At 65.4% G+C, this 200,720-nt stretch carries 220 protein-coding genes, 1 tRNA gene and 3 pseudogenes; 130 read left to right on the top strand and 94 right to left on the bottom strand.

The features are described from left to right. A partial coding sequence (locus tag QOH60_RS22890) for a TCP-1/cpn60 chaperonin family protein (protein ID WP_526424146.1) occupies positions 1-560 on the top strand: 560 nt, incomplete at its 5' end. A gap of 101 nt (positions 561-661) precedes the next feature. Beyond that, positions 662-934, top strand: a complete 273-nt coding sequence (locus QOH60_RS22885) for a hypothetical protein (protein ID WP_526424145.1) — start codon at positions 662-664, stop codon at positions 932-934. 19 nt (positions 935-953) lie between these two features. Here QOH60_RS22885 and QOH60_RS22880 read toward each other — a convergent pair whose 3' ends face one another. Further along, positions 954-1,325, bottom strand: a complete 372-nt coding sequence (locus tag QOH60_RS22880; RefSeq protein WP_526424144.1) for a pyridoxamine 5'-phosphate oxidase family protein — start codon at positions 1,323-1,325, stop codon at positions 954-956. Between the two features lie 102 nt (positions 1,326-1,427). On the opposite strand from QOH60_RS22880, the gene QOH60_RS22875 reads away from it, so the two are divergent. Then, positions 1,428-2,225: an alkaline phosphatase family protein gene (locus tag QOH60_RS22875; RefSeq protein ID WP_526424164.1), complete on the top strand. Its 798-nt coding sequence runs from the start codon at positions 1,428-1,430 to the stop codon at positions 2,223-2,225. Between the two features lie 403 nt (positions 2,226-2,628). On the opposite strand, the gene QOH60_RS22870 is transcribed toward QOH60_RS22875, so the two are convergent. Both QOH60_RS22870 and QOH60_RS22865 read right to left on the bottom strand, forming a co-directional pair. Then, on the bottom strand, positions 2,629-2,793 hold the full coding sequence (locus QOH60_RS22870) for a hypothetical protein (RefSeq protein WP_526424143.1): 165 nt from the start codon (positions 2,791-2,793) through the stop codon (positions 2,629-2,631). Next, entirely contained in the window at positions 2,790-4,526 is a 1,737-nt protein-coding gene (locus QOH60_RS22865) for an N-acyl-D-amino-acid deacylase family protein (protein ID WP_526424142.1), read from the bottom strand. Before QOH60_RS22865 ends, QOH60_RS22870 begins: the two co-directional genes overlap by 4 nt. A gap of 124 nt (positions 4,527-4,650) precedes the next feature. On the opposite strand from QOH60_RS22865, the gene QOH60_RS22860 reads away from it, so the two are divergent. Genes QOH60_RS22860 through QOH60_RS22845 form a run of 4 tightly spaced genes read left to right on the top strand, consistent with a single transcriptional unit; the run spans position 4,651 to position 8,446 of the window. Next, positions 4,651-5,394 carry a hypothetical protein gene (locus QOH60_RS22860; protein WP_526424141.1) on the top strand — a complete coding sequence of 248 codons (744 nt, stop codon included), beginning with the start codon at positions 4,651-4,653 and terminating at the stop codon, positions 5,392-5,394. Between the two features lie 57 nt (positions 5,395-5,451). Then, positions 5,452-5,829 carry a VOC family protein gene (locus QOH60_RS22855; RefSeq protein WP_526424140.1) on the top strand — a complete coding sequence of 126 codons (378 nt, stop codon included), beginning with the start codon at positions 5,452-5,454 and terminating at the stop codon, positions 5,827-5,829. Between the two features lie 14 nt (positions 5,830-5,843). Beyond that, positions 5,844-7,064 (top strand): lipase family protein, encoded by a 1,221-nt coding sequence (locus QOH60_RS22850; protein WP_526424139.1) that lies wholly within the window; start codon positions 5,844-5,846, stop codon positions 7,062-7,064. Further along, entirely contained in the window at positions 7,061-8,446 is a 1,386-nt protein-coding gene (locus QOH60_RS22845) for an alpha/beta hydrolase (protein ID WP_526424138.1), read from the top strand. Before QOH60_RS22850 ends, QOH60_RS22845 begins: the two co-directional genes overlap by 4 nt. Before the next feature lie 21 nt (positions 8,447-8,467). On the opposite strand, the gene QOH60_RS22840 is transcribed toward QOH60_RS22845, so the two are convergent. After that, positions 8,468-8,968, bottom strand: a complete 501-nt coding sequence (locus tag QOH60_RS22840; RefSeq protein ID WP_526424137.1) for an SRPBCC family protein — start codon at positions 8,966-8,968, stop codon at positions 8,468-8,470. Next, on the bottom strand, positions 8,965-9,270 hold the full coding sequence (locus tag QOH60_RS22835) for an ArsR/SmtB family transcription factor (protein WP_526424136.1): 306 nt from the start codon (positions 9,268-9,270) through the stop codon (positions 8,965-8,967). The genes QOH60_RS22840 and QOH60_RS22835 overlap by 4 nt, the downstream gene beginning before the upstream one ends. Positions 9,271-9,349: 79 nt before the next feature. On the opposite strand from QOH60_RS22835, the gene QOH60_RS22830 reads away from it, so the two are divergent. From QOH60_RS22830 to QOH60_RS22800, 7 genes are all read left to right on the top strand, one after another. Beyond that, entirely contained in the window at positions 9,350-10,531 is a 1,182-nt protein-coding gene (locus QOH60_RS22830; protein ID WP_526424135.1) for a cytochrome P450, read from the top strand. Further along, on the top strand, positions 10,528-10,722 hold the full coding sequence (locus QOH60_RS22825; RefSeq protein WP_526424134.1) for a ferredoxin: 195 nt from the start codon (positions 10,528-10,530) through the stop codon (positions 10,720-10,722). The genes QOH60_RS22830 and QOH60_RS22825 overlap by 4 nt, the downstream gene beginning before the upstream one ends. Positions 10,723-10,852: 130 nt before the next feature. Beyond that, positions 10,853-11,506, top strand: coding sequence for a DUF732 domain-containing protein (locus QOH60_RS22820; protein WP_526424133.1), 654 nt, complete (start codon positions 10,853-10,855; stop codon positions 11,504-11,506). 27 nt (positions 11,507-11,533) lie between these two features. Next, on the top strand, positions 11,534-12,076 hold the full coding sequence (locus tag QOH60_RS22815; protein ID WP_526424132.1) for a mycothiol transferase: 543 nt from the start codon (positions 11,534-11,536) through the stop codon (positions 12,074-12,076). Between the two features lie 4 nt (positions 12,077-12,080). Beyond that, entirely contained in the window at positions 12,081-13,604 is a 1,524-nt protein-coding gene (locus QOH60_RS22810) for an aldehyde dehydrogenase family protein (RefSeq protein WP_526424131.1), read from the top strand. A 55-nt stretch (positions 13,605-13,659) separates the two neighbouring features. Then, on the top strand, positions 13,660-14,586 hold the full coding sequence (locus QOH60_RS22805) for a hypothetical protein (protein ID WP_526424130.1): 927 nt from the start codon (positions 13,660-13,662) through the stop codon (positions 14,584-14,586). A gap of 32 nt (positions 14,587-14,618) precedes the next feature. After that, positions 14,619-15,308, top strand: a complete 690-nt coding sequence (locus tag QOH60_RS22800; protein WP_526424129.1) for a TIR domain-containing protein — start codon at positions 14,619-14,621, stop codon at positions 15,306-15,308. Positions 15,309-15,361: 53 nt separating this feature from the next. On the opposite strand, the gene QOH60_RS22795 is transcribed toward QOH60_RS22800, so the two are convergent. After that, positions 15,362-17,374, bottom strand: coding sequence for a prolyl oligopeptidase family serine peptidase (locus QOH60_RS22795; RefSeq protein WP_526424128.1), 2,013 nt, complete (start codon positions 17,372-17,374; stop codon positions 15,362-15,364). Positions 17,375-17,473: 99 nt separating this feature from the next. On the opposite strand from QOH60_RS22795, the gene QOH60_RS22790 reads away from it, so the two are divergent. From QOH60_RS22790 to QOH60_RS22750, 9 genes are all read left to right on the top strand, one after another. Next, on the top strand, positions 17,474-18,409 hold the full coding sequence (locus QOH60_RS22790; protein ID WP_526424127.1) for a TIR domain-containing protein: 936 nt from the start codon (positions 17,474-17,476) through the stop codon (positions 18,407-18,409). A 72-nt stretch (positions 18,410-18,481) separates the two neighbouring features. Continuing rightward, positions 18,482-20,005, top strand: a complete 1,524-nt coding sequence (gene adh, locus QOH60_RS22785; protein ID WP_526424126.1) for an aldehyde dehydrogenase — start codon at positions 18,482-18,484, stop codon at positions 20,003-20,005. Further along, positions 20,005-20,481, top strand: a complete 477-nt coding sequence (locus QOH60_RS22780; RefSeq protein ID WP_526424125.1) for a DUF779 domain-containing protein — start codon at positions 20,005-20,007, stop codon at positions 20,479-20,481. The genes adh and QOH60_RS22780 overlap by 1 nt, the downstream gene beginning before the upstream one ends. A gap of 22 nt (positions 20,482-20,503) precedes the next feature. Continuing rightward, positions 20,504-20,782, top strand: a complete 279-nt coding sequence (locus tag QOH60_RS22775) for a putative holin (protein WP_526424124.1) — start codon at positions 20,504-20,506, stop codon at positions 20,780-20,782. Beyond that, entirely contained in the window at positions 20,775-21,215 is a 441-nt protein-coding gene (locus QOH60_RS22770; RefSeq protein WP_526424123.1) for a hypothetical protein, read from the top strand. The genes QOH60_RS22775 and QOH60_RS22770 overlap by 8 nt, the downstream gene beginning before the upstream one ends. Positions 21,216-21,321: 106 nt before the next feature. Beyond that, positions 21,322-22,722, top strand: coding sequence for a dihydrolipoyl dehydrogenase (gene lpdA, locus QOH60_RS22765; protein ID WP_526424122.1), 1,401 nt, complete (start codon positions 21,322-21,324; stop codon positions 22,720-22,722). A gap of 1 nt (position 22,723) precedes the next feature. Next, positions 22,724-23,575, top strand: coding sequence for an SMP-30/gluconolactonase/LRE family protein (locus QOH60_RS22760; protein WP_526424121.1), 852 nt, complete (start codon positions 22,724-22,726; stop codon positions 23,573-23,575). A 12-nt stretch (positions 23,576-23,587) separates the two neighbouring features. Further along, positions 23,588-24,619: an agmatinase gene (gene speB / locus QOH60_RS22755; RefSeq protein WP_526424120.1), complete on the top strand. Its 1,032-nt coding sequence runs from the start codon at positions 23,588-23,590 to the stop codon at positions 24,617-24,619. Positions 24,620-24,624: 5 nt separating this feature from the next. Further along, positions 24,625-25,059 carry a hypothetical protein gene (locus QOH60_RS22750; RefSeq protein ID WP_526424119.1) on the top strand — a complete coding sequence of 145 codons (435 nt, stop codon included), beginning with the start codon at positions 24,625-24,627 and terminating at the stop codon, positions 25,057-25,059. A gap of 17 nt (positions 25,060-25,076) precedes the next feature. On the opposite strand, the gene QOH60_RS22745 is transcribed toward QOH60_RS22750, so the two are convergent. Next, on the bottom strand, positions 25,077-25,616 hold the full coding sequence (locus tag QOH60_RS22745; RefSeq protein WP_526424118.1) for a carboxymuconolactone decarboxylase family protein: 540 nt from the start codon (positions 25,614-25,616) through the stop codon (positions 25,077-25,079). Beyond that, positions 25,613-27,031 (bottom strand): acetate metabolism transcriptional regulator RamB, encoded by a 1,419-nt coding sequence (gene ramB, locus QOH60_RS22740; RefSeq protein WP_526424117.1) that lies wholly within the window; start codon positions 27,029-27,031, stop codon positions 25,613-25,615. Before ramB ends, QOH60_RS22745 begins: the two co-directional genes overlap by 4 nt. A gap of 100 nt (positions 27,032-27,131) precedes the next feature. On the opposite strand from ramB, the gene QOH60_RS22735 reads away from it, so the two are divergent. From QOH60_RS22735 to QOH60_RS22725, 3 genes are all read left to right on the top strand, one after another. Then, entirely contained in the window at positions 27,132-27,926 is a 795-nt protein-coding gene (locus QOH60_RS22735) for an acyl-[acyl-carrier-protein] thioesterase (RefSeq protein ID WP_526424116.1), read from the top strand. A 248-nt stretch (positions 27,927-28,174) separates the two neighbouring features. Beyond that, a complete protein-coding gene (aceA, locus tag QOH60_RS22730; RefSeq protein WP_526424115.1) occupies positions 28,175-29,461 on the top strand; it encodes an isocitrate lyase in 1,287 nt (428 codons plus the stop codon). A gap of 113 nt (positions 29,462-29,574) precedes the next feature. After that, the gene (locus QOH60_RS22725; RefSeq protein WP_526424114.1) at positions 29,575-30,429 is read left to right on the top strand and encodes a 3-hydroxyacyl-CoA dehydrogenase family protein; all 855 of its coding nucleotides are present in this window, start codon (positions 29,575-29,577) and stop codon (positions 30,427-30,429) included. Positions 30,430-30,433: 4 nt separating this feature from the next. On the opposite strand, the gene QOH60_RS22720 is transcribed toward QOH60_RS22725, so the two are convergent. The 3 genes from QOH60_RS22720 to QOH60_RS22710 form a co-directional block, all read right to left on the bottom strand. Next, positions 30,434-31,288 (bottom strand): endonuclease domain-containing protein, encoded by an 855-nt coding sequence (locus QOH60_RS22720; protein ID WP_526424113.1) that lies wholly within the window; start codon positions 31,286-31,288, stop codon positions 30,434-30,436. Positions 31,289-31,393: 105 nt separating this feature from the next. After that, on the bottom strand, positions 31,394-32,260 hold the full coding sequence (locus QOH60_RS22715; protein ID WP_526424112.1) for a polyphosphate kinase 2 family protein: 867 nt from the start codon (positions 32,258-32,260) through the stop codon (positions 31,394-31,396). A gap of 9 nt (positions 32,261-32,269) precedes the next feature. Then, positions 32,270-32,962 (bottom strand): TetR/AcrR family transcriptional regulator, encoded by a 693-nt coding sequence (locus tag QOH60_RS22710; protein WP_526424111.1) that lies wholly within the window; start codon positions 32,960-32,962, stop codon positions 32,270-32,272. Positions 32,963-33,113: 151 nt separating this feature from the next. Between QOH60_RS22710 and QOH60_RS22705 the strand changes: the two genes are divergently transcribed. The 6 genes from QOH60_RS22705 (at position 33,114) to deoC (ending at position 37,082) form a co-directional block, all read left to right on the top strand. Then, the gene (locus QOH60_RS22705; RefSeq protein WP_526424163.1) at positions 33,114-34,376 is read left to right on the top strand and encodes a DUF445 domain-containing protein; all 1,263 of its coding nucleotides are present in this window, start codon (positions 33,114-33,116) and stop codon (positions 34,374-34,376) included. Positions 34,377-34,466: 90 nt separating this feature from the next. Next, a complete protein-coding gene (locus tag QOH60_RS22700; RefSeq protein WP_526424110.1) occupies positions 34,467-34,907 on the top strand; it encodes a helix-turn-helix domain-containing protein in 441 nt (146 codons plus the stop codon). A gap of 63 nt (positions 34,908-34,970) precedes the next feature. Continuing rightward, positions 34,971-35,606 carry a heparin-binding hemagglutinin gene (locus tag QOH60_RS22695; protein ID WP_526424109.1) on the top strand — a complete coding sequence of 212 codons (636 nt, stop codon included), beginning with the start codon at positions 34,971-34,973 and terminating at the stop codon, positions 35,604-35,606. A 96-nt stretch (positions 35,607-35,702) separates the two neighbouring features. Beyond that, positions 35,703-36,002: a DUF2516 family protein gene (locus tag QOH60_RS22690; RefSeq protein ID WP_526424108.1), complete on the top strand. Its 300-nt coding sequence runs from the start codon at positions 35,703-35,705 to the stop codon at positions 36,000-36,002. 19 nt (positions 36,003-36,021) lie between these two features. After that, a complete protein-coding gene (locus QOH60_RS22685) occupies positions 36,022-36,411 on the top strand; it encodes a DUF2599 domain-containing protein (RefSeq protein WP_526424107.1) in 390 nt (129 codons plus the stop codon). Further along, positions 36,411-37,082, top strand: a complete 672-nt coding sequence (gene deoC, locus QOH60_RS22680; RefSeq protein WP_526424106.1) for a deoxyribose-phosphate aldolase — start codon at positions 36,411-36,413, stop codon at positions 37,080-37,082. Before QOH60_RS22685 ends, deoC begins: the two co-directional genes overlap by 1 nt. Here the strand turns inward: deoC and QOH60_RS22675 are convergent. From QOH60_RS22675 to QOH60_RS22665, 3 genes are read right to left on the bottom strand one after another with little or no spacing between them, the layout of a single operon-like run. After that, positions 37,077-38,129, bottom strand: coding sequence for an LmeA family phospholipid-binding protein (locus QOH60_RS22675; protein ID WP_526424105.1), 1,053 nt, complete (start codon positions 38,127-38,129; stop codon positions 37,077-37,079). The two genes, deoC and QOH60_RS22675, sit on opposite strands and share 6 nt — an antisense overlap. Further along, positions 38,126-38,947: a carbon-nitrogen hydrolase family protein gene (locus QOH60_RS22670; protein WP_526424104.1), complete on the bottom strand. Its 822-nt coding sequence runs from the start codon at positions 38,945-38,947 to the stop codon at positions 38,126-38,128. Before QOH60_RS22670 ends, QOH60_RS22675 begins: the two co-directional genes overlap by 4 nt. 9 nt (positions 38,948-38,956) lie before the next feature. Then, positions 38,957-39,463 (bottom strand): DUF2505 family protein, encoded by a 507-nt coding sequence (locus QOH60_RS22665; protein WP_526424103.1) that lies wholly within the window; start codon positions 39,461-39,463, stop codon positions 38,957-38,959. Between the two features lie 26 nt (positions 39,464-39,489). Here QOH60_RS22665 and QOH60_RS22660 point away from each other — a divergent pair, with 26 nt between their 5' ends. Both QOH60_RS22660 and QOH60_RS22655 read left to right on the top strand, forming a co-directional pair. After that, on the top strand, positions 39,490-40,548 hold the full coding sequence (locus tag QOH60_RS22660) for a UDP-N-acetylmuramate dehydrogenase (protein ID WP_526424102.1): 1,059 nt from the start codon (positions 39,490-39,492) through the stop codon (positions 40,546-40,548). 34 nt (positions 40,549-40,582) lie between these two features. After that, on the top strand, positions 40,583-41,872 hold the full coding sequence (locus QOH60_RS22655; protein WP_526424101.1) for an Ig-like domain-containing protein: 1,290 nt from the start codon (positions 40,583-40,585) through the stop codon (positions 41,870-41,872). On the opposite strand, the gene QOH60_RS22650 is transcribed toward QOH60_RS22655, so the two are convergent. Continuing rightward, positions 41,850-42,599: an SDR family oxidoreductase gene (locus QOH60_RS22650; RefSeq protein ID WP_526424100.1), complete on the bottom strand. Its 750-nt coding sequence runs from the start codon at positions 42,597-42,599 to the stop codon at positions 41,850-41,852. The genes QOH60_RS22655 and QOH60_RS22650 overlap by 23 nt on opposite strands. Positions 42,600-42,817: 218 nt before the next feature. On the opposite strand from QOH60_RS22650, the gene QOH60_RS22645 reads away from it, so the two are divergent. From QOH60_RS22645 to regX, 6 genes are all read left to right on the top strand, one after another. Then, positions 42,818-44,038, top strand: a complete 1,221-nt coding sequence (locus tag QOH60_RS22645) for an ROK family protein (RefSeq protein WP_526424099.1) — start codon at positions 42,818-42,820, stop codon at positions 44,036-44,038. Between the two features lie 47 nt (positions 44,039-44,085). After that, on the top strand, positions 44,086-45,402 hold the full coding sequence (gene mshA / locus QOH60_RS22640; protein WP_526424098.1) for a D-inositol-3-phosphate glycosyltransferase: 1,317 nt from the start codon (positions 44,086-44,088) through the stop codon (positions 45,400-45,402). A gap of 19 nt (positions 45,403-45,421) precedes the next feature. Continuing rightward, entirely contained in the window at positions 45,422-45,970 is a 549-nt protein-coding gene (locus QOH60_RS22635; protein ID WP_526424097.1) for a YbjN domain-containing protein, read from the top strand. A 13-nt stretch (positions 45,971-45,983) separates the two neighbouring features. Next, positions 45,984-46,745, top strand: a complete 762-nt coding sequence (locus tag QOH60_RS22630; RefSeq protein ID WP_526424096.1) for a phosphoglyceromutase — start codon at positions 45,984-45,986, stop codon at positions 46,743-46,745. A gap of 94 nt (positions 46,746-46,839) precedes the next feature. Further along, positions 46,840-48,009, top strand: a complete 1,170-nt coding sequence (locus QOH60_RS22625) for a sensor histidine kinase (protein WP_526424095.1) — start codon at positions 46,840-46,842, stop codon at positions 48,007-48,009. Positions 48,010-48,027: 18 nt separating this feature from the next. Beyond that, on the top strand, positions 48,028-48,714 hold the full coding sequence (regX, locus tag QOH60_RS22620) for a two-component sensory transduction protein RegX (protein WP_526424094.1): 687 nt from the start codon (positions 48,028-48,030) through the stop codon (positions 48,712-48,714). A 202-nt stretch (positions 48,715-48,916) separates the two neighbouring features. On the opposite strand, the gene QOH60_RS22615 is transcribed toward regX, so the two are convergent. From QOH60_RS22615 to QOH60_RS22605, 3 genes are read right to left on the bottom strand one after another with little or no spacing between them, the layout of a single operon-like run. Continuing rightward, entirely contained in the window at positions 48,917-49,498 is a 582-nt protein-coding gene (locus QOH60_RS22615; protein WP_526424093.1) for a hypothetical protein, read from the bottom strand. Next, positions 49,495-49,782 (bottom strand): YciI family protein, encoded by a 288-nt coding sequence (locus QOH60_RS22610; protein ID WP_526424162.1) that lies wholly within the window; start codon positions 49,780-49,782, stop codon positions 49,495-49,497. The genes QOH60_RS22615 and QOH60_RS22610 overlap by 4 nt, the downstream gene beginning before the upstream one ends. Positions 49,783-49,790: 8 nt before the next feature. After that, positions 49,791-50,627 carry a DUF3109 family protein gene (locus QOH60_RS22605; RefSeq protein WP_526424092.1) on the bottom strand — a complete coding sequence of 279 codons (837 nt, stop codon included), beginning with the start codon at positions 50,625-50,627 and terminating at the stop codon, positions 49,791-49,793. 34 nt (positions 50,628-50,661) lie between these two features. Here QOH60_RS22605 and QOH60_RS22600 point away from each other — a divergent pair, with 34 nt between their 5' ends. From QOH60_RS22600 to QOH60_RS22560, 9 genes are all read left to right on the top strand, one after another. After that, complete coding sequence (locus QOH60_RS22600; protein ID WP_526424091.1) at positions 50,662-51,678, top strand: Ppx/GppA family phosphatase; 1,017 nt, start codon at positions 50,662-50,664, stop codon at positions 51,676-51,678. Further along, the gene (locus tag QOH60_RS22595) at positions 51,675-52,568 is read left to right on the top strand and encodes an Rv0497 family membrane protein (protein WP_526424090.1); all 894 of its coding nucleotides are present in this window, start codon (positions 51,675-51,677) and stop codon (positions 52,566-52,568) included. Before QOH60_RS22600 ends, QOH60_RS22595 begins: the two co-directional genes overlap by 4 nt. A 19-nt stretch (positions 52,569-52,587) precedes the next feature. Further along, a complete protein-coding gene (locus QOH60_RS22590; RefSeq protein ID WP_526424089.1) occupies positions 52,588-53,433 on the top strand; it encodes a sugar phosphate isomerase/epimerase family protein in 846 nt (281 codons plus the stop codon). Between the two features lie 18 nt (positions 53,434-53,451). After that, positions 53,452-54,270 (top strand): acyl-CoA thioesterase, encoded by an 819-nt coding sequence (locus tag QOH60_RS22585; RefSeq protein ID WP_526424088.1) that lies wholly within the window; start codon positions 53,452-53,454, stop codon positions 54,268-54,270. Between the two features lie 61 nt (positions 54,271-54,331). Then, a complete protein-coding gene (gene proC, locus QOH60_RS22580; RefSeq protein ID WP_526424087.1) occupies positions 54,332-55,186 on the top strand; it encodes a pyrroline-5-carboxylate reductase in 855 nt (284 codons plus the stop codon). Between the two features lie 139 nt (positions 55,187-55,325). Then, on the top strand, positions 55,326-55,583 hold the full coding sequence (locus QOH60_RS22575; RefSeq protein ID WP_526424161.1) for a helix-turn-helix domain-containing protein: 258 nt from the start codon (positions 55,326-55,328) through the stop codon (positions 55,581-55,583). 131 nt (positions 55,584-55,714) lie between these two features. Further along, positions 55,715-55,816, top strand: a complete 102-nt coding sequence (locus QOH60_RS22570) for a 30S ribosomal protein bS22 (RefSeq protein WP_003402602.1) — start codon at positions 55,715-55,717, stop codon at positions 55,814-55,816. A gap of 58 nt (positions 55,817-55,874) precedes the next feature. Continuing rightward, positions 55,875-56,939 (top strand): SDR family oxidoreductase, encoded by a 1,065-nt coding sequence (locus tag QOH60_RS22565; RefSeq protein ID WP_526424086.1) that lies wholly within the window; start codon positions 55,875-55,877, stop codon positions 56,937-56,939. Between the two features lie 50 nt (positions 56,940-56,989). Then, positions 56,990-58,054: a lysophospholipid acyltransferase family protein gene (locus QOH60_RS22560; RefSeq protein WP_526424085.1), complete on the top strand. Its 1,065-nt coding sequence runs from the start codon at positions 56,990-56,992 to the stop codon at positions 58,052-58,054. Here the strand turns inward: QOH60_RS22560 and QOH60_RS22555 are convergent, their stop codons facing one another. After that, on the bottom strand, positions 58,055-58,579 hold the full coding sequence (locus QOH60_RS22555) for an FAS1-like dehydratase domain-containing protein (protein ID WP_526424084.1): 525 nt from the start codon (positions 58,577-58,579) through the stop codon (positions 58,055-58,057). It lies immediately after the preceding gene. Between the two features lie 70 nt (positions 58,580-58,649). Then, the gene (locus QOH60_RS22550) at positions 58,650-59,567 is read right to left on the bottom strand and encodes an HAD family hydrolase (protein WP_526424083.1); all 918 of its coding nucleotides are present in this window, start codon (positions 59,565-59,567) and stop codon (positions 58,650-58,652) included. A gap of 20 nt (positions 59,568-59,587) precedes the next feature. Between QOH60_RS22550 and QOH60_RS22545 the strand changes: the two genes are divergently transcribed. The 12 genes and pseudogenes from QOH60_RS22545 (at position 59,588) to QOH60_RS22490 (ending at position 70,790) form a co-directional block, all read left to right on the top strand. Then, positions 59,588-59,857: a glutaredoxin family protein gene (locus QOH60_RS22545; RefSeq protein WP_526424082.1), complete on the top strand. Its 270-nt coding sequence runs from the start codon at positions 59,588-59,590 to the stop codon at positions 59,855-59,857. A gap of 136 nt (positions 59,858-59,993) precedes the next feature. Further along, on the top strand, positions 59,994-61,325 hold the full coding sequence (locus QOH60_RS22540) for a glutamyl-tRNA reductase (protein WP_526424081.1): 1,332 nt from the start codon (positions 59,994-59,996) through the stop codon (positions 61,323-61,325). A gap of 7 nt (positions 61,326-61,332) precedes the next feature. Beyond that, positions 61,333-62,259 carry a hydroxymethylbilane synthase gene (gene hemC / locus QOH60_RS22535; RefSeq protein ID WP_526424160.1) on the top strand — a complete coding sequence of 309 codons (927 nt, stop codon included), beginning with the start codon at positions 61,333-61,335 and terminating at the stop codon, positions 62,257-62,259. Beyond that, the gene (locus tag QOH60_RS22530; protein ID WP_526424080.1) at positions 62,256-63,887 is read left to right on the top strand and encodes a bifunctional uroporphyrinogen-III C-methyltransferase/uroporphyrinogen-III synthase; all 1,632 of its coding nucleotides are present in this window, start codon (positions 62,256-62,258) and stop codon (positions 63,885-63,887) included. The genes hemC and QOH60_RS22530 overlap by 4 nt, the downstream gene beginning before the upstream one ends. Positions 63,888-63,896: 9 nt before the next feature. After that, on the top strand, positions 63,897-64,877 hold the full coding sequence (gene hemB / locus QOH60_RS22525) for a porphobilinogen synthase (RefSeq protein WP_526424079.1): 981 nt from the start codon (positions 63,897-63,899) through the stop codon (positions 64,875-64,877). Between the two features lie 33 nt (positions 64,878-64,910). Continuing rightward, the gene (locus QOH60_RS22520) at positions 64,911-65,354 is read left to right on the top strand and encodes a hypothetical protein (protein ID WP_526424078.1); all 444 of its coding nucleotides are present in this window, start codon (positions 64,911-64,913) and stop codon (positions 65,352-65,354) included. A 22-nt stretch (positions 65,355-65,376) separates the two neighbouring features. Next, on the top strand, positions 65,377-65,769 hold the full coding sequence (locus QOH60_RS22515) for a hypothetical protein (RefSeq protein ID WP_526424077.1): 393 nt from the start codon (positions 65,377-65,379) through the stop codon (positions 65,767-65,769). Then, entirely contained in the window at positions 65,762-66,265 is a 504-nt protein-coding gene (mce1N, locus tag QOH60_RS22510; protein WP_526424076.1) for a transport-regulating membrane protein Mce1N, read from the top strand. The genes QOH60_RS22515 and mce1N overlap by 8 nt, the downstream gene beginning before the upstream one ends. Beyond that, positions 66,262-66,531: a hypothetical protein gene (locus QOH60_RS22505; RefSeq protein WP_526424075.1), complete on the top strand. Its 270-nt coding sequence runs from the start codon at positions 66,262-66,264 to the stop codon at positions 66,529-66,531. The genes mce1N and QOH60_RS22505 overlap by 4 nt, the downstream gene beginning before the upstream one ends. 167 nt (positions 66,532-66,698) lie before the next feature. Beyond that, positions 66,699-66,988 (top strand): annotated as a pseudogene (locus QOH60_RS22500) (hypothetical protein); the annotation flags it as partial. 259 nt (positions 66,989-67,247) lie between these two features. Then, positions 67,248-70,262, top strand: coding sequence for a VWD domain-containing protein (locus QOH60_RS22495; RefSeq protein WP_526424074.1), 3,015 nt, complete (start codon positions 67,248-67,250; stop codon positions 70,260-70,262). A gap of 27 nt (positions 70,263-70,289) precedes the next feature. Continuing rightward, a complete protein-coding gene (locus QOH60_RS22490) occupies positions 70,290-70,790 on the top strand; it encodes a pyridoxamine 5'-phosphate oxidase family protein (RefSeq protein WP_526424073.1) in 501 nt (166 codons plus the stop codon). A 10-nt stretch (positions 70,791-70,800) separates the two neighbouring features. On the opposite strand, the gene QOH60_RS22485 is transcribed toward QOH60_RS22490, so the two are convergent. Beyond that, positions 70,801-71,184 carry a nitroreductase family deazaflavin-dependent oxidoreductase gene (locus QOH60_RS22485; RefSeq protein ID WP_526424072.1) on the bottom strand — a complete coding sequence of 128 codons (384 nt, stop codon included), beginning with the start codon at positions 71,182-71,184 and terminating at the stop codon, positions 70,801-70,803. Between the two features lie 22 nt (positions 71,185-71,206). On the opposite strand from QOH60_RS22485, the gene QOH60_RS22480 reads away from it, so the two are divergent. Beyond that, positions 71,207-71,602 (top strand): nitroreductase/quinone reductase family protein, encoded by a 396-nt coding sequence (locus tag QOH60_RS22480; protein ID WP_526424071.1) that lies wholly within the window; start codon positions 71,207-71,209, stop codon positions 71,600-71,602. A 117-nt stretch (positions 71,603-71,719) separates the two neighbouring features. Here QOH60_RS22480 and pknB read toward each other — a convergent pair whose 3' ends face one another. Both pknB and QOH60_RS22470 read right to left on the bottom strand, forming a co-directional pair. Then, complete coding sequence (gene pknB / locus QOH60_RS22475; RefSeq protein WP_526424070.1) at positions 71,720-73,600, bottom strand: Stk1 family PASTA domain-containing Ser/Thr kinase; 1,881 nt, start codon at positions 73,598-73,600, stop codon at positions 71,720-71,722. Between the two features lie 282 nt (positions 73,601-73,882). Next, on the bottom strand, positions 73,883-74,443 hold the full coding sequence (locus tag QOH60_RS22470; protein WP_526424069.1) for a hypothetical protein: 561 nt from the start codon (positions 74,441-74,443) through the stop codon (positions 73,883-73,885). Positions 74,444-74,717: 274 nt separating this feature from the next. Here QOH60_RS22470 and hemL point away from each other — a divergent pair, with 274 nt between their 5' ends. The 7 genes from hemL to QOH60_RS22435 all read left to right on the top strand — a co-directional run bounded on the left by hemL (position 74,718) and on the right by QOH60_RS22435 (position 81,868). Further along, positions 74,718-76,061 (top strand): glutamate-1-semialdehyde 2,1-aminomutase, encoded by a 1,344-nt coding sequence (gene hemL, locus QOH60_RS22465; protein ID WP_526424068.1) that lies wholly within the window; start codon positions 74,718-74,720, stop codon positions 76,059-76,061. Continuing rightward, positions 76,061-76,669 (top strand): histidine phosphatase family protein, encoded by a 609-nt coding sequence (locus QOH60_RS22460; protein ID WP_526424067.1) that lies wholly within the window; start codon positions 76,061-76,063, stop codon positions 76,667-76,669. Before hemL ends, QOH60_RS22460 begins: the two co-directional genes overlap by 1 nt. After that, on the top strand, positions 76,666-77,277 hold the full coding sequence (locus QOH60_RS22455; RefSeq protein ID WP_526424066.1) for a TlpA disulfide reductase family protein: 612 nt from the start codon (positions 76,666-76,668) through the stop codon (positions 77,275-77,277). The genes QOH60_RS22460 and QOH60_RS22455 overlap by 4 nt, the downstream gene beginning before the upstream one ends. Further along, positions 77,274-78,047 carry a cytochrome c biogenesis CcdA family protein gene (locus tag QOH60_RS22450; RefSeq protein ID WP_526424065.1) on the top strand — a complete coding sequence of 258 codons (774 nt, stop codon included), beginning with the start codon at positions 77,274-77,276 and terminating at the stop codon, positions 78,045-78,047. Before QOH60_RS22455 ends, QOH60_RS22450 begins: the two co-directional genes overlap by 4 nt. A 5-nt stretch (positions 78,048-78,052) precedes the next feature. Beyond that, positions 78,053-79,621: a cytochrome c biogenesis protein ResB gene (gene resB, locus QOH60_RS22445; RefSeq protein ID WP_526424159.1), complete on the top strand. Its 1,569-nt coding sequence runs from the start codon at positions 78,053-78,055 to the stop codon at positions 79,619-79,621. A gap of 16 nt (positions 79,622-79,637) precedes the next feature. Then, a complete protein-coding gene (ccsB, locus tag QOH60_RS22440; protein ID WP_526424064.1) occupies positions 79,638-80,612 on the top strand; it encodes a c-type cytochrome biogenesis protein CcsB in 975 nt (324 codons plus the stop codon). A 77-nt stretch (positions 80,613-80,689) separates the two neighbouring features. After that, complete coding sequence (locus QOH60_RS22435; protein ID WP_526424063.1) at positions 80,690-81,868, top strand: MinD/ParA family ATP-binding protein; 1,179 nt, start codon at positions 80,690-80,692, stop codon at positions 81,866-81,868. On the opposite strand, the gene QOH60_RS22430 is transcribed toward QOH60_RS22435, so the two are convergent. Continuing rightward, positions 81,865-82,794: an IS5 family transposase gene (locus QOH60_RS22430; protein ID WP_526424062.1), complete on the bottom strand. Its 930-nt coding sequence runs from the start codon at positions 82,792-82,794 to the stop codon at positions 81,865-81,867. The two genes, QOH60_RS22435 and QOH60_RS22430, sit on opposite strands and share 4 nt — an antisense overlap. Here QOH60_RS22430 and QOH60_RS22425 point away from each other — a divergent pair. Beyond that, positions 82,776-84,194, top strand: coding sequence for an RNA-guided endonuclease TnpB family protein (locus QOH60_RS22425; RefSeq protein WP_526424061.1), 1,419 nt, complete (start codon positions 82,776-82,778; stop codon positions 84,192-84,194). The two genes, QOH60_RS22430 and QOH60_RS22425, sit on opposite strands and share 19 nt — an antisense overlap. Positions 84,195-84,252: 58 nt before the next feature. Here the strand turns inward: QOH60_RS22425 and QOH60_RS22420 are convergent, their stop codons facing one another. Further along, positions 84,253-84,423, bottom strand: a complete 171-nt coding sequence (locus QOH60_RS22420; RefSeq protein WP_526424060.1) for a hypothetical protein — start codon at positions 84,421-84,423, stop codon at positions 84,253-84,255. Between the two features lie 123 nt (positions 84,424-84,546). On the opposite strand from QOH60_RS22420, the gene QOH60_RS22415 reads away from it, so the two are divergent. Beyond that, positions 84,547-84,825 (top strand): DUF4229 domain-containing protein, encoded by a 279-nt coding sequence (locus QOH60_RS22415; RefSeq protein WP_526424158.1) that lies wholly within the window; start codon positions 84,547-84,549, stop codon positions 84,823-84,825. Here QOH60_RS22415 and QOH60_RS22410 read toward each other — a convergent pair. After that, a complete protein-coding gene (locus QOH60_RS22410) occupies positions 84,822-85,754 on the bottom strand; it encodes a catalase family peroxidase (protein ID WP_526424059.1) in 933 nt (310 codons plus the stop codon). The two genes, QOH60_RS22415 and QOH60_RS22410, sit on opposite strands and share 4 nt — an antisense overlap. 9 nt (positions 85,755-85,763) lie before the next feature. After that, positions 85,764-86,636: a 1,4-dihydroxy-2-naphthoate polyprenyltransferase gene (locus QOH60_RS22405; RefSeq protein ID WP_526424058.1), complete on the bottom strand. Its 873-nt coding sequence runs from the start codon at positions 86,634-86,636 to the stop codon at positions 85,764-85,766. Between the two features lie 62 nt (positions 86,637-86,698). Between QOH60_RS22405 and QOH60_RS22400 the strand changes: the two genes are divergently transcribed. Next, complete coding sequence (locus QOH60_RS22400; RefSeq protein WP_526424057.1) at positions 86,699-87,472, top strand: S-methyl-5'-thioadenosine phosphorylase; 774 nt, start codon at positions 86,699-86,701, stop codon at positions 87,470-87,472. Further along, on the top strand, positions 87,469-88,503 hold the full coding sequence (locus QOH60_RS22395) for an NAD-dependent epimerase/dehydratase family protein (RefSeq protein ID WP_526424056.1): 1,035 nt from the start codon (positions 87,469-87,471) through the stop codon (positions 88,501-88,503). The genes QOH60_RS22400 and QOH60_RS22395 overlap by 4 nt, the downstream gene beginning before the upstream one ends. Before the next feature lie 6 nt (positions 88,504-88,509). Here the strand turns inward: QOH60_RS22395 and QOH60_RS22390 are convergent, their stop codons facing one another. Beyond that, a complete protein-coding gene (locus QOH60_RS22390) occupies positions 88,510-88,944 on the bottom strand; it encodes a nitroreductase/quinone reductase family protein (RefSeq protein WP_526424055.1) in 435 nt (144 codons plus the stop codon). A gap of 106 nt (positions 88,945-89,050) precedes the next feature. Here QOH60_RS22390 and QOH60_RS22385 point away from each other — a divergent pair, with 106 nt between their 5' ends. Genes QOH60_RS22385 through QOH60_RS22375 form a run of 3 tightly spaced genes read left to right on the top strand, consistent with a single transcriptional unit; the run spans position 89,051 to position 91,000 of the window. Continuing rightward, positions 89,051-89,707: a glycosyltransferase family 2 protein gene (locus tag QOH60_RS22385; protein WP_526424054.1), complete on the top strand. Its 657-nt coding sequence runs from the start codon at positions 89,051-89,053 to the stop codon at positions 89,705-89,707. Beyond that, positions 89,704-90,369, top strand: a complete 666-nt coding sequence (locus QOH60_RS22380; RefSeq protein ID WP_526424053.1) for a TIGR04282 family arsenosugar biosynthesis glycosyltransferase — start codon at positions 89,704-89,706, stop codon at positions 90,367-90,369. The genes QOH60_RS22385 and QOH60_RS22380 overlap by 4 nt, the downstream gene beginning before the upstream one ends. A gap of 13 nt (positions 90,370-90,382) precedes the next feature. Continuing rightward, positions 90,383-91,000, top strand: coding sequence for a methyltransferase domain-containing protein (locus tag QOH60_RS22375; protein ID WP_526424157.1), 618 nt, complete (start codon positions 90,383-90,385; stop codon positions 90,998-91,000). Here the strand turns inward: QOH60_RS22375 and QOH60_RS22370 are convergent. The 3 genes from QOH60_RS22370 to QOH60_RS22360 are packed head-to-tail and all read right to left on the bottom strand — an operon-like array spanning position 90,981 to position 94,344. Continuing rightward, complete coding sequence (locus tag QOH60_RS22370) at positions 90,981-91,472, bottom strand: hypothetical protein (protein ID WP_526424052.1); 492 nt, start codon at positions 91,470-91,472, stop codon at positions 90,981-90,983. The two genes, QOH60_RS22375 and QOH60_RS22370, sit on opposite strands and share 20 nt — an antisense overlap. 1 nt (position 91,473) lies before the next feature. Further along, positions 91,474-92,808 (bottom strand): molybdopterin-dependent oxidoreductase, encoded by a 1,335-nt coding sequence (locus QOH60_RS22365; protein WP_526424051.1) that lies wholly within the window; start codon positions 92,806-92,808, stop codon positions 91,474-91,476. Positions 92,809-92,850: 42 nt separating this feature from the next. Further along, positions 92,851-94,344 carry an aldehyde dehydrogenase gene (locus QOH60_RS22360; RefSeq protein WP_526424050.1) on the bottom strand — a complete coding sequence of 498 codons (1,494 nt, stop codon included), beginning with the start codon at positions 94,342-94,344 and terminating at the stop codon, positions 92,851-92,853. A 107-nt stretch (positions 94,345-94,451) separates the two neighbouring features. Between QOH60_RS22360 and QOH60_RS22355 the strand changes: the two genes are divergently transcribed. Next, the gene (locus QOH60_RS22355) at positions 94,452-95,573 is read left to right on the top strand and encodes an NDMA-dependent alcohol dehydrogenase (protein ID WP_526424049.1); all 1,122 of its coding nucleotides are present in this window, start codon (positions 94,452-94,454) and stop codon (positions 95,571-95,573) included. Here QOH60_RS22355 and QOH60_RS22350 read toward each other — a convergent pair whose 3' ends face one another. Further along, on the bottom strand, positions 95,574-96,926 hold the full coding sequence (locus QOH60_RS22350) for a hypothetical protein (RefSeq protein ID WP_526424048.1): 1,353 nt from the start codon (positions 96,924-96,926) through the stop codon (positions 95,574-95,576). It abuts the gene before it with no gap. Between the two features lie 120 nt (positions 96,927-97,046). On the opposite strand from QOH60_RS22350, the gene QOH60_RS22345 reads away from it, so the two are divergent. Further along, positions 97,047-98,099, top strand: coding sequence for a class I SAM-dependent methyltransferase (locus QOH60_RS22345; RefSeq protein WP_526424047.1), 1,053 nt, complete (start codon positions 97,047-97,049; stop codon positions 98,097-98,099). Between the two features lie 18 nt (positions 98,100-98,117). On the opposite strand, the gene menE is transcribed toward QOH60_RS22345, so the two are convergent. Next, entirely contained in the window at positions 98,118-99,263 is a 1,146-nt protein-coding gene (gene menE / locus QOH60_RS22340) for an o-succinylbenzoate--CoA ligase (RefSeq protein ID WP_526424156.1), read from the bottom strand. Then, on the bottom strand, positions 99,260-99,562 hold the full coding sequence (locus QOH60_RS22335) for a DUF3349 domain-containing protein (RefSeq protein ID WP_526424155.1): 303 nt from the start codon (positions 99,560-99,562) through the stop codon (positions 99,260-99,262). Before QOH60_RS22335 ends, menE begins: the two co-directional genes overlap by 4 nt. Positions 99,563-99,793: 231 nt before the next feature. Between QOH60_RS22335 and QOH60_RS22330 the strand changes: the two genes are divergently transcribed. From QOH60_RS22330 to QOH60_RS22320, 3 genes are read left to right on the top strand one after another with little or no spacing between them, the layout of a single operon-like run. After that, positions 99,794-101,035: an inorganic phosphate transporter gene (locus QOH60_RS22330; protein ID WP_526424046.1), complete on the top strand. Its 1,242-nt coding sequence runs from the start codon at positions 99,794-99,796 to the stop codon at positions 101,033-101,035. 32 nt (positions 101,036-101,067) lie between these two features. Next, the gene (locus QOH60_RS22325) at positions 101,068-101,355 is read left to right on the top strand and encodes a hypothetical protein (RefSeq protein WP_526424045.1); all 288 of its coding nucleotides are present in this window, start codon (positions 101,068-101,070) and stop codon (positions 101,353-101,355) included. A gap of 2 nt (positions 101,356-101,357) precedes the next feature. Next, positions 101,358-101,666: a DUF3349 domain-containing protein gene (locus QOH60_RS22320; RefSeq protein ID WP_526424044.1), complete on the top strand. Its 309-nt coding sequence runs from the start codon at positions 101,358-101,360 to the stop codon at positions 101,664-101,666. A 35-nt stretch (positions 101,667-101,701) separates the two neighbouring features. Here QOH60_RS22320 and QOH60_RS22315 read toward each other — a convergent pair whose 3' ends face one another. Beyond that, positions 101,702-102,085: a VOC family protein gene (locus QOH60_RS22315; RefSeq protein ID WP_526424043.1), complete on the bottom strand. Its 384-nt coding sequence runs from the start codon at positions 102,083-102,085 to the stop codon at positions 101,702-101,704. 30 nt (positions 102,086-102,115) lie between these two features. After that, the gene (locus QOH60_RS22310; protein WP_526424154.1) at positions 102,116-102,952 is read right to left on the bottom strand and encodes an SDR family oxidoreductase; all 837 of its coding nucleotides are present in this window, start codon (positions 102,950-102,952) and stop codon (positions 102,116-102,118) included. A 107-nt stretch (positions 102,953-103,059) separates the two neighbouring features. On the opposite strand from QOH60_RS22310, the gene QOH60_RS22305 reads away from it, so the two are divergent. Then, on the top strand, positions 103,060-103,575 hold the full coding sequence (locus tag QOH60_RS22305) for a pyridoxamine 5'-phosphate oxidase family protein (RefSeq protein WP_526424042.1): 516 nt from the start codon (positions 103,060-103,062) through the stop codon (positions 103,573-103,575). 11 nt (positions 103,576-103,586) lie between these two features. Here QOH60_RS22305 and QOH60_RS22300 read toward each other — a convergent pair whose 3' ends face one another. From QOH60_RS22300 to fadD8, 5 genes are all read right to left on the bottom strand, one after another. After that, positions 103,587-104,489 (bottom strand): 1,4-dihydroxy-2-naphthoyl-CoA synthase, encoded by a 903-nt coding sequence (locus QOH60_RS22300; protein ID WP_526424041.1) that lies wholly within the window; start codon positions 104,487-104,489, stop codon positions 103,587-103,589. Next, positions 104,486-105,127, bottom strand: coding sequence for a hypothetical protein (locus tag QOH60_RS22295; protein WP_526424040.1), 642 nt, complete (start codon positions 105,125-105,127; stop codon positions 104,486-104,488). Before QOH60_RS22295 ends, QOH60_RS22300 begins: the two co-directional genes overlap by 4 nt. Then, positions 105,124-105,585, bottom strand: a complete 462-nt coding sequence (locus tag QOH60_RS22290) for a nitroreductase family deazaflavin-dependent oxidoreductase (RefSeq protein WP_526424039.1) — start codon at positions 105,583-105,585, stop codon at positions 105,124-105,126. The genes QOH60_RS22295 and QOH60_RS22290 overlap by 4 nt, the downstream gene beginning before the upstream one ends. 10 nt (positions 105,586-105,595) lie before the next feature. Then, positions 105,596-106,855, bottom strand: coding sequence for an RNA polymerase sigma factor (locus QOH60_RS22285; protein WP_526424038.1), 1,260 nt, complete (start codon positions 106,853-106,855; stop codon positions 105,596-105,598). 245 nt (positions 106,856-107,100) lie between these two features. Next, positions 107,101-108,705, bottom strand: coding sequence for a fatty-acid--CoA ligase FadD8 (gene fadD8, locus QOH60_RS22280; protein WP_526424037.1), 1,605 nt, complete (start codon positions 108,703-108,705; stop codon positions 107,101-107,103). Positions 108,706-108,816: 111 nt separating this feature from the next. On the opposite strand from fadD8, the gene QOH60_RS22275 reads away from it, so the two are divergent. Beyond that, the gene (locus QOH60_RS22275) at positions 108,817-109,554 is read left to right on the top strand and encodes a hypothetical protein (RefSeq protein WP_526424036.1); all 738 of its coding nucleotides are present in this window, start codon (positions 108,817-108,819) and stop codon (positions 109,552-109,554) included. 4 nt (positions 109,555-109,558) lie between these two features. Here QOH60_RS22275 and QOH60_RS22270 read toward each other — a convergent pair whose 3' ends face one another. Together QOH60_RS22270 and QOH60_RS22265 are read right to left on the bottom strand one after the other, a co-directional pair. Then, positions 109,559-110,299, bottom strand: coding sequence for a sensor domain-containing protein (locus tag QOH60_RS22270; RefSeq protein ID WP_526424153.1), 741 nt, complete (start codon positions 110,297-110,299; stop codon positions 109,559-109,561). 80 nt (positions 110,300-110,379) lie between these two features. Continuing rightward, entirely contained in the window at positions 110,380-110,811 is a 432-nt protein-coding gene (locus QOH60_RS22265) for a YciI family protein (protein ID WP_526424035.1), read from the bottom strand. Between the two features lie 285 nt (positions 110,812-111,096). Here QOH60_RS22265 and QOH60_RS22260 point away from each other — a divergent pair, with 285 nt between their 5' ends. From QOH60_RS22260 to QOH60_RS22230, 7 genes are read left to right on the top strand one after another with little or no spacing between them, the layout of a single operon-like run. Then, positions 111,097-112,053, top strand: coding sequence for an o-succinylbenzoate synthase (locus QOH60_RS22260; RefSeq protein WP_526424034.1), 957 nt, complete (start codon positions 111,097-111,099; stop codon positions 112,051-112,053). Between the two features lie 53 nt (positions 112,054-112,106). Next, on the top strand, positions 112,107-113,057 hold the full coding sequence (locus tag QOH60_RS22255; protein ID WP_526424033.1) for a GlxA family transcriptional regulator: 951 nt from the start codon (positions 112,107-112,109) through the stop codon (positions 113,055-113,057). Between the two features lie 15 nt (positions 113,058-113,072). Next, positions 113,073-113,810: a DJ-1/PfpI family protein gene (locus QOH60_RS22250; protein WP_526424032.1), complete on the top strand. Its 738-nt coding sequence runs from the start codon at positions 113,073-113,075 to the stop codon at positions 113,808-113,810. Between the two features lie 33 nt (positions 113,811-113,843). After that, positions 113,844-114,635 carry an alpha/beta fold hydrolase gene (locus QOH60_RS22245; RefSeq protein WP_526424031.1) on the top strand — a complete coding sequence of 264 codons (792 nt, stop codon included), beginning with the start codon at positions 113,844-113,846 and terminating at the stop codon, positions 114,633-114,635. A 45-nt stretch (positions 114,636-114,680) separates the two neighbouring features. Continuing rightward, positions 114,681-115,778: a right-handed parallel beta-helix repeat-containing protein gene (locus QOH60_RS22240; protein WP_526424030.1), complete on the top strand. Its 1,098-nt coding sequence runs from the start codon at positions 114,681-114,683 to the stop codon at positions 115,776-115,778. Between the two features lie 31 nt (positions 115,779-115,809). After that, positions 115,810-117,450, top strand: a complete 1,641-nt coding sequence (menD, locus tag QOH60_RS22235; RefSeq protein ID WP_526424029.1) for a 2-succinyl-5-enolpyruvyl-6-hydroxy-3-cyclohexene-1-carboxylic-acid synthase — start codon at positions 115,810-115,812, stop codon at positions 117,448-117,450. Further along, positions 117,447-117,950: a DUF3592 domain-containing protein gene (locus QOH60_RS22230; protein WP_526424028.1), complete on the top strand. Its 504-nt coding sequence runs from the start codon at positions 117,447-117,449 to the stop codon at positions 117,948-117,950. The genes menD and QOH60_RS22230 overlap by 4 nt, the downstream gene beginning before the upstream one ends. Here QOH60_RS22230 and QOH60_RS22225 read toward each other — a convergent pair. Both QOH60_RS22225 and QOH60_RS22220 read right to left on the bottom strand, forming a co-directional pair. After that, on the bottom strand, positions 117,892-118,602 hold the full coding sequence (locus QOH60_RS22225; RefSeq protein ID WP_526424027.1) for a DsbA family protein: 711 nt from the start codon (positions 118,600-118,602) through the stop codon (positions 117,892-117,894). The genes QOH60_RS22230 and QOH60_RS22225 overlap by 59 nt on opposite strands. Beyond that, complete coding sequence (locus QOH60_RS22220) at positions 118,599-119,015, bottom strand: hypothetical protein (protein ID WP_526424026.1); 417 nt, start codon at positions 119,013-119,015, stop codon at positions 118,599-118,601. The genes QOH60_RS22225 and QOH60_RS22220 overlap by 4 nt, the downstream gene beginning before the upstream one ends. Positions 119,016-119,189: 174 nt before the next feature. On the opposite strand from QOH60_RS22220, the gene QOH60_RS22215 reads away from it, so the two are divergent. Further along, the gene (locus QOH60_RS22215; protein WP_526424025.1) at positions 119,190-120,311 is read left to right on the top strand and encodes a glycosyltransferase family 4 protein; all 1,122 of its coding nucleotides are present in this window, start codon (positions 119,190-119,192) and stop codon (positions 120,309-120,311) included. Between the two features lie 4 nt (positions 120,312-120,315). Here QOH60_RS22215 and QOH60_RS22210 read toward each other — a convergent pair whose 3' ends face one another. After that, complete coding sequence (locus tag QOH60_RS22210; RefSeq protein ID WP_526424024.1) at positions 120,316-121,140, bottom strand: SDR family oxidoreductase; 825 nt, start codon at positions 121,138-121,140, stop codon at positions 120,316-120,318. A 93-nt stretch (positions 121,141-121,233) separates the two neighbouring features. Here QOH60_RS22210 and QOH60_RS22205 point away from each other — a divergent pair, with 93 nt between their 5' ends. After that, positions 121,234-121,923, top strand: coding sequence for a demethylmenaquinone methyltransferase (locus tag QOH60_RS22205; RefSeq protein WP_526424023.1), 690 nt, complete (start codon positions 121,234-121,236; stop codon positions 121,921-121,923). A gap of 104 nt (positions 121,924-122,027) precedes the next feature. Then, complete coding sequence (locus QOH60_RS22200; RefSeq protein ID WP_526424022.1) at positions 122,028-122,246, top strand: hypothetical protein; 219 nt, start codon at positions 122,028-122,030, stop codon at positions 122,244-122,246. A 2-nt stretch (positions 122,247-122,248) separates the two neighbouring features. Here QOH60_RS22200 and QOH60_RS22195 read toward each other — a convergent pair whose 3' ends face one another. Then, positions 122,249-122,923, bottom strand: a complete 675-nt coding sequence (locus QOH60_RS22195; RefSeq protein ID WP_526424021.1) for a potassium channel family protein — start codon at positions 122,921-122,923, stop codon at positions 122,249-122,251. A 59-nt stretch (positions 122,924-122,982) separates the two neighbouring features. Here QOH60_RS22195 and QOH60_RS22190 point away from each other — a divergent pair, with 59 nt between their 5' ends. Beyond that, positions 122,983-124,476 (top strand): potassium/proton antiporter, encoded by a 1,494-nt coding sequence (locus QOH60_RS22190; RefSeq protein ID WP_526424020.1) that lies wholly within the window; start codon positions 122,983-122,985, stop codon positions 124,474-124,476. Position 124,477: 1 nt separating this feature from the next. On the opposite strand, the gene menJ is transcribed toward QOH60_RS22190, so the two are convergent. Next, complete coding sequence (menJ, locus tag QOH60_RS22185; RefSeq protein ID WP_526424152.1) at positions 124,478-125,680, bottom strand: menaquinone reductase MenJ; 1,203 nt, start codon at positions 125,678-125,680, stop codon at positions 124,478-124,480. Positions 125,681-125,782: 102 nt separating this feature from the next. Between menJ and grcC1 the strand changes: the two genes are divergently transcribed. The 3 genes from grcC1 (at position 125,783) to QOH60_RS22170 (ending at position 128,474) form a co-directional block, all read left to right on the top strand. Further along, a complete protein-coding gene (gene grcC1 / locus QOH60_RS22180; RefSeq protein WP_526424019.1) occupies positions 125,783-126,790 on the top strand; it encodes a nonaprenyl/(2E,6E)-farnesyl/geranylgeranyl diphosphat synthase in 1,008 nt (335 codons plus the stop codon). A 62-nt stretch (positions 126,791-126,852) separates the two neighbouring features. Further along, a complete protein-coding gene (gene htpX / locus QOH60_RS22175) occupies positions 126,853-127,725 on the top strand; it encodes a zinc metalloprotease HtpX (protein ID WP_526424018.1) in 873 nt (290 codons plus the stop codon). A 98-nt stretch (positions 127,726-127,823) separates the two neighbouring features. Beyond that, positions 127,824-128,474, top strand: a complete 651-nt coding sequence (locus QOH60_RS22170) for a GNAT family N-acetyltransferase (RefSeq protein ID WP_526424017.1) — start codon at positions 127,824-127,826, stop codon at positions 128,472-128,474. A gap of 2 nt (positions 128,475-128,476) precedes the next feature. Here QOH60_RS22170 and QOH60_RS22165 read toward each other — a convergent pair whose 3' ends face one another. After that, positions 128,477-128,911 (bottom strand): PaaI family thioesterase, encoded by a 435-nt coding sequence (locus tag QOH60_RS22165; protein WP_526424016.1) that lies wholly within the window; start codon positions 128,909-128,911, stop codon positions 128,477-128,479. Between the two features lie 35 nt (positions 128,912-128,946). Here QOH60_RS22165 and QOH60_RS22160 point away from each other — a divergent pair, with 35 nt between their 5' ends. Further along, positions 128,947-129,441, top strand: a complete 495-nt coding sequence (locus QOH60_RS22160) for a hypothetical protein (RefSeq protein ID WP_526424015.1) — start codon at positions 128,947-128,949, stop codon at positions 129,439-129,441. Positions 129,442-129,483: 42 nt separating this feature from the next. After that, entirely contained in the window at positions 129,484-130,776 is a 1,293-nt protein-coding gene (gene serS, locus QOH60_RS22155; RefSeq protein ID WP_526424014.1) for a serine--tRNA ligase, read from the top strand. Between the two features lie 15 nt (positions 130,777-130,791). Here the strand turns inward: serS and QOH60_RS22150 are convergent, their stop codons facing one another. The 3 genes and pseudogenes from QOH60_RS22150 to QOH60_RS22140 form a co-directional block, all read right to left on the bottom strand. Beyond that, on the bottom strand, positions 130,792-131,817 hold the full coding sequence (locus tag QOH60_RS22150) for an NAD(P)H-dependent glycerol-3-phosphate dehydrogenase (protein ID WP_526424013.1): 1,026 nt from the start codon (positions 131,815-131,817) through the stop codon (positions 130,792-130,794). A 110-nt stretch (positions 131,818-131,927) separates the two neighbouring features. Next, positions 131,928-133,397: a flavin-containing monooxygenase gene (locus QOH60_RS22145; protein ID WP_526424151.1), complete on the bottom strand. Its 1,470-nt coding sequence runs from the start codon at positions 133,395-133,397 to the stop codon at positions 131,928-131,930. A gap of 9 nt (positions 133,398-133,406) precedes the next feature. After that, positions 133,407-133,544, bottom strand: a pseudogene (locus QOH60_RS22140) (XRE family transcriptional regulator); the annotation flags it as partial. Positions 133,545-133,625: 81 nt separating this feature from the next. Between QOH60_RS22140 and QOH60_RS22135 the strand changes: the two are divergent. Then, entirely contained in the window at positions 133,626-134,243 is a 618-nt protein-coding gene (locus tag QOH60_RS22135) for a class I SAM-dependent methyltransferase (RefSeq protein ID WP_526424012.1), read from the top strand. A gap of 114 nt (positions 134,244-134,357) precedes the next feature. After that, positions 134,358-135,095: a hypothetical protein gene (locus QOH60_RS22130; RefSeq protein WP_526424011.1), complete on the top strand. Its 738-nt coding sequence runs from the start codon at positions 134,358-134,360 to the stop codon at positions 135,093-135,095. A 1-nt stretch (position 135,096) separates the two neighbouring features. On the opposite strand, the gene QOH60_RS22125 is transcribed toward QOH60_RS22130, so the two are convergent. After that, positions 135,097-135,750: a neutral zinc metallopeptidase gene (locus QOH60_RS22125; RefSeq protein WP_526424010.1), complete on the bottom strand. Its 654-nt coding sequence runs from the start codon at positions 135,748-135,750 to the stop codon at positions 135,097-135,099. Positions 135,751-136,183: 433 nt separating this feature from the next. Between QOH60_RS22125 and QOH60_RS22120 the strand changes: the two genes are divergently transcribed. Beyond that, a complete protein-coding gene (locus QOH60_RS22120; RefSeq protein WP_526424009.1) occupies positions 136,184-136,321 on the top strand; it encodes a lipoprotein LpqH in 138 nt (45 codons plus the stop codon). A gap of 3 nt (positions 136,322-136,324) precedes the next feature. Here QOH60_RS22120 and QOH60_RS22115 read toward each other — a convergent pair whose 3' ends face one another. After that, positions 136,325-136,816 (bottom strand): YajQ family cyclic di-GMP-binding protein, encoded by a 492-nt coding sequence (locus QOH60_RS22115; RefSeq protein ID WP_526424008.1) that lies wholly within the window; start codon positions 136,814-136,816, stop codon positions 136,325-136,327. A gap of 207 nt (positions 136,817-137,023) precedes the next feature. Between QOH60_RS22115 and QOH60_RS22110 the strand changes: the two genes are divergently transcribed. After that, positions 137,024-137,106 (top strand) — tRNA-Tyr (locus QOH60_RS22110). Positions 137,107-137,372: 266 nt separating this feature from the next. Here QOH60_RS22110 and QOH60_RS22105 read toward each other — a convergent pair. From QOH60_RS22105 to QOH60_RS22075, 7 genes are all read right to left on the bottom strand, one after another. Beyond that, positions 137,373-137,453 (bottom strand): hypothetical protein, encoded by an 81-nt coding sequence (locus tag QOH60_RS22105; RefSeq protein WP_526424150.1) that lies wholly within the window; start codon positions 137,451-137,453, stop codon positions 137,373-137,375. 172 nt (positions 137,454-137,625) lie between these two features. Beyond that, on the bottom strand, positions 137,626-138,789 hold the full coding sequence (locus QOH60_RS22100; protein WP_526424007.1) for an acyl-CoA dehydrogenase family protein: 1,164 nt from the start codon (positions 138,787-138,789) through the stop codon (positions 137,626-137,628). After that, the gene (locus QOH60_RS22095; RefSeq protein WP_526424006.1) at positions 138,789-140,588 is read right to left on the bottom strand and encodes an acyclic terpene utilization AtuA family protein; all 1,800 of its coding nucleotides are present in this window, start codon (positions 140,586-140,588) and stop codon (positions 138,789-138,791) included. Before QOH60_RS22095 ends, QOH60_RS22100 begins: the two co-directional genes overlap by 1 nt. Next, on the bottom strand, positions 140,585-140,998 hold the full coding sequence (locus tag QOH60_RS22090; protein ID WP_526424005.1) for a hotdog family protein: 414 nt from the start codon (positions 140,996-140,998) through the stop codon (positions 140,585-140,587). Before QOH60_RS22090 ends, QOH60_RS22095 begins: the two co-directional genes overlap by 4 nt. Further along, complete coding sequence (locus QOH60_RS22085; RefSeq protein WP_526424004.1) at positions 140,995-141,546, bottom strand: FAS1-like dehydratase domain-containing protein; 552 nt, start codon at positions 141,544-141,546, stop codon at positions 140,995-140,997. Before QOH60_RS22085 ends, QOH60_RS22090 begins: the two co-directional genes overlap by 4 nt. Beyond that, entirely contained in the window at positions 141,530-142,705 is a 1,176-nt protein-coding gene (locus QOH60_RS22080; protein WP_526424003.1) for a CaiB/BaiF CoA transferase family protein, read from the bottom strand. The genes QOH60_RS22085 and QOH60_RS22080 overlap by 17 nt, the downstream gene beginning before the upstream one ends. A 14-nt stretch (positions 142,706-142,719) precedes the next feature. Continuing rightward, a complete protein-coding gene (locus QOH60_RS22075) occupies positions 142,720-143,274 on the bottom strand; it encodes a 2,4'-dihydroxyacetophenone dioxygenase family protein (RefSeq protein ID WP_526424002.1) in 555 nt (184 codons plus the stop codon). A gap of 133 nt (positions 143,275-143,407) precedes the next feature. Here QOH60_RS22075 and QOH60_RS22070 point away from each other — a divergent pair, with 133 nt between their 5' ends. The 3 genes from QOH60_RS22070 to QOH60_RS22060 all read left to right on the top strand — a co-directional run bounded on the left by QOH60_RS22070 (position 143,408) and on the right by QOH60_RS22060 (position 145,233). Further along, positions 143,408-144,157, top strand: a complete 750-nt coding sequence (locus QOH60_RS22070; protein ID WP_526424001.1) for an IclR family transcriptional regulator — start codon at positions 143,408-143,410, stop codon at positions 144,155-144,157. A 191-nt stretch (positions 144,158-144,348) separates the two neighbouring features. Then, positions 144,349-144,492: a hypothetical protein gene (locus QOH60_RS22065; RefSeq protein ID WP_526424000.1), complete on the top strand. Its 144-nt coding sequence runs from the start codon at positions 144,349-144,351 to the stop codon at positions 144,490-144,492. Between the two features lie 93 nt (positions 144,493-144,585). Next, positions 144,586-145,233: a response regulator transcription factor gene (locus QOH60_RS22060; RefSeq protein ID WP_526423999.1), complete on the top strand. Its 648-nt coding sequence runs from the start codon at positions 144,586-144,588 to the stop codon at positions 145,231-145,233. A 13-nt stretch (positions 145,234-145,246) separates the two neighbouring features. Here the strand turns inward: QOH60_RS22060 and QOH60_RS22055 are convergent, their stop codons facing one another. After that, entirely contained in the window at positions 145,247-146,431 is a 1,185-nt protein-coding gene (locus tag QOH60_RS22055) for a sensor histidine kinase (RefSeq protein ID WP_526423998.1), read from the bottom strand. A gap of 34 nt (positions 146,432-146,465) precedes the next feature. Then, positions 146,466-146,714, bottom strand: a complete 249-nt coding sequence (locus tag QOH60_RS22050; RefSeq protein ID WP_526423997.1) for a hypothetical protein — start codon at positions 146,712-146,714, stop codon at positions 146,466-146,468. A gap of 330 nt (positions 146,715-147,044) precedes the next feature. Between QOH60_RS22050 and QOH60_RS22045 the strand changes: the two genes are divergently transcribed. Further along, positions 147,045-148,118 carry an NAD(P)H-dependent amine dehydrogenase family protein gene (locus tag QOH60_RS22045; protein WP_526423996.1) on the top strand — a complete coding sequence of 358 codons (1,074 nt, stop codon included), beginning with the start codon at positions 147,045-147,047 and terminating at the stop codon, positions 148,116-148,118. Positions 148,119-148,204: 86 nt separating this feature from the next. Here QOH60_RS22045 and QOH60_RS22040 read toward each other — a convergent pair whose 3' ends face one another. The 5 genes from QOH60_RS22040 to QOH60_RS22020 form a co-directional block, all read right to left on the bottom strand. Further along, entirely contained in the window at positions 148,205-148,390 is a 186-nt protein-coding gene (locus QOH60_RS22040) for a DUF2510 domain-containing protein (protein WP_526424149.1), read from the bottom strand. 332 nt (positions 148,391-148,722) lie between these two features. Beyond that, entirely contained in the window at positions 148,723-150,045 is a 1,323-nt protein-coding gene (locus tag QOH60_RS22035) for an acetyl-CoA hydrolase/transferase family protein (RefSeq protein WP_526423995.1), read from the bottom strand. A gap of 71 nt (positions 150,046-150,116) precedes the next feature. Beyond that, positions 150,117-150,542 (bottom strand): nitroreductase family deazaflavin-dependent oxidoreductase, encoded by a 426-nt coding sequence (locus QOH60_RS22030; RefSeq protein ID WP_526423994.1) that lies wholly within the window; start codon positions 150,540-150,542, stop codon positions 150,117-150,119. A gap of 33 nt (positions 150,543-150,575) precedes the next feature. Next, entirely contained in the window at positions 150,576-151,319 is a 744-nt protein-coding gene (locus QOH60_RS22025) for a DUF899 family protein (RefSeq protein WP_526423993.1), read from the bottom strand. Between the two features lie 24 nt (positions 151,320-151,343). Next, positions 151,344-152,270, bottom strand: a complete 927-nt coding sequence (locus tag QOH60_RS22020; protein WP_526423992.1) for an NADP-dependent oxidoreductase — start codon at positions 152,268-152,270, stop codon at positions 151,344-151,346. 94 nt (positions 152,271-152,364) lie between these two features. Between QOH60_RS22020 and QOH60_RS22015 the strand changes: the two genes are divergently transcribed. From QOH60_RS22015 to QOH60_RS22005, 3 genes are all read left to right on the top strand, one after another. Beyond that, positions 152,365-152,928, top strand: a complete 564-nt coding sequence (locus QOH60_RS22015; RefSeq protein WP_526423991.1) for an NADPH-dependent FMN reductase — start codon at positions 152,365-152,367, stop codon at positions 152,926-152,928. Next, positions 152,928-153,800: an aldo/keto reductase gene (locus QOH60_RS22010; RefSeq protein WP_526423990.1), complete on the top strand. Its 873-nt coding sequence runs from the start codon at positions 152,928-152,930 to the stop codon at positions 153,798-153,800. Before QOH60_RS22015 ends, QOH60_RS22010 begins: the two co-directional genes overlap by 1 nt. An 81-nt stretch (positions 153,801-153,881) precedes the next feature. After that, positions 153,882-154,388, top strand: a complete 507-nt coding sequence (locus tag QOH60_RS22005) for a MarR family winged helix-turn-helix transcriptional regulator (protein ID WP_526423989.1) — start codon at positions 153,882-153,884, stop codon at positions 154,386-154,388. A gap of 25 nt (positions 154,389-154,413) precedes the next feature. Here the strand turns inward: QOH60_RS22005 and QOH60_RS22000 are convergent, their stop codons facing one another. From QOH60_RS22000 to QOH60_RS21970, 7 genes are all read right to left on the bottom strand, one after another. Further along, positions 154,414-154,857 carry a nuclear transport factor 2 family protein gene (locus QOH60_RS22000; RefSeq protein WP_526423988.1) on the bottom strand — a complete coding sequence of 148 codons (444 nt, stop codon included), beginning with the start codon at positions 154,855-154,857 and terminating at the stop codon, positions 154,414-154,416. A 180-nt stretch (positions 154,858-155,037) separates the two neighbouring features. Continuing rightward, positions 155,038-155,418, bottom strand: coding sequence for a nuclear transport factor 2 family protein (locus QOH60_RS21995; protein WP_526423987.1), 381 nt, complete (start codon positions 155,416-155,418; stop codon positions 155,038-155,040). Between the two features lie 26 nt (positions 155,419-155,444). After that, on the bottom strand, positions 155,445-156,443 hold the full coding sequence (locus QOH60_RS21990; protein ID WP_526423986.1) for a zinc-dependent alcohol dehydrogenase: 999 nt from the start codon (positions 156,441-156,443) through the stop codon (positions 155,445-155,447). Further along, entirely contained in the window at positions 156,440-157,318 is an 879-nt protein-coding gene (locus QOH60_RS21985; RefSeq protein WP_526423985.1) for an aldo/keto reductase, read from the bottom strand. The genes QOH60_RS21990 and QOH60_RS21985 overlap by 4 nt, the downstream gene beginning before the upstream one ends. A gap of 14 nt (positions 157,319-157,332) precedes the next feature. Then, positions 157,333-158,280: an alpha/beta hydrolase gene (locus QOH60_RS21980; protein ID WP_526423984.1), complete on the bottom strand. Its 948-nt coding sequence runs from the start codon at positions 158,278-158,280 to the stop codon at positions 157,333-157,335. After that, a complete protein-coding gene (locus QOH60_RS21975; RefSeq protein ID WP_526423983.1) occupies positions 158,271-159,800 on the bottom strand; it encodes a GMC family oxidoreductase in 1,530 nt (509 codons plus the stop codon). Before QOH60_RS21975 ends, QOH60_RS21980 begins: the two co-directional genes overlap by 10 nt. 13 nt (positions 159,801-159,813) lie before the next feature. Then, the gene (locus QOH60_RS21970; protein ID WP_526423982.1) at positions 159,814-160,179 is read right to left on the bottom strand and encodes a nuclear transport factor 2 family protein; all 366 of its coding nucleotides are present in this window, start codon (positions 160,177-160,179) and stop codon (positions 159,814-159,816) included. Between the two features lie 237 nt (positions 160,180-160,416). Here QOH60_RS21970 and QOH60_RS21965 point away from each other — a divergent pair, with 237 nt between their 5' ends. Continuing rightward, positions 160,417-160,902, top strand: a complete 486-nt coding sequence (locus QOH60_RS21965; protein ID WP_526423981.1) for a nuclear transport factor 2 family protein — start codon at positions 160,417-160,419, stop codon at positions 160,900-160,902. A 67-nt stretch (positions 160,903-160,969) separates the two neighbouring features. Here the strand turns inward: QOH60_RS21965 and QOH60_RS21960 are convergent, their stop codons facing one another. Then, a complete protein-coding gene (locus tag QOH60_RS21960; protein ID WP_526424148.1) occupies positions 160,970-161,788 on the bottom strand; it encodes a cutinase family protein in 819 nt (272 codons plus the stop codon). A 174-nt stretch (positions 161,789-161,962) separates the two neighbouring features. Next, a complete protein-coding gene (locus QOH60_RS21955; protein WP_526423980.1) occupies positions 161,963-162,430 on the bottom strand; it encodes a MarR family winged helix-turn-helix transcriptional regulator in 468 nt (155 codons plus the stop codon). Between the two features lie 122 nt (positions 162,431-162,552). Here QOH60_RS21955 and QOH60_RS21950 point away from each other — a divergent pair, with 122 nt between their 5' ends. Then, positions 162,553-163,338, top strand: a complete 786-nt coding sequence (locus QOH60_RS21950) for a zinc-binding dehydrogenase (RefSeq protein WP_526423979.1) — start codon at positions 162,553-162,555, stop codon at positions 163,336-163,338. Between the two features lie 254 nt (positions 163,339-163,592). Here the strand turns inward: QOH60_RS21950 and QOH60_RS21945 are convergent, their stop codons facing one another. Beyond that, the gene (locus QOH60_RS21945; protein WP_526423978.1) at positions 163,593-164,510 is read right to left on the bottom strand and encodes a cutinase family protein; all 918 of its coding nucleotides are present in this window, start codon (positions 164,508-164,510) and stop codon (positions 163,593-163,595) included. A gap of 182 nt (positions 164,511-164,692) precedes the next feature. On the opposite strand from QOH60_RS21945, the gene QOH60_RS21940 reads away from it, so the two are divergent. Then, the gene (locus tag QOH60_RS21940) at positions 164,693-165,556 is read left to right on the top strand and encodes an acyl-CoA thioesterase (RefSeq protein ID WP_526423977.1); all 864 of its coding nucleotides are present in this window, start codon (positions 164,693-164,695) and stop codon (positions 165,554-165,556) included. Here the strand turns inward: QOH60_RS21940 and QOH60_RS21935 are convergent. Next, on the bottom strand, positions 165,553-166,266 hold the full coding sequence (locus QOH60_RS21935; protein WP_526423976.1) for a rhomboid family intramembrane serine protease: 714 nt from the start codon (positions 166,264-166,266) through the stop codon (positions 165,553-165,555). The genes QOH60_RS21940 and QOH60_RS21935 overlap by 4 nt on opposite strands. Before the next feature lie 158 nt (positions 166,267-166,424). Continuing rightward, positions 166,425-168,887, bottom strand: a complete 2,463-nt coding sequence (locus QOH60_RS21930) for a phosphoketolase family protein (RefSeq protein ID WP_526423975.1) — start codon at positions 168,885-168,887, stop codon at positions 166,425-166,427. Between the two features lie 189 nt (positions 168,888-169,076). Between QOH60_RS21930 and QOH60_RS21925 the strand changes: the two genes are divergently transcribed. Genes QOH60_RS21925 through mddA form a run of 3 tightly spaced genes read left to right on the top strand, consistent with a single transcriptional unit; the run spans position 169,077 to position 172,266 of the window. Beyond that, on the top strand, positions 169,077-169,817 hold the full coding sequence (locus tag QOH60_RS21925; protein WP_526423974.1) for a hypothetical protein: 741 nt from the start codon (positions 169,077-169,079) through the stop codon (positions 169,815-169,817). A gap of 31 nt (positions 169,818-169,848) precedes the next feature. After that, entirely contained in the window at positions 169,849-171,414 is a 1,566-nt protein-coding gene (locus QOH60_RS21920) for an HD domain-containing phosphohydrolase (protein ID WP_526423973.1), read from the top strand. A 48-nt stretch (positions 171,415-171,462) separates the two neighbouring features. Further along, positions 171,463-172,266 (top strand): methanethiol S-methyltransferase, encoded by an 804-nt coding sequence (gene mddA, locus QOH60_RS21915; RefSeq protein WP_526423972.1) that lies wholly within the window; start codon positions 171,463-171,465, stop codon positions 172,264-172,266. 51 nt (positions 172,267-172,317) lie between these two features. Here the strand turns inward: mddA and QOH60_RS21910 are convergent, their stop codons facing one another. After that, the gene (locus QOH60_RS21910) at positions 172,318-172,890 is read right to left on the bottom strand and encodes a TetR family transcriptional regulator (RefSeq protein ID WP_526423971.1); all 573 of its coding nucleotides are present in this window, start codon (positions 172,888-172,890) and stop codon (positions 172,318-172,320) included. Between the two features lie 84 nt (positions 172,891-172,974). Between QOH60_RS21910 and QOH60_RS21905 the strand changes: the two genes are divergently transcribed. After that, positions 172,975-173,853: an SDR family oxidoreductase gene (locus QOH60_RS21905; protein WP_526423970.1), complete on the top strand. Its 879-nt coding sequence runs from the start codon at positions 172,975-172,977 to the stop codon at positions 173,851-173,853. A gap of 54 nt (positions 173,854-173,907) precedes the next feature. Next, positions 173,908-174,618: an Rv0361 family membrane protein gene (locus tag QOH60_RS21900; protein WP_526423969.1), complete on the top strand. Its 711-nt coding sequence runs from the start codon at positions 173,908-173,910 to the stop codon at positions 174,616-174,618. A 15-nt stretch (positions 174,619-174,633) separates the two neighbouring features. On the opposite strand, the gene QOH60_RS21895 is transcribed toward QOH60_RS21900, so the two are convergent. Further along, positions 174,634-175,284 (bottom strand): hypothetical protein, encoded by a 651-nt coding sequence (locus tag QOH60_RS21895; protein WP_526423968.1) that lies wholly within the window; start codon positions 175,282-175,284, stop codon positions 174,634-174,636. Between the two features lie 193 nt (positions 175,285-175,477). On the opposite strand from QOH60_RS21895, the gene zwf reads away from it, so the two are divergent. Together zwf and QOH60_RS21885 are read left to right on the top strand one after the other, a co-directional pair. After that, positions 175,478-176,977 carry a glucose-6-phosphate dehydrogenase gene (gene zwf / locus QOH60_RS21890; RefSeq protein ID WP_526423967.1) on the top strand — a complete coding sequence of 500 codons (1,500 nt, stop codon included), beginning with the start codon at positions 175,478-175,480 and terminating at the stop codon, positions 176,975-176,977. A 33-nt stretch (positions 176,978-177,010) separates the two neighbouring features. Then, positions 177,011-177,397, top strand: a complete 387-nt coding sequence (locus QOH60_RS21885) for a PAAR-like protein (protein ID WP_526423966.1) — start codon at positions 177,011-177,013, stop codon at positions 177,395-177,397. Positions 177,398-177,415: 18 nt separating this feature from the next. On the opposite strand, the gene QOH60_RS21880 is transcribed toward QOH60_RS21885, so the two are convergent. From QOH60_RS21880 to QOH60_RS21860, 5 genes are all read right to left on the bottom strand, one after another. Beyond that, positions 177,416-177,538, bottom strand: a complete 123-nt coding sequence (locus QOH60_RS21880) for a hypothetical protein (RefSeq protein WP_526423965.1) — start codon at positions 177,536-177,538, stop codon at positions 177,416-177,418. 74 nt (positions 177,539-177,612) lie between these two features. Further along, positions 177,613-178,398 (bottom strand): alcohol dehydrogenase catalytic domain-containing protein, encoded by a 786-nt coding sequence (locus tag QOH60_RS21875; protein WP_526423964.1) that lies wholly within the window; start codon positions 178,396-178,398, stop codon positions 177,613-177,615. A gap of 26 nt (positions 178,399-178,424) precedes the next feature. After that, on the bottom strand, positions 178,425-179,693 hold the full coding sequence (locus QOH60_RS21870) for a cytochrome P450 (protein WP_526423963.1): 1,269 nt from the start codon (positions 179,691-179,693) through the stop codon (positions 178,425-178,427). Between the two features lie 171 nt (positions 179,694-179,864). After that, positions 179,865-180,116: a hypothetical protein gene (locus tag QOH60_RS21865; protein ID WP_526423962.1), complete on the bottom strand. Its 252-nt coding sequence runs from the start codon at positions 180,114-180,116 to the stop codon at positions 179,865-179,867. A gap of 172 nt (positions 180,117-180,288) precedes the next feature. Next, entirely contained in the window at positions 180,289-180,528 is a 240-nt protein-coding gene (locus tag QOH60_RS21860) for a hypothetical protein (RefSeq protein WP_526423961.1), read from the bottom strand. A gap of 122 nt (positions 180,529-180,650) precedes the next feature. On the opposite strand from QOH60_RS21860, the gene QOH60_RS21855 reads away from it, so the two are divergent. After that, the gene (locus QOH60_RS21855) at positions 180,651-181,301 is read left to right on the top strand and encodes a hypothetical protein (RefSeq protein WP_526423960.1); all 651 of its coding nucleotides are present in this window, start codon (positions 180,651-180,653) and stop codon (positions 181,299-181,301) included. A gap of 261 nt (positions 181,302-181,562) precedes the next feature. Beyond that, positions 181,563-182,066: a hypothetical protein gene (locus tag QOH60_RS21850; RefSeq protein WP_526423959.1), complete on the top strand. Its 504-nt coding sequence runs from the start codon at positions 181,563-181,565 to the stop codon at positions 182,064-182,066. On the opposite strand, the gene QOH60_RS21845 is transcribed toward QOH60_RS21850, so the two are convergent. Next, positions 182,063-184,438, bottom strand: coding sequence for a lysylphosphatidylglycerol synthase transmembrane domain-containing protein (locus QOH60_RS21845; RefSeq protein ID WP_526423958.1), 2,376 nt, complete (start codon positions 184,436-184,438; stop codon positions 182,063-182,065). The two genes, QOH60_RS21850 and QOH60_RS21845, sit on opposite strands and share 4 nt — an antisense overlap. 291 nt (positions 184,439-184,729) lie before the next feature. Here QOH60_RS21845 and QOH60_RS21840 point away from each other — a divergent pair, with 291 nt between their 5' ends. Continuing rightward, a complete protein-coding gene (locus tag QOH60_RS21840; protein WP_526424147.1) occupies positions 184,730-187,603 on the top strand; it encodes an MMPL/RND family transporter in 2,874 nt (957 codons plus the stop codon). A 25-nt stretch (positions 187,604-187,628) separates the two neighbouring features. Here the strand turns inward: QOH60_RS21840 and QOH60_RS21835 are convergent, their stop codons facing one another. Both QOH60_RS21835 and QOH60_RS21830 read right to left on the bottom strand, forming a co-directional pair. Continuing rightward, positions 187,629-188,741 (bottom strand): hypothetical protein, encoded by a 1,113-nt coding sequence (locus tag QOH60_RS21835; RefSeq protein ID WP_526423957.1) that lies wholly within the window; start codon positions 188,739-188,741, stop codon positions 187,629-187,631. A gap of 46 nt (positions 188,742-188,787) precedes the next feature. After that, positions 188,788-189,450, bottom strand: a complete 663-nt coding sequence (locus tag QOH60_RS21830; protein ID WP_526423956.1) for a DUF1345 domain-containing protein — start codon at positions 189,448-189,450, stop codon at positions 188,788-188,790. Between the two features lie 381 nt (positions 189,451-189,831). Here QOH60_RS21830 and QOH60_RS21825 point away from each other — a divergent pair, with 381 nt between their 5' ends. The 7 genes from QOH60_RS21825 (at position 189,832) to QOH60_RS21795 (ending at position 196,693) form a co-directional block, all read left to right on the top strand. Beyond that, the gene (locus tag QOH60_RS21825; RefSeq protein WP_526423955.1) at positions 189,832-191,010 is read left to right on the top strand and encodes a glycosyltransferase; all 1,179 of its coding nucleotides are present in this window, start codon (positions 189,832-189,834) and stop codon (positions 191,008-191,010) included. A 4-nt stretch (positions 191,011-191,014) separates the two neighbouring features. Continuing rightward, a complete protein-coding gene (locus QOH60_RS21820) occupies positions 191,015-192,028 on the top strand; it encodes a glycosyltransferase (RefSeq protein WP_526423954.1) in 1,014 nt (337 codons plus the stop codon). Further along, the gene (locus QOH60_RS21815) at positions 192,025-193,503 is read left to right on the top strand and encodes a glycoside hydrolase family 130 protein (protein ID WP_526423953.1); all 1,479 of its coding nucleotides are present in this window, start codon (positions 192,025-192,027) and stop codon (positions 193,501-193,503) included. Before QOH60_RS21820 ends, QOH60_RS21815 begins: the two co-directional genes overlap by 4 nt. Positions 193,504-193,764: 261 nt before the next feature. After that, a complete protein-coding gene (locus QOH60_RS21810; RefSeq protein WP_526423952.1) occupies positions 193,765-194,181 on the top strand; it encodes a hypothetical protein in 417 nt (138 codons plus the stop codon). A gap of 320 nt (positions 194,182-194,501) precedes the next feature. Then, complete coding sequence (locus QOH60_RS21805) at positions 194,502-195,680, top strand: fatty acid desaturase family protein (protein ID WP_526423951.1); 1,179 nt, start codon at positions 194,502-194,504, stop codon at positions 195,678-195,680. Positions 195,681-195,826: 146 nt separating this feature from the next. Continuing rightward, on the top strand, positions 195,827-196,465 hold the full coding sequence (locus QOH60_RS21800) for a TetR/AcrR family transcriptional regulator (protein ID WP_526423950.1): 639 nt from the start codon (positions 195,827-195,829) through the stop codon (positions 196,463-196,465). Positions 196,466-196,534: 69 nt separating this feature from the next. Continuing rightward, complete coding sequence (locus QOH60_RS21795; protein WP_526423949.1) at positions 196,535-196,693, top strand: DUF6307 family protein; 159 nt, start codon at positions 196,535-196,537, stop codon at positions 196,691-196,693. A 25-nt stretch (positions 196,694-196,718) separates the two neighbouring features. Here the strand turns inward: QOH60_RS21795 and QOH60_RS21790 are convergent, their stop codons facing one another. The 4 genes and pseudogenes from QOH60_RS21790 to QOH60_RS21775 all read right to left on the bottom strand — a co-directional run. Then, the gene (locus tag QOH60_RS21790; RefSeq protein WP_526423948.1) at positions 196,719-197,990 is read right to left on the bottom strand and encodes an ABC transporter substrate-binding protein; all 1,272 of its coding nucleotides are present in this window, start codon (positions 197,988-197,990) and stop codon (positions 196,719-196,721) included. Further along, positions 197,987-199,312, bottom strand: coding sequence for an L-fucose:H+ symporter permease (fucP, locus tag QOH60_RS21785; protein ID WP_526423947.1), 1,326 nt, complete (start codon positions 199,310-199,312; stop codon positions 197,987-197,989). The genes QOH60_RS21790 and fucP overlap by 4 nt, the downstream gene beginning before the upstream one ends. A gap of 123 nt (positions 199,313-199,435) precedes the next feature. Beyond that, a complete protein-coding gene (locus QOH60_RS21780; RefSeq protein WP_526423946.1) occupies positions 199,436-200,374 on the bottom strand; it encodes a carbohydrate kinase family protein in 939 nt (312 codons plus the stop codon). 70 nt (positions 200,375-200,444) lie between these two features. Beyond that, positions 200,445-200,720: pseudogene (locus QOH60_RS21775) on the bottom strand (NCS2 family permease); the annotation flags it as partial.

Raw genomic sequence — 200,720 nt, 5'->3', positions numbered from 1 at the left:
CCGACTACGACCGCGAGAAGCTGCAGGAGCGCCTGGCCAAGCTGGCCGGCGGTGTTGCGGTGATCAAGGCCGGTGCTGCCACCGAGGTGGAGCTCAAGGAGCGCAAGCACCGCATCGAGGACGCCGTTCGCAACGCGAAGGCGGCCGTCGAGGAGGGCATCGTCGCCGGTGGTGGCGTGGCCCTGCTGCAGGTGGCTCCGACGCTCGACGAGCTGAAGCTCGAGGGTGACCAGGCCACGGGCGTGAACATCGTGAAGGTCGCGCTGGAGGCCCCGCTGAAGCAGATCGCCTTCAACTCGGGTCTGGAGCCGGGCGTCGTGGCCGAGAAGGTGCGCAACTCGCCCGCCGGCACCGGTCTGAACGCCGACACCGGTGAGTACGAGGACCTGCTCAAGGCCGGCGTCGCCGACCCTGTGAAGGTCACGCGTTCGGCGCTGCAGAACGCCGCGTCGATCGCCGGGCTGTTCCTCACCACGGAGGCTGTTGTCGCCGACAAGCCGGAGAAGGCGACCGCTCCCGCGGGCGACCCGACCGGTGGCATGGGCGGCATGGACTTCTAAGTCCCTAACGAAAAAGCCCGGTCTGCTTGCAGGCCGGGTTTTTTCGTGCGCCTGCCGTACTGTGCGATGTGACCAGAGCTCAGAGGGGGGTAGTTGTGGCAATGCTTAAGCGAATCGGCACGGTGGTGGCCGCCTGTGCGGCTGGGGCCGCTCTGTTCACCGGGTGCTCAGGCGCCAAGGGGGGCGATACCACCTGCAAGGATTTCAACGCGATGAACACCGACGACCAGAAGGCGGCCGTCGAGAAAATGCTGAAGGACCAGGGCAAGAATCCGTCGAATTTGGAAATCACGGGAACCCAGATTTCCGCCGTCGGATTCTGCAAGACGCTCGGCAAGCCAGACAGCAAGATCAGCGACATCAATCACGGCTGACCTGGCCACTCGCGGTGCGTCAGCGTTCGAGCGGAATGCAATCGTCCTTGCAGCCGGGCTTCGTCACCGACCCGGGTTGGGCCTTGCGGTGCAGCACGGCGCGCACGGGCTCGACCGTCAACACGTCGTCGGAGAAGTGGCCGGTGCCGTCGACGATCAGCGTGTAGCCGCCGGGTTCACGTGGCGGCCAGACGAGCGTGATCACGTTGTGCTGGTTGATGTTTCGGCGCGTGGTGCCGCCGACGGATCCGACGAAGAACGCGTGGTCGACGAACGCCGGGTCGATGGCGACGGTATGCGCACGGTAGTCGTCACCGACCGTGACCAGATAGGCGAACGTGTAGTCGGCCAGCGTCTGCGCGAGCTGTTCGAGGTCCACCGTCACGCTCATAACGCGAGGATACGGCTGCGTGTCGTCCCCGGTTACGGGCCGCTCACTCCTATGCTTCGCCGCATGAACCGCTGGGGGTGTGCAGTCGCGGTGGTTTGCGGGATGGTGCTCGGTGCACCCCCGAGCGCGGTGGCGCAGCCGGTCGGCGCCCCCGCGCACATCGTGATCGTCATCGAAGAGAACAAGCCCGACAGCGGGATCATCGGCAACAAGGCGGCGCCTTATATCAACTCGCTCGCCAACGGTGGGGCGAACATGACGCAGTCGTTCGCCGAAGCGCACCCAAGTGAGCCCAACTACCTGGCGCTGTTCTCCGGCAACACTTTTGGATTGACGACGGACGCGTGCCCCGTCCACGCAGGCGCGGCGCCGAACCTAGCTTCAGAGCTTCTGGCGGCGGGCTATACATTCGCTGGCTTCTCGGAGGACCTGCCCGCGGTGGGCTCGCCGGCATGTAGCGCCGGCAAGTACGCCCGCAAGCATGTGCCGTGGGCCAACTTCACCAACGTGCCCGCGGCGACTTCGGTGCCCTTTTCGGCCTTCAACAACCGAACGGACTTCTCAGGCCTGCCCACCGTGTCGTTCGTTATCCCCAACCTCGACAACGACATGCACGACGGCAGCATCGCTGCGGGCGACACTTGGCTGTACAACAATCTGTCGCACTACGCGAACTGGGCGGTGGCCAACAACAGCCTGTTGATCATCACGTTCGACGAGGACGATGGCGGCTCGAAGAACCAGATCCCCACGATCATCTACGGCGGTCACGTCAAACCAGGCAGCTACACCGAGCCGATCAGCCACTACAACGTGCTGTCCACCATCGAGGAGATGTACGGGCTGCCTAAGACGGGGCTCGCCGCCAATGCTCCTGCGATCACGAGCATCTGGGCATAGGGCTCGTGACGGCGGCCCCTCGCGGTTGTGCGGTTTCATACGCGACACGCGGAGCAGACCGTATCGATCCGCACAATCGCGGCCTCGCCTGTGGATAGGTCAGCATTGCGGTGCCGAATCGTCGGCAAGTGGTGACAGCGTCGCAGCATGCAGACGACAGAGTGGCCGTTCCGCGCGGCTACCAACCTGTCACCGACTGACCGTGCCCGTGCGGCGTGGTTGTGGTCGGGGCGGTCTGGAGTGATCGCGGGACTGTCTGCTGCGGCGTTGTTGGGGACGAAGTAGATCGAGGCCGGATGCCCCGCCGAACTCATCCATACGAACCGCCGGCCACCGCAATCAATCTTGGTGCGCACCGAGCGACTTGACGGCGCCGAGGTCCAACTGATTGACGCGATGCTCGTCACTGTTGGTGCACGCACTGCAGCCGGCCCGCGAGCACCGGGTGACGCTGCAGGCAACGGACCAACAGCAGTGGCTCGTAGGTCCGGTCGGGGTGGCCCCAGCTGTTGATGCTCGCGGCGTCGTCCTGGCTCCATGGCGGAGCAAGTGGTGCGACGCGCGTCATGCAGCCGGTGCCGGCTGCCGGCCGCGTATCAGCCTGCCCGGCCTGGCGTCGGTGTGTCGGCCGTTCTCGGTGATCACCTCGCCGGAGACGATGGTCGCGACGTACCCGTCGGCTGTCTGGTCCAGGCGACGGCCACCCGCCGGCAAGTCGTGGCTGATGACGGGGCGATGCAGCTGCATGGCGGCATGGTCGATCACGTTGAGATCGGCCTTGTAGCCCACCGCAATTCGGCCGCGGTCGGCAAACCCGGCGACCCGCGCGGGCACCGACGTCAGCTCGCGGATCACCTCCGCCACGCTCATCCGCCCTGACGCCCTGTCGCGCGCCCAGTGCGCCAGCAGGAACGTGGGAAAGCTTGCGTCGCAGATCATTCCGTAGTGCGCACCACCGTCGCCGAGCCCGAGCACCACGTCGTCTCGGCGCAGCAGCTCGCCCACGGTATCCAGGGAGTTGTCCTGGTAGTTGCCCATCGCCACCAGAAGCATGGCGTGCCCGTCGTCGTCGAGCAGACGGTCGTAGGCCTCCTCCTTCGGGCTGACGCCGCGCGCACGGGCCCGCGCCGCGATGCTCGTCGACGCCGCCGGCTCGTAGTCCGGGTTGTCGGTGAGCGGGAAAATCCAGTCCCACGCCTGCGCCAGGTAGAGCAGTGGGTGCCCGTCGCTGGCCGCACTGTCAGCCAGGATGCGTTCTCGCACTTCGGGTTTACGCATCTCGGCGACGCGCTCAGCCAGTGGCAGCGCAGCGATCTCCCGATAACTCGGGTACAGGACGAACGGGTTGCCCGTCAGCTCCAGCCCGATCACCAGACCGATCGGCCGCGGGAACATCTGTGCCGTGACCGTGGGGTCCGGACTGTCGGACATGGAATTGAACTTCTCGACCAGGTTGATCGCATCGGGCCACATGGGATCGCCGGTGTTCCCCGTCGCGAGGCTGAAGGTGACCGGCAGCCCGGCGTCATGTGCGGCCTCGAACACCTGCTGCAGCACCGATTCGTAACCACCGGCGGGAATGTCGGGGACGAACTGGATCAGCCCGCCACCACCGTCAGCCACACCCTTGGCGATGGCCGCGATCTCGTCCTGCGCGGCGCCGTAGGTGGGTATCAGCTCTCCACTTCCCGTCTTGTGAAACGAGAACCGCGACGACGCGAAGCCGATCGCGCCCGTCTCGATCGCCTCTTTGGCGAGTTCGCGCATCTTCGCAACGTCGTCGGGCGTCGCGGGCTCGCGGTCGGCGCCGCGCTTGCCCATCACGTACACGCGCAGCGGGGAGTGCGGCAGATACGCCGCGACGTCGATATCGCGGGGCCGCGCGTCGAGAGCGTCCATGAACTCCGGGAACGTCTCCCAGTCCCACGGCAGACCTTCGACCATGACCACACCGGGAATGTCCTCGACCCCGGCCATGACGTCGACGAGCACGTCGTGGTCGTCGACGCGACACGGGGCGAAGCCGACGCCGCAGTTGCCCATCACCGCGGTGGTCACGCCATGATGCGACGACGGCGTCATCCGGTCCGACCAGATCGCCTGGCCGTCGTAATGGGTGTGCAGGTCGACGAAGCCGGGCGTGACCAGAAGCCCGGTCGCGTCGATTTCCCGCAGCGCGTCGCCGCTGACCGTCCCTACCGCGGCGATCACGCCGTCCTTCACCGCGACATCGCCGACGTAGGGCTCACCGCCGAGGCCGTCGACGATCGTGCCGCCCCTGATGAGCAGATCGAAAGTCATGATTGGACTGTACGGCGGCGTCCGCCAGCGACGCCAGGAGCAGCCGTGACTGATAGCCGCCGGTCGGGCTGCGACTACAGTCGGCCCGGGGTCGTCACGGCTCAGAAGGGGGATAGCAACGCGGATGACGGCATCTGCCAAGCGGTTGCTCGCGACGTCGCTGGTGTCATCGTTGCTGGTCGTGATCGCCGGCTGCGCCGACCCACACCCGGAGCTGCCCGCCAAGCTGACTCATGACTTCACCAATAAGGCGGACGGTCCAGTGGAGTCGACGGCGGACACGTCGCAGTGGTGGACTCAGACCGGCAGTAGCCCGCAGGCTGCGCCGGCAGTGGTGAATGCGGGATTCACCGACGCAGACACACAACCAGGACCGAGCGCGAGCTACCTGACTGTGCGATTGCGGGAGCCGGTGACACACGTCGCCGCCGAGTTCGACTTCGGCCCCACGGGCACCGACGGGGAGAACGTGACACTCATCGCGTCGTCGAAGAACCTGCCAGGTGGAACCAGCGGTGCCGGGCCAGCTACCGATCTGGCAATGCATCTTGCGTTCACCGAGACCGGCTGGATTTACTCCACCGTCTCCGGGGGATCCATGGCTCTGACGACGCTGAAGAGTGTCGACTACGGGAGCTACCGCCCGGAGACTGCGCTGCAGAAGGTGTCCGTCGTGCTCGACGCGGCCAACAACCGGGCGACGGTGCACGGCGCTGACGGAAAGGTCACTGACGTCGTCGACCCGAGCATCGGCGCCGTCCGATCGCCGTACATCACCTTCGAGGTCTACTACGGGGCGGCGAATACCGACAAGCGCGCATTCATCCGCAAGGTACAGGCCGACTCGCTGACGGGTCCCAGCAGTTGAGCGGCAAACGCGGCCTGCGACTCTCGGACCGCGACGACTTCGTGTCAGGATGGATACGTGATCGACCACTTCGGGATTAACTGCCAAGATTTCGCCAGGTCCAAGGAGTTCTACGACACGGTTCTCGGCGTCCTGGGCTTCACCCGGCAGATGGATTTCGGCGTGGCCATGGGTTACGGCAAAGAAGGAAAGCCGGACTTCTGGATTGCCGACGCCGACCTCGGCCCGAACCGCGAAATCCATGTCGCCTTTGCGGCCGCGGATGTCGAGGCGGTAAAGGACTTCTATCAGGCAGCGCTGCAACTGGGTGCCGAATCACTGCACGCGCCTCGGCTGTGGCCCGAATATCATCCCGGCTATTTCGGCGCCTTTGTCCGCGATCCGGACGGCAACAACGTCGAGGCCGTGTTCCACGGCGCCGCGCCCGAAGGTTAGTTCAGCGCGCCACGATGGGCAGAAGACTCGTTGCAGGGCTGGCACTGTTGGCACTGCTGATCGCCGGGTGCGGAGATGATCATTCGGCGCCGTCCACCGAGCTGACGGCCCCCACCGGCGCGAAGCTGAGCGGCGACTTCAGCGGCACCGGGCCCGCAACACTGATCGCGGCCAACACGCTGCCCGACGTCGCGACCGAGTTGCGGGACGCCTCGTCGTTGGCGGCCCGTCTCACGTACACATCGACATCGGGAATCAACAACAACTACTGGCCGGTCACCGCCAGCATGTTCGTCCCTCGCGGCAACCCTCCGCCGGATGGCTGGATCACCGTGGCGCTGGGGCATCCGACCACCGGAATACTCCGCGAATGCGCGCCGTCGCTGTCGAACAACCTCTTGGGGCTCTCGGACACCGTCGTCAAGCTGCTACGGGCCGGCTTCGTCGTGACGATTCCCGACTACCAGGGCCTGGGCACCGACAAGGTCAATCATCCGTACCTGGATTCGACGACGGTCGGCTTCAACATGATCGACTCGGTGCGCGCGGCCCGCAAAGTCGTGCGCAACATGTCGCCGCGGTGGGTCGCATTGGGCGTGGAGCAGGGCGGCCAGGCGGCCTGGGCGGCCAACGAGCTATCGCAAGACATGGGGGTCGGCGTCCAGTTGCTCGGGTCCATCAGCATCTCCCCGTTCAGTGACCTCGAAGGGTTGGCCGACGCTGCGGTGAACGGCACGCTGACCAGGGATCAGGAACTGACGTATCAGGCCTACCTCGCCGCAATGGAGCTCTCCTATAACGAATTCGACGCCGAACCGTTCCGGCGCGGGGTCGTCAAGGACAAGTGGGACGTGTTGGCGTCATGCCGGGCTTCTGAGGACAAGGAACGCCAAGCGGCGGCCGATCAGATCACCCCCGACGACCTGCGTCCCGCGAACCCCGACGCGGAGGCAACGCTACGAGGCTTTCTGCGAAAGACGTCGTTGCCGCAGGGCGTCGCGTCGGCGCCCATGTGGGTCATCTACGGCAACAGTGATCCGCTGATACCGCCGCAGTGGACGGAGCAAGCGCTGAGCCGGGCGTGCGGTTTGGGTGACACCATCCAAATCGAAATGGTTCCGATCCCGGCCCCGCGCGACATCGATGTCGCGCGCGTGACCGACTGGGTGCGCAGCCGACTGAATGGCGACCCACCGATCAACGACTGCTCGCGGTTTGCCGCCGGTGGCCAATGACCACTGAGCTGCTTGCGGCCGACGTGTCGCTGCTGCACGGCTGGGCGCCGATCACGGTGCAGGCGGTGGCGGCCGCCCTTTTGGTGCTCGTCGTCGGGCGGCGGTCGCGACGGTGGTGGACGGTGTGGGTGCCTGCCGCTGTAGCGGTCGGTGTGGTCGTGGCGGTGCTCGTCAGGTGGTACATCGTCGACCAGGGCCTCACCGGCGATCCGCCGCCGGTGATGTTGTGGGTGTGGGTCGGCTTGGCCGGCGCTGCGATCGCCGTGTTGGCGCTGGGCTGGCGGGATTTGCGATGGTGGCGTCGAGTCGTCGCGGTCCTGGCGATCCCGATGGCGGTGCTGTGCGCAGCGGTCGTGTTGAACCAGTGGCTCGCGTACTTGCCGACGGTGAGCGCCGCGTGGGACCGGCTCACCGGCGCGCCGGTGCGCGGCTCGACCAACGAGTCCGATGTGGCCCGCATGCAGAAGGAGGGTGTGAGGCCCACCGACGGGACGATGGTGACGGTGAAGATCCCTGACGCCGCTTCGGGTTTCAAGCACCGCGATGAGCTGGTGTGGCTGCCGCCGGCGTGGTTCTCCAGCAATCCGCCTCCGAAGCTGCCGGTGATCGTGATGATCCACGCCGAGTTCGGTCACCCGTCGGACTGGATCGTCGGCTCTGACGCGCAGAAGACACTCGACGACTTCGCGGCCAAGCACGGCGGCAACGCGCCGGTCGTGGTGTTTCTTGACGCCGGCGGCGCCTTTCAGAACGACACCGAATGCGTCAACGGCCCCCGCGGCAACGCCGCCGACCACATCACCAAAGATGTTGTGCCATATCTGAAATCGCACTTCGGTGTGAGCAACGATCCGGCGAACTGGGGGATCGTCGGCTGGTCGTCGGGCGGCACGTGCTCGGTGATGCTCACCGCGAAGTATCCGGAGCTTTTCGGTGCCTTCATCGACATCGACGGGCAGAAGGGTCCGTTCGCGGGTAGCAAGGACCAGACAATCGCGAGACTGTTCAACGGAAACGCCGACGCCTGGGCTGAGTTCGATCCGCGGACGATCATGGCCAAACACGGCCGCTACACCGGTGTCTCCGGCTATTTCGCGGTGTCGAAGGACACCCCGGTGATCTACCGGAATGGCTCGGGTAATGGTCAGCCTCCTGCTGAGCTCGACGAAGAGGCCAACGTGCTGAACGCCCTTGCGACAGCCGATTACATGTGCTCGCTCGCGGACAGTTACGGAATCGAGTGCGCTGTGGTGCCCCACAACGGGGGCCACGACTTCAAGAACGCAGGGGTGGTTTTCAGGGACGCGCTGCCGTGGTTGGCGGGACGGATCGGCACGCCTGGCGTCCCGAAGACTCCACTCCCGGGCGCGCCGCCGGCCTAGCCGCACGCGGCTTTCTCTGGGCTAGCCGCCCAGAACTTTCCGGTATCCGTCGCGGAGCTGCGCGAACCCGTGCTCCATCACGACGTCGCCGACGAGCCGGTCCGGGTTGTCGCCGTTGAGGTTGCCTTCCAGCACGTCGAGGCAGATGTGCCAGCCACCGGCATTCTCCGCCGCGTGGGTGCGCTCGGGCATCTGCTGCTCGAGCGTGAGTCTGCAACCGGTGCCGGTTGACGTCAGCCGCCACCGCAGCACATGCGGACCCCACTTGTGCACGAGCTCGTGGGGCGGGTCGACGGCGATGACGGTGCCGTCGACGGGATCGTCTCCCGGGTTCTCCCGGATCTGCGCAGGGCCGACGCTGTCGAGGTTGCGGTCGGGCACCACCGGCGACCAACGCCGCAAGTAATCCGGGTCGGTGATCCACGGCCACACGTCAGCCACCGCGCGGCCGAAGTCGCGGGTGAACGTCAGCACCCAGTGACCGTCGCGGTCCTCGAGCGTGGCTTCCAAGGGATGCGTCATTTCTGCTCCTTGTCGATCAGTCGGGTCAATGTGTCGAAGCTCGCGGCCCACTTGCGGTGGTACGGCGTGACCCACGCGAGCACTGCCGGCAACGGGTCGTCCGCGAGGTGGTACACCCGCCGCTTGCCGACGACTTCCACGCGAACGGTGCCGGCGTCTCGGAGCACGCCGAGATGCTTGGACGCCGACGATTGCGAAATAGCAAGTCGCTCAACCAATGTGGTGACGTCCGCGGCGCCTGCGCGGAGCGTGTCGAGAATTCGGCGCCGGGTGGGATCGGCGATCACCGCGAAAGGGTCCACCCCTACATATCACCCTATGATCATATGACAGTCAAGTGATATGAGACACTGAGTCTGCCGTTGGTGCCACGCTGTCGGAATGACAGAAAGTCAAGGCTATGTGGATCAGTCGGTGGTCGGTGTTGCAGAGCCTCAACCGATGTACAAGATGCTGCGCGAGTCGACGCCGGTGTTTCGGCCAGGACCGGAAGGGCCCGTGGTGCTCAGCCGGCTCGCCGACATCGAGATGGCGCTCAAACGCACTGACGTGTTCTCGTCGAACATGGACGCCGTCGACCTCGGCAATGTGCGTCCCCTGATCCCGCTGCAGGTCGACCCGCCCGATCATGCCAAGTACCGGCGCATCCTCGACCCGCTCTTCACGCCGAGGGAGATGGCCGCGCGCGAACCCGCGATCACGGAGCTGGTGAATCGGCAGATCGACGGGTTCGCCGATCGCGGCGCATGCGACTTCCACGAGGAGTTCGCGGTTCCGTTGCCGTGCACGGTGTTCCTGCAACTGCTCGGCCTGCCGCTCACTGACCTCGACAAGTTCCTCGCCTGGAAGGACGACGTCATCCGGCCGGAGGGTGCCCGGGGTTTCAAAGAACACCGCGAGGCGGCCGCACCAGCGGCGCAGCAGATCTACGTGTACTTCGAGCGCGCCATCGACGACCACATCGCCAACCCGCGCGACGATGTGCTGTCCTCTCTGATCGCGGCCCGCATCGAGGGCGAGCCGCTGTCGCGCGACGAACTGCTCGACATCTGCTTCTTGTTCCTGATCGCCGGGCTGGACACCGTGACCGATTCTTTGGACTGCTTCTTCGTTTATCTGGCCCGCCACCCCGAGCAACGCAAGGTTCTCGTCGACCAACCCGACCTCTTGCCGGGCGCCATCGAAGAGCTGCTGCGATGGGAGACGCCGGTTCCCGGAGTGGCGCGTATCGCGGTCCAGGACTTCGAGGTCAGCGGGTGCCCGATCAGCAGAGGGGAGCGGGTCAGCCCGCTGCTCGGCGCGGCCAACACCGACCCGGCCGAGTTCGCCGATCCCGACGTCGTCGACTTCAAGCGGAGTCCCAACCGGCACCGCGCGTTCGGCGGCGGACCGCACCGCTGCCTGGGCTCGCACCTCGCCCGTCTCGAGCTGCGGGTGGCAATGCGCGAATTCCACCGTCGCATACCGGATTACGAGATCCCGCCAGGCACCGAACTCAAGTACACCACCGCATTGCGGTCGGTCGAATCCCTACCGCTGACGTTCCGAGTGGCCGTGCCATGACGCACGTCTCGGTCGATCCGGAGCGCTGCACCGGGCACGGCCGGTGCTACACGCTGGCCCCCGATGTGTACGACGCCGACGATCTTGGCCACTCGATCGTTCTCGTCGACGAGGTCTCCGGCGATCTGGAGCAACACGCCGCGGTCGGCCAGCAGAACTGTCCGGAGAGCGCGATCTCTCTGTCGCGCTAGGCCGCGGCGCCATTTGTAGGGTGAACACCTTATTTATCGTCAAAGTCGCCGCTCGCACCGATGCGCCGGGGGAGGATTTTGGCACGCCCCACCGAACCGACTCCGGCGCAGCCACAATTCAGGAGAAGCCATGTCCTTATCAACCGCCCACGAATCCACGACTACTGCGAGTCGACGCCGTTCGGCGAGAGCTGTGCTGCCTCTGGTGGCCGCCAGCATGCTCGGCGCGACGGCGCTGGCCGTCTCGCCCACGGCTGCAGCCGACGATCAGCACACCGTCACCTTTCAGATCACCGGAGCAGGCGACGCCTTCTCGATCATCCCCGATCCCGGCACCCCGGTTTACCCGCCCAGCGACACCACGTGGGTGAAGCTGCCCTGGACGCAGTCGGCCCAGGCCAGCACTGGCCAGCTGGTGGCGCTCAACTGGACGGACAAGACGGGCAGCCACGACTGCGTCATCTCCGTGGACGGCAAGCCAGTGCCCCTGACCGAGCACTCGCCCGGCCGATGCGCAGCAGTGGTCCCCGCCGGGGCCCCTGCGCCGAGTGTCAACGGCAGTCCGTTCCTCGAGGAGCTCCGCATCAACAACGTCGTGCTGCCCGGCAAGTCGCCCGCCGAGACGCTTGCAGCCGGCCAAGCCGCATGCGCAGATCTCAGGAGCGGCACCTCTGTGTTGGACGAGATGAGCGCCGTGGAAAAGAAATACGGCTTCAATCAGGGCACGTTGTTCGTCAGCGCGGCGACAACCCATCTCTGCCCCAACTTCGCCTCAGGAGGGTGACGGCGAGCCGGTGAGTACGTTTGTCGCATGGCGAAACTCACCGGAATCGATGGTCGCTCGGACAAGCCTCGCTCCGCCGCACAAGAGCTTCTGCGCGATTCCTTCACCCGCCTGATCGAACACGTCGACGAGCTCGTCGACGGGCTGACCGATGAGGTCGCGTCCTACCAGCCGACGCCCGAGGCCAACAGCATCGCGTGGCTGATTTGGCACAGCGCGCGGGTGCAGGACCTCCAGGTGTGCGACATTGCGGGGCGCGAAGACGTGTGGACGAGCGACGGCTGGGTCGACCGTTTCGGCCTCGACCTTCCGCGCGACGACACGGGTTACGGGCACAGCGCCGACGAAGTCCGCAAGGTGCGGGCGTCGGCGGAGCTGCTCGCTGGCTACTACCACGCGGTCCACGACATGACGCTCGCGTTCGTCGCAACGCTCAGCGATGACGATCTGGAACGCATCGTCGACAAGCGGTGGAACCCGCCGGTGACCGCGAGCGCCCGGCTCGTCAGCGTCGTCGACGACTGTGCGCAGCACCTCGGCCAAGCCGCCTACCTGCGAGGCATAGCATGACGTGATGACCGCCACATCGGACATCAAGCCGTCGAGCACCGCAACGATCCGCAATCCGGCAACCGGCGGCGTCGCCGGCGAGGTGCACTGGACGGATCCCGCAGACATCGCCCGCATCACCGCGCGGCTGGCGCAGGCGCAACCCGACTGGGAGAAGCGCGGTGCCAAGGGCCGCGCGAAGGCGCTGGCCCGCTTCGCGGTCTGGCTCGGCGACCACCGCGACGAGATCGAGGAACTCCTGATCAATGAGACCGGCAAGTCCCGTACCGATGCGATGCAGGAAGTGCCGATGCTGGTCATCATCATCTCCTATCTGATCAAGACCATGGAAAAAGCGCTGGCACCGGACAGCCGCCCCGCGCCGATCCCCGCGCTGGCGATCAAGAAGATCACCGTGCACTACCGGCCGCGTCCCGTCGTCGGGATCATCGCGCCGTGGAATTTCCCGGTCGCCAACGCGATGATGGATGCACTCGGCGCGCTCGCGGCCGGCTGCTCGGTGCTGTTGAAACCCTCGGAGCGCACGCCGCTGACCGCGGAGGTGCTGGTGCGCGGGTGGCGCGAGTCTGGTGCGCCGGATGTGTTCGCGTTGGCGCAAGGCGCCCGCGAAGTGGCCGAGGCCGTGATCGACAACGTCGACTTCGTGCACTTCACCGGGTCGTCCACGACGGGCCGCAAGGTGATGGAACGTGCCGCGCGGCGGCTGACGCCGGTGAGTCTCGAACTGGGCGGCAAGGATCCGATGATCGTGCTCGACGACGCCGACGTCGACCTGGCCGCGCACGCCGCGGTGTGGGGCGGATTGTTCAACGCCGGCCAGATGTGCGTGTCCGTCGAACGCGTCTACGTCATGGACCACGTGTACGACCAGTTCGTCGATGCGGTGGTCCGAGACGTCAAGGCGCTCCAGGTCGGCGCCGGTGACGGTCCTCATTTCGGATCGATGATCGACGACCAGCAGCTGGCGATCGTGGAGAAGCACGTCGCCGACGCCAGGGCCAAAGGTGCCCGCGTGCTCACTGGAGGTGAGCGGATCGCCGGCGAGGGCAGCTTCTATCAGCCGACGGTTCTTGTGGACGTCGACCATTCAATGGAGTGCATGTCCGCCGAGACCTTCGGTCCGACGCTGCCGATCATGAAGGTCAAGAGCATCCCCGAAGCGATCAGGCTCGCCAACGACAGCCCGTACGGATTGTCGGCGTCCGTGTTCTCTGGTGACGTCGAGCGTGCGAAAGAGGTTGCACTGCAACTTGATTGCGGTGCAGTGAACATCAACGACGTGGTCGCGAACCTGATGTGCACCACAGCCCCGATGGGCGGCTGGAAGGAGTCGGGCATCGGGGCACGATTCGGCGGTGCCGACACGGTACGCAAGTACTGCCGGGCCGAGACGGTCGTCGAGCCACGCATCAAGGTAGGCGCGGGCGCTAACTACTACTCGTCCTCGCCGAAGGCCGCCGCGCGGATGGCCAAGCAGATGATGTGGATGGCGCTGCGCCGCCCACGCCGCGTCGCGCGAGACCGTTAGGCACACCGGACCGTCGGACCCCTAGTAGGGTCATGGCGTGCGCTCCGCTTCGGCAGTGTCCCTTTGGCTCACTGCCACCTTCGCACTGCTCGTCGCGATACCTCTTAATTGGGTTCAGCACACGCTGATCAACGTCGACGGCTACACCAGCATGGCGCGAGTGGCGGGTCATCAATCCGGGGTACAAAAAGCAACGGCAGCACTCCTGACCGAACAGGTGAGTGCCGCCGCGCGCCAAAACGGTTTCAGCGGCGGCGACAACGCGATCCAGCAGGCGGCGACCACCTACACGGCCAGCTCGGTGTTCCCCGACAACTTCGCCGACGTCAACCGGATCGCACACGAGTGGCTGTTCACCAACAAAGCCCGCCAGACCGACCGGGGCTGGGAGATCGACCTCGGCCCCATGCTGGCTGACACGTCGTTCAAGACCCAGCTCGCCAGCCAGGGCGTCACCTTGCCCCCCACCGTGACTGTGCCGGTGACCGGGGACACGGCGAACAAGTTCGCGCCCGGGCAGTTGAGCACGTTGGCGACGTGGGGGCCGTGGGGGGCAATCGGTTCCGCGTTGGTCGTCGGCGTGGCGGCGGTACTGATGCTCGTGGTCGCCAAGTCGCGCGGCATAGCGCTTGCTGCGCTGGGGGTTTCGGCACTGCTGGCGGGTGGTGTCGGATGGGTGGCGCTGTCGCTCGGGCGCGGTCGCGTCGACTCCGCGTTGAGCAAGACCAACGGCAACGTGCAGACGATCGCCAACTCATTGCTGGTGCAGGCCGAAGACAGCTTGCAGCAGTGGATGACCTATGCGCTGATCGCGGGCGGTGTGCTGGTTGTGGTCGGTGTTCTGGTCGCTGTTCTCGGCAAGTCGATGCGCCGGAAGTCAGCTCCCGCGTATCCGGCAATGCAGCCTCAGGGTTATCCGCCGGTGCAGGGTTACCCGCCCACGCGGCCACCCATGGAGCCGACGCAGCCACCAAGCGTCTGACGGGGCGGCGACACAGCCGTAGAGTCCCGGTAATGGACGGTGCTTTTTTCCTCATCGTGCTGATCGTTGTTGCGGCGTTCACGGCGATCGCGGTGATTCGCGCCTGGCGCCGCAGGAACGCGAAGCGACGCCAATCGGCCATTGGCAACCCGGTCGCGTGGCCGCCCCCGACCCTCTCACCGCAAGCTTCCATGCCGCCGCCGATACACCAGTTGTCTCAGCCCGTGATGCCACCCGCTCATTCGCAACCGACTCCCGGGCCTTCCGGCGTGTTCATCAGCTATCGCCGTGATGATGAAAGCAACTTCGCGGGAAGGCTTTTCGAACGGCTTCTGCGTAACTTTGCTACTGATCGAATCTTTATGGATGTGGATTCCATCGAACTTGGAATGGATTTTCAAGAAGTGATCGATGGCTGGCTCGAACGGTGCAGAGTGGTGTTGGTCGTGATCGGCAACAAGTGGCTCGATTGCAAAGCGCCTGACGGGAGCCGTCGGCTCGACAATCCTGACGACTTCGTACGCATCGAGGTCGCAAGCGCATTGGCCCGTCCGGGTGTTCGGGTGATTCCGGTACTCGTCGACGGCGCATCAGTGCCCAATGCCACCGATTTGCCTGATCCGCTGAAGCCTCTCGCCCGCAGAAATGCCTTGACGATGTCGCATGCCGGATTCGGCTCGGACTTCGACCGGCTGCACTCCACTCTGCAGCGCGTCGTTTAGCCCCCGCTGAAACTGCATCTGGCGCGCGAAAGTTTGAGAAGCGGCCTGCGTAGTTACAGTCTCGGCGTCGCGCTTCCGATTGTCTGCCATAGGAATTCGTACGTGAGCGCGGCCTTGAATGCCGCCTGCGCGTTGTCCGCCGCACCTGAGTGGCCGCCTTCGATGTTCTCGTAATACCGGACACGGTGTCCTGTCGCCTCCAGCGCGGCCACCATCTTGCGGGCGTGGCCCGGGTGCACTCGGTCGTCTCGGGTCGACGTGGTGATCAGCAGCGCGGGGTAGCGCCGATCCACTGAGATGTTGTGATATGGCGAATACTCCTTGATGAATTCCCAATCGGAGGGGTCGTCCGGATTTCCGTACTCGGCCATCCACGACGCGCCGGCCAGCAGCAGGTGGAACCGCTTCATGTCCAGCAGCGGGACGCTGCAGACCAGTGCACCAAACAGCTCCGGATAGCGCGTGAGCATCACACCCATCAGCAGGCCGCCGTTGCTTCCGCCCTGAGCGCCGAGCTGCTCGACCGTGGTAATCCCCTGCGCCACCAAATCCTCTGCCACAGCGGCGAAGTCCTCAAACGCGAGGTGTCTGCCCTCGCGCATGGCCTGCTGGTGCCATCCCGGGCCGTACTCGCCGCCTCCGCGGATGTTGGCCGTCACGTAGTTGCCGCCGCGCGCCAGCCACAGCCGGCCGAGCACGCCGCTGTACCCGGGAGTGTTCGACACCTGAAAGCCGCCGTAGCCGCCGAGTAGCGTCGGCAAGGGTCCGCCTGAATCGCGATGGCGGACCACGAAATAGGGAATCGACGTACCGTCGGCGGAGGTGGCGAAGCGCTGGGTGACGTCCAGATCGTCGGCGTCGAAGAACGCGGGCGCCGCTTTGATGACTTCGAGCGCCTCATGTGCGGTGCCGTGCAACAGGCGCGACGGCACGGTGTAACCGCTTGAGTCGAGAAAGATTTCGTCGCCGGTGGGATCCGCCGAGACGATCTGGGTGTCGGTGTGCTCGGGGATCCCCGCGACCGGTTCAGACCGCCATTCTCCGGGTGTGACGACCTCGACCCGGCTTGCGACGTCGACCAGCGTGACGACGACGAGATCGTCACGCGTCCAAGCGGAGTGACTGAAACTGGTGTGTGCGTTGGGTTCGAATACCACGTGCAGTTCTGCAGTGCCGGCAAGGAAGTCGTGATAGCCGGCGACGAGCAGCGAGCCGGCGGTGTACGTGGCTTCTGCCCGGGCCCAGTCCGTCTTCAACAGGATCGACAGCCATTGGCGATGCACATCCACGACGGCGTCGGTCGGGACATCGAGACGAATGAGTTCGCCGTCGCGTAACTCGTAGGTATCGGCGTTGAAGAAGTCGGTGGCACGCTGGATGAAGGTGCGTTCGAATCCTGGTGTGCGGTCCACGGATGCGCGCACCGACACGTCGCTGCTTGCCCCGGAGAAGACGGTCTGCGCATCTGCGAGCGGCTGCCCTCGGCGCCACCGTTTGACCACACGTGGATAGCCGGAGTCGGTGAGCGAGCCCTCGCCGAAATCCGTACCGAGCAAAGTGGTGTCTTCGTCTTCCCAGCTGATGTCGGTCTTGGCCTCGGGCAGGATGAAACCGTCGGCGACGAATTCGCGTGTGGTCATGTCGAATTCACGGACAACTACTGCATCGGAGCCGCCTCGGGACAGGCTGATCAATGCGCGGGTGGACTGCGGCCTGATGACGTCGACGCCGGCCCACACCCAGCTTTCGTCGTCGGCTCGACTCAGCTCGTCAATGTCGACGATCACGTCCCACTGCGGATGCTCGCTGCGGTACTGGTCCAACGTCGTCCGTCGCCACAGACCCCGCGGATTGACCGCGTCACGCCAGAAGTTGTACAGGTACTCGTCTCGGCGGTTCACATACGGGATGCGGGTATCGGTGTCGAGCACCTCCAGCGCCTGCTCTCGAAACTCCTCAAAGCGTTCCGTTCGCAATTCAGCAAGCGCGGGATCGTTATGCGTGCGTACCCAGTCGAGCGCGTCGTCGCCGTCGATGTCCTCCAGCCAGAGGTAGGGATCGCTCATCGGGGCATTGTTTCAGCAGTATCGTCGGCGCACGATGAGGCCGCCATCATCCGCTAGTTCGGCGACGCTGTGGCTGACAGCCCCGCACAATGGGGTGCAATGTGGAGGATCTTCATCAGCCACGCCAGTGCCGACAATCATGCTGCGCTGGCACTAAAGCAGTGGCTTGTCGACCGGATGCCTTACCTGGCGAACGACATCTACCTAGACCTCGAGCTATCCAGCGAAATTGGGCCTGGCATGAGATGGGAAGACGCCCTTCGAGACGCTCAAGAGAGAAGCGGGGTAGTCGTTTGCCTTGTGTCCTCAACATATGAGGCGTCTCCCTATTGCCTCGCTGAGTACCGCACCGCTGAGAATCTAAACAAGGAAATCATCCTCGTCCGACTCGAGCCGTCAGCCGGTGACACGTTGCACACCGATACTCCGTGTATCGACCTGTTTGGCGACGGACCGGCGACCGCGGTCGGGGTCGGGCACGGGCATTCAGTCAAACTCGCGACTGAAGGTCTACAGGAATTGCTTGGCGCGCTCGAAAGCGCCGAGAGCAGGAGGGAGGCAGAGCTTCAAGGATCCGGAATCTTCATCAGCTACCGACGAGGAGATGAACGAAGTTTCGCCGGACGCATCTATGAACGACTATGTCGGCACTTCGACGCGCGGCGGATTTTCATGGATGTCGACACGATCGAACTCGGGCTCGACTTTACGGAGGTGATTGATCACTGGCTCGCGAAATGCAGTGCCATGCTGGTTGTCATCGGACCTAACTGGCTGAGCACCGGCCCGGACGGACGACGGCGACTAGACGATCCGAACGACTTCGTGCGCTTGGAGATAGAAACGGCCTTGGCCCGTCGTGAAGTTCGCGTCATACCTGTTCTAGTGGAGGGTGCGTGCATGCCGAGCGCGACGGACCTACCTGAATCGCTTGCTCCCCTCGCTCGCCGGCATGGATTGGACATGACGCACGCAGGCTTCGGTAGAGATTTCGGTCCTTTATTGAGGACTCTGCAGCGAGTCGTTCCTGCTTGACTCGTAGCGCTGCGGTCGTCCACTGGCGCGCGAGTAACGTGAGCGTTGTCACACGATCAAGAGGAGTCGCCAATGACTGTCTATGCACGCCCTGGCGCTGAGGGTTCGTTGATGTCGTATGACTCGAGGTACGGCAATTTCATTGGCGGCGAATGGGTACCGCCGGTCGGCGGGGAATACTTTGACAATCCCACGCCGATCACTGGTCAGGCGTTCTGCGAAATACCCCGCTCCACCGACGCCGACATCGAAAAGGCATTGGACGCCGCGCATGCTGCCGCGCCGGCGTGGGGCAAGACCGCACCGGCGGATCGTGCGCTGATTCTCAACAAGATCGCCGACCGTATCGAGGCGAACCTGGAATCGCTTGCGCTGGCTGAGTCGTGGGACAACGGCAAGCCGATCCGCGAGACGCTCAATGCCGACCTGCCGTTGGCCGTCGACCACTTCCGTTACTTCGCCGCCGCGATCCGTGCGCAGGAAGGGTCTCTCTCCCAGATCGACGAGGACACCGTCGCATACCACTTCCATGAGCCGCTCGGCGTGGTCGGCCAGATCATTCCGTGGAACTTCCCGATCCTGATGGCCACCTGGAAGCTTGCCCCAGCGCTGGCCGCGGGCAACGCGGTGGTGTTGAAGCCGGCCGAACAAACACCCGCGTCGATCCTCTATCTGCTGACACTGATCGGCGACTTGCTGCCGGCGGGCGTGCTCAACGTCGTCAACGGGTTCGGGTTCGAGGCAGGCAAGCCGCTCGCGTCGAGCAACCGCATCGCCAAGATCGCGTTCACCGGCGAGACCACCACCGGCCGGCTGATCATGCAGTACGCCTCGCAGAACCTGATCCCGGTGACGCTTGAACTGGGCGGCAAGAGCCCCAACATTTTCTTCTCCGACGTGATGGCGGCCGGCGACGACTTCCAGGACAAGGCCCTGGAGGGGTTCACGATGTTCGCGCTGAACCAGGGCGAGGTGTGCACGTGCCCGTCGCGCTCGCTCATCCAGGCCGACATCTACGACGAGTTCCTCGAGCTGGCCGCGATCCGCACGAAGGCCGTCCGCCAAGGCGACCCGCTCGACATCACGACGATGATCGGCGCGCAGGCCTCCAACGATCAGCTGGAGAAGATCCTGTCCTACATCGAGATCGGCAAGGACGAGGGCGCGCGCGTCGTCACGGGCGGGGAGCGGGCCGAGCTGGGCGGCGAGCTGTCCGGCGGCTTCTACGTGCAGCCGACGATCTTCGCGGGCAGCAACAACATGCGGATCTTCCAGGAGGAGATCTTCGGGCCGGTCGTGTCGGTGACGTCATTCACCGACTACGACGACGCCATCCGGATCGCCAACGACACGCTCTACGGGCTGGGCGCCGGGGTGTGGAGCCGCGACGGCAATACGGCGTACCGGGCTGGCCGTGACATCAAGGCCGGCCGGGTGTGGACGAACTGCTACCACGTCTATCCCGCGCACGCCGCGTTCGGTGGCTACAAGCAGTCGGGCATCGGCCGCGAGAACCACAAGATGATGCTCGACCACTACCAGCAGACGAAGAACCTGATGGTGAGCTACAGTAACAAGGCCCAAGGGTTCTTCTAGTGGACCCGGCTCCGCCACGGGTGTTGATCACCGAGGCCGCCGCCGAGCTGCTCGGCGGGTTGCGGGATCGCCACGGGCCGTTGATGTTTCACCAATCAGGCGGCTGCTGCGACGGGTCGTCGCCGATGTGCTATCCGGAGGGCGAATTCATCGTCGGCGACCGCGACGTGCTGCTCGGGATCGTCGAGAACGCACCGGTGTGGATTTCGGGCCCGCAGTTCGACGCCTGGAAGCACACCCAGTTGATCATCGACGCCGTGCCCGGACGTGGCGGCGGATTTTCCATCGAGGCGCCCGAGGGAATGCGGTTCCTCAGCCGGGGCCGGGCGTTCACGGAGGCCGAACTCGAGGCGCTCGGCCGCCAGCCGCCACTGCTTGGCAAGGACTACGCCGACGGGGAACGGCCACCTCCGGCGTCAGGGCCCGTCGTCGTTGCCGACGCCGCCGACGCTTGCCGGTTACCGCTTCGTCATTAGTTGGACAGCTAATGTCGAAGGCGTGATTCCGCTTCCCCGGGCGGGGCTGCTGACCGCCTCGATGTTGTTGGGGGTCGCGTTCGGCATGGTCGCTGGCGTCGCCGCGACGGCGCTGGTCACCGAGAAGGTCCGGCCCGACGCGGTGGTCGGCCTCGTCGTCGGCGTGCCCAGCCTGATCGGCCTGGTTCTCCTCGTGATCGGGCGCAAGCGGTGGATGACCGCACTCGGCGTGTTCTCGTTGGCGGTGACACCCGGATGGTTCGGCGTCCTGGTCGCGATCCAGGCGGCGCAAGGTGTCTGACGGCCTGCAACCCGGTCCGGTCGAACCCAGCCCCGAAGTGCCGTCGGAACCGCTCCCGTTGGCATCCACCGAGCCGTCGGCGACCCTAGAGGAACCGGTCAGGTACCACTTCGTCAGGTGGTGGACCTTCCTCTCGGTATTGCTGGCGGTGTGGATCCCGGCCAGCGCGATCGGAATCAGTTTGTATTACTGGTGGATTCACTCCATGGACAAGACCTGGCCGGTCTTCGTGGTGCTGGTTTTCGTGATCGGTTGCACCGTCGCGGCCCTGCTGTTCGCGATGGCCGGGCAGCGGCCTCTGATCGCGGCGCTCGCGATCGCGGTGCTGACCGCACCGTTTGCGGCGACTGCCGGCGCGGCTCCGATGCACGGCACGTATTACTGCAGTAGCCCGCTGAAGCCGCGGTGCTTCGTCGGGCTCATTCCCTATTGAGAGGCACGATTTGCGAAGGGTTCGGAACGAGCCAAGCAAGAGCTCGCGCTGGTCAAGTATCCGTAGTCCTTGGAAGGCGGCCTATGCGCCGCACTAAGGTGACCCTGTGACCCACTACGACGTCGTTGTCATCGGAGCCGGCCCCGGCGGATACGTCGCGGCCATTCGTGCCGCACAGCTCGGTTTGAACACCGCGGTCGTCGAACCCAAGTACTGGGGCGGCGTCTGTCTCAACGTCGGTTGTATTCCGTCGAAATCGTTGCTGCGCAACGCCGAGCTGGCCCACATCATCACCAAGGAGGCTAAGACCTTTGGCATCACCGGCGAGGCGACACTCGACTACGGAGTGGCGTTCGACCGCAGCCGCAAGGTCGCCGACGGTCGCGTCGCCGGGGTGCACTACCTGATGAAGAAGAACAAGATCACTGAGATCCACGGGTACGGGAAGTTCAAGGACGCGAACACCCTCACCGTCGACCTCAACGATGGTGGCACGGAGGAAGTGACGTTCGACAACGCGATCATCGCGACCGGTAGCAGCACGAGGCTGGTGCCCGGCACATCGCTGTCGGGCAACGTCGTCACCTACGAGGAACAGATCCTCTCGCGCGACCTGCCCGGCTCGATCGTGATCGCCGGAGCAGGCGCGATCGGCATGGAATTCGGTTACGTGCTGGCCAATTTCGGCGTCGACGTCACCATCGTCGAGTTCCTGCCGCGTGCCCTGCCGAACGAAGACGCCGAAGTCTCCAAGGAGATCGAGAAGCAGTTCAAGAAGCTCGGCGTCAAGATCCTGACCGGCACCAAGGTCGAGTCGATCAGGGACGAAGGGGCCGACGGTTCCGTTTATGTCACGGTGAGCAAAGACGACAAGACACAGGAACTCAAGACCGACAAAGTATTACAGGCCATCGGTTTCGCCCCCAACGTCGAGGGCTTCGGCCTGGATGCCGCTGGGGTGAAGCTCACCGAGCGCAAGGCGATCGGTATCGATGGGCTGATGCGGACCAACGTGCCGCACATCTACGCGATCGGCGACGTCACCGGACTGTTGCAGCTCGCCCACGTTGCTGAGGCGCAGGGTGTGGTGGCTGCCGAAACCATCGCCGGCGCAGAGACTTTGGAGCTCGGTGACTACAGGATGATGCCGAGGGCCACCTTCTGCGTGCCGCAGGTGGCCAGCTTCGGCCTCACCGAGGAGCAGGCTCGCAACGAGGGCTACGACGTCAAGGTCGCCAAGTTCCCGTTCACGGCGAACGCGAAAGCTCACGGGCTCGGCGACTCGAGCGGGTTCGTCAAGCTCGTCGCCGACGGGAAGTACGGCGAGCTGCTCGGCGGACACCTCATCGGCCCAGACGTGTCCGAGCTGCTGCCCGAGCTCACGCTGGCGCAGAAGTGGGATCTCACCGTGAACGAGCTGATCCGCAACGTGCATACGCACCCGACGCTGTCGGAGGCGCTGCAAGAATGCTTCCACGGCCTGGCCGGCCACATGATCAACTTCTGACATGCCTGACCTGCAGACGCTGGTCGACGGCCGCGCGTTCCTCGAGGGCCCGCGCTGGCACGACAAAGCGCTCTATGTTTCCGACATGCACGCGCACGAGGTGCTGCGGGTGACGACCGACGGCGCGATTGAGGTTCTGGTACAACTCGACACCACCGCGCCCTCGGGCCTCGGCTGGCTGCCCGACGGCAGCATGCTGATCGTGTCGATGGACGACCGCAAGGTCCTGCGTCGCGGCGACGACGGCTCGCTGACCGAGCACGCCGATCTGAGCGGTCTCGCGCCAGCTGCCATCAACGACATGCTCGTGGACGACGCCGGATACGCGTTCATCTCGCAGTTCGGCAGCGACTTCTTCAACGCTGAGCCGTTTCGTCCGGCCGCCCTGCTGCGCGTCGACCCGGACGGCAGCGCGCACGAAGTCGTCGACGGCCTGAAGTTCGCGAACGGCATCGTCGTCACGGCGGACCGCAAGACTCTCGTCGTGGCAGAAAGCGCCGGCGCGCGGCTCTTCGGGTTCTCGCTGGGGTCCGACGGGGAGTTGTCCGACCAGCGGGTGTGGGCAGGCCTGCCCGAGGGCGACTTCCCCGACGGCATCTGCATCGACGCCGAGGACGCGATCTGGTTTTCTTCCCCCACGTCACGCCGGTTCGCGCGGGTGCGGGAGGGCGGCGAAATCACCGACGTCATCGACACGCCGGGTCGCCACGCGATCGCATGCGCGCTCGGCGGCGACGACGGCCGCACCCTTTTCTGTTGCACATCAGAGACTTTGGGCCTGCCCGACCAGTCCCGCGAGCTTCGCAGCGCGAAGGTCGAGACCGCGACCGTGTCCGTCGCGGCGCCTGCGTAGTTGGCGGTTGAAATGGCGCGCTACGGACAGCAATTCGGCCCCGACTTCACCTTCCTCGGGGTGCCGATGTGCGACCTCGACGACCCAGCGACGTACGCCGATGCTCAGGTGGTGATCCTCGGCGCGCCGTTCGACGGCGGGACATCGGCGCGGCCCGGGGCGCGATACGGTCCGATGGCAATCCGGATGCGCGACTATCTGCCGCATGACGGTTCCCGGCCGAGTCTGGCTTTGCGCACGGACGGGCTCGTCGACCTTGCGGTCGTCGACGCGGGAGATGTCGAGATGTACTCAGGCGACATCGAAACCGCCCTGGCCACGCTGGAAGCCGCCGTGGAGAAGGTGGCCCGCACCGGCGCGATCCCGGTAGTGCTCGGCGGTGATCACTCGATCGCGTTCCCGGACGCCAAGGGTATCGCGAATGTCGTTGGCCACGGCCGTATTTCGATGCTGCATTTCGACGCGCACGCCGACACCGGTGACATCGAATTCGGTTCGCTGTGGGGTCACGGCCAGCCGATGCGCCGGCTCATCGAATCCGGTGCACTGCGCGGCGATCGGTTCCTTCAGATCGGGCTGCGCGGGTACTGGCCGCCGCCCGACACGCTGGACTGGATGGCCGCGCAGAACATGCGCAGCTACGAGATGACGGAGATCGGCGCCCGCGGCCTGAATGTGTGCCTGACCGAAGCGTTCACCATCGCCACCGACGACTGCGAGGGCGTGTTCCTGTCGGTCGACATCGACGTCTGCGATCCCGGGCACGCGCCCGGCACCGGCACGCCGGAACCCGGCGGCCTGAGCGCCCGTGAACTACTCGACGCCGTTCGGCGGATCTGTCTCGAAATGCCCGTTGTCGGAATGGATGTGGTCGAGGTCAGCCCGCCCTACGACCACGCCGACATCACCGCCGCCCTGGCCAACCGCGTGGTGCTCGAAGCGCTGTGCGCGATCGCCAGGAAACGCCGTGACGAACGCGACGGAACCGCCTGGGATCCGGCGCTGCCGCTTCTGTCAGATCGCAATCCACCCGGCACAACGTGACGCTTATGCGAATTCGGAGCACGCGACGCGCAGCGCGGCCGTCGGCGCTGTGCGCGGTAACCGAAACCAGCTACGTCCCCGGTGACGGGCCGAAAAACATCTTCCCCGTGTTCACTGTCGCAAACGGATTGACATGCAAGATGTCGATCTACAGCGGCGGCACAATCGCTTGCGGCGGAAAGCTTCCCGGGGTGAGCAACGGGGACAACGAGGTTTTCGTCGAGTTCGCCGGGCCGGCGGGCACTCGCAAGGCTGAGGCCCCGCCGAAGCCGACGTACCCGGGACCGGTCAAGCAGCTTCCCGCGGGCCAGAAGGTCTACACCTACGGCGCCACCTGCATGGCGACACAGGATGGCGGAGTCGCGTGCATGGGCGGCGGCGTCGCGCCGCAAGGCTTCCTGGTGACGTCGACGAACACCACGACGTTCGGTGGCCGCTGACTGCGTGCCCGCGATGATCAGTCGGGAAAGTCGAGCGGGATGTTCAACGTGTTGATCGTTGCCGCTAGCCCGTCGTATTGCGCTGCCAGCAAGCAGAATTCGATGAGCTGCCGTCTGTCGAGGTGACACGTCAGTTCATCCCAGGTCTCTTGTGACACGTTGCGTTGCAAGACGAATTCGTCGGTGGCCTTGATCAACGCCCGCTCACGATCTGTCAGTCCAGCGGCCTGCGGTCCGTCGAAGATCTTGGCTTGCGTCTCCGCGTCTACACCGCGGCTGCGCGCGAGCCGGCGATGCTGTTGCAGTTCGTATTCGCAGTCGCGCAGATGCCCGATGCGCAGAATGACGAACTCGGCGTCGCGGCGGGGCAGCTTTCCGAAACTCAGCAGGATCGACGCGTAAGGGATGAACGCCTTGAGCAGTAGTCTGTGTTGTCCCAGGACGGTGAACAGATGGAATTCCGGCCTTCGGATCCCGCGCGCCGTCACCTTGCAGATCACCCAGTTGATGAGGCCGAGCTCGCGCAGTGAACCGGGCTCGATCCGCGGGGCGGTCATGCCGGGCGCACCAGGTAGGGCGACACGGTACTGCGGTGCTCGTCGAGGTCCAGCGCACGGCCCAGCGCGGGGAACGCCCGCTGGGGGCAGTTGTCACGCTCGCACACGCGGCATCCCGCGCCTATGGGGGTGGCGATGTCGCCCGACAAATCAAGTCCCTCCGAGTAGACGAGCCGGTGCGCGTGCCGAAGCTCGCAACCCAGGCCTATCGCAAATGTCTTACCCGGTTGACCGTATCGCGAGGCCCGCCGTTCCACCGTGCGCGCCACCCACATGTAGCTGCGCCCGTCGGGCATCTGGGCGATCTGCACCAGGATCTTGCCGGCATTGGAGAACGTTTCGTAGACGTTCCACAGCGGGCAGGTTCCCCCGCTCGCCGAGAAATGAAAACCCGTGGCGGACTGGCGCTTTGACATGTTTCCCGCCTTGTCGACACGGACGAACGAGAATGGCACGCCTCGCATCGAGGGCCGCTGAAGCGTCGAAAGGCGGTGGCACACCGTCTCATAGCTCACCGAGTAGAACGCGGAGAGCCGCTCGATGTCGTAGCGGAAGTTCTCGGCGACGTCGTGGAACTGGCCGTACGGCAGCACCGTCGCGGCCGCAAAGTAGTTCGCCAAACCCAGCCGAGCGAGCTTGCGCGACTCGTCGCTGGTGAACTTGCCCTCGTCCACCATCTCGTCGATCTGGCTGCCGAACTCCAGGTACGCCAGCTCGGCCGCGAGCCTGAAGACTTGTTGTCCACCCGAGAGGTGCGCGCTCATCTCCAGCGTCTTGGTCTGGGGGTCGTAGCGGTGCAGCACCGTGTCGCCAAGGTTGGTGCGCCGCACGATCCGAACGCCATGCACCTGGGACAACCGCTGGCCGATGTCGGTGGCCAGCTCGCCGCGATGCAGCCGCATCCGCACGGTCAGGTCTTCGGCGGCGGAGTCGAGCTCATGCAGGTAGTTCTGCCGCTGATAGAAGTAGTCGCGCACTTCCTCGTGAGGCATGCTGATCGCCCCACTGCCGCTGCTTCCGTCGCTGTACCGGTCTTCGGTGGCGGCGGCCAGCTGCGCCGTGGTTATCCGGTAGCGCCGATGCAGGTTGACCATCGCCTTGGCCAGTGCGGGGTGGGCGCTGACGATGTCGGCGACCTCGGCCATGTCGACGTCGATATCGAGGTCGCGGTCCGTCGTGACCTCGCGAAGTTCGGCGACCAGCCGGGTGTCGTCCTGCGGCGCGAAGAATGTCGCGTCGACGCCGAACACGTCGCTGATCCGGAGCAGAACCGCGACTGTCAGCGGCCGCACATCGTGTTCGATCTGGTTGAGGTAGCTGGGGGAGATCTCCAGCATCTGGGCAAGCGCCGCCTGGCTGAACCCGCGTTCGCCTCGCAGCTGGCGAACTCGCGAGCCGACGAACGTTTTCGGCATGCTGAGCAGCCTACGCGTGATTGCTAACAGCGAATTCGCAATATTGGCAAGAGTCGTCGGAGTTGGTCTTCAGATCACGCGGAAGGCATGATCCACTGCGATGAGCCTGGACAAAGTGATGATGCCGGTCCCCGACCCGCATCCGGACGTCTTCGACCGGGAGTGGCCGCTGCGCGTCGCCGACGCTGACGCCGCCGGCCGGCTTCGGCTCGACGCGGCCTGCCGGCACATTCAGGATATCGGCGGAGACCAGCTGCGAGAGATGGGCTATCAGGACACTCACCCGCTGTGGATCGTGCGCAGGACGATGGTCGACCTGATCCGCCCCATCGAGTATCCGGACCTGTTGCGGCTGCGGCGCTGGTGTTCGGGCACGTCGAACCGTTGGTGTGAGATGCGCGTGCGTATCGACGGCCGGCTGCGCGGACTGATCGAGTCCGAGGCGTTCTGGATCAACATCAACCGCGAGACCCAGGGCCCGGCGCGGATCTCCGACGACTTCCTGGAAGGGCTGCGTCGCACGACGGACGTCGGCCGGCTGCGGTGGAAGGGATACCTGAAGGCTGGATCTCGGGACACCGCCAGCCAGATCCGGGAGTTTCCCGTGCGGTTCACCGACATCGACCTGTTCGATCACATGAACAACTCCGTGTACTGGAGCGTGGTCGAGGACTACCTGTCGGCAACGCCGGAGATCCTGCGCAATCCGACGCGCGTGACCATCGAGCACGAGGCGCCGGTCGCCCTCGGCGACAAACTGGAGATCGTCGCGCACGTCCACCCGCCGGGTTCCACCGACCAGTTCGGTGAAGAGCTCGCGAACAAGACTGTTACAACGCTCACATACCTGGTCGGCGACGAAACCAAGGCCGTCGCGTCCATCTTTTCTCTGTAAAGACTGTGACACCTGCCGTTCGCAGCGATGACCTGCGGCAATGAGGTTACCGAGCAGTAGCAACTGAACCGGTAAAGCTGAGAGCTTGCTTCGCAAGATTCACAAAATGGGTGCTTGGCCTAGCTAAAATTTGCAACTACAACAGCTGGACCTGCAGGGATGGGCTGTGCCATGGTCGTTGTTAGCACAGTTATAAAGCCGCCGGACCATTAACAACGCGGCTTATCGGGAACTCAGAGGAGCGCGTAATGTCAGCCGTTGGCCAGCCCAAGACACCAGAGCAGATACAGCACGATTGGGACACCAATCCCCGCTGGAAGTCCACCACCCGCAGCTACACGCCGCAGGACGTCGTCGCCCTGCAGGGCACCGTCGTCGAGGAGTCGACGCTCGCGCGCCGCGGCTCGGAGATCCTGTGGTCGCAGCTTCACGACATGGAGTGGGTCAACGCCTTGGGCGCGCTGACGGGGAACATGGCGGTTCAGCAGGTGCGCGCCGGCCTGAAGGCCATCTACCTCTCGGGGTGGCAGGTCGCCGGTGACGCGAACCTGTCCGGCCACACGTATCCCGACCAGAGCCTGTACCCGGCCAACTCGGTGCCGCAGGTGGTGCGCCGGATCAACAACGCACTGATGCGTGCCGACGAGATCGCCAAGGTCGAGGGCGACCACTCCGTCGACAACTGGCTGGTGCCGATCGTCGCCGACGGCGAGGCCGGCTTCGGCGGCGCGCTCAACGTCTACGAACTCCAGAAGGCGATGATCGCCGCAGGCGTCGCGGGGTCGCACTGGGAAGATCAGCTGGCATCCGAGAAGAAGTGCGGTCACCTGGGCGGCAAGGTTCTGATCCCGACCCAGCAGCACATCCGCACACTGACGTCTGCGCGTCTCGCCGCTGACGTCGCCGACGTGCCGACCGTCGTCATCGCCCGCACCGACGCCGAGGCCGCGACGCTGATCACCTCCGACGTCGACGAGCGCGACCGTCCGTTCATCACCGGCGAGCGGACGAAGGAAGGCTTCTACCGGGTCCGCAACGGCCTGGAGCCCTGCATCGCGCGTGCCAAGGCGTATGCGCCGTATGCCGATCTGATCTGGATGGAGACCGGCACGCCGGATCTCGAGCTGGCTGCCAAGTTCGCCGAGGGCGTCAAGGCGGAGTTCCCCGACCAGATGCTGGCGTACAACTGCTCGCCGTCGTTCAACTGGCGCAAGCACCTCGACGACGCGACGATTGCGAAGTTCCAGAAGGAGCTGGCGTCGATGGGCTTCAAGTTCCAGTTCATCACGCTGGCCGGCTTCCACGCGCTGAACTACTCGATGTTCGACCTGGCCTACGGGTACGCGCGCAACCAGATGACCGCGTACGTCGAGCTGCAGGAGCGCGAGTTCGCCGCCGAGGAGCGGGGCTACACGGCCACCAAGCATCAGCGTGAGGTGGGTGCGGGCTACTTCGACCGGATTGCCACCACGGTGGACCCGACCTCGTCGACGACGGCGCTGACCGGCTCGACCGAAGAGGGCCAGTTCCACTGACATCGTCCAGCGGTGTTCGCCGGGCCTGCCCGGCCACCAGACACAAAATCGCATAATTACCGCCCCAAACACGCGATTTTGTGTCTGCTCGCGGCTGGGAAATAGTTGAGCCCATGAGCATTGAACGCGTGGGCGTCATCGGGGCCGGCCAGATGGGCTCAGGCATCGCCGAGGTGTCGGCGAAGGCGGGCGCCGATGTCGTGGTGTTCGAGCCCACCGAAGAGCTGGTCAACGCCGGCCGCGAGCGAATCACCCAGTCGCTCGAGCGCGCGGCTGCAAAGGGCAAGCTCTCCGAAAGCGATCGGGATGCCGCGCTGGCCAAGCTGAGTTTCACCACGAGCCTCGCCGATCTGTCTGACCGCCAGCTCGTGATCGAGGCCGTCATCGAGGACGAGACGGTCAAGGGCCGGATCTTCACCGAGCTCGACGAGCTCATCACCGATCCGGACGCGGTGCTCGCGTCGAACACGTCGAGCATCCCGATCATGAAAATCGCTGCGGCAACGAAGAATCCGAGCCGCGTGCTCGGCCTGCACTTCTTTAATCCGGTGCCGGTGCTGCCTCTCGTCGAGCTGATCAGCACGCTTGTTACCTCCGACGAAGCGGCTGCGAGAGTCGAGGAGTTCGCGAGCGGTGTGTTGGGCAAGCAGGTGGTGCGGTGCGGTGACCGGTCGGGGTTCATCGTCAATGCGCTGCTGGTGCCTTATCTGCTCTCCGCGGTCAGGATGGTCGAAACCGGCGCTGCGACAGTCGAGGACATCGATAAGGCGGTGGTCGCAGGGTTGTCACACCCGATGGGACCTCTGCGGCTGTCTGACCTCATCGGGCTCGACACGATGAAGCTGATCGCCGACTCGATGTACGACGAGTTGAAGGATCCGAACTACGCCCCGCCGCCCTTGCTGCTGCGGATGGTCGAGGCGGGCCAGCTGGGCAAAAAGTCCGGGCGCGGCTTCTACAGCTACTAGTGCTCTACACCGAGCGCACGTATCCGCGTGACACCAGCGCGCGGCGTGCACGTTCGACCACGTGGGCCGGGTTGAAGCCCAGCTGAGTTGAGCTCACCCGTACGATGATCCAGCCCTGCGCTGCTAGGAATTCCAGCCTTTCGATATCTTTCGCGTAGTCATCGGGATTCGTCCAGTGCTGCTCTCCGTCGTATTCGACGCCGACTTTGTACTCGGGCCAACCCATGTCGATGCGTCGATTGCCTACGCGGATCTGCGTGATGATCGGTGTCAGGCCGGCGCGCACGAGAAGTAGTCGTAGCCGCGTCTCCTGCGGCGACTCGGCGCCGGCATCGGCGAGGGCGAGGACGCGTCGCAGTTGGCGAATTCCACGCGCACCGGGATAACGGTCGGCGATCCTGGACACGTCATCGACCGAGCATCGACGCGCGTTCAGCACCGAGTCCACACGGATGATGTTCGTATCGAACGGGAGTCGGCGACCGAGGTCGTAGGCGGTGCGAGCTCCGGTGCTGCACGTCATGTCGCCCACCCGAAAGACCTCATCGGGCGCGAAAGCGTCGCTGCGCACAATCACCCCGTCCGTCGCGCGTGCCTTGGAGCGTCCCAGTTCTGCGGGGAGATCGTCAGGTATCCACTTGACGCCCATGATGGCGGCGGCGGAATGGCCCACGAGCACCGCGTCGCGACCCGACCACAGCCACGCTGCTCGAGCCCGCCAGTACGCGTCCAGCTCGAGTCCGTTGAGCAGATAGACATTGCGATGCACCATGGTGTAGTACCTGCGCAACTGTTGGCGCGTCAGTACTCCCGATGCAATTGCCTCAGACGCCACAACCAGCGCATCGAATCCCCCCACCGCTGAATTCTCATGCGTCGAGAACCCACTTGTTGACGGATTTTTTCCCGGATACGTCAACAAGTGGGTTCTCGGCGCGGCACAGCGACGCCCAAGCCGAAAGGGCTAAGTGGCGGCGAGGCGCTTCTTCTCGCCCTCTACGTCGAAATCAGCTGGCGGCCAGGTTAAATGGAGGCTCGTCAGCGCTTCGATCAGCAGCTCGGTGATCGCAAGGCGCGCATACCACTTCCTGTCGGCGGGCACGACGAACCACGGCGCATGCTCAGTCGAGCAGCGGTCGAACACCGCCTGGTACGCCTCCATGTATTTGGGCCAGAGCATTCTCTCGTCGACGTCGGAGGGGTTGTACTTCCAGTATTTGTCCGGTCGCTCAAGGCGTTCCATCAACCGCTTCTTCTGCTCGCCGAGCGAGATGCAAAGCGCGACCTTGACGACCGTCGTCCCGTCGGCGACGAGCTTGTTCTCGAACCTGTTGATTTCTTCGTAGCGCTTGTCCCACACATCCTGGGGCACCAGGTTGTGCACACGCACGATCAGCACATCCTCGTAGTGGGAACGGTCGAAGACCCCGATATGTCCCGCCGCCGGCAGAGCGCGCCGAATGCGCCACAGGTAATTGTGTTTGGTTTCTTCCTCGGTGGGCTTGCCGAAGCTGGTGTATCTGATTCCCTGCGGATTACCGGATCCCACAACGTGTTTGGTGATTCCGCCCTTGCCTGAGGTGTCCATGCCCTGAAGTACGAGCAGAATCGAGCGGTTATCGCCCTCTCTGCTGCGGGCGTACAGCATCTCCTGCAGCTCGGCGTATTCCGCACAGCGCTCGAGAAGGAGATCGGGGGCATCGCTCTTCGATCCCTTGAATCCCGGTGTGGCACGGGTGTCGATGTCGGCTACCTTGTCGCCGGCGCTGAACGCCAGCACCTTTCGAGGCTCATGGGTCCACACATCGGGCAGCTCGGGCTTCTTGGCCATGGTGGCAGGTTAGTCGGGCGCGGGCAGTAGCGGAGGCGGATGCGGTTGTTCCCTGAACATTTCCAGCGATCCGCGAACCTCGACGATGCCGCACAAGGCATTCCACGACATCATCGTCAGGTAGTCGATCAGGTCGTCGGCGCTCATTCGAGGGTCCGACATCCACGAGTGGGTGGCCAGCTGCACCCCACCGACCGTCATGTAAGCCCACGCTTCCGCGCCTCGCGTGTCCATCCCGACCGCGGACATGCGGCGGCGCAGCATCACCGCGAGCATGCGGGCGATGATCCGCTCAGAGTCCGCGACGTTCTTGCTCGCCGAGCCGTTCGCCATCACGAACCGGTACGGCTCGGGTTCGGCCGCGACCGTCTGCACGTAGACCCGGATGATTTCGCGCGTGAGATCGAAACCGTCGAGGTTCGAGGACAGCGCCTTGGTCATGTTCGGGATGAGCGTGGTCTGGGCAAACCGCATCATCACCGCGGTGGTCAAGTCGTTCTTGTCGACGAAGTATCGGTACAGAACCGTCTTCGACACCCCGATGTCGGCCGCGATCTCGTCCATGCTGACGTGGCGACCCCGTCGGCGGATGGCTTCCAACGTTCCGTCTACCAGTTCGTTGCGGCGCTCCACTTTGTGCTTGTGCCACCGCCGCTTGCGACCGTCCACCTTCACGGGTGCAGCCGAGAATTGCTCTACCACTGTGTGGATGTCCGTTCGTTAGCCCCTCGCAATATTACGGCGCGATTCGTCCAAGCGGCTGTTGTGCCCGGCGCGTTGCATTTGCCTGGATGATGGAGGGGTGACGCACCGCGCGATCGAGCCCGACCGGACCACATCCGGCGTGAGCAGCATGTTCGCGGTCGACACGAGCGGCGACGCTCAGCGCCGCAGCCAGCTGCGGCGGATGAAGGTGGTCGCGACGGGCTTCCTGGTGGGCGCGACGGTGCTGTTCCTGATCTGCCGGTACGCGCAGAGCCAGGGTGCCGCAGCGTGGGTCGGCTACATCGCGGCTGCCGCCGAGGCGGGCATGGTGGGTGCGCTCGCCGACTGGTTTGCCGTGACCGCTCTGTTCAAGCATCCGCTGGGCATCCCGATCCCGCACACCGCGATCATCAAGCGCAAGAAGGACCAGCTCGGCGAGGGCCTGGGCACCTTCGTCCGGGAGAACTTCCTCTCGCCCGAAGTTGTGGAGACGAAGGTCCGCGACGCGCAGATCGCCAGCCGGATGGGGAAGTGGCTCGCTGACCGCGACCATGCCACCCGGGTGGCCGGCGAAGCGTCAAGCGTGCTGCGCGTGGGTGTCGAGATGCTGCGCGACGAGGACGTGCAGCATGTCTTCGACCGGATGATCATCAAGCGCCTCGCCGAGCCGAAATGGGGCCCGCCGGTGGGCCGGGTGCTCGGCACGCTGCTCGCGGAGAACCGTCAGGAAGCACTGCTTCAGCTGCTGGCCGACCGTGCGTTCGAATGGTCGCTGAACGCCGGCGAGGTCATCCGGCGCGTGGTTGAGCGCGACTCGCCCAGTTGGTCGCCGCGTTGGGTCGATCACCTCCTCGGCGACCGTATCCACCGTGAGCTGATGGACTTCACCGACAAAGTTCGCCGCAACCCCGATCACGAGCTGCGCCGGTCGGCGAACAAGTTCCTGTTCGAGTTCGCCGACGATCTGCAGCACGACGACGCCACGATCGCCAAAGCCGAGGCAGTCAAGGACCAGATCATGGCCCGCGACGAGGTCACCCGCGCCGCGGAGACCGCGTGGTCGGCGCTCAAGCGGATGATTCTCGAATCGGTCGACGACCCGTCCAGTGCGCTGCGCACCCGGATCGCCGAGTCGGTCATGCACATCGGGGAATCGCTGCGCGACGACGCCGATCTCAGGGACAAAGTCGACAATTGGATCGTTCGGGGCGCCAAGCACGTCGTGGCCGAATACGGCGTTGAGATCACCGCGATCATCACTGAAACCATCGAGCGGTGGGACGCCGACGAGGGCAGCCGCCGCATCGAGTTGTACGTGGGACGGGATCTGCAGTTCATCCGGATCAACGGCACCGTCATCGGCTCACTGGCCGGTTTGGTGATCTATACCGTCGCTCAGCTGCTATTTTAAGAAAGTGCTAACACACTGCTTGCAAAAGCTAGCACTACCTCTTAGGCTTGGGTCGTACGTACTGATACCCGTCCATCGAGGTGGTAAACGATGCATCCACAAGAGGTCGACCAGACCTCTGGCGACGTCACAGAGGCCGAAAGCGCCGTTGGTGACATCGCCGCGGTGGTCAGCAATGCCGCCCAGGATATCGGCAGCTTCATAAGGGCGCAGCGTGTAGCGGCCCAGGTGTCGGTACGGCAATTGGCCGAAAAGGCCGGTGTCAGCAACCCGTATCTCAGCCAGATCGAGCGCGGATTGCGTAAACCCTCCGCCGAGGTGCTCAACCAGCTCGCCAAGGCACTGCGGGTTTCTGCTGAGGTGCTCTACATCCAGGCCGGAATCCTCGAGCCTGGTGAGCCCAGTGCGGTTCGACACGCGATCGTCAACGACACGGCGATCACCGAGCGGCAGAAGCAGGTTCTGCTCGACATCTACTCCTCGTTCTGCCAACAGAACGAAGCTGCCCGTGAGGAGTCGTCAACTGCCTGACTGTCCAGAATCCACCGCAATTCAATAAGCAGATGTGCCAGAAGATCGAAAGGAATCAAATTCATGGCTAACAAGAAGAAGAACCAGAACCCGACTGTCGATGACCTGAAGGCTCCGTTGTTTGCCGCAGTCGGCGCCGCCGACCTGGCGCTGGAGCGTGTCAACGAGATCGTCGCCGCGCTTCGCGAGCGTGCCGAAGAGGCCCGCACCGACGCCACCGAGGCGGTCGAGGAGACCCGCGGACGGATCGCCAAGCTGCAGGACCTGCCGGAGCTTGCGCAGGAGCGCGCGCAGGAGCTTCGCGGCCGGCTGAGTGGCGACGAGCTGCGTCGGGCTGCCGAGGGCTACCGCGAGCAGGCCACCGAGCTCTACAACACCCTTATTGAGCGTGGCGAGGCCGCCCTCGAGAGGCTGCGCAACCAGCCGGGGTTCGAAGAGCGCCGGGCGCAGGCCGAGAAGCGGTTCAGCGAGACCGTCGAGCTGACCCAGGAAGCGCTGGGCAACGTCGCGAGCCAGACCCGCGCGGTCGGTGAGCGCGCTGCGGCGCTGATCGGTCGGGACGCGCCGAAGAAGGTGGGTTCCGCCAAGAAGGCGGCGCCGACCAAGAAGGCCGTGAAAAAGGCCACCACGGCCAAGACGGCCACCGCCAAGAAGGCCCCGGCCAAGAAGGCTCCGGCCAAGAAGGTCACCCAGAAGTAATCACGAGTCTGCCCCGGCAGGTGTTCCCACCTGGGAGCCCTGTCCGGGGCAGACCAATTCGGCGATCGGGACGGTACCCGCTATAGGCTTGGAGCCGTGAGGCTCCCTGACCTGGCGGGTATCGTCCTGATTGTTTTGGCGATCGCCATTCTCGCCATGGTGGTCTACGCCTTCATCCACGCTTCGTTGCAGCGCAGCGATGCCTACACGGCTATCGGCAAGCTGACGAAGCCGTTGTGGCTGATCATCCTCGGCGTCGCGGGTCTGCTGAGCGCGACGGCGCTGATGAGCTTCGGTCTCAACATCATGGGCCCGATCATCGGGGCGTGCGCCGCAGGTATCTACCTTGTCGATGTGCGGCCGAAACTCCTTGAAATTCAGGGAAAGTCGCGATAGCTCCATGAGACTGGGCTTGATGACCGCGACGGCGGTTGCCGCAGTGGCGATGACCATGGCGGCTGCCGCCCCGGCGAGGGCGGACGCGCCGCCGCCGCCGTACATCGACCACGCGGTGTGGGTGCACTGGGCCGATTTGTCCAGCCTGCGGGTGTATCCGACGCCGGCCGGACGTGAGGCCAGCACCGACTTCACCAGCCCCAACGAGGCGTGGGCAGAGGTGCTTGCCGACGCACCCGACGCGAACCTTCCGGGCATGCGAGAGCAGTTCGTGTGCCATTGGCAGCTGGCGGAATTCGGCGCGCCAGGCAAGACGAGCTGGAACCTCGAGCCATTCCGGCCCGTGGTGAGCTCCGACAAGATGCTGGAATCGCACTGCAATCCCGGCAACATCGACGAACCGTTCTGATGCTCTCGCGCGCCGGGCTGGCCAAGCTCGTCGACCACACACTCCTGAAGCCCGAAGCGACGGCCGCTGACGTCGTCGCGTTGGTGGGCGAGGCGGTTGCGCTCGGCACCTACGCGGTATGCGTGTCGCCGTCCATGGTGGCAGTGGCCGTCGCCGAGTTGCCCACGGGCGGGCCGATCGTCGCGTCGGTGGTGGGCTTCCCGTCAGGTAAGCACCTCACCGAGGTCAAAGCCTCAGAAGCCGCCCTCGCGGTGGCCGCGGGTGCAGGCGAGGTCGACATGGTCATCGACGTGGGAGCCGCACTCGCAGGGGACTTCGCGGCGGTGCGCGACGACATCGCCGGCGTCCGTGCGGCCGTGCCGGACGTGGTGTTGAAGGTGATCGTCGAGTCGGCGGCGTTGTTGAGCCTGGGGAGTGAACCGACCCTGCTGGACGCGTGCAGATGCGCCGAAGACGCGGGCGCGGATTTCGTCAAGACCTCCACGGGATTTCACCCCAGCGGAGGCGCGTCCACCCACGCCGTTGAGCTGATGGCGGGTGCGGTGGGACACCGAATCGGGGTCAAGGCCAGCGGCGGCATCCGTACCGCCGAGGCGGCGTGCGCGATGGTGAACGCGGGCGCCACCCGGCTCGGGCTGTCAGGAACCCGAAATGTGCTCGACGGGTTATAGATTCGCGAAGCAGGGATCGGTGTCGTGCGCCGGGAAGTCGGCACCTGCGCTCGAAAAGCGCGCCACCACACCGTCATCCGTCACCTGAATGGAGTCGGGCTTGACGTTGAGCGGGTAGTTCTCGGCGAGCCGATCGGTGATGCCGCCGAGGAACGACTGCACCGCCTCAGGGGGGAACGGCAGGCCCAATGCGTTGAGGCTGACCATATTCACCTTGAGATCGTGGTTGGTGACCTCCGGCTTAGCGACGATGCTGCCGAGCGGGCCTGACAGTTTGATCGTGCCGTCCGCGGAGCTGGTGGTGACGTCGGTCACGATGCTTCCGACCAACGGGACCTGTTGGGCAGTGGCTTTGATGCCGCTGTTCGGCCAGGTGATCGTCGCGTCGATGGCACCGATCGTGCCGGCTCCGTTCTTTCCGCCGTCGAGGCGGACATCGGCGATGGAGATATCGGCCTTCATCCCCTTGGCCTCACGGATGTTGTCACCAGCGGTGACGATCCGGATGCCCCTGTAGTCGCCGGTCATGTGCTGCCAGAGAAATGGCGGCGTGAGCGCAAACGACACGTCGCTGGCGTCGTCTTTTGCCACGCATTTGATGGCCTCGCCCACCACGGTTGCCGCGCGGTCTCGGGCATACCACTCGCCGCCGGCAAGTCCCGCGGCGATGAGGGCGAGCGCGATCACGACGATGAGCGCGATCGACACCGGATCGCGCCGCAGGGGCCGTTTGGCCGGCTTCTCGGCGGCCTCGTCTGCTGTCGGCGGACCTGACGGCGGTGGTGGCGGCCCGGAGGGCGCCGACTGCGGCGGCACGCCTTGGGTCGGGATTCTCTGCGTCGGGGGTTCGGCGGGCCTGGACGTCGGAATGTGCTGTGTCGGCTGGTCCATCGGGCTGCCCGGCCTTGGAATGCGCTGAGTGGACCCCTCCCCGCCCGGAGGCGGCGGGCCTGGCCGGGCAGGGGGCTGCGCCGGCGGCTGACCGGGGCCCGGAGGGCGCGCCCAGGTCCTCGGGTCGTTGTCCTGCGGCCCTCGCGGATTCGTCATCCGCGCGATTCTGCCTTATCAAGGTGAGGGATCGCTGAGCGGTTGCGGAGCACAGCGAGCGTGTCACGTGCAGCGGTCACGGCGGCGAGGTCGATGTCGGCCACCACAAGTCCCGGCTCTGCGCCGGCCTGGGCGACCACCTCGCCCAGCGGCGAGGCAACCAGGCTGCCGCCGACGCCCATCGGCGCCCCGAGGGCGGCGGCCAGCTCGTCGCCGGGGTAGGCCTGACCGGCCGCGGCGACGAAGCTGGTGGAATCGATCGCCCGCGCCCTCGCCAGCAGGGTCCATTGGTCGAGCTTGCCGGGCCCGGAGCCCCACGACGCGCTGACTGTCATCACCTGTGCGCCCCGGTCGGCCAGCTCGGTGTACAGGGCAGGAAACCGGACGTCGTAGCACGTCGTCAGGCCGATCACGACGCCATCTACTTCGATCACGACGGGTTCATGGCCAGGGGCGACATTGCGGGACTCGGTGAACCCGAACGCGTCATACAGATGGATCTTGTCGTAGTGGGTGTCCACGCCGGGACCCGTCGCGATCAACGTGTTGGTGACCCGCCCGTCTGGGCTGGGCACGAACATCCCGGCGACGACGACCACGCCGGCGTTCGCGGCGATCGATCGCACCGCAGACGCCCACGGTCCGTCAACGGGCTCGGCCACGGGCGCGAGCGGAACACCGAACCGGCACATGGTGGCCTCGGGGAACACCACAAGCGACGCGCCAGCGTCGGCGGCTTGCCGTGCGCCGTCGGCCACGAATTCGAGGTTCGCGGTGGGGTCTGTGCCGGATCGAACTTGGGCGAGCGCGATGCGCATGGGGCGAGCCTAGTGGTGCTCGGCGATCCACTTCGTGGTGAACCGCTGCTCTGCGGCGATGAGGTCGTTCAGGTGGGTGCCGATGAAGTCCTCGAGCTTGCCTCCCACGAGGGGAACGTCGACGTCGACCGACACCGTGATCTGCAGCCGGGAACCGGCGTTCGCGGGCGCCAGCACGGCGCTGCCGGAGAGCGAGACGGGCGCGCCGCGCACCTCGCCGCCGACCTCGGCGCGCGCGGCGCCGTCGGTCACGGGCGTCCACTTCTCGTGCCGCACGATCTCCAGGTCACCGTGATGGAACTGACGGACCACCCCCGGCAGGCGATCGGAGCGCAGGCGCTGCGTCGTCACCACCGCGACGCTGCCGTCGCCATCGACGGCGATCGAATCCAATGACGCGCTGTCGACGCCTGAGTCGGCCAGGCGCGCCTGCCAATACGCTTTGTCGGCGAACGCCGAGTGGACTTGTTCGACGGAGCCGGAATAGTCGGCCGACAAGTCGAATGAACGCGGCATAGCAGGCCAGGCTACCGTTACCGGCCGTGGCCCCTGCGGGATTCGGCGGCGCGAGCGTGGCGTACGACGTTGCGGTCGCGCCGCTGACCACCCTTCGCGTCGGACCTAGAGCACGCCGTGTGATCACCTGTGGCACAACGGATCAGGTGGTCGCGGCAGTACGTGCGGTCGATGCCGAGCCGGGGCAGGCGCTGGTGCTGGCCGGCGGGTCCAACGTGGTGATCGCCGACGAACTGACCGATCTGACGGTCGTCCGGCTGGCGACTGGGAAAGTCGTCGTCGACGGCCACCTGCTGCGCGCGGAGGCCGGCGCGAACTGGGACGACGTCGTTGCTGCGTCGCTGCGGCATGGGCTCGGCGGCCTGGAATGCCTGTCCGGTATTCCGGGCTCCACGGGAGCAACTCCCGTGCAGAACGTCGGCGCATACGGCGTCGAAGTCGCCGACCTCATCACGCGGGTGCGTCTGCTGGACCGCCGCAGCGGCGAGGATCGCTGGGTGGAGCCGCACGCACTGGGATTCGGCTATCGGCACAGTGTGCTGAAGGACACACGAACCTCTGTCGTGCTGGAGGTCGAGTTCGGGCTCGACGCGTCGGGGCGCAGCGCACCGCTGCGCTACCGCGAGCTGATCGACGCGCTCGGGGCCGACGAAGGGGACCGCACGGATCCGGCCCGTGTCCGCGACGCGGTGCTAGCCCTGCGCACACGCAAGGGCATGGTGCTCGACGACGACGACCACGACACCTGGAGCGTCGGGTCGTTCTTCACCAATCCTGTGGTAGCGACCGCAGATTACGAACGGCTGCAAGGCAATTGCGACGAACGGGTGCCGCACTTCCCGGAAGCGGGCGACATCAAGCTCGCTGCCGGCTGGCTGGTCGAAAAGGCGGGTTTCGGGAAAGGGTTCCCCGGGCTCGGTGCGCCCGCGCGGCTGTCGACAAAGCACGCGCTGGCGATCACGAACCGGGGGCCCGCGACCGCGACCGACGTTGTCGCGTTGGCACGTACCGTGCGCGACGGCGTCCGCGACAGGTTCGGTATCACGCTCGTTCCCGAGCCGGTGCTGGTGGGCGTGGCGATTTAGCGGGCGGGCGTCGCCGTCCGTACCCTTGATGGACGTGATACCCGCTGACGGCCTGCCGCGATTGACCCGCCGCAGAGCGCTCACCGCGCTCGCGGTGGGGGTCGTCGCGCCCGGTGCGCTGGCGTCGTGCGTGACGAAGTCCGGCCAACAGGGTCCCGCACCCCAGCCCGCCCCCAAGGCCGCTGTGAACCTGCGCCCCGGCGATGCCGCGACGGATGTCATACCGACGTCACCGATCGGCGCGGAGGTGCGTGACGGCTGGTTCCAGCGGGTGTCGCTGACGAACGCCGAAGGCAGGGTAGTGGCAGGAACGCTCAGCCAGGACCGCACCGCGTTCGTGGTCACCGAACCCCTCGGCTACGACGCCACCTACAAATGGAATGGTTCCGTGGTCGGCCGCGACGGGTTGGCCGTTCCGGTCAGTGGCGGGTTCAGCACCGTCAAGCCCAACAACACCGTCGACGGACAGTTCCAGCTCGCCGACGGGCAGACCGTGGGCATCGCGGCGCCGATCATCATGCAGTTCAGCGCGGCGATCTCCAACAAGGCCGCCGTCGAGCGCGCGCTCAACGTCATCACCGAGCCGCCCACTGAAGGCTGCTGGGCGTGGCTGCCCGACGAGGTCGGGGGCTCGCGCGCGCACTGGCGGACCAAGGACTACTACCAGCCTGGAACCACCGTGCGCGTCGACGCCAAGCTCTACGGCACCGACTTCGGCGACGGCAACTACGGTGCCCAGGACCTGACGCTGAACTTCACGATCGGGCGCCGCCAGATCGTGAAGGCGAATGCCCAGTCGCACCGCATTCAGGTGGAAACCGACGCGGGCGTCATCATGGACTTCGCCTGCAGCTACGGCGAGGGCGACCTGCCGCGCAACATCACCCGCAGCGGCACGCACGTCGTCACCGAGAAGTACGCGGATTTCTACATGAGCAACCCGGCCGCCGGCTACGCGAACGTCCACGAGCGCTTCGCCGTGCGGATCTCCAACAACGGCGAGTTCATCCACTGCAACCCCAATAGCATTGGCGCCCAGGGCAATACGAACGTTACCAACGGCTGCATCAACCTGAATCTGGAAAATGCCCAGCAGTACTTCAGCAGCGCGATGTACGGCGACCCCGTCGAGGTCACCGGCACGTCGATCCAGCTGTCCTATGCCGACGGCGACCTCTGGGACTGGGCCGTGGACTGGGATTCCTGGCGGGGGATGTCGGCGATCAAGCCGGCGAACGTGGCGCCGCCGTCCGGCATCCCCAGCACCGCGCCCGTCACACCGACAGACGCCCCTCAGCCGGTCAGCGGTCGTCCCGGCGGCTGAACCGGGAAGCGTTGGCCTGGTCGCGTGGCTTGAGCACGATCAGGTCGAGGTTGACGTGCGAGGGGCGTGACGCGACAAACCCGATCACCTCGGCGACATCCTCGGCAACCAACGGAGTGATGCCCGAATACACGGCGTCGGCCCGGTCCTGATCGCCGTCGAAGCGCACCAACGAGAACTCCGTCTCGACCGCGCCCGGCGCAATCTCGGTCAGGCGGACCGGCTGGCCGAGCAGCTCACCGCGAAGCGTGCGGTGCAGCGCGCCCTGCCCATGCTTGGCCGACGTGTAGCCGGCGCCGTTGTCGTACGTTTCCAGCGCCGCGACAGATGTGACGGTGACGATGAGCCCGTCGCCGGAGTCGATCAGCTTCGGCAACAGCGCGCGCGTCACCCGCAGCGTGCCTATGACGTTCGTCTCCCACATCCAGCGCCAGTGCTCGAGGTCGGCGTCGGCAACCGGCGCCATACCTTTGGCGCCGCCGGCGTTGTTCACCAGCACGTCGACCCGGTCCAGTTGGGCCGCCAACGCGTCCACCGCGGCGCCGTCGGTGACGTCGGCCACGATCGCGGTTCCGCCGATCTCATCGGCCAGTGCCTGGATCCGATCGGCGCGACGGGCTACGGCAACGACGTGAAACCCTTGCTGGGCAAGGGCTTTGGCGGTGGCTTCGCCGATACCGGAACTGGCGCCGGTGATCACGGCGACGCGGCGGTGCGCTGTGCTCATATCCCCAACCTAGCCGCCGACGAGTGTGCGTTCGGCGCCGTGACTGCACACTCGGCGCGAAGAATGACGAGAAGCCGTGCTAAGTTCTTGCCGTGTTCTTTGAGGTGCGCGTCGGGTTCTGCGTGGGCGACCTGTGTTGTCGCCCCGGTTTTCGCCGCGCCTGACTGACCTGTCGGAGCGGCCCGAACCCGCCAACCGACTCCAGAAGGACACCCGATATGCGATCCACCATTCTCCTGAACCGCCAGCACGTCGTCGCGCCGGTGCTGGGGCTTCCCGAGGGCGCCGGCGCCTCGGTGTTCGGTGCCGCGCGGATGCGTGGGCCGATCGCCCGCGACGCCATTGCCCGGGTCACCGCGCTCTCGCCCGCCACGGTCAACCGGCAGGTGACCGCCTTGCTCGACGCCGGACTGCTGCGCGAAAGGCCCGACTTGGCCGCCACGGGGGCGATTGGGCGGCCCCGAGTGCCCGTCGAAGTCAACGACCAGCCGTACCTGACGCTTGGCCTGCACATCGGGGCACGCACCACCAGCATCGTGGCCAGCGACTTGTTCGGCCGCACGCTCGACGCCGTCGAGATGCCGACTCCGCAGACGGGCCAGGCGGCCGCGCTCTCGGCCCTGGCGGCCAGTTCACGGCGCTATCTGAGTCGCTGGCACCGTCGTCGCCCGCTCTGGGTCGGCGTGGCCATCGGCGGCATCGTCGACAGCGCGTCGGGCACGGTCGATCACCCGCGGCTGGGCTGGTCTGAAGCGCCTGTCGGCGCCGTGCTCGCCGAGGCGCTCGGGTTGCCCGCGTCGGTGGCCGTGCACGTCGACGCGATGGCTGGCGCCGAACTGCTTCTCGGCATGAGGCGGTTTTCGGCGGCCTCGTCAACCAGCCTCTACGTCTACGCCCGGGAGACCGTCGGGTACGCGCTCGTGATCGGCGGTCGCGTGCACAGCCCAGCCAGCGGGCCGGGCACCATCGCCGGGCTGGCCGTGCAGTCGACGCTGCTGGGCGGCTCCGGCCGGCTCGAGTCGACGGTCAGCGACGAAGCGGTGGTAGCAGGGGCGCGGCGAATGAGGATCGTGCCAGATGACTCGGCGACGACGACCATGGTGGTGCGCGCGGCGCGGGAGGGCAGCGCGCCCGCCCGTGAGCTGCTCGCCGAGCGGGCCCGCGTCCTCGGGTCCGCGATCGCCCTGCTGCGCGACGTGCTCAATCCTGACGACCTCGTGGTCGGCGGTCAGGCGTTCACCGACTATCCCGAGGGCATGGCTGACCTCGAGGCCGCCTACACCGAGAGTGCGACGCTGCCACCGCGCGACATTCGGCTCACCGCGTTCGGGAACCGTGTGCAGGAGGTCGGGGCCGGAGTGGTGTCGCTGGGCGGCTTGTACGCCGACCCGATCGGGGCGATGCGCCGGGCGTCGCGGCGACCCGGCATACCGGCATGAGGGTGTCACGGGAATAGGTCGATCGCGGTTTCGGGTAGACATGGCATGTGAGCCCTGACCTTCCCGGCCGCGTCGCTGTGCTCTCGGTGCACACGTCCCCGCTGGCCCAGCCGGGCACCGGCGACGCCGGTGGCATGAACGTCTACGTGCTGCAGACCGCGCTGACGATGGCCGCCCGGGGAGTCGAGGTGGAGATCTTCACCCGCGCAACCGCGTCGAGCGATCCGCCTACTGTGCGGGTCGCGCCTTCAGTGCTGGTGCGAAACGTCATCGCCGGCCCGTTCGAGGGCCTCGACAAGAACGACCTTCCCACCCAGCTGTGCGCGTTCACCGCCGGTGTCCTACGGGCCGAGGCCAACCACGAGCCCGGCTATTACGACATCGTGCATTCGCACTATTGGCTGTCCGGGCAGGTCGGCTGGCTCGCCCGTGATCGCTGGGCGGTACCACTCGTGCACACGGCGCACACGCTGGCTGCGGTGAAAAATGCTGCGCTCGCTGACGGTGACGCGCCCGAGCCGCCGATGCGCGCGATCGGCGAGCAGCAAGTGATCGACGAGGCCGATCGACTGATCGTTAACACCGAAGATGAAGCGCGGCAACTCATTTCATTCCACCACGCCGATCCGGCCCGCATCGATGTGGTGCACCCGGGCGTCGATCTGCAGGTGTTCTCGCCTGGTGATCAGGCCGTCGCGCGCCGAGCGCTTGGACTCGACACAGACGAACAAGTGGTGGCGTTCGTCGGCCGGATTCAGCCGCTGAAGGCCCCGGACATCCTGCTGCGTGCGGCTGCCACGCTGACCGACCGGTTTCCGCGGCTGCGCGTGCTGGTGGCCGGCGGGCCCTCGGGTACCGGGCTCGCGGCGCCCGACACCCTCATGCGTCTCGCGGCAGAGCTGGGAATCAGTGCGCGGGTGAGCTTCCTGCCACCGCTGCCGCGTACCGAGATCGCCACTGTCTATCGTGCCGCGGATCTCGTTGCCGTGCCGAGCTACTCGGAATCTTTCGGTCTCGTCGCGATTGAGGCGCAGGCGTGCGGCACGCCCGTGATCGCGGCCGCGGTGGGCGGGCTGCCGGTGGCGGTGCGCGACGGGGTCAGCGGCGCGCTGGTGGCAGGCCACGACGTCGACGACTGGGCGAAGACGATCGAGGCGACGCTGCAACGGACGGGGCCGCAGATGAGCCGGGCCGCAGTCGTGCACGCCGCCCAATTCTCTTGGGGCCGAACCGTCGACGCGCTGCTGGCGTCCTACGGTCACGCGATCGCCGGTTACAGCGCGGCGCATCGTCGCAGCCCGATTCTCGTGCGCGGGCGGCGCAGCGGCCGGAGATGGACGGCGCGGCGCGGGGTGCGGACATGAGTCTGGCGGCTCACGCGCGGTGAATACGCAGGAAATCATCGAGGCCGCACTCGTCGAACGATCGCTGACGTACTCCCATCACGAGGGCGCCCGTGGCGGACCGGCAGGTGTGGTCGTCGAACTCCCCGGCGAGCGCAAGCTCAAGACCAACACCATCCTGACCATCGGCGAGCACTCGGTGCGGGTAGAGGCGTTCGTGTGCCGCAAGCCCGACGAGAACCACGAAGGCGTGTACCGCTTCATGCTCAAGCGCAATCGCAGGCTCTACGGTGTCTCCTACACGCTGGACAACGTTGGCGATATCTACCTCGTCGGGCGGATGGCCCTGTCGTCGGTGACCGCCGACGAGATCGATCGCGTGCTCGGGCAGGTCCTCGAGGCCGTCGACGAAGACTTCAACACCCTGCTGGAATTGGGCTTCTCCACGTCGATCCGCCGGGAGTGGGCATGGCGGGTGTCGCGCGGCGAATCGTTGAAGAACCTCGAGGCGTTCGCGCATCTGATCGATGACGATGACGATGACGATGACGACGACGACGACCGCTCGGCTGACCCCTTGAAGGCGTGAGAGACTGTCCGACATGGGAAATGTCGGCACGCTCGTGCTGCTGCGCCACGGCGAAAGCGAGTGGAACGCACTGAATTTGTTCACCGGCTGGGTGGATGTGGACCTCTCCGAGAAAGGCCGCGCCGAGGCGGTCCGCGGCGGTGAGTTGATCGCCGAGCACAACCTTCTTCCCGACGTGCTCTACACCTCGCTGCTGCGCCGGGCCATCACCACGGCGGATCTCGCGCTGAGCGCCGCCGACCGACTGTGGATTCCGGTCGAACGCAGCTGGCGGCTCAACGAGCGCCACTACGGAGCGCTGCAAGGGCTCAACAAGGCCGAGACCAAGGAGAAGTACGGCGAGGAACAGTTCATGAAGTGGCGGCGCAGTTACGACACGCCGCCGCCGCCCATCGAACGGGGCAGCAAGTTCAGCCAGGACGCCGACCCTCGTTACGTCAACATCGACGGAGGTCCGCTCACCGAATGCCTGGCCGACGTCGTGGTCCGGTTCCTGCCCTACTACACCGACGTGATCGTGCCCGACCTCCGGCTGGGCAAGACCGTGCTGATCGCCGCGCACGGCAATTCGCTGCGGGCACTCGTGAAGTACCTCGACGACATGTCCGATGAGGAAGTCGTGGGGCTGAACATCCCGACCGGAATTCCCCTGCGCTACGACCTCGACGAGCATTTGCGGCCACTCGTTGCCGGTGGCGAATACCTCGATCCCGATGCGGCCGCCGCGGGTGTTGCCGCGGTCGCCAGCCAGGGTGCTTCGGCAAACGTTGGGTAAACGTGGGCCGAACACCTTTGCTGCCATCTGTGACATGTCCCAAATTGGCCGCACGCTGCTGGGGTGACGTTCACCGAATGCGTACGATTTTCGCGTGACTGTTGCATCTGCGGTCCTTGTGGCCGCAGTGGCGGCCGCGCTGGCGCTTGGCATCGGATTGCTGATCGGCGCCCGTGTGGCGGCGCGGAATGCCGAGCGCAGGCGGCTCGCCGCCGCCGAGCAGTCCGGCCTGACGGTGTCGCAGATGCTGCAGGGCATCATCGAGCTGGCTCCCACCGGCGTCGCGGTCGTCGACAATCATCGCGACGTCGTGTTCATGAATGCCAGGGCCAAGGAGTTGGGCCTCGTGCGTGACAGGTTGCTGGATGACCGGGCCTGGGATGCCGCGCGGCGGACCCTGACCAGTGGCGAGGACGTCGACCTCGACCTGTCGCCAGGCCCGTCCGTTTCCGGCCGGTCCGGCCTCTCGGTGCGAGGGTTGTCCCGCGTGCTGGCCGAGGAGGACCGCCGGTTCGTGGTGATCTATGTCTTCGACGACTCCGAGGTGGCGCGGATGGAGGCCACCCGTCGCGACTTCGTCGCCAACGTGAGTCATGAACTGAAGACGCCAGTCGGGGCGATGGGCCTGCTGGCCGAGGCGCTGCTGGAATCGGCCGACGATCCCGAGACGGTGCAGCGATTCGGCGCGAAGATGCACCTGGAGTCACAGCGGCTTGCCAACATGGTCACCGAGCTGATTGAGCTGTCACGACTGCAGGGTGCCGAACGGCTGCCCGAGCTGGAGGCCGTGGACGTCGATACCATTGTGGGAGAGGCGCTTTCGCGATCCAAGGTCGCCGCGGACAACGCCGACATCGCGATCACCACTGACCGGCCGAGCGGGTACAAGGTACATGGCGATCAGACCCTGTTGGTCACAGCGCTGGCCAACCTCGTGTCGAACGCGATCGCCTATTCACCGCCGGGCTCGCCGGTGACCATCAGCAGGCGCCTGCGCGGCGGAAACATCGAAATGGCCGTGACCGACCGGGGTATCGGCATCGCCAGGGAGCATCAGGAGCGGGTGTTCGAGCGGTTCTTTCGGGTCGACAAGGCACGGTCACGCGCGACCGGGGGCACCGGACTGGGCTTGGCGATCGTCAAGCACATCGCGGCAAACCACAACGGGACGATCCGGCTGTGGAGTCAACCGGGGACGGGGTCGACGTTCACGTTGTCGATCCCGGCATACGACGGCACCGATGGCGAAGCCGGCATCGAGTAGGCGGAAAGGAAGAATGACTTGACCAGTGTGCTGATTGTGGAAGACGAGGAGTCGCTGGCCGATCCATTGGCATTTCTCCTGCGCAAGGAGGGATTCGAGGCCACGGTGGTCGCCGATGGGCCGACAGCGTTGGCCGAGTTTGACCGCGCGGGAGCCGATATCGTGCTGCTCGACCTCATGCTGCCTGGCATGAGCGGCACCGACGTGTGCAAGCAATTGCGGGCCAAATCAAGCGTTCCGGTGATCATGGTGACGGCGCGCGACAGTGAGATCGACAAGGTGGTCGGGCTCGAACTGGGCGCCGACGACTACGTCACCAAGCCGTACTCCGCACGTGAGTTGATCGCGCGGATCAGGGCGGTGCTGCGCCGAGGCGCGGACACCGACGACCTGAGCGCCGGCGACGGCGTGCTGGAGTCGGGTCCCGTGCGCATGGACGTTGAGCGCCACGTGGTTTCGGTGAACGGAGAGCAGATCACGTTGCCGCTCAAGGAATTCGACCTCCTCGAATACCTCATGCGCAACAGCGGCCGAGTGCTCACCCGCGGTCAACTGATCGACCGCGTCTGGGGCGCAGACTATGTCGGCGACACGAAGACACTGGACGTTCACGTCAAGCGTCTGAGGAGCAAGATCGAGGCCGACCCGGGCAATCCGGTGCACCTCGTGACGGTGCGCGGGCTGGGCTACAAGCTCGAAGGCTAGCTATCGGCCCACTCCTTTCCTGCGCGAGCGTGCGTGTCTGCGGCCGACACGCCGTAAAACTTGGGGAGTTCGCGCACGCTCGCGGCAGCAGATGACCGGCAGGACATCAGGCGGGAGCCGCCAAGTCCGCATCGCGAGCGTGCGCAAAGTCGTGCAATCAATCGGCGTGTCGCCTGCAGACACGCACGCTCGTGGCAGGGGGTTAGCTCATTAGTCGCGTGAGCTGAGCGATTCGCGGAGCTTCGGGAGCCTGGGTGGTGTCACCATGCGGCAGCTCCGGGCGGCGACGCGGAAGGACGAAGGCGAACGGATGCGAGAACCCAGCCGCGTCGGCGTCGAGCTTCGAGTTACGGATAGAGCTGAACGGCACGAGGATCATCTCGCCGGACGACGGCTCGTAGGTGCGGAATTCGTCTCCGACGACCTCGACGAACAGAATCCAGTGCCGGGGTATGACGTTGCCGATCAGCATCCCGACGGGAAGGCCCGCACCGACCGAGATGATCACGTCGACCAGATCGTCGCGGCGGCCCCCGAAAAGGCCCCGGAACAGCCGCCACCGGTACGGCGCGAACACCGAGAAGGCGCGTGCAATGCCTGCTGGCGTCGTCCCCCAAAACTTCGGCCACACGCGGTTGGCGGCCTCGTGCACGCGATCCTGCTCGTCGGCGAACCAGCTGCCGGTCGCCAGCTCAGTGCCGTAGTCCGCGTCGAGAATCGAGCCGGCCACCACCGCGACGGCGGGCCCGCAAGCCGTGCTGTCACGTTGGACAAGGCGGATCATCCCGTGACGCCGCCCATAATCTCGGCGACGTCGAACGTCGCCACCCCCGCGATGATCACCGGATCGCGCTCGCCGAGTTCGATCACCGCGGCCTGGCTGCCCGCGCGCACGACACCCAGACCCCACACTCCCTCCGGGTCGGCGACCGGCCCGTAGACCACCACGCGACCCGCTTGCAACAACTCCCGCCAATACGCAGCGTGACGCTCCATCGCATCCTGCTCGCCGGGCGTCATGGTCTGCGCGAAGTCAGCACGCGGCGGCAGCAGCCGCAACAGGAACAGCTTGTCGTTCACCGCGGACGCGAGGAGCTGGACGGGTTCGGCCGTTCGGCGGCCCGGGTGGCCGGGTGAATCGCGATGAGCCCTAAGCCCCTGCGGCGCTTGCACATTGCGGCCAGCTCGGAATACGCCTTCTCGCCCAGCAACTCGGTCAGCTCTGCGGCCAGCGACTCCCAGACCTGCTTCGCCCCGATGTGCGTGGCCGGATCGCCCGTGCAGTACCAGTGCAGGTCGGCGCCGCCCTCTCCCCATCCGCGGCGGTCGTATTCGGTGAGCGTGGTCTTGAGGATCTCGGAACCGTCCGGTCGCTTCAGCCACTCCTGGCTGCGCCGGATCGGCAACTGCCAGCACACTTCCGGCTTCATGGTCAGCGGCTCCACCCCGAGCTTGAGCGCCTTGCTGTGCAGCGCGCACCCGATGCCGCCCTTGAATCCCGGCCGGTTGAGGAAGATGCATGCGCCCTTGACTTTGCGTGTGCGCCAGGACTTTTCGCCGTCGTACTCGTCGCGTTCGAGGTAGCCTTTGCGGCCAAGGCCCTTGTCGCGAAACTGCCAGTCGTCGTCGGAGAGTTTCTTCACCGCGTCGTCAAGCTGCGCTCGATCGTCGGCGTCTGTCAAAAACGCCCCGTGCGAACAGCAGCCGTCGTCGGGTCGTCCCTCGACGGTGCCTTTGCACGCCGGTGTGCCGAAGACACACGTCCAGTTGGACAACAGCCACGTCATGTCCGCGGCGATGAGGTGCTCCGGATTGTCCGGGTCGTAGAACTCCACCCATTCGCGGGCAAAATCCAGTTCGACCTCTCCAGGGTGCGTGTCGCGGACGCGAGGAGAACGACGGGTGTTGCTCACGAAAGTCAACGGTAGACCGGATAGGTTGAATAACGTGCGATTGGGCGTGTTGGACGTCGGCAGCAACACCGTCCACCTTCTGGTGGTGGACGCGCGCCGTGGCGGCCACCCGACGCCGATGAGCTCCACGAAGGCCTCGTTGCGACTAGCCGAGGCGATCGACGACTCCGGCAAGCTCACCCGCAAGGGCGCCGACAAGCTGATCACGACGATCGACGAGTTCGGCACCATTGCCGCGAGCTCTGGGTGTGCCGGATTGATGGCGTTCGCGACCTCGGCCGTTCGCGACGCCAAGAACTCGGAGGACGTGCTGGCCCGTGTGAAGGCCGAGACCGGGGTATCGCTGCAGGTCCTCAGTGGCGTCGACGAGGCACGCCTGACCTTTCTCGCGGTACGCCGCTGGTACGGCTGGAGCGCGGGCCGGATCCTCAACATCGACATCGGCGGCGGCAGCTTGGAGCTCTCGAGCGGTGTCGACGAGGAGCCCGACGTGGCGATGTCGCTGCCGCTGGGTGCCGGCCGCCTGACACGCGAGTGGCTGCCCGACGATCCGCCCGGGCGGCGCCGGGTCGCTATGCTGCGCGATTGGCTGGATACCGAGCTGGCAGACGCCGCCCGTACCCTGCTCAAGTCGGGTTCACCGGATCTCGCGGTAGCGTCATCGAAGACGGTGCGGTCCCTGGCCCGTCTCACCGGCGCGGCGCCCTCGGGCGCGGGACCGCGGGTGAAGAGGACACTGACAGCGACGGGGCTGCGGCAGTTGATCGCGTTCATCACGCGGATGACCGCTGCTGACCGCGCAGAATTGGAAGGAGTGAGCGCCGAGCGGGCGCCGCAGATCGTGGCGGGAGCTCTGGTGGCGGAGGCGAGCATGAAAGCCTTGGAGATAGAAACTCTCGACATTTGCCCGTGGGCGTTGCGAGAGGGCCTCATTCTGCGGAAACTCGACAGCGAGGCCGATGGAACGGCCTTGGTGAAGACGTCAGTGGAGACTTCGGTGCAGGATCCTCAACGCGCGAGTTCGCGCCGACGTGCGGGCAACGCGCAATGACCGAACCGCACGACGACGAGACTCGGCCGATCTCGGTTGCCGAGCTGCTCGCGCGCAACGGCACCATCGGCGCGCCGCCGGTGGGAGGGCGTCGTCGCCTTCGCCGGGGCAATACCGAGGCGGTCACCGTCGCCGAGCTGACCGGCGAGATACCTATCGTCGGCGCCGACGTCAACGGCGCAGCCGAGGCGGACACATCCATCGAACCTGACGTGATCGACGGTGACGGTCGTCCTGACGTCGCCGACGAGCTGTTGGACGAGGCGGCCGACGAGGCCGACGCGCTCGAAGAAGAAGGGTCACTCGACCCCGCGGGTGCCGACGAGCCGTTCGACGACGCGCGCCTGCGCCTGGACGACGGCAGGTTCGCCTCCGCCGAGGAGATGGCGCCAGACGCGATAGACGTCGACGACGAGCCCGCGGAGGCCGACAGCGGCACTGCGACCGAGCGTGACGACGACGAGGTGCCGTCGTACCTGCACGCGACGCCTGATCCGCTGTTCGGAGGACCGACCCCGCACCGGGACCGGTTCGCCGACGGCGACACCGTGACCCTCGGCGCGCTGTCGGGTATGGGGTCGAAAGGCTCCACCGTCGAGGATTACGACGATGCCGAGCCGCCCAGCCCCGCGCAGAGGATGCTCAGCGGCACATTGGTCGTGGCGCAGTCCATCCTCGCGGTTGCCTTCGGCGCTGGGTTGTTCATCGCGTTCGACCAGCTGTGGAAGTGGAACACCATCGTCGCTCTGGTGCTCTCGGTGCTCGTCATCCTCGGGTTGGTCGCGGCAGTCTGGGTGGTCCGCAAGACCGAGGACATCGCGAGCACGCTGATCGCGGTGGCCGTCGGCGCGCTGGTGACCATGGGACCGTTGGTGCTGCACACCAACTAGCGGCCCCTAAAGGACACCGTTGCGCCCAGCGATAAAAGTCGGCCTGTCCACGGCCTCGGTCTATCCGTTGAAGATCGAGGCCGCGTTTGAGTACGCGGCCCGGCTCGGTTACGACGGCATCGAGTTGATGATCTGGGCGGAATCTGTCAGCCAGGACATCGACACGATCAAACGGCTGTCGCGCGCCTACGGCGTGCCGGTGCTGGCGGTGCACGCGCCGTGCCTGTTGATCTCGCAGCGCGTGTGGGGCGCCAACCCGATCCCGAAGCTGGACCGCAGCGTGAGCGCTGCACGGCGGCTGGGCGCACAGACCGTCGTCATCCATCCGCCGTTCCGGTGGCAGCGGCGCTACGCCGAGGGCTTCGCCGAGCAGGTCATCGGGCTCGAGCAGCAGGGTGACGTGATTGTCGCCGTGGAGAACATGTTCCCGTTTCGCGCCGACCGCTTCCTCGGCGACAAGCAGGCCTCCATCGAGCGGATGAAGCGGCGCGGCGGCAAACCCGGCCCCGCGATCTCGGCGTTCGCGCCGTCGTACGACCCTCTGGAAGGCAATCACTCGCACTACACGCTGGACCTGTCGCACACGGCAACCGCGGGCTCCGACGCGCTGGACATGGCGCGCCGGATGGGCTCAGGTCTGGCGCACCTGCACCTGACCGACGGTTCGGGCGCCCCGGTCGACGAGCATCTGGTTCCCGGCCGCGGATCACAACCGGTGGTCGAGATTTGCGAGATGCTTGCCGCAAGCGACTTCGCCGGGCATGTGATCCTTGAGATCACTACGTCAGGGGCGCGCACGGAGAGCGACCGCGAGGCGTTGCTGAAGCAATCGTTGGAATTCGCGCGCACTCACCTGATGCGCTGACCAAAGGAACCACCGGGTATGGCTGAGTCGCCGTTGTTCTCTGACGCAATGAAGCTGCGCGCGCTTGGCGATGGCGTGTATTCGGCCGAGCTGAACCAGCACTGGACGATCGGACCGAAGCTGCACGGCGGCGTGATGCTGTCGTTGTGCGGGGCGGCGGCCCGCGAGGCATACGGTGGGACTGCCCAGCCGGTCGCGGTGTCGGCGAACTATTTGTCGGCCCCGAGTCCGGGCGAGCTGCGGTTGGAGACCTTCATCCGCAAGCGCGGCCGGACGATCGGCGTGGTCGATGTGGAGCTGATCGGCGGTGGGAAAACGGGGGTTCACGCCGTTGTCACCCTTGGCGAGCCCGAACACAATCGGCCGCCGCTGTTGAGTGTGAATCCCGTTGTCTCGCTGATGGATCCAGAACCGCCACCCGGCATCGAGCCAATTGGCCGGGGACATGCGCAGCACGGCACAGTCAATTTTTCGACGGGTTGCGACATCAGGCCGTTGATGTCGTCGGTGCCCGGTGCGGACGCAGCCGCGGACGTGCGGCCGCCGGCGATCCAGTATTGGGCGCGGCCGCGCGAGGTGGCGACCGACGTGCTGTTCGCGCTGATGTGCGGCGACATATCGGTCCCCACCGCGTTCGCGGTCGGCCGCCGCGGCTGGGCGCCGACCGTTCAGCTCACGGCCTACCTGCGCGGCATACCCGCGGACGGCTGGCTCCGAGTGCTGACCACGACGACGCAGATCGGGCAGGAATGGTTCGACGAGGACGCCGTCGTCGTGGACAGCACCGGCCGCATCGTCGTGCAGGCCCGGCAATTGGCACTCGTGCCAAATCATTGAGCACCAACTGATCCCCGGGTCGCTCCGCTCCTGCCCGCCGGCCGTCTGGCATGCTGCTGCCGTGTCCAGAATCGCGATCATCGGCGGTGGCAACATCGGTGAGGCACTGCTGGCGGGGCTCCTCCGGTCGGGCCGTCAGGGCAAGGACATGGTGTTGGTCGAGCGCGTCGCTGCTCGTGCCCGCTATTTGGCCGACACGTACTCGGTGCGCGTAGCGAACGTCTCCGACGCCGTGGAGAACGCGGACTTCGTCATCGTCGCGGTCAAGCCGTCGGATGTGGAGTCGGTGACCGAGGAAATCGCCACTGCGGTCGCCCGCGACAAAGCCGACAGTGTCGAGCACGTCTTCGTCACCGTCGTGGCCGGCGTCGACTCGGCCTTCTTCGAAACCAAGCTGTCGGCAGGCACGCCCGTCATCCGGGTGATGCCCAATGCCCCGATGGTGGTCGGCGCGGGGGTCAGCGCGATCGCCAAAGGCCGGTTCGCCACAGCCGAGCAACTCAAGGAAGTGGCTGCGCTGTTCGAGTCGGTCGGCGGCGTGCTGACGGTCTCCGAATCGCACCTCGATGCGGTCACTGCCGTGTCCGGATCGGGGCCGGCCTATTTCTTCCTGATGGTCGAGGCGCTCGTCGACGCCGCGGTGGCGGCGGGGCTGAGTCGCACGGTCGCGACCGATCTCGTGGTGCAGACGATGGCAGGGTCGGCGGCGATGCTCTTGGAGCGCATCGAGGAAGCAAAGGACCCCAGCACCGTCGACACCACGCCTGCGCGATTGCGAGCGACCGTGACTTCCCCTGCAGGCACGACAGCGGCCGGACTGGCTGAGCTCGAACGCGGTGGCCTGCGTGCGGCGGTCGCCGCCGCCGTGGCGGCCGCGAAAAACCGCGCTGGCCAGCTGGGAATTACACCAGAGTAGTTCATCAATTTTTGAATTGATTAGCCAACACCCGTCGCAGTAACCCCAACTGTACCGCTATTCTCCTCGGTGTATGCACGCGTTCGTGCCAGCGGTGGGGAAGCCGCTGGCCCAGCCGTGCCTGGAGGATTGGGTTGCGATGACGTCTACGAACGGGCCGTCGGGGCGGGATTCGGCGAACAGCAAGCGGGAGTCGGGCGCTTCTGACGTCGCACCAGCACGGGCTCAATTTCTCACTGTCGCCGAGGTGGCCAGCTTGATGCGGGTTTCCAAGATGACGGTCTACCGCCTTGTGCACAACGGCGACCTGCCCGCGGTGCGGGTGGGGCGGTCGTTCCGCGTGCATGCCAAGGCGGTCCACGACATGCTGGAGACGTCGTACTTCGACGTCAGCTGACGCCGTACCGCTCACCGCAATTTCGCTGGTGGTCGCGGCCCCCTGTAAGGTGGCCGGGTCACGCCGAGTTCGACGTTATGGCGAGTGTCGAACTCGACGACTTCGAAGGCAATGGGTAGGTAACGGAGTTCATGGGTTCAGTCATCAAGAAACGGCGTAAGCGCATGTCGAAGAAGAAGCACCGCAAGCTGCTTCGTCGCACCCGTGTGCAGCGCAGAAAACTTGGCAAGTAACCCGTCGCGCGGATCTCGTCGAGGTGCCTCGCCCAGTGCAGCTCGCTAGGCTGTCATGATGGAATCGGCTGTAGAACCCGGCCAATACCCCCGAGTGGTTCTCGTCACCGGCGCCTGCCGATTCCTCGGCGGCTTCCTCACCGCCCGGCTGGCCCAGAACGCGTCGATCGAGCGGATCATCGCCGTCGACGCGATCGCGCCGAGCAAGGATCTTCTCCGCCGAATGGGCCGTGCCGAGTTCGTCCGTGCTGATATTCGAAACCCTTTTATCGCGAAGGTGATTCGCAACAACGACGTCGACACCGTCGTGCACGCGGCCGCGGCTTCCTACGCCCCGAGATCAGGCGGGCGTGCCGCGTTGAAGGAATTCAACGTGATGGGCGCGATGCAACTGTTCGCGGCCTGCCAGAAGGCGCCGTCGCTGCGCAGGGTGGTGTTGAAGTCGACCTCCGAGGTCTACGGCTCCAGTGCCCACGATCCCGTGGTGTTCACCGAGGACTGCACGAGCCGGCGGCCGCTCGGAAAGGGCTTCGCACAGGACAGCCTCGACATTGAGGGCTACGCCCGCGGGCTCGGCCGGCGCCGGCCTGACATCACGGTGACCATCCTGCGGCTGGCGAACCTCATCGGTCCGGCGATGGACACCGCGCTGTCGCGCTATCTGGCCGGACCGTTCGTGCCGACGGTGCTCGGCCGCGACGCACGGCTGCAGCTGCTGCACGAGCAGGACGCGTTGGGAGCGCTCGAGCAAGCCACGAAGGCAGGCAAGTCTGGCACTTTCAACATCGGTGCCGACGGCGTTATCATGATGTCTCAAGCCGTCCGGCGTTCGGGCCGCGTTCCAATGCCGGTGCCCGGATTCGGCGTTTTCGCGGTGGATTCGCTTCGTCGGCTGAATAACTACACGGAGATAAATCGCGAGCAATTGAACTACTTGAGCTATGGCAGGGTCATGGACACCACTCGGATGCGTGTCGAACTCGGCTACAGCCCCAAGTGGACTACGGTCGAAGCCTTCGATGACTACTTCCGAGGTCGCAATTTGGCTCCGATCATCGATCCGCGGTGGCTACGCTCATTGGAGAGCCGGGCCGTCGCCGCTGCGCAGCGTTGGGGCAGCTAAAGCCGGGGAAATTCAACAACTTTCGAATACTGGCGGGGGAAGGGAAACTCGTGGCGGGTGAACCGAAGGCCAAAGTGATTCCGCTGCATGGGAATCCGGGCAGTGCCGAGGCGCAGCGACGTGCCGGGCGTGCCGAGGCCTCCCGCCGACATCCGTCGGTGATGGCCGGCCCGGGTGGCGTGGATTCCGCGGAGAACATCGCGGCCGTCGTCAGCGACCTCGGAGCGCACCGCGCCAGCGCGGACGGTGCTCCTGCCGGACCCGAGCAACTCAACGACACGGCCCGCCGCATCGGGGCCGTCGCCGAATTTCTCAGGCGGCGGCTGACCGGCGACTACAGCGTCGACGAATTCGGGTTCGACCCGCACTTCAACGACGCAGTCGTGATGCCCGTGCTGCGAACGTTGTTCACCTCGTGGTTCCGCGTGGAGGTCACCGGCGTCGAGAACCTGCCGGAGACCGGCCCGGCGCTGGTGGTGGCCAACCACGCCGGCGTCCTGCCGTTCGACGGGTTGATGACGTCTGTCGCGGTGCACGACAAGCATCCGACCAATCGGGTGTTGAGACTGTTGGCGGCCGACATGGTCTTCGACAACGCGCTTCTTGGGCAGGCCGCGCGCAAAGCCGGCCACACGATGGCGTGCACGGCGGATGCACATCGGCTTCTGTCGAAGGGAGAGCTCACCGCCGTCTTCCCGGAGGGCTACAAGGGCTTGGGCAAGCGCTTCAAGGACCGTTACAAGCTGCAGCGGTTCGGTCGCGGCGGCTTCGTGTCGGCGGCGCTGCGGACCAAGGCCCCGATTGTCCCGTGCTCGATCGTCGGGTCGGAGGAGATCTACCCGATGATCGGGGACGTCCGGTTGCTGGCGCGCCTGCTCGGATTGCCGTATTTCCCGATCACTCCGCTGTTTCCGCTTGCGGGTCCGCTCGGGCTGATCCCGCTGCCGTCGAAGTGGCACATCGAGTTCGGCGAGCCCATCCCGACAACCGACTACGACGACAACGCACCCGAAGACCCAATGATCACGTTCGAGCTCACCGACCAGGTGCGCGAAACCATTCAGCAGACGCTGTACCGGCTGCTGACCAATCGCAGGAACATGTTCCTGGGTTAGTTACGCTTTGCCCAGGCTCTTCGCGATGAAGGCGTCGCGGCGGGCCTTGATCGCTGCGACCACCTCGTCGGTCTCGTCTTCGTACTGCGCCTCGCCGATCACGGTGACGATGCTGGTGAGCACCGGTTCGCCGTCGGCGTCGGTCACCTCGCCGCGGATCTCGGTGACCACCGTGCCGTGCGCCTCGATCACCGAATCCAGGTACGAGTCGAAGAAGAGCTTGTCGCCGGCCACGACCGGCCGGTGGAACTTGATCTTCTGGTCGCGGTGCAGCACCCGCTCCATGTTGATCGGCACGTCGAAGTTCTTGAAGATCTCCAGCTGCACCTTGCGGCCCGCCACGGTGAGGAACGTCAGCGACGCCAGCAAGGCCGGATAGCCCAGCTCGGCTGCGGCTTCCTCCGTGTAGTGGGCGGGATGGTCGTCCTGCACCGCGCGGGCGAACTCGCGGATCTTCTCGCGGTCGACCGCGAAGTAGTCGGGGTAGCGGTAATGCGTACCGATGATGTCTTCGGCGATTGCCATCCTGGCGCCTGCTCCCTATCGCTGCGTTGCTTAGCGGCGGAGCCTATCAGTGCCTATTTGCTCGTCACGCTCATCGGCCGTTACGGCGCGACGCGATCGCCGCCAGAGCGCCGCCGGCCGCACCCAGCGCCAGCGCCGACGGCACCCCGATCCTTGCGGCTTTGCGTGCGGTGCGGAAATCGCGGATCTCCCAACCGCGTTTGCGGGCCAGCTCCCGCAGATCGCCGTCGGGGTTGATGGCGACGGCCGTGCCAACCAGCGAGAGCATCGGCACGTCGTTGTAGCTGTCGGAGTATGCGGTGCATCGCCTCAGGTTCAGACCCTCGCGAATGGCCAGCGACCGCACTGCGTGGGCCTTTCCGCTGCCGTGCAGGATGTCGCCGACGAGACGGCCGGTGAACACGCCGTCGACGGATTCGGCGATGGTGCCCAACGCCCCTGTCAGGCCCAGCCGCTTGGCGATCGTATGGGCCAGCTCGTAGGGCGTGGCCGTCACCAGCCACACCTGCTGGCCGGCGTCGAGATGCATCTGCGCCAACGCCCTTGTGCCGGGCCAGATCTTGTCGGCGATGATCTCGTCGTAGATCTCCTCGCCCACGGCAATCAATTCCGCAGTGGATCGTCCCTCGATGAACGACAGCGCTTTTCGCCTGCCCGCGGCGACGTCGTCACTATTCTCCCGGCCGGTGAGCTGAAACTTGGCCTGCGCGTAAGCGAATCGCAACAGGTCGTTGTAGGTGAAGTACTTCCGCGCCGCCAACCCGCGGGCGAAAAGCACCAGCGAGGATCCCTGGACGAGAGTGTTGTCGACGTCGAAGAACGCCGCCGCTGTCAGGTCGACCGGCGGAGGTAGCGCGCCATCCGCTGCTGACGGCACCTCGGCCCTGCTTGCCGCCTCAGCCGCGAGGTCGGCGACGGCTGCTGCCGCGCTGGCGTCGCCAGCGACGTCCTGGGCTTTTGGGCCGGCCTGCGGATCCGATTCCGTCACCGTTCAACGATACTTGCGGCGTGAATCGTCAGGTTCTCCTGCTGACCCGCGTCGGGTGCGGATTGTGTGAGAAGGCGCGGGCGCAGCTGATCGAGCTGTCCCGTGAGCTGGGCTTCGAGCTGGCGCTCACCGATGTCGATGCCGAAGCGGCCGCCGGCAGGCCCGCGCTGCGCGCCGAGTTCGGTGACCGGCTTCCGGTGGTGATGCTCGACGGGCGCGAGCACAGCTACTGGGAGGTCGACGAGCCCCGGCTGCGCGCCGATGTGACCGGCGGAGCGCGATCCGGCTGACAACCCGCGCCGAGATTCACGTTATGCGGCCTCCTACTCGAACTTCTTCTGCATAAGGTGAACTTCGGCGCAAAAACCGCAGAATTTTGTCGGCTAACCAACAATTGATTACCGTGGATAGCGTGGTGATCCAGCCGTGAGCGTGCTGCTTTTCGGGGTGTCGCACCGCAGCGCGCCGGTTTCGGTGCTGGAACAGATGAGCACGGACGAGGCGGATCAGACCAAGATCGCCGAACGGCTGCTGCAATCGTCGTTGATCACCGAAGCCATGGTGCTTTCGACGTGCAACCGCGTGGAGGTCTACGCGGTTGTCGACGCCTTCCACGCCGGCCTTTCGGTGATCGGCCAGGTGCTTGCGGAGCATTCCGGGATGTCGCTCAACGACATGACGAAATACGCGTACGTGCGCTACGCCGAGGCGGCCGTCGAGCACCTCTTCGCCGTTGCCAGCGGGCTGGATTCTGCGGTAATCGGCGAACAGCAAGTGCTCGGGCAGGTGCGGCGTGCCTACACATCCGCGGAGTCCAACCGCACGGTCGGGCGCGTCCTTCACGACCTGGCTCAGCGCGCACTGTCGGTCGGCAAGCGCGTGCACACCGAAACCAGCATCGACGCCGCTGGCGCGTCGGTGGTGTCGGTCGCGCTGGGAATGGCGGATCAGCAGCTCAGCGGGCTGGCCGGGCGCAGCGCCGTTGTCGTGGGCGCAGGCGCTATGGGCGCGCTGTCGGCCAAGCAGTTGGCGCGCGCGGGCGTCGACCGCGTTCACATCGTCAACCGGACCCTGCCGCGCGCGAAGAAACTCGCCGAGGTGATCAGCGGCCTCGGCGTCAGCGCCGACGCATTCCCGTTCGACCATCTGCCGCCGGTCCTCACCGATGCTGACATCGTCGTCTGCTGTACCGGGGCCGTTCGTCCCGTGGTGTCGCTTGCCGACGTGCACCGCGGGCTGGCCCACGGACCCGAGAAAAAGCTGGTGATCTGCGACCTCGGCATGCCCCGCGATGTGGACTCCGCGGTGGCGGGACTGCCGGGTGTGTGCGTCATCGACATGGACCGCATTCAGCGTGACCCGTCGGCGCGCGCTGCGTCGGGCGATGCCGAAGCGGCCCGGCTGATCGTGGCAGCCGAAGTGGCGCAATACCTTTCGTCGCAGCGGATGGCGGAGGTGACCCCCACGGTGACGGCGTTGCGGCAGCGCGCGGCCGACGTGGTCGAGACCGAGCTGCTGCGGCTCGACAACCGCCTGCCCGGTCTCGACGACGTCCACCGGGAGGAAGTCGCGCGCACCGTGCGCCGCGTCGTCGACAAACTCCTGCACGCGCCGACCGTGCGCGTCAAGCAACTTGCCAGTGCGCCCGGCGGTGACAGCTACGCCGAGGCGCTACGTGAGCTCTTCGAACTGGACCCGCAGGCCGTCGACGCGGTCGCGGCCGGCGAGCTGCAGGCCATCGACGGCACAGAAACCTAGCTTGAGCATCCGGATCGGCACTCGGGGCAGCTTGCTCGCCACCACGCAGGCCGGTGCCATTGCAGACGCGCTGCTCGCACGGGGTCACGCCGCTGAGTTGGTGATCATCAGCACCGCAGGGGACGAGTCCGCGGAGCCCATCGAAACAATCGGCGTCGGGGTTTTCACGACCGCGTTGCGCGAGGCGATCGCAGACGGCCGCGTCGACATGGCCGTGCACTCGTACAAGGATTTGCCGACGGCCCCGGACTCGCGATTCGTGATCGCCGCGGTGCCGACCCGCGAAGATCCGCGTGATGCGCTGGTGGCGCGCGACGGACTGGTGCTGGGGGAGTTGCCGACGGGCTCGCTGATCGGGACGTCGAGCCCGCGGCGGGCGGCACAGCTTAGAGCATTGGGTCTCGGTTTGGAAATCCGCCCCCTAAGAGGCAACCTTGATACCAGGTTGAACAGGGTAAGAAGCGGTGATTTGGACGGCATCGTGGTAGCACGAGCGGGTCTGGCCCGGATCGGGCGGCTCGGCGATGTCACCGAGACGTTGGAGCCGGTGCAGATGTTGCCGGCACCGGCGCAGGGTGCGCTCGCGGTTGAGTGCCGCGCAGACGACTCCCGGCTGGCAGCGCTGCTGGCTGAGCTTGACGACGCCGACGCGCGCGCCGCGGTCACCGCCGAACGAGTCCTGCTCGCCGAACTGGAGGCCGGGTGCTCCGCACCGGTGGGGGCGATCGCCGAGGTGGTCGAGTCCATCGATGAGGACGGCCGGGTCTTCGAAGAGCTGTCGTTGCGCGGCTGCGTGGCGACGGTGGACGGATCCGACGTGATCCGCGCGTCCGGGATCGGAGCACCCGGGCAGGCCGCAGAGCTGGGACGTTCAGTGGCTGCCGAGCTGTTCGATCTGGGCGCCCGGGAGCTGATGGGAGCGAATGAGGAATGACGCGAGGGCAGAAGAAGAGGCCAGGGCGCGTCGTGTTCGTCGGTGCGGGGCCGGGCGACCCCGGCCTGCTGACCGGCCGAGCGCGCAGTGTGTTGTCTTGCGCTGAATTGGTTTTCACCGATCCGGATGTGTCGGCCGAGGTGCAGGCCATCGTCGGCTCGAGCCTGCCGGAGCCGCCGGCGTTGAGTTCGCCGGACCCCGGGATCACCGACGACACCGTCAGCCTGGACCTGCCGGCGGTGCCGGACGTACGACCCGCGCTGGGCGATCCCGCGGACGTCGCGAAGATGCTTGCGACCGAGGCGCGCGCCGGCCACGACGTCGTGCGGTTGGTGGCCGGTGACCCGCTGTCGGTGGACGCGGTGATCACCGAGGTGCTGGCCATCGCCAAGACGCAGCTGCACTTCGAGATCGTGCCCGGGCTGCCGGCGACCACGGCGGTACCGACGTATGCCGGGCTGCCGCTGGGCACGTCGCACACGGTCGCCGATGTGCGTGGCGACGTGGACTGGGCGGCACTTGCCGCCGCGCCGGGGCCGCTGATCTTGCAGGCCACCGCCGAGCATGTCTCTGAGGCGGCGCGCACGCTGATCGAGTACGGCCTCGACGACTCGACGCCGTGCGTCGTGACCGCGAACGGCACCACCACGCAGCAACGGTCGATGGAGGGCACTCTCGCGACGCTCAAGGAAAGCGGCGCGACTGGCGTGTCCGATCCGTCCGGACCGGTGACCGGATCGCTCACCGTGACGATCGGTCGCACAGTGGCCAATCGGGCCCGGCTGAACTGGTGGGAGAGCCGGGCGCTCTACGGCTGGACCGTGCTGGTGCCGCGCACCAAAGATCAGGCCGGCGAGATGAGCGAGCGACTGATCGCGCACGGCGCGGTGCCCGTCGAGGTTCCCACCATCGCCGTGGAGCCTCCGCGCAGCCCCGCCCAGATGGAGCGGGCGGTCAAGGGCCTCGTCGACGGTCGGTACCAGTGGGTCGTGTTCACGTCCACCAACGCGGTGCGCGCCGTGTGGGAGAAGTTCGGCGAGTTCGGTCTCGACGCCCGCGCCTTCTCCGGGGTGAAGATCGCCTGCGTGGGCCAGGCCACAGCGGATCGGGTGCGCGCGTTCGGCATCGAGCCGGAGCTGGTGCCTGCTGGCGAGCAGTCGTCGCTTGGTCTCCTCGACGAATTCCCGCCCTACGACGACGTTTTCGATCCCGTCAACCGGGTGCTGTTGCCGCGCGCGGACATCGCGACGGAGACGTTGGCTGAAGGATTGCGTGAGCGTGGTTGGGAGATCGAGGATGTCACGGCGTACCGGACTGTGCGAGCGGCCCCGCCGCCCGCGTCGACGCGCGAAATGATCAAGTCCGGTGGGTTCGACGCGGTCTGCTTCACCTCCAGCTCCACCGTGCGCAACCTCGTCGGCATAGCGGGCAAGCCGCACGCTCGCACCATCGTCGCCTGCATCGGGCCGAAAACCGTTGAGACGGCGGCCGAATTCGGTCTGCGGGTCGACGTACAACCCGAGACCGCAGCGATCGGCCCGCTCGTCGATGCCCTTGCCGAACACGCCGCCCGGCTGCGCGCCGAAGGGGCTCTTCCGCCGCCGCGTAAGAAGAGCCGCAGGCGGTAGGAGCCGGCGGTGGGCTACCCAATAGAGCGCCCGCGCAGGCTGCGGTCCACCCCGGCTTTGCGCCGGCTGGTGGCGCAGACATCGCTGGAGCCAAGGCATTTGGTGTTGCCTATGTTCGTTGCCGACGGCATCGATGAACCGCGCGCGATCGCGTCGATGCCTGGCGTTGTCCAGCACACTCGCGAGTCGCTGCGCAAGTCCGCGGCTGAGGCCGTCAACGCCGGCGTCGGCGGCATCATGGTGTTCGGGGTGCCGCGCGATGAGCACAAAGACGCGACGGGATCGGCCGGGTCGGACCCCGACGGCATCTTGAACGTCGCGATGCGTGAACTCAGCCAGGATCTGGGGGATGCCACCGTCCTGATGGCCGACACCTGCCTCGACGAGTTCACCGACCACGGACACTGCGGCGTTGTTGACGGCCGCGGCCGCGTCGACAATGACGCCACTGTGCTTCGCTACGTGGAAATGGCTGTAGTGCAAGCGGATTCGGGCGCACACGTGGTGTCGCCCAGCGGGATGATGGACGGCCAGGTGGGCGCGATCCGCGAGGGGCTCGATGCGGCCGGCCACACCGACGTCGTCATCCTTGCCTACGCCGCGAAGTTCGCGTCGGCGTTCTACGGACCGTTCCGGGAAGCGGTGGCATCCAGCCTTTCCGGCGATCGGCGCACGTACCAGCAGGAGTCAGGCAACGCGCGAGAAGCCTTGCGCGAGATCACGTTGGACATCGGCGAGGGCGCCGACATCATCATGGTGAAACCCGCGATGGCCTACCTCGACGTGGTGCGGGCGGCTGCCGAGATCTCACCGGTGCCAGTGGCCGCCTACCAGGTGTCGGGCGAGTACGCGATGCTGCGCGCGGCGGGGGCCAACGGCTGGATCGACGAACGGGCAGCGGCTCTCGAAACGCTGACGAGCATTCGGCGCGCGGGTGCCGACATTGTGCTGACGTACTGGGCGGCCGATGCCGCGGGCTGGCTCGCCTGAGTGGCCGACGAGGGCTTGCGCGAGGAGCATTAGATGGACGAGCGCGTACGCGAAGAGCAGTCAGATCCGACGGAGGAACAGCCGGCGCGCCCCGTCGACGTCGACACCGGATTCGGCCTGTGGCTCTCGGCGTTGACGACACTTGTCATCGGACAGGCCGTAGATACCGCGCTGTCGTCCCGCGGACCCGCCGAGTACATCCGGGACGCGTTCACTGCACTCATACTCGTGCTGGTGTCCGTCCTGGTGGTGACCTTCCTGCTATTGATGCGGCAGGGCTATCGGTGGGCGCGCACTGTGCTCACAGGCGGTGGCGTGGCCACCATCGGTTACGTCATCAGCAGCCTGTTCACGGTCGAGCGCGACACGATCCCAGCGGTGATCTTTGCGGTCACCGGGATCTTCGGTTCGGTGTTGATCGCCGGCGGTGTGTATTTGTTGCACCGCAAGGACGCCCAGGCGTATTTCACGCGGTGAGCATCGATAGGGTGGTTCGACCATGACGTCCACTGAACCGCGGCCCAGGTCCGTAGATGTGGCGTTCTGGGCGTGGTCCGTGGCGGCCGTGCTGCTGGTGGCGCTCGGCATACTCCTGATCACCGCGCAAGCGCCTTTTGCGTTCTTCCGCGGGGCCGGCATCATCGGTTCGTTCGCTGGCCTTGCCATCGGCTACATAGCCGCGAGGACTCGTCGGGGTGATGCTCGATTCTGCCGCGCGGGTGTGGTTCTTTCGATGCTGCTGACCGTGCTGCTCGTGATCTTCGGGGTGTGGCTGCACGGTGTGGCGTGGGCGGCGCCCGGTATCCCGTTGATGGTCGGCGCGTATGCGGCGATCCGGCCGTCAGCGACCGAGTGGCTCGAGACAGCCGAGTCGGGGACGGACAGTGCCTGAGCAGACCGCGCAGAGCGTGCTCTTCTACGAGCGTGGCGCCAGCTGGTACTGGCTGATTGCCGGGCCGATCGCTGGCGCTGCCATGCTCGGCATCGAGATCAACGCAGGCCTCGGGCCGCAGTTGATCGTGCCTATCGTCTTCGTGCTGCTGGTGTCGGGTTTTCTCGGGTTGCAGGTCAAGGCCGCGCGCATCCACACGTCGGTCACATTGACGTCCGATGCGCTGCGCCAGGGCGCCGAGACGATCGCCGTCGACACGATTACGCGGATCTTTCCCGAACCCGAGCCCGACGGCGAACCGTACAAATGGCAGTCCGCCCGCGCGCTTGGCGAGCTCACCGGAGTGCCGAAGGGGCGCACCGGCATTGGGCTCAAGCTCAGCGAGGATCGGATGGCGCAGGCGTGGGCACGCAACCATCGTCAGCTGCGAGCGACGCTGACCCAGTTGCTCGAGCAGCGCAGCTCCGAGAACATGCCGCCCGGCGCCGTGTCGTGAGGCTCCGCCGACGCGCGGTGCTCGAGTTGGTGCTCGCTGCGGTGGCGGCCGCGGGGTGCGTGGCGTCCTGGTTGGGGTCGAGATCGACGTCGGTCAACCCGACCGTGCACGACGGTGCACCCAGCACGTCGGTCTCGTACTACCCGCCCTTGTTGATGCTCGCGTTCGTGTTGGCCGCGCTGGCCGGTTCGCTGCTGGTGCTGGGCATTGCGAACTGGTGGCGGTCGCAAGCCGTTGCGCGCGCCGAGACTGCTGGGAGATCGTGAAACACGCCCAAATCGCGATCTCCCAGCAGTGTCGGCGTCTCGCGGGACCGGCGCGCGTCGCGTAGTCGCTTCGCGCCGCGTCGTTGACTTGCGCTGAGGGTTGGCGGTCATTCGCACTTTTGCGCCCTAGACGCAGACTCAATCGTCAGGAAGTCAATTTGGTGGCGTTGACGCTGCAGCTCGCGCATCAGCACTACGCGGCGGCGATGCAGCGGATGGCCGGCGCCCTGCGGGTGACCTTCCCCGCCGGATTTGCCGACAGGATTGGCGCGGATGCGGTTGACGCGCTGGCGGATACGATTCTGCGCTACGCGATGATGGCTGCGTTGCGCCGTCGCCGCAACCGCTGGCCACAGCCGACGACATCCGGGCGTTCGCGACGGCACACTTCCTGCCGAGTCTCCCCGCGGCCCTTCGCGAACGCGAACGCGAAATGGCGGCAACGACACGCCGCTGAGCGTCGCCAACGGCTCACACTCGCGGGCTCAGGAGTTACAGTCGGCCGAATAAGAATCTTTGTCATCAAAAACAAGTAGTCGATTACTCGTGCTCGCGGTGCACTGTGCGCCCTGACTCCAGCAGGTAAACGAAGGTTTCTGCCACGACGTTCGGATTGGGGCGAAATGCACCACACACTTTGGCCGCCGAGCCCGTGCGACACGCGTGAACACACATCGTTGGCGCGAAGGTCCGGAATCGTTGGGTTAGTCGTTCTGTTGTTCGCCGCCTTGACCGCGGGATGTGACCGCAACCCGGGTCCGTCGGATGCGAGAGCCGAACAGACCTTCTGGGATCAGTTCCAAAACTCGGTCAGCGATGATGGCACCGTCAGCAAAGACCTTGCGCTGCAGGCCTTTGCATACACCTTCGGTGATATTCCCGGCGTCGAAGTCCCGCCGCACGCGGCAAACCACTCCCGCGATCCGCTGTCGGCCAGTGGACCGGTGCGCTGGACCCTCAACCACTGGCGGGAACTCACCACCGACCAACAGGGCGCGGTCAGTGAGAAACTCACAGCCTCGACCGGCGGCGCACCCGCAGCCGATAGCGAGGCAACCCGCGCGAAAGCATTGGAGACCTTGCGCGCCAAGGTAGATCGGTACGCCCTCGAAATCAGCGGAAAGCTCGGGAGAACAATCCCGCGGCCGGAAATCAGGCTGATCGAAAGGAATGATGCCTGGGCGTGGGCACAACCCCTTGCCGCCGGTGAGACAGTGGAGCGCGTCAGCGAGCACCCAGGGCCGGCGGTGTCATGCACGCTGTCCTTCGCGCCGAAGGTGTGGCGCGCGAACCCGCCCCCCTCGGACGGGTTCCTCAACGCGCTCGTAGCGCACGAGTTGATGCACTGCTTCCAGGCTTTCGGATACCCAAACCTCGTTGCATACCTCGCGGCCCCTCGATGGATCATCGAGGGCGGCGCGCATTTTGCTGCCGCGGACGTCACCGCGCGGCAAGAGCCCTGGCGTCCCTATCTGAGCGACGATGGGCCACTATTTAAGCGGACATATGGGGCCGGTGGCTGGTGGTTCCAGGTCCAGCACGTATTGAAAGAACCCTGGCAGATATTCCCTACTATCTGGTCCGGCGCGCTCGACAATAATCAGGCCTTCAAAGCAGCGGGCGGGGATACCGATGTTATGTACGACTCATGGGCGCGAAGCCGGTTGCGCATGCCGGAGTTTGGCGATCCTTGGGAACTGCACGGTGCGGGGCTCCCCGACCCCGGCGACGATTGCGGCCCGCTGGAGAAAGACCCGAAGGACAACCGGCTGCACCCATGCCTTCCGCCGCGGCAATCGATCAATGCGGAAGGGGGTAATGCCGAGGTAGCGGCTTTCGACACCCGGATCATCAACCCGAAACTGAAATCACCCGGAGGGTCGGACAGTTCCATCATCCGGGTGACCGCCAGCCAACCCGTCCACCTGCACGACGGTGACAGCTTCGAAGCCGTGCACTTCACGGTCGGCGACTACTGCATAGGGGCAACTTGCGTTTGCCCCGAAAAGTCCGAACGTGCCGGCCAGCGAATCGCATCGATCCAGGAGCCGGTGTGGCTGGCGGTGCCCGGAGGCACTATCGGCAACGTCGTGAAGACCGACGTCGTCTCTCTCAGCTCTTACTGCAAGAACAAGCAGCCCGATCGACCCAATGTGAATCGGCCGCAAGCCAAGCCCCCGCCAGCTGGTCTGGATAGTCCGTCGCCGCCCACGAATCCCAACGCGCCCGGCGCGTCAGTTCCGGGCACCTCGCCCACAGGTAGCAACGGCGACCCGCACCTGACGTCATTTGACGGGCACAGGTTCGACTTTCAGGCTGGTGGCGAATTCACCTTGGCCACATCGGATGCCGGCGACCTCGAGGTGCAGGCCCGGCAAGAACCGCGGCGGGGCGCGGACGGACGAGAGAACACCACTATCTCCGTCAACACAGCAGTGGCGATCAGAGCCGGAACCGACAAGGTCGGGATCTACGAGTATCCCGACCGACGCGAATTACGGATCAATGGGCAAGTCGTTGCACCCAACGAGGCGCGACAGCTCAGCGGCGGCGTTCGGCTGGAACCGGATCAGAGTGGTTACAAAATCGCCTGGCCCGATCGCACCACTGTCTGGGTGCTGCCCATCGGAACATACGGATGGAACGTGATGATCTCGGCCGCGCCTGCCCGGAAGGCCACGTTGCACGGTCTGCTGGGGCCTTTCACCGGTCAATCGCAGAGCGTGGCGATGGAAGACCGCGCGGGCAAGCATTACGACCAAGTGGCCAGCGCAGAGCTCTATCGAACCGTTGGGCCGAGTTGGCTTGTAAAACAGTCGGATTCGCTATTCGACTATGCGCCCGGCCAGTCGACGAAGACCTTCGCCCGCTCTGACATGCCGACTCGAATCGTCACGATCGACGATCTCACGCCCGGCCAACGCGACGCAGGCAGAAAGGCGTGCGCTGGGATCATCAATGCAGAACTTGCGCAGCAGTGCGAGTTCGACGTGGGGCTGACCGCTGACCCCAAATTCGCTGGGGGATATCAGAAGGTGGCTGCGGAACACCAGAAGATCTCGGCCACGACCGGTCCCGGGTCGACGTCGGTCACGATCGATCAGATCGTCGGGCCAACGCGCATCGGGCCCGGACAAAATGTCAGTTTCACTCTCGAGGGCGGGTCATCTACTGACCTGTACTTCGATGCCCTGTCCGACTGCAATACCTCCGGCGTGGTGCATTGGCAGATCACCGCTCCGGACGGCACGGATTCGCGAACGAAGTCGATGTGCGACGACATCCAGTTGCATGCGAATGCTCAAGGTACATGGCGGATCAATATCGCGTTTGCGGAGGGCTCGGCGCCGTCGGACTATGTATCTAGCTACTCGTTCCGCGTGTTGCGGGCGGGCCCGACTCGCGTCTTCCCGATCACGCTTCCAGCAACCATCAGCGACGGGAAGCCCAGCGGCGCGGGCATTCTCAGAGGTCCGGGAGCCGAGGATCGGTTTGAATTCGACGGCCGCAATGGCGACGAACTCTCGGTTACCGACGCGCCGAAGTGTGTTGGGGACCACCTCGTCGGATGGGGACTGGAAAACCCCGAGGGCAAGCGCTTCGTATATCCTGCATGCCAGGAAATTTCCGGGTGGACGCTCGACATGGACGGACGCTGGACGATGATTATCTATAACGAGAATCCCGACAACGTCATATTCCCGTACGAATTCACCATCCAGCGGCGATGACACCGGGGGTCGTCTACCGTCGGATGCGTGACACCGCTGGATCAGATCGCACCCGCCTTCATCGACATGGCTCATTCGATCGTGTGGGCGTCGGTCGCGACGGTCGACGGCGATGGCAGGCCGCGCTCGCGGATTCTCCATCCGATCTGGCAGTGGGACGGTACGGATGTCTTCGGGTGGATCGCCACGGCCCCGACCCCGATCAAGCGGTCACACCTCGGCGAAAATCCTTATGTCTCTGTGAATTACTGGACGACTACGCACGACACCTGCAGCGCCGACTGCCTCGTCGAGTGGTACTTCGACGACGAAACCCGCACGGCCGTATGGGACATGTTCTTGCACGGGCCGCCGCCCGTGCGCTACGACCCGGCGATCATCCCGGTGTGGCGTGACGGCCCGACCTGCGACGCGTTCGCCGCGCTACGCCTCACGCCGTACCGGCTGAGGGTGATGCCGGGCAGCGCGATGCTGACAGGCCAAGGGGAGACACTCAACTGGCATGGCTCACCCGCAGTGTCGACGTGACCGATTGCCATCAGTCGGCTCTTTTCAGGAGCACGGCGTACTCGAACGGCAGCCGCTTGAAGATCGGCCGCCACAACCCTTTCACGGAAGGCGCGGCGACCGCCTTGGCCATGACCCGCGGATCGGTCACGGTGAATGTCTTGCCGTAGCGCTGCATCCGGCCCTGCCCGACGGACGTCAGGTTCTTCAGCCAGTCGCGGTCGGGTCCGTAGGTCAACAGGATCGCGATCCCGTCGTCGGTGCCGAACACGTTGAGTGGCGTGCGGTACCGCTTCCCCGATCGGCGGCCGGTGTGTTCGAGGATGGCGAAGGCAGGTATCCAGCCGGCCCAGATGCGCTGCACGGGATTGGTCACGTGCCGGTTGAATCGGGCCAGCCATTGCGGTAACTGCATACGTCCCATCAAACTCGTGGCTATGGCCTACCTCAAGCCGCCGTGGTTCACCGCCAAGATCTTCAACAAGATCGCGATGGCCACCGGCATCTCCGATACCGAGACCCTCACCGTCAAGCGCCGCGGCAGCGGCGAGCCGCAGAAGATCCCCGTGTTGACTGTCGACGTCGACGGCACCAAGTACCTGGTGTCCACGCGAGGCGAGTCGCAATGGGTCAAGAACATGCGCGCCAATCCGCAGATCTCGATCGCCAACAAGAAGGGCACGACGAACTACGTCGCCCGCGAGATCCCGGTGGGTGAGCGGCCGCCCGTGATCGCCGTGTACAAGAAGAAGGGCGGCAAGGTTGTCGAGGGCTACTTCGAGAAGCTGCCCGACGACGCCGACCACCCCACCTTCGCGCTGACGACGGGATAGCACCGCCCATTACACCAGCCGGCCCAGCTTCTGGAGGTTGGCCTGATTTCGCCGGCGCGCGCTGCGCCTCGTCGGCGGTGTGCCACTGCTCGCGGTGTCGTGAGCATCGCGTTCGGGTCATTGGCCGAAGGTCAGGCTGATGTTGCCGTCTTTGCGGATGGGTGTGCCCGGTGGCGGATCTTGCCGTAGCACTTTGGCGCGGTTGTCGTCGCCGGCCGGTGTCTGGACGGTGTTGGCGGCGCCGGTCCATCCGAGACTTTGAAGCTGCGGCAACAGGTCGTCCCAGAATTGGCCGGTGATATCCGGCATGATGAACTGGTTTCCCTTGGACTCTCGTAGCCGGATGAGGTCGGTCTCCTTCGCGGACTGACCGGCGGTTGGCAGCGTGCCCACTACGGCGCCGGCTGGGTTGGGGCTATCGACCTGGACGTCGATGACATTGGTGAATCCGGCTGCGGTCAGCGTTGTTTTGGCTTGCTCGGCGCTTTGACCGGTGGTGTCTGGCACCTTGATGATCTCGGGTCCGGTGCCGACGAGCACAGATATTTCGAACGTGACCGGCGTGGGCTGGTCTGCTGGCGGATTGGTCCCGAGCACCTTGTCTTGCTGTTCGGGTGTCGACGGTGCAAACACCTGCTTGACGTTTCCGAAGCCGGCGGCGGTGAGCCGCCAAACGGCTTCCTGGTAGCTGAGCCGTTGCACGTCCGGCACCTGGCGTTGCTCTGGACCGATGGACACGTTGAGGGTGACCGTCGAGCCGGTCTCGGCGACGTCGCCCGCCTTGGGGTTAGTGCTGACCACTTGGTTGGGCGCCACCTGCGCGTCTGTGACGTGTTGAGTGCGGGTGTCGAATCCGGCTTTCTGGAGGGTGACTGTCGCGTCGTCTTCCGACATCTTCGCCACCTGCGGCACCTTGACCGTGCGGCTACCGCTGAACCATCGGGGGACGACGTTGATGAGCACGGCAATCGCGACGGTCAACGCCGCCAGCCCGGCCGCCACAAGGAGCCACCGTCGTACCGACGTCCCGCGGCGTCGGTCGGGTCCATCACCGCCTTGGGTGCGAGACGTGTCGTCGGTCCGCTGGTAGCGGCCTGCGACGGTAGCCGCTAGTAGTGACGTCCGCTCGGCGTCGGTGAGGACTTTGGGCGCTTTGGGGGATTCACGGTTGTACACGCGGATCAGGTCGGCGCGCATCTCGGCGGCGGTTTGGTAGCGGTTGTCGGGGTTTTTGGCTAGTGCTGTCAGTGCGACTGCGTCAAGTTCGGGGGTCACCTCAGAGTGCCTGTTTGATGGCGGTGCCGGGGCTTCGCGTACGTGTTGGTAGGCCACGGCCAGCGGGGAGGCACCGGCGAAAGGCGTTTGGCCCGTGAGGATTTCGTACAGCACGCATCCCAGCGAGTACACGTCGGAGCGGGCGTCGACGGTATCACCACGCGCTTGCTCGGGTGAGAGATACTGCGCTGTTCCGACCACGGTCGCTGTTTTAGTGGCGCCGGTGGTGTCGGTCAGCGCGCGGGCGATGCCGAAGTCCATTACTTTCACCGCGCCGGTGCGGCTGATCATGATGTTCGCCGGCTTGACGTCTCGGTGGATGATGCCGTGCTGGTGGCTGAAGTGCAGTCCCTGGCAGACGTCGGCGATGATCTCGATCGCTTTGCGGGGCGGGATCGGACCGTCGTTGTTCACGATGTCACGTAACGTGATTCCGTCGACGTACTCCATGACGATATACGGCAGTGGGCCGCTGGGTGTGTGCGCCTCGCCGGTGTCATAGACCGCGACGATGGCCGGGTGGTTCAGGGCAGCGGCGTTTTGGGCCTCCCGACGAAAACGCAGGTAGAAACTCGGGTTTCGTGCAAGATCCGCGCGCAGCACCTTAATGGCCACGTCGCGGTGCAGATGCAAGTCGCGCCCGAGATGTACCTCGGACATGCCGCCAAAGCCGAGGATCTCACCCAGTTCATAGCGGTCGGAGAGATGTGGTGGGGTCGTCATGCGAATTCTCATTAAGAGCGAGCGGGGTGGTGGCAGCGCCGAGCTGAACGAGTCGCGGGCGCTGAATGGGCCAACGTCGCCGTGGCGGCTTCATCACCGAGGCGCGCAGTCTTATTAATTACTTATATAAATTGGCGGCGCTTGCGTTACAGCGTTGCGTCCCACGCCGGGGCGCAGTTGAGCCTGGATCAGGAACGGCGCGAGAACACCGGCTGGCGAGAAGATTCACCGCCCGCACCCCGGGTGGGGCACGGGCGGTGACATTGGGTCAAGCGTCTCGACTTACAGTCCCCCGAGGATCGCCAGAATCTGGTTAAGCAGGTTCACGATTGCATCCACAGGACCATTTAGCCCACCGGCCAGGCTGCACAACAGTTGGCCGAGGATCCCACCGCTCGGGTCCGCCGTGACGTTGAGGGTGACCTGGTCGAGATGTACGTTCAGGCCCAACAGGCTCAAGTCGAGCGGCCCCAGCACGAGGTTAAGGACCTGACAGGTTGCCTGCAGGTCGGCCACGGGCATCGAAACGGGCTGTGAGACGTCCTGGGAGGTGTTTTGTCCTTGGCCAGGGTTGATGAGTTTCCCGGTAAGTAATCCATCAACAGCGACACCCTTTGGCGCCGACGAATCAGCCTTCGAACTTTTCGCAGTGAACTGACCGTTGAATTTCGCTCCGTCGGTGCCGGTGCCCGTCACCTTGACAACGTTTGTGTTGTTGCCCTTGCCGGGTGGTGGCGCACCGGTCGCGGTGCTCGCCGCGAGACCTCCGGTGAGAGTGATCATCGCGACGCTCATAAGCAAGACGAGCAACCTCAGGCTCGCCTTCTTTGTGGTAGTTCCCATGAACCAGCTCCTTTTCAGTCGGGAAGCAGTTGTCCGGAGCCCCCCGACAAGTGACTGAAACTCGTTCCGGAGACAGGAAACGGCCTGCCCGCGCTCGAAAGCGCCCACTACTTCCGCGGGGACGCATACCCGTGATGGTGGTATGTAACCCGAACCAACGAATCTTTTGACGAGGACGTCAATCATCAAAGGCGCTAATTGCCCTCGGCGATCGCACTAAGCGCCACTACACCCTGTAGTCGAGGTCCGCGCGCGGGCTGGGACACTTAGCACCATGTCCAGCGCGCAGCGGATTTCCGGCGATGACGACACCTCGCGCACCGCGACGTCCGCCGGACTGTTCGCGTTGGCCTCATTGGTGATACCCGGCGGCGTGAACTCGCCGGTGCGGGCGTTCACGTCAGTGGGCGGCACACCGCGGTTCATCACGTCGGCGCGCGGATACTGGCTGGTCGACGCCGACCGCAACCGCTACGTCGACCTGGTCTGCTCGTGGGGCCCGATGATCCTCGGCCACGCCCACCCCGCCGTTGTCGAGGCCGTTCAGAAGGCGGCTGCAACGGGCCTGTCGTTCGGTGCACCGACACCCGCGGAGACCGATCTCGCCGTCGAGATCAGCCGTCGGGTGCCGCCCGCCGAACGCGTGCGGCTGGTCAACTCCGGGACCGAAGCCACGATGAGCGCGGTGCGCCTGGCCCGCGGGTTCACCGGCCGGCCGAAGATCGTCAAGTTCGCCGGGTGCTACCACGGACACGTCGACTCCCTGCTGGCCGAGGCGGGTTCGGGCGTCGCCACCCTGGGGCTGCCGTCGTCGCCCGGCGTCACCGGCGCCACTGCGGCGGACACAATTGTGCTGCCCTACAACGACGTTGGTGCCGTGCACCAGACGTTCGACAAGTTCGGCGACCAGATCGCCGCGATCATCACCGAAGCATGCCCGGGCAACATGGGAACTGTCGCACCAGAACCCGGCTTCAACGCCGCGCTGCGCAAGATCACCGAGGACGCCGGCTCGTTGTTGATCAGCGACGAGGTGATGACCGGTTTCCGCGTCAGCCCGTCGGGCTGGTTCGGCCTGGAGCCCGTGGTCGCGGACCTGTACACCTTCGGCAAGGTGATGAGCGGCGGGCTTCCGGCCGCGGCGTTCGGCGGCCGCGCCGAGGTCATGGACCGTCTGGCGCCGCTGGGTCCGGTGTATCAGGCCGGAACGTTGTCGGGAAATCCCGTCGCTGTCGCGGCGGGGCTTGCCACGCTGCGCGCGGCCGACGACGACGTCTATCAAGCACTGAATCGCAACGCGGACCGGATTGCCGACATGCTTCACACCGCGTTAGCGGATGCCGGTGTGCCGCATGCCATTCCGCAGGCGGGTAATTTCTTCTCCGTCTTCTTCGGCGATCGTCCAGTGACTGACTTCGCGTCGGCGAAGGGCAGCCAGACCTGGCGGTACCCACCGTTCTTCCATGCGCTTCTGGACGGCGGAATCTATCCGCCACCGAGCCCCTTCGAAACTTGGTTCGTCTCAGCTGCTTTGGATGAAGAGGCGTTCGACCGTATCGACGCCGCCCTTCCCGCCGCCGCGGCAGCCGCCGCGAGAGCCTCGCGACCGGGGGAGTGATGGCCGAGACCACGATCGTGCATGTCATCCGCCACGGTGAGGTGCACAACCCCGAAAAGATCCTGTACGGCCGACTGCCTGGTTACCACCTGTCCGACAAGGGCCGTACGCAGGCCGAAGCCGTCGCGCAGGCGCTCGCCGACAACGACATCGTCCTCGTCGCCGCATCGCCGATGCAGCGGGCGCAGGAGACGGCGGCACCGATCGCCGCCAGCCACGGTCTGGAGGTCACCACCGACCCCGACCTCATCGAGTCCGCCAATTTCTTTGAAGGAAGACGCATTTCACCCGGCGACGGTGCATGGCGCGATCCGAAGGTGTGGTGGATGCTGCGCAACCCGTTCCGGCCGTCCTGGGGCGAGCCGTACAAGGAGATCGCCGCGCGCATGGCCACGGCGGTCGACAAGGCTCGCGCGAAGGCGGCCGGGCACGAGGCGGTGTGCGTGAGTCATCAACTGCCGGTGGAGATCTTGCGGCGCTATCTCGAAGAAAAACGGCTCCCGCACGACCCGCGTCGACGTCGCTGCAACCTCGCGTCGCTGACCTCGTTCGTCTACGACGGCGACCGCCTCGCCGACATCCGCTATGAGGAGCCCGCCGGGAGATGATCGTGCGGCGCCTGCTCGCGTTGGCTGCGTTGGTGACAGTCGTCCTCACGGGCTGTGCCACCGGCGCCGACGCGGTGGCGCAGGGCGGCACGTTCGAATTCGTCGCGCCCGGGGGCAAGACCGACATCTACTATGACCCACCCCAAAGCCGTGGACGCCCAGGGAAATTGGCGGGTCCTAACCTGACGGATCCCGCCAAGACCGTTTCACTCGACGACTTCGCCGGCAAGGTCGTCGTCGTCAACATCTGGGGCCAGTGGTGTGGTCCGTGCCGTTCGGAAGTCGCCAAGCTGCAGCAGGTTTACGACGCAACGCGTGGCGAGGGCGTCGAGTTCCTCGGTATCGACGTGCGGGACAACAACCGCGACGCCGCAGAGGATTTCGTGGTCGACCGCAAGATCACCTACCCGTCGATCTACGACCCCGCGATGCGCACGATGATCGCATTCGGCGGCAGATTCCCCACGACCGTGATCCCGTCCACCCTGGTGCTCGACCGCCAGCATCGCGTGGCGGCAGTGTTTCTCCGCGAACTGTCCGTCGACGACGTGATGCCCGTCGTGCATCGGCTGGTCGCCGAGCGGCCGGCCACGCCGGTACCGCAGTGACCGGTTTCACCCACCTCGCCGCCGCCGGCCCGCTCGTCGTAGCCGTCGGGATTTCCATTGTGGCCGGGGTGGTTTCGTTCGCATCGCCGTGCGTGGTGCCGCTGGTGCCCGGCTATCTCTCGTATCTGGCTGCCGTGGTCGGCGTCGACGACGAGCCGCAGGGTGATGTCGCGGTGCGCACTGGGCGCTGGCGCGTGGTCGGCTCGGCCGCACTGTTTGTCGCCGGGTTCACCGTGGTGTTTGTGCTCGGTACCGTCGCTGTGCTGGGAATGACGACGACGTTGCTCGCCAATCAGCTTCTGCTGGAACGCATTGGCGGCGTGTTGACGATCCTGATGGGCCTGGTCTTCGTCGGCTTCATCCCCGCGCTGCAGCGTGAGGCGCGGTTCACCCCGCGTCAGCTGTCGACTCTGGCCGGTGCGCCACTTCTCGGTGCTGTCTTCGGGCTCGGGTGGACGCCGTGCCTCGGCCCGACGCTTACCGGAGTGATCGCGGTCGCATCGGCTTCCGACGGCGCGAGCATCGCACGTGGAGTGCTGCTGGTGATCGCGTACTGCATGGGTCTGGGTATCCCGTTCGTGCTGTTGGCTTTTGGGTCGGCGTGGGCGGTCAACGGCCTCGGCTGGCTGCGCCGGCACACCCGGGCGATCCAGATCTTCGGCGGCGTGCTGTTGATCGCCGTCGGCGTCGCGCTGGTCACCGGGTTGTGGAATGAGTTCATCTCGTGGGTGCGTGACGCATTCGTGACGGATGCGACCCTGCCGATATGACGCGAATGCTCGCCTGGACTCGCAACACCTGGCGTGCCCTGACGTCGATGGGCACGGCGCTGGCACTGCTGTTCCTGTTGGCGCTCGGTGCGATCCCAGGCGCGCTGCTGCCGCAACGCAGCCTCAACGAGGCGAAGGTCACCGAGTACCTGATCGAACACCCGCGGACGGGACCGTGGCTGGACCGCCTGCAGATGTTCGATGTGTTCTCCAGCTTCTGGTTCACCGCAATCTACGCGTTGCTGTTCATATCGCTGGTCGGTTGCCTCCTACCGCGGATGATCGACCACATCCGCAGCCTGCGTGCGAAACCCGTTGCCGCGCCCCGGAAGTTGTCGCGCCTTCCCAAGCACACAGAGCGGGAGGTCAGCGGCGAACCGGCGGCACTCGCCGAAACCATCTCCGGGCGGCTGACAGGGTGGCGCCGGGTCACCCGTGAAGACGACGGTGTCATCGAAGTCTCTGCCGAGAAGGGCTATTTGCGCGAGTTCGGCAACCTCGTGTTCCACTTCTCGCTGCTGGGATTGCTGGTGGCGGTGGCCGTCGGAAAGCTGTTCGGCTACGAGGGCAACGTGATCGTCATCGCCGATGGGGGACCTGGCTTCTGCTCGGCGTCGCCTGCCGCGTTCGACTCGTTCCGCGCCGGCAACACCGTCGACGGCACGTCGCTGAATCCGATCTGCCTGCGTGTCAACGACTTCGACGCGCGCTACCTACCGTCCGGCCAGGCCACCTCTTTCGCAGCGAACATCGACTACCAGGCCGGCGACGACCTCGCCGCCGGCAGTTGGCGGCCCTACCGGCTCGAGGTCAACCATCCACTTCGCGTGGGTGGCGACCGCGTCTACCTTCAGGGCCACGGCTACGCACCGACGTTCACCGTGACGTTCCCCGGCGGGCAGACGCGCACGGCCACCGTGCAATGGCGTCCCGAGGATCCGCGCACGCTTCTGTCGTCGGGCGTCGTGCGGATCGACCCTCCCGGGGGCACCTATCCCAACGCCGTCGAACGCCGCAAGAACCAGATCGCAATCGAAGGACTGTTCGCACCGACCGAACAACTCGACGGAAAGCTGCTCTCCTCGAGCTTTCCCGCTCTGAACAACCCCGCGGTCGCCATCGACATCTACCGCGGCGACACGGGCCTGGACACCGGGCGCCCGCAATCGCTGTTCAGCCTCGACCGGCGGCTGATCGAGCAGGGCCGGCTCACCAAGCTGGCCCGGGTGAACCTGCGCGCGGGTGAGACGGTCCGGCTCGACGACGGCACGATCGTGCGGTTCGACGGCGCCGTGCCGTTCGTCAACGTCCAGGTTTCCCACGACCCGGGCCAGATCTGGGTGCTGGTGTTCGCGATGACGATGATGGCCGGGTTGTTGGTGTCCCTGGTGATCCGGCGGCGCCGGATATGGGTCCGGCTGACGGCAGCCGACGGCGCCGGTACGGTAAACGTCGAGCTAGGCGGCCTTGCCCGGACCGACAACTCGGGGTGGGGTGACGAGTTCGAGCGGCTGACGCAGCGGTTGCTGGCCGACATCGGCACGGCCGCCGAGCAGACAAAGGAGAAGGTCTAGTGAAGGCGGATCGCGCGTGAATACCGAGCACGTCGACATCGGGCTGGCGCGGCTCTCGGACTGGGCGTTCACGTCGTCGATTGTCGTGCTCGTCCTTGCGCTGCTCCTGCTCGCAGTCGAGCTGGCCTACACCCGCAGCCGCAAGGTCGCCGAGCGCGAGTTGGTTGGTGCCGGGGTGGCCGCCGACAGCGCCACGCCCGGGATCGTCGTCGAGACTCCGCCGCGCTCGCTTGACGAGCGACTGGGCCGGGCGGGTCTCGGCCTGGTCTATGTGGGAATCGGTCTGCTGCTGGCATGCATCGTGTTGCGCGGTGTCGCGACGATGCGCGCGCCCTGGGGCAACATGTACGAGTTCATCAACCTGACGTGTCTGTCCGGGTTGGTCGCGGCCGCCGTGGTGTTGCGGCGCTCACAACTGCGACGGCTGTGGGTGTTCGTGCTACTGCCGGTGTTGATCCTGCTGACGGTATCGGGACGCTGGCTCTATACCAATGCGGCGCCCGTGATGCCGGCACTGCAGTCCTATTGGCTGCCGATCCATGTTTCGGTGGTCAGCCTGGGCTCAGGCGTGTTCCTGGTCGCGGGCGTTGCAAGCATCTTGTTCCTGGTCAAGATGTCCCGATTCGGCGACCCGGCCGCGCAAGGGTCCCTCGCACGCATCGTGCAACGGCTGCCCGACGCACAGACACTCGACCGGATTGCTTATCGCACAACGATATTCGCGTTCCCTGTGTTCGGGTTCGGGGTGATCTTCGGCGCGATCTGGGCCGAGGAGGCATGGGGCCGTTACTGGGGATGGGACCCGAAGGAGACCGTCTCCTTCATCGCGTGGGTGATCTACGCGTCTTACCTGCACGCGCGGTCGACCGCGGGGTGGCGTGACAAAAAAGCGGCGTGGATCAACGTCGTTGGTTTCGTCGCGATGGTTTTCAATCTGTTCTTCATCAACCTCGTGACAGTGGGACTGCACTCGTACGCCGGAGTTGGGTAGCGACTAGTGTCGATCGGGTAACCGATACAACGCGATGAGCACGCACGCGAAGAGTCAATAGTCCAGGGGGACAACGGGTGCCTGACGGGTTCGATACCGGCGGATTTCGAGCGCAGCAGCGATTCAACGACGCACCGGAAGCGCAAGCGCCACCACCACCGCCGGCGGCCCCGGCCCCAGCAAACGGCAGGCACATAGCGCCACCGCCGGATTGGACCGCGAATACGCCGCCTCTGGGTTTTCCGCAACCGGCCGCGGAAGCGCAACAGGCCGCGGAGCCGCAACCGGCTGCGGGGCCGCCACCCGCGGTGCCGCCGTCGTCGCGGGATCTGTCGACCTCGGCGCTGCTGCGTCAGGTGCAGCCTCCCCCTTCGGAGGGCTGGCGCAAATGGCTCTATCTCGCGTCTTTCAAGCTCATCAACCTCGGGGAGAGCCCGCGCGTCACCCACCACAACAACCTCCTCGGCCAGGTCAACCAGCCGTTGCAGGGCTGCTACCGGATCGCTCTGCTGTCGCTGAAGGGCGGCGTGGGCAAGACGACGATCACGGCGACGCTGGGTGCGACGTTCGCATCCGTCCGCGGTGACAGGGTGGTCGCCGTCGACGCCAACCCGGATCGCGGGACGCTGAGCCAGAAGGTGCCGATGGAGACCGCGGCCACGGTGCGCCACCTACTGCGCGACGCGGAGGGCATCGACCGCTACAGCGACGTGCGCAGCTACACGTCGCAGGGACCGAGCCGGCTCGAGGTGCTGGCGTCGGAAAGCGACCCGGCGGTGTCTGAGGCTTTCAGCTCTGAGGATTACAGCAAAACGCTCGATATCCTCGAACGCTTCTACAGCCTCGTGCTGACCGACTGCGGCACGGGACTGATGCATTCGGCAATGGCGGCCGTGCTCTCCAAGGCGGACGTGCTGATCGTCATCAGTTCGGGATCGGTCGATGGCGCGCGCAGTGCGTCGGCGACGCTGGACTGGCTGGACGCCCATGGCCACCAGGAGTTGGTGCGCAATGCGATCGCGGTGATCAACGCGGTGCGGCCGCGCTCAGGCAAAGTCGACATGAACAAGGTCGTCGACCACTTCAGCCGGCGCTGCCGCGGGGTTCGCCTTGTGCCGTTCGACCCTCACCTCGAAGAGGGGGCCGAGATCAGCCTCGATCGAATGAAGCGCGAAACCCGGGATGCTCTGATCGAGCTGGCTGCGGTGGTGGCCGACGGCTTTCCGGGCGCGGACCGGCGCAATGCGTTTATCTAAAGCGTGTCGAACAAGTGGCTGCGGTCGAGTCTTCTGAGTAGTAGGGCGATTTGGCTGAGGTAGACGGAGCCTTCGTGCGCGGCGAGGGTTACTTCGTAGTGCCGGTCGATGCGGCGGCAGTGGTTGATCCAGCCGTTGGTGCGTTCGACCACCCAGCGGCGGGGTTGAACTATGAAGCCGCAGCCCGGTTTCGGCCCGGATACCACATCCACCGTGACACCGGCCTGCGCGGCGGCGATGGTGACGGCCTGGCCGGTGTAGCCCTTGTCCACCCACACGTGGCTGATGGTTGGTGCGATGCGTTTGGCCTTGCGCAGCAGCGTGGGGATTGCGGCCCGGTCCTGCACGTCGGCCGCGGTGACGACGGCGGCGACCAGGACGCCGGCAGAATCGACTAGCACGTGCCGTTTGACGCCGTCGACCTTCTTGGCGCCGTCGAAGCCGCGCGGCCCGGTCACCGGGGACGCCTTGACACTGGAGGAATCGACGACGGCCGCGGTGGGTCGGCTACGTCGACCCGAGCGGGTGCGGACCTCGCCGCGGACCGTGGTAAGGATTGGAGCCCAGGTGCCGGTGCGGCACCAGCGCAGGAAATGTTTGTGCGCGGCCGACCAGGACACGGTGAAGTCGTGCGGCAGGTGTCGCCACGCACATCCGGTGCGCAGCACGTACAGCATGGCGTCGAGGTATTCGCGCCAGCGGTGTGGTGGGCAAGGTCGCCCGCCCCCGCGGTGCTTGGGGACAAGGAAGCGGGCGATACGCGCCCAGGCGGTGTCGGACAGATCGGAGCGGTACCGGCGCCGATGACCGAATTTCGGGTCACATGACTGTCGATGGTGATCAAAGGGTCCGACACCTCGCCGCTGGCCAGGACTTCTGTCGGCGGGTTGTGCGACGCTGATGGGTGATGAGCCGGCACACCACATTCCGCTACTGTCTGGACCCCACGGTCGAGCAGGGCGAGGTGCTGTCCCGGCATGCCGGGGCGTCGCGGTTCGCGTTCAATCAGTGCCTGCGGATAGTGAAAACCGCGCTCACCCACCGCAAGATCGATCCGGGCGTCGAGGTGGCGTGGACGGGGTTTAATCTGATCAATGCGTTCAACGCGTGGAAGATGACCGAGGCCGCTGGCCGGGTCTTCACTGTCGATGCCGATGGCGTGGCCGACATCATGGTGACCGGCTTGTCGTGGCGGCGCGAGGTGTGTCAGCAGGTATTCGAGGAAGCCGCTGTCAACCTTGGCAAGGGCCTGAAATCGTGGTCGGATTCCCGCTCGGGCAAGCGCACAGGCCGCCGCGTCGGGTTCCCCCGGTTCAAGAAGAAGACCCAGGCTATTCCGTCGTTTCGACTGCGCAACAAGCACCCCAAAGGCAAGCCCGCAGCCATCCGCGTCGGCGACAACAGGGCCCGGTCGGTCACGCTGCCTGGCATCGGGGTGATCGGGGTGCATGACGACACCCGCCGGCTGCGGCGCATGCTCACCAAGAACCGCGCGAAAATCCTGTTCGCCACCATCAGCCACCACGGTGGCCGGTGGTGGATCGCGCTGAACGTCCAGGCCGCCGAGCTACACGCCAACCATCAGCACCGCCCGAATGATGACGACGGCTGGGTGGGTGTGGACCGGGGGCTGTCGGCGTTCCTGGTGGCCGCCACCGCCAACGGTACCGAGGTTGCCCGCATCAGCGAGGCGCCCAAAGCGCTCGCCACCGGACTCAAACGGCAGCGACGGTTGTCGAAGTCGTTGTCCCGCAAGAAGAAAGGATCACACCACCGTAAGGATGCCGCTGCCCGGCTGGGCCGCCATCATCACCGTGTCGCCAATGTGCGCCTCCATTTCCTGCACCAGGTATCCAACGAGTTGGTCAAGACCCACGACCGGCTCGTCATCGAAAACCTCAACGTGGCGGGAATGCTGGCCAATCACCACCTAGCTCAGGCTATCTCGGATGCCGGCTGGTCGGAGTTCGCCCGACTGCTCACTTACAAGCAGGCCTGGCGCGGTGGGCGGCTGGTCGAAGCCGACCGTTGGTACCCCTCGACCCGGCTGTGCCCCCAATGCGGAGCTGTCAACGGCGCGCTGACGCTGGCCGACCGGGTGTTCACCTGTGGTTGCGGGCATCGCGCCGACAGAGATACCAACGCCGCGGTGAATCTGGCCCGCTGGGGCCACACCCACCACGACTCCCATCGACCCCCGGACCCCCAAGCAGGAGGCCGGGCCACCAATGTCCGCCGACGGGACGGCGCTGGCCAACACCCTTGTGTTGGTGAAACCAGCCCGGATGACGCGGGAACCGACGTTCTCACCGCACCTGCGGCCTGAACCGACGAACGCCCGAGCAGGGCGGTGTCGAACACTCAGTCGAGTTGTTCGACACGCTTTAGTTCTTTGTTTGGTCGTCGCCGCGACCGAGGCGCCAGAGGAACTCCGGATCGTCGTCGGGCCCGATGACCCGGCTCTTGGGCCGGGCGTTGCGAGCAACGTTGCGCAGCCGCCAGACGACATAGACCAGCGCGGCAAGAATCAACAGAACGACGAACAGGTATGTCACCGGCGCGAACACCTCCTTAAATCAAATATACGCGCGCGTTAGGCTCGGGCCGTGGGCAGCGATGAGCCGCTTGCGCGAAAAGCAGATGACGACGAGCCACCGGAAAGGGCCTCGCGGCCAAGCATGCTGCGCGATGTCGGGGCGTACGCCGTCGCGCGGCTGCTGCTCGCCGTCGGTCTCGCCGCGCTGATCTACGGCGTCTTCCGCCTCGCCGGCGTCCACGATTTCCCGATCTATCTCGCGGTGGCATTCGCGATCGTGATCGCGTTTCCCCTGGGTATGTGGATCTTCGGTTCTCTGCGCCAACGCGCCACTGCGAGTATCGCCGCCGTTGACGAACGCCGCCGCCGTGACCGCGAGCGGCTGCAGGCGCGACTGCGCGGTGAGACCCCGCCGGATTAGGGCGACGGCGGCGCCTCGGCCCCACGGTCCACGCCGGTTCGCAGCTTGACTGACGCCGAGTAGGCATTCGTTCGGAACCGTAGAACCGGGTCGTCCGACGGCTCGATGCCGTCGGTGACCCGCATGGGGTCGAATACGACTATGTCGCCGCCTTTTTCGCGCTCGGTGTCGATCGCGGTGATGTCGAGCGTTCCTACGGTGACCATGGTCTTGCTGTTCCATGGCGCCGACGGGTCCACGGTCGAGTCGTTCGGCCCGGCAAGCTGCACGCGGTAGTAGAACCGCACCGGACCATCGGCCAGGCGGCTTGAGAGTTCGTCGGTGAGGAAGTCGGGAACTTTCGACCTCGCGGCACGCAGATGAAGGTAGTGTTCGCCGGCCGCCGGAATCATGTGGTAGCGAACAAACTTGGACCCTCCGGCAGCGTCGAGCCAGCGGAATGCGTGCAGGCCGTAATATCTCTCCGTGGCGTAACTGGCGGGTACCTTGGGCAAACCGCCCCTGACGAGGGCGATCGGCAACTTGGGTTGTGTCACAAGCAATTTGGTGACACGGATCGGCGTCGCGAAGCTCGGCTGCATCGCTCGCATCAGATCGACGAAGCCGTCGGGCGTACTAACAGGGAACAACTTGGCCGTCTGCGTCGACACGTCTGTCGTCGACCCGTTCGGCAAAGTGAACTTGACCGTCATGCCGCGGATGCCTGGTGCCCCGTCGCGCTGTTTTGGCCGTCCCGATCCGTTCGAGAACCTGATCAGTATCGGCACGGGCGAGCCGTCCAGGTGCGCGGCTCTGGAGAGCGTTCGTGCCTCGGGGGTCGCGGTGAACTCGCCGCGGTACAGCGTGCCCTTGGCGTGCAACGCGCGAAATCCCGGCTGCGCGCCGCCGGTCTCGCGGATCGCCTCGATCGCGTCGTCAGGGGTAATCACAATGGCCTCCTAATTGCCGAGTCCCAGGGCCAGCGCGACGGCCACCGACCACACCAGCATTGTGAGCCCGGTGTCGCGCAGCACGGGGATCAACTCAGGTCCCACGCGGCCGCGCCGCACCGGCATGGCCGCCCGCACTGCGAGCGGAAGCGCCACGAAACCGATTGCACACCACGGTGTTGCCGTGACCAAGCCCAGCGTCGCGAGCCCTGCGATCCCGAGCATCGCCAGGTAGAGCCGCCGCGTCCGTGCGTCGCCGAGCCGGACGGCCAGCGTCACCTTGCCGCTGGTGGTGTCTGTGGGGATGTCGCGCAGATTGTTGGCCACCAGTACCGCCGACGACAGCGAGCCCGTCGCCACCGCGAGTACGGCCCCCACCCAGTCGATGCGAAGCGCCTGCACATACTGCGTGCCGAGCACTGCGACGAGCCCGAAGAACACGAACACCGCGACCTCGCCGAGCCCGTGATAGCCGTACGGCCGGGGCCCGCCCGTGTACAGCCACGCCCCGACGATGCACAGCCCGCCGACGGCAATCAGCCAGGGTTGACTGACGAGCGCGAGCACCACACCGGCAACCGCCGCGACCGTCAGGCTCGCGACAGCCGCGGCGAGCACCGACCGCGGTGCGGCAAGCCGCGACCCGACGAGTCGGACCGGGCCTGCCCGCTCGTCGTCGGTGCCGCGTATGCCGTCGGAGTAATCGTTGGCGAAGTTGACTCCGACGACCATCGCGACCGCCACCACCAACGCGAGCAGCGTCTTCCACCACACCGCCGAATGCAGCCACGCCGCCGCTCCGGTGCCGGCGATCACCGGGGCTATGGCGTTCGGCAACGTGCGCGGCCTGGCGCCTTCGATCCACTGCGCCACACTGGCCACGACTCAAATCGTTGCATGCCCCACAATGGGCGAGTTATCCAGCGGACGCGAGGGGGCATGCATTGCTCGGGGTCATCGGCGGCAGCGGCTTTTACACCTTCTTCGACGATGGCGCCCGCAGCGTAGAGGTGGAGACGCCGTATGGAGCGCCGAGCGCTCCAATCACGATCGGCCCCGTCGGCGAGCACGAGGTCGCGTTCGTGCCCCGTCACGGCGTCCGTCACGAGTTCTCGCCGCACGTGGTGCCGTACCGCGCGAACATGTGGGCGTTGCGCGGCCTGGGTGTCCGCCGGATCTTCGGGCCGTGCGCGGTCGGTAGTCTGACCGCCGACCTCGGCCCGGGTGCCACGGTGGTGCCCGACCAGCTGGTCGATCGCACCTCGGGCCGCCAGGACACCTACTTCGATGCCGGTGGCATCCACGTCGGATTCGCCGATCCGTACTGCCCGACGTTGCGGTCGGCGGCACTGGCACCAGGCGTCGTCGACGGCGGCACGATGGTGGTGATCCAGGGGCCGCGCTTCTCCACTCGTGCCGAGAGCCGATGGTTCGCCGGTCAGGGGTTCACCCTGGTCAACATGACTGGCTATCCGGAGGCGGTGCTGGCCCGCGAACTCGAAATGTGTTATGCCGCAATTGCTCTCGTGACCGACTTGGACGCGGGCATCGACGTCGGTGGTGGTGTGCGGGCCGTCGACGTGTTCGCCGAGTTCGAACGTAACCTCGGCCCGTTCAAGCAGGTGGTGCGCGACGCGATCGCGGCGGTGGCAACCGAACGCACCTGCACGCACTGCCTCGCCCATGAGGGTGTCGAGTTGCCGTTCGACCTGCCGTGAGGGTGCTGCTGACTGGCGCGGCGGGCTTCATCGGCGCGCGAGTGGCCCGCGCGTTGGAGGGCGACGGGCACGAGGTCGTCGGTGTCGACGTGATGTTGCCCGCGGCCCACGGTCCCGGCGCCGAGGCCCCGCCGGGCTGCCACGTCGTCGACGTGCGCGACGGCGACGCACTCGCCCCGCTGCTCGCTGGTGTCGACGTGGTCTGCCATCAGGCCGCCATGGTCGGGGCGGGCGTGAACGCGGCCGACGCGCCGGCATACGGCGGTCACAACGACTACGCGACGACGGTGCTGCTGGCGCAGATGTATGCCGCGGGGTGCCGACGCCTGGTGCTGGCCTCGTCGATGGTGGTCTACGGGCAGGGTCGCTACGGCTGCCCCGTCCACGGGCTCGTGGATCCGGTGCCGCGACGCCGCGAGGACCTCGACGCCGGAATCTTCGAGCACAGGTGCCCGGTCGGTGGTGAAGAGCTGCAGTGGCGGCTGGTTGGCGAGGACGCGCCGTTGCGGCCACGCAGCCTGTACGCGGCGAGCAAGACCGCGCAGGAGCACTACACGCTCGCGTGGAGTGAAGCCGCGCAGGGCTCGGTGGTTGCGCTGCGGTACCACAACGTTTACGGCCCGGGGATGCCCCGAGACACGCCGTACTCCGGCGTAGCGGCGATCTTCCGGTCGGCGCTTGAAAAGGGCGATGCACCAAAGGTTTTCGAAGACGGCGGCCAGATGCGCGACTTCGTGCACGTCGACGACGTCGCCGCCGCCAACGTGGCGGCCGTCAACCGCGTGGGGCCCCCGGAGTTTCTGGCCGCGAATGTCTGCTCTGGACAGCCGATTTCGATTGGTGACGTCGCGGGCGAACTTTGGCAGGCCGCCGGCGGTCCGCCGCCGGAGGTCACCGGCCAGTACCGCAACGGCGACGTCCGGCATATCGTCGCCGACCCCGCGGGTGCCCGCGAGACGCTGGGATTCAGCGCAAGCATCAGCCCGTCGAAGGGGCTCAAAGAGTTCGCCACCGCGCCGCTGCGCGGTTAGCGGCCCCTAGTCGGCGTAGGTGATCCGCACTGAGATCGGGTCGCTCTCCATCGCGCGCATCGCCAGTGCGGTCGCAGCCGCGGATACCTTGCCGCCGGCGAAGCTGCGCGCCCGTGCCCGCACGTCGTCGTCCGGCTGGAACTCTGCGGTCCCGGTGCGCCACTGTTCACCTACCCGCACCCGAACCCGCGGGTCGGCGTCGATGTTGTGCGCCCACCCTGCGCGATGACCGTGCTGCGAAATCACCCAGACGCCGTCGGCGTCCGCGCTGCCTGTCAGCGGCACCCGACGCGGCTCGCCCGACTTGCGGCCGGTGGTCTCCAACTCGACCACCAGTGCCGACCGAATACCGCGCCGATCCAGCGCCGCAACCAGCGGATTCATCACCGTCCGGCCCACCCGCCGCTCGAACTTGAACTTGCGCAATCCCGCCTTGGCCATCGCCGTCCCTTCCGGAGCTCAATAAGTTAGCGACGTTACTAGAAAGATTACTCAACAACAACCCTCGTTGAGCCGTGAGGCGCAGAGCTGACTAATGTCGGCTCATATGCCGGACCGCTCGGTGACAGTGGTGCTGCCCTGTCTCAACGAAGCGGCATCGCTGCCGGGGGTGTTGACCAGGATTCCGCTGGGCTACCACGTGCTCGTCGTCGACAACAACAGCACCGACGACACCGCGGACGTCGCACGTGCACGAGGCGCGGAGGTGGTCGTCGAGCACCGGCCGGGCTACGGATCGGCCGTGCATGCAGGCGTGGTCGCGACGACGACGCCGATCGTTGCGGTGCTCGATGGCGATGGGTCGCTCGACCCAGCGGAGCTAACCGCGATGGTCGCAGAGCTGGACCGCGGGGCCGACATGGTGACGGGGAGACGGCGCCCGGTGCGGGGGCTGCGCTGGCCGTGGCACGCCCGTCTGGGGACGGCGGCGGTGAGCTGGCGGTTGCGCACCAGGCACAACCTTCCCGTGCACGACATCGCGCCGATCCGGGTGGCCCGCCGTGACGAACTCCTTAAGTTGGGCGTCGAGGACCGACGCTCTGGGTATCCGGTCGAATTGCTGGTCCGCGCGGCCGCGGCCGGGTGGAAGGTGGTCGAGCTCGACGTGACATACGGTCCGCGGACAGGCGGGAGATCCAAGGTGAGCGGATCGGCCCGCGGCAGTTTCGCCGCGGCGCTGGACTTCTGGCGGGCGATCTCGTGACGGTGCTGCCCGTAACCATCCTTGTCGTGGCCAAAGCGCCAGTTCCTGGACAGGCCAAGACTCGGCTGGCGTCGGCGCTGGGTCCCGAGGCGGCCGCCGAGATCGCCGCGGCGTCGTTATTGGACACGCTCGACGCCGTCGCGGAGGCACCCGTGTCGGGGCGCGTCGTTGCGATGATGGGTGACCTCGATGCGGCCAGCCGGTGCGCCGAGATTCGCGCCCGGCTCTCCGACTTCGTCGTGATTGCGCAGCGCGGAATCGATTTCGCCGACAGGCTCGCCAATGCCCACGCGGATGCAGCCTCCGCTGTAGGCCCTGCGCCCGTCCTGCAGATCGGCATGGATACCCCGCAGATCACGGCCGCGCTGATGACCCGTACGGCCGAGGCGCTGCTCACCGCGCCTGCGGTGCTGGGGATGGCAACCGACGGCGGATGGTGGGCGCTGGGGGTGCATTCGCCGACATATGCAGACGTACTGCGCGCGGTGCCGATGTCAACTCCCGACACCGGGGCGGTAACGCTTCGCGCGCTGAGGGAAACGGGGATAGACGTAACTCTGGTAGAGGAACTGCGCGACGTCGACACCGTCGACGACGTCGCCGCCGTGCGCGATGCGAGTCTGCCCGACTCACGGTTCTCGCGCGCGACACAAGGAGTCTGAATTGTTCGGTGTGATGTACGAACGAGCGTTGACCGGCGAACGATGTTGGCTGCGACACGAGGACGGCGGTGTGCACGCGCTGCCCGTCGGCCACTGGATGGGTGGCCAGCACGCCGACGCGGTGTTCGATGGTGCACTGATCTCCTTGTGTCGCGGCCCGACGATCGATTTGGGTTGCGGCCCTGGGCGATTAGTGGCGCAACTGATTCGACAGCAGATTCCGGCATTGGGCGTCGACCGGTCGGCCGCCGCAGTGCAGCTGGCACGACGCAATGGAGCGCCGGTGCTGCATCGGGATGTCTTCGATCCTCTGCCGGGAACTGGCACGTGGCACACCGTCCTTCTTGCTGACGGCAACGTCGGACTTGGCGGCGACCCGAGACGGATTCTGATCCGGGCAGCCCAGTTGCTGCGACGAGGAGGACGTTGTCTGGCGGAGTTCGATCCGGCCGCAACGGGTGTGCGGCGCCGTTGGGTTCGCCTCGAGTCGGATCGTGGGGTCGGGCCGTGGTTCCGCTGGGCATTTGCGGGCATCGATTGCGCGGAACGGCTCGCCGAACAGGTTGGCCTGTCGTTGGCCGAGATTCATCCGATCGGCGGGCGCGTGGTGGCTACGCTCGCCGCCGTGTGACGATCAGGCAGATCGCGTAGGCCAGCGCGCTGGTGCCAAACATGGCCGCGGTCAACAGAAGCCACCGGCCGAGGAACGGGTCCTGGGTTTGCCCCGTGGCATTCACGTAAAAGACTGCGCCCTGTTTGATGATCCCCGGCAGAAAGACCAATAGGGTCAAGGCCGAGCCCATCAGCGGCAGGCGGATGTAATTGATTGCAGGAACACGTGGTTGACGCGAGCGCCGCTCGGCCGGAAGCGTCAGCAGCCGATCGGCCAGCGCGTAGAGCGGAAACAACACCAGGTCGTGACCGATGATCGCGACCGCGAACCACACTGCGATCGACTGCCACCAAACATCGGTATTCCACAGCGCTTTCGGAGTCACTATCACGATGACGTAGGCCAGCACCGCGAAGCCGGCGATCATCAGCAACAGATGCAGCGGCGACGAACCATAGAAGTCGCGGTAACGGGCCAACGCTTTCCTCATGTCAGGTCGCCCGGAATTCGATAGACGCGACCCATTTCGTGTTGTGCACCCCTGGCAAGGCCGGGACGATGATGCGGGCGGGGTAACCGTGGTCCAGCGACAGGTCGGCGCCGTTGACCCGCAGTGCGAGTAGGGCGTCCTCGTTGGCTATCTGGTTTCCTTGCAACATCGCGCGATTGAATGCGCCGAAACGCTCAACCGATTGGACGACGGCCGATCGCGGGTTCGGGACGCCTGCTGAACGGGCCAGATCCCGGAGCCGCACACCACTCCACGTCTCGGTGGTGGACCAGCCCTCGACGCACGCGATCGGCAGCCGCGCTGTGTGTTGAGGCATCGCCATCAGGGCGGCACGGTCAAGCACCACCGGCGCAGAACCGCCGCCAAGGGTGAGACGCCATGTGTCACCGACGATTTCGGGAGTGATCGCGGCGGCGACAGCGGTGCGGTTGATCTGGAAGTCGTTGGGGCCGTCCCCATAATCGCGGCCGCGCGGCAACAACAGCGCCAGCTGGCGCGTCCATCCGCCGAGAGTCTGGCCTGCGGTGATCACCGCCATGAAGGCGGCTGCGCCTCCGACGAGCGCAAGCGCACCCCGGCGGCTTACGGTTGCCGCCGTGGGGTTGGCAGCGACGAGTCCGTCCGGATCGGGGGGTTCGGCGACAGTATCTTTGCCCTTGGTGCGCAACACTTCTCGGAACGGAATTCCCCGTATGCCGGTCCACATGCGCGGGATCTTGAGCGTGATGTGAACGACGAAGCCCACGATGAAGACCCACGCGCCGAAGTAGTGGGCGGTGTAGAAGCTGAAGCCGAAGATGTAGTCGTACTGGATGTTCAGCACGCCCGTGACGATCTCGAACAGGATGCCGCCGACGAGCATGAGCAACGACAACCGTTCGAGCACTTGCGCGATGGATCGGCTTGGCGGCCAAGCGAACAGCCGTGGTATCACCGACCACAGCTTGGCCAGCACGAGCGGAATGAGCACCAGGCCAAGGCCGACGTGCAGGCCTTGATTCAACCTGTAGAGCCACGCGGGTTCCGTCGGCCAGTTGAAGGTCGGGAGCTTGAGCCAGCCGACGTTCAAGGGAATCGCCTGCCCGAACTGCGGCCCGTACGCGATGTAGGAGAGCAGGCCGGTCAGGATGACGATCGGGAGGGTGATCAACAGCACCAGGCCGAAGACCGACGTCAACCAGGGGCCGCGCAGCGGGCTGCGCCATCGCTGCAACAGCTTGATGCCCGGCGGGGGATGCTCGTCTAACGCCTGCCACGCCTTGGCTGGAAAGCCGTAACCGTCGTGGTCTGACGGCGGGGGTTGTTGGTCGGCCATGGGAGTGATTCGTTACGACAGCGCTTTCGGATCTGCCGGAACTTAGCTCGCCGGATCCGCGTCGAGCAGAAGCGTTTTCGTTTCGAGGTAGGGCAGCAGTCCCTCGCGTCCACCCTCGCGGCCGATGCCGGACTGCTTGACCCCGCCGAACGACACGCCCATGTCGATCCGCATGTTGTTGTGCCCGACCGTTCCCGACCGCAGGTTCGCCGCGACGTCGCGCGCCCGGCGGGCATCGGGGGTGAACACGGACGCGTTCAGCCCGTAGATCGTGTCGTTGGCGATGTCGACGGCGTGGTCGTCGTTGTCAGCCGGGATGACGGACAGCACCGGCCCGAAGATCTCCTCCTGCGCGATGATGTGCTTGTTGTCGACGCCGGAGAACACCGTCGGTTCGATGTAGTAGCCGCGCTTGAGATGTTTCGGCCTGCCGCCGCCGGTCACTAAGGTGGCGCCTTGCTCGACGCCCTTGGCGATGTAGTACTCGACGCGATCGCGCTGACGCTCCATGGCCAGCGGTCCCATCTGACTGGCAGGGTCGAACGGATCGCCCACCTGCACCGCGGAGAAGGCGGTGGCCAGCGCGTCGGCGAATTCGTCGTGCCGGTTGCGCGCCACCACGATCCGGGTCAGCGACGCGCAGACCTGCCCGGCCAGCATGCACTCGGCGCCCGCGAGAGTCATTGCGGCCTGGCCGATGTCGGCGTCGTCGAGGATGACAGCGGCGGACTTGCCGCCCAACTCGAGGGTGCAGCGCGCGATGCGCTCACCGCAGATCGACCCGATCCGCCTGCCCGCGGCCGTCGACCCGGTGAACGCGATCTTGTCCACCCGATGGTCGCGAACCAACAGTTCGGAAACGTCCCGGTCGGCGGTGACCACGTTCACGACACCGTCGGGAAGGCCCACCTGCTCCGCGACCTCCGCGATCAGATAGCCGGCGCCGGGTGCCTCCGGAGACACCTTGATGATCACTGTGCAGCCGGCCAGCAGGGCGGGTCCGAGCTTGATGACGATCAGGTTCAGCGGCGCGTTCCACGGGATGATCGCCCCGACCACACCGACGGCCTCGCGCACGAGCAGTCCGTACGTGCCGCCCGGCACCCGCGACGGGCTTGGGGTGAAGGGCTCCTCGAACGGGTAGTCGTCGGCCAATCCCGCGTAGAACCGCAGTGTCGCGGGCGCGCCGGGTTCCGACCCCTGCGCGATCGAGTACAGGACGCCGGATTCCCTCGGCCACATCTGGCTGTAGTCAGAGGCCCGCGCCTCCAAAGCGTCGGCGAGCGCGTTGAGATAGACCGCGCGTTCGGCGTGGGTCATCCGCGGCCACGGCCCGCGGTCGAACGCGCGGCGCGCTGCGCCGATCGCGAGGTCCATGTCTGCTGGCTGTGCTTCGGGCACTTGGAAGTACAGCTCTTCGGAGGCGGAGTCGATCACGTCGATTGTCGCGCCGGAGGTGGGTTTGATCCACTGCCCATCGATATAGAGCCGGTCGGTGTTGCGCAGCGGCGAGTGGGGGCTGGCAGTCGTGGTCATTGGTTTGCCTCCTACGAGGGTGATGGCGCTGACTATAAATCCTGTTGGCCTTACTGTTGGCCAGATTTCCGTACGCGCGGTCTCGATCACCCCTAGGGTCACTGAGCATGAAGATGAATGCCGCGGTGCTGTGGGGGCTGAACGAAGAGTGGAGTGTGGAGGAGGTCGAACTCGACGGCCCCAAGGAAGGCGAGGTGCTGGTCTCCTACGAGGCGACCGGGCTGTGCCACTCCGATCACCACGCCAGGACCGGCGACATGCCCCTGATGCTGCCGCTCGTCGGCGGGCACGAAGGTGCCGGGATCGTCGAGGATGTGGGTCCCGGCGTCCGCGATCTCAAGGTGGGCGACCACGTGGTCGGGACCTTCCTGCCCGCATGCGGCCGCTGCCGCTGGTGTGCGAGCGGGCACCAGAACCTCTGCGATCTCGGGATGCACATGGCCACTGGGGCCATGCTCGACGGCACGTATCGGCTACACGGCCGAGGGCAAGACATCGGCGCGTACGCGTGGCTCGGTACCTTCGCGCCGTATGCCACCGTGCCCGAGGCCTCGTTGGTCAAAATCGACGACGACCATCCACTGAATCGCGCGTGTTTGGTTGGTTGCGGCGTATCCACGGGCTGGGGCTCGGCGGTGAACACCGCGGAGGTTTCTCCCGGTGACACTGTCGTCGTGATCGGCTGTGGCGGCATCGGCAGTGCCGCCATTCAGGGCGCCCGGATGGCCGGAGCGGAGAAGATCGTCGTCGTCGACATCGCAGAGGACAAGCGGGAAAAGGCGATTCAGTTCGGGGCCACGCACTTCGCGACGTCGATGCAAGAAGCGACCGCGTTGGTCGCCGAGTTGACGCGTGGCGTGATGGCCGACTCCGCATTGGTGACCGTCGGCGTGGTGGAGGGGACGTTGGTGGTCGACGCGCTCAACATCGTCCGTAAGGGCGGAGCGGTGGTCGTCACGGCCCTGGCGTCGTTCGGCGACCCGTCGCCAGCTCTGCCGATGTCGGCGTTGGCGATCGTCACGATCTTCCAGAAGCGGCTGCTGGGAAGCCTTTACGGGGAGACCAATCCGCGAGCCGACATCCCGCGGCTGCTGAGCCTGTACCGCGAAGGCAAGCTCATGCTCGACGAGGCGGTGACCACCGAGTACAAACTCGCCGACGTTAACGAGGCATACGACGACATGCTGGCCGGCCGGATCATCCGGGGCGTCGTGATTCACGAGCACTGACTACCAGTTCGTCATGATGAGGTGGTTCAGCAGCAGCGCCCCGACGATGTTGACGCCGAGCCACCAACGATGCGACGACGGCGGGAGGAGCGCGGGCGCGGCGGTTAGCCACACCATGAACGGCAGCCAGATGCGTTCTGTCTCAGCCTTGCTCAGCATCGACAGGTCGGCCCACACGATCGCGACCAGCGCGGCCAGCACTATCAGGTGAATGCCGGACCGTGCGCGGATCGCGGCGCGATTGAACACCTTGCTGATACCGGCGACACTGCCCAGCCCGATCGCGCAGACGACTGAAGCGAGATTGGCCCAGCTCCAGTACTGGAACGGCCGCGCACCCGCGATGCCACCCCAATACCGTTGCTGCACGGCGACATAACCGTCGAACCACCAGAAGCCAGCCCATGCGAAAACGCCAACCACAACCAGTACAGCAAGGACGGCCGCAGTCAGGGCGATCAGAGCGTCTCGACGGCTGCGGGCGCAGACCAGCACCGCTACCGCGAAGACAGCCATCAACACTAGGCCGTAGCTGAGGAAGATGCCCCAGCCGAGCAGCAGTCCCGCGCCAACGGCGGCGACGGTCGGGGCCCTGCCTTCTCGCCTGACCGCGAGCGCCAATAGCGCGATTCCCCAGGCCGCCACGCCGGCGAAGTAGCCGTCGGCGGATACGGCGATCCAGATCGCGGTCGGCGCCACCGCGACGAACGGCGCGGCGAGCCGGGCGGTTTGCTCGTCGTTGAGAGCACGCAGCGTGACGATGATCGCGGTGGCGGCGCTGGAGCCGACGAGCAGGCAGAAGACAGCAGCCCACGTGCCGCCCCCAAGCCCGATCCGGTCGAGCCAGACGAACGTCAGCAGGGCCCCGGGCGGATGGCCGGAGACGTGCGTGATCCACGAGTCCGGCTGGAAGTCTGCGATACGACGAGCGAAATCGCGTACCGCCGTGGGGATGTCGGTGACGCCAGGCACCTGCAGCAGGTATTCGTTTCCTGCCTTCAGTCGTCCGGCGAAGCCGTAACTCCAGCCGTCGACCATCGCCAACGAGAATCCCCACACGGCCGACACTGCCCACGCGGTCAGCGTCAGGGCCCGCCAACCGAGGCGTGCGGCCACCGTCGGACCCCACGCCACCGTCGCGGCGCCGATCACAATCGCGGCGGGCGTGCCCCATCCCACGTGCGCTTCCCACCTGCCGAAAATCGGCGCGGTCTGGGCGAAGAGGCGTACCGGGAAAATGTCCGTGTGGATCAGCGGGGTGACGATGCCGAGGTTCCAGTGCGGGACGACGAACGCCGCCGCCACAAGCAGGACGGCCAGCGGCACCGCGACTGCGTCGCTGCGGACTTTCACCGCCTCCAGCCTAGGGCGCGGTCGCATCGGCGCTACGCCTCGATCGATGATATCCATCTGCGCATCGGAGTAGCGTTCTATTGCTGTGCATTTGCTGTGCAGTGACCGAGAGGAAATGAAATGGCTGTTGACGAGGACAAACTAAACGCATTTCTCGGCAAGGCGGTGGGCGATCTCAGCGCTTCGGTCAGCGCGGTACTCATGTTGATCGGCGACGAGCTCGGCCTCTACAAGGCGCTCGCCGAGGGGCGGTTATCGGCCGCCGAACTCGCGCAACGAACCGGCACAAGCGAGCGCTACGTTCGCGAGTGGCTGGCGAATCAGGCCGCGGGCGGATACGTCGAATACGACGGATCGACCGACGAGTTCTACTTGGACGACGAGCAGGCTGCCTGCCTGGCGGACCCCAACGGGCCGGTGGATCTGCCGGGCGCTTACCGCATCGTCCAGGACCTCTTTCACGTCAGGCCACAGGCGGTCGACAACTTCCGCAGCGGAAAGGGAATGGAGTGGGGTGAGCATCACCCCTGTCTGTTCGAGGGCACCGAGCGATTCTTCAGGGCCGGCTACAACACAAATCTGATGTCGTCGTGGCTGCCCGCACTCGACGGGGTCGTCGAAAAACTCGACGCCGGTGGCCGCGCGGCCGATATCGGATGCGGCCACGGCGCCAGTACTATCCTTATGGCACAAGCCTTTCCGAAGTCCGAGTTCGTCGGCGTCGACTACCATGACGCATCGATCGAGACGGCGCGCAAACGTGCTGCCGAGGCAGGGGTGAACAACGCCAGATTCGAAGTGGCCGATGCGACGTCGTATTCCGGCAACGACTTTGACCTGATCGCCTTCTTCGACTGCCTGCACGACATGGCCGATCCGTCGGGTGCCGCGCGTCAGGCGAGACAGGCGTTGAAACCCGACGGCCATTGCTTGCTCGTCGAACCGTTTGCCGGTGACGACATCTCGGACAACCTGAACCCGGTCGGTCGGCTGTTTTACGGGGCGTCATCGTTGATCTGCGTTCCCGTGTCGCTCGCGCAGCAAGGTCCGGCGCTCGGCGCCCAAGCAGGTGAGTCCCGGTTGAGGAAGGTGATGGTTGACGACGGCGGCTTTGCGCGCTTCCGGCGGGCGACGGAGACTCCGTTCAACCTGATATTCGAGGCCAGACCCTGACCTGCGGGACGCTGTGGGTCACCCTGCGCTGAACCGTTCCGTCAGCGCACGCCTGTCCACCTTGCCGATCCCCCGCAGCGGCAGCTCGTCGACAAGGTGCAGTTGGCGCGGCGCGGCGGTCGCGTCCAACGTCTCGACGACGTGGGCTCGCAACTCCTCCAGCGTCAGCGGGCCGACGGCAACCACGGCCGCGACCACCCTTTCGCCGAGCCGCTGGTCGGGCACCCCGAACACCGCGCACTGCGCTACCGCGGGGTGAGTAACGATCACCGCCTCGACGACGTGCGGGCGAACCGTCAGGCCGCCAGTGCTGATGCCCTCGTCGACCCGGCCGTAGACGGTCAGCGCTCCGCGGGCATCGATGCTGCCCGCGTCGTCCGTGCGGAACCAGCCGGGCTCGCCGAACGGATTCGGCGTCACCGCGTTGCGGTAGCCCTTCGCCAGCGTGGCGCCCCCGAGCAGCACGCGACCGTCGTCGATCCGCAGCCGCACCCCGTCGAGCGGCAGGCCGTCATAGACGCAGCCGCCCGCGGTTTCACTCATGCCGTACGTGCGGACAACCGGAATGCCTTCAGCGGCGGCATCTTTGGCGACGACAGGGGAAATCGGGCCGCCGCCGATCAGCACCGCGTCGAGCTCGGCCAGCGCGGCCGTCGCCTCCGGATCCGTCAACGCCTTCGCCAGCTGCGCGGCCACCAGCGACGTGTAGCGGCGCCCGGCACCCATGTCGCGTACCGCGGCGGGTAGTCCCGAGACGTCGAAGCCATCCGACACGTCGAGCACCACCGGCGTGGTGCCCGCGAGCACACTGCGAATCAGCACCTGCATACCGGCGATGTGATGCGCCGGAAGCGCGAGCAACCAACGGCCAGGGCCGCCCAGGCGAGCGTGCGTCGCCGTCGCGCTCGCGGTCAACGCACCGGCCGATAGCAGCGCGCCTTTGGGTGTGCCCGTGGTGCCTGACGTCGCGACCACCAGCGCGACGTCGTCGTCGATATTGTCGCCGGCGCGCAATGCCCTTGACAGCAAGGACTTTTCGCGCGCATTTGCTGCGGGGACGGGCAGTACTGGATCGCGCTGTCCGGCGAGCAGGCTCTCGACCGTGGGCAGCAGGTCGAGGACGTCAATGCCGACTGGGACGTCGATCGCACGCAGGATGGCTATCCGGCGGCCTCCTCGTCGCGAGGATCGTCGAGCGGCCAGCCCTTCTGAGCCAGCCGCTGTCGAACTCGCTCGATGTCCGCGGGTGCGGGCAGCTCGTCGGTGAGCTGTGTGATCGCCACTCCGATGTCGACGTGGTCGAACTCACCGCGCTCCATCAAGTCGGCGGCAACGGCCTTCACCTCGTCGTGGCTGAGCTTGCGATTGAGCAGCGCGATCACCGAAATGGTGTCGCTCGGGGGCACTCCGTCGGGGTAGCCCGCTCGTAGCCAGGCCACGATCTTGTTGAGGAACTGGTTCACCACACGACCTCCCCACGCCGGCCCCGCAAACTCGCGGACAGCTCGATGCTAGTTGTGCCCCCGAATCGGCGCATGCGACACCTCGCCGCCGCCGTCGGCCAACTCACCGCAGACACAGAATTAACGGAGAGTGAACACCTAGATGAACTCGGCAAATTGCCTGGTAGCCAGACCTTTTCGAACGGGCCGCTCACTAGTCAGAATGCGTCCCTAAGCCCCAGAATGAGCGCCATGAGCGCAGAGCTGATCATTCTGGTGCTGCTTATCGCAACAGCATTAGCCTTCGACTTCACCAACGGTTTCCATGACACAGGCAACGCCATGGCGACCTCGATTGCCACCGGTGCCCTCAAGCCCAAGGTCGCGGTGCTGCTGGCCGGCGTCCTCAACCTCGTCGGCGCATTCCTCTCGGTCGAGGTGGCGGTCACCGTCACTACCTCGGTTCTGAAGATTCAGGACGGCAAGACGGGCCACCTGCTGCCGAACATCACCGCGGAGACCGGCCTGACGATCATCTTCGCCGGGCTTATCGGCGGTATCCTGTGGAACCTGCTCACGTGGCTGTTCGGCATCCCGTCAAGCTCGTCGCACGCATTGTTCGGCGGCCTCATCGGCGCGGGCCTGGCTGCCTTCGGCAGCTCGGGCATCAACTGGCAGGGCATTCTCGCCAAGGTCTTGATCCCCGCGGTCGCCGCGCCGTTCATCGCCTGCCTCGTCGCCGCCTGCGGCACGTGGCTGGTCTACCGGCTCACGCTCAACGTCATGAAGAAGCGCCGCGAGGAAGGGTTCCGCTGGGGCCAGATCGCCACGGCCTCTCTCGTCGCGCTGTCGCACGGCACCAATGACGCCCAGAAGACGATGGGTGTGATCGCGCTGGCTCTGATCACCACCGGTCACCTCACGGGAGACGTCAAGAAGGACGGCCTGCCGTTCTGGATCATCCTGAGCTGTGCGCTGGCCATCGGCCTTGGCACCTACATCGGCGGCTGGCGGGTCATTCGCACCCTGGGCAAGGGGCTCGTCGAGATCGAGTCTCCGCAGGGTCTGGCCGCCGAGGCGTCGTCGGCCGCGATCATCCTGAGCTCCAGCGCTGCGGGCATGGCGCTGTCGACCACGCATGTGGCAACGGGCTCGATCCTCGGCAGTGGCGTCGGTAAGCCGGGTGCCCAGGTGCGGTGGGCGGTAGCAGGCCGCATGGCGGTTGCTTGGCTGATCACCCTTCCGGCCGCCGGCATCGTCGGGGCGCTGTCGTACTGGCTCGCCACGGCAATCACGTCCGTCAGCTCGCACCTGGTCGGCTCGCTCGTCATCTTCGCGATCCTGTGCGCTCTGTCCTACTACATGTGGTGGCGTGCACAGCAGCAGAAGGTCGACAGCAACAACGTCAACGCCGATTGGGACGACTCCACTAATTCCGTTGTCCCCGCGGACGTTCGCGAAGCCGCGACCACCGCTCCCAAGGCTCAGGTCTGAGCCAGGCCACTCACGAATAGAAGGAATCACTCATGCAGACGTACGTGATACCGCTTCTCACAGTGCTGGGGGTGGGTCTTCTCCTCGGAGCCGGCCTGCCCGCGGTCTTCGCGCTCGGGCTGGTCTCCTACTCGAACGGAGCAGGCGCTGAGGACGCCGAGGGCCATGTACACAAGAAAAACCCCGCGCTGGAGATCCTCGGCATCGCGGTGTTCGTGCTCGTGTCGGCGGTGATCGTGATCGCGATCCTGTGGATCTCGAGAAACACGATCATCCACACTTTGCACTTCGACCCGTTCTTTGGAATGAAGAAGGCCTGATTGTGACTGAGCAGAAGACGTTTCTGGACAGCGTGCTGGACTGGTTGCACGCCGGTTATCCCGAGGGCGTTCCGCCGAAGGACTACTTCGCGTTGCTGGCGTTGCTGAAGCGCTCGCTGACCGAGGACGAAGTCAAGGAGGCGGCTTCGTCGATCCTGCGCAAGGGCGCCGCCGACGGTCCCGTGACCGACGCGCAGATCGAGGACGCCATCCGCGAGGTCACCGAGAAGGACGCCAACCCCGAGGAGCTGCACCAGGTAGCGGCCAGGCTCGCTTCGGTGGGCTGGCCGCTGGTCGCGCCGTCGCGCTGAACGCTAGCTCGGGTGTTGCTCTTCGCCCGAGAGGCTCATCGGCGCGTGTCGCGGCGCAGCGGGTGCTCCGGCGGTACCTGAACGAAGATCAGCGTGACGCCGTCGGGGTCGACCACGTGCATCTCGTGCAGACCCCAAGGTTCCTGGCGGGGTTCGCGGGCGATTTGCACGCCGCGCTCGGAGAGTTCGCGCACAGCGTCGTAGACGTCGCGGACCTGCAGCCAGATCGCGCCGGGGAACGTACCGGCGGACCCGGTGCCGCCGTGGCCCGCGAGCTCGATCAGTGATTGGCCGGCGAAAAATACTGTGCCCGAGCCGTATTCGCGCCAAATTGCGAGTCCGAGCCCGTCCCGGTAGAACGCAAGCGAGCGCTCATAGTCGGTCGGCCGGATGAGCACTCGGCTGGACAGTATCTCCATGGAGCCTGTCTATCACGCGAGGTTTGCCGGTCAGGACGTGACGGTCTGCCGCTTCATCAGGGTGGTGAAGAAGTCGGGGCTGACGATGTCGAGCGCCTGAGACAGCAGCGACATCCGCGGTGCGATCCGCACCGGCCGCCGTCGCGCCGCGGTGATGATCCACTCGGCGGCCTCACGTGCGGTCATCGCGGGCAGGTCGTCAAATGCCTTGGTGGGTGCGATCATCGGCGTCTTCACCAGTGGGTAGTACAGCGTCGTCGAATGCACGCCACGATTGGACCACTCGGTCTCGATCACTCGGCTCACCGTGGACAGCGCGGCTTTGGACGCGTTGTACACCGAGAACAGTGGAGAGGCCTCGCTGAACACACCCCACGTCGACACGTTGATCACGTGTCCGTCGCCGCGCGCCAACATCCCGGGCGCGAACCCGCGGATCAGCCGAAGCGGCGAGTAGTAGTTGAGAGTCATCGTCCGCTCGACGTCATGCCAGCGCTCAAGCGACTCGGCGAGCGGGCGCCGGATTGACTTGCCGGCGTTGTTGACCAGGATGTCCACGCCGCCGAACCGCTCCTCAACTCCTGCGACGAGTTCGTCGACGGCGTCGAGGTCGGACAGGTCGCACGGCAGCGCCAGCGCCTCGCCACCGGCTTCGGTGATGCGCCGCGCGACGTCCTCGAGCAATTCGGCGCGTCGCGCGACCACAACAACGGAGGCACCCTGTGTTGCGAACTGTTCGGCGGCGGCCTCGCCGATTCCCGACGACGCGCCGGTCAGCAGAACCCGCTTGCCCGTCAGGTCGACGTCGTCTCCCAACGGCCGGTACAGCAGTACCTTCTGGGACAGCGGCGGCCGCATGCTGGCCATGACAACGGAGCGGGGGAGCCGCCTCAACGGATTCACTCTTGGAGCCTATGCACCCGCCTCGACGGCATGCGCGATGACTTCCTCGTGGTCGACGGGTCACAACTGATATGGCAATGAAAGGAAGGCTCGACAACCGGTTCAGCCAGGCCGAGGAGCCGGTGAGCTGGCAGCAGGTCAACGATGCGATGACCGCAGCGGAGCTCTACTGGCTCACGACTGTCCGCCAGGACGGCAGACCGCATACCACCCCGTTGATCGGGGCGTGGATAGACAGTGCACTCGTCTTTTGCACGGGCCCCGAAGAGCAGAAGGCGCAAAACCTCGTGCACTGCGCCGCGGTCACCGTCACGACGGGGTCGAACACCTGGAAGGCCGGGCTCGACGTCGTCATCGAAGGCGTCGCCGAACGTGTGACGGGGCGCGGCGTCCTCACCCGGTTGGCGGATGCGATTCGCGAAAAGTACAGGGGAGAATGGGATTTCACTCCCGACGAGAACGGTTTCGGCCACACGGACAATTCAGAATCGACTCATATCGCCCACGTCTTTCGCGTCGCGCCGGCCAAAGTGCTCGCGTTCGCGAAGTCACCGCACGGGCAGACGAGATTCACCCCGGGGACGTAGGCCGAAATCGCTCAGAAGTAGCGGGGGAACGGGCTCCAGTCCGGGTCGCGCTTCTCGAGGAACGCGTCGCGGCCCTCGACGGCTTCGTCGGTCATGTAGGCAAGGCGGGTGGCCTCGCCCGCGAACAACTGCTGGCCCACCAGCCCGTCGTCGAGCAGGTTGAACGCGAACTTCAACATCCGTTGGGCCTGAGGCGATTTCGCATTGATCGCCTTGGCCCACTCCATGCCGACGGTTTCCAGCTCGGCATGGTCGACGACCTCGTTGACCGCCCCCATCCGGTGCATCTGGTCAGCGGTGTACGGCCTGCCGAGGAAGAAGATTTCGCGGGCGAACTTCTGGCCGACCTGCTTGGCCAGATACGCGCTGCCGTAGCCGCCGTCGAAGCTGCCGACATCGGCGTCGGTCTGTTTGAACCGGGCATGCTCGCGGCTTGCCAGCGTCAGGTCGCACACCACATGCAGGCTGTGCCCGCCGCCCGCGGCCCAGCCGCAAACGAGGCAGATGACAACCTTCGGCATGAACCGGATCAGGCGCTGCACCTCCAGGATGTGCAGCCTGCCGGCACGAGCCGGGTCCACACTGGCTGCGGTCTCACCTGATGCGTACTGGTATCCGGTACGCCCGCGGATGCGCTGGTCGCCACCCGAGCAGAATGCCCAGCCGCCGTCCTTCGACGACGGCCCGTTTCCGGTGAGCAGCACGACGCCGACGTCGGGTGTCATCCGCGCATGGTCGAGCGCGCGGTACAGCTCGTCGACGGTGTGCGGGCGAAACGCGTTGCGCACGTCGGGCCGGTTGAACGCCACACGCACGGTGCCGTCGTCGACGTGGCGGTGGTAGGTGATGTCCGTCAGGTCGCCGAACCCGTTCACGGGCCGCCACAGGGAGGGGTCGAACGGCTGGTCGCTCACGGCTGCTTGACCCCGTCCTTGGTGAGAGTCAGGTCGCCGCAACCGATCGTCGATGCCGATGCGACGACGGGGTCGTGCTGCGACTGCCCGCCAACGGTGTCGGACTTGCCCGGCGTGGCGACGTTGCCGTTGAGGTTGATCTGTGTGCGACGGATCGTGTAGCCGTTGTCGGCGGGCTGGGCCAGCAGCCCGACGAGGTGACGGCCTTCACCGAGATCGAGGCACTGGACACCGGTTCCGTTGCCGCGCAAGTCTTCCAGGTCGAAGAGGAACGGCGCGCCCTGCGCATCGGTGACCGCGGTGATTTCACACCCCGACACCGTGTACAGACGGGCCGCCCGGCCGTTGCTGACGATCAGCTGCTGGTTGCCGTCCTGCTGCGCGTCGACCAGAAAGGCTTGCAGCGGAAGCGGTCCCGCGTTCGTCGGCTGGACCACACCGGTGCCGCCTGGTGTGGTGATGCCGACGGTGCCGTCGCGGCTGATCCACAGCATGTTGCCGCGGCCGACCTGCTTGCTGGCCGCGTCCAGGGGTGGCTTGGCCTGACCGCAGGTGTCGGCACCCGCGGGCGACGCCGTGGCCGTCGACACGCAGGCCGCCGCGAGTGCCACGCCGACAAGCAGCCGCGCGAGCATCATGAGACCGGATCGAAGCGGAACACCGCGCACCGGCCGGCGAGGGCTTCGAATTCCTCTGGGCGGCCGTCCTTCACGAGGCCGGCTTTCTTCATGAACTCGACACCGGTGGGAACGAGCGTCGGGAACTGTCGCAGGAGTGGGCGCGCTTCGTCGGGCGGGAGCTCGACCACGCGTACCTGCTCGGTCAGATTGCGGCCCTGCTGCAGGGTGGCGTTTCCGGCGGCGCGCGCATTGGCAGCCCAGTCCGCGCCGGGGAACCCCTCAACGACGTAGCGCTTGCCGTCGACGAGCATGGGCGTGACCGGCGTCGAGCGCGGCCTACCCGACTTGCGTCCTGGCACGGTCAACACCACGGGCTTTTCCTTGCCGATGACCGGAAGGCCCAGCCTCGTGGTGACGATGAAGGCTTTGTTCAGCGGCTTCAGCCACCATGGGGGGCGGATTCGCTCGTTGGACATGACGCCGACGCTACCCCGAGGCTGTTTCGCGATGGACCGACGCCTTCTGCAACAACACGTCGCGTTCGCGCTCGTTGCCCGTCAGCGCGGCGGCGGCCTCGAATTCGCGTGCCGCCTCGGCGTGCTGGCCCAGGCGCGCCAGCAGTTCGCCGCGAACGCTCGGCAGCAGATAGGAGTCGTCGAGCCCGGACAGGTCGTCGACGATCGCGAGAGCTTCCGCAGGGCCGGTCGCCATCGACACCGCCACGGCACGGTTGATCTCGACCACTGGTGAACGGGTGAGCTCGCTGAGCGCCCCGTAGAGCCGCACGATCGTGTGCCAGTCGGTGTCGTCGGTTGTCGGTGCCGTGGCGTGGCATTCGGCAAGCGCGGCCTGCAGCGCATACGCCCCGCGTCCAATCCCGAGCGCGTCGGCTCGGGCCAAAGCAGCAGTGCCCCTATGTATTTGGGCTCGATCCCACTTCGTACGGTCTTGGTCGGCGAGCAGGATCGGGGTGCCGTCGGCGGCGGTGCGTGCGCCGAATCGCGACGACTGGAACTCCATCAACGCCAGCAGTCCGTGCACCTCGGGTTCGTCGGGCAGCAATGCGGCCAGGATGCGGCCGAGTCGCAGGGCCTCGGCGCACAGTTCGTCGCGGACCCAGCGGTCGCCGAAGGAGGCGGAATAGCCCTCGTTGTAGATCAGGTAGACCACCGACAGCACGGTGGACAGCCGATCGGCGAACTGCTCGCGCTCGGGCACCTCGAATGCAACGCCGGCCTTCGCGAGTGTCTTCTTGGCCCGCACGATGCGCTGAGCCACCGTGGCCGTCGAGACGAGGAACGCGCGGGCAATCTCCTCGGTGGTCAACCCGCCGACCACCCGTAGCGTCAACGCGATCCGGCCTTCCTCGGCAACCACCGGGTGAGCCGCGACGAAGATCAGCCGCAGCACATCGTCGTCGATACGGTCGGGATCCCAATCCTCTTGGGGTACTTCGTTTTCAAGGTCGCGGGCAAGAGCTGCGTACCGCTCGTCGAGACGGTCCTGGCGCCGCCAGTGGTCGATCGCTTTGCGCTTGGCGACGGTCGTCAGCCACGCGCCGCCGTTGCGCGGCACTCCCGTTGATGGCCACTGCGTCAGCGCGTCGACGAGCGCCTCTTGAGCAAGGTCCTCCGCGAAGCCGACGTCGCCCACGCTGCGGGTCAGCGTCGCGACGATCTTGGCGGCCTCCATCCGCCAGACCGCATCGACGGTGGCTCGAGCATCGCCGGTGGACACGCCCCCCATTCTGCGCGAGCGTGCGTGTCTGCGGCCGACACGCCGATCCAATAAGCGATTTCACGCACGCTCGTCGTTTGGCCTTCGAGGTGGACGATCACCGCACGGTCGGTGTTCGTCGACCTCTCGAAGCCCACGCCGACGCTGGTGTTGTCCCGACGCTGGTGACGCGAGCGTGCGCAATCTCCCGCGGTTACTCGGCGTGTCGGCTGCAGACACGCACGCTCGCGGCGGAACGTCAGGCGCGCAGACAGTTACCCGACCGCGCGGCCTGCGCCCTCCCAGAACTTGGCGCGCACCGCCTTCTTGTCCGGCTTGCCGAGCCCGGTGAGCGGCAACGAGTCGACGATGATCACCTGCTTGGGCGACTGCACGGACCCCTTGCGCTCCTTGACGGCGGCCTGGATCTCGGTGGTCATCCGGGTGATCGACTCCTGATCGCGCTGCGCGTCCTCGCGGAGCACGACGACCGCGGTGACGGCCTCGCCCCACTTCTCGTCCGGCGTGCCGATCACACACACCTGCGCGACGGCATGGTGCTCGGCCACCACATCTTCGACCTCGCGGGGAAAGACATTGAAACCACCCGTGACGATCATGTCCTTCACCCGGTCGACGATGAACCAGAAACCGTCCTCGTCCTCTCGGGCGAGGTCTCCGGTGTGCATCCAGCCGTCCCGGAACGTCTGCTCCGTGGCTTCCGGCAACTGCCAGTAGCCCCCCGACAACAGCGGCCCGCTGACGCAAATCTCGCCGACCTCGCCCTGCGGCACCGGCTTCCCGTCCTCTCCCAGCAGCGCGGTCCGCGCGAACAGCGTGGGCCGACCGCACGACGTCAGCCGCTTTTCGTCGTGCTCGCCCTTGGCCAGATACGTGATCACCATCGGCGCCTCGGACTGGCCGTAGTACTGCGCGAAGATGGGCCCGAACCGGTCGATCGCCTCCTTCAACCGCACGGGGTTGATCGCCGATGCGCCGTAATACACAGTCTCCAGTGACGACAGGTCGCGCGTTCGCGAGTCCGGGTGGTCCATGAGCGCATACAACATCGACGGCACCACCATCGTCGCTGTAATGCGTTGCTCTTCAATGACTCTGAGCACCTCGGCGGGGTCGAACTTGGACAGCACAATCATCTCGCCGCCCTTGACCACGGTCGGCATGAAGAACGCTGCGCCCGCGTGGGAGAGCGGGGTGATCATCAAAAAGCGTGGGTTCTCCGGCCATTCCCACTCGGACAGCTGAATCGACGTCATCGTCCACGTCGTCTGCACCGTCATCATGACGCCCTTGGGCTTTCCGGTGGTCCCGCCCGTATACGTGAGCCCGACGATCTGGTCGGGCGGCAGCTCGGCGGCGACCAGTTCACGCGGCTGGTACTTCGCAGCTTCGGCGGACAGGTCCACCGCCACGTCGGCAAGGGCATCCGGCACCGGCCCGATCGTCAGGATCTGCTTGAGCGACGGAACCTTTTCCAGCAGCCCGAGCGCACGCTCGGTGAACATCGGGTTCGGGTCGACGATCAACGACGTGACGCCCGCGTCGGTGAGGACATACGCGTGGTCGTCGAGCGAACCGAGAGGGTGTAGTGCCGTGCGCCGGTAACCCTGGGTCTGGCTGGCGCCGACGATCATCAGTACCTCGGGCCGGTTCAGCGACAGCAGGCCCGCCGCGGTCCCGGTGCCCGCGCCGAGGGCTTCGAACGCCTGAACGTACTGGGTGATGCGGTCAGCCAGCTCGCCGCCGGTCAGGGTGGTGTCACCCAGGTAGAGCAGGGGCTTGTTCTTGTGACGCTTCAGCGCGCCGACAAGCAAGTGACCTGAGTGAAGCGGATGGCGCAACAGCGAGGCATCAGACATGCCGTCAAGACTAGAACGTGTTACAGAATTGCGAACCGGGGATCTCCCGAATCGCCAACGCCGCTGCCAGCCCTAGACTGTCGCGCAATCGTTCGAACGCGCAGGGGGGACATGGAGGACCGCGAGCGGTATGACGAGCCCGCGCCCTGGGCCGCAGACGACGCCATGCCGACGCAACCGGTTGATGCGCAGCGCTCGATGCCCATCGAGGAGCCGAGAGCGTGGTCTGAGGGATCGGAGACGATGGCCGCGTGGGAGCTGGACCCCTACGTGAGAGCCCCGGCGTCCGCGGTGCAGCCGCCGCGCGCGGTGTACGGGCCGTGGATTGTCGCCGCGGCCATTGTCGCGGCGTTGATCATCGCGGGGGCAATCATTTTCACGATGCGCGACGGAAAGTCGCAGACGACGGCCGCGACCGATCGCACCGAGGTCAGCTCGCCGCGTTCAGGTGTGAGCTCGCAGCCCGGCGTCGTCCCGACGTCGTCGACCCGGGTGACCAGCCAGACATCGCGATCACCGGCCGCCAACCAAATCACCTTTGGCGCCATGCGCGATTTCGTCATCGGCCTCTACGGCGAACTGCCGGGGAACGCGCGGGACGCGTGGACGAAGCTGGACACCGGATACCAGAACCAGACCGGGCTCACCGACTACTTGGATTTCTGGTCGACGATCGAGTCGGTCAACGTCATGTCCGTCACGCCGCGGGACGCGAACAGCGTCGTGGTGCGGCTCACGTTCGTCCCGCGCAATGGGGAGACAAACACCGAAGACCGTTGGCTGAGTGTGGTTTTGAAGAACGGCGTGATGCTGGTTTACGACTCGCAGCGAATCGCTACGGTCTCCTGACCGCTCACCCAGGGACCTTGTCGCGGATCCGGCTGACGATGGTGACGGCCTGATCGTTGATCGTGAACCCGCACGCGGCAACGTCGACTACGACGTTGGCTTTCGACGTGATCGCGTGCGAGCACGTCCACCCGCTGCCTTCTGCTGTCTTGGGTATGGCGTTGACTCCGTTGTTCTCCGACACGTCGCCGAAATTCCAGTGCTCGACGGCCTCGGGACGTTGCGCGGTGAACGGATTCTTCGCGCAGTGGGCCCAGTTCCCAACGGTCTTCGACACGTAGGCCGTTGCGGCCGCCGCGTCGGGGAACGCCACGACGCCCTCGTCGACGACATGGAGGAGCTGCGGCGCGCTGGCCGGCTCTTGCATGACGACTCCGCGCGTCCCGGTGAACGGGCTGTCGCGATACCCGGTCTCGACTGTGTTGTAGGCGGCGCTGGCGCAGTCCTCGGGGATGTAGCCGACCGTGCTTGGCGGCATTTGGTCGTAGGTCTTGTCGACCGCCAGGTCGGGTGCATCCATGACCGCCTGGATGTCCTCGGAGGGCAGCAGCAATCCCGCCAGATCCTGCTCAGCGACGCTGCCGGGCACGGCTGCGGGCGGGTTCGTCGAGGACGACGCAGGCGTCGATGCCGATGTCGAGCCCGAGCCTGCCTGCGCTTTCTCGGCTTTCGGTGTTCCGGTCACCGTGGTAGCGCAGGCAGTCATCAGGCCCACCATCGAAGCCGCCGCCGCGATCAGCAGCATCTGCTTCACGTCGCCTCCCCAGCCCTGTCGGAGTTTCGGTGAAGTCTAGGGTGCCGACGAGCTGAACGGCCGGTAACGACTCAGGATTCGTTACCGGCCTTGCCTTGCAGGTCCGCCCGCCACTGGATCTCCTTCTGGACCCACTCGTTGTCGGCCGGGAAGTCCTCGACCTCGTTGACCCGGCGCACCTCGAGCCGTACACCTGGACCCAACGGGGCTTTCTGCGCCCACTGCTTGGCCTCGTCGATCGACGACACGTCGAGGATCCAGAACCCGTTGAACAGTTCCTTGACCTCGGTGTACGGCCCATCGGTGACGACGGGCGGGTCGGCGTCGAAGTTGACGACGAACCCTTCCTCGGGTCCGGCCAGTCCCTCGCCGGCCAGCAGGACCCCGGCCTTGATCAGCGACTCGTTGTAGCGGCCCATCGCCGCGATGATGTCGTTGAAGTCGATATTCTCCATGGCCTTCTCGGCCGCGGGGGTCGACCGCATGATCAGCATGTAACGCATCGTTGTCTCCTTGTCTCAGGGGCCCGTCCATCGTGCCCTCGTTGACACGTCGAACGGCGCGAGGCCAAATCGACACGGCCTCTGAAATTCTGGCGAGCAGACGCAAAATCGCACGAAACCGCGCCATTTAACGCGATTTTGCGTCTGCTCGCGGGTAGCTCGGTCGTACCATCGGGCCCGTGCCCACAGCTGACCTCGTCATTCACGGAACTGTCCTGACCGTCACGCAACCTTCTTCTTCCGAGATGCAGGTGGGTTAATTGGGTCAATTGAGACGAAGTAGCAGTGGCTCCGACCGACCTCGCTGACCTGCTCGAGCGGGTGCGCGTGGTCGCACTACCGATGCGAGTCCGCTTCCGCGGCATCACAACTCGCGAGGTCGCGCTGATCAATGGTCCGGGCGGCTGGGGCGAGTTCGGCGCGTTCCTCGAATACGAGCCACCCGAGGCCGCGCACTGGCTGGCGTCTGCTGTCGAATCCGCCTACCAGACCGGGCCGCCCACACGACGCGACCGCATTCCGGTCAACGCCACCATCCCGGCGGTCGCACCCGAACAGGTGCCCGACCTGCTGAGACGATTCCCCGGCACGCGCACGGCGAAGGTGAAGGTGGCCGAGCCCGGTCAGAGTCTGCGCGACGACGTCGCGCGCGTCGACGCCGTCCGTGCGCTGGTGCCCACCGTGCGGGTGGACGCGAACGGGGGCTGGAATGTTGACGAAGCCGTGGCCGCCGCAGCCGCGCTCGGTCCGCTGGAGTACATCGAGCAGCCATGCAAGACCGTCGAGGAGCTGGCCGAGGTCCGGCGCCGCATCGACATCCCGGTGGCCGCCGACGAAAGCATTCGCAAAGCCGACGATCCGCTGCGCGTGGTGCGGGCGGGCGCCGCGGATATCGCGGTCCTGAAGGTCGCGCCGCTGGGCGGCATGTCGGCTCTGCTGGCGATCGCTGAACAGATCGACATCCCCGTCGTGATTTCCAGTGCGCTCGACTCGGCGGTAGGCATCGCGACCGGACTGAGGACGGCAGCCGCACTGCCGAGCCTGCACCACGCATGCGGGCTGGGCACCGGACAGCTCTTCGAAGATGACGTCGCCGACCCCCTGCAGCTCGTCGACGGGTTCTTGCCCGTCACGCCCGTCGCGCCTGACCCGGCCCGCCTCGACACCCTGGCCGCGCCACCCGAGCGCCGGGACTGGTGGATCCGGCGCATCATCGAGTGCTATCCGCTGTTGGTGTCCTGATCTGTGGGATGCATGGCATAGACGCCATCGGCCGGGTGGCCGAGACTGAACCCGTGACACGGAAGGTCGTCATCGTCGGGTTCCCTGGCGTCCAGGCCATGGACGTGGTGGGGCCGTTCGACGTGTTCACCGGGGCGTCACTGCTGGTCAGCGGTGCCTACGAGGTGAGTCTCGTGTCCGTGGGCGGTCAGACCGTTGCCACTGGCACCGGCCTCGAGTTCGTGGCGCGCCCTCTACCCGGCCCGGACGAGGCCGTCGACATTGTGCTGCTGCCGGGCGGCGCGGGCACCGACGCCGCCCGTGCCGACGAACATCTGATGAAGTGGCTGACGGCGATCATGCCGAATGCGCGACGCGTGGTCAGCGTCTGCACCGGGGCGTTCCTGGCAGCCGAAGCCGGCCTGCTCGACGGATGCAAGGCCACCACGCACTGGGCCTTCGCCCGCCGGATGCAGCAGCTGTTCCCGCGCGTCGACGTCGACCCCGAGCCGATCTTCGTGCGCAGCTCGGAGAAGGTGTGGACGGCAGCCGGTGTGGCGGCCGGTATCGACCTGGCGCTCTCGCTCGTCGAAACCGACCTCGGGACTGAGGTCGCACAGACCGTCGCGAGGTACATGGTGTTGCATCTGCGCAGGCCCGGCGGCCAAACACAGTTCGCGGCACCGGTGTGGACGCCGCGAGCCCGGCGTACGCCTATCCGCGACGCGCAGGAAGCGATCGAATCCGAGCCGGGAGCCGCGCACAGTGTCCTTGAGCTCGCCCGCCGGGCGTCGATGAGCCCTCGTCATTTCACCCGGGTGTTCACCGAGGAGGTCGGCGAGGCGCCCGGCCAGTATGTCGAGCGGATCCGTACCGACGCGGCACGCCGCCAGCTCGAACAGACCGACGACACCGTCGTCGCCATCGCCACACGATGCGGGTTCGGTACCGCAGAAACCATGCGGCGCAACTTCATTCGCCGAGTCGGCGTTTCCCCCGACCAATACCGCAAGACGTTCGCCTGAGCAAAGGAGAGAGAAATGCAAGTCGCAATCATGCTGTACCCGGGCTTCACCGCATTGGACTTCATCGGACCCTACGAGTCGCTGCGCATGCTCCCCGACGCCGAGATGCGGTTCGTCTGGCACGAGCCGGGGCCGATCACGGCCGACTCAGGTGTGCTGGTGGTGGGCGCCACCCATTCGTTCGACGAAACACCTTCTCCCGACGTCATTTTGGTGCCAGGGGGCTTCACGACGATGGAGCACGCCCGCGACAAGAAGGTGCTCGACTGGGTACGAAAAGCGCACGAGACCGCGACGTGGACGGCGTCGGTGTGCTCGGGCTCGATCATCCTGGCTGCGGCCGGACTTCTGAAGGACAAGCGCGCGACGTCGCACTGGGCCGCGCTGTCGGCGTTGAAGGCGTTGGGAGTCAAGCCTGTTGGCGACGAGCGCATAGTCCACGAGGGCGAAATTGTGACGTGTGCGGGCGTGTCGGCCGGCATCGACCTCGGCCTTTGGCTCGCGGCGCAGATCGGCGGTGAGGGCCGGGCCAAGGTGATCCAGCTGTCGATGGAGTACGACCCGCAGCCGCCGTTCGACTGCGGCCACATGTCCAAGGCGTCGGCGGCCACCAAAGCCGCCGCCACCGCGCTGATGAGCAAGGATCTGGTCAAGCCTCGCCAGCTCAAGGCGATGACCGGACTGGTCTGGGACCACGCGATCGACGCGGCGCGCTCGCGGCGCAAGCGCAGGCTCATCGGATCGCGCGGCTGAACCGACGGGTGGGGCGCCGGTAGCGTCTCGCGGGTGACCAATCTGGCATATGACGATCGCGGCACCGGCGAGCCGGTGCTGTTCATCGCGGGCCGCGGCGGCGCAGGCCGCACCTGGGACCTGTACCAGACCTCGGCGTTCCGGGCCGCCGGGTACCGCGTCGTCACGTTCGACAACAGCGGCGTCGGGGCCACCGAGAGCGCCGACGACTTCACCACCGAGACCATGGTGGCCGACACGGCGGCGTTGATCGAAAAACTCGACATCGCGCCGGCCCGGATCGTGGGCGCGTCGATGGGCGCGTTCATCGCCCAGGAGCTGATGCTGGCCCGCCCGGAGTTGGTTCGCCAGGCGGCGCTATTGGCCACCCGTGGCAGGCTCGATCGCACGCGCAAGTTCTTTCAGAGCGCCGACCGCGAACTGGCCGAGGCCGGCATCGAGCTGCCCGCCGCCTATAGCGCGAAAGTTCGCTTACTGGAAGGCTTTTCGCCGAAAACCTGGAACGACGACGCCGCCGTGGCCGACTGGATCGCCATGTTCACGATGTGGCCGACGAAGCAAACCCCTGGCCTGCGCTGCCAAGGCGACGTCGCGCCCATCGGTAATCGACTTCCCGCCTATCGTGCGGTTGAGGTTCCGGTACTCGTGATCGGGTTCTCAGACGATGTCATCGTGCCGCCGTACCTGGCGAAGGAGGTGGCCGACGCCCTGCCTCGGGGGCGTTACCTGCAGGTTCCGGACGCCGGACATCTCGGCTTTCTCGAGCGTCCCGAGGCCGTCAACGCTGCTGTCCTGCAGTTCTTCGGCGAGGCGATGGCATCATGAACGGGGGCGGACGCGAGGAGCAACACGGCTTAGGGGAGGGACGAAATGATAGTACGGATCGCCGCTGGGGTGGCGGCATGCTTGGCAGCGATGTGCGTGGGAATACCGGCGGCCGCTGACCCCGGCGACAGCACGGGCGAACTGCAGGCCCTGTTCGACGGTGCACAGCCCGGAAGCACGGTGACGCTCGATCACAAGGTGTACCCGCACGGTGGCGTCGTGACGATCAACGTGCCCAACGTGAAGATCAACGGCAACGGCGCCACGCTGCAGGCCACCAACGACGCCACCTCGTCGCTGCACATCACGGCCGACGGTGTCACGGTGTCCAACCTGAACTTGACGGCTCCGATTGGCGGCCAACGGTATTCGGCACCCGACCAGGACAAGATCTATGTGAGGGCCAACGGTGTCACGCTGAACGACATCACCATTGCGGGTTCGGCGGCAACCGGCGTGTTCTTGAACAACGTCAACGGCTTTTCGCTCAACCGGGTGACGGTGCGCGACAGCCGTGCCGACGGGATCCACATGACGCTGGGATCTTCCAACGGCCAGGTCAACAACCCGCTCATCGAGCGCAGCGGAGACGACGGCGTCGCGGTCGTCTCGTACAGCGAGCGCTTCCTGGGCTTTGCGACCGCGCCCTGCCGCAACATCGTCATCAACTCGCCGACGGTCACCAGCACCACCTACGGCCAGGGCATCTCTGCGCTCGGCGGCGAGAACATCTCGTACCGCAACATCAACATCTCCTCGACGTGGGGCGCCGGAGTCTTCATCGGCTCGATCGGCGCCCCGTTCTTCACGCAGGCCACCAGCGGAGTGGAGGTCACCGGTGGCACGGTGACGGGTGCGAACACGAACGGCGGAATGGGCGCGATCGCGGTGTTCGGGGAACAGCCCGGTGTCCCCGCCAGCAACGTGACCATCGCGAACCTGCGCGTCGTCGACACCCCGGAATCGGCCCAACGCACCATCGCCGTCCACACCAAAGACGGCGGCACCATTGCCGGCCTCGCCCTGCGCAACCTCGTGATCCGTCAGAACGGCGCCCTGCCGGTCGTGGAATCCGACGGACCTCGGGACAGCTACTCGATGTCGGGTGTCACGCTGAACGGGTCGCCGTACGAGGCGCCGTGACGCGTCCGTGTGACACGCTGAACGAGAGATGGTGAATCCTTCAACAGCCCAGGCCCGCGTGGTCGTCGACGAGCTGATCCGCGGCGGCGTGCGGGATGTGGTGCTGTGCCCGGGGTCGCGCAACGCGCCGCTGGCCTTCGCGCTTCGTGACGCCGACGCGGCAGGCCGGGTGCGGCTGCACGTGCGGATCGACGAGCGCACAGCCGGCTATCTGGCCATCGGGCTGGCAGTGGCAGCCGGGGCGCCGGTGCCGATCGTCATGACGTCGGGCACCGCGGTCGCCAACCTCGGCCCCGCGGTCGCAGAGGCGAACTACGCCCGCGTTCCGCTGATCGTGTTGTCGGCCAACCGGCCCTACGAGGTGCTGGGCACCGGCGCCAACCAGACGATGGAGCAGCTCGGTTTATTCGGTTCGCAGGTGCGTGCGTCGGTCAGCCTCGGGCTTGCCGAGGAGGGCACCGAGAAAATCGCTGAGCAGAACGCCCGGTGGCGTTCGGCGGTGTGTCGTGTGCTGGCGGCGGCCACGGGTGCGCGCAGCGCGAACGCGGGCCCGGTGCAGTTCGACATTCCGCTGCGCGAGCCGCTGGTGCCCGATCCCGAGCCCGGTCTCGCGGCCCTTCCGCCGGGGCGCCCCAACGGGCGGCCGTGGACGTACGTGCCGCCGGTGACGTTCGACCAGCCCCTCGACATCGACCTGCGGCCCGACACCCTGGTGATCAGCGGCCACGGCGCGGGCGTGCACCCGAACCTGGCCACGCTGCCCACCGTCGCGGAGCCGACCGCGCCGCAGGCGGCGAACCCCTTGCATCCCCTGGCGCTGCCGTTGTTGCGCCCCCAGCAGGTCATCATGCTCGGCCGTCCGACGCTGCACCGCGCGGTGTCGTCCCTGCTGGCGGATTCGTCGCTGCCGGTGTTCGCGTTGACGACGGGCCCGCGCTGGCCGGATGTCTCCGGCAACTCGGCGGCCACCGGCACCCACGCGGTCACCAGCGGCGTCCCGGGCGAGGGCTGGCTGCGCCGTTGCGCAGACGTGCACCGCCGCGCGATGAAGGCGGTGGGCAGTCAGCTCAAGGCGCACCCGCTGACGACGGGCCTGCACGTGGCGGCCGCGGTGGCGTGCGCGTTGCGGCCGGGCGACCAGCTGATCCTCGGCGCGTCCAACCCGGTGCGTGATGCGGCGCTGGTCGGTCTCGACGCGACGGGCATCAGCGTGCGGTCCAATCGCGGGGTTGCGGGGATCGACGGCACGGTGTCGACGGCAATCGGCGCCGCACTGGCCCACGAGCGTGGCGGCGGAGCCGGGCGCAGCATCGCGCTGGTCGGCGATCTGACATTCGTGCACGACGCATCGGGCTTGCTGATCGGGCCCACGGAACCCGTGCCGCAGAACCTGACGATCGTGGTGTCGAATGACAATGGCGGCGGCATCTTCGAACTGCTGGAACAGGGTGATCCGCGCTTCGCCGACGTGTCCTCGCGGATCTTCGGCACCCCGCACGACGTCGATGTGGGCGCGCTGTGCCGGGCCTACCACGTCGAGTCCCGGCAAGTGGAAGCCGACGACCTCGGTGATGCGCTCGATGTGCCATACACCGGGGTGCGGGTCATGGAAGTCAAGGCCGATCGGTCCACGCTGAGGCAGTTGCACGCGTCGATCAAGGCGGCGATTTGACGGCAACGGCGAGTGAGCAAGTGGCCGAAGAGCACACCACTGACAGATCACAAAAGATATTGCGCCGCATCAAGATTGGCATTCTGGTAGTGGCGTGCGTGATGACGTTTCAGTCCCTGCTGCTCATCGCAGGAGCATGGCGCAACGATCGCACGATCGAGGCCAACATGGGGGTGGCACAGGCTCAGGTGCTCAGCGCGGGCCCGCGCCGGTCCACGATCGAGTTCGTCGGGCCTAACCGGGTGACGTACCGGCCGAAGCTCGGTGTGCTGTACCCGTCGGAGCTGGCGACCGGTATGCGGATCTATGTCGAGTACGACAAGACCGACCCCGATCTGGTTCGGGTGCAGCACCGGACGGCCGCCCTGTCGATCATTCCGGCGGCCTCGGTGGCGGTGGGGGCCTGGTTGGTCGCAGCGGCGCTGCTGTTCATCATCAGGGCTATACAGCGGCGATACACGGACGCTGGCCCACCAGGGTCGCCAGCCAATCCGGAGTGATCTCGACCTCCGCCCTGGCATTCAGGTCATAGACCGCTGGTGTGTAGGGATTGGAGTCCAATTGGTCTTTGAGCAGAGCCTTGTTGACGGAGTACATGGCCGCAGTGTCCAAGGCGGTTTCCCCGGCTTCGATCCGGGCGGCCAGCGGGGACGGCAGCTGCGAGTTGCGTGCGATGTCGGCGATCCATGCGTTCCCGCCCTGGGGGTTGATCGCGGCGTACAGATTGTTGATGTACTGCTGCAGCTGGACAGCTGATACCTCCGCGCGGGGCTGGGCCGCCAGGAACAGCGCATTGCTGACTTGGGCTGAATATGTGTTGGCGCCCTTGTCCAAGAACGTCAAAGGGCGGTATGTCACCGCCAAGCAGCCGTCCTTGATATCGCGCTCGATCTCATCGCCGAATTCGAGCAGCAAGTTCGCGCAGTGCGGGCATTGCGGCTCGATGTAAAGCGCGATCTCCTCTCGCGCCAGCGGCTTTCCCAGGCGAAAGCCGAAGCCGTCGTCAGCCAGCACCACGTCGGCGCGGGGATTGGGGCCCTGCGGTGTGACGACGGTGCCGGCGACGGTGAACGTGCATGCACACAGGGCGAGAAGGAGAGCACATACCGGGATCACACCGGCACACCGCGAGATCGATGTCCGGCGCGTCAATTCTCGCGAGTGCCCGCGAGTTGCCGGAACATCTCCAACAACTTCGAATGTGTCTCGCCGGAAGGAATTCGGCGAGTGATGTTCGCGAAAATCGGATCGTTGAACAATGCTCGGACTTCAGCGTTCAGGGTCGGGTCGATGCCACTGCGCCTAAGCCACGCGAGAAGGTCTGACAGCACCGGAGCAATGGCGTCGAGATCGCCCTGCGCCCATCGTTCCCGATACTTTTGCGCCGCCCCTTGCCATTGAATGCGCGCGGCGTCGCTGTGATTAAGACACGTGCGGATCATGCTCGCGATTGCACCACTGAGCAGACCTCGCAGGTGGGTCGCGCTGTCGTCGTCGCTGTTGGATATCCCGGTATTGCCGCGACGATTTTCGTTCGCGTGGCTTTCGGCGACCGCCCCTCGCAAAACAAACCCCCGTCGGTTGAATTCTCGAACCTTGACGTTACCGCAGATGACGGGCGATTTCCTAATAGTTTCATGAGCCTTTCCACGGGTACTCGGCCCGTTTGGCACCGTAGCTTTGCGTGTCGTATTCCCGTGGGCAACCTCGCAGACAGGCCGCCGTGGCACGATCTCATCGTGCGAGTTGCAATTGTCGCGGAATCTTTCCTGCCCGATGTCAACGGCGTCTCAAACTCAGTGCTCCGGATTCTTGAGCACCTGAACCGTACCGGCCACGAGGCGATCGTGATCGCGCCGGACAATCCACGGCGGGAGGAACGCGCCGCCACCGTGCATGAGGGCGTTCCGGTCCATCGGATGCCCTCGCGGATGTTCCCCAAGATCACGTCGTTGCCCCTCGGTGTCCCGCGCCCGCGAATGGTGCGGATCTTGCGCGAATTCGACCCTGACGTAGTCCATTTGGCGTCGCCGGCGTTGTTGGGATACGGCGGGTTGCAAGCCGCGCGCTTCCTCGGAATTCCCACCGTCGCGGTGTTCCAGACGGACGTGCCGGGCTTCGCGCAAAGTTACGGCATCGGCATGGCGACCCGGGTCGCGTGGGCCTGGTTCCGGCACCTGCACCGGCATGCGGACCGCACGCTGGCTCCGTCGAGCTCGGCGATTGAAACCCTTGCTGCACAGCGAATCCCGCGGGTCCACTACTGGGCGCGCGGGGTCGACATCGCCGGCTTCGCACCGTCGGCACGTGATCAGAGGCTGCGCGAGGCGTGGTCGCCGGACGGCAAGCCGATCATCGGATTCGTCGGCAGGCTGGCTCCGGAGAAGCATGTCGAACGGCTCAGGGCGCTGGGCGACGACGTGCAGGTGGTCGTCGTCGGCGACGGTGTCGACCGGGAGAAGCTGGTAAAGCTTTTGCCCGCAGCCATTTTCACGGGCGCGCTGTACGGCGCCGACCTTACGTCCGCGTACGCAAGCATGGACGTCTTCGTCCACACGGGCGAGCACGAGACGTTCTGTCAGGCGGTACAGGAGGCGCTCGCGTCAGGCGTGCCGGTCGTCGCTCCGAACGCGGGGGGGCCGCGCGACCTCGTCACCCCCGGCCGCACCGGCTTCCTGCTACCGGTCGCCGAGTTCGAGGCTCAATTGCCCGGTGCCGTCACGCATCTGGTGCAGGCACGGACGCACTATTCGTCGGCCGCGCGTCGCAGTGTCGTGCAGCGCACGTGGCCGGCGATCTGCGACGAATTGATGGGGCATTACGACGCGGTGCGTGGCGGGCGGCAGGCCCGCGCCGCGTGATTGCCTAGCCCTGAGCCAGCACTGATATCGGCTGCCACTCTTCCCATGTCTTGAGCCGACTTTCGTAGTCGGCCCGCGCGATTTGCAGTGGCAGCTCCCCGAAGAACACCCGCAGCGGTGGCTCTTTCGCGTCGACGATCTTGAGCAACGCTTTCGCCGAGGCCTCAGGGTCACCGGGTTTGGCGCTTCGCTGGGCTCGCAACTTCTCGGCCTCCGCTTTGATCTCGTCGTAGGCAGGCAGTGGAGTCGAGCGTTTCGATGACGACCCGGCCCAATCCGTCGAGAAGCCGCCCGGCTCGATCAGCGTCACGTGGATGCCGAACGACGAAACCTCCTGTGCGAGTGCCTGCGAGAACCCTTCCAGCGCCCACTTCGACGCGTGGTAGATCCCGACGTTCGGGAAGGCGGAGATGCCGCCGATCGAGGACACCTGGATGATGTGACCGCTACGCTGCGCGCGCAGATACGGCAGTGCGGCCTGGGTAATCCACAGCGCGCCCAAGAGATTCGTTTCGATCTGGTTGCGCGCATCCGCTTCGCTGAGTTCCTCGATGAAGCCGAAGTGCCCATAGCCTGCGTTGTTGACGACGATGTCCACGCGCCCGAAATGGTCGTGCGCCTGGGCGACGGCCGCAAAGTCGGCCTCGCGATCGTTCACGTCCAGCGCGATCGGCAGTAGCGCGTCGCCGAACCTCTTCTTGAGGTCGTCCAGCGTGGATATGTCGCGCGCGGTGGCGGCCACTTTGTCGCCGCGTTCCAGCGCTGCAATCGTCCACTCCCTGCCGAACCCCCGCGACGCTCCCGTAATGAACCAAATCTTTTCGCTCACGTCTTGACCTTTCATTCGCCTCTCTACGCGTTCAAGTCCTCAGAGCGGTTCCCCATTCCCCCCGCAAGCAACCTCCCAGGTACGGTCGGCCACGTGGGCCGGGCGTCGCTGGACAAGGATCCGCGCGAGGTCGCATCGATGTTCGACGCGGTCGCGCGGCGCTACGACCTGACCAACACCGTGCTCTCGCTTGGCCGGGACAGGTCATGGCGCAGGGCCACGCGCAAGGCGCTCGACGCAGGTGCCGGCGACGACGTGCTGGACCTCGCGGCCGGGACCGCGGTGTCGACTGAAGAGCTTGCTCGCTCCGGCGCGTGGTGCGTCGCCGCGGACTTCTCGGTGGGCATGCTGCTGGCCGGCATGTCCCGGTCGGTGCCCAAGGTGGCTGGCGACGCGACGCGACTTCCGTTCGCCGACCAGACTTTCGATGCGGTGACGATCAGCTTCGGGTTGCGCAACGTCGTCGACCACGAGGCGGGGCTGCGCGAGATGGCGCGAGTGACGAAACCCGGCGGCCGCCTGGTGGTGTGCGAGTTCTCGACGCCGACGAATCCGCTGTTCGGCACCGTGTACAAGGAGTATCTGATGCAGGCGCTGCCGCGGGTGGCACGCGCGGTCGCATCCAATCCCGACGCGTACGTCTATCTGGCGGAGTCGATCCGGGCCTGGCCCGACCAGGGCGAGTTGGCCCGTCGTATTCAGCGTGCAGGCTGGTCGGCTGTGCGGTGGCGCAACCTGACTGGCGGCATCGTCGCCTTGCATGCGGCTAGTAGGGCGCTGTGACTTCACTGTTCGGCGAGGATTGATATCGCCGAAGTTTGGGTATCTAAGCGTCTGACTTTTTAGCCTCTCGCCGTTTTGCGAGCTGAGAATGTTGGAGGACAGACATGTCAATGTCCGACTTCGCCGAGCCCTCTGGTACTAAACCGTACGTCTCCCCCGCAGCGCACGACGTCCCTCTGTACTGGCGGCCCTCGCAGGGCAACACCATCGTCGACGTGGGCAAGCTCGGCGTCGAGGCGTTCGTCGCACTGATTTCGGTGGCCGTGGATTCGGCGAAGAGAGGAATCAGCGCAGCGGTCAGGACAATGCGCGCAAAAAGCTAGCGTCAGCCGCGCGACGGTCCCCGGGCATGCATGATCACGCGGATCTGGTCCTCGGCCCTGCTCGTCGCGGCGAACAACAGCTCGTCACCGGCCTGTAGGACGTCGTCCGACCTCGGAAGCACTACTTGGCCGCCGCGAACCACGACGATGAGCGCGGAGTTCGCGGGCAATGCGAGGTCGCGGACGGCCCGGCCGACCATCGGGTTGTCGTCCGGAAGGATCAGCTTCTCCAGATTGACGTGGCCCTGCCGCAATTCGATCAACCGCACGAGGTGGCCGACGTCGATCGTGCCCTCAGTGGCGGCGACGATCGCGCGTGGAGTGGACACGGCGACGTCGATTCCCCACGCCTCGTCGAACAGCCGCTCGTTGCGAGCTTCGTTGACCCGGGCCACAACTCGGTCGACCGCGAATTCGGACTTGGCCAGCAGCGCCGCTGCGAGGTTGACCTTGTCGTCGCCTGTCGCGGCGATCATGGCATCGCAGGTTTCAAGCCCGCACTCCTCGAGCGATGCCAGCTCACACGTGTCGGCGAGCAGCCAATCGGCGTCGGGAACCGTATTCGGTTCATACTTGCGCGGGTCGCGCTCGATGAGCAGCACCTTGTGCCCGTTGTCGAGCAGTTCGCGTGCCACCGACCTGCCTACCGCGCCGGCGCCTGCGATCGCGATGCGCATTCCCCCTGAATACCACGCCGTGCTGATTTACTTGCTGCTCAGGGCGAACGGGGACGACTTTGAGCTTGGCGCAGCTATACGTGGCGCTGCTTGTTGGTGGGCTCGTGTTGTTGGCGAGCATCGCCAGCACCCGGGTGGCCAGCGGCGTCGGCTTCCCGAGTCTGCTGTTGTTCCTGGCCTTCGGAGTGGCCCTGGGCGTCAATGGGCTGGGCGTGAGGTTCGATGACGCGGAGCTGACCCGCAACCTCGGCACCGTGGCGTTGGCCGTCATCCTCGTCGAAGGCGGGTTGACGACTCGGCTCTCCGATTTGCGCCACGTGATCGCACCGGCGGCGGTGCTGGCGACGCTCGGTGTGGCCGTCAGCACGGCCGTCACCGCCGTGGGAGCGCACCTGCTGTTGGACATGGACTGGCAGATCGCACTGCTGCTGGGCGCCACCGTGTCATCGACTGATGCGGCGGCGGTGTTCTCGGTGGTGCGTGTGCTGCCGATGCCGCGGCGGGTGCGCGGTTTGTTGGAGGCGGAGTCGGGCTTCAACGACGCGCCCGCAGTGATTCTCGTTGTGATGTTCAGCGCGACACCGCTGGTATTCAAACCGGGCGCTGCGCTGATCGACGTGGTCTACGAGCTGGTGGTCGGTATTGCGATCGGACTGGCCAGCGGTGCGCTCGGGTCGATGGCGTTGCGCCGGATCGCGCTGCCGGCCTCGGGTCTGTACCCGCTGGCGACGTTCGGTTTCGGCATGCTGGCCTTCGCCGCATCAGGCAGCATCCACGCAAGCGGGTTCATCGCGGCGTATCTGGCCGGGTTGGTGCTCGCAAACGCGGGGTTGCCGCATCGTAAGGCCACGCGGTCCTTCGCCGAGGGACTCGGCTGGCTGGCGCAGATCGGCTTGTTCGTGCTGCTCGGGCTGCTGGCTACCCCGAGCAATATGACCGGCGACGTGCTTCCCGCGATCGTGGTGGGTCTGGTGCTTCTCCTGGTGGCCAGGCCGATCTCGGTTATGTTGTCGCTCATCGGTTTTCGCTTCCCATGGCGGGAGCAGGCGTTCGTGTCGTGGGCCGGCCTGCGCGGTGCGGTCCCGATCGTGCTGGCGACGTTTCCGTTCGTCGCGAAAGTCGAGGGCAGTGAGCGACTCCTCGACGTCGTCTTCGTCCTCGTCGTGGTGTTCACCGTTGTGCAGGGGCCAACCCTGCGACCGATCGCCCGGTGGCTGGGGCTGACCGGCGATCCGACTCGCGAAATCGAAGTCGAAGCAGCGCCCCTGGATGTGCTCGGCGCTGAACTTCTAACGATGACCGTTCATCCACCGTCCCGGCTGCGGAATGTCTCGCTTCTCGAATTGCGGCTGCCCGACCCTGCCGTCATCACGCTGATCATCCGGCGCGGGCACGCGTTCGTCCCAGAGTCCGAGACCCGCATCGAGACCGGCGACGAACTCCTGATCGTGACGACGACGAAGGCGCGCGAGGCCGCCGAACGCAGGCTGCGTGCGGTCAGCCGGCGGGGAAAGCTCGCGCACTGGTTCGACGAGTACGGCGAACCCGACTGAGTCAGCTGAAGGGCTTGCGGCGGTCCAGGGCTCGCGACCCCGACCCCATGAGCCGCCAGAGCCGAGCCACCCGGTCGACGTCGTCGTCGACCACGAGGTTGCCCATCACCCGCACGACCATCTGCATGAACGCGACCGATCGCATCGCCAACGGTCCGAACGTCGGCAACAGCCACGGCACCGTCAGCAACCACGCCAGTCTTCGGGCGATGGAGAACGTCTTGGCGTAGTGCTCCTGGAGCAGCGCCGGCCACGCTAGCGAAAGATCCCCTCCGCCAAGCATTTCCGCGGCGACCCGGCCCATTTCCAGCCCGTAGTCGATACCTTCGCCGTTGAGCGGGTTGATGCCCGCGGCGGCGTCGCCGATCAGCATCCAGTTCGGCCCCGCCACGCCGGACACAGCGCCGCCCATCGGCAGCAGCGCCGACGACACGAGCCGCGGCGGCCCGTCAAAGTCCCACGCGCTGCGGTGCTGGTCTGCGTAGTGCCCGATCAACTTCCGCAGCGCCACATCGGCTGGTCGCTTCACAGTGGCCAGCGCCCCCACGCCGATGTTCACCTCGCCATTGCCGAGCGGGAAAATCCAGCCGTACCCGGGCAGCAGCGAACCGTCGCCCGCGCGGAGCTCGAGGTCGGCCGACAACCACGCCTCCGATGCGCGCGGCGACGAAAGGTAGCCGCGCACGGCCACCCCGTACACCGTGTGCTGATGCCACTGCCTACCCAGCACGCGACCCAGTGTCGAGCGCGCACCGTCGGCAACGATCACCTCCCGGCACGACACCGACGAGCCGGACGCCGTCGTCAACGACGAGATGCGTCCGCGGGTGTCGCGGCAGACGTCGACAACCTTGGAACCCAGCAGCATCCGGCAGCCGGCGTCGACGGACACCTGTCGGATCCGCTCGTCGAGCTCGGTGCGCGGGACCGCTGAGCCGTACGGCGGAAACGACGGCCCCGGCCAGTCGATCTCGACCTCGCGGCCGAACCCGGCCAGCCGCAACCCGCGGTGCTTGATGTGCGCGTCGAGCCAGTCGGTGAGACCCAGCCGCTGCAGCTCGGCGACCGCGCGGGGCGTCAACCCGTCGCCGCACGGCTTGTCGCGGGGGAAGCCGGAGGCATCGATCACCAACACATCGCGCCCGGCCCTCGCCGCCCACGCCGCGGCGGCCGATCCGGCCGGACCAGCGCCGACGACCACCACGTCTGCGGTGAGCTTTTTCTGCTCCTCGCGTCCGCTGAGGCTCATCTGCTCCTCGCGTCCGCTGCGCCCTTCCTGAGCCATGCCTCCAAGTATGTTGGACGGGTGAACACACCAGCGACGGTGGTGGCGGGGGTCGAGCTGGGTGATCCAACATTCGCCGCAGGTGTCCGCGACGGGGTGGCCCGCATCGAGACGCTGATCAGCGAAGAGCTCGGCAAGGGCGACGAGATCATCCGCGACGCCGTGCTGCACTTGTTCCAGGCCGGCGGGAAGCGGTTCCGTCCTTTGTTCACCGTGCTGTCAGCTCAGCTGGGGCCCAACCCGCAGGCGTGGCAGGTGACCGTCGCCGGGTCGGTGATCGAGCTCGTACACCTGGCCACGCTCTACCACGACGACGTGATGGACGAGGCGCAGGTTCGTCGCGGCGCACCCAGCGCCAACGCCCGCTGGAGCAACAACATCGCGATCCTGGCCGGCGATTACCTGTTTGCGACGGCCTCGCGGCTGGTCAGCCGCCTCGGTCCGGACGCCGTGCGGGTGATCGCGGAAACGTTCGCGGAACTGGTCACCGGGCAGATGCGCGAGACCCGCGGTGCGGCTCAGCACGTCGATTCAGTGGACCACTATCTGCGGGTCGTGCACGAAAAGACCGGCTCGCTGATCGCCGCGTCGGGGCAGTTCGGTGCGACGTTCTCAGGGGCCAGCGACGAGGACGTCCGGCGGCTGAGCCGGCTGGGCGGGATCGTCGGCACCGCGTTCCAGATCAGCGACGACATCATCGACATCGCGAGCGACTCCGACGAGTCCGGCAAGACCCCAGGCACCGACCTGCGCGAAGGCGTGCACACGCTGCCGGTGCTCTACGCGCTGCGCGAAACCGGGCCGGACGCCGAGCGGCTGCGTGAGCTGCTCGGCGGCCCGATGGACGACGACGCGCACGTCGCCGAGGCCCTGGCGCTGCTGCGGGTATCGCCGGGCATGGCGAAGGCGAAGGACACGGTCGCGCAATACGCCGCCCAGGCCCAAGAGGAAATCGAGGGGCTTCCGCAGGGGGCGGGGCGTCAGGCATTGACGACGCTGGTGGACTACACGATCTCGCGCCACGGTTGACGGAACCCAGCGCCATCCCTCAGCGTTCTCTTAACGATCTGTTTTCGTCTGGAGGAGTTCTGATGGGTGCCCGCGGATGGGGCAACGGCGTCAAGACCGTGCTGCTTCTAGGGTTGATGTCTGCCCTGATCGTGTTCGTCGGGTCATTGTTCAAGAACCCGTCGATCCTGGTGCTGGCGATCCTGTTTGCGGTCGGCATGAACATCTACGTCTACTTCAACAGCGACAAGCTTGCGTTGCGGGCCATGCATGCCCAGCAGGTGACCGAGCTGCAAGAGCCGGTGATGTACCGGATCGTGCGGGAGCTGGCCACCGCGGCTCACCAGCCGATGCCGCGGCTCTACATCAGCGACACCGCCAACCCGAATGCGTTCGCGACGGGCCGCAACCCCCGCAACGCGGCGGTGTGCTGCACCACGGGCATCCTGACGCTGCTCGACGAACGTGAGTTGCGGGCGGTCCTCGGCCACGAGCTTTCGCACGTCTACAACCGCGACATCCTGATCTCGTGTGTGGCCGGCGCGCTGGCGGCGGTGATCTCTGGCCTTGCCAACCTCGCCTTGATCATGAACTTCTTCGGCGGTGGCGGCCGGGATGGCGCGAATCCCTTTGCGCTGCTATTGGTTTCGCTGCTCGGACCGATCGCGGCGACGGTCGTGCGGCTTGCGGTGTCGCGGTCGCGGGAGTACCAGGCCGATCAGTCGGGTGCGGAGCTGACGGGTGATCCACTGGCACTGGCGTCAGCGCTGCGGAAGATCTCGGCTGGCGTGGAGGCCGCGCCGCTGCCGCCGGAACCCAAGCTGGCCAGCGAGTCGCATCTCATGATCGCCAGCCCGTTCCGTTCTGGCGAGCGGCTGGTGGGCTTGTTCTCGACGCACCCGCCGATGGAGGAACGCATCAAGCGGCTCGAGGCGATGGCCCGCGGAGACTACTAGCCGCGGGCGAGGGCGTTGACTCTGCGCTCAGGGCGGAGCTCACTCGCACTTTTGCACCCTCACCGCAGAGTCAATGGATTGGTTCTACGCTCGTTGTCATGACCGACCACGACCGCGCAGCCGCCCGCCGGGAGATCGCCGATGCACTCCTCAACGCCCTCGAACGCCGCCACGAGCTGCTCGACGCGATCGTGGAGGCCGAGGATCGGGCGAGCGCTGTCAAGGCGGTCTCGAAACTGCTCGGCACGTCACCGGAGGGCGGCGAGGCAGTGATCGGGCTTCGGTTCGACAGGCTGACAAGAGACTCGCGCCGCAAGATCAGAGACGAGCTCGACGACCTGAACAACCAGTTGGCGTTCACGCTCGGCGAGCGAACCGGTGAGGGCTTGTCGCTGCGGCCGTTCGCAGGCGAGTCCGACCGCGACATCTTCGCCGCGCGCACTGACGACATCAAAGCTGCAGGTGACGGATCGGGCGAGCCGGCGGGTGCGCTCGAGGATGAGATCCGCTCGGGGATGGGCCGAATCAACGCCGAAGACGCCGTGTGGCTGGTTGCCGAGGTCGGCACCGACAAAGTCGGCATGGTGTTCGGCGAACTCGCCGGCCGCGAGGTGAACGTGAGGGTCTGGGTCCACCCCGGACACCGCGGGAAGGGCTACGGCACGGCGGCGCTGGGCCAGTCGCGATCAGAAATGGCCGCCTATTTTCCCGCGGTGCCGCTCGTCATTCGCGCACCCGCCGAGAAATAAAATCAGCGATGAATCATGCACGTCGTGGTGCCGTGCGCGACCAGCCGGCCTTGTGGATCGTGGACGCGACCCTCGGCGGTCGCGGTCTTGCGGCCCACGTGAATGGTCTTGGCGGTCGCGGTGAGTTTGACGCCGTCGACCGGGACTGACCGGATGTAGTTGACCTTCAACTCCAACGTGCCGTACCCAACGCCTGCCTCCAGCGTGGTGTGCACAGCGCAACCCATGGCGGAATCGAGCAGGGTGGCGCAGATCCCGCCGTGCAACGTGCCCAACGGGTTGGCCATATCGGGCCGGCTGTGCAGGCTCATGGTCACTTCGCCGACCTCGACCTCGTCGATACTGAGGCCGATCAGGGTGCCGATGTAGTTCGGCCGATCGCTGCCGGCAGCAGCCGCACGCATCAACTCGAGGCCGGAGAGCTGGGTGCTGGTCATGCGACCGGCAACGCCTTCGCCTATCGTTTGATTCCGTGCTGAGCAGATTGTTGACCGGCGTCATCGGTGTTGCCGGGTCGGCCGCGTTTCTTATCGCAACCCCGGGGGTGGCCTGGGCCGACAAGGACGAGCCGCCGCCCCTGCCGAACGTCAACGCCTACCCGCCGATCTCGCCCGTCGACTTCACCACGATGAACGGCACGTGGTACGCGTTCGGGGCGCCGGGCGGTTTGACGTGCGTCATCGACAGGGGCCGCAACGCCTACGGCTGCAGTGGCCCGATTCCCGCGCCGCCTCAGGGTTCGGAGGGCGCCAACCTGATCAGCGCTGCCAGCCCAGAGGAACCGAGTTTCGCCAGCGCCCCCGCCGACGTGTTCGCCGCAGCCGCTCCGGTGAAGCCCCTTCCGCCGCACCAGCGGTTGAGCTATCGCAACATCGCGTGTGCCGTTGACGGCGCGGCGACCATATGCACGAATACCGCTACCCAGCACGGGTTTGTGCTGAGCCCGGCCGGCAGCTTCGCCGTATAACAATTCTCCGAACTCCCAACCGATGGTCTAGGTTGGGAACCCGTGATCGATCCGGACCTGCTGCTCAACGAAACCGACGCTGTCGCGCAGCAGCTGGCGGGCAAGGGCGTCGAGCGGTCCCTCGTCGTGTCGGCCCGGGAGGCGCTCGCACAGCGGCGCGCATTGACGGGCGAACTCGACGATAAGCGCGCGGAGATGAACCGGCGCTCAAAGGAATTCGGGGAGCTCGTGCGCCGGGTCGGTACCGACACGGCCGATGAAGAACGACGGGCGTTGGCCGAGTTGAAGACACAGATCTCCACGCTGGAAGAACGACTCCGCGAGGCCGCGTCGCAGGCTCAGGATCTGCTGTATCAGGTGCCCAATCTGCCCGACCCTGATGCCCCGATCGGCGCCGATGAGTCCTCGAACGTGATCGTTCGCTATGGCGGTCCGCAAGCCGAACCGAACCAAGATGCGCGGCCGCACTGGGAGATCGCTGATGAGATGGGGCTGTGGGATCCCAAGCGCGCCAGCAAGATCAGCGGCGCAGGGTTCCCCGTGCTGTACGGTGACGGCACCCGCCTGTTGCGCGCGCTTGTCCAATTCGCCATCGACCTGCACCGCGAGAAGTACCTCGAGACACTGGTTCCGACCCTCGTCCGGCAGGAGACGGCGATCTCCACCGGGCACCTTCCCAAGTTCGCCGACGACATGTACAACACCACCGCCGACGACTTGTGGGCGATTCCCACTGGGGAACTGCCGCTGACCGGGTTGCACCGCGACGAGATCCTCGAGGCGGATCAGCTTCCTCGCCGATACATGACGTACACGTCCTGTTTTCGTCGCGAAGCCGGCGCTGCGGGCAAGGACACACGCGGGATGCAGCGGCTACATGAATTCCACAAAGTCGAGCTGGTGAAGATCTGTGCGCCTGACGACGTGGGCGCCGAATTCGATGACTTGCTCGCTGACGCGGAACGTGCACTGGTGTTGCTCCAATTGCCTTACCGCGTAGTCGATTTGTGCACCGGCGACCTGACCTTCTCGTCCTCTCGCATCTTCGATCTGGAGGTGTACGCACCCGGCCTGGACAAGTGGCTGGAGGTCTCGTCCGTCGGCAATTTCACCGACTTCCAGGGACGGCGCGCGAACATGCGGTGCCGGAAACCGGGCGGCGGGATCACGCCGGTCGGAACGCTCAACGCGTCGGCCCTGGCGACCCCGAGGGTTTGGGCGGCAATCATCGAGCTGGGCCAGCAGCCCGACGGGACAGTGAAAGTGCCCGACGCGCTGGTTCCGTATCTGGGCACCGAGGTACTGCGCCGCGACGAACTGGCGCCCACCGTCTGACGGTGCGCCCCAGCGTCAGAAGCCCGCGCCGTGGATCTCGTGGCCCGGCGTCTCGGCGGCCAGTCCCTTGTATGCGGTCTCGACCGTGTGCCCGCGGTTGATCACGCCGTCGACTTCGCGCGCGATCGGCATATGGACGCCGTAGCGCTCGGCCAACTCCATGATCACGCTGGCCGCTTTCACGCCCTCGGCCACCTGGTCCATCGACGCGATGATCTCGTCGATCGATTTGCCGGCCCCGATCTGCTCGCCGACGTGGCGGTTACGGCTGCGTGCGCTCGTGCACGTGACGATCAGATCGCCCAGCCCTGCCAGGCCCGGGAACGTCTCGGGCTCGCCGCCCATCGCCGTACCGAGCTTGGTCATCTCGCGCAGCGCCCGGGCGATCACCAGCGCTCGGGTGTTCTCGCCGATGCCCAGCGAGTAGCCCATGCCGACCGCGATCGCGAAGACGTTCTTGAGTGCACCCGCCATCTCCACGCCGATCACGTCGTCGGTGGTGTACACGCGGAATCGCTGCGTCTGGAACATCTGCGCCAGCCGCGTCGATAGATGCTGGTCGGGCATCGACATCACTGCCGCAGCCGCATACCCCTGCGCGACCTCGCGCGCGATGTTCGGGCCGGCGAGGATGCCCGCGGGATGCCCCGGCAGCACCTCTTCGACGATCTGGGACATGCGCAGGCTGGTGCCCTGCTCGAGCCCTTTGACCAGCGAGACGATCGGCACCCACGGTCGCAGGCACGACTCCAAGTCCTTCAGCACTTCACGGAAGCCGTGCGACGGCACCGCCATCACGATGACGTCTGCGCGGTCGGCGGCCTTCTCGAAGTCGTTCGTGGCCTTCAGACTCGGCGTCAGCTCGACCTCGTCGCCCAGATATTTCAGGTTGCGATGTCGCTCGTTGATGTCCGCGGCGGTCTCGGGGGACCGTACCCATTGCAGGGTGTCGGTGCGGCGGGCGGCGATGGACGCGACGGTGGTGCCCCAGGAGCCGCCACCGAGAACTACGACCTTGGGTTCCCGACGAGCAGATGTCATGGATGTCACCTTATTCAGGGCGGTGCTCTTCCAGTGTGTTTCTCGCGCGAACTCGCCGCGCAGCCGTGACGGCAAGCAGCTCCCTCTGGTGCGTCGGCTCGTGGTCAGCGCTAGACCGCTTTGGCCTTGGTGCCGAATACCATCGCTTCGGTGACCCGGTCGAATCGGTAATCAATGACGTCGGCGAAGTAGTTCTGCCGCACATTCCACGGCCGCCTGGTGCCCGACTTCGGCAGTGCGTGCAGGTTGCGCAGCACATACCCCGCCTGAATGTCCCACGACAGCTTCTCGGGCATCGGGCCGCCATCGTGGTGCGGACGCGCCGACGTGTATCCGTGATCGCGCATGTGAGCCAACAGTTTCGCGGTCGCGCGTGCGGTCATGTCGGCGCGCAGCGTCCACGACGCATTCGTATATCCGATGCACCAGAAAAGGTTTGGCACGTCTTCGAGCATGTGCGCCTTGTAGACGAAACGGTCCTGCGGTTTGAACTCGGCACCGTCCAGGCTCAATGACACTCCGCCGAGTGCCTGCAGATCCATGCCGGTCGCTGTGACGACGAGGTCGGCGTCCACGCGTTGCCCCGACCTCAACACGATTCCGCGGGAATCGAAGTGGTCGACGTGGTCGGTCACCATCTCGACGCGGCCGTCGCTGATCGCGGTGTAGATGTCTCCGTCGGCGGCCAGGCAGATGCGCTGGTCCCACGGCTCGTAGGGCGGCAAGAAATGCGAATCGTCGAAGCCTTCTGGCAATCGCTTGCTACGCACCCGGCGGAGTTGGTACTTCATGAACGTCGGCAACTTGCGCGAGATGAACCAGCCCATCGCTTCCTGCAGTGCGAAGCGGAACCGGACGACCGGGGCAAAGGCCCGACGCGGCAGCACCTTTCGCATTCGCTCGGTGACCGGGTCGATTTTCGGGAACGCACCGATGTAGCTGGGCGTGCGCTGCAGCATGACGACCTTGCCGGCTCTCTTGGCCAGCGCGGGGACCAGCGTGACCGCGGTTGCGCCACTGCCGACCACCACGACCGTGCTGCCCGCGTAGTCGAGATCCTCGGGCCAGTGCTGAGGATGGACGACGGGACCGCTGAATTCCTCCATGCCAGGAAAGTCGGGAGTGTAGGCCTCGTCGTAGTTGTAATAGCCAGTGGCGAAGAAGACGAACCGGGCCGTGAACGTCGCGCCGTTGTCTACGTGCACCGTCCAGGTGTCGGTGGTGGAGTCCCAGTCGGCGGAGCGAACACGTTTGTTGAACCGGATATTCTCGTAGATGCCGTGCTTTCGGGCCGCGTCGATGAGATAGCCGCGGATGTCGGCGCCGTCAGCGATGCATTCCCGTCCCGTCCAGGGCTCCCACGGGAAGTCGAGAGTGTAGATGCTGCTGTCGGAGCGGATGCCCGGGAAGCGGAAGAGGTCCCAGGTGCCGCCGACGTTCGCGCGACGTTCGAGGATCGCGTAGGTGTAGGCGGGATTGCGCTCCCTGATGCGATAGGCCGCGCCGATGCCGGAGATGCCCGCGCCGATGATGACGACGTCGTAGTGCTCGACCTGTGTCATCTGCTCAGTGTGCCGCAGGGTCTCTTGTCAGCTGTGCAGGTGTAGCCGTTCCCCGTGCGGACCCAGGATCATGAGGGCTTCCACCGGGCCGTCGACCGCACCGAACCAATGAGGCGTCAGCGTCGAAAATTCAACGGCTTCACCGGGTTTGATGGTGAAATCACGAGCGCGTCGACTCCGTCTTTTGCCTCCATGGCAAGAAACCTTGCCACTGCGCTCTCCCATCGGCAAGGTTGCAGTATGGCGATGTCTGAGACACAGCGGACTTGGGAAGAACACTACGGCGAGCGAGGGCAGATCTGGAGCGGGCGAGTCAACGTCCGGCTGGCCGAGGTGGTGGAGCCGCTGAATCCCGGTCGCGCGCTGGATCTCGGGTGCGGGGAGGGCGGCGATGCCGTATGGCTGGCCGAGCACGGTTGGCACGTCACCGCCGTCGACGTGTCACAGACCGCACTGGACCGGTCGGCCACGCTGGCGCGAGAGCGAAATGTGGCCGACTGTATTGACTTTCAGCGACGCGACCTGATGGACTCGTTCCCCGACGGGATGTTCGAGCTGATTTCAGCGCAGTTCCTTCATTCGAAACAACCGATGGACCGCGAGCGAATGCTCCGCACGGCAGCCGATGCCGTCGCGCCCGGCGGCACGCTGTTGATCGTGGACCACGGGCAACCGCCGCCCTGGGCATCGAAGCTTGATCATCACCACGAATTCCCGGCCGCCGAGGAAGTCGTTGCGGCACTGAATCTCGATGAGCACCAATGGGATCGGATCAGAGTTGAGTCCGTCGAGCGAGAGGCCACTGGCCCCGACGGCCAGCGTGGATCCCTGACCGACAACGTGATGGTCCTTCGCCGGCGATAACGCTCGACCGCTCGCCGTTCACACGTGCTTGACAGGTTTTCTCGCGGCGGTGATCCTTGCAGCTAACACCGGAACTCCGGGTAGCGCCGCAATCCCGGCCGGCCCGTCAGGAGCGTGACCGCCATGTTGCCCGGACTTGCCCGCCCTGATTTGAGATTGCTTGAGGCGGCTATCCATGTATACAAAGGCCAACCGGTGACGGTGGCCTGTCAGCTGGCGAAGACGCAGCTGCCGGGACCTGGGCAGTACGTCGGCGCGTTGCAGCGCGTGCGTCAGGTCACGTCGGCGACCAACTACAAGTACATCGACTTCGCAGTGCAGAAGGGCTACAACTACGGCGGCAGCCTGCTCAGGCGCGTCTTCTTCACAGTCGCCAGCCCGATGGGGCTCGGCTTGATCGCCGCTGGGACCGCGGTCATCGTCGTCGGCGGAGTGATCTACGTGAATAGCGGCGACAAGCCCATCCTGCCGGGCCCGGCGATGAATAAGGCGAAGCCGGAGTGGAAATCTGGGCCAGGAGTCAGTTACAACCCAGACGACTATTTCGTGTTCGTGTTGCCGCAAGTCTCGGGTGGCTCGATCTATGTGGGTCAGGAGTCGCAACTCAAAGAAATGCACCCGTGCGATATGGCGGGCGGTGGCCTGTGCGGCGAGAATGATCCTCCACTGCAGTACGACAGGAAGTCGCCCGGGTTCAAGACCTACGAGCAAGCGACCAAGGCGTGGTGCGACGAGCTGAAAGGCAAACCGACACACAACGTTCCGGTCGCCGGTGACAGCAAGGCCGACGTCTACGGCGGCTCCTACTGGATCGGTACGGCGCCGAGCTGCGCCACATCCGGAGGTAGCTGACCTACGGCAGGCACTTCTGCGGCCCGCCGGCTCCCCTGAGGAATGCGTTAATGCGCTGGGTCGGGCTGCCGTGATCCCCGACGTTCGTCCACGGGTACTTGTCGGCGACCCTCGTCAACGACGTGGTGATCTCGTCCAGATCGCCGTCATCCCAATACAGCGTGCCGTCGCGGGCAGCGCCGTACAGCGCGGCGCCCGCGAAGCAGTCGGCCTGAAGCTCGAGCTGCCGCGACCGGAGGTTGGGGGCCAGCCGCGCCTGGATGGCGTGGCCCCACTCATGGGCGACGACCAGATAGATGAAGCTGTCGCCCAACGCGTAAACCTGCTCCATGTAGCGCAGGTCGAAACCAACGCTGTCGGTCGAGCCGCAATACCAGGCATTGTTCGACGTCCACAGGGAACCGTCGCACGGCATCGGATTCTGACGGCTGTTGTAGAGGCCCACGACGTTTGGCGTCGTGTACACGCCGGTGAAGAATTCGTGCCAGTGCATCCGCCAGTAATTGTCGACGGATTGGTAGGCCTGAAGCTGATCGGAGTTGGCTTCCCTCGGCGTAATGGGATCGGCTGTGGCCCGAGTTGGTATGGGCGAGAGTACGAGGACCAGTACCCCCGCAAGGGCGGCGATGGCGTGCGCGGCTCGACGACGAATCATGGCGTTCCCTCCCTGTTGATGACGCCCGTTCATCCCCGAACCGACCCAACGTACAGGAAATTCACAGACCGCGACCGGAACCTCGGAATGGCGCCGTATGCTGCGACGATAGTCAACATTCAGCCGAGAGGGCGACGACAGTGATGCGACGTTTCGCCACGGTGGCGTTCGCGGCTGGGGCTCGCCTGCTCGAGCGTCGTCGGCTGTTCCGAGGACGCGACCTCGACGACGGCGGCCGGGACTGAGAAGGCACGGTTGACGATCGACGGTCAGAAACAGGATCTACAGGGATCGGTGTCGTGTAGTGGGCATACTCGCGGTTTCGCCATCGATGCCGGCGAGGCTCCACGCGATGTCTTCGTACATCTCAGCCAGATGTCTCCGCGCGAGTTCGTGTCCATTGTGATCGGCAGCGGCTTCACTGGGTTATCCGTTGGACGGCGGTGGCGGCACCGCGACGTTGGAGGCGGCGGGCAACACCTACACGATCACCGGCGAGGCCGTCGTGCAGTCGACTCCGCCGACGAACGCCGCCAAGCACTTTGAGTTGTTCGTTGACTGCCAGAGGTAGGCGTCAGCGGTAGTTGACGAACTGCAGGGCGACCTCGAGGTCGGCCTTCTTCAGCATCGCGATGACCTCTTGCAGATCGTCGCGCTTCTTCGAGGTGACGCGCACCTCGTCGCCCTGGATCTGGGTCTTGACGTTCTTGGGACCCTCGTCGCGGATGAGCTTGGTGATCTTCTTGGCGTTCTCGCTGTCGATGCCCTGCTTGAGCGTGCCGGTGACCTTGTAGGTCTTGCCGGAGGCCTGGGGCTCGCCGGGGTCGAAGGCTTTCATCGAGATGTCTCGGCGCACGAGCTTCTCCTTGAACACGTCGACGGCAGCCTTGGCGCGTTCCTCGGTGGAGGAGGTGATCTCGATTGCCTCGTCGCCCTTCCAGGCGATCTTGGTGTCGGTACCGCGGAAGTCGAAGCGGGTGGCCAGCTCCTTGGCGGCCTGGTTCAGCGCATTGTCGACCTCCTGGTGGTCGACCTTGCTGACGACGTCGAATGATGAATCCGCCATTGGATCCGTCCCCTCCTCGGTGTTCGTGTGATTTGGGTACATCCTTGCCGCTGCGCTCCGGTTGGCCTAAGCCGGGGCGGCGGGATCAGCGAGATTCACGGTATGCAGAAGAAGTGCGAGTAGCTGTCCGCATAACGTGAATCTCGTCGACGACTCGTGGATTTGTGACCAGGGTGCACGGTCGTTGTACCCTGCTAGTCGCACTACGGCAGGTTGCCCGAGCGGCCAATGGGAGCGGACTGTAAATCCGTCGGCGTATGCCTACAGTGGTTCGAATCCACTACCTGCCACCGCGGCTCAGACATGGTATTTAGGCGCGTTAAAGCTTGAAAATGCAAGAGCAGCTGAAGTTGGAGGCTGCCTGTAATTCAGGAAGCTGGCGGGTTTTCCGTCCGGCTGCTCATGGATGCGACGACGACTTCGACGAGATTGCGGAAATCAGATCCTGCTGTGTTGTCTGCGGATCGCGCTCCGCCATCGACGATCACCATACTCAACGCACCCTATCGCTGATGGGAATGGCCGGGGGTCGATCCCTTGCTGCGTCCCGCCAGCGTCACATGTCCATGCCACCGTTGACGCTCCAGATCTGGCCGCTGATATACGAGGACGCGTCCGCGGCGAGGAAGTGGACGATACGCGCGACATCCTCGGGTCGCGCGAAACAGCATGTTGCGCATGTTCATCCGTGCGACCTCTGTCGTAGCCAGCTTCAACTGGATGAGTTAGGACCGGTGGTGGCGCGGCGGAGGCTTGATGGTCGCATAGCCGATCTCGGCCGCGTCGTCTAGCGGCCGACGGTCGCTGCCTCAGTAGGAGCGGGGCAGCTTCAGCGCTTGGGTGGAGATGTAGTTGAGGACCATTTCCTGCGAGAACGGCGCGTTGCGGAGCAGCCGGGCCTCCCGCCACAGCCGCTCGACGTGGTACTCCTTCGCGTACGCGTAGCCACCGTGGGTGGACATGGCTCGGTCACAGGCAACGAAACCGGCCTCGGCGCCGAGAAATTTGGCCGCGGCGGCCTGGAGGCCGCAGTTCTGGTGATGGTCGTAGAGCTCGGCCGCGTGCATCGCCATGAGCCGAGCCGACTCCAGGCGGATCCATGAGTCCGCTAGTGGGTGGGCGACCGCCTGGTTTTGGCCGATGGACCGGTCGAAGACCACGCGTTCGTTGGCGTACTTCGTCGCCAGTTCCAGTGCGGCTTGACCGATGCCGACGCCCTCCAGGCCGACGACTATGCGCTCGGCGTTCAGCCCGTCGATGAGGTATTTGAAGCCTCGTCCCACCTCACCGACGACTTCGTCGTCACGGACCTCGAGGTTCTCGATGAACAGCTCGTTAGAGTCGATCGCCGACCGGCCCAGCTTCTCGATCTCGCGGACGGTGATCCGGTCGCGGTTCAGGTCTGTGAAGAAGAGTGTCATTCCGTCCAGCGGCGTGTCCTCGTCACGCGGGGACGTGCGTGCGAGCAGCAGGATTTTGTCGGCGTTTTGCGCGTTGCTGATCCACACTTTCTGGCCGTTGATCACCCAGCCGCCGTCGACCTTGTCGGCCTTGGTCCTGATGCGTGAGGTGTCCACGCCGGCGGTGGGCTCGGTGACGCCGAACGCCATGAGGATCTCGCCGCGGGCGAGCCTGGGCAGGAACTCCTGCTTCATCGCGGCCGAGCCGTGTCGGATGATTGGCTCGGGTGGGAATAGGTAGAAGTGGACCGCGGAGGCGCCACTGGCGCCGGCGCCGGAGGCGGCGATCTCCTGCATCATCACGCCGGACTCCGCGATGCCAAGGCCGATGCCCCCGTACTCCTCGGGGATGAGCGCGCCCAGCCATCCGCATTGAGCGAACGCGTTGACGAACTCCGACGGGTATTCGCCGCGTTTGTCCTTCTGTCGCCAGTACCCGTAGTCGAACTTGCGGGCGAGCTCTCGGGTGGCTTTGCGGACGACGTCGATGGTGCTCTCGTCGGGTCCGCTCATCAGTGCTGTCCTGTGACAAGAGATTTGGGCACCTTGGTGCCGCGCGAGCGCAGCCATTCGCCGAGCGCCTTTGCCTGCGAGTCCAGCCGCAGTGACGACGTGGCGCCGGTGCCGAGCAATCCTTGGATGAGGAAGTTGACCGCACCCAAGTTGGGCAGTTCGTAGCGGGTGATGGGCAATGCGCGTGTCTCGGGAAGAAGGCGTCGCAGTTCGTCGACGGTGAGGTTCCACTTGAGCCACTCCCACGCTTGCGCATCACGTACCCAGACGCCGAGATTCGCGTCGCCGCCCTTGTCCCCGGAGCGAGCATGCACGATCTCACCGAGCGTGGCGACGACGAGTTCGTCCGTCCAAGCCGGCACCGATTGTGGGAGCGACACATCGCCCTGCCGAGATACCCCGCGCCGATCGTCTTGGGGGTTGCACGGTGCGATGTTCTCGATTGCGCCGTCGTGGTGGTGCACCACGTGTTCGAGCAGTGCTTGGTCGAGCAATGCGGGCCAATACACACCGAACGCCGACCCTGGTTGTGGCGGGCCGAGGGAGTACATCCCGGGGTAGCTGGACAGGGCCAGCTCGACCATCCGCGACGAAAAAGTCCGCCCCGCAGCCTCTTTCGTTCCTTGCACCGCGATCCTCAGCAGCTCAGTTCCCGCATTCTGGCTCTCGGGATCCTGCTGCGCATTCCCAATCCGGTCGATCGCGACCGCGTCGAGCCCATCGGCAGTTTCGATGTAGCGGTCGACAGATTGCTCGACGAGCGCGGCCTTCGCGTCGAGGTCGGTGCCGGTGAGCGCGAGGAGCACATTGTTCTGCCATCCTCCGACTCCGGTGATCGCGACCTTGGTCGTCGCCGGTGGCGCCGAGCCCCGCACGTTGCGGATCTCGACGCGGTCATCACCGAGATCAGTCAGCGTGGCGGTGTCCAGGTGGGCGACCACGTCGGGATTGAGGTAGGCGGGTTCACCGATCTCGTAAAGCAATTGGGCCGTGACGGTGTCGCGGGTGACCGCACCGCCGGTGCCCGGGTTCTTGGTGATCACTGAGGAGCCGTCGGCGTCGATTTCGGCGATCGGGAACCCGGGGTGCACGAGGTTGGAAACGGCGCGAAACCCGGAGAAGTTGCCGCCGGTCGCCTGCGGGCCGCATTCGATGACGTGTCCAGCGGCGACCGCGCCGGCGAGGGCGTCGTAGGCGTCGGGGGTCCAGCTCCACCACCAGGCGACGGCGCCGACGACCAGCGAGGCGTCGGCGACGCGGCCGGTGATGACGATGTCGGCGCCGTTGTCCAGAGCCCGGGCGATCCCGAATGCACCAAGGTACGCGTTGGCCGTCAGTGCCTGGTGCGGCCAGGACGAAAGGGGCTCGCCGCTCGTCAGGTGCGGTAATGAATGCCCGGCTTGCTGCAGAGCGTCGAGGCGGCCGAAGACGTCGTCGCCTTCGATATGGGAGACCCGTAGGTCGTAGCCGCGGTGTGTGATTAGTTCGCGGGTGGCGTCGGCGAGCCCGGCGGGGTTGAGTCCGCCGGCGTTGACGACGAGCCGGATCCCGTTGGCGACCAGGTGCGCGAGCGCCGCGTCCAGGTGCTGCAGGAAGGTGGCCGCATAGCCCCTGGTGTTGTCTTTGGCGCGTGCCTTGCCCAGGATCAGCATCGTGACCTCGGCGAGGTAGTCACCGGTGAGGACGTCAATGTGGCCGGCTCTCGCCATGTCTGCCATGGCCGAGGCCCGGTCACCGTAAAAGCCGGAGCTGTTGCCGATGCGGATGGGGCGCTGCTCTCTTTCACGTGCTGATGTCATGATGTCGCTCCTGTGGTCGTCTTGGTAACCCACGCCGTCCCTTCGAACCCGACCTCACCGGAGGGCTGCTGCTCGATCAGTTCAAGCGTCATGGTGTCGTCCTCGGTTGCTGTCACACGGGCGGTGTAGGCCAAATCGGCGGGCGCATAGACGGGTTTGCGCAGCCGGTAGGCGACCTTCGTGACGTGCCAGCCGGGGCCGAGGCCCTCGGCAACGCAGCGCAACGCGAGCGCCGCCCGCAGGTGGGAGTGCAGCGCGACACCGGCGTGGCCCTCCTCGCGTGCGTAGCGCTCGTCGAAGTGGATGCGGTGCGGGTTCCAGGTGACCGCGCTGTAGCGGAACAACTGAAAGGCCGTAGCGGCGTGCTTGAGCGGTGGGAGCGTGTCTCCCACTTGGAAGTTGATGGTCATGACGACTCCTGCAAGGGGTTGCGCAGTACGACGGTGCGCCGGTTGCGGTTGAGAACGGCACCTTCCGCGGAGGAGAAGGTGTTGATGGTGGTGACGAACACGCACGGGCCGGACCGGGTCTGTTTGGGAGTGACCGCCTCGAGGGTCGTTTCGACCACCAGCTCCGTACCCGCAGTGACGGGGTTGACCAATTCCATCTCTTCGCCGGCGCCCATCACGCGCAGCCCGAGGTCGCCGTCACCGAGGGGCATGTCTCCGTCGAGCGGAGTTCCGTCGGGCTGAAGCTGGGCCTCAGGGGTGCCGACACCCCACTCCACGATCGCGGCCAGCATGTTCGGTGGCGCCACCACATCGGCGTAACCGGCCGACCGTGCGGCTACCGGATCGTCGTGACTCGGATCGGTGGCGCCGATGGTCATCGCGTAGCGGCCGATCGTCACCGCGTCCAGCGTGCCGAGGCTGCGTCGCGACAGGACGGCCCCGATCCTCGGCTGCGTCTGGGTGTAGTACGCCGCGAGAGGGGTTCCCGGTTCAGGCGTGAACGACATGCTGGGTCTCCTCACCGGACAGTTCCGCCAATAGTTCCTCTGTCGACGCGCCCAGCGGCGGGGCGGCCCGCAGCGGTCCCACCGGCGAGTCGCCGAGCCGCAGCGGGCATCCCGGCACCGGCACCCGTCCCCTCGCGGGGTGCTCGACGTAGCGGATCATGCCGCGCTGGATCAGGTGCTCGTCGGTGTCGACCTCACGGATCGACTTGACCGGCGCGCAGGGCACGCCGGCGGCCTGCAGATCCCTGACCAGCTCGTCACGGGTGCGGGTTCTGGTAACCGAAGACACCTCGTCGTCGACCGCATCGATGTTGGCGACCCGGTCCTTCTCGGTGCGAAACCTGGGATCGTCAATCAGCTCGGGCCGGCCCAGTGCGGTTGCCACGCCGTGCCAGTGCCGCTCGGAGATGCAGATGATCGCCAGCCATCCGTCGCTGGTTTCGTAGATGTTGTACGGCGCGACCGCCATGCCCGAGTGTCGGTTGCCGGTGCGCTCGGGCAGCTGTCGGTCCGGGTGGTTGTGCAGCCCGCCCAGGCTGGACGCCAGCATCGGGTAGATGGTGTCGTGCATGGACACCTCGACGATCTGGCCGCGTCCGGTGCGCTCGCGCTGGAACAGGGCCGCGCTGACCGCCGCGAACAGGTGGATGCCGCCGGAGAAGTCGACGAACGCGGCGCCGGCCTTGGTCGGTGGCCCGTCGGGCACTCCGGTGGCCGAGGCGCTGCCCGACATCGCCTGCACGGTGATGTCCATGGCCGACATGTGGGCGTAGGGGCCCGTAGAGCCGTAGCCCTTGCCGCAGGCCACGATTAGGCGCGGATTGTGCTCGAGGAGTCGCTCCGGGTGCAACTGGAGGCGCTCCATGGTGCCCGGCGCGAAGTTCTCGATCAGCACGTCGGCGGTCTCGACCAGGTCGAGCAGCGCCTGGCGACCGGCGTCGGTCTTCAGGTCCAGCACGACACTGCGCTTGTTCGAGTTGAGCATCACGAACTCGTGGGACTCGGTCGGCTGGTGCGAGCGGAAGCGCAGCTGCTCACCGCCGGGTGGCTCGATCTTGATGACGTCGGCGCCCAGCTGTGCGAGCAGCAGCCCGCAGTACGGACCGTTGTAGATCTGGCCCAGTTCGAGGACCCGGACGCCGTCAAAGGCCGCTGGCATGATCATTTCCCCGATCAGGACTTGACCACGCCGGCGCTGCCGCCGTGGATGTAGCCGACGGTTCCGGTGCCTTGTGCCGCCGACACGGTTTCGGTCACGTGCTGAATGGAGGTCGCGTCATTGATGTGGTGCAACGTGCCGTCCTGCTTGAATCCGATTTGCGCGCCTTCCATCCAGAGCAGCACAACGGTGTCCTCGGTGTTGTCCTCGGGGCAGTAGAAGGTGTGCACCGAGCCGCCCGGCTCGTACAGGTAGTCGCCCGCAGTTTGCGGCTGGTCGGGGTACTCGGCGTACCTCCAGCAGCCCGAGAACGTGTACACCTCAGCGGTACCGGTGTGGTAGTGCACGGGCAGGAGGCAACCGGGCGCCATGGTGGCCATGAGCACCACCTGTCCCTTTTCGGGGTCCAGGCGCAGCGGCTTGATGTGGATGCCGGGGCCCATAGCGTCCTTGAGCAGCGGAATCTGGTCGATGTTCACGGTCAGCAGGTCGTCCTGCGGTAAAGCGACCAACGGCAGCGGGACGCCGCTGTTGGTGCGGAACATGCCTGGAGAGACGGGTGCAGTCATGGGCTTGCCTTTCATATGTACGTATTTACGGATTAATAACCGGATATCCGGACTGTGTCCGTACTGTACTGTGCCCGGCGCCTCGGCGCAAGCCCTTCTGCATCCGTTGGTAGGGGCTTGCTAGCGTCACCGCATGCCCGCCCGTCCGCACCGCACGGTCGACCGAGTGACTCAGATCCTCGAGACCGTGTCCTTGAGCCCGCGCGGCATCACCTTGGCCGAGCTGGCAACCGCCCTCGGCGCGGCAAAGAGCTCCATTCAGGAGCTGACCAACGGACTGCTCGCTCGCGGTTATCTCATCGAGGAGGACCGCCGGTTCCACCTCGGGCCAGGGCCGTTCATCCTCGCCGTACGCGCGAACAAGCTGGCGGCGCTCTCCCTTGATCACCGGTTCGTGGCCGAGTTGGCCAACGTCCTCCGTTGCACCGTCCTCGTCGGCGTTCGCGTCGGGAACGCCATCGTCTTCACCGACCTCGTCGGCGAAGAATCTCCCAGCCTCACATTCGTCGCCCGCACCCACGCGCGTCGCCCGCTGTATACGAGCGCCGCGGGGAAAATCTTGCTCGCCAACATTCCCGACGGCGAAATGGACCGCCTCCTCGACCTCGCCGGCCCCGATCAGGCAGGCGAAGTACGACAGTTCCTCGCCGAGCTCCCGGAGATTCGCTCCCGCCGACTCGCCTTTAATCGGGGAGTTACGCTCGCGGACGCGTTCGCCGTGGCCACGCCGCTGCTGGCGCCTGACGGCAATCTGATTGCGGCGATCAGCGCAGCCGTCGACGCGTCACAAGCGGATCGCCTCGACGACATCGGCGACGAGCTCAAGAAAGCAGTCGCCACTCTCGGCCCCAAGTACGGGCTCAAACCGCCCAAAGCGGGCTAACCAGCCCGCTAACCGGGCCCGTCGCTTGCTGCCGCCAGCAGCGGCACGACTGGTGATCGGCGCGTAGCGCTCGTCGTCGACCGTCCCGAGGAGCTCGACCTGGTCGACCTCGCCGTGGACCAGGTCAGCCCCCGGGGCACGTTCACCCGGTTCGCTCCGCGGCGCCGCAGCTGCCGCACTATCCGTCAAAGTTGGCGCGCGAGAGCCGTATTCGCAATTTCGTGCCCAATTTCGGCATCGAGGATCGCGGCGATGGCGGCGGGGTCGTCAGCCTCGCCTCAAAGCCGGAGGCGCTTGAATCCCAGCTGAGAAAGTACGCCGCGGTCCACGTCTAGGCCTGTGCCGCGTTTCGGTGAGGTGCTCGAGACGCCCGTGTCGATGACCAAACGCACCGACGGGCTGCCATTGCGGTGCGAAGATGATCCCCTATGTCTCGTTCAACTTCTCGCATCAAGGTAATCGTCGCCGACGATCACCCCGTGTTCCGCCAAGGAGTGATCCGCTGCCTGATGTCGAGCGGGACGATCGACGTCCTCGCCGAAGTCGGCGACGGTCGCGCGGCGCTAGAGGCGATTCGCGAGCACCGACCCGATGTGGCACTCCTCGATTTCAAGATGCCCGAGCTCGACGGACTCGATGTCGCACATGCGATCGCGAGAGACGGGCTACCCACCAGGGTGGTGCTGCTGAGCGCATTCGACGACAGCTCCATCGTCTACAAGGCGCTCGCCGAGGGAGCAGCGGGCTACCTCACCAAAGAGGCCGACCCCGACGAGATCATCGACGCCGTACGCAAGTGCGCAAGCGGCTCAACCTATCTGCCCAGCCACCTCGTCGGTGGGCTGGCCAGCGAGGTCAAGCAGAGGTCCAAAGGCGGAGGGGACGTGCTGACAGCACGGGAGGCCGAGGTGGTGCGCCTGATCGCCGACGGTCTGTCGGTGCCGCAGATGGCAAAACACCTGCACCTCGCGCCGAGCACGGTCAAGACACACGTTCAGAATTTGTACGACAAGCTCGGGGTTTCCGATCGCGGTGCAGCGGTAGCCGAGGCGATGCGGCGGCGCCTTCTGGAATGACGTCGCTGACGGGTCAGCGCACCGGCAGGCGAACACGAACATGTGTGCCCAACGGCTCGTCGATGAACGTGAAGGTTCCTCCCGCGGCGTCGACGCGCGCGCGGTGAGACGCTAACCCGATATGTCCTTCGGAGAGCCGGCGTTCCATGACCTCGGGGCCGATGCCGACGCCGTCGTCGATGACGTCGATCTGGCAGAGTCCGTCCGTCACCACGAGTGTCACCGTGGCTCGGTCGGCTTGAGAGTGACGCGCAACATTGGACAACAACTCGCGGATCACGCCGAAGACCATGGGCTCCATGGCATTCCGGGTCGGATAGTCGACGGTGGCCTGAACGTCGATGCCCGATCGTCGGGACGTGAACGACGCCAGCTGGTCGACGGCAGCGCTGAGCCCGACCTGCTCCAGCACAGCGGGGTGTAGTTCGAAGGTGGTCTCCCTCAACCGCTGCGACGCTTCTTGCAGGGTGGCCGCGGCCCGTGTGAGATGCGGGCTAGGCGACTCCTTCGCAAGCACGGCAATCTCTTGGCGTGCCGCAAGCACATCCTGAAGTGGGCCGTCGTGAATCGCCTCTGACATCCCTCGACGCTGCGCTTCCGTAGCGCTCATCGTGTCGGCCAGCAATGCCTGGCGCGACGCGTGCAGCAGTGCTATCTCGTCGATGTGTTCACCTTGAACGTAGACAACCAACCACGCTGCGCAGCAAAGCAATCCGTAGATCGCGATCAGGAAGAACGTTTCGCCCCAGCCCAGATGTGGCTGCATGACCGGATCCTCGAGCATGCTGACAGTGAAAGCCGCAACGCTGATAGCCAGGACGATAGCGGCTCGCTGCCACGAGACGTCGAGGGCGACCATGATCGGCAGCAGCGCCATCACCAGTAGCGGTATGTAGCCGCCGTCGGACAACACTTGAAAGCTGGACACCATCAGCACGTCGATGAGGGCCAGCAGAAACTGGATGCGCGGTCGCGTGATCGGCGCTGAGGGCGTGAACGCCATGACGACCGCGACAAGGGCAATCACCGCGAAGATCGCAAGCAAGACGCACTGTGTGGCCCACTCGCGTTCTGCGGTGCCCATGAGCATTGCCCCGGTCATGGTCGCGACGACGCATACTCGGAGTACCGCCGCGATCCGCAGCGACCGCCGTCGCTGCACCTGGCGCACCTGGTCGAGGTCGGTGGTGCTGGTCATGTGCGAATTCTCCAATACGCCGATAGGTGGTCGGTTATGACGAGTAGTACTCGTGCTTGTTGTTGCCGTAGTACTCGCGCTTGTTGTTCCAGTACGGCTTGTGCGGTGCCGGGCTGACGACCGGACTGGCGATCTGTGCGCTTGAGTCTGTGTCGGTGGGAACGGTGGCAGCGTCGGCGGCCGCGGAGCCCGCGAATCCGAGTGCAGCGCCCGCGATGAACGCCGCGGCGACGCCGGGAAGGGCGATCGAACCGATAAGGCGTTTCATGGTGGTGGTGGTCATCTTGTCTCCTTGAACTCGTTGCTCCGGGTGTCTGGCCCGTCGTCACTGCCAGTGCAATAACTCTCGCCGAGCATCGGGGCTGCGTGAATCGGTGCAACGGAGGGTGAGGGAGCGGAAAACTTTCTCCTCCGATTGGGGGAGGAAATTCTCATCAGTCCTGGACCCCGCTTTACGTGCGAATGAAGCATTTAATGACTAGAGTCAACGTTAGTAACGCTCAGGTCGGCATCTTTCGCGTTAAGTTACTATTTACCAATATGCTTGAGCTGTACTACTCTGCGATGAGCAGCTTAAACTGACTCAAGTTATTGGATCAAGGACGGATACAGGATGCGCCGAGTAGTTCAATTCTCCACCGGAAACGTCGGCGTCCACTCGTTGAGAGCGCTCATCGAACGGCCCGATCTGGAATTGGTCGGTGTCCACGCCGCCAGCCCGAACAAGATCGGGCGCGACGCGGCCGAATTGTGTGGGTTGACCCAGCCCACAGGCGTGATCGCGACCGACGACATCGACGCGCTCATCGCGCTGAAGCCGGATTGCGTCGTCTACACCGCACAGGGTGAAACGCGGCCGATGGAAGTGATCGACCAGATGACGAAGTTCCTTTCCGCGGGCATCAACATCGCGGCAACGTCGATGGTGTGGCTGGTCACGCCTCGCCAGGCGGACGACTGGCTCCGGGTCCCGTTGGAACAGGCCTGCGAGGCAGGCAACGCGTCGCTGTACGTCAACGGTATTGATCCCGGTTACTCCGGAGACACCGAGGTGCATTCCGCACTGAGTCTGGTGACGCGCGCCCGGTCGATCACCGTCCAGGAGATCTTCGACTACGCAAACTATGACGATTTCGAATTCACGGGCAAATCAATGGGTTTCGGTGTGAGCGCCGATGACGAGACACCGATGCTCTTCCTGCCGGGCGTCCTCACCACGATGTGGGGTGGCGCGGTGCGCAATCTCGCCGATCAGCTGGGCGTGGGGCTCGACGAGGTCCGTCAGCGGATCGAGCCGTGGTACACCGACACGCGGATCGAATGCAAGATGGCGACGGTGGAGCCCGGACAAATGGCGGCAGTCAAATTCGCGGTCGAAGGTGTTCGCGACGGGGATCCGGTGATCACCATGGAACACATCACCCGGCTCACGGCCGCGTCGGCGCCAGAATGGGCCTACCCGCCCGACGGTCGCCCCGGCGTACATCGAGTTGTGGTCGAGGGAGAGCCGCGCGTCGAACTCAACACACATGTGGCCCACCCGGGACTCGATGTCACCGAGGCGGGGTGCCTGTCGACCGCGGCGCGAGTCGTCAATGCGATCGACTGGATCTGCCGCGCTCCCCAAGGATTGATCGCCCTGGAAGACATTCCTCCAGCGGAGCTGATTCGTGGACTGATGTATTAACCACACTAATCGCTCGGACGTGTCGCCGGCGAGCAAGTGCGGCTTACCCGGTGCCTTTCTATCGAAAAGTAAAGAGCCGCTATTCGTTACGCGGTGTTACGCGTTTCAGATGTCCAGACTCGACCATCGTAGTAGCGCATCATTCTGTGATCGTTTTGATCTGGGTACCACCCGGGAGTCAAACCGCTGGACTGGGCGGGCGCCTGCGCGACTGGCTGCTGGACGACGGTTTGTTCGCGATATGCTCGGTCGCCCCGGGGTGCCAGTGCCACTCGCACCGCCCACACAGCGACGGCGACCACGAGGATGACAAGTAAGAGCCAGATCAGTGAGTTAAGTGAACCGACGATGTTGGACACGGTAGCCCTCTTCCTTCCGCGAACTGGTGCATCGACCGACCGCTACGTCGACAAGAACTGGAGAATTCCCCGCAGCTACGTCCACCCGAAGGCAGGCAGCACAGAATCCCGGGCCGATCTTGGGATAGCCACATGCGGGGCAAATGTCGACCTCCACGCCGAGTACCTCCCCGCTTGCCGCACTCCCAACTTCGAATACCTACCCGGCGCTGTCGTGGGCCAAACGTGGCGGCGGCCGCTCAGCGTCACGCGACGGGCGAACGGCCCCTCGACGCGCGTTCGGCGGCGGCAAGTAGCTCGTCGCGGAACTGCGGATGCGCGATCGCCGCGAGCGCCTCACCTCGCTCACGGACAGTCCTGCCTTCGAGTTCGGCGGCGCCATATTCGGTGACGATCATGTCGACGTGGTGTCGCGGTGTCGTGATCACGGCGCCGGGTCCGAACCACGGCACGATACGTGACTGCAGCACACCGTTTTTCTCGAAAGTCGACGGCAGACAGATCAGCGAGCGGTCCGACAACTCGAGCCCCGCTCCGGCCACGAAGTCCTCGGCGCCGCCGATCCCGCTGTACTGACCGCCGGAGATCGTGTCGGACACGACCTGGCCGTGCACGTCGATCGCCAGCGCACCGTTGATCGTGATCATGTTGTCGTTGGCGGCGATCACATCTGGCGCGTTGACGATCTCTACCGGAAGGAACGCAACGTCTTCGTTGCCGTCGAGCCATGTGTAGAGCTCGTCAGAGCCGAACGCGAACGTCGTCACACTCACACCGTCGTACTGTCCTTTTCGGGTGTTGGTGACTTTTCCTGCGAGATGCAGATGCATGCAGCCGTCAGTGAACATCTCGCTGTGCAACCCATACTCGCCGTTTTCTCCCTCGGCAAGCAACGTGGCGATCTGGTTGGGAATCGAGCCGATCCCGGTCTGCAGTGTTGCCCCAGACGGGATGAAGCTGACGGCGTGTCGTGCGATTGCCTCGTCGATCTCGGTGGGCGGCGCACCCCCGCCGGGCAGCGCGAGTGGCGCATCGGCGGAGCGCACGAGGAGGTCGATCTCGTCGACGTGGAGCGCATGACGATGCTGCGTGCCGAGCCCGAACGTCCGCGGATACCGATCAGAGATCTCGACGACCAGCAGCCGGTCGGGATCGGCCCCCGCGCGGTGCAATTCGCCCATCGTTCCGCCGGCGTGCAGCGATAGTGAACACCAGCCGTCAGCATCGGGAGGCGTGGCGACGGTCGTCATTACACGCGGTGACTGGGCCTCGAGCAGCGGGCCGAAGCGGCGAAAGTCCGCGGGCGCGAACTCGACGTCGGCGCCCATGTCCCGCAGCGCCCGCTCGAACGGCCCGAAAAAGCCTGACACGTAATGTACGCCCGGGCGCGAGAACAGTTCTGTGCCCACCGCGATCAGCGCGCCGAAGATGCGCAGCTCTGTCCAATCGTCGCGCTGACCGAGTGCGCGCATGAAGGCCGGCGGCTGTCCAGGACCGAGCGGCATCCCCAACGTGTCGGTAGGCGTCAATCGGGCGGCGGCCTGCTCGGCGGTCAGCTCCTCTGACATGGCGCGGATTGTTCGTTGCGCGGCCGCGGAATGTCAACCCTCCGGGATTGTCGGAGCGCTGCGGCCCGTCGTCACGACCTGGTCGACTTGGGTGTCAGAGCCACGACGGGAATGGTGCGTGTCGTCGTGCGCTGATATTCCGCGTACTGCGGAAACCGTTGAGCCTGATCGGTGTACTTCGCGTCGCGCTCTGCTCCATGCAGTTCAACGGCATGCACATCGAGAATCTCGTCTCCGACTTCGATGCTCGCGTCAGGGTTGGCGACGAGGTTCCAGTACCACGCTGGGCTGCGGTCGACGCCGGCGGCCGAGGCGAACAGTAGGTAGCGACCGTCGTCGGCCAGGTACATCAACGGGTGCACCCGCTCCTCGCCGCTTCGCGCTCCCGTCGTGTGCAGGAGTAAAACCGGTGCGCCCTCAAAAGGCCCACCGAGCCGGCCATGGTTGCCGCGAAACTCCTCGATGTTGCGGCGGTTGAACTCGTTGACTTCTGGCATGGTGCCTCCTCGTTGGTTCCAGTGAGACCGTCGTCACCAGTTCTGGGGCGGGTGCGCAAGGCGCCATCGCCGGAACCGTGGCATCGTGGCCAAATCGAACAGTGTCCAGACCGGCTCGACCGCGTCGAGCTGTGCTGGGTCCGGTTCCGGATCGTCGGCGGGCGCGAACATGAGTTCGCTTGCCCAGTGCAGCCGTATCGCGTTGTCGGGCAACCGGTTGAAAACGGTCAGCAGGGGCACAGGCTGACCGTCAGCGCCGTCGCCACCGTAGTCGCGGCGAAAACTGCAATTGGCTGCCGACAGCATCCGGACGTGCCGCCACCCCCGTTCTTCCGCGAACGCCGCTACCTGTTCGATGGGGGCCTTGGCAACGACCGCGAGATTGCCGCCCATACCGTCGAATTGGGGCATCGCGCTGTCCCACATCTCGATCAGTGCGGTGCACGATGGGCACGGCCCTTCAGCTATGGGCAGTTCCGAGAAGATCCCGCTCGTCGGGCGGGGTCGACCGTCGTGCGAGTGGCGCGGGAACATGTAGTGATAGAGCATCAGTGTGTCGCTGTCACCGAACAGCTCCGACATTCGCACCGTCGTGGGGGCGGCGTCGTCGCCGATTCGGTCGAACACATAGTCTTCAGGGACCTCGCCGCCGGGCGGCAGTGATTTTCGTTGCAGCACAACTGCTTCCATTTGCCGCTGAAGATCAACCTCCTGTTGAAGGAGCGCATCGCGTGCTTCGCGATGCTCCCGCGACTCATTCGGAAACGCTATCGGCATACGCATCTCCTCAACCGCAGTCGCTCACGGGCGCAACACCAATTTGCCTCGGGTGTGGCGCAATTCCACCTCCCGAAATGCATCGCGCACTTCATCGAGGGCGAAGACTCCCGCGATGGGCACTTCGAGCTCACCGCGTGCGACCAGATCGGCAAGTTCGGCGAGCACCGCCGCAGTCGCGGCATCCACGCCGCCCGCGGACAACACTCCGAACTGTTCCACGGCCGCGAAGTCGGCGATGGTGTCAACCCGGTCGGGCGGCACTGAAAGGTCCTCGATCGCCATGGCGACGTATCCGTCACCGAAGAAATCCAGGAGCGCATCGATGTGCCCGGACGGCGCTGCGGCGCGCAGCCGGGCCGGTAGGTCGTCGCCGTAATTGACCGGGATCGCTCCGTGTTCGGCGAGCCAGGCGTCGTTGGAGGCCCCGGCGATGCCGAGGACCGTCGCGCCAGTGCGTTGTGCGAGCTGGGTCGCGATCGAGCCGACGCCACCGGCCGCACCTGCTATCGCCACTGTCTCTCCCGGTTGGAGGCCTACTGCGCGCACAGCGCCGTAGGCCGTCGCGCCCGCAACAAACAGCGCCCCAGCGACGTCCCAGGAGACCTCGGGTGGCTTGGCGGTCAACTGGTCCGCCGGCACTGTCACGTATTCGGCGTGGCTGGACCGGCGCATGGAGAAGCCGATCACCTCGTCACCCATCGCGAAATCGCGGACTCCGGGTCCGAGTTCGGCCACCACTCCCGCCAGGTCGCTGCCTTGACCAGATGGAAACGTCGCCGGAAATTGATCGGCAAGAGCGCCGCTGCGGATCACGCCTTCGCTGGGGTTTATTCCGGCTGCCCTAACCTCGACCAGAACTTCGCCGGCGTCTGGTACGGGGCGGGCCACCTCGCGCACTTCGAGGACGTCAACCCCACCGTACGAATCGAATTGCACCGCTCTAGGCATAGGTCCAACATTAATAGCTGTACGTGACATGTCAATCAGTTTATGCTTGTAGTGGAATCGCCTCTGCTGCGAAGCGACTTGAGGATGGGACGCCATGACTGATGTCAAGATCGGAATCATCGTCGGCAGCACACGGCCGGGCCGCCACGCCAGAATGGTCGCCGATTGGGTGCTTGCGCGGGCGGCAGCGCGGACAGGCGCACGTTACGAAATCGTTGATCTCGCGGACTATCCCTTGCCTCACCTCGATGAGCCGATGCCCCCGTCATTCGGGCAGTATCAGCACGACCACACCAAGGCGTGGGCGAACACCGTCGGTTCCTACGACGGCTTCGTCTTCGTGACCCCCGAGTACAACCACTCGACGTCCGGTGTGCTGAAGAACGCCATTGACTACCTCTACGCCGAGTGGAACAACAAGGCGGCGGCCTTCGTCTCCTATGGATCGCTCGGCGGCGCGCGTGCGATCGAGCACTTGCGCGGGGTGTGCGCCGAACTGCAGATCGCCACCGTCCGTCAGCAACTGTCGTTCTCTTTATTCACCGACTTCGAGAACTTCGCCGCGTTCACCCCCGCGGCTCTGCACGACGACACCGCCGTCACGTTGTTCGACCAGCTTGAAAGCTGGACCGGCGCGTTGAAGCCGTTGCGCGGCTGATGGGTCAACGAACGCCCGGCCGCTATCGCCTGGCTGACAAGACCGTGTCGCGCATGGGTTACGGCGCGATGCAGCTGTCCGGCGACGGTGTATTCGGCCCGGCTCGCGACCGCGACGAGGGCGTCGCCGTGTTGCGCGCCGCGGTCGACGCTGGTGTGAATCACATCGATACCGCGCAGACCTACGGTGCCGGTGTGGTCAACGACATGATCCGCGAGGCCCTTCACCCGTATCCCGACGAGCTCGCGCTGGTGAGCAAGGTGGCGGCCAGGCGCGACGAGTCCGGCGCGCTGTTGCCCGTCGACGATTCCGATCAGTTGCGCGCCGACATCGAGGAGAACCTGACCACCCTTGGTGTGGACCGGCTGACAGCGGTGAACCTGCGTGTGATGGACAACGATGTGCCCGATGCGCGCTTCGTCGACCAACTTGGCGTCCTGGTGAGAGCCCGAGACGAGGGGCTCATCGGTGGAATCGGGATCAGCAACGTCACCCGCGGCCACCTGCTGCGAGCTCTCGAAGTGACCGAAATTATCTGCGTGCAAAACTTTTTCAACCTCGCGGACCGCAATAGCCTGCCCATAGTTCACGAGTGCGCGGTGCGCAACATCGCGTTCGTGCCGTTCTGCCCTTTGGGTTATCCGCAAGCACAGCGCGAGGCGATCCTGACCAACCGGGCCGTGGCCGCCGTGGCTGCCCGCCACGGTGTCACCGCGGCGCAAGTCGCACTCGCGTGGCTGCTGGCCCTTGGTCCCCACATGCTGCTCATCCCGGGAACCCGCACCCGCGCTCACCTCACCGAAAACCTCGGCGCGTGCCGACTGTGGTTGCACGACCGCGACATCGCCAACCTCGATGCGGCGTTTCTGTAGCGGCAGAACGACCGGAGCACCGCGAAATTGCGGGCGATCGCGGATAATCAGAGTGAAAAGTCCAGCAGGAAGGCGGTGAAAATGGCGCGTGCCCGCCGCACATCGCCCGGCGACAGTCCATGGTTGTCCCCGACGCAGTTCCGTGCGTGGCTTGCTTACATGCGCGTTCAATTGCGCATGAACTACGAGATCAACCGGCAGTTGCAACGCGACAGCGACCTCTCGTTGGCGGACTACCACGTGATGAATGCATTGAGCATGGCGCCAGATCACACGATGCAGGTCACCGACCTGGCGGCGATGATTGGATGGGAACGCAGCAGGGTTTCACACCATCTGCGCCGGCTGAGTGAACGCGGCCTCACGGAACGTTGTCAATCCGCCAGTGACGGGCGCGCGACCGATGCGGTGTTGACCAAGAAGGGGATGGACGCGATGGTCGACGCCGCGCCGGGGCACGCGTTGCTCGTCAAGAAACTGTTCTTCGAGCCGCTACCAGACGAGCTCGTCGCGCCCTTCACTGCTGCGCTCGAACACATCCAGGCCAGTCTCAACCTGAACTCATCGCTGCCGCCCACACCCCTCTGAGCGCGCCAACAGGAGTCGCCTGTCATCAGTGGGCAAGTGCCCCTTCAAGATTGGTCAAGACTCCGAGCTGAGCGAAGATGATCGACCCCTCTGGGTAGCAGTCGAACCGTTTGATCTTGCCGTCTTGCAGCTCGAAAACGTCACAGCATGGCGCGTCCATTCGCTTTCCGGTGGCGGGTAAGACGCCGAAGGGAAGCTGCAGCGGGCCGTCGTGCGTACCTTGCAGTGCCAGTTGGACAACGACGACGTTGCCGTCGGCGTAGATCTGATAGAGCTCGCGGTGCATGTCCGAAAATGCGGTGCCGTAGTTTTGAACCACATCCGCCAGCTCACGGCCGCGGTAGCTGGCGCCCACCGAATTGTCCGTGAACACGCCGTCCGGAGTGAACGCATCGATCCACGCTTCCAGATCCTTTCGTTCGGCGATCTGATAAGCGTTGCGGACGGTGGCCACATTGTCGTTGGTCAAGTCTCGGTCCTCTCTTGAGAGCGCAATTGGTATTCGCCGTTCGACTATATACATGATACATCATGTAAATATGGATAGCAGCCGCCGGCTGCCCAAACCGGTTTAGTCACAAGAACCCCATCAGGCGCTCCAAAAGTCGATGTTGGTTTTGCCCGAGCGACAACCGCTGTCGCTTGGCCGCTACGTCGCAAAGACCGGGTTGACGTCCATGAAAATGAGGTACTTGTCCACGCATCCATTGCGCACCCGAAACACGTTGCAACACGGCAAGTCCAGTTCGCGGCCGTCCAGCCGTTCGTAGTGCACGTCCATGATCGCAATCACTGTGCCGTCATCGACTTCCCACAGGTCGAGGATCGAGTGGCGCAGTCCCGCTATCGATTTGCGAAATGCACCTGCTGCCGCAACGAGCTCCTCTCGGGTGTCGGTCGGCTCGGCATTGCCGAAGCGAAAGTGCACCTGGGCTGCCGTTAGCGCCGCGATGCCGGCGTCATCGCCGGCGTCAACTGCACGGATCAAGGTCCGAATAAGATCGCTGTCAGTGGGTTGTGCGGTGGTCATATCTCGTCTCCGATCTGATCTGGCCGTCAGGCTTGGCTCGGTGCGATGAGCGCCTTCATGATTCGGCCGGTGCGCAATGCATCGAAGGCGCTCAGGGCATCTTTAAGTGGTGTGATGATGCTGGTGAGGTCGGCAACGACGAGTGCTCCCGTCGCGAGAAGGCCGATCGTGCGCTCGAATTCGTCTGTGTAGGTGTAGGATCCACGCACCGTGATCTCTTTGATCAATATCGTTGCGGTGTCGAATCCGCTACCGTGGCCCGCGCCGACCGCTACCAGGGTGCCGCCGGGGGTGAGCATATTCAGAGCGTTCTCGATCGCTGCCTCGTTGCCCGAACATTCGATCACTACATCGACACTGTCAGCCGGAACGTCGGAAGGCGTGACCACCGTGGCATGCGACGCGGCGGCGTACTGTGCGCGTTCGCTGGAGGGCTCCATGAGCAGAAGGTTCTTGGGCGACTTCAGATGTGCCAGGCGGCAGGCGAGCTGCCCGATTGGGCCGCCGCCGGTGACCAACACGGTGCGGCCCTGAAGTTCGCCTGCCCGCTCGACCGCGCGCAACGCTGTTGCCGCGGGCTCCACCCATGCCGCTTCCCGCATTCCGAGGCCATCTGGGATGGCCCGCAGGTGGGACGGAAAGGCGGCCATCTCCGGTGAGAGCGCACCGTCGGACTGCAGGCCGAGCGCTGTTTCGAGCGTTGCCTGACGACAAAAGTTCGGCTGACCGGCCTTGCAGTATTTGCAGTCTCCGTCGACGTTCCCGTTGGGGTTGACGGCCACGCGTTGACCGACGGTCCAATCCGCGACGTCCGCGCCGACGGCCGCGATGTGCCCGGTTGATTCGTGCCCCATGATGCAGTTCCCGTGATACACCTGCGGCAATTGGGCTGCGTGAAGATCGCTTCCGCAGATCCCGCACAGATCTACCTCGACAATGACTTGGTCGGGGCGCAGGGTCGGGCGAGGCCGATCCTCGATGACGATCAGACGATCGGTGTTGAGAACCACTGCGGGCATGGTCATAAGGTCTCCTGAGGACTGAACGCTGCACTGAGGCTGCCGATTTCGTCGCTGGCCAACGATAACGAACCAGCAGCAAGGTTTTCTGTGAGGTGACTGCGGCTCCTGGTGCCGGGTATGAGCAGGACGTTGTTCGCGACGGACAACAGCCACGCGAGTGCTATCTGAGCCGGCGTGGCGCCCCGGCGGGCCGCGATGGCAGTAACGACCGGATTCGTCCGGATGACATCGTGTTGTTCCTTCGGCCAGCCCAGCGGACAAAACGGAACGAAGGCGATTCCTCGGGAGATGCACTCCGCAAGCACGGCGTCCGATGATCGGTCCGCGAGGTTGTACGCGTTCTGCACGCAGACGATGTCTGTCACCCCGACCGCTGTGAGGACGTGTTGCAGTGTGACGTTGCTGATCCCGATCCCTGCGATAAGGCCTTCATCTCGTGCGGCAACCAACGCGCCGAGCTGACCGACGAATCGCCCGTTCGGCGGGGCATTGTCCATTACCCGGAGGTTCACTGCCGTCAGTTGATCAACACCCAGGGTTGCGAGATTGTCTTCGATACCCGCACGAAGCTGGTCGGGTTCGTCGTAGGGCAGGACCGCGCCGACGTCGTCGCGGCGCGCCGCCACCTTGCTGACCAAAGCCAACTCGTCGGGGTAGGGGGACAGTGCCTCGCGAATCAGCTCATTGACCACTACCGGCCCGTAATACTGTGCGGTATCAATGTGATTGACGCCCGCATCGATAGCAGCCCGCAACACTGCAACAGCTTCATCGCGATCGCGGGGCGGCCCGAACACGCCGTCGCCGGCTAACTGCATCGCGCCGTAGCCGACGCGCCACACCGACTTGTCTGCCAGGTTGAAACGGTCGCTTGTCATCGTGTTCACCGTCCTCAGAGACTTGCCAACCGTCGCAGGCGATTCGCGATGACCCGCTTCGTCACCAGTGCTTCGGGGGCAACCATGTCAAAACCATGGGGCAGGCCCGGCACCACGTGCAGTTCGGTGGGAACGCCGGCGGTCATCAACCGCCTTGCATAGTCGATGTTTTCGTCACGCAGTATGTCGATGTCGCCGACATCGATGTAGGTAGCGGGGAGCCCGGAAAGATCTGAGGCCCGCGCCGGCGCGGCGTACGGCGGCACCTCTTCGCCCTGCCGAGCCGGCCCGAGCAGTGCACCCCAGCCCGTTTGGTTGTCGTCGTAGGTGAATACGAGATATTCCGAGGGGAGCTCGGGGTCGGGGCGGACTGTCCTGTCGTCGAGCATCGCGTAGAACAGCATTTGTTGCGCCACTGACGGCCCCCGGCGGTCACGAGCCATCAACGCCACACCGGCGGCCAGTCCGCCTCCGGCGCTTTCTCCCATCACCCCAATGCGTTTGGGGTCCACGCCGAGTTCGGTCGCACTGTCGGCGAGCCAGCACAGCGCGGCGTAACAGTCCTCGACCGGAGTCGGATGGGGATGCTCGGGTGCGACCCGGTAGTCGACCAACAGCATCGGAACGCCTGTCGCTCTTACGTATGCGCGCATCATGCGGTCATAAGCAGGCAAGAGAGAGACAATGAATCCGCCCCCGTGCAAGTACAAGACTGCGCTACCGGGAGGCTCCGTCGTTGCGTCCTGGTACCACGACAGTCTGAGGCCGGCACCGTCGTCCGTGACAGTGGAGGAATCGCACCTGTCGACCCCCGACACCGCGTCGCCAGAATCCGCCAGTGCGGCGAACCCTTCCGAGAGGTTCTTCCTCCGGTCGTCGATGTCTCCGATCGGCGGCCCGGCCCTCTTTGTCCCGGAACCACCCAGAATGTGGAGAAGCTCGGGGTGTATCCCTAACGCCATGTCTTGCCATAAACGCGGCCGAAGATCCGGTCGGCGACCATGATCGTCGTGAGATTCGTTACGGTTGACGGGATTCGAGGGATGATGGACGCATCGACGACCCGCAGGTTCGATAGGCCGCGGACAGCACCGAGAGAGTCCACAACCGCCCAGGGGTCGTCGGCACCCCCCATCGGGGCAGTCGAGGTCGGATGGCCATACACTGCGAGATTGGCGGCGACCACCTCGGCCAACGCCTCGTCACCCACCGCGTCGCCCGGTATGAGCTCACCCGCCTGAAGCGGACCGAATACAGGATTGCGCGCGAGACGGCGAGAGAGCCGGACCCCTTCGAGCATGCGGAGCTGGTCGCGCTCAGTCGCCAGGAAGTTGTTGTCGATCACTGGCTGCTCATTCGGGTCCGAACTCGAGATACGAAGAGTGCCAACGGAATCGGGCAGCACCACCGCGGTGGCCAGCACGATGGCACCTCCGGTGGGACTGTAGGAGCCGTCGAGTAGGTGGGTCGCACTAATGTGCATGTCCAGCTCGCCCTCGGTGGCCAGGCTCGAGCGGAACCACAGCAATGCGCCCGTCGCGGGAGCCATTTGGACGGCGTCGGCTGCGAGCGCGTATGCGTTGTAGAAGAACGGTTGGTCTTGAAGACGTTGTCCCACTGGTAGATCCGCAATAGGGGCAATGCCTAGCTCGGCGAGGTCGGGTGCGGGGCCGACACCGGACCGCAACAGGATGGCGGGACTTCCGTACGTCCCTGCAGACAAGATGACTTCGTTCGCTGTGTATGCCACTCCCGAACCGCTGACGACCCCGGTCGCTGCCGTGCCGTCGAAGAGCACCCTGTCGACCACGACCCCACCCAGGATCGTGAGGTTCGTCCGCTGACGCACCTCGTCGGTCAAGTAGGCCGCTGCGGAACTCTGCCGCACGCCGTCGACAATGTTGACCGGGTATCCGCCGGCTCCTTCGGCGTCACTCCCGTTGAAATCATCGACGCGCTTGTATCCTTCGGCGACAGCTGCGTCGATGAAGCCCAGCAGCCCGGGTGTCAGATCATCCTGTGTGCGTTGGCGAACCGACAGCGGGCCCAAACGTCCGTGGTACGCGTCGTCGCCGACATCCGTGTTCTCGATCGCCTTGAACGTGTCGAGTACGTCCTGCCATGACCATCCGTCCACGCCGTGCTGGCCCCACGTTTCGATGTCGGATCGCCGAGCGCGTATCGCAACGGCAGCGTTGACCGCCGAACTGCCGCCCAACACGCGCCCGCGTGGTACGGGAATCTCCGGGGAATGAGCACCGCCGCGAGCGGTGTATCCCCAATCGAAGGCTTGCGCGGCCACGTTGTCCGCGTTGCTCAACGCGGGCGGCACTTCGTCGGGCGCGAATGCCTGCCCGGCCTCCAGCAGGAGAACACGACGATTGGGGTCTTCACTCAGGCGCGCGGCCAGCGTGGCCCCCGCCGAACCGCCTCCGACGATGAGAACGTCGGCTGTCTCTTTCGCGCTGTAGTCGCTGTCCATTTCTTACGCTCCTTCATGCGTGCTGGTGGGTAAGCACTGTGTAGAGCTCATCGATCACCCCGTCGCGCACGATCGCAACATCGAATCCTGAGACGCGTGGAATGTCACCACCAGGCTCGACGACGTGGAATGCCAAGTAGCCCAGACCCAATGTCTGGTACGGCGGCTCAGCCGCAATGAATTGAAGGTCACCCAGTTGTTGCTGCAGCGCTTCAGCTTTGGCGGCCAGCGCGGATCGCCCCGTCGTCACGCCGTCATCATCTGTCCACCGGACGTCGTCAGAGTAGGTTCGCGCGATCGCGGCTTGACGCTTGAGGCGATCGCGCTCGTTGAATACGCCAAACAGATGGGTCTGCATCAACTCGGGGATACTCGTCACGAACGACCTCTTCAGTGCATGATATATCAACTAATTATCTGTCACCACCGACGAACCGACTCGGCCGTGTGCCGGCATGGCTGTGCGAGTTGCCCCGCCACATACCAACGGCTTCAGCGTGACGCGGACAAGTCGGCCATCCACCGCACTCACAGTAGTAGAGTTACATGATATGTCAATCAATATGCCGAGTGCGGACCAACAGCTATGCGAATGGTGGGGGATGGAGTCAGCGCAATGACATCCGAGGACGTGCGGCGCACGGCCCGCGTCCGTCTGTCAGGCGAACAAGCAGCCGACCAGTTGGCGATCAGAGAACTGATCGACGCGTACGCATACTGCGCAGATCGGCGTGATGCTGCCGGTCAAATGGCGCTCTTCACCGAAGACGCCGTGTTTCTGGTCTACATGGAGGGGAGCGGAACCGCGACCCAGGAGGTGAGAGGTCGCGCGGCGCTTGCGCCGGTGTTCGACGATCTGAACGCCTACGAAGCGACCATGCATTTCAATGGTCAATCCACAACCGTGGTCGATGGTGATCGCGCCTCGGGAATCGCCTATTGCCTCGCTCACCATGTCAAGGTGTCCGGATCGCAGCGCAGCCTCATGGTCGCAGCGATCCGCTACCTGGATAGCTTCGTCAAGCACGACGGACTCTGGTACTTCAGCCAGCGCCGGCTCATGGTCGACTGGACCGAAACTCGTCAACTACTGGCCGAATAAGACTGACGGCCGGGAGCGGTCCTTTGAGACTCGCTTCCGGCCGTCGCTCGGTGACGGTGGGTGGTATTCAGTTGCCCTGTGATGGATCAAGCTCGGGCGCAGGCGCTGCAGCCGGCTGGTTGGCGCCGACCTCACCTGCGGTTTGCTCCACTACTGCAGCCTTGGCGGAGGCACCCAACTTCTGTGCGGCGAAATCGGCTGCCTGGTCTGCCATCCCGTTGTTCTTGTAGGAACTGTGGGCGGAGCGGTCGAGGCCGCCGGGGAAGCAGACGGGGTCGCCGGTTGCACACAGCTGGAGGGTTTTCCCCGCATAGAGCTTGCCGATGGTGATGGGCGGCGCGCCGTGGTCGACCAGATTGAGAAACCAGGTGTCGGGCGTCCCGAACAGAACTACTGCCGCGACGTGCGAAGCGATTGCGGGAGGCATGGGGCCGGTGATGCCTGCCGGCAGGTCGAATCCGGCCGGAACGGCGTCGGTCGTGGTGTAACCCGCCACCGCGGCACCTTGCGAGTACCCGCCCAAGACAATCTTGGTGTTTGGGCAGTTCGTCGCGACCGTCTGAATCTTGTTGGCGGCGTCGACGATTCCGTCGGCGGCTTGCCCGAAGTTCAACGACGCAGGGTAGTTCACGCCGTACACGTCGACCGACTTTCCTGGCAGTCGAGCGTTGAGCGCGTCCACGAATGCCTGACCGGTCGCACCGACACCGGGGGCCTCATTGGTGCCGCGGGCGAATACGACTTCGACGTTGGCGCACGCGTCGCTGGCGGCACGCGCCTGCGCCGAGACCGTCGACGCCCCGGCCAGCTGGCCGAACAGAATCGCGGTGGCGGCGAGCGCAACGAGAATCGCCGACAGCGCTGCGCGTGTCATCGAGGCGCCCATTCTGGCGACCATGGGTGTGACGGTGCTCATAATGACTCCTCTGCGTTCGTGGTAGTCACTTCAATGTTTAAGTGACCGCTGACCTGTACAAGCGGGAGCCCCGATTGGTGATTCCAGGAGAGGTGGGTGATCTACACCACAGCTGCCGATGCTTCCTTGAAGACAGGTCGCGATTCAGGTGGATGCGGTGGTCGGCCAGGTTTCGTCAGGCGGCAGGCCGTCGAGAATGCGCTGGCAGATTGCACCCAACTGGCGAGCCTGAGCTTGCGTCAGGCGATCGAAGACGTATTCACGCACGGCGGCCACATGCGACGGGGCGACTTCCTGCAGGCGGCGAAGCCCCGCAGGGGTGAGTACCGCAAGGGTGTAGCGGCTGTGTTGGGGATCCGGGCGCCGGGCGACCCATCCTTGCTTTTCCAGGCGGCCGACCGCCTGGGATAGTCGTGGCAGCGAGCTGCCTGTGAGCGTGGCGAGGACGCTCATCCGCATCGTCGATTCGGGCGTCTCCGACAGGCGCGCCATGATGAGATATTCGAACTGGCTGATACCGAACTCTCGCTGCAGTTGCGTGCTCAACACCGGCTGCAACCTCAGGATCATCGTCGACAGCTGAGCCCAGATCTGCTGCTCCTGCGCATCCAACCATCGAGGCTCATGTTCGGCGGCCACGCCCTGATTCTAACTTAAATGTTGAACCGGAAATATCTCTGCCACTTAAACGTTTAACCGGCTAGTGACGTAGCCGCAGCGATGAAGGGGCAGCGATGAACGCAATGGGAGTGACCCGAACGGGCTTCACGCCGCAACTGATCGACATCGACGAGCCGACTCCCGCCGCCCATGAAGTCGTTGTGGACGTGACCGCTGCGCCGGTGGACGGCCGCAGCTTCGCGGGCACGGTGGCCGCCGTCGGCACCGACGTCGACTACATCAACGTCGGCATGTACGTATCGGGCGTCACGGCTTCGCGAGCATTCGGGCAGCCTGGCCGCTTCTCCGAGAAGGTGGCTGTGCCGGTGGAGTTGATTGCCCCCATCCCAGACGGCATGGACCCCGCGCAGGCCGCCGTGGTGGGACTGGCTGGAATCACGGCAGTCAGCGCGCTCGACGCGCTGGGGGTCACGCATCTCGGAAACATGGTTATTCATGGTCCGGTGAGAGGGGTTGGCGGGTTTGCGCTGCAACTCGCGAAGGCTCGCGGCGCCGTGGTCGCCGTAGTCACGCACAGAGGCGACGTTGACCTGGCGCGCAGGCTCGGCGCGGATGCCGTCGTCACAGATGACACAGACGCGGCACGGGCGATGCAAAAGGTGCGGTTCCTCCTTGACGGTCGCGTCGACACGGTTATTCACCTCGCCGGAGATCCCTCGTTGGCTGCCGGCATTGTGCGCACTGGCGGGAGGATCACCTCCGTTGCCGAGACAGACATGCGGCCGACACGCTCAGACATCGAATACCGCCCGACCGTCGTCTCGCCGAGTGGCCACACACTGGCCGATCTTCTCTTCAAGGTCGCCTCACGCCGTCTGGCTCAGATTTCGGTGCTGTGAGGGTGACGCTCGCGTAGATTCATGGCTCCGATCCCGATTCATGGCTCCGATACCTAGAAGACGACGCCAACATGACGGAAGTTTCCCGGATGCCGAAGCGGCCGAAGAATTTGGCTACAAGCCGGAGCTCAAGCGAACTCTCGGCTCGTTCCAGGTGTTCGCAGTCTCGTTGGCGCCGAACGTCGATTACCCATCGAGTTTTGGCGGGTTTTTGAACGAAAAGTCGACGCTCGGCCTGCACGCCTTCGGCTTCGTTAGCTTCCGACGACCTTGCACGTGGTGGAGCACATCAGCAAGGTGCCGGGCGGAAGCGGTGCATGGGTTGCCAGCGGGGGCTGTGTGCCGTCAGGCGGAGGCGCCGCAGGCGACGGCGGTGGTGCAACCGGCACGGACGATGGTGGCGGTGCGGCGGGGGCAGGCGCGGGTGCCGGCGCGGCAGGGGCGGGGGCAGCGAGCGCCTGCGGCGGTGCGGCCGGAGCGGGCCGGGTCGACGTGGGCGCGGGCGGCGGGGTAGCCGGAGGAAGACTCGCCAACACACGGCCCGCGACAAAGGAGGCCGCCTGGTCGGTCAGCCCTTGGTCGGCATACTGCGTGTGCGCGTTGAAGTCCGTCCCGCTCGAGCAGATCGCGTCGTCGGGCACGCACAGATCGATCGTCTTGCCCTTGTACGCCGGGCCGACGACGACGTCCGGCTGGTTGATCGCATGCATGAACCGGTCGTTGGGCTTGCCCATCAGCGCGACGGCCGCGACATGGTCGGCCACGTCGGCCGGCATCGGGTTCGGCACCCCGGTGGGCGCGCCGTCCGGGATCACGTTTGCGGTGACGAAGCCCATCACAGCTGCGCCCTGCGAGAACCCGCCCAACACCAACTTGGTGTCCGGGCACGCCGCGGTGGTCGCACGGATGTGGGTGCTCGCATCCCTGATGCCGTCCAGAGCCGTGGGGAAGTCGGTGGTTGCCGGATAGTCGACCGCGTAGACATTCATGGACCTGGTGCCCAGTCGCGGACGCAGCGAACTCAGAAAAGCGTCGCCGGTCGGACCCAACCCGGGTGCCTCGGTGGTACCGCGCGCGAACACCAGGTCGACATCCGGGCACGGCTGCGCCGATGCGGACGGAATAGATGCAGCGAGCGGCGCCAACCCGGCTACCACCGGAACAACCACCATTGCGATACGACATACCCTCACAACGGAAATGCTGACACAGGTTGTTGACGACCGCGCGCGGAACAGTGAACGACAAATGAACGTAACGATGAAATGTGCACGGGTGTACCACCACCGCAAGGGAGACTCGTCCTGATGATGCACGCGATATATGTTGCCGCGCAACGGTTTTGGGCTCAAACATGACCTCGGCACAGGAACTGCACAGGGACTTGCTCGCCGCGCTCACGCTGGCCGAGGGCGACGATGGGGTGCTGCGGGCGCCGTACTTCAGCGCCGGACGAGGCGTGGTGTTCGGCGGACAGCTGCTCGGTCAGGCGATCGTCGCAGCCGACCGCCGAATCCCCGGCAAGCGCGTCAAATCGGTACAGATGGTCTTCGCCCGTGGCGTCATTGTTGCCGAGCCGGCCGACATCGTCGTCGAGCCGATGCACGACGGTCGCACTATCGCCAGCGCGACCGTGAGCTTCCTGCAGGGCGGTCGCACCTGTGCACGCTGCCTGATCCTGTGTGACATCGAAGAACCTGACCTTGTCCGCTGGCAGATTCCTATGCCCGATGTCGCACCACCTGACCCCGCCGAGGCGCGGCCGCATGCGCTGACCGCGCCGGAGACGATCGTGGTGGACAATGTCGACGTCAACGACCCCGGGCTGATCGGGCCTGCCTTGCTGCAGCTCTGGGTTCGGTTTCCTGAGGCGCCGCGGGACGACGCTTTGCAGCGCGCACTGCTGGCGCACACCACCGACGGCTGGCTGATCGCGACAGCGATGCGCCCGCACCCCGACCTCGGTCAGGCGATGGCCCACACCCAGGTCTCCACTGGTGTGCTGACGCAGTCGCTGTCGTTCCACTCGCCTGTCGACGTCCGGGAATGGCTGCTCATCGACCACGAGGTGCTTGCCACCGGGGCAGGCCGGACCTACGGCCGAGGGCACATCTTTACCGACGACGGCCAGTTGGTCGCGTCCTTTGTGCAGGAGGCCTTATTGCGCCGATTTCCCGCGGGTCAAGATCCGCGCGGCAAGCAGAGAACCATCTTCTAGGCCAACGGGTTCAGTTGGTCACGCGCGGGTGCCTGCGCACTGATGACGCCTGTGCCGGAGAGAATCCGCGCCACAACGTAACCGAAGATGAATCCCCCGACGTGGGCGAAGAATGCGACGCCGCTGCCACCGTTTTCGGTGGGATGGATCAGCGAGCTGTTGCCCTCGAAGAACTGATAAAGGAACCAGCCTCCGAGGAAAAGCCACGCAGGGATGCTGATCGGGAACCAGAACAGGAACGTTTGGATACGGGAGGTGGGATAGAGCACGAAGTAGGCGCCCATCACCGCGGCGATCGCGCCGCTCGCACCCAGGCTGGGAATTTGCGCGTCGGACGCCGGAGCGAAGAACAACGTCATGGCCGTTTGCAGCATCGTGGCCGCGAATCCGCCTGCGAAGTAGAACAACAGATAGCCCAGTCGACCGAACGCGTCCTCGACGTTCTTGCCGAAGATCGCCAGGAACAGCATGTTCCCGAGGATGTGATCCCACCCCGCGTGCATGAACATCGACGTGATCCAGCCGACGCCCCAGGGCACGCCCATGTGGCAGGTGCCATTCACATCGCATGCGTAAAACGACGCTTGGTTGATCGCTGCGTCGCCATTCGGCAGCTCGTAGAACAAGAAGACCGCGAAGTTGGCCGCGATCAGAGCCACGTTGACGATCGGGAACCGCCGCGCCGGAATGCCGTCTGAGTACGGAATCATCTCCAGACTCCCTCCGGCGTAGGTCAGCCTCGGAGACAGTGCGGCACCTCCGACCATCCGATCGTCGACGGTCGCAGCACAAGTGTCGATGTATAGACGGACAAGGCGACACTGCGATAAGTGTCATCGCAGACAACCAGACACCGGCGGCGGCGTGCCTACTCGTTGTCACCGCCGGTCGAAATCGTGGCCGCCGTCCCCGCGCCGAACGACTCGCCGTGGACGGTGGGCCATCTCCAGTCGCGGACCTCGGGGATATCGTCGCCGTGCTCCCGGGTGTACTCGCGCGCGGCGATGCGCTTGTCCACCATCTGCTGGCGCAGCGTCGCGCACTTCGAGCCCAGGAACGGCACCCGATCGATCACGTCGATCACCAAGTGGTAGCGATCGAGATCGTTGAGCATCACCATGTCGAAAGGCGTTGTGGTGGTTCCCTCTTCCTTGTACCCGCGCACGTGCAGGTTTTCATTGCCTGTGCGACGATAGGTCAGCCGGTGGATCAGCCACGGATAGCCGTGGTAGGCGAAGATCACCGGCTTGTCCGTCGTGAAGATCATGTTGAACTCGCGATTGGACAGCCCGTGCGGATGTTCTTTTTCGTCCTGCAGCCTCATCAGGTCGACGACGTTGACGAAGCGCACCTTCAGGTCGGGCAGATGTTGGCGCAGCAGGTCGATGGCGGCGAGCCCTTCCAGCGTCGGCACGTCGCCGCACGTCGCAATCACGACGTCGGGCTCCTCGCCGAGCTTCTCCGAGCCGGCCCACTCCCAGATACCGAGCCCTCTGGTGCAGTGCGCGACAGCCTCTTCCATCGTGAGGAAGTCCGGGCTGGGCTGCTTGCCTGCCACCACGACGTTGACGTACTGGCGCGAGCGCAGGCAGTGGTCGTACGTGGACAACAGCGTGTTGGCGTCGGGTGGAAGGTAGACGCGGACAACCTCGGCCCGCTTGTTCACCACATGGTCGATGAAGCCGGGGTCCTGATGGCTGAAACCGTTGTGGTCCTGACGCCAGACATGGCTGGACAGAAGGTAATTGAGGCTGGCGATCGGCCGCCGCCACGGGATGTGGTTGGTGACCTTGAGCCACTTGGCGTGCTGGTTGAACATCGAGTCGATGATGTGGATGAACGCCTCGTAGCAGTTGAACAAGCCGTGGCGCCCGGTCAGCAGATACCCCTCGAGCCAGCCCTGGCACTGGTGTTCGGACAGCATCTCCATGACGCGGCCCGCGCGGGCCAGATGCTCGTCCACCTCGGGGCCGAAGAACTCTGCGTTCCACTGCTTGTCGGTGGCGTCGAAGACAGCCTGGAGGCGATTGGACGCGGTTTCGTCGGGGCCGAAGATGCGGAAATTGTGCGGGTTGAGCCGCACGACGTCGGTGAGCCAGCTGCCGAGCACCCTGGTGGACTCGGAGATGGTGGCTCCAGGCGAAGGCACGTCCACCGCGTACTCGCGAAAGTCGGGCAGCCGTAGCGCTTTCAGTAGTTCGCCACCGTTGGCGTGCGGGTTCGCACTCATCCGCAGCGTGCCCGTCGGCGCGAGTTCGGCGATCGTCGAGTCGAGCGCGCCGTCGTCGTCGAACAATTCCGACGCCCGGTAGGAGGCCAGCCAGTCGGCGAGCACCTGGAGGTGTTCCGGTGTGTCGCGGGCATTGGCGAGCGGAACCTGATGCGCCCGCCAGGAGCCGGTGGTCTTCTTGCCGTCGATGTAATCCGGCCCCGTCCACCCCTTCGGGGTGCGGAACACGATCATCGGCCAGCGCGGCGTCGTCTCGTCGTCGGCCGGCCTGGCCTTGATCTCGGCGATCTCGTTGAGCACGGTATCGAGCAGCAGCGCAAACTCGCGGTGTGCCGAGCCGTGGTCTTGTTGCTCAGCCGCCTCGAAGAAGTAGGGATTGTGGCAGTAGCCGATCATCAGGCTGCGCAAGTCGTCGGTTGGAATCCGGTCCAGCACAGTCGGATTCGCGATCTTGTAGCCGTTGAGGTGCAAGATCGGCAGGACGACGCCGTCTTGGGTGCGATTGAGGAATTTGTTCGAGTGCCAGCTCGTGGCCAGCGCTCCGGTCTCGGCCTCCCCGTCGCCGACTACCGCGGCCACCAACAGGTCGGGATTGTCGAACGCCGCGCCGTAGGCATGGGAGAGCGCATAGCCGAGCTCGCCGCCCTCGTGGATCGAGCCCGGCGTCTCGGGGGCGACGTGCGACGGGATGCCCCCAGGAAACGAGAACTGCTTGAACAGCCGCTGCATGCCTTCGACATCGCGGGTGATGTCGGAGTACAGCTCGGAGTAGGTGCCGTCGAGGTACGCATTGGCGACCAGGCCAGGGCCGCCGTGGCCTGGGCCCGTGATGTAGATCGTGGACTGCTGACGTTCCTTGATTACCCGGTTCAGATGTGCATAGAGGAAGTTGAGGCCGGGCGTCGTTCCCCAGTGCCCGAGCAGCCGGGGCTTGACGTCCTCGCGTGAGAGCGGCGTGCGCAAGAGCGGATTGTCCAGCAGGTAGATCTGGCCGACCGAGAGATAGTTCGCCGCTCGCCACCATCGGTCGATCTGAGCCAGCGTCTCGTCGTTCGGCGTTGAAAGCTCGGTTGAATGCCAGCTCGATTGCACTGCAGTCATCGCAACACCCACTTCTCTATCTCGTGGTGCCTAGCGTTCCCAGTTCATCCAAACCGCAACCGTGGCGCGGTGCAGGCCAGCCGACTGATGTTCACGAGCGGGTTACCCGCGGGCCAGGACGCGCGGTGGCCGGGATTTGAGGCGAATGCCTCATTCGAGCGATGGCCCGCCCGAGCCAACATTGACCCTGTGAACACACACATCACCCCCAAGGCGGCCGCGGCCGCCACCCGCCACCTGCCCCTACCCCCCGGCGACGACGAGCGTGTGCTCGGCTTCGGCGTGATGGGCCTGCCCTTCGTCAGTGGTCACTACCTCGCCTTCCGGGACTTTCCCGCGTCGTCGTTCTCGCCGGCGTACTTGTCGGTGTGGCACCGCGACCCTGCCGGCGAGTGGACTTTCTACGCCACGACCCCCGGCCCGCAGAGCTGCTCGCGGTACTTCAGCTCCGCGACACCGGTCGACCCGGCGGTCTGCGACATCGACATGAGCTGGCCGACGCCCTGGTCGCTGTCCATCTCCATTGACGGGCTGCTCGATTGGCATCTCGACATCGAGGCGACGCCGGCCACCAGGTTGATGACCGCGATCGGCACGCGCCTGCCCGTGGCGGCGTGGAACAGCCGCCCCGTGCTTGCCGTCATGAGCCGAGTCGTCGGACCCATCCTCGGGCTGGGCACAATCCGGCTCACGGGAACGGCCCCCAACGGACAGGGCTTCCGGATCGCGCCGAAACGCGTGTGGTCGGTGGCTTCGTCGACCGCAGTGGTACGCGGCGAGGATCTCGGGCCGATCGGGCCACTGCCCGAGCAAGCCCGCCTCGGCGACTTCCGGCTGCCGCAGCGCGGCATCTGCGTGGTCGGCCACGGCCGATTCGATCCGTTCGACCCGATTAGGCACCGCAATGACCGTCTTGAGCTTTCCAGCTGACCGGGCACGGCCGAGAGCGCAGAATCGTCAGATGACCTCCGCCATGCCGGCCCAGATGCCAACGCGGGCGGAGGTTCTGGCGGCGCTGTCGGTGGCCATCGATCTGGGCCTCGGGCAACCCGCCGAGCACATGCTGAGATCGGCGCTAATCGCCACTCGCCTTGCCGACCGGTTGGGGCTGTCGCCTGAGCAACGCGACTGCGTCTACTACACGACGTTGATCATGTGGATAGGCTGCCATGCCGACTCCCACGAATACGCGCGCTGGTTCGGTGACGACATCGCGGTGCGTCGCAGTGCATACCTGGTCGACTGGTCCGGCCTGCCCTACCAGCGGTTCCTGCTGACCAACGTCGGTCACGGGCAGTCACTGCTGGAGCGGCTCAAGACGATGGTGACGCTGTATGCCAATGCGCGGGGGCATATCTCGCGCCTGATTCACTCTCATTGTTCTTCCGCCGCCCTGCTGGCCGAGCGGATCGGCCTCGGTGAGAACGTCCAGACCGCAATGCGTTACACGTTTGAACGCTTCGACGGAGGTGGTCTGCCCAACGGTGTGCAAGGCGACGCGATCCCGATCGAGATGCGCGTGGCCCAGGTCGCCGACATGGCCGAGGTGCATCAACGCGAATACGGCACCGGCGGCGCGGTGGCCATGGTCCGGAGTCGCCGTGGCGGTCAGTTCGACCCGGCGGTGGTCGACGTGTTCGTCGGCGACGCCGAGAGGATCCTCGCTGTCCCGGCCACCGGTGACGTGTGGGCGACTGCCCTGCAGCATGCGCCGGATCGGCACGGCACGCTTGACGAGACAGGGCTCGACACCTTGCTCGTCGCCCTCGGCGACTTCGTCGACCTCAAATGCCCCTTCACGCTTGGTCATTCGCGCGGAACAGCGCAGCTCGCCGCTGACGCGGCGGTCGCGATCGGACTCGACGCCGATGCGGTGGTGACGTCGCGCAGGGCCGCGCACATCCACGACATCGGCCGGATCGGAGTGTCGAATCAGATCTGGTCGAAGCAAGGCGGTTTGACGACATCGGAGTTCGAACGCGTGCGACTGCACCCATACCTGACCGAGCGCATCCTACAGCGGGTTCCGGGATTGTCGGAAGTGGCTGCTATCGCGTCAAACCATCACGAATGCCTCGATGGCTCAGGCTATCCCCGAGGATTGTCGGCTCGGCAACTGTCGATACCGGACCGGCTAGTGGCGTGTGCCGTGAGCTATCAGTCGGCGGTGGAGCCGCGGCCGTACCGCGAGCCGATGACCCCGGCCAGTGCCGCGCGCCGGTTGCAGGCCCGTGTGCGCGACGGCGAACTCGACGGCGCCGCAGCCGATGCGGTGCTGCATGCGGCGGGTCACATGCAGGGCAGTTCGAAGCCGCGCCCCGACGGGCTGACGGCGCGCGAGGTCGAGGTGCTGCGGCTCGTCGCCCAGGGCGCGAGCAACAAGGAGATCGCCGCGAAACTTGTGATCAGCGAGAAAACCGCGCGCAACCACGTCGAGCGCACCTACGCCAAGATCGGTGTCTCGAGCCGTGTCGCGGCAAGCATGTACGCCCTCGAGCGGGGATTGGTTGGCAGGAGCGCGAATTGAGGCATTTGCCTCATGCCTGGGGACGCCTGTGCCACCGATGATCTGTCCATGAACCGATTTGTCAGTCTGAGTTATGGCGCCATCAGCTATCTGTTGTTCCTGGTGGTGTTCGTTTACGCGATCTTGTTCGTCGGCGATCTCATGGTCCCGCGCACCGTCGACAACGCCATCAGCGCACCCGTCGGCCAGGCCGTGGTGGTCGACCTTGTGTTATTGACGGCGTTCGCCCTTCAGCACAGCGTGATGGCGCGCCCGGCGTTCAAGCGGTGGTGGACGCGTTTCGTCCCGCAGCCCGTCGAGCGCAGCACCTATGTGTTGTTCGCGAGTCTGGTTCTCGCACTGGTGCTTTGGCAGTGGCGCTCGATTCCCGCCGTCGTATGGGAAGTCACGTCGACCCCGGCGCGAGTGGCGATATGGGCACTGTTCTGGCTCGGCTGGGTGATCGTGCTCGCTTCGACATTCATGATCAGCCACTTCGAGCTTTTCGGATTACGCCAGGTGTACGCGGCGTGGCGCTCACGGCCGCAGGCCGAAACAGGCTTTCGTACAACGCTGTTCTACCGCGTCGTGCGCCACCCGCTGAATCTGGGCTTCATTGTCGCGTTTTGGTCGGCCCCGACGATGACGGTGGGCCACCTGCTGTTCGCGGCAGCGACGACGGGCTGGATCATGATCGCGATGCAATTGGAGGAGCGCGACCTGTCGGCGTCGCTAGGCAGCAGGTATGCGGCATATCGCGAGGCGGTGCCCATACTGATCCCAGGCCTGCGCAAGAGGCGCCGGCCGCAGCCAAATCCCGACGCACAGCGCTCAGTCACGGCCCTACCTGACGCCGAGATCAACGTTACGTAGCGAAATGTCGAGTAGAGCGCTGCGTAACGTGAATTTCGGCGAGCGGCCGCCCTACGAGTTGCGGCCCGCGGTTACGGCTTTGAGTTCGGCGAGCGACTCCCGGATGTGCAGCCTGAGGTCCTCATTGTTTGTCTCGTCGACCCAGCGTTCGAAGGCGACCTTGAACACCGCGATCCCCGCTTCCGCGGTCAGGCTGGCCGCCGGATCGCTGACGCCGCGCGAGCGCAGCGCCTCGGCAATCCCCGAGGCGAGGGAGGCCAGTTTGATCAGCTCACGTTCCTGAAGCGACGGGTTGGCCGCGATGACCGCCTGGCGGCTCCGTGCGATGTCGCGGCGGCCGTCGAACACCCCGGCGGCCGCCTCAAGCGCTGAGCCGACCGCATCGATCGGCGGCATTGCCTCGGGTGCATCGACGACGGACCGTACGAAAACGTCGTGGAGGCCGCCCTCGCCCCAGAACAGCACCTCACGCTTGTCGGCGAAATGCCGGAAAAACGTGCGTTCCGTCAAGCCCGCGCGCTTCGCGATGTCTGCCACCGTCGTCTGGTCGAACCCGCGCTCGCCGTAGAGCTCCAGTGCCGCCTGCTCAAGGCGCCCTCGCGCATTCGGTTCCCAGCGGCCCACCCCCGCATCCTAGGCGATGACAGCGACTGTCATCGCATTGTAGAGTGATGACAGCAACTGACATCACATCGATTGGGGAGCATCATGCGCGTATTCGTCACCGGAGCGTCGGGCTTCATCGGCTCGGCCGTCGCGTCAGAACTCATCGCCGCAAATCACGACGTCCTCGGCCTCGCCCGCTCGGACAGCTCGGCTGAGGCTTTGAGCGCTGCTGGGGTGCTGCCGTACCGCGGTGACATCGAAGATCTCGACAGCCTGCGCGCCGGCGCAGCGAATGCTGACGGTGTCATCCACTTGGCGTACAACCACGATTTCACCGACTACGCCGGCGCCGCGCAGACCGATCGGTGCGCCATCGACGCCATTGGTGAGACGCTCGCAGGATCAGGCCGGCCCATGGTCGTTGCGTCCGGGATGGTCGGGGTTTCGTTGGACCGCATAGCCACCGAGGAAGACCACGTCGACCCGAACAGCCCACGGTTGTCCGAAGACGCTGCACTGCAATTCACTTCGCAAGGCGTCAAAGTCTCTGTTGTGCGCCTGCCACCCACGGTGCACGGAGACGGTGATCGCGGATTCGTCCCGGGGCTGATCGACGTTGCCCGGGAGAAGAAGTCTGCCGCCTACCCGGGTGACGGAACTAACCGGTGGCCGGCCGTGCACCGGTTGGACGCTGCGCGCTTGTTCCGGTTGGCGTTGGAAGCAGCTCTCGAGGGCGCACGGCTGCATGCGATAGGTGACGAGGGCATACCGGTGCGCGACATTGCCGGCATCATCGGACGCAAACTGCAGGTGCAGATGGAGTCGATCCCGCGCGACGACGCGTTCGACACATGGGGTTTCATCGGCATGATTTTCTCAGCCGACTTGCCCGCATCGAGCGCTCTGACCCAGAAGCAGCTCGGGTGGCAGCCGACCCACGCCGGGCTGCTTGATGATCTTGAACACGGCAGCTATTTCTGACGCCGCTCGCTATGCTCTCGCTACGGTGCAGTCGAGCCAGCGGGAGGATCACCTATGACATCGTCCCTGGGGCCGGGCTGGTACGACGACCCAGAAGACCCGAGCGCACAACGCTATTGGGACGGTCAGAGCTGGACGGAGCACCGCCAGCCGAAGCCGCCGCCGGCCTACCCTGCTCCGACCTACCCTGCGGGGGCGTACCCGACTCCTGCGTACCCGACTCCGGGGTACCCCGCTTCGCCGTACGGTTCCGCGCCGCCCCCTGCGCCGGGCATGTACACGCCGGGCGTGCCGCCGCGGCGATCCCAGACTCCGATGATCATTGGCGCAGTCGGCGCGGTCGTGGTGTTGGCGGCGGCCGGGGTGTTGTTGTACTTCTTCGTCTTCAAGGACAACGGCTCGTCGTCGAACAACAGAAGTTCGTCGTCGCACAGCAGCAGTTCGTCGCCCGAGGATCAAATCAAGGACGTCCTACAGTCCTACGCAGACGACATCAACAATGCGGATCCCGCTGATATGTCGGCGCTGTTCTGCGACGAGGTGAATAAGGACACGAGGAACAAAACCCCTGCCGAGTTGCGCGAGCAGAAGCAAGAAAAGGGAACCCTCTCGTTGTCGGTGCAAAAGGTCGATGTCTCCGGCGACAACGCCACCGCCACGGTCAGTGCCACGTGGTCCAAGTCGCCAAGCGACAACGAAACTGGAACCGTTCCCTTCGTCAAGGAAAAGGGCAGTTGGAAAATGTGCGGCTCGGGGATGGGCTGAGTCAGCGAGGCTGCGCTACCAGGCGATCGACTTCGTCGCCCGCAGCATTGCGAACAACCATCCGGGCGGAAACGGGTTGTTGGCGATATCGATCGACCATCTGACGACCCCTTGGCGCACGAGCGCGGAGTCCCGCACTGGCGCGCAAGCGAATTGGTCCGTCGCGATGACGTGGCCGGCCGGTCCGCGAAGTTCACCCCTGCCGTTGGCGCTGTCGCCGGCCGTGACTCGATAGGCCAGCGGGCCGAGCCCGCGAATGTATGCCGCGAGGTGAGGCGTCGCCCTCGCGGCGACGACTAACTTGTTCTGCCAGCCCGACGGCAGCGGCTCGAAGTCGACGCCGCCTCTGACATTCGCGGCCTTCGCGATGATCAGCGCACCCTCTTCGCGGATGGTCCACGCGTAGGGCGGTTGGTCCCGTGCGTTCGCCGACCTCCGCCTCTCGTTGTTCCTCTCGTCGGCGTCGGAGGCCGAGCCGAAGAGACCGCCAAGCAGGCCGCCGACCGTGGCGTTGAGCAACTGACCGCCCGCGTCGTGGAGGCGGTCGGGATCCAGCCGGTACAGCTCCCCACCGTCGCCCCGGTACACAGTTGCCAGGTCGTCACACAGAAACCGCAGTGCACCCCGGCCGTCGACGACGTGCCACGGCTCCCGATCTGTGAACACGGTCCATCTGCCCGGTCTCTCCGGCTGCCTGAACTCGGTCGCCAGGTCCAACCACGGGTCCCCGTTGGGCCAGGTGTCACTCGTGGGTGCTTGATGTCGCCGCGGGTCGTTCCCCATCAATTCCTCCCGCACATCGACAGCGGATCGGCAATGCGTCGTGCGTTGGTCACCTTGCGATGCAAGTATCTCCCTCGTGGCCTCGAAGAAACCTCAAACGATCTCCTATCCCGCACCGGGCGCTCGTCCGCGCCGGAACGACGATTTCAGGTGCGACCCGCACGTCATCGTTCTGTTCGGAGCGACGGGCGACCTGGCCAAGCGCAAGCTGATCCCGGGCCTGGCCTATCTGGATCAATCCGAGCTGGCCCCCAACATCCAGATCATCGGCACGTCGCTCGAGGAGCTCACCGACGACGAGTTCCGGGAAATCGCCAAGTCGGCCATCGACAACTTCGGCGCGCACAAACTCACCGACCGGCAGTGGGACGATTTCGCCAAAAACCTGACCTACGTTCCGCAGGGCGCCGGCCCTCAGGCGCTGGCCGACGCGGTGGCCGAAGCGGAGTCGAAGCTGGGACCCGACGTGCGGCGGCTGCACTACCTCTCGGTTCCGCCGAAGGCGGCGCGTGCCGTGATCGACATGCTTCGCGAGGCGAAGCTGGTCGAGCGCTCGCGGGTGGTGATGGAAAAGCCGTTCGGAACTGATCTGGACAGTGCGATCGCGCTCAACGACTTCGTGCACGAGACATTCGACGAGAAACAGATCTTCCGCATCGATCACTTCCTCGGAAAAGAAGCCGCGCAGAACATTCTCGCGTTCCGGTTCGCCAACGGCCTGTTCGAGCCGATCTGGAACCGCAACTTCATCGACCACATTCAGATCGACATTCCCGAAACGCTCGGGCTGGATCAGCGGGCCAATTTCTACGAGAGCACGGGCGCCTACAAGGACATGGTCGTCACGCACCTGTTCCAGGTGATGGCGTTCGTGGTGATGGAGCCGCCCACTGCCCTCGAGCCACGGGCGATCAGCGAGGAGAAGAACAAGGTCTTTCGGTCCATGCTGCCCGTCGAGCCGCGCAACGTGGTGCGCGGGCAGTTCGCGGGATACCGCGAGCTGGAAGGGGTTGCAAAGGACTCCGATACCGAGACGTTCATCGCGCTCAAGGTCGGGGTCGACAACTGGCGTTGGGCGGGGGTGCCGATCTACCTGCGGACCGGAAAGCAGCTGGCCGAAGGGATCCGGATCATCTCGATCGCGTTCAAAGAGGCGCCGCGCTCGATGTTCCCCGCCGGGTCCGGGGTGGGCTCGCAAGGTCCCGATCATCTGACGTTCGACCTCGGCGACAACTCGAAGGTCTCGTTGTCGTTCTACGGCAAGCGCCCTGGACCGGGGATGAAGCTCGACAAGCTGTCGATGCAGTTCGCCACCCAGGAGGTCGACACCGCGGGCGACGTCCTGGAGGCCTACGAGCGGTTGATCCTCGATGCGATGCGTGGCGACCACACGTTGTTCACCACGGCTGAGGGCATTGAGTCGCTGTGGGAGCGGTCGATGGATCTGCTCAACAATCCGCCGCCCGCGAAGATGTACCAACCGGGCACCTGGGGTCCCAACGCGATCCATCAGCTCATCGCGCCGAACGCGTGGCGGTTGCCGTTCGAGCGGGGCTGGCGCGAATCGAAACACTGACGATCGGGCAGCCAACGGGCCTAAACTGACGCCATGCCAGGAGGCGTGGTAGGCAACGGCGCGATGATCAAGTGCTCGTTCGGAACCACGCCGTCGCCGCTTACCGTGCTGCCCGCGCCGCGCGTGATGGTGGCCTCGCAGCCCGCCGCCACGATCATGGACTTCAAGCCGGGCGCAAATATCTCGCCGTTCGGCATGTGCATGAGCCCGGCCAATCCGCAGGTCATCGCGGCAACCGCGGCGGCATTGGGCGTATTCACGCCGCAGCCGTGTATCCCGATGACCACGGCACCGTGGACGCCGGGAGCGCCCACGGTACTGATCGCCGGGCAGCCCGCGCTGACCAATACCTCGACGTGCATGTGCAACTGGACCGGTGTCATCACGATCACGAGCCCGCCGTCCAACGTGCAGGCCTAGTCACCACTTCGCGCGGCGTCAGGTTCGTGCGACGTCGAGGACGACCCGAAACCTGGCCTGGCCGGACATCATTCGCTCATACGCCGCGGGCGCCTCGGCGAACGGGAACACCTCGTTCATCGCCGCGACGCCGTGCGTCACGGCGAACTCGAGGTTGGTTTCGTTCTCGATCGGCGTGCCGGTGAGGCTGCCGACGATCGATCGGCCCCCGAAGATCAGGGCGACGCCGTCAACCTCGATCGGGTCGTCGCCAGCGCCGACGACGACGAGCTGATCGCGCGGCGCGAGGCCGTGGCGATGATCGCGACCGCCCCACCGAGCTCTTGCAGCGCGTGCGCGGGGTCGACGGCCGAGCTGTCGATGTAGTGATCGGCTCCGAGTTTGGTTGCCAGAGGCTCTTTTTCGGCTCCACGTGCAATAGCTGCGACGCGGTAGTCGAGCTTCTTGGCGTACTGGATCCCGAGGTGGCCCAGGCCGCCGATGCCCTGGACCGCCACCAGCGCACCGGCATCCGCGTCGAGTGCACGCAGCGGGTTGTACGTCGTGATACCCGCGCAGAGCAGAGGGGAGGCGTCCATTGAACCCAGTGCGTCAGGAATGCGGACCAGCCCGCTCGCGCGGGCGTAGACCACCTCTGCGTACCCGCCGTCCACGGTCTGCCCGGTGAACGGTTGATTTTCGCAGTTGACGAAGTCGCCCAGGCGGCACCAGTGACACACTCCGCAAGGGCCGCCGAGATACCCGACGCCGACTCGCTGACCGACAGCCCACTGGGTGACGCCGTCGCCGAGCGCGTCGATGACGCCGACGATCTCGTGGCCGGGTACCACCGGCTCGGCCGGGTTCGGGCGCATGCCCTCCACCGAGATCGCGTCGGTGTGGCATACCCCGCAACTGAGCACCCGGAGGCGCACCTGGCCCGCCGCCGGACTGACCAGCTCCCTTTCGACAAGGTCGAATTCTCGTTGCCCGCTCACTTCATATGCGTGATACGTGGACACGGCGACCTCCCGGAAGTTGTTTGCCGTCAGCCGAATTCAATCGGAAGACTAGTCGGACCACCGATGCTCGTCATCTGCTTCCACGGGACGGGTCCGGTAATGCGAGGGTTCGGCATCCGATGCGTCAGGATTCTGAGCGCCTCGGCCAGTTCCAGTCTCGCGAGGTTGGCGCCGAGGCAGTAGTGCACGCCGCCGCCGAAGGTCAACACCGCTAGCGCCGACTCGCGAGTGATGTCGAAGCGATCGGGGTCCTCGTAGACCGCGTTATCCCTATTGGCCGCAGAGGTATTCGCGATGACCACGGTCCCCGCGGGGAACAGGTAGCCGCCGAACTCGGCGTCCTCGGCAACGATGCGGAGGGTGCCTGACGCGATCGTGGCGTGGCGCATGGTCTCGTCGACGGCGTTCGCGGCGAGGTCGGGCCGTTCGCGCAGCAGCGCCCACTGGTCGGGGTGCTCACAGAGCACGTGCATTGAGGCCGCCAACTGGTTGCGCGTGGTGTCGGTTCCAGCCAGGAGAAAGCCCGCTGCGAGCATGCGTAATTCGCCCGCGGTGAGTCGATCGCCGTCGTCCTCGGCGCGGATCAGGTCGGACAGAAGGTCTTCCGTGAGGCTGTGACGGCGCCGGGCCACCATGTCGTCGACGTAGTCGTCGAGCTCCCCCCACGCCCGCATCACGTCGGACTCCTGGGACGGGTCGTACGAGAAGCTGAACGCCTTGAAGACGTCGTCGGCCCACAGTGAAAACTGCTGCCAGTCCTCGCGCGGAGCACCGAGCAGTGCGCAGATGATGGGGATGGGATAAGGACGGGCAATATCGGCGACGATGTCGCACCGGCGGGTACCGGCCACCTGGTCCACCAGCTCGTTGACCACATCGTCGATCGTGTCGTGCAGACGGGCCGTCGCCCGCGGCGTGAACGCCTTGGAGACCAGGCTTCGCAGACGATGGTGCGGGGCGCCCTCGAGGCACAGCAGGCTGTCGGTGACCTTGTCCCATAGCGGGCCGGAGCTGATGCCCTGGATGAGCAGATGGATGCCGGGCGGGATTTTGAAACGTGTATCGCGCAGAACCGCGCGGACGAGCTCATACGAAAGCACCTCTGGTCCATGGGGTCCCAGTGCGATCGGGGCTTGTCGTTGCGCCTCCTGAAAACGCGGATAAACCTCTGCGAGAGTTTCTGTGTCGTCATAGACGAGCGTCGGCAGGCCCGCGTCGAAGACGCTCGGGGAAACGTTGGGGCGAGCGGAGCGACGGGGAAACGTTGGGGCGAGCGGAGCGACGGGGAAATTCATTGGGGCGAGCGGAGCGACGGGGAAATCCATTGGGGCGAGCGGAGCCCACAGTCATGACACTCTCCTCGGGTTCGCGCGATTCCCGCCAGACGATCATGTCACCGCCCACACGGCAGCGGAACGAAAAAGGGGACACCCTTGCGGGTGCCCCTTCTCCTGTTGAGATCGGTGTCAGCGCGTTGCTCCGCGGTCGGCGTGCGGGTTCTGGTACGACCCGTATGCGGTCTGCCCCACCTCGCCCATCCACGCCTCGGCACGCGAGGTCGGGACGGACTTGTTGCCGTCTTGCACGGTCGTGGTGGTGCCGTCGCTCCCGGTGGTGTCGCTGGGGCCCGAGGGCGCTGCGATGGCCGGTGCGGCCAGACCGATGGACAGAGCGGCAAGCCCGCTGGCGGCGATGGTCGTGATGGTGTTCTTCCTCATTTTCTTCCCCTTCTTTCTCGTCTGACAGCCACAACGGGAGCGCAGGGGGCGCTAATCCAGGGTTGGCTGGATTTTGTCTAGACGCGGCAGTACTGCCACAAGGGGCTCTCGACGAGCCGCTGAACTCGCGAGGGACGGGCGTCGTGCCTAGGAGTGTGACCCGGACCACTTCCTAGGAGTCGACCATGCGCGCGTCAGTCCGCTCGTCCGTCACCACCAGCGTCGCGATCGCCGCGGCCGGCGTCGTTGCCACCGCGGCAGCGGCATTGCCTGCGGAACCGTCAACACCGAGAGTGCAATCCGAGGTCCGGCTCGCGGCGCCGAATTTGCTCCTCGCGTCCGCGGCGCCCACCACAGCCGCCGCGCCCGCTCCAGTCCCGCTGGGTGCGCCGATCGAGCAGTTCCTGCTCAATCAGCTCCAAGACTGTTCGCTGATCTGCCCGTTTATCGTTCAGGGCCTCGTGCAGGTTCCCGTTTCTTTACGCGATTCTCCCGCTGACGCTGGCCGGTGAGCTCCAGCAGGGCGTGCCCTTCGTGCGCGGAGCTCTGCTCAGCGATGCCACGGTCAGCGGAGCGCTGAACGACGCGGTGACCCACATCATCGACAACGACCTCAACCTGGTGTTGCCCCGCGCCCAGAATGCGCTCGAGGTGGCGGTGGTCGGGCTGATCGATCTGGCCACCAACGCCGTCACGCAACCGGACAATATCGTGCAGGCGCTCAACGACTTTCGGGCGACGGCGCTCGAAGGATTGATGCAGCCGCCCGGCACGATGCCGCCCGCGACCGCTCACAATGAGCTGGAAGCCGCCGTGATCAAGGCCATCGACATCACGTCGGCGTTGACTTTCCAAGCGCCCGAACGGTTGTTGCTCGGCTTGACACAGGCAGGCGACGCGTTCTTCAGGACGATCGGCAACACGGGCGACATCGGTGCGACCTTTCAAGCGGTGGGTTCCTCTGTGTCGACGACGCTCACCGACTCTCTCGCCTTCATCAATCACGCGTTCAACGAGCAGGTTCCGGTGTCACCGATGGCAAGCATCTCGCGCGTACCGAAACCGCTTGCGGCAGTGACGAGTACGACGGTGAAGATCAACGCTCTCGAGAAGGCGCCGGCAACCGCGTCATCCGGCCTCGACGCACCGAAGGTGCAATCGAAGTCCGGCCAAGCGATTCCGTGACCGCCGCAAAGACCCCGGCCCAGAAGGCCAGCCCAGTCGCCTCGTTCCGTAAGCGCCATCAGCCCGATAACGCGTCGGTGAAAGGGCCCCAGAACGACAAGCCGCGCAACCACACACGCGGAGAATCCGGCACATCGCGGTAGAGGGCGCCGACCGCCAATTTCTCCAACCGAAGCGCGCGACGACGCCGGATGTGGTCGGATAGCCGAAGGACACCCGGCACACACCGGATAGCCGCAACGCGAACGGGGAGGGAGACCGATGGCACCGCGATTGCGTCGACGCAATCCGTACGGATGGTTGGCGCTCGTCGCGCCGTTGGTGATCGTCGCCGCCGTGGTCATCGGTGTCCTGGCGGTGAAACAACCGGAGCCGCTGCCGTCGTCGTCCTCTGCGGCGGTGCATCCGTCGGCGTCTGCGGTCGCGCAACCGCCCAGCAACCCGCTTCCCGATTTGGGCGGTCCGCGTTCGCTTCTGGTTCCGGAAGTGACGCTGCCCCCCGGAGCACGGCAGTACTCAGGAAAGCCCGCGCCCCCGGGGTTCGAGTTCTGGGAGGTTCCGGGCAGCTACGACCGGCTGGTGGCGCTGATGCGGTCCGAATTGCCCACCCACGCCGAGTTGAACGGCATGCCGTGGTGCGGCGAGGTGACCGACAACATGACGTCATGGGCGTGGGGGTTCGCCGCCGACACGATCGGCGTGTCACTGACCGACGGCGGCGTCATGATCACGCGCCTTCCGAAGCCGCAGGGTTGCCGTCCTTAGATCAGCTCCCGCTCAGTCGCCCACCGCATCACCCGCCAGCCGACCACCACCGGCAGCCAGCAGGTGAGCACCCGGTATAGCAGCACGGACGGCACGGCCACGGCCGGAGACACCCCGAACGCCGCCAGACCGCCGATCAGCGCGGCCTCCACGGCGCCGATGCCCCCGGGAGTCGGTGCGGCCGAGGCAAGCGTTCCACCGACCATGGTCACGACGGTGACCGCGACGAACGAGGTGCCACCGCCGAACGCCTGAAGGCTGGACCACAGGGCCAGTGCCGCGCCGAGAGTTGTTGTGGCAACACCGAGAACGATGATTGCCAGGCGTTTGGGTTCGAATGCGAGTTCACGGAGATCGCGCCCGACCTCAGCGATGCGCGGCCGCAATTCCATCCCGAGCCAGCGCCGCAGCCGTGGCACCAACAGGAAGACGCCGACCCCACCGAGCGCCAACCCTCCGATCAGGTACAGGATCGTGGCGGACGGGACGAAGTGAGAGAGGTCCGCCGTCACGCCTGCCGCGGTCGTGAAGACGATGAGCAGCGCGATGTGGACGACGACCTGCACCGTCTGCTGAAGGGCGACCGATGCCGTCGCGCGCACCGCAGTCAAGCCGCCCTTCTGCAAGAACCGGGTACTCAGCGCGAGGCCGCCGACGCCCGCCGGAGTGGTCGTGGCCGCAAAGGTGTTGGCCACCTGCATCACAACCAGAGTCTTGAAGTCCACCAACCCGTCCGCGCACGCCCACAGCGAGGCGGCGGCACCGACGTATGTCATCGCCGAGACCGCAAGTCCGAGTAGTGCCCACCACCAGTGGGTGGTTCGCAGCTCGGAGACGAATGTCGGAAGCGCGCTGATGAAGGGATAAGCCACGTAAACCAACGTGGCGAGCAGCGCGAGTTGTATCAGCTGGATGGGCGTGAACCGGGTGATCGTCTCCGTTTTGATCTGATCGGTGCCTGTCTGACGCTTGACCTCGTCACGTGTGTCGTTGATGACAGCGCCGGCCTTGTTGACGGAGTCGCGGATTCGTTTGGGCACAGCGACTTTCGAGAGTCGGCGGGATGCCTCGAGGATGGTCTGCTTACCGCAGACGTCGATGGCCGCGGCGACCGCCGCCTTTTGACCGTAGGTGTCTGCCGTGGTCACCAGGAGTTGGGCGATGTCCGACTGGAGTTGGGAATCGGTCGCGCCGTATTCCGCACTGCCGAACCCGCCGAACCGCACGGCGCCGTCATCGACGGTGATCTCCATGCCGCGCAGGTCGCCGTGCGAGATCTGTTGGTCGTGCAGTTTATGTAGCGATTTCCACACGTCGGTGACGTCCGTCGATTCGGCGGCGTCGTCGAGCGGCGTCCCGCGCTCCGGGGTGCACGCGTAGAGCATCCAGTCGCCGTTGAGCGGGGCGACGGCAACGGGTGACGCGTTGGCCAGGCCGAGCTGGTCGATCGCGATCGCCATCAACGCGCGATGTTCCACGGTGCGGCGCAGAGAGGTTTGCAACGGCACGGTTTCGCTGCCCCGCAGCCGCAGCTTTCGCCACAGCTGGCCCATCGTCCTGCCGCTGCGGTGGTCCGGGCCGAACAGCTCGACGATCGTCGTCGCCTCCGGCTGTATCGATTTCGCGGACAGCACGAGCGGCCCGCCAGTGGCGGGGTGCACCACCGTGAGCTCGGTGACCGTCACGCCCTGGCGGTCCAGCGCGCGCACGGCGTCTTCGAGCGGGACCTCCAGCGCGGGTGTCCCGACGATCAGCACCACGAGCGCTCCGACGAACCAGCCGACCGCAAGCCCAAGGAGGGTGTCGGCGGGAACCACGGCGGACACCAGAAGGTGGATCGGCACAAACGCCAGCAGCAGCGCCCACCACCAGCGCCGCCAGCTGGCAGGGACCCACGGCCCCGACACCGTCAGAACCGCGGCCAGCATCGCGATCCACCGGGGGTCATCAAGGAATCGCGACAGATTGGTGTCGAGCTTGTCGGACAGGTCGAAGTGCCACTGCGGCCTGGAGAAGCCGCTGCGTTTGATCGACAGCGCCAACACGGCAACCAGTCCCGCTGCCCCGTACGCGCCGAGGAGCTGCCATCGACGGCTGATGATCAGTCCGATCAGAATCACAAAGGGAAGTGCGACGATCGCGACGCCGTAGATCAAATAGACGAGGCTGGCCTGGGCGGGTGCCAGGACGCCGACAATGCGGGAAATGGATCGCTCGAGTGCGACCCACTTGGTCCGGGTGATCAGCGAACCGGCGATCACGAGCGCAAGGAACCCGGCCGCGAGGGCAACGCGAAGCATTTCGTTGGTTCGCCGGGTCAGCGGTTGCAGCAGGTGGCCCGAGACCGTGATGGTCCGCCCGTCAACTCGCATGGTTCAACGATCTCTCGATCCGCCTCAGACCGCGTCAGCGGCTCGCGGACAACTTACCGTCGGTCCTGTCTTACGGGTTCACAGCCAGCTCTCAGTTTCGGGGTTAGCGGCGTTCATCTCAACCACTTGGCATAATCTCTTAATTCTTAAGTGGGCTAACTGACTGTTGGCATGCCAAGCGGAAGGAATGACGATGGCCGGCGTCGCGGATGATGCCGGGGATGTGCGCGCCGCGGATCGTCGTCGCCATTCCACACGGATGGTCCCGTGAGCACCGACGGGACCACCGAGGTGACCGACCCGCACGCCGACCACCCGTTCGCGCAGCCCCGGCTTGCCCACGCGCTGCGCCTCGCATCGGTGCCGATGCTCCTGTTCTGGATAGGGCTGACCGTTGTCCTGAACATGTTTGTGCCGCAATTGGAGAAGGTCGGCGAGGCGCACACCGTCTCGATGAGCCCCAAAGATGCACCGTCGATACAGGCCATGAAGCGGGTCGGCCAGGACTTCAAGGAATTCGATTCCGACAGCTCGGCGATGGTCCTGCTCGAGAGCGACCAGCCGCTGGGCCCGGACGCCCACCACTACTACGACGGCCTGGTCAAAAAGCTCGAGGCGGACAAGAAGCACGTCGAGCACATCCAGGACTTCTGGGGCGATCCGCTCACGGCGGCCGGCGCGCAGAGCGCCGACGGCAAGGCGGCCTATGTGCAGCTCTACCTGGCTGGCAATCAGGGCGAGAGCCTGGCCAATGAGTCGGTCGAAGCCGTGCACAAGATTGTCGAGGGCACGCCACCCCCGCAGGGAATAAAGGTCTACGTCACCGGTCCGACGGCGCTGCTCGCCGACCAGCACCACGCGGGTGACAAGAGTGTCGCGAAGGTCACCATGATCACCATTGGCGTGATCGCGCTGATGCTGCTGGTCGTCTACCGCTCGATCCTGACCGTCGTCCTCATATTGCTCATGGTCTTCATCGAGCTGGGCGCGGCGCGGGGGATCGTCGCCTTTCTCGGTAACAACAACATTATTGACCTTTCGACATTCGCGGTGAACCTGCTGGTCCTGCTGGCCATCGCCGCCGGCACCGACTACGCGATATTCCTCATCGGTCGCTATCAAGAGGCGCGCCAATCAGGCGAGGACCGAAAAACCGCGTACTACACCATGTTTCATGGCACGGCGCACGTCATCCTTGGCTCCGGCTTGACGATCGCGGGGGCGATGTACTGTCTGAGCTTCACGCGATTGCCCTACTTCCAATCGCTCGGGGTGCCATGCGCGGTCGGCATGCTGGTTGCCGTCGTCGCTGCGCTGACGCTCGGCCCCGCCATGATCGTCGTGGGTGGCAAGGTCGGGTTGTTCGACCCCAAACGCAAGATCAAGACGCGGTTCTGGCGCCGGGTCGGTACGGCCATAGTGCGTTGGCCCGCACCGATTCTCGTCGCATCGTGCGCGCTGGCGGTGGTCGGCTTGGGCGCGCTTCCGGCCTACAAGACGAGCTACAACAACCGTTACTATCTGCCCCCCGACGTCCCCGCCAATGTCGGATACGCAGCCGCCGACCGGCATTTCCCGCAAGCCAGGATGAATCCCGAACTGCTGCTGCTTGAAACGGATCACGACGTGCGTAACCCGGCCGACATGCTGGTCGTCGACCGGATCGCCAAGGGAATCTTCCACCAGCCCGGCGTCGGCCGCGTCCAGACCATCACCCGGCCGCTGGGCACGCCGATCGAACACACGTCGATCCCGTTCCTGATCAGCATGCAGGGCACCACGCAGACGATGAACCGGACCTATCTGCAGGAGCGGATGGCCGACATGCTGGTCCAGGCCGACGAGATGGGCAAGACCATCGACAACTTGCGGCACATGCTGGCAGTGACAACGCAACTCGTCGCGATCACCCACTCGATGGTGCAGAAGACCGACCAAACCATGGAAGACACCAACGAATTGCGGGATCACATCGCCGATTTCGATGATTTCTTCCGGCCGGTGCGCAATTACTTCTATTGGGAGCCGCACTGTTTCGACATCCCGGTCTGTTGGTCGCTGCGGTCGATATTCGACACGCTCGACGGCATCGACCTGGTCGCCGACGACTTGGCGAACCTCGACGCCGACCTGCACCGGCTCGACGAGACGATGCCTCAGCTGCTGACAATCATGCCGCCGATGATCGAGACCATGTCGACCATGCGCAACATGATGCTGACGATGTATCAGACGCAGAATGGCCAGCAGAGCCAGATGGAGGCCTTGCAGAAGAACGCGACGGCGATGGGCGAGGCGTTCGATGCGTCCAAGAACGACGACTCGTTCTATCTGCCGCCCGAGGTGTTCGACAACCCTGACTTCAAACGCGGCCTGAAGATGTTCGTCTCACCCGACGGTAAGGCGGTCCGCTTCATCATCTCGCACGAAGGCGATCCCGCAACGCCCGAAGGCATTTCGCACATCCCGACGATCAAGAATGCGGCGTTCGAGGCGATCAAGGGCACACCCCTGGAGGGATCGAAGATCTACCTTGGCGGCACCGCGGCGACTTACAAGGACATGCAGGAGGGGTCGAACTGGGACCTGCTGATCGCGGGCATCGCCGCAGCGTGCTTGATCTTCATCATCATGCTGATCATCACGCGCAGTGTGGTCGCCGCGGCGGTTATCGTCGGCACCGTCCTGTTGTCTCTCGGCGCGTCGTTTGGGCTCTCCGTGCTTCTCTGGCAACACATTCTGGGCATCTATCTGCACTGGATGGTGCTGGCGATGTCGGTCATCCTGCTGCTGGCGGTGGGGTCGGACTACAACCTGCTCCTGGTTTCGCGCTTCCGGGAGGAGATCCACGCGGGCCTGAAAACCGGAATCATCCGGGCAATGGCGGGGACCGGCGGAGTGGTGACCGCCGCCGGCCTGGTGTTCGCGGCGACGATGGCCTCCTTCGCTTTCAGTGATCTTCGGATCATGGCCCAGGTCGGCACCACCATCGGTCTCGGCCTGCTGTTCGACACGCTGATCGTGCGGTCGTTCATGACGCCGTCGATCGCGGCAATGCTCGGACGCTGGTTCTGGTGGCCGCAGCGGGTACGTACCCGCCCGGTTCGGCCACGCGGCGGTTCGGATGCCCCTGCAACAGATCGGATTCCGGTCACGGCCGGATGACGGGCCCGCGCAGGACTGCGTGCGGCTATTGCGCGTCGCGAGCGAGCTTGGCTGCCGGTCGGCGCGGGGGGATCGGCGTCGACGGCCACCGCCGCGGGCCGGTCCACAGCGCGTGTGGTGCGTCGAGTTGCCTTGCCAACAGCAGCGCAGCGGTGTCGTAGTTGGCGCGCCATCCACGAAAGTGCGGCCACGCCTGCTCGTCAGTGCGCTCGATCGGATACCCGACGTCGCGAAGCATTGCGGTGGCGTGCCTGAATTCGTCGAACGACACCGCGATCGGTGCGTCCGGGTCCGGATCATCGGGTACCTGCAGCCGCAGCGTGGCCGCGATCTGTTCCAGCGCGACGAAGCCCATCCGAAGTGACAGCCGCGCAGACAGTTTCGGTTCCCGCGAGGGAGCCAGCGCCAAGTGCAAAGCCGCGGCGTCCATCACTGCGATCAGCGAGATCAGCCAGTGTGAGAGCGGGCGCGGTGACCGGAATCTGGTCAACGTCGGATAGGTGGTGTGGGATTCGGCGACCTCGGCGGCCCATCGCTCCCATGCGGTGAACAGCTCGTCGAGCACGGTTCGGGTGTCGCTTTCATAGATGCCCCACCGGGTGCGGGCGAGAATTTCGGGTCCCCACGCCGGCACCCCCGCACGGGAAGCAAGCAGGCTCACCTCCGTCTCGCGCCGGTTGAACGCGGCGTAGAGGGCAGGTAGATAGCCGACCTGCAAACCGATGACGACCAGTCCGGTGAACGCTGCGACGTATTCGAGCGTGGTGCTGCCCGTGCTGACCGGTGCGGCGTAGCCGAGCGTGAACATCGACGATCCCGCGTCAGCGAAAGCCGGTCCCCATCGGCCGTCCTGGCTGGGTAGCAGCGTCAGCGCAAAACCGGTGACGAGCAAGGCGAGCCATGCCGCGAGCCGCACCAGCAGCGCCAGCGGCGACTGCCAGGCAAAGATGCGGTCACGAAGCCGATACGTCGGGACGCGCCTGGCCAGTTGCAGGAAGACGGCGTCCAGTACGCGGTCGATCAGCCGCGAGATCCGCGAGTTGATACTGCGTGGCACCACAAGGGTGCCGACGATGCTCGACAGAGTTCCGACGACAACGAAGACCCCTGCGGCGAAACCCAGCCACGCACCGATCACTAGAGCATTGAAGCGAACGGCGGATGAGTTGCGCTACAAGGAGGCATCAGTGGTGGGAATTGCCGAGGCCCGCAATGAGGTTGATCGTTGTCGCCAAAATCACCGCTCCGAGCAGGTAGGACAGTAAAGCCTGTCGCAGCGCGGTGGCGCGGATCGTGCGCGTCTGCAGGTCGGTGTCAGATACCTGGTAGGTCATGCCGAGCGTGAAGGCGAGATAGGCGAAGTCGGCGTACGCCGGATCTTCGTCCTGGTTGAAGTCGATGCCGCCGACCTGGGGGCCTTGGTAGTAGAGGCGCGCGTAGCGCAGCGTGAAGACGCTGTGCACGATCAACCAGGCCGCGACGACCGCGCCGAAGCCGACCGCGGCGGCGATGTCGGCTTCCCCGCCGCTCTTCGATCCCGCCATCAATACAAGGCCGACGCCGAGCAGACTGGCCAAGCTGGCGGCGACCATCAGCGAGTCCGTCATCGTCTGCGTCGGGTCCTCGCGGGTCGCATGCGAGGCGGTTCGCTGTGGGCTCATCCGTCCCACCGTGATCCATGTCCAGGACAGGTAGACGATTGCCGCCGCGATCCATCCCGTGGCTGGCGCGTACTCGATCGGCGCGCCGAGGCTTATCCCGATGCCGACAGCCACGCCGACCAGGGCGGCGACCCCGGGACGAATGGCTGCTAGTCGCGTCGTTGCGCGCGTATCGGCAGCTTCCACAACGCGAGTGAATCATCGGCAAGCCCGCACCCGGACCTGACACGCCGAAGCGGCCGGGACACTCGCATTCGCGAAACTGCAGCCACTGCGACGACACGCCGGCGAGGACCGCCGCAGCTTCAGTTTCGCGGGCGTCAGGCGGGCGCTACGCGTCACGCACCAAACAGCGTGTCGATCCATCCCCAGGCGAAATAGAGCACAAAGCCAACGGCCACGACCTAGAGCAGCGGGCCTGCCCGACGCCCTGAGTTCACTGCTGGGGTGTACGGTCAGGGTATTGGGAACCCAGTCAGTCCGGGATGCGCCCCAGCCCTCTTCAGCTGATCGCCGAGCAACCGCTCACGCCGGACACGCCCGCATCAACCGCCCGTCGGGAATGCCTTGAACGCTCCAACCTTCTTTCCATCGCTGCTTCACCCTCTTGGTGCACAACATTTTTCCGGACCTGCAAAGGTCGGCGTCCTCAGTACATATCCGCCGACACCCTGCGGGCTGGCGACGTTCACCGCGGCTCTGTCCGATGCGCTGTGCACGCATGGCGCCGACGTCAGTGTCGTAAGGGTGGCCGACGGGTCGCGGTCTTCGAGTGACCGGGTGATCGGAGAACTGGTCAACGGCTCAGCATCATCGGTGTCGGCATGCGCAGACTTGTTGAACCAGAGTGATGTCGCGGTGATCCAGCATGAATATGGGATCTACGGTGGCATCGACGGCGACGAAGTGGTGGACATCATCGGCGGAGTGCATGTGCCGTCGATCGTGATTGCCCACACGATCCTCAAAGATCCTACGCCACACCAGCGTTCGGTGCTCGAGGCGATTGTAACGATGGCGGATCAGGTCGTCGTCATGTCACAGGGCGCGGGCCATCGATTGTGTGAGGGTTACGACATCGATCGGGGAAAGGTCACCACAATCCCGCATGGTGCGAGCATCCCCAGCGGTCCTGCTCTGAAGCGCCCCACCAGACCTACGCTCTTGACCTGGGGACTACTGGGCCCGGGAAAGGGTATCGAGCGGGTGATCGAAGCGATGGGCTCGCTGCGTGATCTCCCCGGCAGGCCGCGATATCTGGTTGCCGGACAGACGCACCCGAAGGTCCTGGCGAACGATGGCGAAGCGTACCGCGATGCCCGTATGGAACAAGCGCGGCGCAGCGGAGTAGCGGATTGCGTGTCCTTCGACGCCCGCTACCGCGACGTGTCAATGCTGACTGCCCTCGTCCAGTCCGCGGCGGTTGTCGTACTGCCCTACGACTCCACCGATCAGGTCAGCTCCGGTGTTCTGGTCGACGCCATCGCGAGTGGCCGGCCAGTCGTGGCCACCGCTTTTCCTCATGCCGTCGAGCTTCTCGGCACTGGCGCGGGCATCGTCGTCGGCCACGACGACCCTGGCGCGATGGCATCAGCGTTGCGCCAGGTCGTGACGCAGCCGCGCCTCGCCGGTTCGATGGCGGCCGAGGCACGCCGACTGGCGCCCGAGATGGCGTGGTCGGTTGTGGCGAGCGCCCATTTGCGTCTGGCGCACCGGCTCCTCGCCCAGCGTCGGGAGGTGGCGTGACCCCATGACGCCATCGCCCAAATTCGACCACCTGCTGCGACTGACAGACCGTCGCGGCACCTTCGAGCACGCCTGCCTCAGCGAGCCTCAGCCCGAACACGGCTACTGCACCGACGACATGGCGCGGGTCCTCGTGGTCGCGACCCGGCAGCCCGACACCGACGGAGACCTGAACGGTCTTGCCGGCCTTGCGGTGCGGTTCTTGAACGAGGCGCAGGCCTTCTCCGGCGCCTGCCGTAATCGAATGGACCGCAATGGCCATTGGACCGACGAGCCGACCACCGAGGACCACTGGGGCAGGTGCATCTGGGGGCTCGGAACGGCCGCCGCGCACAGTGATGTCGGCTTGGTGCGCAGACTGGCCGTCATTCAGTTCGAACGCGGCGCGCACGCCCGGTCGAGATGGCCGCGGGCGTCAGCCTTCGCGGCGTTGGGAGCTGCCGAACTCCTTGCCGTCCAGCCCGAGCATTCGGCGGCACGCCAACTTATCACCGACTACGCCGCCGGAGTCGCCGAACCGAACGGCAACCCTCGGTGGCCGTGGCCCGAGCCACGGCTCACCTACGCGAACGCCGTTCTCCCCGAGGCAATGATCGCCGCGGGAGTGGCACTCGAAAGGCCACAATTGTGGCAGCGCGGCCTGGATTTGTTGGGTTGGCTGGTCGAGTACGAAACGGCCGACGGGCACTTGTCCCCGACACCCGCCGCGGGTAGGGGTGCAGATGACCTCCGGCCGGGATTCGATCAGCAACCGATCGAGGTGTCTACGCTCGCCGACGCGTGCGTACGTGCCACTGCCGTCGACGCCGGCGCAATCTGGCCTGACTGCGTTCTGGCCGCTGCGGCGTGGTTCGAGGGCGCAAACGACGCCGGGCAATCCATGTGGGACCCGGACACCGGTGGCGGATACGACGGCTTGCACGCCGACGGAGTGAACCGCAATCAGGGCGCGGAATCCACGCTTGCAGTGATCTCGACCTTGCAGCACGCTCGGCGCTTATCGACTGTCCTGCAATGACATCCGTGCGGGCCGGGCTCGTCACGCGCAGCCCGCACCAGCTCGCGCCCGACCCATCGAGGGTGATCGTCCGGCTGTTCGTGCCGGGCCAGGAAGGTTTCGAGCGGCAGGACTCCCGCACGGGAGCTGTGCTCGGGCGCGTCCTTGCCCTCGACGAGGACGAGGTGCGCTCGTCGTTAGACGATGTCGTCAGCCGCTTCCAAATGCGCCATCGAGATTTGGTCGGCATCTTCGGCCGGCATGCCCGCGAACTCGCTGACCGCTTGGACACCGATAAGGAACTCTCAGAGGCGCGAATGTTGTTGCTGGGTGCGACATTCACTAGCGAATACGCCATCGAGGGGGCAGCCCTGTGCAACCCCAGCGTTGTGGCGCACCCGGATCAGGTGGGCCTCGCTGCGGGAAGCCTGCGATTCGTGATGAGCGTGCGGGGCATCGGGGAGGGGCACCGATCGTCTATCGGGTTCCGCACCGGCGTAGTTGACGGCGCAGGCGGCGTCACGATCGATGTACCGAGTCCGTTCGCCAGCGTCGGGTCGGTCACGTCGACGCTGCTCGACGCGACCGTGTTCCGCAGTGAGCTCGCACGGTTGCGCGACGCCGGCGAGGCTGCCGATTACGTCCTCGACGCGCTCGGCGCGCGGTTCACCCGAGCCGACCTCGACGAACAACTCGACAAACTCCAGACCCACCTGAGCACCCGCAGCCATGCGCAGCAGACGATTTCACTGATACGCACCATCGCCGACCGGACCTACGCTGTCGAATTCGATGCCGGAATACCGCTTTGCGAGCGGGTCCTGTGGCCGGAGATGACCGCCGAAGCCGCCGGCATGGAGGACGCGCGCTTTGTCCGCTTCGTTGACGACGACGGGTCGGTCAGGTTCTATGCCACCTATACGGCCTATAGCGGATCTCAGATCAGCCAGCAGCTTCTGGAGACAGAGGATTTCCGGTCATTTACCTCCACGCCGATGGTCGGGCATGCTGCGGCCAACAAAGGCCTGGCGCTGTTTCCCCGCCGGATCCGCGGGCGTTTTGCCGCGATGTCGAGATCGGACCGCGAAACGAATTCTGTTGCCTACGCGGATCATCCGTTCGTCTGGACGGAATCGGTACCCTGCCAACAGCCGACCGAAGCGTGGGAGGCGTTGCAACTCGGGAATTGCGGTCCGCCAATCGAAACCGACGCTGGCTGGCTGGTGCTCACCCACGGAGTCGGCCCAATGCGCACGTATCGCATCGGTGCGATTCTGCTCGATCTCGACGACCCGACCCGGATCATCGGTCGGCTCCGCGAGCCACTACTGAGCCCCGCCGCCGATGAGCAGGACGGCTACGTGCCCAATGTCGTCTACTCCTGCGGGGCACTCGTGCATGCCGAGACATTGGTGGTGCCCTACGGAATCGGCGACGCCGCCATCGGCTTCGCTACCGTGCCCCTGGGTGACCTACTCGCCGCGCTCGACGGTTGAGAGCCCCGTGAAACCGATCGACGCATCGCGTGGTCTCCAACACTGTTTGTCAACAGTGTTGACAATAGTTCTGCCAGGGCGTTTACTGGAGATCTAGTTCTGGGAACCGCGCTGCGGCCGCGGCAGCTAATGCGCTTCTTGATTCTATTCCCGGACGATCGGGGCTCGCACTGGACGATTGGATCGCGTCGGGACAACCCGGCCCCATGGTCCGCCCGTCAGTCAAGGAGACCGAAACGACGAATGATGAGGGTAGGCGCGATGAACAGATTCCGAAGTCAACAGCGAAATACCTTTCGCAAGAACGTGATCCACGTAGGCGTTGGCTTCGTGGCGAAGGAGCGTCCGCACGTGGTGAATGCTCTGTCAACTCTCGGGCCGCACCTGGGAAAGTGGGACCCGCGTGACGTGGACGTGGAGGTCTCGCTGCAGGACCGCGGAGGCAAGGAGCAGCGCGTCACATTGCGCACGATCCTTCCCGGCCATCAGCCGCTGGTAGCAGTCGCGGTGAACCCGGACATCAACCGCGCGCTCTCCGAAGCGAAGCGCGAACTGGTCAGGCAGCTCGAACACCAGAAGTCGGCGCAGATGCCGATGAAAAACCGTCGGCTCCGACGCGCGACGATCCGGCATCCGGATGCTTCTGTGTCGCCTCAGAGCGTTGAATCCGCAAGCTAGACAAATGCAACCGCGCCCTCAACTGAGCGCAGATCGTGAGCAGTCGGGGCGGGTGCAGCGACGCGGGTGCATCCGTGATTCGGTGGCCAGCGGTGTCGAGGGGTCACCGACGACGCCGACTCGCCTGTACCGCTAAACCGGAGCTGCGTGCTCAACTAGTGTGTGTCCACAGCGTTGACATGCGGCGTGGTCACCGGTAATCTGAAAACTACGCCGATGCGCTGCCGTCGCCTCCATCCCGGCCGGTCGTCCGCACTCATTTCGGGTTCTTGCAAGAGCCCAGACCCTTGCCGCACGGCCCGGAATCAGCAGGACAAGCAATGGCAATTGGTGACATCGCCGCGTACTCGCATCTGAGTGAGGCGGACATCGAGACACTCGGAAACGAACTGGACTCCATTCGCTTCGACATCGAGGAGTCACTCGGTACGACCGACGCGGCCTACATTCGACGCACGATCACGTTCCAGCGAACGCTCGACCTCGCGGCCCGCCTGATCATCGCCTGCAGCAAATCACGAGCCGGCTGGGCCTTGGGGACCGCGTCGTTGGCCTTCGCCAAGATCGTCGAGAACATGGAAATTGGCCACAACGTGAGCCATGGCCAGTGGGATTGGATGAACGATCCGGAGATTCACTCCCATACGTGGGAATGGGACATGGTCGCTCTCTCCTCGCAGTGGAAGTACGCGCACAACTATCGCCACCACAAGTTCAGCAACATCATCGGCATGGATGACGATCTCGGCTTCGGCGTGATGCGGGTAACCCGCGACCAGCCTTGGCGGCCAAGCTATTTGCTACAACCACTTCAGAACCTCCTCTTGGCGGCCACATTCGAATGGGGGATCGCCCTGCACGACGTCGACTTGAATTGGACTCCGGCAACGACACGCGCAGAGAAGGGCGCCGGGGTGAAAGCCCTACTCGGAAAGATTTCCCGCCAAGCTGTCAAGGACTATGTCCTCTTTCCTGCCATGAGCCGTTCGCGTTGGCGCAGAACGGCATCCGCCAACGTCATCGCTAATCTCGTACGCAACCTATGGGCATACGTCGTGATTTTCTGCGGTCATTTCCCTGACGGCGTGCAGAAATTCACCGCCGACGTACTCAAGAATGAAGACCGGCCCGAGTGGTACCTGCGGCAGATGCTGGGCGCCGCGAATTTCAAAGCCGGCCCGCTGCTTGCATTCTCGAGCGGCAACTTGTGCTACCAGATCGAACACCACCTGTTTCCCGACCTGCCGAGCAACCGATACGCGCAAATCGCCGTCCGGGTTCGGGCGCTGTGCGACAAGTTCGATCTGCCCTACATCAGTGGTTCTCTTGCGCACCAGTATCTTCAGACACTGCGGACAGTCCACAGACTCGCTCTTCCTGACCGCTTCCTCGTGGCCACGTGCGACGACGCGCAGGAGACTGCTTCCGACCGGAAGCTGCAGACCGGCGCCAAGCAGGACGTCGCCACGGCCGATTCTGCATTGTGTCAACAATGTTGACGTACTGCGTTAACCTACGATGGGCTGACTCAGGATGAGCGAGGGGAGTGCTGGTCGCGATGCGGAAACAGCGGGCCGCGCCCGATCGAGGCGCCGACCGGACTGACCCGCCAGTCGGCCAAAGCGACCGCCCCGTCAGTCGGTTGATGATCCTGCAAGCCGCGCTGAGGATAATCGACCGTGACGGCTTCGACGGCTTGTCTATGCGTCGGCTCAGTGACGAGGTGGGCCGGGATCCCACAGTGCTGTATCGGCACATACCGAACAAGGGGGCACTGCTCGACGGTGTCGCCGAGATGGTGCTCGGGCAATTACGGGTTGATACGGCCGATCCAGACTGGGCGGGCCAGTTGCGCACCGTCGCTCACGAGTTCCGACGATTGGCAGTCGCGCACCCAAATGTGGTGGCACTGCTGGTGACTCGGCCGCTCGCGACCCCATTGGGTCAGCGGCCGCCGGGGATGCTGCGGCCACTGGAGGATGTCCTCGCTCTCCTCACCTCCGCGGGCTTCAGCGGCGTAGATGCCCTGCACATCTACCGGGTGCTCTTCGGCTATCTGCACGGCCACATCCTCACCGAGCTGCAGGAGGTCATCGAGCGGCCCGATGAGACCGACGCTGTGCTGCGCCTGGGGCTGCACCGGCTGACGGTGACCGAGTTCCCTCACGTACGCGCGCTGGCATCGGCACTCGCGTCGTACGACGGAGCCGCCGAGCTTGACCGCGGCCTTGATCTGCTGCTCCTCGGTCTGACCGCCACTCTGGCACCGACGCTGCGACGCTAATGGGCGTAGTGTCAAAGACATCGGGCAGCTCGGTTGCGAGCGAAGATGCCCGGCTAAAAAGGAAATGTCATGGCTTCGCCAACAACGTTCCACACGCCCTACGACGTACGTCTCGAACTTGTCAAGGACACGTTGCAGACTCACTCCAAGCTCAGTGACAAGGCTGCAGGGGAACTGGCCGTACATGTCCTGCACGCGCTGAACTCAGTTCCCGAGAAGATGCGCTGAGCAACGCCACTTCTGGATCCTTGGATCACCGTCCGCCGGGAAGCGGCACCGCGATCGAGTTCTGCAAGGTGTCGATGAACGCGTCGGCATTCTTGCTTTGCATGAAGGTCGCGACCGCGTCATAGAGTGCCTGCTGGAAATTCGTCGGCATCAGCTCTCCGTGGGTGATCGACAGCAGGATCTTGTCGTGCCATAGGGAATCCGACGCCTGACGCTGGTAGACGGAAAGCGACGCGACATCGACATCGTTCCGCACCGGCACCGAACCCTTCAGCTTGTTGAACTCGAGTGTCGTCTTCGGATTCGCCACCGTGTCAAGAAATTTGAGCGAATTGATCCCGTCTTTGGCGTCCGCCGACACGACGAAGGTGTCGATGATCGCAACGTAGGCGCCTGCTGTTCCCGGATAGGTGACATATCCGAAGTCCTTGCCTTCGGCGACGTGGTTCGCCTCCAACTCGCCGTAGACAGAGTCGTTCATCGACAAAAACGCGCATTCACCCGTCGCCAACTTCTTCGCCGCCTGGTCCCAGGTGAGGCCACCGGCGTTCGGGTCGACGTGGGAGGTGATCTGGCCGAATCGTGTAATCGCTTCTCGGAGTTGGCTTCCCCGCCAGTCAAACGAATCGTCACCGATCTTCTTCCAGCCGTCAGGTCCGACCACACCGAGCAGAGTGTTCTCGAAGAGCTCCGTCGCGGTGAACCGGTCCTTCCCGCCCAGGCACAGCGGTGTGCGACTGTTGGCTGCGACCTTGGCCAGGTCGTTGTTGAACGCATCCGGGGTGTACCCGGCCGCTGGGGGAGCGACGCCGGCGTCGTGGAGCAGCTTCAGGTTGAACCACAACACGTTTCCGCGATGCGACCCTGTCGGCACACCCCATTGCTTACCCTGGAAGGTCGCAGCGTCCCGCAATGTCGGAGGCAAGGTGGGAGCCAATTTTGTGCGCTCGTAAACCGCTGAGACGTCTGCGATCTGGCTGGCGTTGACCCACGCGCGAAGGGAACTGCCGACGAACGTCTGCCAGACGTCGGGAGGATCACCTGCGCGCAGGCGGGCCGCTAGCGCGACTTGGACACTGCTTCCTGCCCCGCCCGCGATCGACGCGTCGGTCACGTTGACGTTCGGGTTCTGCGCTTTGAACGCGTTGAGCAAGACCTCGAGGGCCGGATGTTCGGATGGGGAAACCCACCACGACATGACCTCGAGCCGGTCCGTCGGATCGGAGAAGTTGCCCTTCTGGCTGCCGCCGCATGCCGCGAGAACCATTGCCAGCGCAATAATCAGGACGCGTTTCATTGCTCTTCTCCCGCTGTGTGAGGTGCGGCCCTCAGGTCGAAGACGGCGAAGCTGGTGACGACGGCGAAGCAGACGGCGGGGACGACGAACGAGATCGCCGGTGAGGTCGCGTCGAGTAGTCGGCCTTGAATGAGCGGCATGATCGCCCCGCCGACGATGGCCATCACAAGCCCGGCCGCGCCGAATTTGGTTGCGGGACCCAGTCCTTGCAGTGCGACGCCGTAGATGGTCGGGAACATCAGAGACAGACAGAAGGACAGTGCGACGACGGCGGCCACGCCCGCGACGTTCGGCGAGAACATCGCGAATACGCAGAGCGCGACCGCGAGCAAGCCCAGAACCGTAAGTACCTTCGTTGGGCGGACCCGTCCGATCACCCACGTCATGATGAACCGGGATATGAGGAAGATGATCAAGCTGATCTGCAGGAGGAATCCACCCAGTTGCAGCGATCCGTTCAGCGCCTGCTGGGAGTACTGAATCAGGTACGTCCACGTACAGACTTGGGCTGCGACGTTGAAGAACTGCGCAACGACGCCGAACACGTAGCGCTTGTTCGACAGCAGAATCCGAAGAGGTGACTTCCCCTCGAGGTCGCCGGACTCGAACTCCTCGACGATCGGTGGCGACTTCTTGATGGCGATCACCAGCCCGATCGCGATCAACACGAAGCCGAGGCCGAGATAAGGCCCCATCACCGCACCGAGTTGACCGGCACGGATCGTCTGTGCCTGCGCGGGGTTCAGATCGGCCATGTTCACCGGCTCGTCCAACTTCGGCAGGATCAGTACCGCGGCCAACAACACACCGATGTTGGTGCCGACGGGATTGAAGGCCTGGGCGAAGTTGAGTCTGCGCGTCGCGGTCTCCTCGGGACCCAATGACATGACGTAGGGGTTTGCCGATGTCTCGAGGATCGAGCACCCGGCCGCGATCAGGAACAGGGCGGCCAGAAACGCCTCGTAGGTCATGATCTTGCTCGCCGGATAGAAGGCGATAGCCCCCGCGGCGGCGAGCAGGACGCCCGAAAGGAGCCCGGCTTTGTACCCGAACCGCTGGTTGATCAGAGCGGCCGGGATGGCCAGAAGGAAGTACGCACCGAAGTAGGCCAGCTGAACCAGCGAGGCCTGAAAGGTATTCATGTCGAAGATGCGCTTGAAGCCGGCCACCATGGGGGTCGTGAGGTCTGCCGCGACGCCCCACGCAGTGAAACAGCAGATCAGCACACCGAACAGCACCCACATCTTCGGGTACACCAGAGCCGGTTTGGAGCTGTTAGCAGCCGCTTTGGATGGCTGATCGGCGTGCTCGGTGGTCGTCATGATCGGCGCCTCTCGTTGACACTTCAGCCGCGACCGATATGTGATCTTCATCACGGTAGGGGCCGTATACCCCCACGCACCGCTGTTGACGCACCGAGAAAAATTCGCTCCTGCCGGCCCGTCTCAGTCGGCGCCGAGGCGCTCCGCCGCTCGATCCCGAGTTGCGCGATCCGGCAGGGCGGCGCCGGGCCGCGCGACCGTGAGCGCCGACGACAGCGCCGCGATCTGGACTACCCGCCGAAGCGTGTCGGCGGGGATGTCACGCAGTTGTCCGCGCCGGTCCGCACCGAGCAAGCCGGCGTCCCACAACGCGTCGATCAGTCCGGTCATGAATGAGTCGCCTGCGCCCACCGTGTCCACCACCTCGGTGGGGTACGCCGGTATCCGTAGATCGCCGTCCGCACAGATGGCATAGGAGCCATCTGCTCCGAAAGTGACCGCGACGATCGCAGGGCCGAGCGAGAGCCAGCGTGCGGCGAGCTCCTCGGGCGCTACGTCCGGCTCGAGCCAGCGCATGTCCTCGTCGCTGGCCTTCACCACATCCGAGCGGGCGACGACGGTTTCTACCCGGGACAGTGCCTGCGCGGGGTTCTCGAAGAACGCGGATCGGATGTTGGGGTCGAAGGTGATGGTGGCTGTCCTGTTGTGCTCGGCGACCAACTCGTCGACGCCGGTTGAGCCCGGCTCCAGCGCGGTGGCTATCGATCCGGTATGCAGGACCAAAGGCTGTGCGGGACTCACGCTCGACGATATCTGCCAGTCGATGTCGAAAGTGTATGTCGCCGAGCCATTTTCATCGAGCTCTGCGAACGCCGTCGCCGTGCGCGATGCTCCGGTGCTGGCCGCGACGAGGTGGACGCCGCTGTCGTGGAGGTAGTCGGCGATCCGCTGGCCACGGCGGTCAGTTCCGATCCATGTCAGGAACTCGACGCGACGACCGAGCAGGGCCAGGCCGACCGCCACGTTCAGTGGGCTGCCGCCGACATGTTCTCCAAGCGCTTGCCCCTGATGCGCAACGATGTCGATCAGCGCTTCCCCCACGACAAGAGCAGTATCGCTCATCGCACTCCTTCGACGCGTCGCGAACGGAGCGTATCGCTGCGCGGGGGCACGTATCCGGTAATAGTTGGAGTTAGGCGACGCCAATCAGCGTGTCGATCCAGCCGCGGGCGAAATAGAGCACAAAGCCAACGGCCACGACCCAGAGCAGCGGGCTGATCTCGCGGACCTTGCCCGACGCTCCGCGAACTACCACCCACGCGATGAAACCGACACCGATGCCGTTGGCGATCGAGTAGCTCAGCGGCATGACGGCGACGGTCAGGACGACGGGCAGCGCCACGGAGAAGTCCGAGAAGTCGATCTCCCTCAGCACTGAGGCCATCATCGTTCCGACGATGACGAGCGC

Origin of the sequence: Mycobacterium sp. (assembly GCF_032159765.1) — a bacterium.
Taxonomy (GTDB): Bacteria; Actinomycetota; Actinomycetes; order Mycobacteriales; family Mycobacteriaceae; genus Mycobacterium.
The sequence above is the reverse complement of the archived record's forward strand: the minus strand, read 5'-3'. Positions and strand labels throughout refer to the sequence as shown.

What these genes read in the sequence shown, in the direction of transcription:
- QOH60_RS22885 (WP_526424145.1), top strand. Translation starts at nt 662, where the DNA reads ATGCTTAAGCGAATCGGCACGGTGGTGGCCGCCTGTGCGGCTGGGGCC.
- QOH60_RS22880 (WP_526424144.1), bottom strand. Translation starts at nt 1,325, where the DNA reads ATGAGCGTGACGGTGGACCTCGAACAGCTCGCGCAGACGCTGGCCGAC.
- QOH60_RS22875 (WP_526424164.1), top strand. Translation starts at nt 1,428, where the DNA reads ATGGTGCTCGGTGCACCCCCGAGCGCGGTGGCGCAGCCGGTCGGCGCC.
- QOH60_RS22870 (WP_526424143.1), bottom strand. Translation starts at nt 2,793, where the DNA reads ATGACGCGCGTCGCACCACTTGCTCCGCCATGGAGCCAGGACGACGCC.
- QOH60_RS22865 (WP_526424142.1), bottom strand. Translation starts at nt 4,526, where the DNA reads ATGACTTTCGATCTGCTCATCAGGGGCGGCACGATCGTCGACGGCCTC.
- QOH60_RS22860 (WP_526424141.1), top strand. Translation starts at nt 4,651, where the DNA reads ATGACGGCATCTGCCAAGCGGTTGCTCGCGACGTCGCTGGTGTCATCG.
- QOH60_RS22850 (WP_526424139.1), top strand. Translation starts at nt 5,844, where the DNA reads ATGGGCAGAAGACTCGTTGCAGGGCTGGCACTGTTGGCACTGCTGATC.
- QOH60_RS22845 (WP_526424138.1), top strand. Translation starts at nt 7,061, where the DNA reads ATGACCACTGAGCTGCTTGCGGCCGACGTGTCGCTGCTGCACGGCTGG.
- QOH60_RS22840 (WP_526424137.1), bottom strand. Translation starts at nt 8,968, where the DNA reads ATGACGCATCCCTTGGAAGCCACGCTCGAGGACCGCGACGGTCACTGG.
- QOH60_RS22830 (WP_526424135.1), top strand. Translation starts at nt 9,350, where the DNA reads ATGACAGAAAGTCAAGGCTATGTGGATCAGTCGGTGGTCGGTGTTGCA.
- QOH60_RS22825 (WP_526424134.1), top strand. Translation starts at nt 10,528, where the DNA reads ATGACGCACGTCTCGGTCGATCCGGAGCGCTGCACCGGGCACGGCCGG.
- QOH60_RS22820 (WP_526424133.1), top strand. Translation starts at nt 10,853, where the DNA reads ATGTCCTTATCAACCGCCCACGAATCCACGACTACTGCGAGTCGACGC.
- QOH60_RS22815 (WP_526424132.1), top strand. Translation starts at nt 11,534, where the DNA reads ATGGCGAAACTCACCGGAATCGATGGTCGCTCGGACAAGCCTCGCTCC.
- QOH60_RS22810 (WP_526424131.1), top strand. Translation starts at nt 12,081, where the DNA reads ATGACCGCCACATCGGACATCAAGCCGTCGAGCACCGCAACGATCCGC.
- QOH60_RS22800 (WP_526424129.1), top strand. Translation starts at nt 14,619, where the DNA reads ATGGACGGTGCTTTTTTCCTCATCGTGCTGATCGTTGTTGCGGCGTTC.
- QOH60_RS22795 (WP_526424128.1), bottom strand. Translation starts at nt 17,374, where the DNA reads ATGAGCGATCCCTACCTCTGGCTGGAGGACATCGACGGCGACGACGCG.
- QOH60_RS22790 (WP_526424127.1), top strand. Translation starts at nt 17,474, where the DNA reads ATGTGGAGGATCTTCATCAGCCACGCCAGTGCCGACAATCATGCTGCG.
- adh (WP_526424126.1), top strand. Translation starts at nt 18,482, where the DNA reads ATGACTGTCTATGCACGCCCTGGCGCTGAGGGTTCGTTGATGTCGTAT.
- QOH60_RS22760 (WP_526424121.1), top strand. Translation starts at nt 22,724, where the DNA reads ATGCCTGACCTGCAGACGCTGGTCGACGGCCGCGCGTTCCTCGAGGGC.
- speB (WP_526424120.1), top strand. Translation starts at nt 23,588, where the DNA reads ATGGCGCGCTACGGACAGCAATTCGGCCCCGACTTCACCTTCCTCGGG.
- QOH60_RS22750 (WP_526424119.1), top strand. Translation starts at nt 24,625, where the DNA reads ATGCGAATTCGGAGCACGCGACGCGCAGCGCGGCCGTCGGCGCTGTGC.
- QOH60_RS22745 (WP_526424118.1), bottom strand. Translation starts at nt 25,616, where the DNA reads ATGACCGCCCCGCGGATCGAGCCCGGTTCACTGCGCGAGCTCGGCCTC.
- ramB (WP_526424117.1), bottom strand. Translation starts at nt 27,031, where the DNA reads ATGCCGAAAACGTTCGTCGGCTCGCGAGTTCGCCAGCTGCGAGGCGAA.
- QOH60_RS22735 (WP_526424116.1), top strand. Translation starts at nt 27,132, where the DNA reads ATGAGCCTGGACAAAGTGATGATGCCGGTCCCCGACCCGCATCCGGAC.
- aceA (WP_526424115.1), top strand. Translation starts at nt 28,175, where the DNA reads ATGTCAGCCGTTGGCCAGCCCAAGACACCAGAGCAGATACAGCACGAT.
- QOH60_RS22725 (WP_526424114.1), top strand. Translation starts at nt 29,575, where the DNA reads ATGAGCATTGAACGCGTGGGCGTCATCGGGGCCGGCCAGATGGGCTCA.
- QOH60_RS22715 (WP_526424112.1), bottom strand. Translation starts at nt 32,260, where the DNA reads ATGGCCAAGAAGCCCGAGCTGCCCGATGTGTGGACCCATGAGCCTCGA.
- QOH60_RS22705 (WP_526424163.1), top strand. Translation starts at nt 33,114, where the DNA reads ATGTTCGCGGTCGACACGAGCGGCGACGCTCAGCGCCGCAGCCAGCTG.
- QOH60_RS22700 (WP_526424110.1), top strand. Translation starts at nt 34,467, where the DNA reads ATGCATCCACAAGAGGTCGACCAGACCTCTGGCGACGTCACAGAGGCC.
- QOH60_RS22695 (WP_526424109.1), top strand. Translation starts at nt 34,971, where the DNA reads ATGGCTAACAAGAAGAAGAACCAGAACCCGACTGTCGATGACCTGAAG.
- QOH60_RS22685 (WP_526424107.1), top strand. Translation starts at nt 36,022, where the DNA reads ATGACCGCGACGGCGGTTGCCGCAGTGGCGATGACCATGGCGGCTGCC.
- deoC (WP_526424106.1), top strand. Translation starts at nt 36,411, where the DNA reads ATGCTCTCGCGCGCCGGGCTGGCCAAGCTCGTCGACCACACACTCCTG.
- QOH60_RS22675 (WP_526424105.1), bottom strand. Translation starts at nt 38,129, where the DNA reads ATGACGAATCCGCGAGGGCCGCAGGACAACGACCCGAGGACCTGGGCG.
- QOH60_RS22670 (WP_526424104.1), bottom strand. Translation starts at nt 38,947, where the DNA reads ATGCGCATCGCGCTCGCCCAAGTTCGATCCGGCACAGACCCCACCGCG.
- QOH60_RS22665 (WP_526424103.1), bottom strand. Translation starts at nt 39,463, where the DNA reads ATGCCGCGTTCATTCGACTTGTCGGCCGACTATTCCGGCTCCGTCGAA.
- QOH60_RS22650 (WP_526424100.1), bottom strand. Translation starts at nt 42,599, where the DNA reads ATGAGCACAGCGCACCGCCGCGTCGCCGTGATCACCGGCGCCAGTTCC.
- QOH60_RS22645 (WP_526424099.1), top strand. Translation starts at nt 42,818, where the DNA reads ATGCGATCCACCATTCTCCTGAACCGCCAGCACGTCGTCGCGCCGGTG.
- QOH60_RS22630 (WP_526424096.1), top strand. Translation starts at nt 45,984, where the DNA reads ATGGGAAATGTCGGCACGCTCGTGCTGCTGCGCCACGGCGAAAGCGAG.
- QOH60_RS22615 (WP_526424093.1), bottom strand. Translation starts at nt 49,498, where the DNA reads ATGATCCGCCTTGTCCAACGTGACAGCACGGCTTGCGGGCCCGCCGTC.
- QOH60_RS22595 (WP_526424090.1), top strand. Translation starts at nt 51,675, where the DNA reads ATGACCGAACCGCACGACGACGAGACTCGGCCGATCTCGGTTGCCGAG.
- QOH60_RS22585 (WP_526424088.1), top strand. Translation starts at nt 53,452, where the DNA reads ATGGCTGAGTCGCCGTTGTTCTCTGACGCAATGAAGCTGCGCGCGCTT.
- QOH60_RS22575 (WP_526424161.1), top strand. Translation starts at nt 55,326, where the DNA reads ATGACGTCTACGAACGGGCCGTCGGGGCGGGATTCGGCGAACAGCAAG.
- QOH60_RS22570 (WP_003402602.1), top strand. Translation starts at nt 55,715, where the DNA reads ATGGGTTCAGTCATCAAGAAACGGCGTAAGCGCATGTCGAAGAAGAAG.
- QOH60_RS22565 (WP_526424086.1), top strand. Translation starts at nt 55,875, where the DNA reads ATGGAATCGGCTGTAGAACCCGGCCAATACCCCCGAGTGGTTCTCGTC.
- QOH60_RS22555 (WP_526424084.1), bottom strand. Translation starts at nt 58,579, where the DNA reads ATGGCAATCGCCGAAGACATCATCGGTACGCATTACCGCTACCCCGAC.
- QOH60_RS22530 (WP_526424080.1), top strand. Translation starts at nt 62,256, where the DNA reads ATGACGCGAGGGCAGAAGAAGAGGCCAGGGCGCGTCGTGTTCGTCGGT.
- QOH60_RS22520 (WP_526424078.1), top strand. Translation starts at nt 64,911, where the DNA reads ATGGACGAGCGCGTACGCGAAGAGCAGTCAGATCCGACGGAGGAACAG.
- QOH60_RS22515 (WP_526424077.1), top strand. Translation starts at nt 65,377, where the DNA reads ATGACGTCCACTGAACCGCGGCCCAGGTCCGTAGATGTGGCGTTCTGG.
- QOH60_RS22485 (WP_526424072.1), bottom strand. Translation starts at nt 71,184, where the DNA reads ATGCAGTTACCGCAATGGCTGGCCCGATTCAACCGGCACGTGACCAAT.
- QOH60_RS22480 (WP_526424071.1), top strand. Translation starts at nt 71,207, where the DNA reads ATGGCCTACCTCAAGCCGCCGTGGTTCACCGCCAAGATCTTCAACAAG.
- pknB (WP_526424070.1), bottom strand. Translation starts at nt 73,600, where the DNA reads ATGACGACCCCACCACATCTCTCCGACCGCTATGAACTGGGTGAGATC.
- QOH60_RS22470 (WP_526424069.1), bottom strand. Translation starts at nt 74,443, where the DNA reads ATGGGAACTACCACAAAGAAGGCGAGCCTGAGGTTGCTCGTCTTGCTT.
- hemL (WP_526424068.1), top strand. Translation starts at nt 74,718, where the DNA reads ATGTCCAGCGCGCAGCGGATTTCCGGCGATGACGACACCTCGCGCACC.
- QOH60_RS22460 (WP_526424067.1), top strand. Translation starts at nt 76,061, where the DNA reads ATGGCCGAGACCACGATCGTGCATGTCATCCGCCACGGTGAGGTGCAC.
- QOH60_RS22455 (WP_526424066.1), top strand. Translation starts at nt 76,666, where the DNA reads ATGATCGTGCGGCGCCTGCTCGCGTTGGCTGCGTTGGTGACAGTCGTC.
- resB (WP_526424159.1), top strand. Translation starts at nt 78,053, where the DNA reads ATGCTCGCCTGGACTCGCAACACCTGGCGTGCCCTGACGTCGATGGGC.
- QOH60_RS22425 (WP_526424061.1), top strand. Translation starts at nt 82,776, where the DNA reads ATGAGCCGGCACACCACATTCCGCTACTGTCTGGACCCCACGGTCGAG.
- QOH60_RS22430 (WP_526424062.1), bottom strand. Translation starts at nt 82,794, where the DNA reads ATGTGGTGTGCCGGCTCATCACCCATCAGCGTCGCACAACCCGCCGAC.
- QOH60_RS22415 (WP_526424158.1), top strand. Translation starts at nt 84,547, where the DNA reads ATGCTGCGCGATGTCGGGGCGTACGCCGTCGCGCGGCTGCTGCTCGCC.
- QOH60_RS22390 (WP_526424055.1), bottom strand. Translation starts at nt 88,944, where the DNA reads ATGGCCAAGGCGGGATTGCGCAAGTTCAAGTTCGAGCGGCGGGTGGGC.
- QOH60_RS22385 (WP_526424054.1), top strand. Translation starts at nt 89,051, where the DNA reads ATGCCGGACCGCTCGGTGACAGTGGTGCTGCCCTGTCTCAACGAAGCG.
- QOH60_RS22375 (WP_526424157.1), top strand. Translation starts at nt 90,383, where the DNA reads ATGTACGAACGAGCGTTGACCGGCGAACGATGTTGGCTGCGACACGAG.
- QOH60_RS22370 (WP_526424052.1), bottom strand. Translation starts at nt 91,472, where the DNA reads ATGAGGAAAGCGTTGGCCCGTTACCGCGACTTCTATGGTTCGTCGCCG.
- QOH60_RS22365 (WP_526424051.1), bottom strand. Translation starts at nt 92,808, where the DNA reads ATGGCCGACCAACAACCCCCGCCGTCAGACCACGACGGTTACGGCTTT.
- QOH60_RS22360 (WP_526424050.1), bottom strand. Translation starts at nt 94,344, where the DNA reads ATGACCACGACTGCCAGCCCCCACTCGCCGCTGCGCAACACCGACCGG.
- QOH60_RS22355 (WP_526424049.1), top strand. Translation starts at nt 94,452, where the DNA reads ATGAAGATGAATGCCGCGGTGCTGTGGGGGCTGAACGAAGAGTGGAGT.
- QOH60_RS22345 (WP_526424047.1), top strand. Translation starts at nt 97,047, where the DNA reads ATGGCTGTTGACGAGGACAAACTAAACGCATTTCTCGGCAAGGCGGTG.
- QOH60_RS22330 (WP_526424046.1), top strand. Translation starts at nt 99,794, where the DNA reads ATGAGCGCAGAGCTGATCATTCTGGTGCTGCTTATCGCAACAGCATTA.
- QOH60_RS22325 (WP_526424045.1), top strand. Translation starts at nt 101,068, where the DNA reads ATGCAGACGTACGTGATACCGCTTCTCACAGTGCTGGGGGTGGGTCTT.
- QOH60_RS22315 (WP_526424043.1), bottom strand. Translation starts at nt 102,085, where the DNA reads ATGGAGATACTGTCCAGCCGAGTGCTCATCCGGCCGACCGACTATGAG.
- QOH60_RS22310 (WP_526424154.1), bottom strand. Translation starts at nt 102,952, where the DNA reads ATGGCCAGCATGCGGCCGCCGCTGTCCCAGAAGGTACTGCTGTACCGG.
- QOH60_RS22305 (WP_526424042.1), top strand. Translation starts at nt 103,060, where the DNA reads ATGGCAATGAAAGGAAGGCTCGACAACCGGTTCAGCCAGGCCGAGGAG.
- QOH60_RS22295 (WP_526424040.1), bottom strand. Translation starts at nt 105,127, where the DNA reads ATGATGCTCGCGCGGCTGCTTGTCGGCGTGGCACTCGCGGCGGCCTGC.
- QOH60_RS22290 (WP_526424039.1), bottom strand. Translation starts at nt 105,585, where the DNA reads ATGTCCAACGAGCGAATCCGCCCCCCATGGTGGCTGAAGCCGCTGAAC.
- QOH60_RS22285 (WP_526424038.1), bottom strand. Translation starts at nt 106,855, where the DNA reads ATGGGGGGCGTGTCCACCGGCGATGCTCGAGCCACCGTCGATGCGGTC.
- fadD8 (WP_526424037.1), bottom strand. Translation starts at nt 108,705, where the DNA reads ATGTCTGATGCCTCGCTGTTGCGCCATCCGCTTCACTCAGGTCACTTG.
- QOH60_RS22275 (WP_526424036.1), top strand. Translation starts at nt 108,817, where the DNA reads ATGGAGGACCGCGAGCGGTATGACGAGCCCGCGCCCTGGGCCGCAGAC.
- QOH60_RS22270 (WP_526424153.1), bottom strand. Translation starts at nt 110,299, where the DNA reads ATGCTGCTGATCGCGGCGGCGGCTTCGATGGTGGGCCTGATGACTGCC.
- QOH60_RS22265 (WP_526424035.1), bottom strand. Translation starts at nt 110,811, where the DNA reads ATGCGTTACATGCTGATCATGCGGTCGACCCCCGCGGCCGAGAAGGCC.
- QOH60_RS22250 (WP_526424032.1), top strand. Translation starts at nt 113,073, where the DNA reads ATGCAAGTCGCAATCATGCTGTACCCGGGCTTCACCGCATTGGACTTC.
- QOH60_RS22240 (WP_526424030.1), top strand. Translation starts at nt 114,681, where the DNA reads ATGATAGTACGGATCGCCGCTGGGGTGGCGGCATGCTTGGCAGCGATG.
- QOH60_RS22200 (WP_526424022.1), top strand. Translation starts at nt 122,028, where the DNA reads ATGTCAATGTCCGACTTCGCCGAGCCCTCTGGTACTAAACCGTACGTC.
- QOH60_RS22195 (WP_526424021.1), bottom strand. Translation starts at nt 122,923, where the DNA reads ATGCGCATCGCGATCGCAGGCGCCGGCGCGGTAGGCAGGTCGGTGGCA.
- htpX (WP_526424018.1), top strand. Translation starts at nt 126,853, where the DNA reads ATGGGTGCCCGCGGATGGGGCAACGGCGTCAAGACCGTGCTGCTTCTA.
- QOH60_RS22170 (WP_526424017.1), top strand. Translation starts at nt 127,824, where the DNA reads ATGACCGACCACGACCGCGCAGCCGCCCGCCGGGAGATCGCCGATGCA.
- QOH60_RS22165 (WP_526424016.1), bottom strand. Translation starts at nt 128,911, where the DNA reads ATGACCAGCACCCAGCTCTCCGGCCTCGAGTTGATGCGTGCGGCTGCT.
- QOH60_RS22150 (WP_526424013.1), bottom strand. Translation starts at nt 131,817, where the DNA reads ATGACATCTGCTCGTCGGGAACCCAAGGTCGTAGTTCTCGGTGGCGGC.
- QOH60_RS22135 (WP_526424012.1), top strand. Translation starts at nt 133,626, where the DNA reads ATGTCTGAGACACAGCGGACTTGGGAAGAACACTACGGCGAGCGAGGG.
- QOH60_RS22125 (WP_526424010.1), bottom strand. Translation starts at nt 135,750, where the DNA reads ATGATTCGTCGTCGAGCCGCGCACGCCATCGCCGCCCTTGCGGGGGTA.
- QOH60_RS22115 (WP_526424008.1), bottom strand. Translation starts at nt 136,816, where the DNA reads ATGGCGGATTCATCATTCGACGTCGTCAGCAAGGTCGACCACCAGGAG.
- QOH60_RS22100 (WP_526424007.1), bottom strand. Translation starts at nt 138,789, where the DNA reads ATGAGCGGACCCGACGAGAGCACCATCGACGTCGTCCGCAAAGCCACC.
- QOH60_RS22095 (WP_526424006.1), bottom strand. Translation starts at nt 140,588, where the DNA reads ATGACATCAGCACGTGAAAGAGAGCAGCGCCCCATCCGCATCGGCAAC.
- QOH60_RS22090 (WP_526424005.1), bottom strand. Translation starts at nt 140,998, where the DNA reads ATGACCATCAACTTCCAAGTGGGAGACACGCTCCCACCGCTCAAGCAC.
- QOH60_RS22085 (WP_526424004.1), bottom strand. Translation starts at nt 141,546, where the DNA reads ATGTCGTTCACGCCTGAACCGGGAACCCCTCTCGCGGCGTACTACACC.
- QOH60_RS22080 (WP_526424003.1), bottom strand. Translation starts at nt 142,705, where the DNA reads ATGCCAGCGGCCTTTGACGGCGTCCGGGTCCTCGAACTGGGCCAGATC.
- QOH60_RS22075 (WP_526424002.1), bottom strand. Translation starts at nt 143,274, where the DNA reads ATGACTGCACCCGTCTCTCCAGGCATGTTCCGCACCAACAGCGGCGTC.
- QOH60_RS22070 (WP_526424001.1), top strand. Translation starts at nt 143,408, where the DNA reads ATGCCCGCCCGTCCGCACCGCACGGTCGACCGAGTGACTCAGATCCTC.
- QOH60_RS22060 (WP_526423999.1), top strand. Translation starts at nt 144,586, where the DNA reads ATGTCTCGTTCAACTTCTCGCATCAAGGTAATCGTCGCCGACGATCAC.
- QOH60_RS22055 (WP_526423998.1), bottom strand. Translation starts at nt 146,431, where the DNA reads ATGACCAGCACCACCGACCTCGACCAGGTGCGCCAGGTGCAGCGACGG.
- QOH60_RS22050 (WP_526423997.1), bottom strand. Translation starts at nt 146,714, where the DNA reads ATGACCACCACCACCATGAAACGCCTTATCGGTTCGATCGCCCTTCCC.
- QOH60_RS22045 (WP_526423996.1), top strand. Translation starts at nt 147,045, where the DNA reads ATGCGCCGAGTAGTTCAATTCTCCACCGGAAACGTCGGCGTCCACTCG.
- QOH60_RS22035 (WP_526423995.1), bottom strand. Translation starts at nt 150,045, where the DNA reads ATGTCAGAGGAGCTGACCGCCGAGCAGGCCGCCGCCCGATTGACGCCT.
- QOH60_RS22030 (WP_526423994.1), bottom strand. Translation starts at nt 150,542, where the DNA reads ATGCCAGAAGTCAACGAGTTCAACCGCCGCAACATCGAGGAGTTTCGC.
- QOH60_RS22025 (WP_526423993.1), bottom strand. Translation starts at nt 151,319, where the DNA reads ATGCCGATAGCGTTTCCGAATGAGTCGCGGGAGCATCGCGAAGCACGC.
- QOH60_RS22020 (WP_526423992.1), bottom strand. Translation starts at nt 152,270, where the DNA reads ATGCCTAGAGCGGTGCAATTCGATTCGTACGGTGGGGTTGACGTCCTC.
- QOH60_RS22015 (WP_526423991.1), top strand. Translation starts at nt 152,365, where the DNA reads ATGACTGATGTCAAGATCGGAATCATCGTCGGCAGCACACGGCCGGGC.
- QOH60_RS22010 (WP_526423990.1), top strand. Translation starts at nt 152,928, where the DNA reads ATGGGTCAACGAACGCCCGGCCGCTATCGCCTGGCTGACAAGACCGTG.
- QOH60_RS22005 (WP_526423989.1), top strand. Translation starts at nt 153,882, where the DNA reads ATGGCGCGTGCCCGCCGCACATCGCCCGGCGACAGTCCATGGTTGTCC.
- QOH60_RS21995 (WP_526423987.1), bottom strand. Translation starts at nt 155,418, where the DNA reads ATGACCACCGCACAACCCACTGACAGCGATCTTATTCGGACCTTGATC.
- QOH60_RS21990 (WP_526423986.1), bottom strand. Translation starts at nt 156,443, where the DNA reads ATGACCATGCCCGCAGTGGTTCTCAACACCGATCGTCTGATCGTCATC.
- QOH60_RS21985 (WP_526423985.1), bottom strand. Translation starts at nt 157,318, where the DNA reads ATGACAAGCGACCGTTTCAACCTGGCAGACAAGTCGGTGTGGCGCGTC.
- QOH60_RS21980 (WP_526423984.1), bottom strand. Translation starts at nt 158,280, where the DNA reads ATGGCGTTAGGGATACACCCCGAGCTTCTCCACATTCTGGGTGGTTCC.
- QOH60_RS21975 (WP_526423983.1), bottom strand. Translation starts at nt 159,800, where the DNA reads ATGGACAGCGACTACAGCGCGAAAGAGACAGCCGACGTTCTCATCGTC.
- QOH60_RS21965 (WP_526423981.1), top strand. Translation starts at nt 160,417, where the DNA reads ATGACATCCGAGGACGTGCGGCGCACGGCCCGCGTCCGTCTGTCAGGC.
- QOH60_RS21960 (WP_526424148.1), bottom strand. Translation starts at nt 161,788, where the DNA reads ATGGGCGCCTCGATGACACGCGCAGCGCTGTCGGCGATTCTCGTTGCG.
- QOH60_RS21950 (WP_526423979.1), top strand. Translation starts at nt 162,553, where the DNA reads ATGAACGCAATGGGAGTGACCCGAACGGGCTTCACGCCGCAACTGATC.
- QOH60_RS21945 (WP_526423978.1), bottom strand. Translation starts at nt 164,510, where the DNA reads ATGGTGGTTGTTCCGGTGGTAGCCGGGTTGGCGCCGCTCGCTGCATCT.
- QOH60_RS21940 (WP_526423977.1), top strand. Translation starts at nt 164,693, where the DNA reads ATGACCTCGGCACAGGAACTGCACAGGGACTTGCTCGCCGCGCTCACG.
- QOH60_RS21935 (WP_526423976.1), bottom strand. Translation starts at nt 166,266, where the DNA reads ATGATTCCGTACTCAGACGGCATTCCGGCGCGGCGGTTCCCGATCGTC.
- QOH60_RS21930 (WP_526423975.1), bottom strand. Translation starts at nt 168,887, where the DNA reads ATGACTGCAGTGCAATCGAGCTGGCATTCAACCGAGCTTTCAACGCCG.
- QOH60_RS21920 (WP_526423973.1), top strand. Translation starts at nt 169,849, where the DNA reads ATGACCTCCGCCATGCCGGCCCAGATGCCAACGCGGGCGGAGGTTCTG.
- mddA (WP_526423972.1), top strand. Translation starts at nt 171,463, where the DNA reads ATGAACCGATTTGTCAGTCTGAGTTATGGCGCCATCAGCTATCTGTTG.
- QOH60_RS21905 (WP_526423970.1), top strand. Translation starts at nt 172,975, where the DNA reads ATGCGCGTATTCGTCACCGGAGCGTCGGGCTTCATCGGCTCGGCCGTC.
- QOH60_RS21900 (WP_526423969.1), top strand. Translation starts at nt 173,908, where the DNA reads ATGACATCGTCCCTGGGGCCGGGCTGGTACGACGACCCAGAAGACCCG.
- QOH60_RS21885 (WP_526423966.1), top strand. Translation starts at nt 177,011, where the DNA reads ATGCCAGGAGGCGTGGTAGGCAACGGCGCGATGATCAAGTGCTCGTTC.
- QOH60_RS21870 (WP_526423963.1), bottom strand. Translation starts at nt 179,693, where the DNA reads ATGAATTTCCCCGTCGCTCCGCTCGCCCCAACGTTTCCCCGTCGCTCC.
- QOH60_RS21865 (WP_526423962.1), bottom strand. Translation starts at nt 180,116, where the DNA reads ATGAGGAAGAACACCATCACGACCATCGCCGCCAGCGGGCTTGCCGCT.
- QOH60_RS21850 (WP_526423959.1), top strand. Translation starts at nt 181,563, where the DNA reads ATGGCACCGCGATTGCGTCGACGCAATCCGTACGGATGGTTGGCGCTC.
- QOH60_RS21845 (WP_526423958.1), bottom strand. Translation starts at nt 184,438, where the DNA reads ATGCGAGTTGACGGGCGGACCATCACGGTCTCGGGCCACCTGCTGCAA.
- QOH60_RS21820 (WP_526423954.1), top strand. Translation starts at nt 191,015, where the DNA reads ATGACGCCATCGCCCAAATTCGACCACCTGCTGCGACTGACAGACCGT.
- QOH60_RS21815 (WP_526423953.1), top strand. Translation starts at nt 192,025, where the DNA reads ATGACATCCGTGCGGGCCGGGCTCGTCACGCGCAGCCCGCACCAGCTC.
- QOH60_RS21810 (WP_526423952.1), top strand. Translation starts at nt 193,765, where the DNA reads ATGAACAGATTCCGAAGTCAACAGCGAAATACCTTTCGCAAGAACGTG.
- QOH60_RS21805 (WP_526423951.1), top strand. Translation starts at nt 194,502, where the DNA reads ATGGCAATTGGTGACATCGCCGCGTACTCGCATCTGAGTGAGGCGGAC.
- QOH60_RS21800 (WP_526423950.1), top strand. Translation starts at nt 195,827, where the DNA reads ATGATCCTGCAAGCCGCGCTGAGGATAATCGACCGTGACGGCTTCGAC.
- QOH60_RS21795 (WP_526423949.1), top strand. Translation starts at nt 196,535, where the DNA reads ATGGCTTCGCCAACAACGTTCCACACGCCCTACGACGTACGTCTCGAA.
- QOH60_RS21790 (WP_526423948.1), bottom strand. Translation starts at nt 197,990, where the DNA reads ATGAAACGCGTCCTGATTATTGCGCTGGCAATGGTTCTCGCGGCATGC.
- fucP (WP_526423947.1), bottom strand. Translation starts at nt 199,312, where the DNA reads ATGACGACCACCGAGCACGCCGATCAGCCATCCAAAGCGGCTGCTAAC.
- QOH60_RS21780 (WP_526423946.1), bottom strand. Translation starts at nt 200,374, where the DNA reads ATGAGCGATACTGCTCTTGTCGTGGGGGAAGCGCTGATCGACATCGTT.